180 protein-coding genes, 2 tRNA genes and 3 pseudogenes (1 of these 185 only partly in view) are annotated in these 230,686 nt (G+C 57.7%); 89 read left to right on the top strand and 96 right to left on the bottom strand.

The window, feature by feature from the left end; genetic code table 11:
• Positions 1–419: 419 nt before the first annotated feature.
• Positions 420–1,334 (top strand): uracil-DNA glycosylase, encoded by a 915-nt coding sequence (locus tag M9920_10990; GenBank protein MCO5052817.1) that lies wholly within the window; start codon positions 420–422, stop codon positions 1,332–1,334.
• A gap of 18 nt (positions 1,335–1,352) precedes the next feature.
• On the opposite strand, the gene M9920_10995 is transcribed toward M9920_10990, so the two are convergent.
• The 7 genes from M9920_10995 to pyrH all read right to left on the bottom strand — a co-directional run bounded on the left by M9920_10995 (position 1,353) and on the right by pyrH (position 6,282).
• Positions 1,353–1,910: a GNAT family N-acetyltransferase gene (locus tag M9920_10995; protein ID MCO5052818.1), complete on the bottom strand. Its 558-nt coding sequence runs from the start codon at positions 1,908–1,910 to the stop codon at positions 1,353–1,355.
• Between the two features lie 69 nt (positions 1,911–1,979).
• Positions 1,980–2,255: a hypothetical protein gene (locus M9920_11000; protein MCO5052819.1), complete on the bottom strand. Its 276-nt coding sequence runs from the start codon at positions 2,253–2,255 to the stop codon at positions 1,980–1,982.
• Positions 2,256–2,474: 219 nt separating this feature from the next.
• Positions 2,475–3,704 carry a M20/M25/M40 family metallo-hydrolase gene (locus tag M9920_11005; GenBank protein ID MCO5052820.1) on the bottom strand — a complete coding sequence of 410 codons (1,230 nt, stop codon included), beginning with the start codon at positions 3,702–3,704 and terminating at the stop codon, positions 2,475–2,477.
• Between the two features lie 172 nt (positions 3,705–3,876).
• Positions 3,877–4,221: an RNA-binding protein gene (locus tag M9920_11010; GenBank protein ID MCO5052821.1), complete on the bottom strand. Its 345-nt coding sequence runs from the start codon at positions 4,219–4,221 to the stop codon at positions 3,877–3,879.
• Between the two features lie 196 nt (positions 4,222–4,417).
• Positions 4,418–5,272, bottom strand: coding sequence for a bifunctional DNA-formamidopyrimidine glycosylase/DNA-(apurinic or apyrimidinic site) lyase (gene mutM, locus M9920_11015; GenBank protein MCO5052822.1), 855 nt, complete (start codon positions 5,270–5,272; stop codon positions 4,418–4,420).
• A gap of 21 nt (positions 5,273–5,293) precedes the next feature.
• Positions 5,294–5,536, bottom strand: coding sequence for a hypothetical protein (locus tag M9920_11020; protein MCO5052823.1), 243 nt, complete (start codon positions 5,534–5,536; stop codon positions 5,294–5,296).
• A 20-nt stretch (positions 5,537–5,556) separates the two neighbouring features.
• Positions 5,557–6,282, bottom strand: a complete 726-nt coding sequence (gene pyrH / locus M9920_11025; GenBank protein ID MCO5052824.1) for a UMP kinase — start codon at positions 6,280–6,282, stop codon at positions 5,557–5,559.
• A 188-nt stretch (positions 6,283–6,470) separates the two neighbouring features.
• Here pyrH and M9920_11030 point away from each other — a divergent pair, with 188 nt between their 5' ends.
• Together M9920_11030 and M9920_11035 are read left to right on the top strand one after the other, a co-directional pair.
• Positions 6,471–7,052, top strand: a complete 582-nt coding sequence (locus M9920_11030) for a hypothetical protein (protein MCO5052825.1) — start codon at positions 6,471–6,473, stop codon at positions 7,050–7,052.
• A 63-nt stretch (positions 7,053–7,115) separates the two neighbouring features.
• Positions 7,116–7,943, top strand: coding sequence for an SDR family oxidoreductase (locus M9920_11035; GenBank protein ID MCO5052826.1), 828 nt, complete (start codon positions 7,116–7,118; stop codon positions 7,941–7,943).
• Positions 7,944–8,123: 180 nt separating this feature from the next.
• Here M9920_11035 and rhaT read toward each other — a convergent pair whose 3' ends face one another.
• A complete protein-coding gene (rhaT, locus tag M9920_11040; protein ID MCO5052827.1) occupies positions 8,124–9,368 on the bottom strand; it encodes an L-rhamnose/proton symporter RhaT in 1,245 nt (414 codons plus the stop codon).
• A 197-nt stretch (positions 9,369–9,565) separates the two neighbouring features.
• Here rhaT and M9920_11045 point away from each other — a divergent pair, with 197 nt between their 5' ends.
• On the top strand, positions 9,566–12,427 hold the full coding sequence (locus tag M9920_11045; GenBank protein ID MCO5052828.1) for a family 10 glycosylhydrolase: 2,862 nt from the start codon (positions 9,566–9,568) through the stop codon (positions 12,425–12,427).
• Positions 12,428–12,503: 76 nt separating this feature from the next.
• Here M9920_11045 and M9920_11050 read toward each other — a convergent pair whose 3' ends face one another.
• A complete protein-coding gene (locus M9920_11050) occupies positions 12,504–13,856 on the bottom strand; it encodes a hypothetical protein (GenBank protein MCO5052829.1) in 1,353 nt (450 codons plus the stop codon).
• Between the two features lie 350 nt (positions 13,857–14,206).
• Between M9920_11050 and M9920_11055 the strand changes: the two genes are divergently transcribed.
• A complete protein-coding gene (locus M9920_11055; protein MCO5052830.1) occupies positions 14,207–16,183 on the top strand; it encodes a DUF4434 domain-containing protein in 1,977 nt (658 codons plus the stop codon).
• A 66-nt stretch (positions 16,184–16,249) separates the two neighbouring features.
• Here M9920_11055 and M9920_11060 read toward each other — a convergent pair whose 3' ends face one another.
• The 3 genes from M9920_11060 to M9920_11070 form a co-directional block, all read right to left on the bottom strand.
• Positions 16,250–18,454 (bottom strand): hypothetical protein, encoded by a 2,205-nt coding sequence (locus tag M9920_11060; protein ID MCO5052831.1) that lies wholly within the window; start codon positions 18,452–18,454, stop codon positions 16,250–16,252.
• A 110-nt stretch (positions 18,455–18,564) separates the two neighbouring features.
• A complete protein-coding gene (locus M9920_11065) occupies positions 18,565–19,317 on the bottom strand; it encodes a hypothetical protein (protein ID MCO5052832.1) in 753 nt (250 codons plus the stop codon).
• 24 nt (positions 19,318–19,341) lie between these two features.
• Positions 19,342–20,058 (bottom strand): type II secretion system GspH family protein, encoded by a 717-nt coding sequence (locus M9920_11070; GenBank protein ID MCO5052833.1) that lies wholly within the window; start codon positions 20,056–20,058, stop codon positions 19,342–19,344.
• A 248-nt stretch (positions 20,059–20,306) separates the two neighbouring features.
• Between M9920_11070 and M9920_11075 the strand changes: the two genes are divergently transcribed.
• The 10 genes from M9920_11075 (at position 20,307) to M9920_11120 (ending at position 38,715) form a co-directional block, all read left to right on the top strand.
• The gene (locus M9920_11075; GenBank protein MCO5052834.1) at positions 20,307–21,236 is read left to right on the top strand and encodes a hypothetical protein; all 930 of its coding nucleotides are present in this window, start codon (positions 20,307–20,309) and stop codon (positions 21,234–21,236) included.
• 418 nt (positions 21,237–21,654) lie between these two features.
• Entirely contained in the window at positions 21,655–24,408 is a 2,754-nt protein-coding gene (locus M9920_11080; GenBank protein MCO5052835.1) for a beta-N-acetylglucosaminidase domain-containing protein, read from the top strand.
• Between the two features lie 141 nt (positions 24,409–24,549).
• Entirely contained in the window at positions 24,550–25,254 is a 705-nt protein-coding gene (locus tag M9920_11085; GenBank protein ID MCO5052836.1) for a DUF1559 domain-containing protein, read from the top strand.
• Between the two features lie 110 nt (positions 25,255–25,364).
• Positions 25,365–28,622, top strand: a complete 3,258-nt coding sequence (locus M9920_11090; GenBank protein ID MCO5052837.1) for a hypothetical protein — start codon at positions 25,365–25,367, stop codon at positions 28,620–28,622.
• 185 nt (positions 28,623–28,807) lie between these two features.
• Entirely contained in the window at positions 28,808–30,961 is a 2,154-nt protein-coding gene (locus M9920_11095) for a beta-N-acetylglucosaminidase domain-containing protein (protein MCO5052838.1), read from the top strand.
• A 474-nt stretch (positions 30,962–31,435) separates the two neighbouring features.
• Positions 31,436–33,229, top strand: a complete 1,794-nt coding sequence (locus M9920_11100; protein ID MCO5052839.1) for a sodium:solute symporter — start codon at positions 31,436–31,438, stop codon at positions 33,227–33,229.
• Entirely contained in the window at positions 33,226–35,019 is a 1,794-nt protein-coding gene (locus M9920_11105) for a protein O-GlcNAcase (protein ID MCO5052840.1), read from the top strand. The genes M9920_11100 and M9920_11105 overlap by 4 nt, the downstream gene beginning before the upstream one ends.
• The gene (locus M9920_11110; protein ID MCO5052841.1) at positions 35,016–36,275 is read left to right on the top strand and encodes a DegT/DnrJ/EryC1/StrS family aminotransferase; all 1,260 of its coding nucleotides are present in this window, start codon (positions 35,016–35,018) and stop codon (positions 36,273–36,275) included. The genes M9920_11105 and M9920_11110 overlap by 4 nt, the downstream gene beginning before the upstream one ends.
• The gene (locus M9920_11115) at positions 36,272–37,567 is read left to right on the top strand and encodes a hypothetical protein (protein ID MCO5052842.1); all 1,296 of its coding nucleotides are present in this window, start codon (positions 36,272–36,274) and stop codon (positions 37,565–37,567) included. Before M9920_11110 ends, M9920_11115 begins: the two co-directional genes overlap by 4 nt.
• Positions 37,568–37,620: 53 nt before the next feature.
• Positions 37,621–38,715, top strand: coding sequence for an alpha/beta hydrolase (locus tag M9920_11120; GenBank protein MCO5052843.1), 1,095 nt, complete (start codon positions 37,621–37,623; stop codon positions 38,713–38,715).
• A 180-nt stretch (positions 38,716–38,895) separates the two neighbouring features.
• Here the strand turns inward: M9920_11120 and M9920_11125 are convergent, their stop codons facing one another.
• The 5 genes from M9920_11125 to M9920_11145 all read right to left on the bottom strand — a co-directional run bounded on the left by M9920_11125 (position 38,896) and on the right by M9920_11145 (position 45,118).
• The gene (locus M9920_11125) at positions 38,896–41,433 is read right to left on the bottom strand and encodes a DEAD/DEAH box helicase family protein (protein ID MCO5052844.1); all 2,538 of its coding nucleotides are present in this window, start codon (positions 41,431–41,433) and stop codon (positions 38,896–38,898) included.
• The gene (locus M9920_11130) at positions 41,426–41,947 is read right to left on the bottom strand and encodes a DUF559 domain-containing protein (protein ID MCO5052845.1); all 522 of its coding nucleotides are present in this window, start codon (positions 41,945–41,947) and stop codon (positions 41,426–41,428) included. The genes M9920_11125 and M9920_11130 overlap by 8 nt, the downstream gene beginning before the upstream one ends.
• A gap of 548 nt (positions 41,948–42,495) precedes the next feature.
• The gene (locus tag M9920_11135; GenBank protein ID MCO5052846.1) at positions 42,496–42,870 is read right to left on the bottom strand and encodes a hypothetical protein; all 375 of its coding nucleotides are present in this window, start codon (positions 42,868–42,870) and stop codon (positions 42,496–42,498) included.
• A 50-nt stretch (positions 42,871–42,920) separates the two neighbouring features.
• Positions 42,921–44,477, bottom strand: a complete 1,557-nt coding sequence (locus M9920_11140; GenBank protein MCO5052847.1) for an Eco57I restriction-modification methylase domain-containing protein — start codon at positions 44,475–44,477, stop codon at positions 42,921–42,923.
• Positions 44,474–45,118: an SAM-dependent methyltransferase gene (locus M9920_11145; protein MCO5052848.1), complete on the bottom strand. Its 645-nt coding sequence runs from the start codon at positions 45,116–45,118 to the stop codon at positions 44,474–44,476. Before M9920_11145 ends, M9920_11140 begins: the two co-directional genes overlap by 4 nt.
• A 283-nt stretch (positions 45,119–45,401) precedes the next feature.
• On the opposite strand from M9920_11145, the gene rpmH reads away from it, so the two are divergent.
• The 8 genes from rpmH to M9920_11185 all read left to right on the top strand — a co-directional run bounded on the left by rpmH (position 45,402) and on the right by M9920_11185 (position 50,748).
• A complete protein-coding gene (gene rpmH, locus M9920_11150; GenBank protein ID MCO5052849.1) occupies positions 45,402–45,539 on the top strand; it encodes a 50S ribosomal protein L34 in 138 nt (45 codons plus the stop codon).
• Positions 45,540–45,546: 7 nt separating this feature from the next.
• Positions 45,547–45,915 (top strand): ribonuclease P protein component, encoded by a 369-nt coding sequence (gene rnpA / locus M9920_11155; GenBank protein ID MCO5052850.1) that lies wholly within the window; start codon positions 45,547–45,549, stop codon positions 45,913–45,915.
• Positions 45,912–46,199, top strand: coding sequence for a membrane protein insertion efficiency factor YidD (gene yidD / locus M9920_11160; protein MCO5052851.1), 288 nt, complete (start codon positions 45,912–45,914; stop codon positions 46,197–46,199). Before rnpA ends, yidD begins: the two co-directional genes overlap by 4 nt.
• Before the next feature lie 9 nt (positions 46,200–46,208).
• The gene (gene yidC / locus M9920_11165) at positions 46,209–48,044 is read left to right on the top strand and encodes a membrane protein insertase YidC (GenBank protein MCO5052852.1); all 1,836 of its coding nucleotides are present in this window, start codon (positions 46,209–46,211) and stop codon (positions 48,042–48,044) included.
• A gap of 18 nt (positions 48,045–48,062) precedes the next feature.
• Positions 48,063–48,515, top strand: coding sequence for a KH domain-containing protein (locus M9920_11170; GenBank protein MCO5052853.1), 453 nt, complete (start codon positions 48,063–48,065; stop codon positions 48,513–48,515).
• A gap of 223 nt (positions 48,516–48,738) precedes the next feature.
• Positions 48,739–49,026 carry an RNA-binding protein gene (locus M9920_11175; protein ID MCO5052854.1) on the top strand — a complete coding sequence of 96 codons (288 nt, stop codon included), beginning with the start codon at positions 48,739–48,741 and terminating at the stop codon, positions 49,024–49,026.
• A gap of 104 nt (positions 49,027–49,130) precedes the next feature.
• The gene (gene infA / locus M9920_11180; GenBank protein MCO5052855.1) at positions 49,131–49,355 is read left to right on the top strand and encodes a translation initiation factor IF-1; all 225 of its coding nucleotides are present in this window, start codon (positions 49,131–49,133) and stop codon (positions 49,353–49,355) included.
• A 154-nt stretch (positions 49,356–49,509) separates the two neighbouring features.
• Positions 49,510–50,748, top strand: coding sequence for an NAD(P)/FAD-dependent oxidoreductase (locus tag M9920_11185; protein MCO5052856.1), 1,239 nt, complete (start codon positions 49,510–49,512; stop codon positions 50,746–50,748).
• An 11-nt stretch (positions 50,749–50,759) separates the two neighbouring features.
• On the opposite strand, the gene M9920_11190 is transcribed toward M9920_11185, so the two are convergent.
• Positions 50,760–51,800, bottom strand: coding sequence for an N-acetylmuramoyl-L-alanine amidase (locus tag M9920_11190; protein MCO5052857.1), 1,041 nt, complete (start codon positions 51,798–51,800; stop codon positions 50,760–50,762).
• A gap of 141 nt (positions 51,801–51,941) precedes the next feature.
• On the bottom strand, positions 51,942–52,724 hold the full coding sequence (locus M9920_11195) for a tRNA threonylcarbamoyladenosine dehydratase (protein MCO5052858.1): 783 nt from the start codon (positions 52,722–52,724) through the stop codon (positions 51,942–51,944).
• 167 nt (positions 52,725–52,891) lie between these two features.
• Here M9920_11195 and M9920_11200 point away from each other — a divergent pair, with 167 nt between their 5' ends.
• From M9920_11200 to M9920_11215, 4 genes are all read left to right on the top strand, one after another.
• Positions 52,892–55,216, top strand: a complete 2,325-nt coding sequence (locus M9920_11200; GenBank protein MCO5052859.1) for a formylglycine-generating enzyme family protein — start codon at positions 52,892–52,894, stop codon at positions 55,214–55,216.
• A gap of 54 nt (positions 55,217–55,270) precedes the next feature.
• Complete coding sequence (locus M9920_11205; protein MCO5052860.1) at positions 55,271–56,611, top strand: Gfo/Idh/MocA family oxidoreductase; 1,341 nt, start codon at positions 55,271–55,273, stop codon at positions 56,609–56,611.
• Positions 56,612–56,820: 209 nt separating this feature from the next.
• Complete coding sequence (locus M9920_11210; GenBank protein MCO5052861.1) at positions 56,821–57,603, top strand: DUF5684 domain-containing protein; 783 nt, start codon at positions 56,821–56,823, stop codon at positions 57,601–57,603.
• Between the two features lie 285 nt (positions 57,604–57,888).
• Complete coding sequence (locus M9920_11215; protein MCO5052862.1) at positions 57,889–58,761, top strand: hypothetical protein; 873 nt, start codon at positions 57,889–57,891, stop codon at positions 58,759–58,761.
• Between the two features lie 25 nt (positions 58,762–58,786).
• Here the strand turns inward: M9920_11215 and M9920_11220 are convergent, their stop codons facing one another.
• From M9920_11220 to M9920_11255, 8 genes are all read right to left on the bottom strand, one after another.
• Entirely contained in the window at positions 58,787–60,451 is a 1,665-nt protein-coding gene (locus M9920_11220; GenBank protein ID MCO5052863.1) for an FAD-dependent oxidoreductase, read from the bottom strand.
• Between the two features lie 527 nt (positions 60,452–60,978).
• On the bottom strand, positions 60,979–61,935 hold the full coding sequence (locus M9920_11225) for a sugar phosphate isomerase/epimerase (GenBank protein ID MCO5052864.1): 957 nt from the start codon (positions 61,933–61,935) through the stop codon (positions 60,979–60,981).
• A 708-nt stretch (positions 61,936–62,643) separates the two neighbouring features.
• Positions 62,644–63,768: an RHS repeat-associated core domain-containing protein gene (locus M9920_11230; protein ID MCO5052865.1), complete on the bottom strand. Its 1,125-nt coding sequence runs from the start codon at positions 63,766–63,768 to the stop codon at positions 62,644–62,646.
• 168 nt (positions 63,769–63,936) lie between these two features.
• The gene (locus tag M9920_11235) at positions 63,937–64,407 is read right to left on the bottom strand and encodes a hypothetical protein (GenBank protein MCO5052866.1); all 471 of its coding nucleotides are present in this window, start codon (positions 64,405–64,407) and stop codon (positions 63,937–63,939) included.
• Positions 64,404–65,150, bottom strand: a complete 747-nt coding sequence (locus M9920_11240) for an RHS repeat-associated core domain-containing protein (protein ID MCO5052867.1) — start codon at positions 65,148–65,150, stop codon at positions 64,404–64,406. Before M9920_11240 ends, M9920_11235 begins: the two co-directional genes overlap by 4 nt.
• An 861-nt stretch (positions 65,151–66,011) precedes the next feature.
• The gene (locus tag M9920_11245) at positions 66,012–66,350 is read right to left on the bottom strand and encodes a hypothetical protein (protein MCO5052868.1); all 339 of its coding nucleotides are present in this window, start codon (positions 66,348–66,350) and stop codon (positions 66,012–66,014) included.
• A 706-nt stretch (positions 66,351–67,056) separates the two neighbouring features.
• The gene (locus M9920_11250) at positions 67,057–70,269 is read right to left on the bottom strand and encodes a family 10 glycosylhydrolase (protein ID MCO5052869.1); all 3,213 of its coding nucleotides are present in this window, start codon (positions 70,267–70,269) and stop codon (positions 67,057–67,059) included.
• A 350-nt stretch (positions 70,270–70,619) separates the two neighbouring features.
• Positions 70,620–73,448 (bottom strand): glycoside hydrolase family 78 protein, encoded by a 2,829-nt coding sequence (locus tag M9920_11255; protein MCO5052870.1) that lies wholly within the window; start codon positions 73,446–73,448, stop codon positions 70,620–70,622.
• An 82-nt stretch (positions 73,449–73,530) separates the two neighbouring features.
• Here M9920_11255 and M9920_11260 point away from each other — a divergent pair, with 82 nt between their 5' ends.
• Positions 73,531–74,568, top strand: coding sequence for a TIM barrel protein (locus M9920_11260; protein ID MCO5052871.1), 1,038 nt, complete (start codon positions 73,531–73,533; stop codon positions 74,566–74,568).
• An 87-nt stretch (positions 74,569–74,655) separates the two neighbouring features.
• On the opposite strand, the gene M9920_11265 is transcribed toward M9920_11260, so the two are convergent.
• Both M9920_11265 and M9920_11270 read right to left on the bottom strand, forming a co-directional pair.
• Positions 74,656–76,116: a hypothetical protein gene (locus M9920_11265; protein ID MCO5052872.1), complete on the bottom strand. Its 1,461-nt coding sequence runs from the start codon at positions 76,114–76,116 to the stop codon at positions 74,656–74,658.
• 306 nt (positions 76,117–76,422) lie between these two features.
• Positions 76,423–76,980 (bottom strand): SHOCT domain-containing protein, encoded by a 558-nt coding sequence (locus M9920_11270; protein MCO5052873.1) that lies wholly within the window; start codon positions 76,978–76,980, stop codon positions 76,423–76,425.
• A gap of 286 nt (positions 76,981–77,266) precedes the next feature.
• Between M9920_11270 and M9920_11275 the strand changes: the two genes are divergently transcribed.
• The 3 genes from M9920_11275 to M9920_11285 all read left to right on the top strand — a co-directional run bounded on the left by M9920_11275 (position 77,267) and on the right by M9920_11285 (position 84,841).
• Positions 77,267–80,269 carry a hypothetical protein gene (locus tag M9920_11275; GenBank protein MCO5052874.1) on the top strand — a complete coding sequence of 1,001 codons (3,003 nt, stop codon included), beginning with the start codon at positions 77,267–77,269 and terminating at the stop codon, positions 80,267–80,269.
• A gap of 169 nt (positions 80,270–80,438) precedes the next feature.
• Positions 80,439–83,537, top strand: a complete 3,099-nt coding sequence (locus tag M9920_11280) for a c-type cytochrome (GenBank protein ID MCO5052875.1) — start codon at positions 80,439–80,441, stop codon at positions 83,535–83,537.
• A 38-nt stretch (positions 83,538–83,575) separates the two neighbouring features.
• A complete protein-coding gene (locus M9920_11285; protein ID MCO5052876.1) occupies positions 83,576–84,841 on the top strand; it encodes a hypothetical protein in 1,266 nt (421 codons plus the stop codon).
• A 194-nt stretch (positions 84,842–85,035) separates the two neighbouring features.
• On the opposite strand, the gene M9920_11290 is transcribed toward M9920_11285, so the two are convergent.
• Complete coding sequence (locus tag M9920_11290) at positions 85,036–87,678, bottom strand: hypothetical protein (GenBank protein ID MCO5052877.1); 2,643 nt, start codon at positions 87,676–87,678, stop codon at positions 85,036–85,038.
• A gap of 186 nt (positions 87,679–87,864) precedes the next feature.
• Here M9920_11290 and M9920_11295 point away from each other — a divergent pair, with 186 nt between their 5' ends.
• Both M9920_11295 and M9920_11300 read left to right on the top strand, forming a co-directional pair.
• On the top strand, positions 87,865–88,491 hold the full coding sequence (locus M9920_11295; GenBank protein MCO5052878.1) for a hypothetical protein: 627 nt from the start codon (positions 87,865–87,867) through the stop codon (positions 88,489–88,491).
• A 4-nt stretch (positions 88,492–88,495) separates the two neighbouring features.
• A complete protein-coding gene (locus M9920_11300) occupies positions 88,496–89,419 on the top strand; it encodes a HaeII family restriction endonuclease (protein MCO5052879.1) in 924 nt (307 codons plus the stop codon).
• A 6-nt stretch (positions 89,420–89,425) separates the two neighbouring features.
• Here the strand turns inward: M9920_11300 and M9920_11305 are convergent, their stop codons facing one another.
• The 5 genes from M9920_11305 to M9920_11325 form a co-directional block, all read right to left on the bottom strand.
• On the bottom strand, positions 89,426–89,746 hold the full coding sequence (locus M9920_11305; protein MCO5052880.1) for a hypothetical protein: 321 nt from the start codon (positions 89,744–89,746) through the stop codon (positions 89,426–89,428).
• A gap of 48 nt (positions 89,747–89,794) precedes the next feature.
• Positions 89,795–90,526, bottom strand: coding sequence for a DNA adenine methylase (locus M9920_11310; protein ID MCO5052881.1), 732 nt, complete (start codon positions 90,524–90,526; stop codon positions 89,795–89,797).
• A 469-nt stretch (positions 90,527–90,995) separates the two neighbouring features.
• The gene (locus tag M9920_11315; protein ID MCO5052882.1) at positions 90,996–93,344 is read right to left on the bottom strand and encodes a glycoside hydrolase family 99-like domain-containing protein; all 2,349 of its coding nucleotides are present in this window, start codon (positions 93,342–93,344) and stop codon (positions 90,996–90,998) included.
• A gap of 183 nt (positions 93,345–93,527) precedes the next feature.
• Positions 93,528–96,998, bottom strand: a complete 3,471-nt coding sequence (locus M9920_11320) for a hypothetical protein (GenBank protein ID MCO5052883.1) — start codon at positions 96,996–96,998, stop codon at positions 93,528–93,530.
• Between the two features lie 136 nt (positions 96,999–97,134).
• Positions 97,135–98,505, bottom strand: coding sequence for a hypothetical protein (locus M9920_11325; GenBank protein MCO5052884.1), 1,371 nt, complete (start codon positions 98,503–98,505; stop codon positions 97,135–97,137).
• 467 nt (positions 98,506–98,972) lie between these two features.
• Between M9920_11325 and M9920_11330 the strand changes: the two genes are divergently transcribed.
• The 5 genes and pseudogenes from M9920_11330 (at position 98,973) to M9920_11350 (ending at position 103,031) form a co-directional block, all read left to right on the top strand.
• Positions 98,973–99,815, top strand: coding sequence for a PEP-CTERM sorting domain-containing protein (locus M9920_11330; protein MCO5052885.1), 843 nt, complete (start codon positions 98,973–98,975; stop codon positions 99,813–99,815).
• Between the two features lie 142 nt (positions 99,816–99,957).
• Positions 99,958–100,725, top strand: coding sequence for a PEP-CTERM sorting domain-containing protein (locus M9920_11335; GenBank protein MCO5052886.1), 768 nt, complete (start codon positions 99,958–99,960; stop codon positions 100,723–100,725).
• A 341-nt stretch (positions 100,726–101,066) separates the two neighbouring features.
• Positions 101,067–101,132: pseudogene (locus tag M9920_11340) on the top strand (hypothetical protein).
• 423 nt (positions 101,133–101,555) lie between these two features.
• Positions 101,556–101,786: a hypothetical protein gene (locus M9920_11345; GenBank protein MCO5052887.1), complete on the top strand. Its 231-nt coding sequence runs from the start codon at positions 101,556–101,558 to the stop codon at positions 101,784–101,786.
• A gap of 228 nt (positions 101,787–102,014) precedes the next feature.
• Positions 102,015–103,031, top strand: coding sequence for an alkaline phosphatase (locus M9920_11350; protein MCO5052888.1), 1,017 nt, complete (start codon positions 102,015–102,017; stop codon positions 103,029–103,031).
• 124 nt (positions 103,032–103,155) lie between these two features.
• Here the strand turns inward: M9920_11350 and M9920_11355 are convergent, their stop codons facing one another.
• A complete protein-coding gene (locus tag M9920_11355; protein ID MCO5052889.1) occupies positions 103,156–103,422 on the bottom strand; it encodes a GH32 C-terminal domain-containing protein in 267 nt (88 codons plus the stop codon).
• 101 nt (positions 103,423–103,523) lie between these two features.
• Between M9920_11355 and M9920_11360 the strand changes: the two are divergent.
• Both M9920_11360 and glnE read left to right on the top strand, forming a co-directional pair.
• Positions 103,524–103,684 (top strand): annotated as a pseudogene (locus M9920_11360) (IS630 family transposase).
• Positions 103,685–103,989: 305 nt separating this feature from the next.
• The gene (gene glnE, locus M9920_11365) at positions 103,990–107,019 is read left to right on the top strand and encodes a bifunctional [glutamate--ammonia ligase]-adenylyl-L-tyrosine phosphorylase/[glutamate--ammonia-ligase] adenylyltransferase (GenBank protein ID MCO5052890.1); all 3,030 of its coding nucleotides are present in this window, start codon (positions 103,990–103,992) and stop codon (positions 107,017–107,019) included.
• Between the two features lie 1,276 nt (positions 107,020–108,295).
• On the opposite strand, the gene M9920_11370 is transcribed toward glnE, so the two are convergent.
• The 12 genes and pseudogenes from M9920_11370 to M9920_11425 all read right to left on the bottom strand — a co-directional run bounded on the left by M9920_11370 (position 108,296) and on the right by M9920_11425 (position 126,464).
• Positions 108,296–108,751, bottom strand: a complete 456-nt coding sequence (locus M9920_11370; protein MCO5052891.1) for a hypothetical protein — start codon at positions 108,749–108,751, stop codon at positions 108,296–108,298.
• 343 nt (positions 108,752–109,094) lie between these two features.
• A complete protein-coding gene (carB, locus tag M9920_11375) occupies positions 109,095–112,325 on the bottom strand; it encodes a carbamoyl-phosphate synthase large subunit (protein ID MCO5052892.1) in 3,231 nt (1,076 codons plus the stop codon).
• Between the two features lie 39 nt (positions 112,326–112,364).
• Positions 112,365–113,540 carry a glutamine-hydrolyzing carbamoyl-phosphate synthase small subunit gene (gene carA, locus M9920_11380; protein ID MCO5052893.1) on the bottom strand — a complete coding sequence of 392 codons (1,176 nt, stop codon included), beginning with the start codon at positions 113,538–113,540 and terminating at the stop codon, positions 112,365–112,367.
• Between the two features lie 21 nt (positions 113,541–113,561).
• The gene (gene glnA, locus M9920_11385) at positions 113,562–114,971 is read right to left on the bottom strand and encodes a type I glutamate--ammonia ligase (GenBank protein ID MCO5052894.1); all 1,410 of its coding nucleotides are present in this window, start codon (positions 114,969–114,971) and stop codon (positions 113,562–113,564) included.
• A 35-nt stretch (positions 114,972–115,006) separates the two neighbouring features.
• Complete coding sequence (locus M9920_11390) at positions 115,007–115,345, bottom strand: P-II family nitrogen regulator (protein MCO5052895.1); 339 nt, start codon at positions 115,343–115,345, stop codon at positions 115,007–115,009.
• 17 nt (positions 115,346–115,362) lie between these two features.
• Entirely contained in the window at positions 115,363–116,802 is a 1,440-nt protein-coding gene (locus M9920_11395; protein MCO5052896.1) for an ammonium transporter, read from the bottom strand.
• A 13-nt stretch (positions 116,803–116,815) separates the two neighbouring features.
• Complete coding sequence (locus M9920_11400) at positions 116,816–117,592, bottom strand: hypothetical protein (GenBank protein MCO5052897.1); 777 nt, start codon at positions 117,590–117,592, stop codon at positions 116,816–116,818.
• Positions 117,593–117,847: 255 nt separating this feature from the next.
• Positions 117,848–119,320: a sigma 54-interacting transcriptional regulator gene (locus M9920_11405; protein MCO5052898.1), complete on the bottom strand. Its 1,473-nt coding sequence runs from the start codon at positions 119,318–119,320 to the stop codon at positions 117,848–117,850.
• A gap of 169 nt (positions 119,321–119,489) precedes the next feature.
• On the bottom strand, positions 119,490–120,965 hold the full coding sequence (locus M9920_11410) for a glutamate synthase subunit beta (GenBank protein MCO5052899.1): 1,476 nt from the start codon (positions 120,963–120,965) through the stop codon (positions 119,490–119,492).
• Position 120,966: 1 nt separating this feature from the next.
• Positions 120,967–125,556: a glutamate synthase large subunit gene (gene gltB / locus M9920_11415; GenBank protein ID MCO5052900.1), complete on the bottom strand. Its 4,590-nt coding sequence runs from the start codon at positions 125,554–125,556 to the stop codon at positions 120,967–120,969.
• 5 nt (positions 125,557–125,561) lie between these two features.
• Positions 125,562–126,158 (bottom strand): Lrp/AsnC family transcriptional regulator, encoded by a 597-nt coding sequence (locus tag M9920_11420; GenBank protein MCO5052901.1) that lies wholly within the window; start codon positions 126,156–126,158, stop codon positions 125,562–125,564.
• Positions 126,159–126,276: 118 nt separating this feature from the next.
• Positions 126,277–126,464, bottom strand: a pseudogene (locus M9920_11425) (hypothetical protein).
• Positions 126,465–126,579: 115 nt separating this feature from the next.
• Between M9920_11425 and M9920_11430 the strand changes: the two are divergent.
• Positions 126,580–127,731, top strand: a complete 1,152-nt coding sequence (locus M9920_11430; protein MCO5052902.1) for a Fic family protein — start codon at positions 126,580–126,582, stop codon at positions 127,729–127,731.
• Between the two features lie 1,439 nt (positions 127,732–129,170).
• Here M9920_11430 and M9920_11435 read toward each other — a convergent pair.
• Positions 129,171–129,587 (bottom strand): hypothetical protein, encoded by a 417-nt coding sequence (locus M9920_11435; GenBank protein ID MCO5052903.1) that lies wholly within the window; start codon positions 129,585–129,587, stop codon positions 129,171–129,173.
• Between the two features lie 362 nt (positions 129,588–129,949).
• Here M9920_11435 and M9920_11440 point away from each other — a divergent pair, with 362 nt between their 5' ends.
• Positions 129,950–130,219: a relaxase domain-containing protein gene (locus M9920_11440; protein MCO5052904.1), complete on the top strand. Its 270-nt coding sequence runs from the start codon at positions 129,950–129,952 to the stop codon at positions 130,217–130,219.
• Between the two features lie 19 nt (positions 130,220–130,238).
• A complete protein-coding gene (locus M9920_11445; protein MCO5052905.1) occupies positions 130,239–130,547 on the top strand; it encodes a hypothetical protein in 309 nt (102 codons plus the stop codon).
• 147 nt (positions 130,548–130,694) lie between these two features.
• Here the strand turns inward: M9920_11445 and M9920_11450 are convergent.
• Positions 130,695–130,768 (bottom strand) — tRNA-Gly (locus M9920_11450).
• A 164-nt stretch (positions 130,769–130,932) separates the two neighbouring features.
• Between M9920_11450 and M9920_11455 the strand changes: the two genes are divergently transcribed.
• Positions 130,933–131,373, top strand: a complete 441-nt coding sequence (locus M9920_11455) for an acyl-CoA thioesterase (GenBank protein ID MCO5052906.1) — start codon at positions 130,933–130,935, stop codon at positions 131,371–131,373.
• A 10-nt stretch (positions 131,374–131,383) separates the two neighbouring features.
• On the opposite strand, the gene M9920_11460 is transcribed toward M9920_11455, so the two are convergent.
• Positions 131,384–131,785, bottom strand: coding sequence for a hypothetical protein (locus M9920_11460; protein MCO5052907.1), 402 nt, complete (start codon positions 131,783–131,785; stop codon positions 131,384–131,386).
• 151 nt (positions 131,786–131,936) lie between these two features.
• On the opposite strand from M9920_11460, the gene M9920_11465 reads away from it, so the two are divergent.
• From M9920_11465 to M9920_11490, 6 genes are all read left to right on the top strand, one after another.
• Entirely contained in the window at positions 131,937–133,328 is a 1,392-nt protein-coding gene (locus M9920_11465) for a sulfatase (protein MCO5052908.1), read from the top strand.
• Between the two features lie 119 nt (positions 133,329–133,447).
• Positions 133,448–134,497, top strand: coding sequence for a sugar phosphate isomerase/epimerase (locus M9920_11470; protein MCO5052909.1), 1,050 nt, complete (start codon positions 133,448–133,450; stop codon positions 134,495–134,497).
• Between the two features lie 31 nt (positions 134,498–134,528).
• Positions 134,529–135,671 (top strand): Gfo/Idh/MocA family oxidoreductase, encoded by a 1,143-nt coding sequence (locus M9920_11475; GenBank protein ID MCO5052910.1) that lies wholly within the window; start codon positions 134,529–134,531, stop codon positions 135,669–135,671.
• Entirely contained in the window at positions 135,668–136,534 is an 867-nt protein-coding gene (locus tag M9920_11480; protein ID MCO5052911.1) for a ThuA domain-containing protein, read from the top strand. The genes M9920_11475 and M9920_11480 overlap by 4 nt, the downstream gene beginning before the upstream one ends.
• Before the next feature lie 235 nt (positions 136,535–136,769).
• Positions 136,770–137,018 carry a DUF433 domain-containing protein gene (locus M9920_11485; GenBank protein ID MCO5052912.1) on the top strand — a complete coding sequence of 83 codons (249 nt, stop codon included), beginning with the start codon at positions 136,770–136,772 and terminating at the stop codon, positions 137,016–137,018.
• The gene (locus M9920_11490; GenBank protein MCO5052913.1) at positions 137,015–137,386 is read left to right on the top strand and encodes a DUF5615 family PIN-like protein; all 372 of its coding nucleotides are present in this window, start codon (positions 137,015–137,017) and stop codon (positions 137,384–137,386) included. Before M9920_11485 ends, M9920_11490 begins: the two co-directional genes overlap by 4 nt.
• A gap of 79 nt (positions 137,387–137,465) precedes the next feature.
• Here the strand turns inward: M9920_11490 and M9920_11495 are convergent, their stop codons facing one another.
• The 3 genes from M9920_11495 to M9920_11505 are packed head-to-tail and all read right to left on the bottom strand — an operon-like array spanning position 137,466 to position 143,085.
• Positions 137,466–138,467: a ThuA domain-containing protein gene (locus M9920_11495; GenBank protein ID MCO5052914.1), complete on the bottom strand. Its 1,002-nt coding sequence runs from the start codon at positions 138,465–138,467 to the stop codon at positions 137,466–137,468.
• Positions 138,468–138,518: 51 nt separating this feature from the next.
• Positions 138,519–140,399 (bottom strand): plastocyanin/azurin family copper-binding protein, encoded by a 1,881-nt coding sequence (locus M9920_11500; protein ID MCO5052915.1) that lies wholly within the window; start codon positions 140,397–140,399, stop codon positions 138,519–138,521.
• Between the two features lie 46 nt (positions 140,400–140,445).
• Positions 140,446–143,085 carry a GDSL-type esterase/lipase family protein gene (locus M9920_11505; GenBank protein MCO5052916.1) on the bottom strand — a complete coding sequence of 880 codons (2,640 nt, stop codon included), beginning with the start codon at positions 143,083–143,085 and terminating at the stop codon, positions 140,446–140,448.
• Between the two features lie 160 nt (positions 143,086–143,245).
• On the opposite strand from M9920_11505, the gene M9920_11510 reads away from it, so the two are divergent.
• The 6 genes from M9920_11510 (at position 143,246) to M9920_11535 (ending at position 151,253) form a co-directional block, all read left to right on the top strand.
• Complete coding sequence (locus M9920_11510) at positions 143,246–146,311, top strand: dehydrogenase (protein ID MCO5052917.1); 3,066 nt, start codon at positions 143,246–143,248, stop codon at positions 146,309–146,311.
• Between the two features lie 140 nt (positions 146,312–146,451).
• Positions 146,452–147,297 carry a sugar phosphate isomerase/epimerase gene (locus M9920_11515; protein MCO5052918.1) on the top strand — a complete coding sequence of 282 codons (846 nt, stop codon included), beginning with the start codon at positions 146,452–146,454 and terminating at the stop codon, positions 147,295–147,297.
• 18 nt (positions 147,298–147,315) lie between these two features.
• Entirely contained in the window at positions 147,316–148,395 is a 1,080-nt protein-coding gene (locus M9920_11520) for a DUF1080 domain-containing protein (protein ID MCO5052919.1), read from the top strand.
• 32 nt (positions 148,396–148,427) lie between these two features.
• Positions 148,428–149,360 (top strand): ThuA domain-containing protein, encoded by a 933-nt coding sequence (locus M9920_11525; GenBank protein ID MCO5052920.1) that lies wholly within the window; start codon positions 148,428–148,430, stop codon positions 149,358–149,360.
• A gap of 164 nt (positions 149,361–149,524) precedes the next feature.
• The gene (locus M9920_11530; protein MCO5052921.1) at positions 149,525–149,902 is read left to right on the top strand and encodes a hypothetical protein; all 378 of its coding nucleotides are present in this window, start codon (positions 149,525–149,527) and stop codon (positions 149,900–149,902) included.
• 235 nt (positions 149,903–150,137) lie between these two features.
• The gene (locus tag M9920_11535) at positions 150,138–151,253 is read left to right on the top strand and encodes an SGNH/GDSL hydrolase family protein (protein ID MCO5052922.1); all 1,116 of its coding nucleotides are present in this window, start codon (positions 150,138–150,140) and stop codon (positions 151,251–151,253) included.
• On the opposite strand, the gene M9920_11540 is transcribed toward M9920_11535, so the two are convergent.
• The 14 genes from M9920_11540 to M9920_11605 all read right to left on the bottom strand — a co-directional run bounded on the left by M9920_11540 (position 151,237) and on the right by M9920_11605 (position 167,939).
• Complete coding sequence (locus M9920_11540) at positions 151,237–151,845, bottom strand: DUF1349 domain-containing protein (GenBank protein ID MCO5052923.1); 609 nt, start codon at positions 151,843–151,845, stop codon at positions 151,237–151,239. The two genes, M9920_11535 and M9920_11540, sit on opposite strands and share 17 nt — an antisense overlap.
• A gap of 1,104 nt (positions 151,846–152,949) precedes the next feature.
• A complete protein-coding gene (locus M9920_11545; protein ID MCO5052924.1) occupies positions 152,950–154,038 on the bottom strand; it encodes a hypothetical protein in 1,089 nt (362 codons plus the stop codon).
• A gap of 157 nt (positions 154,039–154,195) precedes the next feature.
• Positions 154,196–155,725 carry a hypothetical protein gene (locus M9920_11550; protein MCO5052925.1) on the bottom strand — a complete coding sequence of 510 codons (1,530 nt, stop codon included), beginning with the start codon at positions 155,723–155,725 and terminating at the stop codon, positions 154,196–154,198.
• A gap of 10 nt (positions 155,726–155,735) precedes the next feature.
• Positions 155,736–157,124 carry an ABC transporter permease gene (locus tag M9920_11555; GenBank protein MCO5052926.1) on the bottom strand — a complete coding sequence of 463 codons (1,389 nt, stop codon included), beginning with the start codon at positions 157,122–157,124 and terminating at the stop codon, positions 155,736–155,738.
• Between the two features lie 9 nt (positions 157,125–157,133).
• A complete protein-coding gene (locus M9920_11560) occupies positions 157,134–158,327 on the bottom strand; it encodes an ABC transporter ATP-binding protein (protein MCO5052927.1) in 1,194 nt (397 codons plus the stop codon).
• Between the two features lie 11 nt (positions 158,328–158,338).
• Positions 158,339–158,722 carry a type II toxin-antitoxin system death-on-curing family toxin gene (locus tag M9920_11565; protein ID MCO5052928.1) on the bottom strand — a complete coding sequence of 128 codons (384 nt, stop codon included), beginning with the start codon at positions 158,720–158,722 and terminating at the stop codon, positions 158,339–158,341.
• Complete coding sequence (locus tag M9920_11570; GenBank protein MCO5052929.1) at positions 158,719–158,922, bottom strand: hypothetical protein; 204 nt, start codon at positions 158,920–158,922, stop codon at positions 158,719–158,721. The genes M9920_11565 and M9920_11570 overlap by 4 nt, the downstream gene beginning before the upstream one ends.
• A gap of 81 nt (positions 158,923–159,003) precedes the next feature.
• A complete protein-coding gene (locus M9920_11575; GenBank protein ID MCO5052930.1) occupies positions 159,004–159,372 on the bottom strand; it encodes a hypothetical protein in 369 nt (122 codons plus the stop codon).
• A gap of 18 nt (positions 159,373–159,390) precedes the next feature.
• On the bottom strand, positions 159,391–161,406 hold the full coding sequence (locus tag M9920_11580) for a cation-translocating P-type ATPase (GenBank protein MCO5052931.1): 2,016 nt from the start codon (positions 161,404–161,406) through the stop codon (positions 159,391–159,393).
• A 29-nt stretch (positions 161,407–161,435) separates the two neighbouring features.
• Complete coding sequence (locus tag M9920_11585) at positions 161,436–162,542, bottom strand: SPFH domain-containing protein (GenBank protein ID MCO5052932.1); 1,107 nt, start codon at positions 162,540–162,542, stop codon at positions 161,436–161,438.
• 2 nt (positions 162,543–162,544) lie between these two features.
• A complete protein-coding gene (locus M9920_11590) occupies positions 162,545–163,450 on the bottom strand; it encodes a protease modulator HflC (GenBank protein ID MCO5052933.1) in 906 nt (301 codons plus the stop codon).
• Between the two features lie 20 nt (positions 163,451–163,470).
• Complete coding sequence (locus M9920_11595) at positions 163,471–165,375, bottom strand: SPFH domain-containing protein (protein ID MCO5052934.1); 1,905 nt, start codon at positions 165,373–165,375, stop codon at positions 163,471–163,473.
• A 98-nt stretch (positions 165,376–165,473) separates the two neighbouring features.
• Complete coding sequence (locus tag M9920_11600) at positions 165,474–166,436, bottom strand: ABC transporter permease (GenBank protein MCO5052935.1); 963 nt, start codon at positions 166,434–166,436, stop codon at positions 165,474–165,476.
• A gap of 162 nt (positions 166,437–166,598) precedes the next feature.
• Positions 166,599–167,939 (bottom strand): universal stress protein, encoded by a 1,341-nt coding sequence (locus tag M9920_11605; protein ID MCO5052936.1) that lies wholly within the window; start codon positions 167,937–167,939, stop codon positions 166,599–166,601.
• Between the two features lie 17 nt (positions 167,940–167,956).
• Here M9920_11605 and M9920_11610 point away from each other — a divergent pair, with 17 nt between their 5' ends.
• Together M9920_11610 and M9920_11615 are read left to right on the top strand one after the other, a co-directional pair.
• The gene (locus M9920_11610; GenBank protein ID MCO5052937.1) at positions 167,957–168,241 is read left to right on the top strand and encodes a hypothetical protein; all 285 of its coding nucleotides are present in this window, start codon (positions 167,957–167,959) and stop codon (positions 168,239–168,241) included.
• Positions 168,242–168,478: 237 nt separating this feature from the next.
• Complete coding sequence (locus M9920_11615) at positions 168,479–169,159, top strand: hypothetical protein (GenBank protein MCO5052938.1); 681 nt, start codon at positions 168,479–168,481, stop codon at positions 169,157–169,159.
• 6 nt (positions 169,160–169,165) lie between these two features.
• Here M9920_11615 and M9920_11620 read toward each other — a convergent pair whose 3' ends face one another.
• Entirely contained in the window at positions 169,166–171,007 is a 1,842-nt protein-coding gene (locus M9920_11620) for an amidohydrolase family protein (GenBank protein ID MCO5052939.1), read from the bottom strand.
• 134 nt (positions 171,008–171,141) lie between these two features.
• On the opposite strand from M9920_11620, the gene M9920_11625 reads away from it, so the two are divergent.
• Positions 171,142–175,812 carry an autotransporter-associated beta strand repeat-containing protein gene (locus tag M9920_11625; GenBank protein MCO5052940.1) on the top strand — a complete coding sequence of 1,557 codons (4,671 nt, stop codon included), beginning with the start codon at positions 171,142–171,144 and terminating at the stop codon, positions 175,810–175,812.
• Positions 175,813–175,973: 161 nt separating this feature from the next.
• Complete coding sequence (locus M9920_11630) at positions 175,974–176,762, top strand: hypothetical protein (GenBank protein MCO5052941.1); 789 nt, start codon at positions 175,974–175,976, stop codon at positions 176,760–176,762.
• Between the two features lie 265 nt (positions 176,763–177,027).
• On the opposite strand, the gene M9920_11635 is transcribed toward M9920_11630, so the two are convergent.
• From M9920_11635 to M9920_11645, 3 genes are read right to left on the bottom strand one after another with little or no spacing between them, the layout of a single operon-like run.
• Entirely contained in the window at positions 177,028–177,891 is an 864-nt protein-coding gene (locus M9920_11635; GenBank protein ID MCO5052942.1) for a ParB N-terminal domain-containing protein, read from the bottom strand.
• Entirely contained in the window at positions 177,891–178,766 is an 876-nt protein-coding gene (locus M9920_11640; GenBank protein ID MCO5052943.1) for a ParB N-terminal domain-containing protein, read from the bottom strand. The genes M9920_11635 and M9920_11640 overlap by 1 nt, the downstream gene beginning before the upstream one ends.
• A 14-nt stretch (positions 178,767–178,780) precedes the next feature.
• Positions 178,781–180,271 carry a recombinase family protein gene (locus M9920_11645; GenBank protein ID MCO5052944.1) on the bottom strand — a complete coding sequence of 497 codons (1,491 nt, stop codon included), beginning with the start codon at positions 180,269–180,271 and terminating at the stop codon, positions 178,781–178,783.
• Positions 180,272–180,924: 653 nt separating this feature from the next.
• Between M9920_11645 and M9920_11650 the strand changes: the two genes are divergently transcribed.
• A complete protein-coding gene (locus M9920_11650; GenBank protein ID MCO5052945.1) occupies positions 180,925–181,197 on the top strand; it encodes a hypothetical protein in 273 nt (90 codons plus the stop codon).
• Positions 181,198–181,397: 200 nt separating this feature from the next.
• On the opposite strand, the gene M9920_11655 is transcribed toward M9920_11650, so the two are convergent.
• The 3 genes from M9920_11655 to M9920_11665 form a co-directional block, all read right to left on the bottom strand.
• Positions 181,398–181,475: transfer RNA gene (locus M9920_11655), tRNA-Pro, on the bottom strand.
• 227 nt (positions 181,476–181,702) lie between these two features.
• Entirely contained in the window at positions 181,703–182,716 is a 1,014-nt protein-coding gene (locus M9920_11660; GenBank protein ID MCO5052946.1) for an NAD(P)-dependent alcohol dehydrogenase, read from the bottom strand.
• Between the two features lie 84 nt (positions 182,717–182,800).
• Positions 182,801–183,697: a hypothetical protein gene (locus tag M9920_11665; GenBank protein MCO5052947.1), complete on the bottom strand. Its 897-nt coding sequence runs from the start codon at positions 183,695–183,697 to the stop codon at positions 182,801–182,803.
• A 319-nt stretch (positions 183,698–184,016) separates the two neighbouring features.
• On the opposite strand from M9920_11665, the gene hemG reads away from it, so the two are divergent.
• The 6 genes from hemG (at position 184,017) to M9920_11695 (ending at position 191,482) form a co-directional block, all read left to right on the top strand.
• Positions 184,017–185,435 (top strand): protoporphyrinogen oxidase, encoded by a 1,419-nt coding sequence (gene hemG, locus M9920_11670; GenBank protein ID MCO5052948.1) that lies wholly within the window; start codon positions 184,017–184,019, stop codon positions 185,433–185,435.
• Between the two features lie 115 nt (positions 185,436–185,550).
• Positions 185,551–186,567 (top strand): ferrochelatase, encoded by a 1,017-nt coding sequence (hemH, locus tag M9920_11675; GenBank protein ID MCO5052949.1) that lies wholly within the window; start codon positions 185,551–185,553, stop codon positions 186,565–186,567.
• On the top strand, positions 186,564–187,676 hold the full coding sequence (gene hemE / locus M9920_11680; protein MCO5052950.1) for a uroporphyrinogen decarboxylase: 1,113 nt from the start codon (positions 186,564–186,566) through the stop codon (positions 187,674–187,676). Before hemH ends, hemE begins: the two co-directional genes overlap by 4 nt.
• Before the next feature lie 71 nt (positions 187,677–187,747).
• Positions 187,748–189,124 (top strand): oxygen-independent coproporphyrinogen III oxidase, encoded by a 1,377-nt coding sequence (hemN, locus tag M9920_11685; protein ID MCO5052951.1) that lies wholly within the window; start codon positions 187,748–187,750, stop codon positions 189,122–189,124.
• A gap of 371 nt (positions 189,125–189,495) precedes the next feature.
• Complete coding sequence (locus M9920_11690; GenBank protein ID MCO5052952.1) at positions 189,496–190,326, top strand: prepilin-type N-terminal cleavage/methylation domain-containing protein; 831 nt, start codon at positions 189,496–189,498, stop codon at positions 190,324–190,326.
• A gap of 766 nt (positions 190,327–191,092) precedes the next feature.
• Complete coding sequence (locus tag M9920_11695; GenBank protein ID MCO5052953.1) at positions 191,093–191,482, top strand: hypothetical protein; 390 nt, start codon at positions 191,093–191,095, stop codon at positions 191,480–191,482.
• A gap of 295 nt (positions 191,483–191,777) precedes the next feature.
• Here M9920_11695 and M9920_11700 read toward each other — a convergent pair whose 3' ends face one another.
• From M9920_11700 to M9920_11720, 5 genes are all read right to left on the bottom strand, one after another.
• Entirely contained in the window at positions 191,778–192,389 is a 612-nt protein-coding gene (locus M9920_11700) for a hypothetical protein (GenBank protein MCO5052954.1), read from the bottom strand.
• Positions 192,337–194,046 (bottom strand): VWA domain-containing protein, encoded by a 1,710-nt coding sequence (locus tag M9920_11705; protein ID MCO5052955.1) that lies wholly within the window; start codon positions 194,044–194,046, stop codon positions 192,337–192,339. Before M9920_11705 ends, M9920_11700 begins: the two co-directional genes overlap by 53 nt.
• Before the next feature lie 103 nt (positions 194,047–194,149).
• The gene (locus M9920_11710; protein MCO5052956.1) at positions 194,150–195,151 is read right to left on the bottom strand and encodes a VWA domain-containing protein; all 1,002 of its coding nucleotides are present in this window, start codon (positions 195,149–195,151) and stop codon (positions 194,150–194,152) included.
• Entirely contained in the window at positions 195,148–195,690 is a 543-nt protein-coding gene (locus tag M9920_11715; protein ID MCO5052957.1) for a DUF4381 domain-containing protein, read from the bottom strand. Before M9920_11715 ends, M9920_11710 begins: the two co-directional genes overlap by 4 nt.
• On the bottom strand, positions 195,687–196,676 hold the full coding sequence (locus tag M9920_11720) for a DUF58 domain-containing protein (GenBank protein ID MCO5052958.1): 990 nt from the start codon (positions 196,674–196,676) through the stop codon (positions 195,687–195,689). Before M9920_11720 ends, M9920_11715 begins: the two co-directional genes overlap by 4 nt.
• Before the next feature lie 96 nt (positions 196,677–196,772).
• On the opposite strand from M9920_11720, the gene M9920_11725 reads away from it, so the two are divergent.
• A complete protein-coding gene (locus M9920_11725; GenBank protein ID MCO5052959.1) occupies positions 196,773–196,997 on the top strand; it encodes an addiction module protein in 225 nt (74 codons plus the stop codon).
• Entirely contained in the window at positions 196,994–197,296 is a 303-nt protein-coding gene (locus M9920_11730; protein ID MCO5052960.1) for a type II toxin-antitoxin system RelE/ParE family toxin, read from the top strand. The genes M9920_11725 and M9920_11730 overlap by 4 nt, the downstream gene beginning before the upstream one ends.
• Before the next feature lie 89 nt (positions 197,297–197,385).
• Here M9920_11730 and M9920_11735 read toward each other — a convergent pair whose 3' ends face one another.
• Positions 197,386–198,267 (bottom strand): hypothetical protein, encoded by an 882-nt coding sequence (locus M9920_11735; GenBank protein ID MCO5052961.1) that lies wholly within the window; start codon positions 198,265–198,267, stop codon positions 197,386–197,388.
• Positions 198,268–198,397: 130 nt separating this feature from the next.
• Here M9920_11735 and M9920_11740 point away from each other — a divergent pair, with 130 nt between their 5' ends.
• Both M9920_11740 and M9920_11745 read left to right on the top strand, forming a co-directional pair.
• Positions 198,398–198,637: a DUF433 domain-containing protein gene (locus tag M9920_11740; protein ID MCO5052962.1), complete on the top strand. Its 240-nt coding sequence runs from the start codon at positions 198,398–198,400 to the stop codon at positions 198,635–198,637.
• Positions 198,634–198,987: a DUF5615 family PIN-like protein gene (locus M9920_11745; protein MCO5052963.1), complete on the top strand. Its 354-nt coding sequence runs from the start codon at positions 198,634–198,636 to the stop codon at positions 198,985–198,987. Before M9920_11740 ends, M9920_11745 begins: the two co-directional genes overlap by 4 nt.
• Before the next feature lie 4 nt (positions 198,988–198,991).
• Here the strand turns inward: M9920_11745 and M9920_11750 are convergent, their stop codons facing one another.
• The 5 genes from M9920_11750 to M9920_11770 form a co-directional block, all read right to left on the bottom strand.
• Entirely contained in the window at positions 198,992–199,180 is a 189-nt protein-coding gene (locus M9920_11750; GenBank protein ID MCO5052964.1) for a hypothetical protein, read from the bottom strand.
• A gap of 90 nt (positions 199,181–199,270) precedes the next feature.
• Positions 199,271–199,738 (bottom strand): IS200/IS605 family transposase, encoded by a 468-nt coding sequence (tnpA, locus tag M9920_11755; protein MCO5052965.1) that lies wholly within the window; start codon positions 199,736–199,738, stop codon positions 199,271–199,273.
• Positions 199,739–199,913: 175 nt separating this feature from the next.
• Positions 199,914–200,300 (bottom strand): type II toxin-antitoxin system VapC family toxin, encoded by a 387-nt coding sequence (locus M9920_11760; GenBank protein ID MCO5052966.1) that lies wholly within the window; start codon positions 200,298–200,300, stop codon positions 199,914–199,916.
• On the bottom strand, positions 200,297–200,503 hold the full coding sequence (locus M9920_11765; GenBank protein MCO5052967.1) for an AbrB/MazE/SpoVT family DNA-binding domain-containing protein: 207 nt from the start codon (positions 200,501–200,503) through the stop codon (positions 200,297–200,299). Before M9920_11765 ends, M9920_11760 begins: the two co-directional genes overlap by 4 nt.
• A gap of 57 nt (positions 200,504–200,560) precedes the next feature.
• Positions 200,561–201,550: a MoxR family ATPase gene (locus M9920_11770; protein ID MCO5052968.1), complete on the bottom strand. Its 990-nt coding sequence runs from the start codon at positions 201,548–201,550 to the stop codon at positions 200,561–200,563.
• Positions 201,551–201,911: 361 nt separating this feature from the next.
• Between M9920_11770 and rpsJ the strand changes: the two genes are divergently transcribed.
• The 9 genes from rpsJ (at position 201,912) to hisJ (ending at position 209,522) form a co-directional block, all read left to right on the top strand.
• Positions 201,912–202,220 (top strand): 30S ribosomal protein S10, encoded by a 309-nt coding sequence (rpsJ, locus tag M9920_11775; protein MCO5052969.1) that lies wholly within the window; start codon positions 201,912–201,914, stop codon positions 202,218–202,220.
• Between the two features lie 18 nt (positions 202,221–202,238).
• Positions 202,239–202,934 carry a 50S ribosomal protein L3 gene (gene rplC / locus M9920_11780; GenBank protein MCO5052970.1) on the top strand — a complete coding sequence of 232 codons (696 nt, stop codon included), beginning with the start codon at positions 202,239–202,241 and terminating at the stop codon, positions 202,932–202,934.
• 9 nt (positions 202,935–202,943) lie between these two features.
• The gene (rplD, locus tag M9920_11785) at positions 202,944–203,570 is read left to right on the top strand and encodes a 50S ribosomal protein L4 (protein MCO5052971.1); all 627 of its coding nucleotides are present in this window, start codon (positions 202,944–202,946) and stop codon (positions 203,568–203,570) included.
• A 1-nt stretch (position 203,571) separates the two neighbouring features.
• Positions 203,572–203,853 carry a 50S ribosomal protein L23 gene (rplW, locus tag M9920_11790; GenBank protein ID MCO5052972.1) on the top strand — a complete coding sequence of 94 codons (282 nt, stop codon included), beginning with the start codon at positions 203,572–203,574 and terminating at the stop codon, positions 203,851–203,853.
• A 225-nt stretch (positions 203,854–204,078) separates the two neighbouring features.
• Positions 204,079–205,221 carry an efflux RND transporter periplasmic adaptor subunit gene (locus M9920_11795; protein ID MCO5052973.1) on the top strand — a complete coding sequence of 381 codons (1,143 nt, stop codon included), beginning with the start codon at positions 204,079–204,081 and terminating at the stop codon, positions 205,219–205,221.
• 16 nt (positions 205,222–205,237) lie between these two features.
• The gene (locus M9920_11800) at positions 205,238–205,960 is read left to right on the top strand and encodes an ABC transporter ATP-binding protein (GenBank protein ID MCO5052974.1); all 723 of its coding nucleotides are present in this window, start codon (positions 205,238–205,240) and stop codon (positions 205,958–205,960) included.
• The gene (locus tag M9920_11805) at positions 205,957–207,306 is read left to right on the top strand and encodes an ABC transporter permease (protein ID MCO5052975.1); all 1,350 of its coding nucleotides are present in this window, start codon (positions 205,957–205,959) and stop codon (positions 207,304–207,306) included. The genes M9920_11800 and M9920_11805 overlap by 4 nt, the downstream gene beginning before the upstream one ends.
• Before the next feature lie 2 nt (positions 207,307–207,308).
• Complete coding sequence (locus M9920_11810; GenBank protein MCO5052976.1) at positions 207,309–208,664, top strand: ABC transporter permease; 1,356 nt, start codon at positions 207,309–207,311, stop codon at positions 208,662–208,664.
• A 57-nt stretch (positions 208,665–208,721) separates the two neighbouring features.
• Positions 208,722–209,522 (top strand): histidinol-phosphatase HisJ, encoded by an 801-nt coding sequence (hisJ, locus tag M9920_11815; GenBank protein ID MCO5052977.1) that lies wholly within the window; start codon positions 208,722–208,724, stop codon positions 209,520–209,522.
• Positions 209,523–209,983: 461 nt separating this feature from the next.
• On the opposite strand, the gene M9920_11820 is transcribed toward hisJ, so the two are convergent.
• Complete coding sequence (locus M9920_11820; GenBank protein ID MCO5052978.1) at positions 209,984–211,168, bottom strand: hypothetical protein; 1,185 nt, start codon at positions 211,166–211,168, stop codon at positions 209,984–209,986.
• Positions 211,169–211,545: 377 nt separating this feature from the next.
• The gene (locus tag M9920_11825; protein ID MCO5052979.1) at positions 211,546–213,726 is read right to left on the bottom strand and encodes a thioredoxin family protein; all 2,181 of its coding nucleotides are present in this window, start codon (positions 213,724–213,726) and stop codon (positions 211,546–211,548) included.
• Positions 213,727–214,447: 721 nt separating this feature from the next.
• Here M9920_11825 and M9920_11830 point away from each other — a divergent pair.
• A complete protein-coding gene (locus M9920_11830; protein MCO5052980.1) occupies positions 214,448–215,584 on the top strand; it encodes a phosphatidylserine/phosphatidylglycerophosphate/cardiolipin synthase family protein in 1,137 nt (378 codons plus the stop codon).
• 9 nt (positions 215,585–215,593) lie between these two features.
• On the opposite strand, the gene M9920_11835 is transcribed toward M9920_11830, so the two are convergent.
• The 6 genes from M9920_11835 to cysK form a co-directional block, all read right to left on the bottom strand.
• A complete protein-coding gene (locus M9920_11835; GenBank protein ID MCO5052981.1) occupies positions 215,594–216,478 on the bottom strand; it encodes a transglutaminase-like domain-containing protein in 885 nt (294 codons plus the stop codon).
• 173 nt (positions 216,479–216,651) lie between these two features.
• Complete coding sequence (locus M9920_11840) at positions 216,652–216,939, bottom strand: hypothetical protein (protein MCO5052982.1); 288 nt, start codon at positions 216,937–216,939, stop codon at positions 216,652–216,654.
• Between the two features lie 10 nt (positions 216,940–216,949).
• Complete coding sequence (locus M9920_11845) at positions 216,950–218,320, bottom strand: dipeptidase (protein ID MCO5052983.1); 1,371 nt, start codon at positions 218,318–218,320, stop codon at positions 216,950–216,952.
• Positions 218,321–218,370: 50 nt separating this feature from the next.
• Positions 218,371–219,375: a WYL domain-containing protein gene (locus M9920_11850; protein ID MCO5052984.1), complete on the bottom strand. Its 1,005-nt coding sequence runs from the start codon at positions 219,373–219,375 to the stop codon at positions 218,371–218,373.
• A gap of 114 nt (positions 219,376–219,489) precedes the next feature.
• Entirely contained in the window at positions 219,490–220,668 is a 1,179-nt protein-coding gene (gene rho / locus M9920_11855; GenBank protein ID MCO5052985.1) for a transcription termination factor Rho, read from the bottom strand.
• 274 nt (positions 220,669–220,942) lie between these two features.
• Complete coding sequence (gene cysK / locus M9920_11860) at positions 220,943–221,926, bottom strand: cysteine synthase A (protein ID MCO5052986.1); 984 nt, start codon at positions 221,924–221,926, stop codon at positions 220,943–220,945.
• Positions 221,927–222,239: 313 nt separating this feature from the next.
• On the opposite strand from cysK, the gene M9920_11865 reads away from it, so the two are divergent.
• Positions 222,240–222,779: a cob(I)yrinic acid a,c-diamide adenosyltransferase gene (locus tag M9920_11865; protein MCO5052987.1), complete on the top strand. Its 540-nt coding sequence runs from the start codon at positions 222,240–222,242 to the stop codon at positions 222,777–222,779.
• On the opposite strand, the gene M9920_11870 is transcribed toward M9920_11865, so the two are convergent.
• Together M9920_11870 and queA are read right to left on the bottom strand one after the other, a co-directional pair.
• Positions 222,761–223,525 carry a dihydrofolate reductase family protein gene (locus M9920_11870; GenBank protein MCO5052988.1) on the bottom strand — a complete coding sequence of 255 codons (765 nt, stop codon included), beginning with the start codon at positions 223,523–223,525 and terminating at the stop codon, positions 222,761–222,763. The two genes, M9920_11865 and M9920_11870, sit on opposite strands and share 19 nt — an antisense overlap.
• Positions 223,526–223,595: 70 nt before the next feature.
• The gene (gene queA, locus M9920_11875) at positions 223,596–224,729 is read right to left on the bottom strand and encodes a tRNA preQ1(34) S-adenosylmethionine ribosyltransferase-isomerase QueA (protein ID MCO5052989.1); all 1,134 of its coding nucleotides are present in this window, start codon (positions 224,727–224,729) and stop codon (positions 223,596–223,598) included.
• Between the two features lie 368 nt (positions 224,730–225,097).
• Here queA and M9920_11880 point away from each other — a divergent pair, with 368 nt between their 5' ends.
• The 7 genes from M9920_11880 to M9920_11910 all read left to right on the top strand — a co-directional run.
• Positions 225,098–225,568, top strand: a complete 471-nt coding sequence (locus M9920_11880; protein ID MCO5052990.1) for a hypothetical protein — start codon at positions 225,098–225,100, stop codon at positions 225,566–225,568.
• 2 nt (positions 225,569–225,570) lie between these two features.
• Positions 225,571–226,074 carry a hypothetical protein gene (locus M9920_11885; protein MCO5052991.1) on the top strand — a complete coding sequence of 168 codons (504 nt, stop codon included), beginning with the start codon at positions 225,571–225,573 and terminating at the stop codon, positions 226,072–226,074.
• A gap of 17 nt (positions 226,075–226,091) precedes the next feature.
• The gene (gene rsmH, locus M9920_11890; GenBank protein ID MCO5052992.1) at positions 226,092–227,018 is read left to right on the top strand and encodes a 16S rRNA (cytosine(1402)-N(4))-methyltransferase RsmH; all 927 of its coding nucleotides are present in this window, start codon (positions 226,092–226,094) and stop codon (positions 227,016–227,018) included.
• Positions 227,019–227,387, top strand: coding sequence for a hypothetical protein (locus M9920_11895; GenBank protein MCO5052993.1), 369 nt, complete (start codon positions 227,019–227,021; stop codon positions 227,385–227,387). It begins immediately after the preceding gene.
• 159 nt (positions 227,388–227,546) lie between these two features.
• Positions 227,547–229,463: a penicillin-binding protein 2 gene (locus M9920_11900; GenBank protein ID MCO5052994.1), complete on the top strand. Its 1,917-nt coding sequence runs from the start codon at positions 227,547–227,549 to the stop codon at positions 229,461–229,463.
• Positions 229,464–229,477: 14 nt separating this feature from the next.
• Positions 229,478–229,678 carry a hypothetical protein gene (locus M9920_11905; protein ID MCO5052995.1) on the top strand — a complete coding sequence of 67 codons (201 nt, stop codon included), beginning with the start codon at positions 229,478–229,480 and terminating at the stop codon, positions 229,676–229,678.
• Positions 229,679–229,732: 54 nt separating this feature from the next.
• Positions 229,733–230,686: the 5' portion of a UDP-N-acetylmuramoyl-tripeptide--D-alanyl-D-alanine ligase gene (locus M9920_11910; protein ID MCO5052996.1), read on the top strand. The gene runs 444 nt beyond the window's last position; only the first 954 of its 1,398 coding nucleotides appear in the window; the start codon lies at positions 229,733–229,735; its stop codon lies off the right edge, out of view.

The following is a 230,686-nucleotide window of genomic DNA, read 5'->3' on the forward strand; positions in this document are numbered from 1 at the left end:
CTCGCGAATCGCGTTCTTCAGGTTGTCGCCCCTTCAGGGCTGGAACTATTTATGACGATGAACCCAGGGCGTGGCCCTGGGCTATCATCTGTCGGGCTTTCAGCCCTTCCGCCTGATCGGTGCGGTTCGCGGATTGTTCGGAAATTTACGCAGTCTTTTGACGGTTGACGCGGAATTTGTGCGAACGACTGCCGATGGTGACAAACCTCAGATCCGTGGCGCATTACCGCAGCAGGCTGGATCGCGAAACGTGTGGATCACACGAAATGAGAATGAGAATTGAAGCACCGTCGCGGCCGTAGGCGGTCGAGGCGAAGATAGACGGATTGGGGTCTTTTAATTTGAGTCAATTCGTCCGCGCGTGTTGACGGGGTGGAATTTTCACTCGCTCCAGGTGACCAGCCGGTTAGGATGTCAGGATGCAATCGGCTTACGTACAATTGCTGGACAGCACGATTCGCTACCTGGAACACCGGCGAAATCAAGGGCAGCGACAAATCACCGTGTCGGCGGAAACGGTGCGGGCGCTGTTCGCTCCAGTCCAAAAAATTTCGCCACCGCCGGCAGCGTCCTTTTCACGGGTCGCCCCGAAAATTCCACCGGCATTGCGTCGGGCGCCGCTGCCGCAGCCGCCGCTGCCCGCCGCCGCCGTGATTCCAACCGCACCGGCGTCTTCGCGAAGCCAATCGGTCCCGATTTCTTCCGTCAACCCGGACAAAGTTGCCGCTTACGCTGAATTGCAAAAGCGAGTGCTGGCCTGTGTGAAGTGTCCGCATTTGGTTGCCACCCGCAAATCAGTGGTCTTTGGAACGGGCAACATTGATGCGCAACTGATGTTTGTCGGCGAAGCGCCGGGCGCGGATGAAGATGCGCAGGGCGAACCGTTCGTCGGCAAGGCGGGGCAATTACTCACCAAGATCATTGAGACGATGGGCTTGAAACGCAGTGACGTGTACATCGCCAACGTGCTGAAATGCCGTCCCGACACGCCGCAGCAGAAAACCGGAAACCGTCAGCCTACCGACGAGGAAATGGCCACCTGCCTGCCGTATTTGCATGAGCAGATTGATCTCATCCAGCCCAAGGTGCTGGTGGCGTTGGGTGCGGTTGCCATCAAAGGTTTGCTGGGACGTCCGGTTTCCATCACCAAGTCGCGCGGTCATTGGATGGAATATCGCGGTCTTCCCCTCATGCCCACGTTTCATCCCGCATATTTGCTCCGCACCAACTCGATGCAGGACAAGCGCGCGGTCTGGGAGGACATGCTGCAAGTGATGGAGAAATTGAATCGCCCGATCAGCCCGCGGCAACGCGGTTACTTTTCGTTGAAATGACCCGCGCGATGGCGGGCGTCAGGGCAGCAATTGCGCGATGGGGATTTCGGCGTGATAAACTTCGCCGGACCACGCTCCCTGACCGCCGCCGGCCGAAATCTTGCGCAGTAACCGCAGCATCTTGTCATTGCTGCTCAACACTTCAGCGGTAAAAAACTTCACGTCATCCTGGGCGGCGAGCCGGGCCAGCAGACGCAGCATAAAAATGCCGAGGCCGGCCCGCTGAAAATCATCATGCACGGTAAGGGCAATTTCCGCCCGACCAGTCGCCGCCAATTTCACATACCGCGCGCCGCAGATCAGGCGCGGGGCCGTCGTTGTTTCCACCAAACCCACAATGCAGGTTTCGCGCTGCGGATCGAAGCTGAGCATGCGCCGCAGCATTTCCGGCGACACCTGACGGACCGGGCTGAAGAAGCGGTGTAGCAGGGTTTCCGGCGAGGCGGAATTGATGGCGGTGGTAATCAGTGCTTCATCGCTCGACTGGATGCGACGGAAACGCACCAGACGCTGATCCGGCAGGCGATGTGCGCCAAGCCATTCCTGCGTGGAGACGTTTCCGATCGTTTCAGACACGCCCACAGTATTTCCCGGGCCAGCGTCGTCGCCAATGGAAAACGGACGGGTCGCGGGAAAAGAGACGCATCAGACGCCCTCGAAAACGCGCACCAACCGATTGTCCACATACACGGTGTTGCGGGTGCCAAACAATTGCCGTCGCAATTTTTCGATGCGGATTTCGGAACGTTCCATCTGCCCCACGACGAATTGGAATACCTCGCGCTCGGGTTCGTTGAGCAGCCGGGCATTTTTAAGCACCGTTTTTTTGTTCACCTTGATGGATAACATTCCCATGAGCTGGTTGTGGTTGAATTCGATCTGATGTTTTTCGATTTCACCGACTTCGACTTTGAACTTCATATACGCCTCCGAATGTTCGTTGCGCCCTTCCTCTTGCAACGTCTGTGCCAGGCGGTTTTATGAGCCTAAGCGCGTGGAGTTGTCCCGGTTCTACCCAAGGTTGCCTTGCGCGGAGTCTCAAGGAAGTTCGCGAAGCGGAAGCGCCAAGGATTTTTCCGGGGATCTCCCGGAACGCAATCCGTTGACGCCCATGCAGGCGCGGTTGCGGATGAAGCGGAGTTACCCGTTGGTGATCAGCTTGGAAATGGCCGTCACATTCAGCAAAGCCTTCGGAACAATGCCACTCACTTCCACGAACTCGGGCAATTTCGAGCCGTCCGCGCTGCGTTCGGAACAGTGATCGCCGTCGCCCCAGGGGCCGAGTCCATCCAGCGTGGGGACGAGATCCCAAATTTGGTTGCCGTCACTTAATCCGCCACGTTGATGACCACTGACGGGAAGGTTTAACTCGCGTCCGGCTTGCATCCAAATCTCGCCTAACCGGTCCGTGTCAGCATTGCGCGGCCACGGACGCGCTTCGGTGAGGATTTCCACTTTGATCTGACTGCGGAAACCATCCGCGGGACTGGTGACTTCGCCCGGCCCGGCCAGCGCGAGCAGTTGGTTGATGCCGTGTTGATAGGTCGCCGCATCGAAGGCGCGCAATTCGCCCTCGACCACCGCTTCATGCGGCACGCGATTCAACACCGTGCCGCCGGTTACAGTGGCCACGTTGACGGTCAGTTCACGCGAATAATCCGTGATGGCGGCGAGGCGCGGCAGCAGTTGGCCGAGCTGCACAATGGCGTTGCAACCGTGCGGATGTTTGCCGCCGGCGTGCGCGCCGCGTCCGGTGATTGTTACCCGCCACGTCGCGCGACCTTTGCGTGCCAGCACCACCAACCGGTCCTGGCCCAATCGTCCCTCCGCCTCAAAAACCAATGCGGCCAGAGTATTTTTATCCAATCGCTCCCGGCACACCGTCCCAAAGTCCGGCGAGAACATTTCCTCGGCTGAATTGAGCAACAGTTTCCAGGTAACCCGCTCGAAAAGTTCCGGCGCCTGCGCCTGGAGCGCCTTCAACACCAGCCACATCATCATGGTGCCGCCCTTGATGTCGTTGGTGCCCGGACCAAAAATGCGGTCTCCTTCCACCGACCAATGAAAATTATTGCGCGTTTCTTCCTCCGGCGGAAACACCGTATCCAGATGCGACACCATCAGGATGCTTTGCTTTCCGTTGCCGGGACGCGCCAACACCAGATGTTGTCCATACTGCGGATTGGTGGGATTGACATATTCAGCCGTGAACCCCAAGGGGGCGAAACATTCCGCCGTGAACCGCGCCAAGCGATTTATGCCTTCACGATTCAGAGTGAAGCTGTTGATGGCCACCATTCGCCGCAGCAATTCAAGCGCGTCGGGCAGTTGGGTTTCCAAGTAGGTTTGAAGCGAAGTCGGATTCAACACGGGAAGAGAATCGGAAGATTTTCGATTGCGGTCAATCTCTGGAGGACGGCCGGTGGCTCATATCAGGAGGTTCAATGGCGCGTTGCGGTGGGGTGGAGGAGATGGTGGCGAACAGAAAAACGGGACCCAGCTTTCACTGGATCCCGTCTGAAAAATCCCAACGGCGTAATGATTAACGCCCGCCGCGATCACCACGATCACCGCGATCGCCCCGTCCGCCGAAGTCCCGGCGCGGTCCTCGTCCGCCGCCGCCGCCCGCCGGGCGTTCTTCGCGTGGACGCGCAATATTGACGGTCAATGCCCGACCATCAATTTCCTTTCCGTGCAATCCTTCGATTGCCTTTTCGGCTTCTTCCTGACTGGCCATCGTGACGAACGCGAACCCGCGAGGGCGACCCGTCATGCGGTCCATCATGATGTTGGCCTCCACGACGCTGCCGAAGGCGGCAAAGGCGTCTTGAAGGTCGTTTTCAGTGGTTTTGAAGGAAAGATTTCCTACAAACAACTTTGTGCTCATGTGATGTTTAACTGTCCGAGACCAACTCTGCTTACTCCACACTGTTCCCGACCGCCGGGTTTCAAATCATCACTGAACCAAGTTCACTTGAAGATTCACCATGTCGTGGCAGCGACAAGCTATCTATCAGACGGGCTGACTTTGGCAAAACAACGGCTAACTTCAAGCGCAAATTTACACGAAAAATCCAAGCCATTTACCGCTGGCATTGTGGACAATAAAAGGTGCTGCGCCCCGCCTGAACCAGACGTTTGATCGGAGTTTGGCAGCGGCCACAAGGTTGCCCCGCCCGATCATAAACCCGCAGCCGCTCGCTATAATAGGCGGGCGTTTCCGTCCGTAAACCGTAGTAAAACAAACGGTCGCCGCGCTGCGCGCCGACTCCGTAATGCAACGGCACCGTGCTGCCGAACCGAATGGCCTCATTCAATACGGCACGGATCGCGCGCCAGAGCGCCCGAATTTGCGGCGGTTTTAGTTGGCCGGCGGCGCGACGTGGATTGATGCGCGCCCGGTACAGCGCTTCGCTCGCGTAGATGTTGCCGATGCCGGCCACGAGGTCTTGATCCAGCAGTCGCACTTTGATGGCGCGCTTGCGCCCGGCCAAGGCGGCCGCGAAAATTGTTGGCGTAAAATTGCGGCTCAACGGTTCGGGGCCGAGTCGCGGAAGGATGTCCGAGTTCAAACTAAACCGACCGAAGTAGCGTGGGTCTTCATAGATGAAATGTTCGCGTCCCAGATCCAGCACGACGGCGGCGTGCTTCGGCAATGGTTCATTTTTCCGCGTGAGAAACATTCGTCCGGTCATCCCCAAGTGGCCGACCAGTTGGATGGGCGGTTTGCCGCGACCGTTCTGTAATTGGAACAACAGATATTTGCCGCGACGGCTCACGTCCCGAAAGGTTGCTCCGGTCAAAATGCGTCGCAAGCGGGCCGGGGTATCCGGACGAATGACTTTGGCTCGATGGACGTTTACCGCACGAATTTTTTTGTCACGCAACAGCGGGCGCAGATGGCGCACCAGCACTTCGACCTCGGGTAACTCAGGCATGACGATGAGGAAATCGAAACGTCATCGCAAACTGGCGAGCCGCTCCAAGCATGTCGCGGCATCTATTCCCTCGCAGATCGCGTCATCCATCGCATCCATAATGGCATCGTCCGAGGCCACAACGCGCTGATCTTTACGGACGGCAAAGACCAACGCCGGCTCCTCGCCAATACTGAAAGCGCCTTCGAGCCATGCTTCCATTGCGGCAAGCGCAGACAAGCCACGCAAGTATTCAAGCTGTGCTTTGTTTTGGGATTCAAACATAAGATTTGGAAAGAGGTCGCCTACCCTGTCACCACCGTGCCGACGGATTCGCCCAGCACGACGCGCCGGAGGTTGTGCGGTTTGAAGAAATCAAAGACGATGATCGGCATCTTGTTGTCCAGGCAAAGCGAGAAGGCCGTCGCGTCCATCACCTTGAGCTGCTTTTGCAAACATTCCAGGTAAGTGATTTGCGGGTAGCGCCTGGCATTTGGATTTTTCTTTGGATCGCTGTCGTAGATGCCGTCCACCTTGGTGGCTTTCAAAATCACCTCGGCGCCGATTTCCGTCGCGCGTAACGCGGCGGCGGTGTCGGTCGAGAAATAGGGATTGCCCGTGCCGCCGCCAAAAATAACCACCCGGCCTTTTTCCAAATGACGCACCGCGCGGCGGCGGATGAAGGTTTCCGCCACTTGCGGCATGGCGATGGCCGTTTGCACCCGCGTGGCCACCCCGATTTTTTCGAGCGCATCCTGCAAAGCGAGCGAGTTGATGATGGTGGCCAACATGCCCATGTAATCGCCGGTGGCGCGCTCGATGCCCTTTTCGCTCCCCGCCAAACCGCGGAAGATGTTCCCCCCGCCGAGCACCACAACGACTTCCACGCCCAGGTCGCGCACCTCGCGCACCTGTTCCGCCATGCTCTGAATTTCGCGCGCGTTGATGCCAAATCCCGCCTCGCCACCCAGCGCTTCACCGCTGAGTTTAAGGAGGATGCGACGATATCTGGGCTGGGCGCTGGTTTTCATAATGCGATGCGGCGGCGACGTTTTTGTCGCCCGGCGTTCTACCAGCCCGCGCGCTCAAGGTCAAACCAAAGGGCATTGCCGAAGTGGTCTCGCCGAGTCCTGCCCGTCCGTAAGTCCGCAATTGCCGCCGGGCGCATGAAGTTAATTTTGTGGGTTGGTTTTGTTTCGCCGTTTCATAAAATGGCGGCATGAGTTCAGTCGCTGCTGTACGACCCAAACTGACCGAAGCCTTGACCGCGTGGAAAAAATTGCTCGCGGAGCGCGGGTTTGCCACCGAGCTGCTTTGGATTTTTGAGGAAAACCTCTGCTTCGAACGCAAACCCGACGTGCCGGGTGGAATCCACATCGGCTTCCAAACCCGGTTCGCACCCGTGCCCGAGGAATCCCTGGAAATTGCCTACGAACATTTTTGCGAATCCGAGGCGCGGATTGTTTTCTATCGCCTCGGCGAAAATCAGGGGCGCTCCGTCTGCATTTTGCTGGGCGATCCGTGGTTCGGCGACAAGCAGGAGGCGGACGGTTACCCGCGGCGCGACGACTGGGGGATTTCATTTTTCCCCGGACAAAAAATCGAGATCGAGCAGGTCAACGACATGCGGCGCTGGATCCGGCGCTTGCGACGCGAACGGCCGTTGCACGACGTGGACTTTTGCATGACGCTGGCGGCGCTGGATGAAATCCAGGTGCATGGCCGAATTCTGACCGCTGGTGAACGCTATTCCGAAGAGATGTTGGGCAAGCTCCGGCGAATTTTTTCCTATTCGCATTAAGTCGTGCCGCCGCGGATCTGGCGGAAGCCGCGCCGCCGCGCCATTGGCTGACGCAACCCGACCATGGAGACGCAACTGCGAGACAAGGTGGTGCTCATTACCGGCGCTTCCGGTGGGATAGGGAGGGCGCTGGCGCGGGGCTTCGCGCGTGAAGGCGCCAAGCTGATTTTGCATTGCCACAAAAATCTGGCCGCCGCGCGCCGACTGCAAAAAGAATCAAGCTCAATTGAATCCTTGGTGGTCAGTGCGGATTTGACCAGGGAAGTGGCAGTCCGAAAACTTTTCACCGCCGCGCTGAAACGGTTTGGTCGGTTGGACACGCTCATTGCGAACGCCGGTCAATGGGAGCAGCGCGAGGTGCCTTTGTGCGAAATGTCGCTCGCGCAATGGCGTAAAACTCAAGACGGCGTGCTCACTGCGACGTTTCTTTGTGCGCGGGAATTTTTCCGCATCGTGGCCCGGCAAAAAACCGGCAACGCCGTGTTGATCGGTTCCACGGCGGCGGTTTTTGGCGAGGCGGGTCACGCGGATTACGCCGCCGCCAAAGCTGCGCTCACCTACGGTCTTACGCGCACGCTGAAGAACGAAATCGCCCGCCTGGCGCGGCCCACGAAACATTATTGTGGCGGCCGCATCAATTGCGTTTGTCCGGGCTGGACGGTGGTGTCGCGCAACGCCGCCAAACTGGGGGACGCTGCCGTCGTCCGCAAGGTTGCCGCCACCCTGGCGTTGCCTAAAATTGCGCGCCCCGAGGACATCGCCAACGCCGTGGTGTTTCTTTCCTCAGACCAACTTGCGGGTCACATCACTGGACAAACCCTCGTCATTGCAGGCGGCATGGAAGGGCGCACCCTTTGGTCGGCGAGCGAGATTGACCCAGCCCACGTCTGAGTCGCGGAGAGCTTCGGCCGCGGCATTGATTTTGATTTCATCTCCTCGTCCTTTTCGCCATCGCTTTGTTTTCCGCCAACGGCGAGCAATTGACGCGACGGTTGCAGGTGGAAATTGTCGCGGCGCAAATTGCGCGAGGCGTAGCCCGTCGGCCATCTCGTGCAAGGCCCGCTTATCGAACTACGCCCGCGGCTCCAATGCGACGGTCGGCCACTGGAAGCTGCGGTTGACTGGCGCGGCATCCGCCGCTTGAAGCGTTTCCGTCATACTGGCTTCCTTGGTTTCCTCGGTGGTTTTACCCTTCAAATACGTGCCGTAGCCGATGATGATGGTGGAAAGAATCAGCGTGGCGATGCCGGCGGCGATGAGCGCGTGCGCCTTGCTGCTGGCGCCGTTCCATTCGCGCAGAATCCAACCCCACATTGTGCTGAAAATGATGATGCTGGCCATGTGCAACGTCCACGAAGCGAATCCGTATTTGCCCATCTGCGTTTCGCCCATCGTGTAGAAAAAGAATTGAAAATACCACAGCGTGCCGGCCAACGCGGAAAAGAAGTAATTGTTCAACCGGGGAATTTTCGAACGGCTCGCGTCGTCGCCGCCATCCGTCACGCCGCTTAGATTGGCGTGCTCCTCCCGCAAGTGCGCCGCGAGGTATTGGTAGCCGGAACGATTTTTCAGATTCAAAAACGCGCACCAGACAAAGTTCGTGGTGAAGCCGCCCAGCAGCACGACCACCAGTTTGGGCAGGCCGCTCCAGATCACCGTGGTCCCGGCGGCGACGGAAGCTTCGCCGATCGGGGTGCCGGCGGTCAGCGCGAACGCAAAGCAGGCGCTCATGATGCCGGAGAAGGTGGCAACGAGAATTCCCTTGGTGAAATTGAACTCGGCGATGGTTTTTTTCTTCTCGGCTTCCGGCATCTCGCGTTCCTTCGTCAACCCGGCATACGCCGCCACGGCGATACCCACGAGACAGACGCCCACGCCGGCCAAAGTGATTTTACCGGGGGTTGTGGCCGCGATTTCAGTGATGGTTTCCGCCACCGGAATTGTAGGCGTGAACAGCTTGAAGATGGGCGGCAGCAACGTGCCGAACGCCGCCGTGTAGCCGAGCGCCACCCCCATGCCGAGTGACATGCCGAGGTAGCGCATCGTCAGCCCGAAGGTCAATCCGCCCAGACCCCACATGGCACCGAAGAAATACGTCCACCAAAGCGTGCTACCGGTCTGTTGTTGAAGCACGCCGAGCAGGTCGTTGGTCATCAACAGCGCCAGCAGCCACGGACAGATGATCCAGGAGAAAAATCCTCCCACCAGCCAGTAGGTTTCCCAAGACCATTTTCTTACCGCCTTGTAGGGAACGTAAAAACTCCCGGAGGCGAGACCACCGAGCCAGTGAAAAAAGACGCCGAGGAACGGATTCATGAATTAGTGCGTTGATTAATATCCGCAAAGATATGGGGCGAATTCTAGGACTCAGTGGCAGCGTGGCAAGTCTCGTTTGTTGAATCCCCGCCGATAGTTATCGAGGATCAAATCATTTCGCGCGCGGAATCGGAGACTTCACCCGGGGACATATTGTTTGTCTCGGTCAACCTCCAGTGCTTAACTACGCCTTGATAATGACCGTTTCCATCGCACCAAACTGGTTTGCTTGCGCCCGGCGGCAAACATTTCAACTGCTCCTGAGCTTCGTGGTTGCGACCGGGATGTGGCTCGTGCCGTCACGAAGTCAGGCCGCCACGCTGGTTCTCGATGGCTTTGACTATCCCACCACTCCGGCGGCGCAGGCGGCGTGGAGTGGCAGCAGCGGTCCAGCCGTGAACATGTTGGATCAGGGCGCATGGGGTGTGGAGCGGGTGATGGTGGCCAATTGTGATTTCGCCACGCGCGAAAGCCGCTGCTATTGGGACCGGAGCGTCGCGCTGAATCTTTCGACCTATGTGGCCTTTGAATTGGAGGTGTACGCGCCTGATCCCGGCGCCGTTTCCGCGTTCACGTTGTACTTTCGTTCAGGTGGCGGTTGGTATGGCGCTTCGGCGTCATTGACCAAAACCGGCTGGCAAACTTTGCGCTTTGGTCGCGACAATTTCATCGTGGAAGGCACGCCCGTCGGTTGGGAGCAGATTGATCAAATCCGGCTCTCTCCCTGGAAAGCCGGCGCTGAAAACACTTTCCTGGCGTTTCGCGAATTGCGCGCGGTGACCCCGGCGGTGTTGTTGGTGCGTGACCCGACCAGTTCCAATCCCGAGGTGGTGCAGCAAACCATTGACCGGCATCTGGCCTGGCTGGGCGAATACGACATTGATTGCGGCGTGATTACCCGGGCGGAGGTCGAGGCCGGATTGTTGCAGCAAAGCCAATTGGTCATCCTGCCTTACAACGAAACGGTTTCTGAGGCCGAGATGGTAAACTACGAAACATTCGCGGCGGCAGGCGGAAAGTTGATGGTGTATTACCTGTTACCCAGCCGGCTGGCGAGTTTGTTGCGCGTCAGTGTGACGGGGTGGACGCAAGGCGATTTTGCCACCTGGCATTTTGTTGATCCCAACATTCCGAATCTGCCTCCGCGCGTTCAGCAAGCGTCCTGGAACATCACCGGCGCCGCGCCCAACGGACCGCAGGCGCGGATTACTGCCATGTGGGAAAACAGTCAGGGGCAAAGCACCGGAAAGGCCGCGTGGTTGGCGAGCGACCGCGGCTTTTTCATGTCGCACATTTTGTTGGGCGATGATGCTGATGAAAAATCGTACGCGTTGTTGTGTCTGGTGGGATCGCTGTTGCCCGATGTCTGGTCCGCAGCGGCTGCCGGGGCGATTAATCAAATCGGCCAAATTGGACCGTACCAGAGCTATGACGAGGCTCTATCGGACCTTCACCACCAGGCCGCGCCCACGCTGCGCGCGCCGTTCGTGGAAGATGAACTGCAGGCGGCCACCACGAACCGCAGTCTGGCGCTCGCCGAGCAGGCGGTGGGGCATTATGCGCAGGCGATCGCGGCGGCTCACGCCGCACGGACGCATTTGCGGCGGGCGTATGTTTTGAGTCTGCGGCCCGCTTATCCCGAAGTCCGCGCGTTCTGGGAACATCACGCCACCGGCCCGTATCCGGGCAATTGGCCGGCGGCAATCGAGGCACTGGCGACCAACCAATTCAACGCCATCATTCCCAACATGCTTTGGGGCGGGCTGGCGCATTACGACAGCGCCTATCTGCCGCACTCGGCCGAGTTCGATCAATACGGTGATCAGATCACGGCGTGCGTCAACGCGGCGCACGCGCGCGGCTTGCAGGTGCATGTCTGGAAGGTTTGTTGGAATCTGCTGGGCGCGCCGACGGCGTTCATCAACTCGATGCGCGCGGCGCAACGCACCCAGGTATCCAGCTCCGGAGAGCCGTCGGATTGGCTCTGCCCCTCGCATCCCGACAACTTCGCGCTGGAAACCAATTCACTGCTCGAGGTGGTGCGCAATTATGACGTGGACGGCATTCACTTCGATTACATCCGGTATCCGGATGGAGACCATTGTTACTGCAACGGCTGCCGCACGCGTTTTCAGGCGCAAACCGGACTTACCGTCGCCAACTGGCCGACGGACGTGCTGACGTCCGGGACGTTGCGCACGGCTTTTCTCGATTGGCGTCGCGCGCAGATCACGCATCTGGTCGAAGTGGTTTATCAGCAGGTCAAAGCCTTGAAGCCGCAGGTGCAAGTTTCGGCGGCAGTTTGGCCCGATGCGCCCAGCGCTTACGACGGGGTGGGACAGGATTGGCGGCTCTGGGTCACGAACGGCATTTTGGATTTTGTTTGCCCCATGGATTATCTCACCACGGAAGCCGCGTTTGCGAATACGGTGTCGCGCCAGCTTGATTGGGTTGGCGGGCGAATGCCGGTCTATCCCGGCATTGGCGCGTGGCAGATTCCGTTGGACACCGCACTGGCGCAATTGCAAGCCACCCGCGCCGCGCATACGGACGGATTTGTCATCTTTGAACTGAGTCCGGAGAGCGCGGCGAATCTATTGCCGGCCCTGGGCGCCGGGGCCACCGCTCCCGACGAGCCGGATGAGGATCAGGATGAACTACCAGATAGTTGGGAGTTGAAATGGTTTGGTAATCGCACGACCGCGGGGCGGTTCACCGATTTCAATGGCGACGGCCGCAGTGATTATGCGGAATACGTGGCCGGCACCTCGCCCACGAACGCGCTCGATGTTTTGGAATTGAGCGGCGCTTGGGAAAATCAGCAGCTCACGCTTTCCTTCGTCTCCCGGGGCGTGGACGAGGTCGGCTATCAAAATGCCGCGCGTTACTACAGTTTGGAAACCACGCCGACGCTTCAGTTCGCAGCGGCTTGGACGCCGGTGACCGGGTTCGATGCGCTGCCGGCAGCTCCCGGCGTTCACATCGTGAACTATATCGTGCCAAATCAAGCGGCGGCGGCGTACTACCGGTTGCGCGTTTGGTTGCAGCAAAAACCATGAGGCGTTCACCTCGCGGCGAGCGCCTCAGAGCGTTGCGACCACGACGGTCGCTTCATTGAAGCCACGCGCCTTTTGTTCAGGGCGTATAGTAGAGCTGATAAAACGCCCGTTCGTCGGGTGGAATCGAATGGGTCTCAGTTTCCCCGGTGGCGGTGAAAGTTGAGGTCGTCCACATGCTGAAATCCGAGGTCTGCCGCAGCGTATAAGTCGTGCCCGGAAGCAAATTGCTCATTTCCAGACTCAGGTTTTCAGCAGTCGCGATGATTGCCAATTTGGGCGGGAGCGTGATGCGCAGGTCATCCACATAGAACGTGCCGGATCGTCCCGGACTTTCGTCCGTGCCATCCCAACCCTCCACCAAAATCCGCCAGCGCATCAAGTTGCCCTTGTCCACGGTGGATAGTTTCCAGAAGGCCGCTGCCGGGACTCGCACCAATTGCCAGTCGGGAGCGACGACCAGCGGGGTTGCCGTATAATGAATGGCGGCCCCCACGCTATCGTAGAACGAAATGTAAAACACCGTGCCGCCATCCAGCACGGGTTCCATGGTGGGATCCCCCTTCACCCAGAATTGCACGACCGCATTCTCGGGCAACGAAAACGGGGCGACTTCAGGCGACATTACGGCGCCCCACGGGTAACGACCCGACGCGAAGTCTATCGCCAGTTTGAGTGCCTGGTTGCCTTGCGGTGCGGGGCTGGCCAGGGAGGCGCTGGTCGCCGTCGCCACCGGACTGTTGACGATGGAATAGAATGCGTTCAAGTCGTCGTCATTTACATAACTTTCGAAATCATCAATCAACCCCCGCATGGGTGCGGGCGGCGGAAAATCAATCAACTCGTCATCCCGCACGGTGATGTCATCCACGCGAAGCGTTGCCTCGTAAGGCGCGCCGGCCGGAGAACCCTGGCCATAGATGAAAAGCCTGAATTTGACGATGTCATTCAGATCGGGCAGACCCGTGGAGTCCCAGGGCTTCTCAATGTTATTGGCGAGCTGATTAACCACCTGCCAATTGGTGCTGGTGGGAATGGGCATGCCCCAGCGACCGAAGTTGCCCTGCGAATCGTAGGCATACAGATAAAATTGCGTGAAGGTGCCGTTCGCAAATGCCGGGTCTCCGGCGATCCGGAGTGAAATGTATTGATTCGTATTAATCGCCAGCGGCGTTTCCAGCATCGGCCCATTAATAATCTGCGTGTCCCATTCGCTCTCACCGAAATAGCGATAAATCTCCAGGGACTTGGTACCCGTGGAACCTGTCGCCACATTATCCGAGAGCAGCACATAACCGCTCTCCGCGAACCAGTTCGCATACAAATCGTCATCGCTGGCGTATTCAAAATTCTCAATGACAGTCTGACCGCTGGCGGTCAAAACCAGCAGGGTGCTACTCAAAGCAAGCAGAGTCTTGGTATTTATTTTCATAAGTTGCCTTTCGTCGTTATCGGTTTACCGTCCGACTCTGGGCCGGTGACGATTGGAAGTCAAAATGTTTCTGCCCGCCGTTCACAATGCTTGCCTCAACCAACGGCCTCGCGGGTCGCCAAAGGCGACCAATTCCAGAGCCACATGAAATACTTACTGTTTGTGGAATTATTTTGACGCATCGAGATCGCGACCGGGTTAATCGGATCACTTATTAAGTCGCGTGATTCGAGGCCAATCCGGCGGGAAGCCTGCCCGAATCAATCTGCATTTTTGAGCCGCCACCTGCCGATTTGAATCGCTGGTAGCCTGGCGCGCGGATTTGTGTTATTTCATGGCTGAGAAAAATCATGCGCGGATTGCCCCGTTATCTGAAAACCGTCCTTTGGCTGGTCCTGGCTGTACTTCTCAACGGAGTGACATCCCGAAGCGCCTCTGCCGCGGCGATGGCCCGGTTGAACGGCAGCTTCATTCAGTATTGGAGCGTCATGCAATCGTGGCCCGACCAAAACTGGCAGACCATTTTGGGTCGCATGCAGGAACTGCAGATGGACACCGTGATCATTCAAGCATTGGCCAGCGAGAACAGCGATGGCTCGATCTACTCGTTCATCGGCGCTCCGGGAGAGCCTGATCCGACCGAAACGATTCTGCGCTATGCCGACACGAATAATTTCAAAGTCTTTCTCGGTCTTTACATGCTGAATTGGAATCACGACATGGTTGGCGCGGATTTTTTGGCGGAAACCCAATCGCGCATGGCGGCCGTGGTGCAACAGGCGTGGACGCGTTATCTGACCAATAACGCGCATCCGTCCTTTGCCGGTTGGTATATTCCGTACGAACCGTGGACGGCCGCCTATACGCCGGCGGAAATCACCCGCCTGCGCGCTTTCTTCCAGAACATCACGAGTGCGTGCGAACAAATCGCCGGAGACCGGCCGGTGGCGATCTCGCCGTTCATCAGCGGGTGGCGACCGAATCCGTGTCAGGTCGAAAGCCTCTACAGTGAATTGCTCAATGGATCCGGTCTCAGCATCGTGCTGTTGCAGGACAGTGTGGGTGCGCAACAATGGAATGACGACATTGTCCAACGCACCGCGCCCTATTTTCAAGCTTTCCAAAATGCCTGCGCCACGGCGGGGGTACAGTTCTGGGCCAACCTGGAATCGTTTCTGATCACCAACGATGTCTATACGGCCACCGATATCTCGCGGTTGCGCCGGCAATTCGATGCCGCGACGCCGTTCGTGGAGAAAATCGTCACGTTTGACTTTTTACATTACATGAACCCGGACATCTTTTTGAGCGGCTGGAACAATGCCCGGCGGACCCGGATGCAGCAGTTGTTCAACGATTACCGGACTCAATTCGTAGCCACCGAGTACGCGCCGGATTCGCCACCACGGCTGACCTTGCATGAGGTAGCGGCGGGATTGACCTTGAACTGGTCGGGCATGGTTGGCGATGCGTTTGAAGTGCAGGCCAAAGCCGCCTGGGACGACGATTGGCTGCCCGTGACAACCACCATCATCACCAACGGTTTCAACTATTCCTGCCAGGTGACCACCAGTGACGAGTGCCGTTTCTTTCGGGTGCGACGGATGTCGCGCTTGCAGGTGCCTGATTCGATGATTTGGATTCCGCCCGGTCAGTTTGTGATGGGCACCCCGGCGAGTGATCCGGACCGTACCGCTGATGAGTTGACCTCATTCAGCGCCGCGCTTACGCAGGGATTCTGGATCAGTCGCCATGAGGTAACTCAGTCCGAGTATCAAAACCTGCTCTGCACCAATCCGGCCGCCTTCGCTTCCGCGCTGGAAAATCCGGTGGAACAAGTGAGCTGGACTGAGGCCATGAACTATTGCCAGTCACTCACAGAACGCGAGCAGATGGCTGGCCGACTGCCGGCGGGTTATCTCTACCGTTTACCCACCGAGGCTGAGTGGGAATACGCCGCCCGCGCCGGTTCGACGGAACGCTTCTTTTTCGGTACCGATCCCAACGCGCTGGGGAATTACGCGTGGTATAATGTCAACAGCGGGAACGGACCCCATCCCGTCAGCACATTGTTGGTCAATGATTGGGGGCTGGCCGATGTCAGTGGTAACGTGATGGAATGGTGCTGGGATTGGATCGGTAATGCCCCGAGTGGACCGGTCACCAATTTTATCGGAAGCACGACCGGACCTTATCATGCCATCCGGGGCGGCGCATGGTCCTTTCCGTGGGTTAACTGCCGTAGCGGCTGGCGGGTGGGCTATGCCACCGCTTCGCGTCAGGCTTACGTGGGATTTCGTGTCGTACTTGCGCCGCCTGCGCCATGATCACTCCCGCAAACCGAAAAGAGCCGGACGATTGGTCGCCCGGCTCATGAATTTTCTCTCGGAATTTTACTGCACCTTCACTCGATAAAACCTGGCTGTCCCGCTCATGGGCGCGGTGTAAGGTGAAGTGGCCCCAGACAGGTCGGTGTATTCACCGTCCGCCCGATCGGCCTGCTGCAAGGTGCCGAAAGGCCACGACAGGATGAGCTCATTCCCCGAGCGGCTGACGCCCAATTTGATTGTGGCGTAATAATGGCCGGCAATCTGATCCGGCGTAAGGACGCGATTGTAGAAGGCGATGTCATCCAAGCTGCCGTCAAAGGGCTTGCCGGAATCGCTGAAGCGATGGCCAAAGCTGGCGTAACCGTCGCCGTTGGGAATGAAGGCACCATAGGTCGTTTCCGCCGCAAACTGGCCATTCAGGTAACTGCGGAACATGGTGCCATCGTAGGTCAGTGTGGCGTGATTCCAATTTCCCACCTGGATTGGCCCGCCGCCGGCCAACCACGCCGCGTTCCAGCCCTTGCTGAAGAGTACCCACGCCAGCGTATCGCCGGGTTGTTGGTAAAACAGCCAGCCGTTCGGGCCAGTACCGCCCACTCCCAGTCCCATGGACGTGATCACATTCCGATAATCAGCTTCGCTGGATGAGGCGGCATTAAACCAGACTTCCACGGAAAACGGGCCAGGCGGATTAAGTTCCAACGCCCACGGCACGCGCACTTCGGCCTTATCCGCAACCGAAATGGCCGGATCGCTTTCGCTGGGGATGCCGGGAGCGACACCGTAAGTGATCGGTCCGAGGTCCGCGTTGTATTCGCCGTCGAAACTGCCAGCGGAGTCCACGGCGGTAAAGCTGCCTTCGGTTTCGTTCAAACGCCAATAGGCCACCGGATCATCCTGCAGGACAATGCGCGCGTAACCCGTATTGGGTTGCGGAGTCATACGCGGCCAGACCGTGAGGTACGCGACATCTGAATCCAACGTACCCCAAGGATTGGTGAGTTTGACGTAAAAAGTCTTCTGATCATCTGCCAGTTGCAAATTATCCAACCAGAGCACGCGATTCGTTTCTCCCACCAAGGGATCGTTACCCTCATACCATTGGTAGGAAACGGGCAAGGCTCCACCGGCGGTGACGCCAAACGCCGCTTTGCTGCCCACGTTACGCACCACGGATTCCGGACTGGCATCCAAAACGAGATCCGTCAGGACCGTCAGAATACCTGATCCACTGGTCGCCGCGCCGTGCGGATTGGTCACCGTCACGGTGAATTCGGCCTGGTTATCCGCATCATAGGAGCAGGTGTAATTCAACACGTCGGCAGTCGCTCCGGCAATGGGTTCGGAATTTTTATACCATTGGTACGACAGCGGCAACGAGCCGTCGGCGGTCACCGAAAACGTGGCCACGCGACCGGAATATGTGGAGGTGGCTTTTGGATCCGCGCTTATGCTGGGCGCGACTTCTGAGGAGGTGATGTTGGTCCGACCCACTTCATAGTGTAATTGGATTTGTTCTGCGGACAGTGCCGTCGCATAGATGGCCAGTTCATCCACATTACCATCAAAGAAACCGTCGCCATTGGCGGTGTTGCCGCCAATACGCAACGGGCCACTGGTGTTCACCGATGGCGTCTTTCCGGTTTCAGTCCAGGTCTGGACGCCGTTCGCATAAAAACGCACAGTGGTGCCGTCATAAGTCACCACCAAATGAGTCCATTCCTTGCTGGCGATTGGACCGCCGGCCATGTAGATCCCGCCGCCATTTTGGACAAAGAGCCAGCGTGCCGATTCTCCGGCTTCCTGGCGGAGCCACCAGCCGGTGCTGAAGTCGGCCAGATTACCCACGACACAACGATTCACATTGCCCCAACTGGCTGAACGAGCCCAAAGCTCAATCGTGTAACTTCCGGAAGGATTCAACTCCTCCGCATACGGGACTTCAACGAAGGAGCGTTGTTCGAAGCCACCTTCCGGGGTGTAGGCGTGAAACTTGATGGAGTGGCTTTCGATCCCACCCTGCTGCAGTTGCGGGTACTCGTAGGCGTCATCAAACCAGATCTCACCGGCGTGCAAATCCGGGGCCACTGCGTTGGTGATGGAGGTGGCATCCGCCGCATCCTCAAAGCGATAATAAACTGCCGGGTTGTCCGCTAGCACCGTCTCGGGATAGGAGGCGGCTTCGGCTGCAGGCAACAGGCAGCACCCCGCAGCTGCGAATAAAATCCAACGCACACGCGTGGATGGAGCAAGGCTGAATTTTTTCATGGCTTCTTTCGAGTTCTGTTGATTTTTCCTGTGCCAATCCCAGCGACGTCGTGTGGCTTGGCATTGACTAATGGCGTTTATAGGTGAACCACCTGGGGAAACAAGCAAAATTACCGCGAGGTTGCCCTGCCCAATTGCGAAGCCAGGCGGTCTGCGTTTTCCGGCGTTACCAGCAGATAGAGCCGATCAAAAATTTCACCGGGCATGCCCGCGACACCGCTCGCTGCCTGTGGGGCCACATCCGGCCGCGGCACAATCACCGAGCGAACCTGTTTTTGTTTGAGCGCGGTCAGCCAGTTGGTGCTGCCCTGCGGATCGTAAAGAAACCACGGCGCGGACGTTTTTGTATCGGTGCGAAACAAGGTCTCCATCCCCTCGGGCACGGGGGCAAAGCCGACGAACGCGAGGGCGGTGGGATGTTGCCCGACGAGTTGTTGATACGCGGGCAGGGGAATCTTACCGGCGCGCGCCGCTTTGACTGGCGCATCCAGATTGGCAATTTGCAATTCCCACTCGGGATGGCCGCGAAGCAGCGGGGCACGCAGCGCGTTCGCGTAGGATTCAGCCGTTTCCGCATCCAACGCTCCGGCGGGCGGCAGAACCATGACGATCGTTCCCGATTGACCCGCAATGACGCCCTGCACCTGATTGGCCAGAGAAAAGCTGACCACAGCCAGTGCGCGATTGGGCGGTTTGGCGTCGTCGGAAAACATCGTGCTGCGCACCTGCCAGACCAGCACGCCAATCAGTCCGAGGCAGCTCAGGATAATCAATCCCTGTCCCAGACCAGCCGCGCGCCGGCGCACAAAGAAACCAATTCCACCCACCACCAAAGCCGCTGCCAGGAGAAGATAATAAGTCATGCGTTGCCTGTCGGGAACAGAGGTTCAGGGCACTTTGATCACGTCGAAAATGTTGGTGGGCGCGTTTTTCAACGACTCCACGTGACCGTCCGCAAAGACTCCATTGGCTCGTCCCATTTTGCGGTTGGTGGATTTGGTGCCGGTGTACATGTCGAACAGCGCGCTGCGATCGTTCCCGCCGCTGTGCCGATAGCACACGTTGGCAATGGTGCTGACGTCCGGATATAGCAGGGCGTCGTAACCTTGAGTTTCGCCATACATGATGGTGGCGGACGGTTGTTGAATTTTGTGCGACGCCATATCCAACCGGACGTTGTTGATTTGATAACTCTGCGCGTAACAAAGCCAGCCCCAATAACCACCGCTCAGACTGGATGGACAAAGGAAAATCCGGTTGGTCTGCGTCACCGACGTCGCCACTCTCCGGCCCAGATAAGCGGGCAGCACCCGATACCAGATCATCTCATAAGGGTACGTCGAATTCATCCCGGTATAACCGAGTGGCAGCACCTTGTAATCTTCCTCGTACATCAGCGCCGCCAGCATCATTTGCCGTTCGTTATTGGTGCAGAAGGTCGAGCGACCCTTGTCTTTGGCCTTGGCCAAGGTTGGCAACAACATACCGGCCAGAATGGCGATGATCGCAATCACCACCAGCAACTCGATCAAAGTAAAAGCACGTCGGGAAACTCGTGGTGGCGAAGTCGCGCCCAACTCAGAATGAATGTTACAATCTCGCATAAACCAATTTATTCTGCCTCCCTCCGTTTGGCATCCGGCAACCTTCAGATTTACGCTAGCCCACCCACATCGGTCCGACAACCGCAAAGACGTCTTGACTGTATCTCGTTGGCCGCGCCTGTGTCCCGCTGCTCGCCAAAGCATAAAAGGAAATTTCCCTCGTGCCGGTGCGGTTGGCGTGGGAGAAATGCGGGAGAATTCATGATTGCCCTGCCGCTGAAAGCACGAAACCATGCGCGGGTAATTGCATGATTCGATTCTTCCTCCAACGCGGCTTCACGGCGCTCCGATTGGCAATGCTGCTCCCGATTGTCGGCATTGCTGCGGAGTCATTCTCTGAAGTTAACCCCGAGACCAATGCCCATGCGCGTCGCGAGGCGGTGCGCAACACTTTCGGCACGTATGACGCCGAGCCGCGCCAGAGTGATGGGCGCGTGGATATTGAACGTTTGGTGCGCGAGTTGACTGAGATAAAAGCGCGTACTTACAACTTCCTCATCTGGCACGGCTCGAATGATTGGAGTGACCTGCAATTGTTTCTGCCCCGCGCCCGCGAACACGCCATTCAGGTGTGGGTGACGCTCGTACCGCCCAGCGAGTCGCCACCCCACGCCAAGACATTTTCCGAACCGTTCCGACTCGATTATGAACGTTGGGCCATCGAGATCGCGCAACTGAGCCGGCGTGAAACCAATCTGGTCGCCTGGAGCGTGGATGACTTTGCTTACAACGCCAAAACCTTCACCCCCGAATATCTGCAATCACTGCAAACCCAGGCGCACACCATCAACCCGCGGCTAGCGTTTGTGCCGTGTCTTTATTACCGCCAGCTCACGCCCGAGTTCGCCTCCAAATATCGCCCGCTTTTCGATGGTTTGCTTTTCCCTTATCGCCACGAATCCGCCGGGAGCAATCTGAGCGAGTGGGACACTTTGCCCGCCGAAGTCGCACGCATCCGGGAGCTGTTTGGTCCGACCCTTCCCATCTTGGTGGACGTGTATGCGACGCGCCACTCGCGCTTGGGTGATTCCACACCAGAGTATGTGAAGCGAGTCATGGAGTTGGGGCGCGAACACGCGGATGGCGTCCTGATCTACTGCCATCAATACGCCGACGAAAATCCGGCGAAACACGCCGTCATCAAGCAACTCTTCCAAACCTGGTCACGCAAGCCTTGATCCGAGTATGCCTATCGGCTTCACGATGCATTTCTCCGCGCGATTTGTTGGCGCGTTGATTTCGGTTACGCTTCCTTGTTGGCCATAAAATTCCGCCGCAAACGCCAAGACGGATTGCCTCCGCTTGTGCCATCTTTTTAGGAAGATGCCACTCGACTCTGTAGTCACCAATCGGCTAGTGAGTTCGGTGTAAGAGAGTCGAAGGTTATTTGATGGTTTTATGTTTTCGTGGTTCGCGAATAAGTCGTTGGTACCTTTGAACCGTTGTCTCCCGCCAAACTTGGCAACGGTAAAGGTGGACCTGTCGAGACTGGTGACTAAAAACCGACCCCAACCCCCAATCTTGATGTTCTGGCTCTCACAGTTCACAACCCGGTTTCTTGCAATTTCGCTTTTACTTGGTTGTTTTCAAATCAGGGTGACCGCGGCTGCAGTGCCGGTCATTTTTTCAGGGGCGGATTTTGTCGGCGGGGCGAAGGGACTCTACGGCACGGCGTTTTATGGTCGGCAGCCAGTCAATTACGTCTATGCCCAACCTTCCGGGCTGGCGGCCAGCATGACCGCCACCTTCGAACTCGCCGACGGCTTCGAAGAAAGTCAGTTCCTGACGCTTGATGCGATGGATGATGATGCCTCTTCGCAATGTCGGGTTCGGATTTCCGTTAACGGCCACACCCTCTTCGAAGGCCTGAGCGGTTTTCCGGATGCACAATGGTTTCGAGGGCAATATCGCATCCCCACCGGCATATTGCACACCGGTAGCAATCAAGTAAGCATCGCCAACATGGAGCCCGTTGGCAGTGCGGGTAATCCGCCCTGGTTTATGCTGTCGCGGGCGGCAATTGGGCCGGCCGGTTATCGGCTGCCGCCGTGGCCTGCTTCCGATCCGTTGCAGGTGACCATTCCTTCCGAGCAACGCCCGCTGCCCGAACCGTTGCCTGACGGACAACTGACGCCGGGGTTTGCGTTCCGCGGCATCAAGGGTTGGAATTGGGATCCGGCGCAATACCTCGCAGAGATTCCATTTCTTAAAAGCGTGAAGATGAATTTTCTGATGAATGGGTATTTATCGCTTTTTTCATCCCGCCCGCCAAACGGCTGGGCCAACAATTGGTGGGAGCCGTTGCCGCCGGCAGTGAAAGCCGGGTACGCCGGTGTGATTCAAAGCTGTCAATCCAACGACATCACGTTCTGCTTCGCGATGAATCCGCAGTTATTTTCCTCCCGACCACTAAATGAAACTCATGAGGACGATATTGACGCGCTCTACCAACATTACGCTTGGGCGCAGAGTCAGGGCGTGCGTTGGTTCGCGATTTGCCTGGATGACGTGGCCTGGGCCGGACGCGCGCCGGAGCACGCTTTCCTCGTCAATACGGTAATCTCTCGCCTGCGCCAGCAGGATGCTGAAGCGCAGATGATCTTTTGTCCGGGACCGTATTGGGGTAGCGGCAACGACCCCGCTGCGCACCAGTATTTACAGACCCTTGCTACAGAGTTGCACCCGGACGTTTATGTCTTTTGGACCGGCGATGGCGTGGTGGGGGCGAGCATCACGTTCGCCGCCGCTCAAAGTTATCGCAATCTGGTGCAACACCGTTTGTTTTTGTGGGACAACTATCCGGTCAATGATCTGAACCCCACCCTGCACCTTGGTCCGGTCAGTGGCCGCGCTACGAATCTGCATCAGGTTATTGACGGCTACATGGGTAATCCGATGAGTCCACAAAACGAAATTGACCGGCTGCCGCGCGCCACTTGTGCCGACTACGCATACAATCCGTGGGCGTATGATCCCGCGCGCTCCATGGGCCAAGCCATTCTGCTTTTGGCGCAAACCGGACCGCAGCGCGAGGTATTGAAAGAGCTGGTTGAGCTGTATCCGGGTTTCATCGTCACCGGTGGGGGCACGGGATTTAACCCTGTTCGCAATGCGCTTTCCAATGCGGACATGACGACACGACAGGCGTTAATCGAGCGGCTGAATGTGGTCATCAACGGCTTGGATGCCTCTTTCCCGGATAAATTTCGCGATGCGCGAACAACGGTGGCCAACGATCTCGCCTGGGCGGAAGCCGCAGGCGGACTACGGTTGGTAACTGCGGCCAGTGTGGACGGACAACAACTCACACTGGTGTTCACCAACGGTGTGGAACGCAACTCCGCCACGAATCCCGCCAACTATCGGCTCGTGGGCGGGGCGGTGTTGAGTGGGCAGGTGCTACCCGCACCCGACACCAATGTTTTAGTGCTGCGCACGACGGGTTTGGCGCGGCCTGATTTCTTTGCGCTGACCGCCACCGGCATCAAAGACGCGCAAGGCATCGCAAGAACGCTTTCCGCCTCCGGTCCGATTGCGCCGTTCGTTGCGGCCAACATCGGAATTACGAATGAATTCGGACAGGCGAACGCCATGTGGCCATCAGATCAATGGCTCACCTACTCGCGGGGCAGTGATATTTTTGGCACGAACGATTCGTTGAGCTTTGTCTATCAAGAAATCACCGGTGACTTTGATCTGGTCCTGCACATTCAGTACGTTGGTTTCAACAATGAATGGACGCGTGGTGGACTGATGGCCCGCGAGTCGCTCGCCCCTGGTGCGCGCAACATCATGGTGGGAACTTATCCCAACGGGACGCCCAACTGGATGACCAGTTGGCGACTGGAAACGGATGCACCCACGATGGCCATGCTCACGTCGCGAAGTTCCGTTTTTCCCACCAACGCCTGGGTGCGATTGAAGCGAAAAGGTTCAACCTTTCTCAGCTATTACAATCTGCTCGGCGGTAACCATCCCGATTGGAGTTTAATGGCATCGAACCATCTGGAATGGCCGGGACCATTACTTGTCGGCATGGCGGCCAGCGCCATCGAGGTCGCGGGTGGCGGCCCCGTACCGGCGCGGTTTCGGTTCAGTGATTTCGGCGCTTATCAACCGACGGGACCGCGGTTGTCCATTCAGACGGTTGACGCAGCCACCGTAGCGATTTCATGGCCGACCAATGCCGGTTTGGGCTTTGCGCTGTTTGAATCCACCGGGCTGGTCGCCAACCAGAACTGGCGGCTTTCGGACGCGGTTCCGCTTTTGTTCGGTGCCGATATGCGCGCGCTGTTGCCGACAACCTCGAATACACTCTTTTTTAAGCTCGTCCGTCCAGAAGCCGACTAACCGACGCGGATCATGAACACAACCTGCAAAATCTTCATTCCTTTGGCAAACCGTCGCGCTGATCGGAACGCCCTTCATTCAGTTCGAAGCGCGCGTTCTTTTGCCTTACCGGTTGGGAAGCGATCCGCCGGAGCCTTCACGTTGATCGAATTACTGGTGGTGATTGCGATCATTGCGATTTTGGCGGCCATGCTTCTGCCGGTTCTGGGCCGCGCCAAAGAAAAAGCCAAACGCGCGCAATGCACCAACAACCAACGCCAGATTGGTCTGGGCTGGATCATGTATGTGCAGGACAACAATGATAGTTATCCCCGGATCCGTGGTTGGGGCGGTGCGGGCGGTCAGCGTGGGACGCCCACCCCGACCACGAGCTGGCTCGTGCCGTATTTTGGTATAGATAACGACTACACCAACCGACCGTTGAACCACTACGTTTCCGCCCGTGAAACCTGGCGTTGCCCCTCGGATCGCGGTGACGCCAATTACGGCGCGAAGAATTGTTATATTGAATACGGCAACAGTTATGTGACCCAGCACAACGCGGATTCATGGCGTACCGCGCATGTCACCGCGGATACTCTGCCGAGTTGGGCAAACGGGGCCACTCCCATTCGGCAATCCACTGTGGCTCGCAGCCCGGTGAATAAGATCATTCAAGGCGATTGGGAATGGGAAAACAACGCTTACAATATGAATGATCCGAGCGCGTGGTGGCATAATTACAAAGGGCAACGACGACAGAACATGCTCTTTGCGGATGGTCACGTCGTCTTCTTCCAATTTCCCAATGCCATCGTGGGCTGGGTCAGCAGTCCGCCACCCGACCCAAGTTACCTCTGGTGGTAACGTCCGCCCAAGTGGACAAAACATTCCGCCCTAAACGCCAAGACGATGATTTCCGTTTTTGTCACGATGCTTCACGTTCAACCAAAAGACGGTTATGACCGAATTCGACTATGAAAAAAAGAACTGAGTTCCTCCGCCGCTTCCGCGCGTACCGCGAACGGCTCTCACAAACGCTGGCTGCGTTACTGTGCCTGGTTGCTTGGGGTGTTCAGGGGGCCAATCTGGCATATTGGCAATTTGAGTCTGGCGATCCGGGGGCCGACACTTCCGGCAACAATCACATCCTCAATCTCACTGGCGTTACCACCACCGCGGACGTGGCGGCCAATGCGCCGGGGGGCAGCTCGGCGGTGTTCAACGGGTCGGCTTTTGCGCAAACCGCCGCGACTTTGGATCTCTCCAGCGTGCGGACCCTGACCCTCGAGTTCTTCGCCAAAAGCACCCAGACAGATCTGGGTATGATTTGTGAACACGGGCCGGACATTCTTGGTGTTTCAGGTGCGTTTTATTGCGACTTCAACGAAGGCGGAGCCAATTTTCGTTTGACCCACTTTTCGACAGGATTCAACTACGCATCCGGGGCTGCACCGGTGAGAGACGGCAACTGGCATCACTACGCGGCCACAGTGGACAATCGTGGTGAAATGGTGGTGTTTAACCTGTACGTGGACGGCAATCATCTGGCGACCGTCACTCAAGCGCAGGGGGTTTCCGCCCCGGGTATCAACGACCTCTTCAACATCGGCGCCCGCAACGGCTCGCTTTTCTTTTACAGCGGTGGTTTGGATGAGATGCGTCTGTCGGATCGGATTCTCGACCCGGCGGCGTTCCTCCGAAATCATTATGCCAATGTGACCTTCGGCATCACGCAACAACCAACCAACACAACCGTCATGGAAGGCAGTCCCGCCACGTTCACCGTTGGCGTTGCAGTCACCAACGCTCCGGTCGGAGTGATCGAATACCAGTGGCTGAAAAACGGAGTTGAAATTCCCGGTGCGACGGATGCCAGCTACACCATTCCGCTAACCAGTTACAGTACCGACAATGCCGCTGAATTCAGTGTCCGCGTCACGGCGGCGGGTATTTTTGTGGCTACAATCGTAACGAGTGAGACGGCTCAGTTGACCGTCGTTAAAGACACCACTCCGCCAGTGTTGTTGGGGACGTTCGCGCCGGCAGCCAATTTCGTCACCTTGGTCTTCGATTCGGCACTTGACCCGGCCACGGCTGTCAATCCCGCTCTTTATAGTTTGGACGGCGGCGCCACGGTGGACAGTGCCAGCTTGATTCAAAACCATTTGATTGTTCTTGGTGTCAGCGGTTTGGCCGCCCCGGCGTACACGGTGAGTTTCAGTGAAGTCAGTGACCTTTTTGGTAATTTGGCGAGCGGCTCGCTTTCGGGCACGAATCAGACCGGCTTGGCGTACGCCGATATCGGAACTGTTTCCGTTCCAGGTTATGTTTACGCCACCAACACCACTCAAACTATCGTGGCCGCGACCGGGTCGGACGTCTGGGGCGGAGTGGACGGTCTGGGTTACCTTTATACCAACCTCACTGGCGACTTCGATTTGCGCGTGCGCGTGGAAAACATCGGTGGCGCGTTCAATCCCAATACCCGGGGCGGATTGATGATTCGCGAAGACACGTATTTTGGTAGTCGCAACATCGCCGCGCTGACCTACGTAAACGCTGATAATTGGGTGGTTACCGCCCGAACCGAAACCGACGGCGTCACGACCATCCCCGGATATCCGGGCGCCGGCTTGATTGCACGCACCTCCCCATATCCGAACGCCTGGCTACGGATGACGCGCGCGGATAACACCTTCCGAACATACTACAGCTCGAACAATCTGGACTGGGTCGCCTTGGACGGTGGCGGCATCACTCCGGCGACACCGTTTGCCGACACACTGTTGGTGGGGATGGCCTCCAGTCAGATCTCCGTTGCGGGGCCGATCAGTGGACCCCAAGCGACCTTCACCTATAGTGGCTTCTATAATTTTGTGGTGACCGAAGGCACCATCGTCATTACGACGCAACCCACTAATACTGTCGTGCTGGAAAATCGTCCGGTTTCATTTTATGTGGCCGCAACGCTTCAAGGCGGCGATTCCAGCGCACTTCGCTACCAATGGCTCACCAATGGCGTCAGCGTGGTGGGAGCTGCCGCGCCAACGCTAACCTTGGCAACCCCGCCGCGCTCGCTTTCGGGCGTGCAAGTGCGTTGCGTGGTTTCAGCGGGCCCGAATCTTGCCCCGTTGGCCAGCGACCCTGTGACTTTAACGGTTACTCCCGATACTGCGGGACCCATCGCCGTCACTGCGTCGGCTTCGGCCCTCGATCCTTATACCGCCTTTGTGGTGTTCGATGAATTGCTGGATGAATTCACCGCCACTGATCCTTCACGGTACACATTGGACGGCGATCATTATGTCTATGGCGCGGCCCTGCAAGCTGACCGGCGTACCGTGATCCTTTCCGTGGACGGGCTGGTTTCACCGCAATTCAATGTGACCTGTACCGGCATCACGGACCTGGCGGGCAACCCCACCACGCAAACGGTTACCGGGACGATTTACAATCTTGGCTGGACCATGACGGATATTCAGGGCGCTTTCCCCACGACCTCGAGCGTCATCGGCACTACGCCGGATGGCTTTACCCTGCAATCCCAGTTTGGCGACATCTGGGGCGCAGTGGACAGTTGTGTGTTTGTCTATCATCCGATGACCAACGACTTTGATATCGCCGGGCAGATTGTGAACATTAGCGGCGGTGCGACTTGGAGTCGCGGCGGGTTGATGGCCCGGGTCAGCACGGATGGAGACAGCCCGAATCTTATGGTGGGTTCTTACTCGCAGGCGCAGGGTTCGTACGTCTGGACGGGGCGTTCGACTCCGGGTGGGGCTACCGCGTACGGGCTGGCAGTTCAGAATCCGAGCTTCCCTGACGTTTGGGCCCGCATGCAGCGAGTGGGTAACACCTTCATCGCCTACCACAGTGCGGACGGTTATCACTGGACCCAGTTTGGTGAAATTACCGATATGCAAGCCGACAGTGTGATGTTGGTGGGCATCGGTTTCTCCACTTGTATGTTGACCGACCCCACGTTGGGTACTATTCAGTTTGAACATCTCGGGCCAACGGTATTGCTGCCACAATTGCTGATTACGCAGTCCGGCGCGAATGTCGTGCTGAGTTGGCCGACCAGCGCCGTCGGCTTCCAACTTCAGCAAACCAGTCAACTTGGCACGGAAGTCAATTGGAGCGTTGTAGCCAACCCGCCGACACAGGTGGCTGATACCTGGCAGGTCACCCTGCCTATCAGTGGAAATAGTTTCTACCGGTTGGTGCGGTAGTTTGTTGGTGGGGGATCAAGCCGTAGCGTAACTGCTGGGAGTTGCGTTACGGCTTTTGGTTCACCCGGCTCTGTGGAAAAATCTTTTTCGGCGAGTGAACCCGGCCGTTGCCGCCTCGGTTTTTTAACCGAATCGAGATACTTGAAGTTTGACTCTCTCTCATCCACCGGCAAATTCTAACCTTGATGCCTGCTCCATTCACTGATCCGACCGAACGCGCCAAGCGCGTGGCCTTGGCCTCCGATGCGGGCGTCGGACCAACCGCACCAGGCGAATCCAGCAGCAGTCCATTGCTGGTGAGCGAAAGCTGGTTTGCGCGAGGCACGGGGCAGCCATCGCACGATCCGTTGTCTCGTTTCATTCTGATCGTGTCGGGTAGCGCGCGTTGGGAATGTGCGCAACGCCGTTACGTTCTGGAACCCATCACCCTTTGTCACGTACCCGCCGGACTGACTCTGCAGCAGGAAGTCATGCCGGCGGAAGATTTGCTCGCTTTGATCGTCCGTTATCAACCACATCTGCTCGCGCGAGGTTTGAGTAATCAATTGACTGCGCTCGGACTTGCCCCGCTGGAACTCGGCCATGCCAAGGTCAATCAGGCACGCCTGATTCGCTCCATCTTTCAGGAAATGCTGTTGGAACAGGAGTCCCGACAGGAAGGTTGGGAGATGATGTTACATTCCCGGCTGCTGGATATCGCCGTGCGCACGCTGCGCCTTGCTCAACGCAAAGGGGGCGTGACCGTGCCGCAAATCGAGCCGGGCAGCGAAAGCACCGATCGAGTCGCCCGCTACGCCTTGCAACTTAAGACGCGGTTTTCCCGCCAGGAAACGATGACCCAAGCCGCGCGCTCGGTGGGCTTGAGCCGACGCCAGTTCACCGAACTCTTCCGGCGCGTTACGGGGCAGAGTTGGCGGCAATATCTTCTGGGGCTGCGGTTGAAGCACGCCGCCAGTCTGTTGACCGACACCGATCGCTCCGTGAGCGCGGTGGCATTTGAGTCGGGTTTTGAAGACCTTTCGCATTTTCATCACTTGTTCAAGCTGGAGTACCGTTGCTCGCCGTTGGCGTATCGCGAGCAACATCAGGTGCGTTTACCGGCCAAATTACGTTCACCGGGCAAAGCGGACGCCAACCGAAGCACGGCGTCCGGTTTTCGCTATCGCGGCATGAAGGGCTGGTCTTGGACGCCCGACCAATATCTGGAGGAAATCCCCATTTTGGCAGGATTGGGAATGAACTTTTTGATGAACTGTTATCGTTCGATGAACGTTTCGCATCCCGGCGAACCGTGGCGTAATGAATGGTGGCGGCCCATGTCGCGGGAACGACAGCAGGAGTTTCGGCGCATCATCCGGAGCTGCGCCGAGCATCACATCACCTTTTGCTTCGCGCTCCATCCGCAACTGGCTTCATCGCGACCGTTGACCTTGGGCAGCGCGAAGGATTTGGAGTTGTTTTTTCAGCACTACGCCTGGGCCCAGGAAAAAGGGGTGGAATGGTTTGCCGTGTGCCTTGATGACACCATCTGGGGTTCGGAAGGGCCGGCGGCGCTCGGCATGAGTCATTCGACTCTGGTGAATTCGATTTACCACGCTCTATTCGTCAAAAACGAACGTGTGCAACTCCTGTTTTGTCCGGCGTGCTATTGGGGCGATGGCAGCAATCCGGAACACGCCGCTTACCTCGCCGCGGTGGCCAAGGAGTTGCATCCGGAAATCTATGTGTTCTGGAACGGAGACGCGATTGTGACCCCACGCGTAACGCGACTGGCGGCGGAAAGCTTCAAACGAACCGTGCAACACCGATTGTTTCTCTGGGACAATTACCCAGTGAACGACGGCAACTCCACCATGCACCTGGGACCGCTCAGTGGCCGCGAACCGGAGCTATGTCAGGTCGTGGACGGATACTTGTGCAACTCGATGTGCAGCCAGAATCAAATCAATCGGTTGCCGTTGGCCACCGCTGCCGATTACACATCGAACCCGTGGACCTACAAGCCCGCCCGTTCCATCGGTCAGGCCATTTTACGCCTGGGTCGCAACGCCACCGAACAAACGGTGCTCAAGGAGCTGGTGGAAGCTTATCCAGGCTTCATTGTCGCCGGTGGCGGCACAGGGATGAATCCGGTGCGCGCCAAATTCGGTAACCTGCTGACGGGTGACGGAACGCGTGCGGCGGCGACTAAATTTGCCACGCAGATGGAACGCCTCACGGCGCGTCTCGGCAAGGCTTTCCCCCAACAGTACCTCGATGCGAAACACACCCTGCTGGCCGATGTTGCCTGGATGAAGGAACAACTGGCGCAAATCTCCACCATTCCCCGCGCTCATTGAGGGGCGTGCCCCAAGACCCACCCGGACAATGGTTTTTTGCCGGTATTCTGTGGTGGCAAAGCGAACTTCCTGAATGGCCAATCTTCGTCGCCCAATTCCACAAGACACCGGCGGTTGGCTCTGTCACTATCTTGCATCAAGAGTAGGTACGAGAATCATGCCGTCACTGACGCCGACTGTTGTGAACCGCAACAAATCAGTTTCATTTAAGGCGGGCGATCAAAATTGCCATCAAAACCATCGTGAAATACAAACTGACATTTGTCCGACCCCGTGTGCGGAAGAGCGGTAACCCTGGCCGTGCCTGGGCTGACGGGGAACGCTTATTCCATCAGAATTTGGGGTGGATATCGAACGTTTTGAAACCGGCTCCGGTTGGTGGCGGCGAAACCTTGCGCTGGCGAAAGATGGCCCGACCGATCATGCTGGATGTGATCATTTCGATGACTTTGCGCAACCAAAAAAAGCCAAGACATGAACTTGCTTGATTGGCTGGTGGTGGCGGCCTCGTGCGCTTTGGTCTTCGCGGTGGGGTTGCTCTTTGCGCGGCGCTCGTCACAGCGTGGTGCGACCGGCTACTTCGCCGGTGACCGCGAGGTGCCGTGGTGGGCCATTGCGCTTTCGAACACCGCCACCTACAGCTCGGGCACGGGCGCATTCGTGATGCTGGTGCTGGTGTTCGGGTTGGTGGGTAACTGGCTTTGGTGGGCGAGTTGGGTTGTCTGGATGCCGCTCGTCGCGGTGGTGTGGGCGCGGCTTTGGCGTCGCATGCAAATCGTCACCACCGCGGAGCTTATCTCGTTGCGTTACGGCGGGCGACCGGCCTTGGTGGCGCGGAAAATTTACGCCTTCGTGTGCTGCTTTGGTTTTGCGGTGCTCATCATCGCCTATATCACGGGATTCTTTGCCAAGACCATCGCGCCGCTCAGTCCGCTCACCACCGGTCAGATTCTCCTCATCTTCGGTGGTATTACCGTCATCTACACCATGTTCGGCGGTCTGCTTGGCGTGGTGTATTCCGATGTGGTGCAGTTCGCCATCATGATGGTCGGCAGCGTGGTGTTTCTCTGGCTCGCAGTGGCGCATCTTGGCGGTTGGGGGGAGATTCTCCAGCGCGTCAACGAGGTGCGGCCCGGCGGACTCAAGCAAACACCGCCCGCGCTCGGCGTGGAATGGCTGACGTTGCTCGTTCTATTTGTGCAAGGGTGGTTCTTCGCGGGTTCGCCCACGGCCGGCGAAGGCATGACCGCGCAACGCTTCATGGCCGCACGCGACGAGCGGCACGCGGTCGGCGGCCAGTTGTTCAACACGTTTCTCGCGCTATCATTTCGCACGCTGCCGTTGATCGGCCTGGGCCTCGTGGCGATGACGCTGTTCTGGACCAGCGATCTCGAAAAAAAACTGGGGGCCGCGCCAGCCGGTGTTGCCATGTTGAAAGATCCCGCGTTCGCTTGGGGCGAGTTGATCAAAAGCTCTCATTTGCCGCACGGTTTCATTGGTTTGCTGGTGGCGGCGGAACTGGCGGCGTTCATGAGCACGCTGAGTTCGCTCATCAACTGGGGCGGAAGTTTTGTCGTGAACGATCTGATGCCGAAACGCTTGGTGCGGGATGAAAAAAAGCAGGTGTGGATCAGTCGCCTCACTTCGCTTGCGTTGTTCATCTTTGCCGCCACGGTCACCAACCTCTTCGTGGATGACATGGTGAGCTGGTTTTTGTTCATCAACTCGGCCATGGTGATTTTTCTGCTGCCGCTGGCGTGGTTTCGCTTTTTCTGGTGGCGCTTCAACGTGTGGGGCGAGCTGGCCGCCGTGGTGCTCGGTTTGCCGATTTCGATTTTTGTTTGGTTCGGACTGGACTTTCAACACAAGGAACTGTGGCAGGGCTTGGGCTTGTTGTTTGGTTTAAGCCTGGTCCTGCTGTTGGTGGTCACGCTCCTGACGCCGCCGGAATCAAAGGAGACGCTTAAAACTTTCTACGCGCGCTGCCGTCCGCCCGGGTTTTGGAAGCCGATCCGCGCCGAAGTGGTTCTGCCCGTAAACGGCGAGCCGACCACCGGAGAAATGTTTGTGGACGCGCTGCTCGGCATCGGCTCTGCGCTGGGTTTGGTATTGGCCACCAATGCGTTGTTTGTCGGTGATTGGGGGCGATTTACCATCAGTATCATCAGCTGTGTAATGGCGGGGGGTTGGTTGCTGCGACGGGTGCTCCGTGCGCCTAAACCCATCGCCGCTGCCGCCATTTCAAAACCACCGATTACGACATCATGAAAAAAAGACTGACCCTTCCGATCTCCATCTGGCTGGCAAGCGGTGCCGTCTTGCTGGCGCCAATGACTTACGCCACCAACGTGCCCGGTCCCGCGGTGGTTTCGTTTGCCGGGCCGCAGTTTGAAGGCGGCGCCAAGGATTTGGTGGGGACTTCGTTTCATGGCGAAGAGGTAAACACCATTTATGCTCAATCCACCGGGCCGCGCTCACGGATGCAGATCAAGTTTAATCTCACCGCAATTCCTACCGCCCCGCTCTTCGTGCATTTGCGGGGACTGGATGACGACGCTCGGAGGGCTTCGGCGATTGCGGTGCGACTCAACAACACGGTTTTATTTGAAGGGCCGAACCCGTTTTCAGCCGCAAAATTCGAGATCCGTAAGTGGCCAATCCCCAACCACACGCTGGTGCTCGGTGAGAATTTGCTCGTGATTGCTTCGCTTGAAAAAGCCGGCTCCGCCGGTTCGCCGCCGTGGTTTCAAGTTGCGTTTGCGGCCATTGCTCCCGATCCCTACGTGATTCGAGAGGACTTGCATCAGCAGTTTGCCGTGACGCTGCCGGCGGAGTTGCGCCCATTTCCGGAACTGTTGCCTGCGGGGCAGTCGCCGGGTTTCAAATGGCGCGGTACAAAGGGCTGGGGTTGGTCTGCCGAACAGTATCTGGAAGAAATTCCATGGTTGGCGAAGTTCAAGATGAATTTCCTGATGAACTGCTACATCTCGATGTTCGACATTGAACACCACCCGAATTGGGCCGATGGCGAAGCGAACCGTTGGTGGGAGGAATTGCCGCCGACCAAGAAGGCGGCCTACGAAAAAGTCGTGCGCTCCTGTCAGGAACACCACCTCGAGTTTTGTTTTGCGATGAATCCGAACCTGACGAGTAAACGCTTTATCACGGCGGACTCCACCGCGGATTTGGACGCGCTCTATCAGCACTACGATTGGATGCAAAGCCTGGGCGTACGGTGGTTCAATATCTCACTTGATGACATCACGCAGGGAATTGACGCTGTCGGCCATGCCCGCGTGGTGAACACGATTTTCCGGCGGCTGCGCGCGAAGGATCCTCAGGCGCAGATGATTTTTTGTCCGACCTTCTATTGGGGTGATGGCACCGGCAAGGAACAGCAACCGTATCTCGAGATTCTGGCGCGCGAGCTGGATTCGGATGTGTATCTCTTCTGGACCGGCGATGCCGTCGTCGGTCCGGTTTCGCGTAAAGCCGCGGAAACCTTTCGCCGCATTGGCGGTCACCGCGTGTTTTTGTGGGACAATTACCCGGTCAACGACGACGCGCCCACGATGCACCTCGGGCCGGTGGTTGATCGCGATCCCGATCTTGGCGAGGTGATTGACGGCTACATGGGCAACCCGCTCCGTAAACAAAATCAAGGCAACCGCCTGCCGCTGGCCACATGCGCGGATTATGCTTACAACCCGAGGGCCTACGATCCGTCGCGCTCGATCGGTCAGGCCATTCTGCAGGTGGCGGAACAGCCGGAACAACGTGCCGTGTTGCGCGAATTGGTGGAAGCTTATGCGGGCATGTTGATCTGGTCGCCTCCGGCGCGCAGCACGAGTTTCAACACCGTGCGCCATCGTTTCGATGAAATTCTGGCGTTGCGAAATTCACGCCTGGCCGCGCGCGCCTATGTGGATTACTTGAGCCAGTTGGCGGCGCGGCTGCAAAAGGCGTTTCCCGACAGCTTTCTTGCCGAACGCGAAATTTTGCGGCAAGACTTGAAGGTGATTTCCGATAAACTGCGGCAACGATATCCTGAATCATGAAAACTGTACCGATGACGACCCCAGCCAAACTGGCCTGGTTCGGCGGGCCGAAGCTTCGCCAACGTCCGTTCCCCGCCTGGCCGGTGTTTGGCAAACCCGAAGAACAGCGACTTCTGCGTGCGTTGCGCAGCGGCAAATGGGGCAAACTGCAGGGTGACGAGGTGGCCGAGTTCGAGCGTCGCTTTGCCGCCATGCACGGCTGCCGCCACGCCATCGCGGTGGTCAACGGCACGGTGTCGTTGCGCATTGCTTTGATGGCCGCCGGTTTGAAAGCGGGCGATGAAGTCATTGTGCCGCCCTACACCTTTCTCGCCACGGCGACCGCCGTGGTGGAGGCAAACCTGATCCCCGTCTTCGCCGACATCGAACTGGAAACCTTCAATCTTGATCCGCGCGCCGTGGCGGCGGCGATCACCCGGCGCACCCGCGCCATCATACCGGTTCACTTCGCCGGGCAACCCGCGAACATGACCCGGATCATGGCGCTCGCGCGGAAACACAAGTTGATCGTGATTGAAGACGCCGCTCATGCCCACGGGGCGCGCTACCAAAAGCAGCCTGCCGGCAGCATTGGCCAGCTCGGCTCGTTCTCGTTCCAATCGTCCAAGAATCTCACGGCGGGCGAAGGCGGCATCATCACGACCAATGATGATCAACTTGCCGAGGCGTGTCGTTCGATCCACAACTGCGGTCGCCTGCCCGGGGGCGTCTGGTATGAGCATCACGTCATGTCGGCGAACTATCGCCTGGGCGAATTTCAAGGGGCGGTGCTGAATGCGCAATTGAGCCGTTTGGAAGCCCAAACGAACACGCGCGATCGCAACGGTCAATATCTCGCGGCGAAACTGCGGCAGATTCCAGGACTTTATCCGCAGCAACGCACCGCCGCCACCACGCGGCACAGCTATCATTTGTTTTTGCTCCGAATTGACGCGGCGGCGTTTGGCGCTCCTCGCGCGGCGATCCTCAAGGCGCTGGCGGCGGAGGGCATTCCGGTTTCCGGCGGTTATCCGTTGCCGCTATATCGGCAGCCGTTATTCTGCAACAAGGCGTTTGGCCCGTATCTGCCCGAAGCGCGTCAGCGCCTGAACTTCGGCAAGGTGCATTGTCCGAACTGCGAAACGATTTGCGGGGAACAAGGCGCGTGGCTCGAGCAAAATCTTTTCCTGGGCACTCGTGCGGATATGGACGACATCGCTCGCGCCTTTGCGAAAGTTTATGAGCACCGTCGGGAGCTGGCCAAGGTGCGATCATGAGACTTGGGGCGGCACAAATTGAAATTACCCCGCAACCGGGTGTAGAACTGTCCGGTTTCGCCGCGCGGATTCAGCCTTCCACCGGCGTTCTCGATCCGCTCTTCGCCAAAGCGCTCTACCTGGCCACTCCCACCTCGCGGCTGCTTTGGATTCATGGTGACCTGATCGGTTTTGATCGCGCCATCGTGCAGACGTTCCGTCGTTGGGCGAAGCAGGAACTCGGGCTTGCGGAAGTGCAAGTCATGCTTTCGGCGACCCACACGCACGCGGGGCCTTGCACCATTCATCTGCGCGAGGCGGGTGATTACGATCCGGCCTACGTGGAATTTTTGCTTCAACAGTTGCAACACGTTGCCCGCATGGCGCTCAAAAAAAGCAAGCCGTGTGAACTGGTGGCGGTGGAAGGCCAGCTCGAACTGGCGGTGGACCGGCGGCAACGCGCCTCGGCGCATACCGACTCACGCGTCGGGGCTTTGGGGTTCCGCCGGGCCGATGGCACGTTTGTCGCCGCGCTGTTGAATTATGCGATTCATCCAGTGGCGCTTGGGCCAACGAATCGCTTGATCAGCGCGGACCTTTCCGGCTCCGCCGCCAACCGTCTCGCTCAAACTCTGCCCGGCCAGCCAATCGTGCTGATGACCAACGGCGCTTGCGGCAATCTAAATCCGCCCGCGGAGAACGTGACCGCCGCACAAGTGCAGACCTGGGGCGCGCAAATTGCCGATGCCGTCAGCGGGCTGTTGTCACAAGCCGAGCCGTGTCCTGAACCCAGCCTGCGCATCGTGCGACGCACCGTGTCGCTGCCGCTCGAAGTGTTAGACGCGGTCGGAATCAATGGATTTGCCGATCGCGCCTTGCACGATGTCGGTCCGCTCGCGCAATGGGGCGACAAGTATCGGCGCGTGGTCGAGCATTGGCGGCAGACGCTGCTGCGGAATGGAACGAGCCGCACCGCTGATCATCACGAGGCCGAGTTGTTCGGAGTGAGTTTGAATGGAGTTATTCTGCTTGGCGCGAATGCCGAGGTCTTTTCCGAATTCACCGATCTGCTGCGCCGCAAGAGCGACCGGAAGATTTACGTCATTGGTTATGCAAACGGCGACGTCGGCTATCTGCCCACGCGCGCTGCGTATGCCGAAGGCGGATACGAAGTCGAAGTGGCGCATCTGTTTTATGGTGGCTTTCGACCCCAGACGGGCGCGCTCGAGTCCTTGCTGGAGGAGGCGTTCGCAGTTGTCCAATCGCTCACCGCGACGCCCGTCGTCCCGGCTCCGGTCGCGCAGGAAAGATAAATCAAACCGTTACGCTTGCGGTTACGCGCTGATTTGCCATTGTAAGCCGCGACATGAAATCGCGTCTCCTGGCCCGCCCACTCGCCATCCTGATAATTGTTTGCGGAATAAGTTTCACCGCGCCGGCCGAACGATTGCCGCGTACCAATCTTTTGGTTTACCACAACCAAAACGGTGTGGTGCGTCCGGTTGAATCGAAGCGTGACTGGGAGCAGCGTCGGGCGGAAATTTTACGCGGCTTCGCAAAGGTGGCGGGCGAATTGCCGGATCGCGAAGCCAAGTGGTGCGAACTCGAAGTGCAAATCACCGAGGTTGAAGACTGCGGCAGCTACGAACGCCAGTTGATCAGCTACCAATCCGAACCCGGTTCGCGAGTGCCGGCCTATTTGTGCCTGCCCAAGCGCGCCTTGACTGGCGGCAAAAATTTCCCGGCCGTTTTATGCCTGCATCCGACCGATATGAAATACGGACACCGTTCGGTGGTGGAAACGGTCCGCGACTATTACCGGGCCTACGCGCACGACCTGGCCACCCGCGGCTTTGTCACCATCGCCCCCGCGTATCCGCTGATGGCGAATTTTCAACCGGACCTGGAGCGGCTGGGGTGGAGCAGTGGCACGTTGAAAGCGGTCTGGGACAATCAACGCGCGCTGGACGTGCTCGACGCCCTGTCATTTGTGAACCATCGGGGTTACGGCGTGATTGGTCATTCGCTGGGCGGGCACAACGCCCTTTTCACCGCCGCGCAGGACTCGCGTCTCAAGGTGGTGATTTCCAGTTGCGGCTTTGATGCGTTTCCCGATTACTACGGCGGCGATCCGCAGCGCTGGGCGCCAGGGCAGGGCTGGGCGCAAACCCGTTATATGCCCGGACTATCCGACTACCGTCATGACTTGAGCGGAATTCCCTTCGACTTTCCCGAGCTGCTTGGGGTCCTCGCGCCGCGCATGGTTTTCATCAGCGCGCCGTTGGACGATTCCAATTTTCGCGCCAGCAGCGTGGATGACTGTATCCGCGCCGCCCGACCGATTTATCAACTGTACCGCGCCCCGGGCAATTTACGCGTCGTGCATCCGTCCGGGGGACATGATTTTCCTGCGCCAGTGCGGGAACAAGCCTATCGCCTGCTCGCCGAACAATTGCGCTGAGCCAATCTGCCGTCGCGCCCGCGTCGGTTGAAAAATATTGGTGGACGGCAGCTAAAAAGCCTCGCGAAACCACTGGAAGTCTTGTTGGGTCAGCGCGGCCTCTGAGCAGTATGCTGCCAAATGAAATCGCCTGGGCCTGTAAGTTTCCACAACCTCGGCGTTGTGGTTTCCGGGATCGGGTTACTCTTTGGCTACTACGGTGTCATAAAGCCCGTACTGGCGTAAGCCTTCATGACTTTCAATGCCCGTATAACGGAGGGAGGCATCCTCATAGCGTCGAAACGCAAATACCGCTTGGTTCATCTGCTCGGTATTAAAGACTCCGAGCCGAACCAGGAGGTGGAAATCTTCCACCGTCAGACCGGTCACGGTCTGAAATAATTCCGGCTCAATTTTGGTGATCACGTCTTGCAACGTGTTCTCGCGGAAATCGGTCAGATACATGAAGGCCGGAATCCGCGTGGCAAATTTGATCAGCTTCTCCTGCACCAGCTTGCGCTTCGATTTGAATTCCTTCTCCTCCTCCGTCAGTTCCCGCTTTTCTTTACCCGTCAGCCCCTCTTTTTTGGCTTTGGCTTTGAGCTCCTTCACCTTCTCACTTCGGTTGATGATGGTCTCCAGGACATTATCGCCTAATGCTCGCCACCCCTCGATCCGTTCCACCGCCGCCATCGCTTCGGGATTGTCCAGGATGCGCCGTAATGTATCGTTATCCACATTCACGAGTAAGGCACTCTCCCATTTCCGAGCCAGCAGCGTGGCCGACGTCCCCGCCATGGCGATATCCAGAATGCCGCCGGCGTCAACTTGCGTCATGTTCGCCCCGTCATAGGCCAGCACCGGGAGAAACGACACCAGGTCACGCACGGCATCCTCGGGATTCGCTTCGTTGGGTGACAAGCCCATGCCGTATTCGGATAACTGCCGCAGCGCTCGCGTGGGCGCGAAGTCGAACACAAAGCAGATCGGCTTCAAGATTTCCTCCTCGTTCGGGTTGTCCCCGTTCGGATTCTTGATCGACCACGGCGATTGCACCCGGAAGGCCGACTGAAAATAGGTCTCCGGCGATTTCAGGTTTCGCAGCATCAAAATGGAGGACCATTGCGGCACCGTCACGCCGGTCGTGAGCTTGCCGCAACTCAGCGTGATGGTCTTGGTGTCGAAGCCGCTGCCGATGGCCTTGCGCACGGGCGGTAGTGCGTCCAGCCCGATGCCGGCATCAGGCCCAGCGGCCACGAGCACCGTGTAATCACGCCAGAAAACATTCTGCCGCTCCGCCAGCAGGTTCGCCATCGCGTGACATGCCGCCACGTTCGGCAGGAACCAAAACGTGTGTTGGAGATAGGGCAACAGGCGCACATCCGAATACGGAAATGGCGGGCGTGTACCGGTCTTTAGATATTCAGCCGCTTGGGGTGCATAACTACCCCGGATAATGTCCAGCCACTTCTGTACGTCGCTCTTGTGCTTAAACTCCGCATCCGACCCGGTGTCCGAAGCCTCGAAAAAGGCATTTAGATCAAACTCGTTAAATTCACCCGCGCTGGCGATCGCCAGCAACTCATCCGGCATCTGATAGGTCAGTAGCCGCATTTGCGGCAATGCGCCGTACGGGTTCCACCCATCCGGATTCTGTCTCTCAAACTCCTCTTTGGCCCGCTGTTCATCCGTGTAGGTCCAGTTGAAAATTTGTTCCTCGATAAATTCCCCGGTGGCCAGCGCCCGAAAGGGAGTACCGGAGAGATACAGGTAGGCCTTCGTGGTGATGGGAAGAAATTCCTTCTCTGTCTCTAGTTTCTCCTGCTTATCCGCAATCTTTTCCCATGCTTTTTTCCCGCCCTCAATCAGTTCCTCTTTCCGCTCAACCGCTTCTTCTTCCCCCTCAAAGAGTTCCTTGGCCGTTTCCCGCCACGCGCCAAAGTGATATTCGTCAAAGATCACTAAATCCCAATTTAGGGTGTGCAGCCACTTGTTCTTTGCCTTGATGTTTCCCAAGGGATCACGCCCCAGCAGGTCTTGAAACGACCCGAAGTAAACCAACGGCCTTTTGGGGTTCGCCTGTGTCGGATCATCGTCACTTTGGCGCGACAGGTATTGCCAACCGTCAAAGTCCACATGCGATTCCAAGTCAGTCTGCCAGGCGTCCTCCACCGCTGGTTTGAACGTCACTACCAGGATGCGCTTCGCCTTCATTCTTTTGGCCAGTTGATAGGCGGTGAAAGTCTTCCCGAAGCGCATCTTGGCATTCCACAGGAAACGGGGAACGGCGTGCATGTCTTCCCTCCAGATGGAGTGGAAGTAATCATGCGTCTTTTCCACGGCGGCCCGCTGTTCAGCGCGCAGCGCAAAGGTTTCGTGGTGCGTTCCACTGAACCGTTCGCCGCGCCGCAACTCCGTGAGCACCGTTTTTACATCTGCCACCGTGCAGCGCACCCATTCCAACTCGGGATTCGCGCAACCTCTCCGGACAAGCGCGGCGCGGACCTCGTGATCGGTGAACGTCGTGCCGTCTTCACGCTCGGCGGCCTCATCCAGCTCGATTTTGTAATTCTTGATGTTGGCGGTCTTGAGCTGCTCGGCTACGCGCTGCTTCACCTCGCGCGTGGTCTGGCCCACCTTGAGCAGACCCGCGTGTGCTTTGTCCGCGATGGAATAGGCGTAGATGCGTGGACGCGCCTCTGGCTTGGGGGCGAGGATTTCTTCGATGGTCTTACTCATCGTCGTGCTCCTGCTGCGTGGCGGTTTTTGCTCCCTCTCCTCCATTCGATGGAGGAGAGGGATGGGGAGAGGAGGAGTGTCTTGGCAACGGTTTCGGCTCGCCGATCAACTGCTCCGGCTGCGGCGGCACGAACCGATGATTCTGTTCCTTTCGCATCACCTTCACGCAACCCGTCCGCCGGTGGAGTGCGTGCCAGATTTCCAGCAATACGCCCTCGCGATTTTTGTTCCACTGATGATTCCAAAATCGCAACACTTCAATGTCTTGCTCCGCAAGAAATGCTTCCCGCTCCGCATCGCGTTTGATTCCTTCCGGCAACCCGTGTTGAAAACCATCCAATTCCACCGCCAGCCGCGCCAACGGGCAATAGCAGTCGAGAAAGAATTTGCCCGTCGGATGCTGACGACGGAACTTGAAGCCCGCGAACCGTCCCGCCTTGACGGCTCGCCAAAGTTCCTTTTCCTCGTCCGTTTGATGGTGGCGAAGTTGCCGGGCGCGCGCGGTGGGATTCATGTAAAGGGCACCTCCTCTCCCCGGCCCTCTCCTCCATTCCGAATGGAGGAGAGGGAGTAAATGCACGAACTCGAACGACCATGCCTCTCCCAGCCTGCGGCCACCCTCTCCTCTCCTTCGGAAGGAGAGGAGAGGGAAGGGAGAGGAGTGGTCTGGCCCACTTTGAGCAGACCCGCGTGCGCCTGGTCGTCAATCGAGTAGGCGTAGAGGCGCGGACGCGCCTCCGGCTTTGGCGCAAGGATTTCTGCGAGGGGCTTGGTCATTGCAATGTCAGCCCCAACGGGGCGCACCATGTCAGCCCAGGGCAACGCCCTGGGGTTGGCGTGAAAAAACAAATCCAGCCCTGAAGGGGCGATCCAGGACGACGGATGCCAACACGTTCCCAATACACGCACGTTGGGCCGCCCTTTCAGGGCTGGGAATGAATGGGCGCGCGTTGTCCCAGGGCGTTGCCCTGGGCTGGTATGGTTCGCGCCTTTGGCGCTGACCGGAGGCGAAAGGATTTCTTCGATGGTTTTACTCATCGTTCGGAGATCTCAATAACAACTTTAAAGCGCGAGACCTCGGTCAAAATCATTTAGGTGCGCCGCTGGAATTGATGCCCTTATTCTTGGTTCATCCTGAGGACCATTAGAGACAAAATGATGATGCTGGGCGATATGCTCAATGAAATCGTTGCAATTGACCCGCGAAACGATACTCCCATTGCCGGCTGTGTGATTTAGCCTGGCACGTAGCGCTGCAGGCTGCGGCATATTGAAGTGGATTCGACCTTCCTGCGCCCACGCTCCTTGTTCATCATTATGTTCCCACACTAGCTGCGTCGTTCCGTCGTCCTTGGCGAGATAACCCAGAAATTCGTAGTAATCCGCCGCGGTGTCGAAACGAACCTGATCCTTTGTGCCAAATGTTCTTCGATACATATTTTCTCCTTTTGCGTTGATGTTTGTTTGTTGATGTTTGTTAAGAAGAGTTATTCCATTGCACGAATGGTGGACTCAATGAAGTCGATCTCTTCAGGTTTCAGCAGATACTTCTTGTAAAGCGTTTTATCAGTCCACGATTTTGTGAAGTCTTGGGCGGGGACAAAAACGAATGACCCGCGAGTGATGTTTTGGGTCAGCAGAATGGCAGAAACAAGGAATCGCGCGAATCGCGTGCGCAGATACTCTGCTGCATTCTCTGCCTCCTGTTTTGATTTGAATGGCCCTACAATTAAATATGATTCCGTAGCAACCGAATTTGGCGGCATTACCTCAATTCGAGACAGCACACGTTTCCGCCCTAACTTATCGGGTTGCCCTGCATGTTCGCTCGATGTTTTTGAGAGTAGGACTTTCCATTTACTGATGAGTTCTGTCCCTTTGATGACATCTTTCCGATCAATCCGGCAGTCGCCACTGCTCGTATACAAATAAAGCTCGCCGGTCTTGTTTCCCTCATCTGCCGCATCAATTCCGAACGGCCTTCTAGCAGAGACGAGGTTTGAGAAATCCTCATCACTCAGTGCTTTCACTTTCTTTACGATGCCGAGGACGCGATTATCGCGAACGAAAACCTCATGCTCATTCAAGGATCTCTCAGCTACCACGCTCTGACCATTGGCGCGAGTCTCCACCATGCAAGTGCCATGGTTGTCACGATCCCAAAGGAAATACATAACGCCGCCCGCAACATCTACTCCCTGGAAGGCTTCTCTTGAGTTCGGATAGTCAACTAAATACCTGATGCGCTTGTCGGAAAGCATTTTAGCGCGAAACTCGTCCAATCCTTTGCCTCCAGAAAACCACTTCGACGGCACAACCATCGACAAGAACCTTGGTTCGAGTTGCATTGCTTGCTCAATGAATTGGTGATAGAGCGGTGTGGCGCTTGAGCCGTCGCCACCGCCGTCATTTAATTGATACGGTGGATTTCCAATGATGACGTCGAATTGCATGTTGCCTCCAAAAATCCCGGCGAGCCGGGTCTTGATGTTGTCGGTGTGAATGAACGCGTAGGCGTGGGTTTCCAGTCCCGCCGCCCGGTCGAAAACGGATTTGCCAGCGCCGCAAAACTTGCACTTGTCGCCCGCCCAAGTGTGTTTGAGGCGCTTGAACCAGATGTTGCCATCACTAGAGGAGAATTTCGTAATGGAGTGCGGGCCATTGGCGTATTTTGAGCAATAGACGCTGCGCCGCGCCAGCAGGCCGGTGATTTCCGTGATGCCGAGGCCGAACACTTGTTTCGTCAGGATGTGGTTCACGCGCTTTTCCAGATTGGGAATCTCCCGCTCCAGCCCCGCAGTGAGGCGGCTGGTGATTTCGCGCAGGAACACGCCGGACTTGGTGCAGGGATCAAGGAACTTTACCGTCTTATCTGCCCAGATATTCGCGCCGCCGTTATTCGCGGCCCACGCTTCGGCCAGCGTGTCGAGCATCCGATTGGCGAACTCCGGTGGCGTAAAAACTTCGTCATTGGAGAGGTTGGCGATGCAGGTGAGCACGTCCGGGTTGCGCCCGCGCAGGGTGAAACTCGCCTGGAGCGTCATGGTTTCCCTCCCTGATCCATCGCCCCGATTTCATTCGCGGTCATGGGCGGGTAAGTCTTCGTTGGTTGAAAAATTTCATGCTTGCCCAATTGGGCAAACAGCGAGCCTTCCTCACTAAAAGCCGCCGATTGCGTCAGCGCGTCAAAACGGAAATCTCGCCGCTGAAACTTCCCTTTGCCGAGGTAGCCCCATTCCGGAAACACGATGGCGGTATCCTTAGCCGTGCGCATGGTCATGGCATTTCCATAAACTAAATTCTGCGAAAGCACATAGGACGCAGCACGATACAAGCCATCTCCCGCGCTGAGATTCAAATACTCAGCGAAAATCTCCAACAGGTTGGCGCGACAATCCGCAATGTTGTCCGGAAGCAGTTCAACGCCATAAACACACATCAGCGCCAGCAGCGCGTACTGTTGTCGTTCAAACTCCGATTTGCCATATTTCAATTCCACGGCGGCAAGTTTGCGCCGGAGGATTTCCACAAGAAAATTGCCGTCGCCGCACGCCGGCTCCAGAAACCGCGAGTCAATCCGCTCGGTCTCATCTTTCACCAGGTCGAGCATCGCCGCGACCAGCCACGGCGGGGTAAAGACTTCACCGTGATCGGCGACGCGTTGTCGGGACTTTACCAAGCTCATAACTGATGACGACCAAAGCCTACGCAGCGGTTTGCGGCGAGACGGGTGAAAAATAGTCACTTGCGGTTCACTTGAAAAGCCCGGGCTGAAGAAGCATCGCAACGCTTTGTGAAGGGAGCGGCTTTGAGGGGATCACTCCTTGGCCAGCGTTGAGCGAAATCCGCCATTGGGGCTGGCTTGACAGGGCGGGCTTGATTGTTACTCTGTCCCGCTCTTGGCCAGCCGGCAGAGCTGCGGATAGGATAGATTCGTGCGGCGGTGCGGAAGCCGGAGACTTGATTTTATGAAACGCCAGTATCAACCGTCCAAAATCCGCCGGAAACGGCAGCACGGTTTCTTGAACCGCAATTCATCCAAGAGTGGCAAGGCCACTTTGCGTAATCGCCGTCGCGTGGGCCGCAAGCGCTTGACGCCGGTTTGAGGTTTCGATGGCCGCCGCCCGCCCAATCCAGCGCGGTTTGGGGCGTCGCTTCCGCATCAAGTTGGGACGCGATTTCCTGCGGGCGCGCCGGGACGGGGAGCGCGCGGTGAAGGGGTGCTTGATCGCCAATTGGGTCAAACTGCCCGCTGACCAGCCCTCCCGCCTGGGCGTGGTGGTCAGCAAAAAGGTGGGTAACGCCGTGGCGCGTAATCGAGCCAAACGTCTGTTGCGTGAGTCTTATCGGCAACACCAAGATCAATTGAAGCCATCACTGGACCTGGTTTTGGTGGCGCGACCGTCCATCGCCAAAAAAGATTTCGACACCGTGGAACGCGATTTACTGACGACTCTGCAACAGGCAGGACTGCTGAAATGAACCTGGCTCAACACGCTTTGTTGCTTGGGGTGCGCGGGTATCGCGCCGTGATTTCGCCGTTGCTGGGCGCGTTCTTTGGTCCGCTCGGGGGCTGTCGTTACACGCCGACGTGCTCGGCGTATGCGCAGGAAGCGATTCGCGCGCATGGCGCGATCCGTGGCGGCGGGCTGGCGCTGCGGCGGTTGAGTCGTTGCCATCCGTGGGGTGGTTGTGGCGCGGATCCCGTGCCGGAAACGGCGGAACCTTCCACCCCGCCGCACCCACTGGCTTCCGTGCGGAGTTGAACTGTTTTCATGGATAAAAAGTCAATCGTCGTCATCGTCATCTGCATCGCCCTGATGTTTGTGTGGCAGGGGGTTCTCGTGCCCAAATACTTCAGCGAGGAACGGCCGATCCCGGTGGCGAACACCAATGCGGCCACGGCGGCCAGCGGAGACACGCAAACCGTAACGACCGCGACGGGGGACACGACGACGGTGGTCCCGGCCACGGCCGCGCGCTCGATTTTGAGCACGAACGCGGTCGAGGAATTGTTGGTAGTGACCAACGAGAACGCGCGGTACATTTTCACTTCACGCGGCGGGGGCATCAAAGAGATCGAGTTGGTCAAATTTCCCGAAACCATCGCGCGGCGGCGCAAGGAGCAGGCGAACATTCATCAGGTGGCGACGCTGAATGCGAACGCGGATTTGCCGGTGTTGACCATTCTGGGCGGAGCGGGTTTGATTGGCGACGGGGAGTTTCAACTGACGCAAACGGCGACGGGAGTGCGCGCGGAAAAGCAGTTGTCGGACGGTTTGCGGCTGGTAAAGGAGTTTGAACCCAGCACGAATTATCTGCTGCGCGCCACGGTGCGTTGGGAAAACACGGCGAGCAACAGCATCACTCTGCCGATGCAGGAGTGGGTGATCGGCACCGGCACGCCCATGGGCGATAACGACGATGGCAACAACGTGGGTTTGATCTGGTACGACGGACGCAAGTCCCACGAGACGTTGACGAGTTACTTTGACAACCGCACGCTGGGGTGTTTCCCCGGCACGCCCCGCTCGGAATTTCACGCGGGGAACAGCAATGTCGTTTGGGCCGTGGCGCACAATCAGTTTTTCGGCGCGCTGGCCATGCCGGAAACTCCGGCGCTCGCCATCAACGCTCGCGTCCTCACGATGCCGCGTCCGAAGGAGGGACGGTTCAGCGATCCGGACAAGCCGTTGCGCAAAGGGGTGGAAACCTCCCTGTCTTATCCGCCGCTGACCCTGACGGCCGGCGCGACGAATGAGCAGAGCGTGACCATGTTCATCGGGCCGAAGGAGTACCGCACGCTGGCGGCCATTGCGAATGAATATCACAACGACGCGGACAAAGTGATGGGCTTCGGCTTCTTCGGGTTTTTCTCGAAGGCGCTGTTGCTGATCATGAACTGGTTTCACCTGGCGCTCGGGATTCCTTACGGGTGGGCCATCATTGTGTTGACCCTTTCGCTCAAGGTGGTGTTCTGGCCGCTGACGGGCGCCAGCACGCGGTCGGCGCACAAGATGGCGTCCCACGCGCCGCAGTTGAAAGCGCTCAAGGAAAAATACAAGGACGATCCGGCCAAGTTTTCCCAGAAGCAGATGCAGTATTTCCGTGAGCACAAGATCAATCCGGTGGCGGGCTGTCTGCCGATGCTGGTGCAATTGCCGGTCTTTTTTGGTCTGTTCGTGATGCTGCGCACGGCCATTGAATTGCGCGGCGCGGCGTTCTTGTGGGTGGCGGACCTTTCACAGACGGACACGCTTTTTGTCATTCCCGGCATCACGTTTCTGCCCTTCATCAGCACGCACGAGGGTTTGCCGATCAATCCGTTGCCGTTGCTGTACATCGCCTCGGCAATCTGGCAGACGCATCTCACGCCCGTGTCACCCGGCATGGACCCGGCGCAGCAGAAAATGATGCGGTGGATGCCGTTGATGTTTTTGTTGTTCCTTTACAATTACTCCTCCGGTCTGGCGCTGTACATGACCGTCAACAACCTGTTGACCATCTTGCAAACGTGGTTGTTGCGGCGCCATTACCCGGTGGTCACCGCCGTGGCGGCCGCCCCGACCACCGCGTCGGTATTGACACCGGCCTCGAAAAAGAAGAAATAGATTTCCACATTCTGAATTATGAGCGCACAACCCAAAGCCACTTTGGAACAGGTCCTGGAATTGCTCGGCTTTCCGGCGACCGTGGAGGAAGCCCAATACGACAACGGACTGGTTCTCGATGTCAAATCCGAGGAAGCGGGACGATTGATTGGGCGGCAGGGCCAAACCCTGGCCGATTTGCAATACCTCGTGAACCGGCTGTTGTTTCAGCAGGATCAGAGCGCCCCCAAAGTCACCGTGGACGTGGGCGGATATCGCGCCCAGGCGCGCGAAGCCCTGGTCAAAAAAGCCCGCGATGCGGCGGAGAAGGTGCGGCGGTGGGGCGACATTGTGGAATTGGAGCCGATGAGCGCGTTTGACCGGCGGGTGGTGCATCAGACGTTGAAGGACGATCCGGATATTGAAACGCAAAGCGTGGAAGTGGAGGGCAGCGATAAGAAAGCCATGCTGCTCCGATTGAAGCGCTCGTAGCTTGCGGATTGAAGGGGGGCCGGTCCGGTTGCGCTCCGCCGCGGCGGTGATTAAATCTTGCTATTTTCGCTGAAATCGCAATGCTGGGCGCGTCTGTAGATGCTTTTAGCTTCCACGTCATGGTGAATCTTCAAGTGAACGTCGTTCAGTGATGATTTGAAACCCGGCAGTCGGGAACGGTCTTGGTAGAGCAGAGTTAGTCTTGGACGGTATCAACATCAATATGAACGCAAAACTGTTTGTTGGGAATCTTTCCTACAACACCACTGAAAACGCCTTGCACGACGCTTTCGCCGCCTTCGGCACCGTGGTTGAAGCCAACCTGATGGTGGATCGGATGACCGGTCGCCCCCGTGGATTTGGTTTTATCACCATGGGCAGCCCTGAAGAAGCGCAGAAAGCCGTTGAAGCCATGCACGGACAGCAACTGGATGGCCGCGCTTTGACGGTCAACATTGCTCGTCCACGTGAGGAACGCCCCGCCGGCGGCGGACGCGGGCCGCGCCGCTAATCCAGCGGTGCCGCCAGATTGGCGATTTAGCCTGATTACACGCGGAGTCCGACCTTGGGCTCCGCGCCTATTTTTCAACACGGACGGTATTCGGCGGATGATTTTTGATGAAAGAGCAACACATAGAAGTAGAAGGTAGTATTCACACGGTTTTGCCCGGCACCATGTTCCGGGTGGAATTGGACAACAAGCATCTCGTTCTGGCCACAATCTGCGGCAAGATGCGCAAACGCTTCGTCCGCCTGACGACCGGCGATCGCGTGAAAATGGAAATGTCTCCCTACGATTTGAACAAGGGGCGCATCACCTGGCGGTTGCGCACCTACTGACGCTGGCGGAATCCAGTGAATCAAACCCAGCCGGTTTTTCGCCTGGGTTCAAAGAAATCTGATTCACCTTGTTTCGCCTTGATCTCCAAAGCTCCAAGGCCCGGCATCGGGTGGCGGCGCTTTGATCCAACCCGCCTCCCGGCACTTTATCCACATGCCTCCCCGGCGCTTGGTCATAATTGGTGGCGGTGCCGCCGGTTACTTCGCGGCAATTACCGCGGCGGAAACTGATCCGACCGCGCGCGTCATTTTGCTGGAGCGCAGCGCGCAAGTGTTGGCCAAGGTCAGAATTTCCGGCGGCGGCCGCTGCAATGTCACTCACGCCTGCTTTGACCCGCGCGAATTCGTCGCGCGCTATCCTCGGGGCGGCGCGGAATTGATCGGACCATTTCATCGGTTTCAAGCCCGCGACACTGTGGCGTGGTTTGCGGCGCGCGGAGTGGAACTCAAAACGGAATCCGACGGGCGCATGTTTCCGGTCACGGATTCCTCCGCGACAATTGTGGACTGCCTGACCCGAGCGGCGCACCGTGCCGGCGTCCAGGTGCGAACACGGTGTGAAGTGCTGACCGCCCGCCGGGTCGGGACCGGCTTCGAGCTTGAGTTGGCGGATAACGAACGTCTGGCCGCAGATCGTTTGCTGCTGGCCACCGGCGGATGTCGGGTCGCCGCCGCCGCGCGATTGGCCACCGATTTTGGGCATACGCTGGTACCGCCGGTACCCTCCCTCTTTTCCTTTCATCTCGCGGCACCTTGGTTGACGGAACTGGCGGGCACGAGCGTCGCCACCGTGGAACTCAGCGTGGCTCCAACTGGTTTGCGTGAATGTGGACCGCTATTGATCACGCATGGGGGATTGAGCGGGCCGGCGGTGTTGCGGCTGTCCGCTTGGGGTGCGCGCCAATTGCAAGCGATGAATTATCAATTCCCGCTGGTGGTGAACTGGCTGCCGCAACTGGGCATCGAGGCGTTGGTGGCGGAAATTCAATCGCAACGCCAGACCCACGGCGCCAAGCTGGTGAAGAACCGTCCGTTGGGACATTTGCCCGCGCGATTGTGGGAGGCGCTGGCGGCGGCGGCGGGTATTGATTCGACCACGCGATGGTCGGCCCTGACCCGATCACAATTGCAGCAACTCAAAACACAACTCACGCGCACGGAATTGCCCGTCACAGGCCAGAGTTTGAACAAGGAGGAGTTTGTGACTTGTGGCGGGGTGAAATTAAGCGAAGTAAATTTCGCGACGATGGAAAGCCGGGTTTGTCCTCGACTCCATTTCGCGGGCGAATTGCTGGACATTGACGGGTTGACTGGTGGCTTCAACTTCCAAGCCGCCTGGACCACCGGCTGGCTGGCCGGCAAGGCCATGGTTGCCCCGGACCCGCGCCCGTAAATGTTGCGCCGTTATCGGCGCAACAGCGTGGCCTGCTTCGCCGCCGCGGGCGTCGCCATGAGTTGCCGGGCGGTGTTGATGACGTAATCCCAATCCATGGCCGGGCCGGGATCCGTTTTGTTGGTCTGGATGTGAAAATGCCCCAGCACGCCCTGGTATTGATTCAGTTGGTCGTCCGGTAACTTGTGCGTGATCAACTGGCCTTTATCATCACGCGGATAATCGCATTTGATCAAAGGCAGCACCGAGGTCAGGGCGGCGGTGAGATGAGCGAGCGCTTGATACTGTTCCGGCGTGAAATCGTATTGCACCAAAGTCCGCCCTTGCACCTCGCCGGTGATGGGTTCGTTGTGCGCCGGATGACCGACGAAATTTTTCGTCCACACCCCTCCGTCGCCAATGCGTTCCGGCAGCTTGATGTAGGTGTGGCCGTTGGCGTCCTTGGCGTACCATTTTTCCAGCGCCGTTCCCGCCACTTTGGAATAGGCGCCCATGTTGGCGATTTCAATTCCGACGGAACGCGTGTTGGAAGTGGTGGCGTGCCAGGCGCGCTCCTTGACGTCGAGCGTCTGATAGATGGTGCCGTCAATATCGAGCATGAAATGCACGCTCAAACCGCGATGATCGTGCAGCACGTTGAAGCACGTTCGGCTTACGCCGCAGACGTCGTAGTGCAGAACAAACTGGTCCACCACTTTCTGCAGCGTGGGCAAATCCCAGCCGCCGTTGCGGACGCGCTCGATTTCCTCGGGAGTCAGATTGGCGGTGCGCAAATTGTAACGGTTGGGCGAGGACGGTCCATTGGTAATGGCCGCGGTGGCTTCCCAACTGGCGTCTGCGAGCGGCACGAAATGGCGTTCGACGCGATACGCATCGTATCCGCCGGGATCGGTCCAGAGCACCACGCGCGTTCCGGTATGCACGTAATGACCGGCCACGACGATTTCATCGCCGGTGCGCGGCACAAAGGACCCCACGCGATGCGCGGGGGCGACGCAACCGGTCAACAGCAAAGCGGCGCCCAAAGGGAGACAGGCAAATTTCCAATTCATGAGCGCTTTGTATTAGTCTGGAACCAATTGAGGCGTCAAGCGAAAGGCGATGGCTATTTGACAATTGCCATCTGGGAGAGCAAGGCGGAGCAGTCGCTATTTCTCCCGACCGTTCTGTGTTCAAAAATCCAAGTGGAATGCTTATTCCGCCCGGGTCGCGACGATGCGTTTCACCGTCTGCGCCGCGGCCGCAAAACCAAAGGCGCCAGTGACAAAACACGCCGTGCCATAACCGCTGCGGCAGTCCAACCGCAACCGTTCGCCAGGTTCGGGGGTGTCGCATACGCCGCCGTCCTTGGTGGGGAATACCTGCGGTTCAGGCGAATACACGCAATCCACCCCAAACAGTTGCTTGGGATCGCGGGGGAAATCGTAATTCGCGCGGAGGATTTTACGGACGTTTTGCAGTAAACCGTCATGCGTGGTTTGCGCCAGATCCGCGATGCGGATGGCGGTGGGGTCGCGGCGTCCGCCGGCGCCGCCCGTGGTGACGACGGGCAGATTTTTCTGTCGGCACATGGCGATCAACAATGCTTTCATGTCGGTTTGATCAATGGCATCCAGCACCACGGAATACCCAGGCTCAAGCAAGCGGTCCGCGGTCCTGGCCGTGAATAGCGATTGTTCCGCCTGCACGATCAGGTCCGGGTTGATGAGGCGAACGCGCGCGGCCATGGCGGTCACTTTGGGTTGGCCCAAAGTGCCGGTGACCGCGTGGAGCTGACGGTTCACATTGCTGATGCAAACGTCGTCGAGGTCCACCAGGGTCAATTGACCAATGCCACTGCGCGCCAAGGCTTCCACCGCCCACGAGCCGACGCCGCCAATGCCAATGACGCAAACATGCGCCTGGCGCAGGCGCTCCTGGCCGACGTTTCCGTAGAGTCTGAGCATCCCGCCAAAGCGGGCTTCGTGTTGTGTCATGGTGTTTTTCCGGTCCATTAGCCCGGGTGGGTTGATAAGAAACGGCGGGTGATAGTTCAAGCGAATCCCCAATTTTGGTGATGCGGCGGCGGGCGCAATTCGGTACTATGGCCCTCCGTTATTAACAAATAGGATTGAACATCAGGCGAAGTTTCGCCGTCAGCAAAATGAATATGATTCGAATCGTGGGTCGGGCGCCAGCCGGTAAAGCTTCCAATCACAACAGAGATTTTGGGCGGACCGCCCGATTGTTATCGGGATTGATTCTGGCTTCCTTGTTACCTTTGGGTTGCGGTTCTCAATCGGAACCTGCCGCCGGCGCGCAACCCGCCGAAAGCGCCGCGGGACAAAATTCCCCCTCGGGAACGGCCGCGCCGGTGGCGGTTGCCAGCAACCCCGGTTTGCCGACGCAGGTGGTTGAAGGCGAAATGGAATTTTTGGTGAGTGGCGATTTCAACGGTGACGGTCTGTTGGATGTGGCCATCGTCTCGCGCACGTCGGGCCGGGTACGTTTTGGTTATCGCGTTTCGGCGGAGTTTTTCAATTGGGCTGACTGGCGGGCCAGCGGGGCGCCAGGCGTCGCCGGTGTGAGCGTGGGACGATTGGTGGATGCCCAGCATGATTCGCTGGCGCTGGTTTCTGCCGACGAAAACCAGATTACGGTTTTGGATGGCGCGGACCCCAACATTCCGACGGACCCAATGGTGATTCCCTGTGACGTGCAGGGGCCGAATACCGTGGTGGCGGTGGATGTCGGTGGTGCGGGCAACACCCCGTTGCTGGATTTGTACGTGGGCAGTATTTACAACACCGATCCGGACAACCGATTGACGCTGTATCGCAACAGCGACAAAAAGTTCACGCCAATTTACAATGAAGGCGCCAACGGTGCCGCTGCGCATGGCCGTCGGGTGACGTTGAAAGCCAACGGTCCGGAAGAAGTGGCGAGCTTGGTGACGACTGAAGACGGAACCATCTGGCGCGTGGAAAATCTGGCCAGCGGCAAACCAGAGGCGGTACTGACGGCAACGGGTGTTCCCGACGGTGGCAATTACTTTCTCGGCAACTTTCGCGATGCGGCTCTGAAGGATGTGGTGTTCCACGAGGCGGGTGAAGCCAGCTTCTCCGTGGGCGCGTTGTCGGAGGCGGGTGGCAAACCGCAGTTGGGCGATTTGAAATCGGTCGCATTACGCGCGGAAGCGCGGGCTTTAACCGGCGGCGAACTGGCGGGGCAGAGCCGGTTGCTTGCGATCTTTGGCGATCAGGAGCCGGCTGAGTTGATGCAGTTCGATGGCGTGAATGTGCCGACGACGCTGCAAAAATTAGATGGCGCGACGAACGAATTTTTATCCATCGGCATCGTGCTCCCGGATGCCGTGGTGTTGTTCTCCGTCACCACCAATGACCGCCCGCGCGATGTGGCGTATTACCAGGTGCATCTGATGAAGGAAGGCAAGTTGGCGACCGGAGCGTTTGGCGCGTTGCCGACTCTGGACGATCGCGACGACAACACGATTCCGGAAATCTACAAACGGATCGTGGCAACACAGACGGAGAAAAGTCAGGCGGACATGAAGGCTTACACCAACGTGATTCCCGGCACCCAGGTGACTTTCGCCATGACCCCCATTCCGGGCGGTGAATTTGTGATGGGCAGTCCGGATGGCGAGGAAGGCCGCAAACCGGACGAAAGTCCGCAGCACAAAGTCAAAATTGAGCCGTTCTGGATGGGTACCTACGAGGTGACTTGGGACGAGTATTTGTTGTTTGTTTATCCGGATGATGAGAAGAAATTGCGCGAAACGTATCCGACGGATCCGGAAATCAACGCGATTTCGGATGCGGTATCGCATCCCTCCAAACCTTACATGGACATGAGCTTCGGCATGGGCAAGAGCGGATTTCCCGCCATCGCCATGACGCAGCACGCCGCGAATAAATTCTGCCACTGGCTTTCCGCCAAGACCGGGCAGTTTTATCGTCTGCCCACGGAGGCGGAGTGGGAATACGCCTGCCGCGCCGGCACCACCACGGCCTATTCATTTGGCGATGACCCCGATGAGTTGCCGAAATACGCCTGGTTTTTTGATAACAGTAATTCCAAGTACCAACGTGTCGGGAAGAAGAAGCCCAACCCGTGGGGATTGTACGACATGCACGGCAACGTGGTGGAATGGGTGCTCGATCAATACGATCCGAATTATTACCAGACGCTCGGGAACGGCGCGACCACCGAACCTTGGAATCGGGCCACGCAGCCGTACCCGCACGCCGTGCGCGGTGGCTCCTGGGATGATGACGCTCCGGCGTTGCGCAGCGCCGCGCGTCGCGGTTCCGAACGCGCCTGGAAGATGACCGATCCGCAATTGCCCAAGGGCATGTGGTGGTTCACTGATGTTTCGTTCGTCGGCTTCCGTGTCGTGCGTCCGCTGGCGGTTCCGCCTCCCGAGCAAATGGCGAAATACTGGATCAGCGGAGTCGAAAAAGATTGAAACTTTGCCCAAGAAACTGTTGCCTAGTTCAAACCATAAAATTAAAGAATCCACATGAACACACAAGAAACCAACATCACGCCGGTCTCTCGTCGGCGCTTCCTGAAAAACTCCAGTCTGGCGACGGCCTCGGCCGTGGCCGCCATGAGTTTTCCCAACATTTTACACGCGCAAACCAAGCCGGAATTCAAGGCGGTCATTGTGGGCTTGGGCGGACGCGGAACCGGTGCGGGAGGTAATTTTTTGGAGGCGGCCAAGACCCTTGGAGTCAACGCCACCATCGTTGGCTTGGCTGATCTCTTTCCCGGTCAGATTGGCGCGTGCCGCCAAACCTTGAGCAAAGTGGGCGTCGAAGTGCCCACCGCCAATTGTTTCTCGGGATTCGACGCTTACTTGAAGGCGATCAATTTGCCGGGCGTCAACTACGTCATTCTGGCGACGCCGCCGGGATTCCGCCCCGCGCAGTTCACGGCCGCGATTGCCGCCGGCAAACATGTGTTCACTGAAAAGCCGGTGGCCGTGGATGGTCCTGGCGCGCGGATGATGTACGCGGCTGGAGAGGTGGCTAAAAAGAAGGGACTCAAAGTGGTGTCGGGAACGCAACGTCGCCATCACTACGCCTACCAGGAAACCATCAAGCGAATTCAGGACGGGGCAATTGGTGACGTGACCGCCTTGCGCGTTTACTGGGTCAATGGAAATCCGATCTGGCATCGCGGAGTGCAAGGCAACAGCGATTTGGAACGACAAATCCATAACTGGTATCACTACATCTGGTTGTGCGCGGATCACATCGTGGAGCAACACGTGCATAACATTGACGTGGGCAACTGGGTCATGGGTAATCAACATCCAATCCGGGCCTGGGGCATGGGCGCGCGGCAGCAACTTGGCGATAAGCCGGGTGAGATTTGGGACAACTTCGCGGTGGAATTCGAGTACGAAAACGGGGTGCGCATGCACAGTTACTGCGGCCAGATCAAACGCGAGTTCTCGGCCGTCCGTGAAGCGGTGGTGGGTTGCACTGGTTGGTCGGATCCGGCGGGCAGCATCCGGCCCAACGCCGGCAAAGCCTGGCGTTATGACGGCAAGCGCACCCCGGAATACATGCAGGAACATGCGGACTTGATCCAGGCGATCATTTCCGACACCGAGCTTAATGAAGTTGAACAGGTGACCAACAGCACGCTGACGGCGATCATGGGTCGCGAAGCGGCTTACAGTGGCGCGGTGGTGGAATGGGATGATATGAAGGCTTCCACTTTTGCCTACGGTCCGGAGCAGCTTTACAAGGACGCCAGCAAGATGGAGTTCGGTCCGTTCCGCACGCTCAAGCCGCCGATGCCCAGCGAGCACGATATTTTCAGCAATCCGCCCCAGGTGCCGGTGGTTTAACCGTTCCGCGGTTAAGCGTGCGGCGCGGTTGCCGGGCGGTCGGTTTCACGTGGCGCAATGACTTGGTTTCACGTCATTGCGCCACTTTGCTTTTCCTGGCTGGGCCGAGTTCGATGAATCTGTCCGTACGTGGCACATTTCGTGCATTTGACCGCCTGATTCGCAGTGCTGTTGTTCCGGGCCTGCAATCGTGGAACATGAAAAACGACATGACTGCCAATCGCCTTCTATTCTGGCTCGGGATGGGAATGCTGTGTTTTATCGGCTCGATTCCGGGTCGCGCTGCGGATCGGCAGCTTCCTTACCTTAAAAGTGAGACAACGACTTACAGCAATGTGACAGTTTACAGCCAGACCGAGCGCGACCTGTATATTCATCATGATGGCGGGTTGGAGAACATCCGCATCAGTGATCTGGACGAGGAGTCGTTGCGCGCGTTGGGGCTGAAGACCGAACCGAAAGAATCGCCCTCAGCCATTTTGCTCGTGAGAGCGAAGGATGTCTCGACCGCCGTGACGCACCTGACCGACTCCATCGGCAACGTCAATTCCACGAACTTCTCCGCCTGGTTGACGCAACTGCGCCAGGACCCGCAACAACTTGTTCCGGCGGGCTGGGGATGGAACATCTTGGCCGCCCTGGGTTTGATTTACTTGTTGGTTTGCCTGGGATTGCGGACCATCTGTCGCAACGCCGGCGCCCCGGCGGGCGCGTTGATTTTTGTGCCCTTGTTACAACTGTTGCCGTTGCTGCGGGCGGCGCGGATGCCGCTCTGGGGCTTCATCCTGTTTTTCATTCCGGTGGTAAACATCGGCATGCAAGTCTGGTGGTCCTTCGCCATCGTCAAAGCCTGCGGCAAAGGGGTGGGCACGGCCATCGCGCTCCTGCTGCCCGTGGTGAACTTGTTGGCCTTCATTTATCTGGCGGTTTCCAAAGGAACTGCTCCGACTGAAGCCGTGATCGCCGCGGACCCGATTCCCAATCAAGCCTAAGCCGGAACGATTCGATTGGAGTTTGGGTGGAACGGGACACTGGCCTGTTCGGTCGGGCTACCAGCCCGGCAGTCGAACGCCAAGAGTGTGAACCCGATGGTGTGCGATCTCTGTGCGCTCGACTGGGCGGCAGGTTGCCGCCCAGAACGGCCAAGTTGGCCGTTCCACCCGGACCAACTGCAAAGTTTCCCCTTCCGTCTGACGCAAAATCATCAACGCGCAAAAGCTCCGGATCGAGGCGGCATTTGAAGTGCTTTGGTAATGATGCGGATTAAACGCCCAGTTATGCGCTTTCAAATTCTGACTCTGGCCACAATCATCAGCATCGCCAGCGCCTGGTCCATCCGGGCCGACGTCACGGGGAATCCTTTGTTCGATGGCTGGACGACTTACGGAAATTCTCTGGCCAGTGGCACTTACGTGTTCGGCTCGGCCAACTACAGTTATCAAACTTTCGGCATGGGTTTGCTGGTGGAAGCCGGGTCCAATTTGGAAATCAGCGACGGGCTTTATTCCTGGGACGTGGGCGACCACATTCTCGCCGTCGGCGGCATTCTGCAAGCGCCCGGCGACCTGGGATGGGCCGTCACCGGCTTGTCCATCAACTCGCGTCTGGCCAGCGTTGGCGGTCCCAAGTTGCAGGTGAAATTTGGCACGAGTGCCGCCACCTGGTCGCCAAGCACCATCGCCCCGGGCAGTGGCAATGGCAGCAGCGGCTCTGGCGCGAGTGGCGGTCGAATTCAAATTTCGACCTCGGGGTATATGTCATTGACCAGTACTCCTTATGCTTGGGACCTGAACTCCGGCCAGCTCCTCGTGCCCACGGCCGATCACATTGTATGGTCGGGTGGCACCTTGGATGAGCGCGTGGCTCGAATGATTTGGAACTTCGATCACGACACTGGCGAGGTCGGCAGTTGGGAGTTGCTCTTGAATGTCTCGTTGGTCAACGAATTGAATCCTGATTACCAGGGGTTGCTGCCAGACTTTGGTGATTTCGCCATCATGACGGTGCAGGATGGGGATAACGCTTACACCGATGCGCTGGTCGCGATTATGACCATCCCCGAGCCAACCACCACGCAATTGTTCGTCCTGATGCTCGCGCCCTGGGTGCTGCGAAAACTTCGTGCGGCGCGGCCCGGTTCCGCCGCGTAAGGGCGCGGGGCCATTCCCCGTCTGATCAAGGTGTCGGCGGTTTGGTTGGCGTGTGCGGATCGTAATGGGCGCGAATCCCGCCGGTCAGACTCTGAACCTGAAATCCATTCTGCGCCAGAATGCGCGCCGCGAAGTAGGACGTTTTACCCAGCGCACAAACCGTCACCACGAGACGGTTGCGATCCAGTTCCTGGAGCCGTCCCCGCAGCGCTCCCAGCGGAATGTTGATGACTTCACGGTGCGGCACCGGATGGCTCTTGGCCAGCACCGGCGGGCGCACATCAAGAATCTGCGCGTTCGGATCATCAGGGAGTTCTTCCACCGGCGCTACGAGTCCATCGCGGGTGTTGCCCGCGGCGAAGCCCGCGAGGTTGATGATGTCTTTCGCCGCGCCGAACGGCGGCGCATAGGCCAGTTCCAACTGGGCCAGATCTTCAATCGTCAATTCGCCGGTGATGGCCGTGGCCAGCACGTCCAGGCGCTTGTCCACGCCCGCCGCGCCGCTGACTTGCGCGCCCAAAATGCGGCCCGTATCCGGCGCCCAAATGAGTTTGAGCAACAGTAATTTCGCGTCGGGATAATAATTCGCGTGGTGATGCGCGTTGACGAGCACCGAACGGTACGCGCGTCCGGCCGCTTGTAACCGCTTCTCGGACCAACCGGTGATTCCGGCCGCCACATCGAATGCGCGCACAATGGCTGTGCCCAACGCGCCGGGATAAGGTCGCGTCTGCGTGGGACAAAAAATATGATCCGCCGCAAGGCGGCCCTGGCGGTTGGCGGGGCCGCCGAGGGGCACGGCGGAGATTTCGCGAGTCACGAAATCCTCCACCGCCACCGCGTCACCAGCGGCATAAATATCCGGATTGCTGGTCTGCATGAAAGCGTTCACGCGGATGTGTCCGCTCTTGTGCAGCGCCAGATCGGCGTTCCGCGCCAATGCCGAGTCCGGACGGACGCCGATGCTGAGCACCACCAAATCCGCTTCCAGCGTGCGCCCCGACTTAAGGTGGCAAGTCAGCGCGTTACCACTGGTAAAATGGTCAATGCCATCGCCTAAAATCAGTTCCACCCCGTGCCGCCGCAGTTCGTCCTCCATCAATCCGATCATGATGGGGTCGAGTTGAGGGAGCACCTGTTGTTGCTGTTCGACCAGCGTAACCTGCTTGCCCAGACGCGCGAGTTGTTCGGTCATTTCCAGGCCGATGAAACCGGCGCCGATGACCGCCACGCGCTGCGCCGTCGTAGCGGCGGCTTTGATGCGATCCATGTCCGACAACGAGCGCAGCGTGAACACGCGCGGGTCATCCATTCCCGGCAGGTCGGGGCGTATCGGCACCGCGCCGGGCGCCAGCACCAGTTTGTCGTAGTCAATCCACTCGATGTGACCCGTTGCAAGATTGCTCAGTTGCACCCGCTTTCCGGACCGGTCAATGGCCACCGCTTCCGTGTTGGTGCGCACTTCAAGATTGAGCGTGGCTTTTAACAGGGCGGGCGTTTGCACCGCGAGCGCGTCGCGCTGCTTGATTTCGCCCCCGATGAAATACGGCAAACCACAGTTGGCGAAGGAAACGTCCGGACCGCGCTCGATCAGCGTGATGTGCGCCGACTCGCTCAGACGTCGGGCCCGCGCCGCACAAGAAGCTCCGGCGGCAACACCGCCGATGATGACCAGTTTGGTTGCATTCATGCCTCTATTTGTAGCGGGTTAAGTAGAAATCGCCAAGCGATTGTCCCGGCTGTGGCGGCTGGTCGGATGCTGCCATTGCGAGTCTGCGGATGATTGGCGATTGGAAGGCAACAATCCTTCCGACGCGCAACGGGTAAAATCAGGAATAGGGTTGCTTTATGAACCGAGGGCAGGGGAGCGACGCTAGAGCATTTTAAGTATTCCTATAACCGCCGGCATGACGCAACGGGCCTCGCAACTTCAAGCCAAGCGTTGGGGTCAAACTAACGACCGCCAATTGGTTCGGGACGAGCACCGGCGCGACCGCGCCTTGGACTGCGGCAGTCCTCTGCCGCTGTGGAATCATCGGCCCGCGACCGGAAAGCGGCAGAAGACTGCCGCAGTCCAAAACCTCGCGGGCAGAGGCGCCATTCCCCATTCGGGCTTCCACCTTCATTGGGTTACACTCGTTCGGTTCAACGGCTACAACTTTAATTAAACCGCTATATTCGCGAGCGTTGAGATTTTTATGATCGCGACAAATCTCGTCAGCTTAACCGACGCAGAAAGGCGATTTCTTTTCGCAGAATCTCAGCCGTCTCGTTTTTGGCAAATCGTCCGAGCGACTCATTCTCCACACAGAGATCCCCGGTGTAACCGGCCTGACGCAGGTCCGCCACAATGCGGTTGAAATCCAAATCGCCTTCATACAGCGGGCAACAATATTTGGCATACTCCCAGCCCATCTGGCGCTTCACGTTGCGTTGGTCGGCGGGGTAATTGATGTTCTTGCAATGCGTATGCACCGCGTGGGGCGCGAAACGCTGGTAGATTTGGTAAACTTCGTCCAACGGATGACCCCACCAATAAAGATTCGCGGTGTCCAGCGTGATGCCGAGCTGGCGCGAACCGACGCCGTCGAGAATCTGCTCCATGATGGCGGGATCGTTGGTGGCGCGTCCGTGGTTCTCGATGCCATAACGCACCTTGGCGCCCTTGGTCGCGTCGCAAAGCTGGCGACAAGCCTTGGTGGCGAAAGCTGGAAATTCCTCCAGTTTCAAGGCGCGCGGCACGACATCAATACGAATGGCCGGGACGCCCAGTTCATCGGCCGCCGCCGCCAGGCGCGTACAAAGTTCGATTTCCTTCTCGAGCCGTTGATCAAACTTGTTGTGCATGCAGAAGGCGCCAATGCGTCGTCCGTTCGCTTTAAGATCCGCCTTGAGCGCGGCAATTCCCGCTGCGTTGCCGACGGTGTATTTTTTGCCAGGCGCCGTGAAAGAGGAGAGCGCGAGGTCGTCGTCCACCTCGGCTTCAAAGCAATCGGCGTTCAGCAGTTTCAGCGCGTTCCAACCATCCGTCGGATCAGCGGATTTCAGGTGAACATCGCGCACACCAACGAGCCATTTCGTTGGCTCCGCGGCGCGGAGCTGGTGTGGGATATTGGTTGCGCTGGCGGCGAGAGCAGCCGTGACGGTGGTTTTGATAAAATGACGACGATTCATTGCGCTTGAAAGTTTACTGAAAAATTTTCGGCGGTGAAAGAGCTGTGTGGTAGGCGCGGGAAACCATCCGCATGGTAATAATTATGCGTACTCCAGTTGCCATTCTCGCCGTTGTAACCATCACGCCGCGACTGACAACCAACGGATGAACCGCGAACCACCCGAAATACGCGAAAGGGAATGGCAAGCGAGCAACCTGTCGTTCCCGTTCCAGTTTTCGCGTGGTTGGCGTATTTCGCGGTGATGATCATTGTTTGTTGTGCCCCGTTTTATGCCCGCTGGTGAATTGCGTCAAGTGTACTCCACAACGCAAATGCAGCGCACCAGAGCGGCGCGGCAGGCGCGGGTGGCCGACCTTCTATCGAGCCGGCCAGGCGAGCCAGATTCCTTCTCACCTCTTGTGCGGGACAGCCGGCTATTTGCGTTTTCTCGTGAACGCCCAGACAACAAGCAAATAGCCGACTGAAATTCCGCAAGCTCCAAGGAGAAGGAGATAACTCAGCGGTTTGTGCATCTCGGGATACCGCGTTGCAATCCAGAGACAGCACCCGGCGAAAAGGGCAAATGCAACTGCGGAGTGAATCATAACTCGCCTGGGGTTTGGTCTGCCAGACAAGCGGAATTCGCCCGGTTGACACTTCCGCCGCCCGGACAATCGAAGCTCATTCAGTTTGTGAAGCGCCGATCTAACTGTTCTGGTCAGATTACTCATTTGGTGAAGAGGTTCATGTAGCCGCCAACATCTTGGCCGACGACTTCGCTCGTGCCGTAAAAGGTATATTCGCCAATCTCTCCGAGGTCACCCGCAACTGCACCAAGCCCACCGAACCCGCCTCCCAGGAACGCACCAGCTCCAATCGCGTAGGGGTCGCCACCTGTGCTCAATCCAGCAGAAGTTCCGCCTGCAACTGCTCCGCCCGCGATACCCCAGCCAACTCCGCCGACCGCTCCCGCACCTCCTGTTAGCCCCGCCAATCCGCCATTGAGTGCGCCTGTTCCCGCAGCCTTGCCCGGTTTGAAGCATGGATCTGAGAGAACGCCTGCGACAAATCCTCCTATTGCTCCCGCAATCGCCCCCGCCCCCGCTCCAGCTACTGCTCCCGGGCCTGCACCTACTCCTGCCCCCAATGCGCCAATTCCTGCGCCGACACCCGCTCCAGTTAATGCACCAGTGCCTGCACCGGTCGCAGCGCCGGTTAATCCATTTCCAACGCGCCCCCAAAAACTCAGCCCATACGGATCAACGAGCAGTATCGGGTTGTTCGCAACGTAGGCATAAAGGTTTGGCCCTTCCATGATCTCGGCAGGAATTCGGATATACGGATGCGATCTGAATGGAGCGATACGTTGCACCAATTCAAAGCCAGGTTCTCCCAACGGGTCTCTGTTTAGCCACCGTTGCCAGTTGGGTGAATAGAAGCGGTAACCGTAGTAATACAGGCCGCTTCGTTCATGTTGTTCCTTGCTGCTGAACCGGTAGGTATTCGCACTCGCGTACGTCCCGCTGCTGCTCAGCGTGTTCCCATACGCGTCATACCGGTAACTCGCTCCCAACCCCTGCGCCGCAGTCATCAGGTAGGTGATGTTCCCATTCCCATCCGCATGGTAGTAGTTGTGCGTGCTCCAGTTGCCATTCCCGGCGTTGTAACCATGCCAACCAACGGATGAACCGCGAACCACCCGAAATACGCGAAACCATTCTCCCTCTCCGCCATCGCGATGGGGGAGAGGGTTGGGGTGAGGTGGAAACCGTCTCCGCTTGAGATTACCGCGCTCCCTCGGTCCCGCTTGGATGGCGTTCGCGTGATTGGCGTATTTCGCGGTGGAGATCATTGTTTGTTGTGCCTCGTTTTACGCCCGCTGGTGAATTGCGTCAAGTGTACTCCACAACGCAAATGCAGCGCACCAGAGCGGCGCGGCAGGCGCGGGTGGCCGACCTATTCCAGCGCGGCCTCAGTGCCGCTAGATTCTTTCACACCGTTTGGCGAAATAGCCGTAAAATTAACCCTCGCTTTTCCTCCACTTGCTAACGTATGGCTGTAAGGAAGTCCCCGTAAGATAATTCTCGATGTTGTCCAAGAGTGCCACGGCACGCGGTTGGGATTTTCGAGCGAGCGCATGAACGACACCCTGTAACAGGCGCATTCTCGGCCCAAACGCTCTCTTCGACTTTTGTGCTCGCTGTTGCTCTTCGTCAACCAACTCAGAAAGGGCTTGTGGCGTGAAAATTTTTTCGGCCGCTTGCACCAGCTCCTCATACCATTCTTGTTCCGAAGCCATTCCCGTAATACTCATCACCATAACGGCGCGTTCCGCACGCCGAACGTCAGCTTCGCAGACAATCTCAACGAGCCGCTTTGCCGTTTCGCGTCTGTCGGTTACTGAGTGGTGCAGCCTCTCGGCGAGCGCCGCAAATTTAGATGCGTCGTAAGCTTGGAATGCAGTCAACAAGCTCTCGGCAAGGTCACTCATATTCCGACAGGTGCACCGACTATGACCCCAATTACGCAACATTCCGGGCAGACAGTACATCCGATAGCGACACCAACGCCGATTACTACACCGCCGCATACCCAAGGATGGCGCTGGCAAAAACTTAGGGCTGGTTGCGACTCCTCCTTACGCGAACAACCAGGAACAGGAAGGGGATTGAGCTGGGGGTTGTCGCCGTCGTCGTCATCACCACAGTTTTCGTCATACTCATCTTGAAGTCTGTTTATCTCTTTTTGAAGTGTGTTGTCGTCTACGCCAGCTCGACCTCTGAGGGTAAACAGGAAATCCATTAAATTGAGCAAGTCGGCGCACTCTTCTTCGGAGTATTTCAGTCCGAAGCGGTCGAACCGATTCACAGACGAATTACCAACAAACGTGTAAAGATTCGGGCCTTGTGACAACTCGGCCATTTGGGGAGCAAGGTGCGCTTTCTTAAAGCCTTTGTGTTTGACGAGTGTTGTAAAGCCCCTCTCCCCCAGTGGATCCCGGTTTAGCCACCGTTGCCAGTTGGGTGAATAGAAGCGGTAGCCGTAGTAATACAGGCCGCTGTTCAGATGCCATTCCTTGCTGCTGAACCGGTACACGTTGGCCAGCGCCAAACTGCCGCTGGCACCAGCGAGATTCCCATACGCATCATACCGGTAACTGGCCGCCAAACCTTCCCCCGCAGTCATCAAGCCGGTGGTGCTGCTGAAATCGTCATCGTGCAAGCTGGTGTTCATGGCGAATACGGCGAGGAGAGCACGACTCGAAAATCAATGCAACCTTAAATCGCGGATCATTGTTCTATCGATTCGCCATTCGCTCGTAATCCGGCCTTGGACTACGAGCGAGAAGGGCAAAGTTTGTAGTCCCGCCTTCAGGCGGGGGCGAAGCACCAAGGAGCGCATTACCGAGTGACTGCGTTGCTACCGGCTGAAGCCGGAACTACGAGCGAGGAGGGCAAAGTTTGTAGTCCCGCCTTCAGGCGGGGGCGAAGCACAAGGAAGCGTATTACCGAGTGACTGCGTTGCTGCCGGCTGAAGCCGGAACTACGAGCGAGAAGGGTGGAGTTTGCAGTCTGCCTCCTCGTCGCATCGTACTCTTTGCGTTCGACTGTCGGGCTGGTAGCCCGACAGAACGGGCCAGTGGCCCGTTCCACCTAAACTCCAATCGAATCACACCGGCTTGGGTCAATCCAAATCATCCGATGTTCGACGCGGGGCGCGTCGAACGGCACCCGAGACGGGTGCGCTCCCCAACCCACGACCTCGTTTTCGTGAGGCTCGTAAAACTGGGCAGCATTTGGTCACCACAAGGGTTGAGCATGTGGTCAGAAGGTGTGAATCAATTGTCGGCGCCGTCATCCGAGCCACTACAACTCTGCGACGGCCAACCAACGGATGAACCGCGAACCACCCGAAACACGCAAAAGGAAATGGCAACCGAGTAACCTGTTGTTCCCGTCCCAGTTTTCGCGTGGTTGGCGTGTTTCGCGGTGATGCTCATTGATTGCTGTGCCTCGTTTTACGCCCGCTGGTGAATTGCGTCAAGTGTACTCCGCGACGCAAATGCAGCGCACCAGAGCGGTGCGACAGCCCGCCCTAATGGGTGGCCTCTTTACCTTTACGTTTGCGCCAAAGACGAGTCAAAAACGGCAGAACAACAAACCATTGCAAAAAGCCGCAAATCCAAAAAACAAACCAAACCATAAAAATCTGAACGCGCTCAGGTAAATTGGAGATGGCATCCGAAGCACCAAATCCGACAGCAGCATTGATGTACACCCCAATCAAGCTGGCTGGAAAGCTTAACACAAGCATCAGCCAAGTGAGCAAAACATCCAAATCGCGGTTTGGGTCAGCATCTATCTTGATACAAGTAAATACAAATGCTCCGACCGTGATAAGCAGCCACCCAATTTTCAAGCTTCGTTTTTTCACTAAATTTGTCCACTACTGTCCGGTTAAAGACCCTGGTAAATCGGGCTGATGGTTGAGGTCTGGCATAGTCGTTGGCGGTAGAGGTTGAGCCAGCGCCAAACTGCTGCTGACACCAGCGAGATTTCCCAAACGCATCGTACCGGTAACTGGCCGCCAAACCTTCCCCCGCAGTCACCAAGCAGGTGGTGCTGCTGAAATCGTCATCGTGCAAGCGGGTGTTCATGGCGAATACGGCGAGGAGAGCACGACCCGAAAATCAATGCAACCTTAAATCGCGGATTAAATCGCGGATCATTTTTCCTATCAATTCGCCATTCGCTCGTAATCCGGCCTTCGACTACGAGCGAGGAGGGCAAAGTTTGTAGTCCCGCCTTCAGGCGGGGGCGAAGCACAAGGAAGCGTATTACCGAGTGACTGCGTTGCTGCCGGCTGAAGCCGGAACTACGAGCGAGAAGGGTGGAGTTTGCAGTCTGCCTCCTCGTCGCATCGTACTCTTTGCGTTCGACTGCCGGGCTGGTAGCCCGACAGAACGGGCCAGTGGCCCGTTCCACCTAAACTCCAATCGAATCACACCGGCTTGGGTCAATCCGAATCATCTGGTGTTCGACGCGGGACGCGTCGAACGGCACCCGAGACGGGTGCGCTCCCCAATCCCGAAACCCAATCTTCATGTCGTAATGACCAAATCAATGTTCGTATGTGATGGTTACGGACCGGTATGTCGCACGCGGAAGAACTGCTGCGGCGCGTTCGTGGTGTAATCGAGCCAGAAGAAGGTGCCGTTGGTATTGGGTGCGACGGTCAGTTCCGTCCAATCGAACAAGTTGGTGGAAACTTCGATCGAGTAATGGCCCATGTCGCCGCTCGCGGAGAATTCCAAGCGGCCATCCGGCAATAAAACCACGGAATCAATATGCGCCGGATCCGGCGGCAGAATGGTCAGCAACGCCGGCGCACTGGTGACGCTGCCCGCGATGTTGGTGACCACCAAGGCGTATTGACCGCCGTTGGGCCAATCCACACCAGTGAGCGCGAGGACGTTGCTCGTCGCACCGGGAAGGTTCGTCGCATTGAATTGCCATTGATACGCGAGCGGAGCGGTACCGCCGGCACTGGCCGTGAAGGTGACATTCGTGCCCACCTTGACGGAACGATTGACCGGGTCGGCCACGATGGTGGGGGGAATTGCCGTCGGCAGCAGTTGCAACGCGATGATGCCGTTGTTGGCGCCCAGGGCGTAAACGCGATCGTAATCGAAAGCCACGCCGCCCGTGCCGGAGCCGGAGTTGCTGTTGTCCGAGGCAAAATTCGCGGTGGCAATTTGAGTCGGTGCTACTGACGCCAAGTCATACAGCCGAAACTGATTTTCCGTCGCCCCCACGTTGATGATGCCGAGCAGATTCAAGACGGTATGCACTCCGAGCGGCGCGAGCGTGTTGGGAAATTCCGGCGCGCCGTGGCTGCGGATCGTGATGCCGGTGTCCGCCGCAAGATTAAAGCTGACCTGGCGCAGATTTTGTGAAGTGGCCTTGCCCCAGAAGGTGTTTCCGGTGCCAAACGCGATGCCCAAACCAAACGGCCCGGCGGGGTCGGCATCCGCAACCGTAATTTTGCGCGCGGTGAAGTTCAGGCCGTCGGTCGTGGTGAGAATGGAAACGACATTTGCCGCCCGTGACCCCAGCAAAATTTGGGTGTTCGCCCCGGCACCACGCACAGCCAGAGTGTCGCCCCAGCGTTGATTATCGCCTGCGCCCGGATCTCCCGAGAAAGCGAGAGTTGGCAGCGTATTCGGTTCGTCATTGGCCCAGCGATACAGTTTGAAATCGGTGGTCGCACCCGCCACGGTGAGGTTGCCGGCATAGACAGCGCCGTCGTTCGCCACTCCGATCATCAACAGCGGATACGTGCCGCCGGATATTCCATCCGTACTCAACTGATGCAAGTCCGCGCCCGTGGTCGCATCCAGCACCGGTACTTGCAGCGGTTCGCGATTCACCAGCAGCAGATGTTGCGTCGCCGGATTGAGCGCCAGGCCGCGTTGCATCGGCAGCGAATTGGTTGTGAGATAAGGACGCGAATACGGCGCAAGCATCCAGTTGGTCTGCCAACCGCCCATTTGAACGGGCGCATGCACGCTCAGCGTGGCCACCGCGCTGGTGACCGCACCGTGGCTGTTGGTCAAGATCACCGAATAATCTCCGGCTTGATTGAAAGCCACCGTGCTGAAGGTAATTGCCGCCTGCGTGGCGCCGGGCAGGTTGGTGCCGTTGAACCGCCATTGATAGCCGGGCGCCGGGCTGCCATTGGCCACCACGGCGAAGTGCGCGCTTTCACCCGCAAAAATCGTGCGATGGCGCGGTTGCTTGACGATCGTGGGCGGTGCCGGTGTGGGCGCGTTCAACAAAAAGTCGTAACGCACCACGTCGCCCGCCAGGGCAATGGCATTGGTGGATTGCGAAGTCATTCCGCTTTTACCCGCGGTTGTAAGATGCGCAGTGCCGCTGGCGGTGGCCGATACCAGGGTGGCGACGTAATAGCCATTTCCATCCGTGCGCACAGTCGGTCCGCCCACCATCGTGACGATGGCGTCATCCACGTACTGATCGGTGAGGTAGTCTTTTACTCGCCCCCAAACAATTCCTTCGGTGGCGGTGGCCGGGTTACGCCACGGCATTGGCGGTGTGCCGACCACGTTGGTGTAAACATTCGCCGCGACGTAACTCCACCAACCGTTGCCGCTGCCATCGGCTGAAGTCGGCACGGCGTAGGAGTAAATTGAATTTCCCTTCAAACCTTTGCTGCGGGAATAGTTGATGGCGGCCGCAATGGTGGGATCGGTGTTCAGATACGCACCGATACCGGGATAGACGTGACGATTGTATTGCCAACAGGCGGCGATGCGATCGTTCCATGTGTAGTAAGTGCTGATCGCGTAAAGTTGCGGGATCACGGCATCCACCCAGCCGTTCTTGAGCATGTTCGCCCAATCGCAGTAATACAGATACGGCGTGGACGTGGTGAAATCGCAACTAGCCGGCACCGGACTGTACGCCAGCGCCGCCGAAGTGTGGCGTAATGGTTGGCGGGGATTGGATTTGATGGATTGAATCTCGGCCTGCATGCGCGCCATCAATTCATTTTTGAACCGACGGCGGTAATTGTTGTAACCAGCATCCGTAGCGCTCGGGGTGCCGACGTAACCGGTATTTCGACGATAACGCGCCAAACCGGAGTTGGGATAAACATCCGCGCTCACGGCCGGGAACGCGACGCCCGCCGTGTAAACCGGCCCGTCAATTTCATCGTCCCAATTGACCCCGTCAATCGGGTAGTTCGTCACCAGTTCGCGAATGATGCTCACAAGATATTCCTGCACATCGGGTGAACCCATGTCCAAGGTGTAGTAAGTGGTCGAGCCGACGAGATAGCCAACCACTGAACCGCCTTCACTGTTGTCGCGGGGAACTCCAAACCATTCCGGGTGCGCGGCCAACGTGGCGTTACCGGCGGGAGGCCAGACGTTGGAAACCCGATACATGCTGCCGCCGCTGCCGCCAAGCCAGGCATGGACTTCGATGCCCTTGGCGTGCGCTTGCTGACAAAGATAGGCCAGCGGATCAAAATTCGCTTTGACGCGCGAAGACCAGGGCAGAATGGCGGACTTCCAATGCGCTCCGTGCGAAGCAGGCGTGTTGTCCATGTAAGCCAGCACTTGCACGATTACCGCGTTGTAGTGACCGTTGGCCAGCGTATTGACCATGTTGTCCACTTCGGTCGTGCTGCCCATGCCGACGTGGAAGACATCCGCCCACGCGGCGCGAAATTCCGGAGTTTGCCCGTAAGACAGAAAGGGTGATAACGCGAGTGAAAGCGCCAATAAAACGAGAGGTCGTCGCCGGCCGCTTCTGAGTAAAATCATCCGGCTAAAATATGCGGACTCTGCATCGCGTCAATCTGCCAATTCATGTAGGGTGAATTCCGCTGCTGGGCCGACGCGAGCTTATCCGAGCCGGATGTCGTCCGCGAGACGCGAACGACTACCGCCGAGACGGCGGTGCTCCCCCATTCCCCATTCCTTTGCCAATCATTCCCTTGCCTTCCCGTTCGCGTATTTCGTGTCTTTCGCGGTTATATCTCCCTGATGAGTTGGGAACGACGTGGAAGTCGTCTCTCCCGCGGGCTGGTTGAAACCGCAAAGAACGCAAAGATCACCAAGCCGGAACGGGCCAGTGGCCCGTTCCACCCAAACTCCAATCGAATCGTTCCGGCTTAGCGATCCTGCGACACCCGGAATTCGTAGTTTCCCGAACCCACCTCAAACACGGCGGCTTGGGGTTCAGTCCGCGTTGGTTTCAATGGCGGAAGGCTTTGCACCGATTGGGAAATGGTCGTTGGCACATGAATTGTGGCCCGGCTGTTCACCGGGATGCTGACTTTAAGCTGGAGGGCGTCGCTTTGTTTTTCCCAAGCCACAGCTACGCGTCCGCGCACCGTCCGTGTGCTGGCGCGCACGAAGGACATGGTTTCCGGCAGGTAAGGTTTGACGATGATGTGCTCGAAACCGGGTTGCGCTTCATCCAGTTGAATTCCCGCCAGCACACGATAGAACCAGCCATCAATGCTGCCCAGCATGACGTGGTTGTGGGAGCCTTTGAGATTCCAGAACTCGGACAGCGTTGTGCGTCCGCCTTCCAGCAGTTGCGCCCAACTGGGAAAACCCGTTTGCGTAGCCAGTTGAAACGCGACGTCAGCGCGGTCGGATTCCGTCAGGGCATCAATCAGATACTTGGCGCCGAGCACGCCCACGTTGAAGTGGTCCTGATGTTTTTTCAGATCGGCGAGAATATGATTCAGCACGGCTTCCCGGTCGGTTGCATCCACCAAGCCGAGGAAGAGGGGAAAGGCGTTGCTGAATTGCGTGCCGTTTTCATACTGCCGTTTGGTGCGATCGAAATAGCGTTCATTGAACGCGTGGCGGATTGCTTGCGCGAGCGCGCGGTAGCGTTCGGCTTCTGCCTTTTTGCCTAACACCTCCGCGGCTTTGGCTACAATCAAAGTGTCGAGATAGTAAAAGCCCGTCACTGCGGAAACGGGTTCGCCTTCCTGCCAGCCTTCCACAATCGTGCCCCAATCCCCAATCCAGTATTGCGGCAGAATGTGATGGGTCGCCTGCGTGCCAAGGTAATCCACGTAGCGCCGCATGGAATCGAAATGCCGCGCCAGAAAAGCGGTGTCGCCGTAATGACCGTAATACTGCCACAACATCACGAGGTAGGCGCTGCTCCAGTTCGGATCGGGTTCGTCGGGAAGGTAGGGTCGCGGTGAAACGATGGAGATGTCGCCGTTCGTTGGGTTTTGATTCAACTGCACGCCGTTCAACCATTGCCGATAAACCAGCGGCAGGTCGAAGTTGAACATGGCTTCTTCCATCGAAACCATCGCGTCACCGAACCAGCCCAGGCGCTCGTCACGTTGCGGGCAATCCATCGGGTAACCCATGAGATTGCTGCGTTGCGACCAGCGGGTGGCGCGGTGAATGCGGTTGATCAGTTCGTTATCACATTCGAATTCACCCACGCTTTCGGCATCCGTATGCACCACGCAGCCCAGCAGATCTTCAAGTCGCGGCCCCCCGGGAAAACCGGTGACTTCCACGTAACGAAATCCGTGAAACGTAAAGCGCGGCTCGTAGGTTTCGCGTTCCTGTCCCTTCATCACGTAAACATCCGTGGCCAGCGCGCGTTCGTTGCTGGTTACGTCAATCATGCCGTCGGGTCGCAAATCTTCCGCGTAGCGCAAGGTGATTCGCGTGCCGCGCGGTCCGGTCGCCCTCAAGCGCGCCCAACCGGAAAAGTTTTGTCCCAGATCAAAAACAAACACGCCCGGCTTCGGCTGTTTCACGCTCACCGGTTTGAGCTGTTCCACCACGCGAATCGGCGGCATGAGCTGCGCCACCCACTGGCCTCCGGGCGGTTCGACAACGTGGGCGTTCACCCAGCCGGAATCGTTGAACGCTGGCTGATCCCAACCCGGTCGTTCCTGCGTCGCGTCATAAACTTCGCCGTCAAAGACGCAACTGGATTGGATCGGGCCGGGCGCGGTTTTCCAGGAGCTGTCCGTCACGATCAATTCGGACGTGCCGTCGGTGTGGTCCAGGTGCAGTTGCAACCAGGCGCGTTTCGCGCCGAACCACTGCATGCGATACGGCTCCCACCATTTCTTTTCCGGATTGAACCAGCCATTGCCAAGCTGGATGCCGAGCGCGTTCGTGCCGCTCCGCAATTGGGCCGTCACATCGTAGATGTCGTAATACACCCACTGCCGGTAATTACTCTTGGTTGGCGTCAATACCTGATCGCCGACGCGCTGGCCGTTGCAATGCAGTTCGTAGTAACCCAGCCCAGTTACATAAACTTCCGCGCGGCGAATCGGTTTCGCCGCAACAAACGATTTTCGCAACAACGTCGAGCGTCCGTCCACCTGCACTTGCCGGACCAGATTGGTGTGCGTTTTGACGCTCATGAAAAAGCCTTCCGGCGGACGCGGTTCCTTCACCGGACCGCTGCCGATCCATTGCGCCCGCCAATCCTCGGGTCGCAACAAAGCCATCTCCCAGCGGGCGGGCTGGCTCCAGTCCGATACGTGGTTCGCGCCGTCCCAAACCCGCACCTTCCACCAGCAGCGTTGTCGCGACTGCAACGGTTGACCGGCAAATTTGACGTGGACGGAGGCGGCGGAACTCACCCGACCAGAATCCCAAATCTCACCCGCATCGGCCTGCAGGCGTTCCAAACTGGACGCGACCAAAATCTGATAGGCCGACTGCCGTTGATCGGGTAATGCGGATTCCAATTCCCAAGCAAGTCGTGGTTGTGCCGCCTCCACGCCAACCGGATTCACGGCATATTCGCAGCGCAACTTGACTGGCTGAATCGCCGCTTTTCCCGATGGCGTGTGGGTGATCGAATCCGCCGCCGCGCCGTAGCCGCCCATTAAACCGGCGAGACCAACCACTCCAAGCATTTGACGGAGATGAAACCGCCAATGACATCCGTGCTGCATGGCGGCAGTGGTAGCGAGTTTGGCGTCCGGTGTCACGTCCGCAATGGTGGTTCAGTCAACGCCCGGCAATTTTTGACTTCCTTTCATTGCCGGGCTGGTTAATGTGCAGCGGTAATCTATGGCAAAGCACACTTACAAATTCTGTTTCGGACCGTGGAACATCAGCGAAGGTCAGGACCCTTACGGGCCGCCGGTCCGCACCCCGCAAACTTTTGATTGGAAACTCGCCGCGCTCAAGCGACTCGGATATGACGCGATGATGTTCCATGACGATGATGCCGTGCCGGAGGTCAGCAGCAAATCCGACGCGCAAGTGCGCAAGGAGACGCGGGAGCTGAAGAAGAAGTTGCACGACGCCGGCGTGGCGGCCGAATTGGTGGCCCCGCGGCTCTGGTTTGACCCCCGCACGATTGATGGCGCCTACACGAGCAACGATCCCAAGTGCCGAAAGTATGCCATCGAGCGTTCCCTGCGCACCATTGACATCGCGAATCAGCTCGGCACGAAATTGATTGTGCTGTGGCTGGCGCGCGAGGGCAGTTACATTCGCGAATCCAAAAACGCCCGCAAGTGCGTGGATTACCTGGTCGAGGCCGTCAACCGGATGCTGGCTTACGACAAAAAAATCCGCATCTCCATCGAACCCAAACCCAACGAGCCGATGGATCACGCCTACATTCCCACCATCGGGCACGCGCTGGCGCTGGCCCAGCTTACCGACGATCCGAAGCGCGTGGGATGTTTGATCGAAAGCGCGCACGCGATTCTGGCGGGATTGGATCCGGCGGATGAAATTGATTTCGCCATGGCGTTCGGCAAGCTCTGGTCCATTCACTTGAACGATCAAAACGGACTGAAGTTTGACCAGGACAAGCCTTTCGGCAGCGCCAACCTGCGCGTGGCCTTTAATCAAGTGCGCGCTCTGGAACGCAATGGTTACGGAACGCGCGGCGAGTACGTGGCGTTTGACGTGCATCCGTTCCGTCCCACCAAACCCGAGCACTGGCTTGCGCATCTGGAGAACAGCCGGCGCACCTTCCTGCGGTTGGTGCAAAAGGCGCGGACGTTCAACGAGCCGCAGGCCCAGGCGTTGATCAAGGATCGTAATTACGCCGACCTCGATCAAATGGTGATCGAACATCTGCTCGGCAAATAAATTCGCTTTCGCCAAGGCCACGAGCAGAACACGGTTCGTGGCCTTTGGGTTTGCCGCGTCCCGGCTTCGCCAGCGTGCCGGTGAATTTTAAGCAGGTACCGGTTTAGCTGAGGACCGCGCCCGACCAATCGTCAAGCCGGCAACCGTCAGCACCACGGCGCAGAGCGTGTAAACGATTGCGTTCGGCGTACGGGCCGTCCACTTCGCCCAAAACCACGGGTAATGGAAGAACGCGAAGTTCAATCCAAAGTACAGCCACGTATTTAACAGCAGGGCGTATCGCGCGAACTCCCGGCCCGACGTTGCGCCATTGGCCCGGCGCGCAAACCAAACCGCCGCCAGAGTGGTGGCGACCACCGGAAGCGCACCATACCATAACCAGCCGGCGAGTCCGCCCATCGCGTGTTCTTCGTAAACAAGTCGGAGAATGGTTTTGCCCGCAATCGGAATGACCGTGATGGGCAAAGCGATCAATAACGGCCACCAACGTCCGCCCGCCACAGCGACGAGTGGGATGAACGCAATGATCAAACCCGGATCGTAAAGTTCGTTGGCCCAGGCGATATCGGTAAACTCGCCGATGATCAACATCGTGACGTGCGCGAGAACCAGCAGCCATTCCACCGGCGGCTTGATCGTCACCAGCGGTTCGGTATCCATGCGGATTAACCGCCGGTTCAGCCACAGCCCCAATCCCAGACTCGCGCCGAGGACCAGACCGAAAGTGGTTTCCATCCAGTTCCACCAGTTCATCAGCGGATCAAGTTGCGCCCAAAAACCGGACTGGAACATTTCCCGATTCCATGCGTGAAAAGATTGAAGGCATTGCCCGAGTGGAAAGCCAATACCGCCCAACATTCCCCACAACGTCAGATTTCGCGCCAACCGGTCGCGTCGCACCCAACCGATCCAAAGCCACGCCGCCAGCAACGCGAATAATAATCCACCCCAGACTTCCGGACGCGGTTTGAGTTCCGGACCGGCGACGGGATGCCAGTGCCACGAACTGGAAAAATAAAGGCGCGGCAGAATTTTATTGGCGGGATCGTAAGGTTGATTCAACAGCCACCAGCCCAGGCCGTAGCTTGCGCCCAGCCCCAGCATCAATAACAGGATTTCGCGCCACGAATAACGGCGTCCGCCCAGTCCCATTCCGAGGAACAGTCCGGCAAAGCCGATCCAAATCGCGCCTTTGATGCCGACTCCGAGCATTCCCCAGCGCCACGCATCCCAATGGCCAACGAGCGCCGGGGCTTGGGTCAGACCGAGGGTTTGCCCGTAGGTCATTGAGCCTCCAATCCCGATGGCGATTGTGCCAAAGGCCACGGCCCGCGTGGCGGCCAGCAGCGAGGCGCGCGGGGTCATTAAAAATACCAACACCAAACTCACCAGCAGACCCGCGATCATCGCGCCGGTTTCGTGACCATACTGACCGCGAATGCCCCAACCCAGGCCGCCCGCCAACGCCGCGAGCAGCATGGGTTGCCAGAACGGCGGCGCGGAATCTTCAGTGATGGGGGACGAAGGAGGAAGGTTGGTGGCGGTCATGAAATGGACAATTCGTGTTGGCGCATCCGGTTTCGGGATAATGGTCGCTGCTTCTTGTAAGCCGAGATAGCCGTCCCGCTCAAGCGCGAAAAGAAATGTTACTGAAAAGAGGCGCTCTTTGAAACTGTCTCGTTTTCACGTAGCAACCTCAGAATGGATTGATGAGAAATAGGCTAAGGATGAGCGAAGGAATGACTCCTGGTGAAATTGAAATAGTCGAAGGTGTGGCGGATGCGTTGCGTTACAGGTGGCGATAGTGCGATGCAAAGTGGGGACGAAGCCATTACGTCGAGTTTGAATTTGCAGCTATTGGGTTCGTGCGTCGAGCAAGCGTTGCTTTTCGCGTTGAAACTCTTCGTCAGTGAGCAGCCCTTTTTCTTTCAGTTCTCCAAGTTTCTTAAGTTCGGTGTAAAAATCTTGATCTTTTGAAACGGTTAAGGCGGTTTCGATATCGGACGGCCTTCCCATAGCGTCATGGGCGGCTTGTGTGCTAACCGATACTGATAGGGCACTCTGGCCAGATTGTTTTGTGGCCGTGGTAGTGCTAACCAAACGGAACCGCAGATCCACTTGCGGCCACCTACCAAAAGCTTGCGGAGTTTCGTTCACGGAAACGACTTCAGCGACCATGCCCTTAGAAGCAGCAAATTTATTAGCAGCTTCATAAGCTTTCGATCGAAGCACTCCAACCGGTGTAAATCCTGTCGTGCCTGTCTTGGTTACTGTGTATGTTCCTCCACTTGAAGCCATAATCGAAGAACTGGTGGAGCATCCAATGAAAAGCGTGAGGCATGGGGCGGTAAAAAAGACGATCACCAAAGCCCTTACCCAAGCCACGTTTAGAAAACTAAATAATGTTTGCATGACAAATAGCGAGGTGAAGGAAAGCAGCAATCACACCATATTCACTTTGGGAAGCGCATGAATAGCAGAAATAATGTTGAAGTCACAGATGAGTGCGGCGACTCGAAGAATTGTTTGACACGGTCTGGTTAACGGAATGTGACCACCTCGGCCGCAATGGTTAGCGCTTCGCCAACTTGTTGAAGCACTTGCATATGCAAATGCCGGTCGAGTGAGACGGGAAACCGTGACGAGTGGATTCGGCGGTTGCGCTCGGATGGGCTTGTCCGCCAAGCTGAGGCAAATTATGAACGATTCCATCTGGCATGGGCCGGCGGGCCGATTTCGTCGCACGCGTCGCGAGTTTCTGCAACAGCTCGGCGGCTTGAGCCTCACCATTTCTGCCGCGCCGCTGCTGGTGGGTCGAGCCGGGGCGGACCCGCAACCGGGACTTCCCGATTCCGTCCTCACGTTTCCGGGGCCGTGGCAGTTTCAATTGCCTCGTCGCTCCATCATTCTGGTGAGTGATCAACAGCTTCGCGATTTACAGGATCCGGATCGAGCCGTGGATTTAAGCGTTAGCACGACGCCCAATATAAAATCGCTCCGTCAGGTTTGTGAACAGACCCAGGCGGCGGGCGGGCGCACGGTTATTTTGGCGTTTGACGAATTCTGGACCCAATATCGCGCCGGGCAGGGCGGCCAGCCGCGGATGCTGACGCCGGATACCGATGAATACATCCAATGCGTGGCGCGCTTGGGCGAAACACTAAAGCATCATGGGTTGGGATTTGAATTGAGTCTGCTCAGTCCGTTGGAAATTGGCCGAGATTACGAGCGACAAACCGGTGAATCGGGTTGTTGGGTGCAATATCGCGAGGGCTACCGGGATCCGGCCACCGGACAATACACGGTTTCGCTCTGGGAGCAGCGGCGTTGGACGAATAACAAAGGCGCTTTCGACATCAAGCGCACCGGGGTGCGCGTGTTTGCGTTTCGGGAACGGCGCGTGGGCGGAACGAATAGTTACGTGGTGAATCCCGACGACATTGTGGAACTGAAAGCCGCGCCGCAAATCGCGACGGACGCTTCATCCGTGGGCAGCACGCAGGCGCGACGTTTGACTGTGCAAGGCCGTGGTGATACGAACGTCGGCGCGTTGGATCGCGTGCTGGTTGTGGTGCGTTATGCGACGCCGGAGATGGATTACTTCAGTCCCCAGGCGCTGCCGTTTCTCAAGGCCCTGGTTGGTCGTTACCACGCGGCGGGCGTGCCGCTCAACGGCCTTTACGCTGACGAAATGCACATTCAACAGGACTGGGGCTATTTCAGTCACCACGACGCGGGACAATTCGCCTTCCGTTATCTCACGCCCAATCTGTCGCGGCGGTTCGCGGAACTTTACGGCGCCGAGTTTGCCGACCTGGAAAAATACCTCGTTTACTTCTGCTACGGTCAACACGGTTTCCGGCCGGACTTGGAAGCGCGATTTCCCGCGCAACACGTCCTGGGTGCGGGTGCTGATGAAATTCAAAAGACCTTTCTGCTGCGGCACCGTTACTTCGATCTGCTCCAGCAAAGCGTCGTGGATCTGTTCGTTCAGGCCAAGCGCTTCGCCGAGCAAGAGTACGGCCACGAGTTGGAGTCGCGCGCTCATGCCACCTGGGCGCAGAGTCCGACGATTGATTACTGGCACACCGGCGGTTTGCGCAAGCCGCCGCGTCAATACGAGTACACGCCTGATTTTTTGTGGTCGAACACCGTGCAGCAATCGGCGTCCGCGTGCAGCGATTACTTCGCGTGGAACGATTTTCTCACCGGGGGCGGCAACGACCACGCGGAGGGCGGCTGGTCGGATCGCAATTACTACGGCGTTGCGCTGGCGTGTTCGACCGGGATTTTGAATCAGGTCCCCTACGCTTACGCGGCGGCGTGGGGGATGCCGGGCGAAGTGTATCGTCGGCATCAAGCGGTCTGCGATGCTTTCGGAGCGTCGGCGAGTCCGTGGTTTCAGATGGTGCAGGACTCGGAACATCGCGACGTGGACGTGTTGATGCTTTATCCGCTTTCGCTGGTTGCCTGCGAAGAACGGTTCGGCTCATGGATGGTCCAGTACGGTTACGCAAATTACGTGACGCCGCGTAAATTGTTGGAGCGCGGCCGGGTGCTGGATGACGGGCGCATTGAGATGGCTGGACGCCGTTTCGGCACGCTGGTGGTTTTGTTTGAACCGTTGCCGCCCGCCGAGCTGCTGGCGTTCATGGAAGCGTTTGTCGCCCGTGGGGGCAAACTGGTTTGGTCCGGTCCGCCGCCGCGCCTCGACTTTGCCGGCCAGCCGGTTCTCGATCGCTGGCAAAAACTTTTCGGTGTGAAACGGACGACCTTTGGGCTCGAAGGACAAGCTGCACCGGGGCGGTTGATTCGTTTCGGCGGCGCGCTGCAGTCGGTGCCGTCACAAACCGTACTCACGGATTTCCTCGTGGATTTGACTTATCCGGTCGAAGCGGAGGCAGCGGCGGAGAGCGTGGCGCTGGTGAATCAACAGACGGTCGGGGTGCATCGCCGCGTCGGCAACAGCGGTTCGACGACGTTTCTCGGTTTTCGTCCGCGTGACGATCAGGCCGCGTCGCTGGGCGAGGAGGTGCGGACGTGGTTTGAAATTCTGCTTGCGCTGGGAGCGTATCCGAAATCGCGTCCGGAGCTGTCCCGAAATGACAATCCCAGCGTCGTCTCGCGCACCACGCCCTACGTGGCGTGCCAGTTCCCGAACCGCACAACGGCGGTTGCGGTACATTACCGTTCGCACGAAGAAAGCTGGTCGGGCGGATTTCACCGTGACGCGGAGAAAGACCAGGAAGCGCTCGCGCAGAATCCGTTGCCTTCCGACCGGCTCGAACTACGCGACCTGGCCGTGAGTGGACATCGGGTTGATTTTACTGGAACGCTGGCGTTCGCGTTCCGTTTGGATGCGCGGGAGAAGTTGATCGCCTTTGCTGGTTACGATTGTGCGCAGATTGCCATTGACGGTCGGACGCATACTTTTGCCGATCAACCCGTGGCCTTGGCGGCTTGGGCGCCGGTGCAACGCGAACGGCGGGTCCCCGGCGGCGCGGTTTTGGAACTGTGGGTGCAAGGCGCGGCTGAATTTCAAATCCCCCTTGCTGAGGGCGTCAATGCCGGGCGTTTGTTTAATGCTGGGGACCGGCCCGGCTCCGTCGGGGCGGCGGTTGCCGGCACCATTGCGGATGGCACGCTCCACTTCAAGTCGTCGTCCGGAGGTCGCCAGCACCTGTTTTTGGTGACGGCCTGAATCAGCCGGGTTGAGGTTGAATCCATTAAAAATGGGCGCGATTAAACCGGAAGCGGAAGTTCGGAATGTGTCGGTCTCCGACCGCCAATATCTTTTGTTCGCAACCTTGATTCGTTGCGCGACATCGTTACACTGCATCCCCAGTCCGAATATACGTCCATTAAATATCATGTGTTCAAAGATTCGCCGCTCGCTGGTCACCCTCGGGGTCGTGGTCGCTCTCACGCAAACCATTTCCGCCCAAACCGCAGAATGGATCTGGCATCCCAATCACGGCCAGGCCACCGCCGATCAGGAGCAGCGGATTTTCCGGAAAGCGTTCACGCTTGATGGCAAGGTGGAGCGCGCCGTCCTGAGCGTGGCCGCGGACAATCACGCCGACGTGACCGTCAATCAGTCGGGCGCCCGAACCGTCAACGGACATGAACGCGCCACGCAAATCAATGTCACTGCCGAGCTGCGCTCCGGCAAAAACGTGATCACCATCGTAGGACGTAACGACGAGGGAGTAGCCGGGCTATTGGTCAAACTGGATATTTCCCTGGCGAACGGAAAACGCCAAACCATCGTCAGCGACACCAGTTGGCAGGCGTTGTTGCCGCCAGCGGCGACTTGGGACGTGGCTCATCTTCCTGCCGATGGTTGGGTGGCGGCCCGCAGTTTGGGCGCGGTGGGGATAGCGCCGTGGGGCGATCCCTTCAAGTCGGCGCAAGCCACGCCTGCGGAAGATCTCGTGGTGCCGCCCGGCTTCAAAGTGGAATTGATTCACAATGCCGCCGCGGACGAGGGTTCATGGATTTCAATGGCGGTGGATCCGCAGGGGCGGCTGACGATTTCGCCGCAAAGCGACAGTCAACCGTTACTGCGCTTTACCTTGGATCGGAAGGGACAGGTGAAGAATATCGAACCGATTCCCGCACCGCTGCATCAGGCCATGGGCATGTGTTACGCCTTCGGCAGTCTGTACGTGAACGGTCACGGACCGGACGGCACCGGGTTGTATCGGGTCACCGATACCAATCACAATGACCGCTTCGATCCGGAGGAGGTCCAGTTTCTGAAGAAAATTCCCGGCGAGGGCGAACATGGCTATCACGCGGTGTTGCCCGGGCCGGACGGGATGCTCTACATGATGAACGGGAATCATACGAAGTTGCCTGACGGCATTGAACCCAATTCGCCGCACAAAAATTATCAGGAAGATTTTCTGCTGCCCCGACTTTGGGATGCGAATGGTCACGCGGTGGGAATCATGGCGCCGGGCGGTCAGTTGCTGCGCACGGATCCGGAAGGGAAGAAATGGGAATTATTGCTGGCGGGTTTTCGCAATTCCTATGACTTCGATTTCAGTCCGGAAGGGGAAGTTTTTACGTTCGATAGCGACATGGAATGGGATTGGGGGCTGCCGTGGTATCGGCCCACACGCATTCTGCACGCGGTGCGGGGCGGCGAATATGGCTGGCGCTCGGGTTCCAGCAAATGGCCCGAATACTATCCCGACAGTTTGCCGGCGGTGGTGGACATCGGCATCGGCTCGCCCACGGGCGTGAAGTTTGGCACGCACAGCAAGTTTCCGACGAAATATCAGCGCGCGTTCTATGCCGCCGATTGGTCTTACGGCCGCATCATCGCGGTGCATTTGCAACCGGACGGAGCGAGTTACACCGGCACCACGGAGGAATTTGTCAAAGGCAAACCACTGAACGTTTCGGACTTCGAGTTCGGCAAGGATGGCGCGATGTATTTCGTAACGGGCGGTCGCGGGACGCAGTCGGGCTTGTATCGTGTCAGTTACGAGGGCAAAAAGCCGGGCTTTTTCACCCGACTTTTCACCCGGGAAAAACCGCTGGTGCCGCGCGCGGAAGCCAAACAAGCGGCGCAGGCGCGCAAGCTCCGCCATCAACTCGAGGCGCTCCAAGGGCAGCGGGATCCGAAAACGGTGGACTTCGTCTGGCCGCACCTGGGCAGCAATGATCGGTTCATCCGTTATGCCGCGCGCATTGCGCTCGAATGGCAGGAGGTTCATCAATGGCAGGAACGCGCTCTGCGTGAGGCCGACGAACAAACCGCGTTGACCGCGTTACTGGCGCTGGCCCGGTGCGGCGGCCCCGAAACGCAGCCACGGCTGCTGGAGGCGCTCGCGCAATTTCCATCGGCAGCCTCAGAGGAGCGGACGTTGGAAAAGCTGCGGATTCTCGAACTGAGTTTCATCCGGCAGGGACGCCCCGATCCCGAACTGGCGGCGCGCGTGATCGAAGTGCTGAACGCGCATTATCCGGCCTCCAGTTTCCGGTTGAATCGTGAACTGTCCCAATTGTTGGTCTATCTGCAAGCGCCCGATGCGATTACCAAAACCCTCGCGTTGCTGGACCAGGCGGGCACGCAGGAGGAACAGGTTTATTACCTCTACACCCTGCGTCAGGTGAAATCGGGCTGGTCTCTCGCCCAACGGGAACAATACTTCGGCTGGTTCGGCGCGTTGCGTCAGGGGAGCAATCCCGAGATCACCTACCCGCGCGGCGGTGTTTACAACGTCTGGACCAACCAGGCCCACGCGCGTCAGGTGCATCCGCCCGAACTGATTCAATGGTTCAAAGACGTCGGCCGCGATTATGGCGACGGCGCCAGTTACAACAAATATCTGGTGCGAATTCGTAAGGACGCCATCGCCACGTTGACCAGTGCCGAGCGCCAGCAATTGCAATCGCTGTTGGAAATCAATCTGGACGGCCCCGTTTGGAAGCCGACCAAGGAGCGCCGCTTCGTCAAGGAATGGTCCATGCAAGATCTGCTGCCGGCTTTGTCCGAAGTGACGCACGGTCGCGATTTTGCGAATGGCAAAGCCGCTTTCAACGACGCGCAATGCGTCGCCTGCCATCGCTTCGCCAACGCCGGCGGGTCCGTGGGGCCGGAGTTGACCGGGGTCGGCAGCAAGTATTCGTTGGAGAGCATTCTTGAATCCATCATCGAACCGTCGAAGGTTGTGTCCGATCAATATCAGAATTCGAACATCTGGAAAAAGGATGGTGACGATGTTTCCGGCCGGATTATAGATGAGAACGCCGAGCGCATCATTGTGTTGCCGAACATGCTGACGCCGGAAGTCACCGTCGAAGTGCCCACCGCTGAAATTGCCCGCCGCGAGCCATCCAAAGTTTCAGCGATGCCGAGCGGTTTATTGGATAGTTTGAGCCGGGAAGACATTCTGGATTTGCTGGCTTACCTCCAGGCCATGGGGCAGGCCGGCGCGCCAAACTTTAAGCCGTGAGTTGTGCGCCCATAATCAATAACCTGCGGCTTTGATTTATGAATACCGTCAAACAACTGAAAACCATCACTCGTCACACTCAAGCCAAGGTCGCGGCGGAATTGTCGCGCACCGGCGGTTTGCTGCGCCTCGCGCCCAACTGGGTGCCGCGTTCCTTCCTCCAACCCGGTCTGCGCCTCAAATTGCATCCGGACGACACGTACGCCTATGGCGCGAATCGCGGCGGCATTGACGAGCGTTGGTTCGCCTCGACCACCGAGGCGGCGAACGAAGGTCGCGTGCCGGATGAAGGCTTGAGTTATTGCGTGGTTGGTCGGGAGCGGTTCACCTTGCGTCAGGCGGTGGAGGATTCCGGTGCCGCGCTGGTGGGCAAGGCCATTTGGGGCAAATACGGGCGTTGGCCGGTGTATTCCAAATTCTTCGACAACATGGGGCCGATCCCGCATCACATGCACCAGAACGCCGCGCAGGCGAAACTGGTTGGTCAGGAAGGCAAGCCGGAGAGCTATTACTTCCCGCCGCAACACAACAACGTGGGCAATAACTTTCCTTATACCTTCATGGGATTGGAGCCGGGCACAACCCGGGCGCAGGTGCGTCAGTGCCTCGCCAATTGGAATCGGGGCGACAATGGCATGCTCGATTTGTCCAAAGCCTATCGCCTCAAACCGGGCACGGGTTGGCTGATCGGTCCGTGTATTTTGCACGCGCCCGGCTCGCTCTGCACCTACGAGCCGCAATGGGGCAGCGATGTGTTCGGCATGTACCAAAGCCTGGTGGAAGGGCGTTACGTGCCGTGGAATTTGTTGGTCAAAGACATGCCCAAATCGAAGCATCGCGACCTGGACTTCATCGTGAACCAATTGGATTGGGAAGCGAACGTGGACCCGAACTTCAAGGACAACCATTACCTCGAACCCGTGCCCGTGGCCGATACGCGCCAGGAAGGTTTTGTGGATCGCTGGATTGTTTATGGCAAAGTGAAAGGCCGCCAATACTTCACCGCCAAGGAACTCACGGTGGACCCCGGCGCCAAATGCACCATCAAGGATCGCGGCGCCTACGGCCTGATCTGCGTGCAAGGCAAAGGCACGATCAACGGGCTGCCGCTCAATTCGCCCAAACTGATCCGCTTCCACGAATTGACCGAGGACGAATACTTCTGCTCGGCGGATGGCGCGCGAGCGGGGATCACCTTTGAAAACACCAGTGAAACCGAGCCGTTGGTCACCTTGCGCTATTTCGGGCCGGACGTGAATCCCGACGCGCCAGTCATGGGCGCGTATCGCAACAACAAATTCTGATTCAACGCATGGGCCGCGCGCGGCCGCGTTCACAATCGTAAAACACTCGGTGTTTGAGCGCTGCGTTTATGCGCCGGATCACACCGTAGCTGGCGTGGCGGTGAGGGGGATGTTCCGTTGTCTGCTGATGAGGCAGGGGAATGGCTTGGGTCGTCATTTACGATCGGTCGCCGCGAGCACCGCTTTCGTGCGGATCAATGCTGGAGTTCCAAAACAGCGACGGATTGTGGCGCGACTTCGATTTGCCAACGGTTGCCTTCGCGTTTAAGCGTTGCGTTGGTGAGCAATTCCTTGATCAAGCGGTCCGAAGTGCTTTTCCCGTCATCGCTCAACGTGATGAATCCAGCTTGTGCTTGGGCGGTGTTATTGAACACCGTCAGGTAACTGGGGTCCTGGCCGAAACTGCCGAAGCGTTCCAACCAGAGCTGTGGATTGTCGCCGGTGGCGGCGGTGATGGGTTGCCAGCCCGCCGCCGTGAGGCGCTGAAACATTGGAATGTATTTTTTAAATAACGCGCGGTCGCGATCATACCAGCGTTTGGTCGAGGCCCAGTAAGGATCTTTTGAAGCGGCGTCCTGATCAAAAAATCCCGGCCAGACGCCATAAAACAGGCAGCGTTGAAAGTAACGCTCAACCCGTTCCGACGTGAACTGCTCGTAATCCGTGTTCATCAGGAGGCAGTAGGGTTTCTGGTAACAAAGTGCGCGTCGGAAGTTCATCACGGCGTCGGAGTCGGGCAGGTATTCACCGCGCGGCAGCCAGTTGACCTCCGTGCCGAGCACATCCAGCCACGGCGCGGGGAAGGAGTAATTCCAAAGTACCGCGTTGGCGAACATGAGTTTGCCTTCGCGATGCATCTGCGCGGCGATGTCGCGCGCAAATTCCCAGGTGTTGAAAATCATCAACTGCGCCGGGCGTGCCTCGCGATCGAACCCGAGCGGTACCGTGGCCGTGCGAAAATGATCGCGACGATAATTCAACTGCGTGGCGGACATTTCCAGCGAATCCAGATACACGCCATCCAGTCCGGCGTTCGGCGCGTTGGTAGCGGCGGGCGCGTTCCGTTTGAAGGCGGCGGCAATATCCCGGCGCATGATCGAGGCTTTGGTGAATTTGAGTTCGTTCGACGGGGCCAAATCCGGGTCCGGACTGAGCGTGAATACGCCGCCGTCGCACCAGGGCGCTTTGACGAGGTAGAGCGAAAATTTTCCGTCCGCCGTGTGAATGCCGCTGGTCAACGTCGCCGCCGCCATGGCCTGTTGCTCCGCGCTGCGCGCGCCGGCGAGATCGTTGGTGAGTACCTGCATGGCGCTCTCGTAAGTGCGCGGTACTTCCGGCGGTAACGCGATCCAATAGCTCATCGGCTCGACATAGACGAAGCTGGCGATGTCGTGCTGATCGTCAAACGCCACGTTGGGTGCGCCTTCCTGAAACGCGAAGCCGAAGTCCGCAAAACCTGGCACTTTCGCGATGTCTGTGAAGGGCATCCAGAGGCCCTCGCGGCGTACGCGCTTGGTAAATTGTTTCGGGAAGATGTCGTAGTACTTCTGCAACGCGGCGCGGAAGCCCCATTGCGGATCGAACCGAAAACAGACCAGGCGAAAATCCGCGCGACTTGGAAAGTGGACCGTATCTTTCACCAGAGCAAAATCGTAGGCGATGAAGAACTGTCGCGTGCCGGCGTGATAGACGAGCCGATATTGGGCCGGTTGAGCCATGTCGAGCGCCAGCGCCAGACCGACGGATTTATTCCAGATCGCCGCCAATGGATACCGCGACATTTTGTTGTCCGCGCCACAACCGACATTCACCAGATTGGCAAACTCATAGTTGTCGCCAATCTGACGACTCGCGCGCATGTCGTCGCCCCACTGCCAGCCGGTTGCGTCCACCGGCAGCGCAAACAACAACGTGACGGCTCGATCTTCACCCGACAGATCGGTGAGGCGACCGGTGATGACGAGGTGGTCGGATTCGTTTTCAATTTTGGCGTTGAGCTTGAGTTTTAGCTCGGAGCAAAGGCCATTGGCGAAATCAAACAAGTCCGAGTTCGCGGCAAAGTCGCGAACCAGAAAACCGGACGGCGCCGTGGAGGCCAGCTCGGTGCCGCCAATTTGCAGCGACGTGATGGTGTTGTCGCGCGTGGTCAGTTTCAGGCCGTCTTCGGTTGTGTAAGTGCGCGGAGACGCCGTTGGTTGGCGCGGCCCACCCGCTGGAGGTTGAATCGGCGTCCCTTGAAACATGAACGCACCCGCCGGAGTTGAAACCTCTTCCAGCGAGACTTCATCAAACCACACTTTGCCGGTGTGTCCACGGAACAGGCAATGCAGCGTCAGCGACCGGATGGGTTTATCCGGCAGCAATACAAACTGCCGATGTTCCCAGTCGTGCGTGCCGCAATTGAAGCTGACCGTCTGTCCCCAAAGCGTCGTGCCGTCCGCGTAGATGAGGTCCACGTAGAGCGAGTAGCCGTTGTCCGGACTGCCGGTGACGTTTTCCGCCTTGCTCCAACCGCGAATGATCAACGGCGCCACGTGAGTGCGATTGAGCGTGAGGGTCTGGCTTGCGCCGAATTCGCCCTCGCCTTCGTGACGCTCGCATACGACGGCTTGGGAATGGTTGCGGCCTTCGCCGGGCGCAGCACGAAAACCTTGCTGCCAACCGTACCAGGACTCCAATTTTCCCGACGCCAGAGCTTCGAACCCGCCGTTCTGGAGCAATTGCGCCCCGCCGCCTTCGGCCGGCTTGACCACGTGCAGCACGGATTCAGCCTGTCCCGCCAATGCAGCCAACCCAAAAGCCAGAAGGTAGAACGATTTCATTGCAGTACTCGTCACAATTGTTTAGACGTTACACCGGATATTGTCGAGTGCGCCAGCCGCCTAACGAGCGAGAAGATGTATAACGCAGTATTAATTCCGCTTGAGATATTGGGGCGGCCACAAAGCGCGTTCACCTATTAAAGCCAACCGAACTAACTTTTCGCTTTTACTGACCTTTGACTCTTCTACACTTGGAAATTAATGACTCGCTACGGAACTGCCGAACTTTACGGATTTGACTTCGCGTCGTTATCTCCACAACGCGTGCGCGAGCTTTCGTCTGCTAATCATAAAAATACTCCATGTCCGTTCAAGATAAGAGAGGCTGGCAAACCCATGCCAACGTGCAGTAAAAAAGGTGGAGTCTGTTCGCTGCGACAATACACCCAGAACACCCACGGCCTTGTAGTGCCTTCCGGCATGCCAGTGACTACCTGTCCGTATCGTTTTCTTGAAAACAACGTCATTTTTGAATGGATTGGGAAGTCGTTACTGGGCACAAAAAATCCAATCGTTATTTCTGAAGTGCCGTTTTTAATGGAAGAGGAAACGATCCCCGGTGAAGGAGAGAATCCCGTTGGCAAGATTGATAACGTCCTGGTCAACTTTGCCGGTGGTGTATTGGAATGGTGCGCGTTGGAAATCCAGGCCGTGTACTTTTCTGGTAAGAGTATGGAGAACGATTTTGCGTTGATGCGCACTTGGACTGGCCCAGGCGTTCCGTTCCCACAGGCTCAACGGCGTCCTGATTTCCGCTCTTCCGGACCCAAACGACTCATGCCACAACTGCAAATCAAAGTGCCGCGCGGCGACCAGTGGAACAGCTGAGGACATGGGCAAAAGCCTAAAAACACCACCAGCGAACACCGAAGCATTCTGTCACAGTGAGGTTGACCGGATGCTGAAGTATTCACAAACGAAGGTCATCATGCCCGTTGTCACGCTGGGGCTGCTCACCGTTTTCAAGGAGACAGGCCAGAAAAAATTTTCGGATTCAGAAGTTAGGAAAGCATACGAATCGGCAGTCAAGGGAATGAAAGCATATTTGGGCCACGACGTGCATGTCGGAGCAAAGTATTACGACGCTTATGGCCTACGGATGTCCCGCTACAGCGTGCTCAAGTCAATTGGGCATTTGAGATACGAGTTACTGCCACCTTACGTTGACCACGCGGAAGCGCTCTGCAAATGGATTCCTTCACGGATTAAGCGCCACATTGAAGAACGGTTGGGTGTAGTGCCGATGCTGAACAGCCCCACAATCCGCATGGCTTACTCCGACGACCGACAACGGTTTGTAGAATTGCTCCGAGAACAAATCGACAAGATGCCAGCCAACTTCGAGATTTTTAGCTTTGCAGTGATCAAGATTCACTTGGAGAAATTTGCGTGCAAAATCTACCGAGACACACGAACTGCCGCGCATGACAAAGGCGTCGACCTCTCCACCAACTTCGGCGTCGTTTACCAGATCAAGAAGCTGCGGATTCAAACAGAGTCGGATGCCGACCGGCTTTACGCGGAACTCAAGCTAAACTTTGATCAAGAGCGACTTCAGGATGGCAATGTAATCCTTGTGATCGACGACATTTCAAAAGCCGTAAAGCAATATCTCATCGACATGAAAGTTCAGTCCATCAGCAAGGATGAGTTGCTGAAGCTTGCAGCCAACTTCGATGAACCAGAAGACCGCCAGAAAGTGCTTCGAATTGTTTACGAGGAGTTTCGTCGCGAGTATTCGAGCAGCATCAAGTAGGCGCTCCTAATCTCGGGGAGTCAGAACGTCCGCTGCGAGCGCCCGCCCCGTGACAATCTGTTCAGCAGCCGTGACCGCTTCGCTTTCAGATGCAAACGCTCTTTCCACTTTCGTGAAGTAGTCCAAGGGAAAGTTGCCTTCGACGACTGATGTCGTTGCGCCACCAAAACCATCTGCCTCCACCACGAGGAGTTCGTCCGCATTTGCTTTCGCTGTTGCCATGAAAACTACAGCGTTGGGCGGGCTGATTTCGAGTTCACGTCGGAGCGTGTCGGCCTCTTGCTGAATCCGCCGCAGCCTTTGAATTCGTTGATCGTCAACCGGCATTGGTGTCCTTTCTATTATGTTGAGACGATTTGTGCTTCTAAGCGTGAACTAATTGGCCAAATCCCTCCCGATGATGAGTTTGTCCATCCTGGCCTGTCCATCCTGCTTCATTGCGACGGCTTCCAGTTCAAAACCGAACTCGCGCACCAAAGACACAATCTCGCGGGTGTTATCGTAGGTAAGCAACACATCGCCTTTTACTTTCGACAGCAGTTCAAAAAGGGCGCGATGGTCCACCTGCCAGTGCTGATATAGGCGTCGAGCCGCAACGGTATAGGGCGGGTCCACAAAAAAGACGGCTTCTTCAACGTCAGCGTAACGCCGGATGATCTCCAACCCATCGCCCTCAATAAACAAAAACCGGCTCCGCATCTCAGCAATTTCGCGAATTCGCCGCGCCAGCGTTTTGGGGTACCAGCGCGAACTCAACCCCTTGCCATTTTCTCCATTCTTAACCAATCCGGCCCCAGACGCCATGATGCCGCCGCGCTGTACGCGATTGCGCAAGATTGTGGCAAAGGCGCGTTCGCGCAGGCTGTTTACTTTATTGCGCAAAACGCCCATGACATTTTGCTCGGTCAATTCGAAGCGCTCGATTGTGTCCGCCAACCAGCGGGCTTGACCTCCAAAAACAGCCTGCCAAACGGCGGCCACATTCGGATCGTTTTCGACAAGGACAACATGCTCTGCCAAGAATTCAAATCCAGCTGTTAGACCGACGATTGCTCCACCAGCAAAGGGCTCTATCAGTATCGCCGGACGTGGAGTTTTGCTTCGCAACCACGATCGGATGTAAGGTACCAACCAAGTCTTACCGCCAGGATACCGGAAAGGTGAACGCTGCGGGACTGAAGCAACATTAACCGGCTTGCGAGTATCCAGATCTTCTGCAGTCCGATAAGGGCGCCCGTACTCCTTTAATGCCGCAGTTCCAGTTTCCGAGTCGAGTTGGCGCGCAAACTCTAGAATCCTTGTCGCCAAAATTTCCGGAACTCGGATCACCGTAGTAGGACCGGCTGCCCATTTGGAGCGGTAAGTTGTGGGTGAACGCGCCATAACGCGACCACTTGTTACAAGGGCTCGATTTTTAGATCAAGCTATTTGTTACACGGGTTGCAATTCTTCCAGAGCAGTCCTGATTCGTTACTAATTAAGAAAGAACTTTTCGGCGGAATCGCAATTTTTTAGCCATGTGAACGTTCCCGTTTTGTAACCAGTTGGCTCCATCACCACTTCGGCAACTCAAATTTCATTCCCGCACGCCAAAAACCTCCCGCACGGCTTCAAGATATTTCATGCCGTGGACGGTGTCTGGTTCGAGGTAGCTGCCCTCGGTCCATTCGTTCCAGCAGTTGATGTTTATGATCCGCGGTCCGTCCGGACGGGCGAGCAACCGTTGTTTCGCCAACGCCAACGCGGCCCGAAATCGTTCCGGCGTATTGTCGCCGATGGTGTTGGTGAAGGGATAACCGAAATTGCCGAACGTGTCACTTTGCTCGCAGCGCGGGCTGGAATCCCAACCCATCGTCACGTTCGGATAATACGGCACGCTGAACATCTTTTCCGCCTGATCCCAGTAACCAAAATACTGATCGCGCACCCAATTGTAATCGGTTTGCTGTTCCGGCAACGCCACGTGATGCACCCAGACGTAGGAAGTGACCGAATCGAAACCCAGATCGCGCACGAGTTGCGCCGGATCGGTGGGAGTGCCTTCGCCGGGCAGAATAGGTTGTCCCCAAACGACCGCGTTCAGGTGCAATCCCGGTAGGCCCGTCGCAATGGTTTTGGCGCGAAATTGATCCAGGGCCGCACGCGTGGCGGGCACGGAACCAAAACTCTCCAGTAACTTGGTGAGTTCGTAGAACGAAAAGTACGGTTTGCCGGCGATGCGCCAGTAGGAGGGATGTTGGAAGTAATCCTTGATGAGGTGATCGCAAATCTTTTCGAACGTGGCCGGGGTCACTTTGCCGGGAAAGAGTAATTGCTGCGGAGTGCCGCGTTGGTAAGGGTGGATTTCCAACCAGTCGTGGTTCGCCCACATCAAACCGAATTTGAGGCGGTGGTTGTTGGTGGCGTTGAGAAAACCCCGATCAATCGTGCGCTCCAGAAACGGGCCGTCATTGTAGTAATACCAATCAAAGATGAACGCATCCACCCCGTGATCGGCGGCAGCCGCGATTTTTTGCGCCATGACGTTCGGATCGGATTCATCGGTATAACCCCAGAGCGGTACCTTCGGCTGATCATGACCGGGGAAACGCGGTCGCGCGGCTTTCACCAGTTCCCATTCGCTCCAGTTTTTACCCTTGCCTGGCAGCTTCGAGTTGCGCGCGTCGCCGGGATGATAATTGCCGAAATAATAACTCGCGACGGTGATGGGATGCGGGTCGGTCGCATCCGGGTGTGCGGCGGTTGATGCCGCGACGCCCGCCGCGCCGAGGCCGTAGATGTGAAATTCGTGGCCGGTGCTGCCTTCATTTTTATCGGCCAACAATTCGAAGCGCACGCGATGTTGGCCCGGCGTCAGGTCTCGCGCCACCTCCTGCGTTTTACGGTAGCCGCCCCACGTTTGATCAAACCAGCCTTCCAGTTGCGTGGCGTTGCTGCCATCCACCGTCACGCGTGCCCGTCCCATCGGACCGCGAATGACGTGGTGCATGGTCAGCACCGTCGTGCCGGCGATTTCGAATTCAATCACGCTGCCGGGCTGATCACTTTTCCAGCATTGCCGGTCCGCATCCAACACCCAGCCGTGATTTTCCACCGGCTCACTGACGTTGGCTTCACGGAGTGTGACGTGTTCGTACGCGTCTGACACCAACGGCGGTGGGAGTGGCTTAACCACGGGTGCCGCGGCCTGGTTCGGCATCGTTTTCAACGTGTCCGCCAGAAAGCGCGTGATGAACTGCGCGGCGTAACCGTGCCCGCGATCGTTGGGATGCACCGTGTCCGCCTCCACGTCGCTCCACTGGAGGCGCTTTGCTTGCATCTCCGGCCAGAGCGCGTCGCGAAAACTGATCATGGGCAGCGCGTAATGGCGTCCGATTTGCGCGTGCCATTCCTGGGCGTTGCTGCCGTTGTGGTGCATGGTGAACAGCAATAGCACGGCGGGTTGACTCGGTGCTTGCAGAATCTGACGCACCAACCCTTCCAACGTTTCGGCGCAACGCGCCTGCTGGGGATCGTTCACCGCAAACTCGACCACCACGAAATCCGGATGACTGGAAAGCAGATCGCGCGATACCCGCAATGCGCCATAATCCGAACCCGTCGCGCCGATGCCCGCATTGACGAAGTTGATTGTGGCCTGCGGAAATTGCCGGCGCCACCATTCCGCGATGTGATTGCCGTAGCGGAACTCCGGCTGACTCGCCAATGCCCCCTGAGTGATCGAGCCACCAATGACCCCCACGGTTACGACGTCGCCGCGCTGCGCCTTGGCAAGCGCCCGTTGAACTCTCGCCGTATCACCTTGACTCACCAGGGCGCGGGAATAGATCGAGTCATCCATGGCGGGTTCGGTTTGCGCCGTTGCGGCGACTAACACCAACTGTGCGAGAAGTAATCCCCAAGCGATGTGATGGCCAATTTTCATTTCAATTTTGAATGGTTCGGTCTGGTTCGTTCGTGTCAACGGGAGAAGCATATTGCCAAACTTGGACTCCTGTAAACCGTTTGACGGACGGTTTCATCATCGGCGCGTTCCAAGGCAACCCGGTTTTCCCTACAGGACCCGGTTGTGTCTGATTCGAAAACTCGCCGTGAACAATGAGGCGGCTCATTGTGCCGCGTCGGACGCGATGAGCAGGCGCACGGGACCGAGCAAACCGGATTCCAGCAAGGGCGTGTCCGGAGTGAACGGATTCCACGTCGTCCAGGCCACGCGCTTTTCCTGCGGCAAGGCGGCGTCACCGATCAGTCGGTTCGGCCACAAGTTCGCCACTTCGATTTCGAGCTGATTGTCGCCGGCTTGCAACGCATCCGTGATTTTTACGCGGAAGGGAGCTTTCCAAACCGTGCCCACGTCGTGACCATTTAGTTTAACTCGCGCCATGACTTCCACCCGCCCGAGATCGAGATGCCATTGTTGCCCGGACGCGCCCGCTTCCCGGTCGGCTTTGAAAGTCGTTCGATAAGTGGCCACACCGCTGAAATGGCGCACGCCCGCATCCGTGTGTTTTGACCAATCCGTGAGTGCCTCGAAGGTCGCTTGCGCGGGGGCGCCGCGGTGGGCTTGGAATTGCACGCTCCACGGACGCGTCAATTCCAGCACGGAGTTGAACTCATCCCAATTGCGTCGCTCGTGACTGCCGCCGGGGGGTTGGCCCGATTTGCGAAACACCACGAACCACGAATCGTGCGGACCGAACTGCAGCGGCACGAAGGTTCGTCTCTCGCGTTGTTCCCAATATCGCGCCGGACGAATTTCTCCGGTCAGCGGATTCCATAGTTCGGGAACTTTGTCTTGAGCGCGAAACGCCGCCGTGGCGATGCAGGTTTCAGCATTGCGATTCGCGACGAAATAGAACTCCGCCGCTCCGTCGCGGCGATGGGTGTAGCGCAGCGGTCCGTCCGACTCGAAATCCGGCGGCACGCCGTCAGCACGCAGTAACGCCGCGAGTTCGGCGTAGTCAGGATAAACCTCGGGAAATTCTTCCACGGCCGCCGGGCGACCCCAAGGCGACATACCCAACGCGCCCAGTTCTATCGCCGCACTCCAGTCGCCATCACTTGCGGGAGCGGTTTGCCAATCGGCGCTGACGCGCGTTGTCGCCTGCCAGGTGGCTGCCGACGGCACTTCCAGTTTTGTGCCGTCCGCAAATTGCACGCGCAGGGACGCGATCAAGCCCGCCGGGTTTGGCGCATTACCGCTGTTCGCCACCAGAACCGCGATCACATTCGCTCCTGGTTTGAGCCGCGCAGCGACGTCGTATTTCTGCACTTGATGGAAATTATCAGCCGCCCCCAGCTCATGTCCGTTGAGCCAAAGCGTGAACGAATTGTCAGCGGTGAGCGCAATTTGTGCGGCGGCAATTTTGATATCAGGCAAGTTCACCGTCCGGCGAAAATAGCGTTTGCCAACCGGCGCAGCCACAGTCGGGTCGCCTTCCTTGAACCAAATCCATTTTGCGTCCGCCAACGGATCCCCGGCAAATGCGTTGACTGGTTTGCGCTGGGTGGACCCGCTGCCGCGCACGACGCGGCCTTGACCCAAACGCCGCTCGCGTTCTCCCGTCGTGCCCCAAATCTCCGCCGCCAATTTCTGTACCTCCGCGTCGCAATGCGGATAGTCCGTCAAGCTTGGCGATTGCCGCGGCGGCACGCCATAGACCGTTGCTCCGGCTTCGATGAGCGCTTTCACTTTGGCGAGTAACGACGGCGTCATCAGGTCCACCCGTGGCAGGGCCAACACGCGATAGCTTGTGCCGTTGGCGAAAGTAATCCGTCCGTCTTTTACGGTGGCGCGCGATCTCAACGTCTCCGGGGAACACGCATCAAAGTTGTATTCGCGGCGATCCGGCGGATCGCCCACCACGGCGGATGGAGGCGGACGAAAAACCTGCGGCGCGCCTTCCGGAGTGAGATACAAAATGTCCGCCACCGCTTCGCCCTGGCGCAGCAGCACCTGGCAGCGAGCCAGGTAGCGATGATAATCGCCGCTCAGGTCCCACCAGGTTTGGGTGCGTTCCCAATGCACACCATACGGCCCCATCGTCATGCCGGGCCAGCGATTCAGCCACGGTTGATGCGCGTAACGATGAAACGCGATGCGGTTCACCCCGGCGCCAAAGGCCCAATCGCCCAGCCCTTTCAAATTGCCCGGATGCAAACGCCAGCGTTCCCTGTCGTCCGAAGTGAAGGATTCTGCCGCGACAATGGTTTTACCGCCGGTGTGCGCGAGGGATGCCGCTTCAAAGCAACTGAACCAGGTGGCGAAGCCGCTTGCCCAAAACTCGCCCATCGGCACATCCGCCACCGCACCGAGATTCAAATCGGCGGTTGGGTTCATGTCGTAAGGTTCAATGGAAAGGCCGAAGCCGTGCTGGTGAGCCAATGCCTTGAGGTGCTCGGCGTGGTTTTCAATCACCAACTCCTGCGCGGTCTGGCGCACATCCCAGAGAAAGCGTTCCGTGATTTCCCGGCTGGTCACGATGCGCCCCGTGTATGCCGGCAGAAACCGCAGCGGATCGTAACCGCGCCGCTTTTCAAACTCCTGCCGAAATGCCGCGCTCCAGTTCTGTGCGCCCATTTCCCAACTGTCAATGTGCAGCGAAGTCCAACCGACGTCGCGGCGCTGGTCCGGACCAAGCTCGCGCCGCAACGCGCCGACGAAATGCTCGAAGTGCGCGTCCAACGCGGCGGCATCGAATTTATCGGATTCCAGCCCCAGACCCGGTGCCGGTGCCGGTCGCGTGTTGGCTCCGGTGCTCGTGCGTCCGAAGCGCATGACGGTCCAACGGCCCGGTGGCGCGTTCCACGTCAATCGCCCTTGCGCATCCAGATGGCTCGTGAGGTCCAGCATGGTGTTCGGCGCAATGGCCGCCGGGTCCGACTCCGTTGCGTCCTCCACATTCATCGGAATGAACGGTTTGACGCCGGGCCTCGAAGAAAATGGATCGCGCACGTAGAGCGCCTTCTGTTCTGAATCCGAAATGCGCGCGTTACCTTCCGGTGTGGGAAAGGCGAGTACGGCGACATCGCGATAAAATTCGTTTTGCGCTTTGATTAGCTCTGCGGGCAATCCGCCCGTGCCGAAGTACGGTTTACGCGGCGGGGGCTGCGGCAGTACCGCGTTGAAATGGGTTGGCCCAAGCACTTCGGTTTCGCTGGCCACCAGGAACTGCATGGATTGTTCGGGCTTTACCCACGGCCCGCCGCTGCCGGTCCAGCCGGGGCCGGCGTTCAGGGTAATTTGCAGACCTAATCGCTCCGCTTCCTGCACGGCATGTTTGAAATTTTGTCGCCACTCGGCGCTCATGAATTTGACCGGTCCTTTCGGAACGCCCACGTCCACCTCCATCATGATCACGCCGCCCAGTCCCGCGCGTTGCATGGCTTCCAGATCGGCGGTGATGCCTTCCCGACTCGAATTGCCATCCATCCACATCCAATACGTCCAGGGCCGCGCCGCCGGGGGCGGGTTATGAAAATCCTGCTCCAGTGCGTCCGTCGCGTGGACCAAGCTGGCAGTCACAACGGCGAGCGCCAAAATGGGAAGCAGCGCGGTGAGAGAAGGTCTGGATTTCATAAATAAATTCTCCGGCGATTTTGTTCGATCACATTTTGTGGTGCGCCGTGAAAGAATCGCAAACGCTTTTTCCAGGAGCGGGCCATAATCGGTGGAAGACGATGCCGGATGATTGAGCGGCTGCGCTCCATTCGCCTCATGGCTCCAGCTTGCGGAGATGCAACACCGCGTCACGTAACTCCGGTGATTGAAAAGCGCGGATCGTGCCTCCTTCGATTTCCGCTGCATCAATCAGAAATTCGCCGGTTGCTGGATTCATCCATTGCACCTTGAACTTATGGCCCGCCGCCGATGACAAATCCACGGTAAACGGCGCGTTGGTTGGCGTATAGACCACATATTCCTCGCCCGGCGCCGTGAGGCAGATGCCGGTACTCGCCACGTTCTCGTCCGGGTGCATCCGCCAGAAACGCACACCGAAGTCGTGGAAAAACCGGGCGCAATGACCGGCCAGGTCGTAGGCGTGATCGCGCGCCAACGCCTGCTTCGCGATGGCCGCACGCACATCCCAACCAAAGCTGGGATCGTTCTGATTCACCCAGCCGGCCCCCGCTAAAACTGTTTCCCAGACGCTGCGACGAACCTCCGCCAGCGACGGTTTCACGCCATCGAACTCGGGCACCGGTTCACTGTAAAGATACGGTTTGGGCGGTGCCGTATGGAAACCTTTGGCGAACACCGGGAACTTCCCAATCCAACCTTGCGGATGCAGCGTGATGACGTCCACCCGGGCATCCTGATGCGGAGCATCACCATGGATGCCGTCCGTGTTCGAGAGCAGCAGGTTGTCGCAACGCGTGCGGAAAAACTCGAGGAAGTGCTGCTCGTGGTGGCGGCGCGCGACGGCAGCATACCATTCCCCCTCGTTGAACAGCTCAAAAATGACGTTGGAAAACGGCGCGAGTTCGCTGATGAGTTTGGCGCAGAACCGTTCCTGGAAATACTGGTTGCGCTGCCGCCAATTCCACGCTGCGTCAAAATCCGACGGCATCTCCCGCTCATAATCTGCCAACTGAACGTATTGTCGTTTATCGGACAACGGCCCGTTGCCCAACGCCCCATTGAACGGATGCCCGGCAAAGGCCTCCTTCGTCCAGCCATCGTGCACCGTGATCAACACCACAATACCGCGACTCTCCGCGAGTGCTACCAGCGCTTTGAGCCGTTCAAAATAAAGTGGGTTGAATTGCAACAGGTCGAAATCACCGGCATCGGGCGAACCGCGCCACGGCCACAACTCCGGGGCGTCGTAGCCGATGCGCCGATCGTGCTGTTGCATTTTTGCGTTCGTGCCCTTATACGCCCAGAGCATGAGCAGATTGATGCGGCGCTCGGCCAGGGACTTCACATAAGCGGCTTGATCGAAGTTTGTGCCGCACTCCATCCAACCCTGCGTCACCGAATCGCCCACCAACAACAACGGCTGACCGCGCCAGCTCAGATAATGCCCCGCCTGCGGCCCCGAAGTAAGCACGCCGACTTTCTCTCCGCCCAGTGCCAGCGACACGGCGAGCAACCAACAACCAAGAATCCCGTTTCTCCAAACGAATGAAAAGGAGCTGACTGTAAACCGATGCTGAGCGCGTTTGCAGCACCATCCTACCAGCTTGGATGGATTTGTCACCGCGGTGGACTCACGCGAACCGGCAGGCTTTTTGGGGACTGCGATGCTTTTCATGGCTGTCGGATATTGAGAGAGAGCATGATCTTGCCCGCAAAAATGGCAGAAATCCGTAGATTACACCACCGTCAATCTTGATGGATTTAAGCTCGTTAGTTTCCTAAAAAAAGGTGCTTACGCTTATTTGTCAAAAAAGAAGGCGCCAGTGTAAAAAATCTTGACTTACATTGATTATCTGGTTAAATGCAGCCGTTACCTGCAATTAGCGTTGTAGGTAACATGTAACACACCTGACGCCTTGGTGGTGGTGGGTGAAGTTCGAATTCAGAAGAACATAAAAGTAGCCTAAGTCTATGCGCTGGAACCATTTCGCCGCTGGCATTCTGTTGTTAGTTTTAGTGGCATTCACATCGCCATGCTCGGGTGGGGGCGAGATTACATTGGTTAATCGGAATTCGTCACTGGACATCAATGTTACAAGTGCCGATACCGGATTGGTGAATTGGACCGTTGATGGCGTCAATTCATTGAATTTCCAAGGCTTGTTCTATCGGGTTGGCTCCGGTGCTGAATCTTCTCTGTTAGGCATTTCCAGTAATCCCACGGTTTCGGTCACCCAGATTCCGAATGCCTTGAGCTTCTTGGATGTCACCTATGCGAATTCATTGTTCAGCGTGCGTACGGTCTATCAACTCATTGGGAGTACGGCGGGTTCGGGAAAGTCAGGTCTAAGCCAGAGCGTAACGGTGAAGAATCTCTCCGCCTCGCCATTGGATTTTCATCTTTTTCAATATTCTGACTTCGATCTCATGGGAGTTACAGGTGGGCAGACGGCCCAGTTCAGTTTTGATGGCGCAAATCAATCATATCAAGTCACCCAAACTGACGGCATGCGAACCCTGACCGCAACGGTTAATGCCAGCACGGCTCCGGTTGGTCATTTCGATGCAGCGCCATTTAATACCACATTGAGCAGTTTGCTGGATGCGAGCGCCACGACTCTCGGTGACGCTGCCAGCGCCTCGGGGAATGTCACCTTTAGCTTTCAATGGGATGCCATCTTGGCGGCGCATGGAGAAGCGGGCGATAGCCTGGTCATCAGTCAGTTGATCAGTTTGGTGCCCGAACCAACTTCAGGATCATTGCTGTTGGTTGGTGTAATGGCACTGCTCACACGCCGTCGAAAAACGATTTGAATTAGAAACTAAAACCGGACTCAGACTTGGAAAACAACAGAAGCGAAAACCCGTCAATTCAGTTCAATGAAGTCATATGCAACTTAAATTTGTCACTTTCCTAACCGGCGCACGATCCGTTTTGGCGGTTGGTGCGCTCTCAATGGCCTTTGCCACCGCGGTGAATGCCGCGGAGTACACCCTGAATGACGGATACTCTACGGCCAAAATTGATGCCGATGGCGGCGCGGGAATGTATTCCTGGATCGTTGGAAATCAGGAACAACTTAACCAACAGTGGTTTTATTACCGGATTGGCAACTCCGGTTATGCGGCGCCCATTAATTCGATTAGCACCGCCTCTTTGCTTGGTGGCTCCGCCAATTCATTGGCTCTCAACTACGCAAACTCAGAGGTGTCGCTCACGATCACCTATGTCCTTACCGGACTCGGGGTGAGTAGCGCGGACATCCAGGAAAGTATTTCAATTGAAAACCTCAGCGGCTGTGACCTTGACCTTCATTTTTTCCAATACTCGGATTTTAACTTATTGGGCACCGCGCAGAACGATACGGTTGAGTTTCTGGGGCGGGATAGCGTGAGGCAAACGGAATTATCGTTCGGGATCCAGGAAGCGATTATTTCGCCTTCCTCTTCCCGGTTCGAGACGCGTCTCGCTGGTGCGGGGGGCACCTTGGATAAGCTTTTGCACAAAAAAGGCTATAATTTGAATGACAAGGGCGGACCACTAACGGGCGATGTAACCTGGGCCTTCCAATGGGACTTCGTAATTGAAGCGGGACAGAGCGTGGAGATTTTGAAAGACAAGACTTTGGTGACTCCGGTAGTGCCTGAGCCTACCACGACCGCGCTTACATTGTTGGGCCTGGCGGCCATCGTCGCTTCGTGGCGACGGAAATCCGGCAATTAACCATTCTTCAAATATCGAGCAAAGCCGATCCACACAGGGTCGTCTTTGTAGTTTTTCCGCAAACCATTTTGTGTCCTGGAGAGACCCCTGGTAGGCGACTTTATTCCGGACGCGTCATGAAGTGCCGCGGAGTTTTCTCGGCAACGCGAGGTTGCTCGCTGGCCGATGTCTGCGACCTGGTGACCCAATCAATCAACGCACGCGGGTGAATCTGCCTCGTTTACTTTTGCCAACGCCAGTAACGCGTGCTATCTGAGGGCGGGATGGAGTTTGATTTTACCAGTGCGGCTCGACATTCCCAGTGGCGTAAACCGTTCCGCAGGCCAGGCGGATTTACGCTCATTGAGTTGTTGGTGGTGATTGCAATCATTGCGATTCTGGCGGCGCTGCTTCTGCCGGCTTTGCAGCGAGCCAAAGTCGCGAGTAAGAATACCGTTTGCAAAAATAATCTGCGGCAGTTGGGATTCGCGCTGCAAATGTATCTCGCGGATGGGGCGCTCTACCCTTACACCGTGGATGCGAATGTTTCCAAGACGTGGTTTCACTTCCTCGCGCCTTATTACGGCAACAACTTCAACGTGATGAATTGTCCGACTTTCAAGGGGGAGTGGCCGATCGAGCAATCGCTCGTGTGGATCTCCGGTAACGCCTACCATCGTGATCCGGCCACGCCCGGACGCGTGGCTGGCGTGAGTTATGGTTACAACGGCTTCGGGATCGGTTCCGCCGACGCGGTCAGTTGGACTGTCTATCTGGGGTTGGGAGTGCAGGTTAATCCTGGGCAGACCAAACCCGCCGTGCGGGTGACCGACGTGGTGGCGCCCGCCGCCATGATCGCCATTACCGATTCATTCCCGCAGCCCGGCTTTACCAATATTTTCGCATTTTTATTGTCCATCAGCAGCACGCCCTCGTCGGAGCGACACAATGGCGGCTCGAATGTTTCCTTTGCTGATGGGCATGTGGTAACGATGAAAAATTCCGATTTGGTGAGCAACGGTGAAGCAAATCGGCGGCGTTGGAATTTCGATCACCAACCACATTGGGAAGTGTCTTTTTGAGACACAGTCATTCGGTAGTAGGATGCCTGTGAAATGCTCTGAGCGGTGGTGGTGGATATTTAAGTCTTCTGCGTTTATTTTCGATCCACGCGAAGGTCACCGCGGCGGATAATCTTCAAGATCAAATTCGTCCCGGGTTAGGTCATTTTTACGCTCCGCACGAGCGTCGGGAAGCCGTCGGAAAGCAAGCGTTGACAGGTTGCGTTACTCGTTGGCAGCATTGCTTCCATGCGATACGAACTCAATTCTCGATCTCGCCGTACCGTCGCGCCGGGCATCCGGTCTGACGGCCAACCTCAATCGCGTTTTAATTTGTGGCGAAAAGCGCTCGTTAGCCTGGGCGCTTTGCTGGTCGTTGGTTCATTGAGTGCGTGTCGGACGGCGCATCATTACCACCACGGCGACGCGAGCGGTCAACTGTTGCCAGGGGTCAAGCACGTGCTCCTGATTGGGTTTGATGGATTTGGCGCTTATGCCTGGGAGCAGGCCGAAATCCCGAACCTGAAAGCGCTGGCGGCGCGCGGAGCCATTTCTTTGGAGACCCGGACGGTGCTTCCCTCGTCGAGTGCGGCCAATTGGGCAACGCACCTCATGGGCGCGGGAACAGAGTTGCATGGCTATACCGAGTGGAATTCCAAAACCTCGATGCCGCCCGCTCGCGTCGTGAGCAAGTACGGGATTTTTCCAGGAATTTTCGGTCTGGTACGCGAGGCGTATCCAACGGCGGAAATGGGTGTCCTCTATCAATGGGATGGCATTCATTACGTCTTTGAAAACGGCGCGGTGAATTTTGAGAAACAGGAGCAGACTCCGGAATCACTGACCACAGCCACCGTGCGCTATCTCACCGAGAAGAAACCGCTGTTCACTTTTGTCTGCTACGATCAACCCGATGGCGTCGGACACGGCGAAGGTCACGATACGCCGCAGTATTATGACATGCTGAAACAGTGCGACGCGGAATTCGGCAAATTGATGGCCGCGTTGCAGGCGGCCGACATGGATCGGGATACGCTCATAATCATCATTTCGGATCATGGTGGCATCAATAAAGGGCACGGTGGTAAAACGCTGCGCGAAATGCAGACGCCTTGGGTGATCGCCGGACCAGGCATCAAGCCCGGACACAAAATCAATTCGAGCGTGGTGCATTATGACACCGCCGCGACGTTGGCGCGAATTTTTGGCGTGCAACCGCCGCAGGTGTGGACCGGTCGTTCCGTGCGCGAGGTGTTTGAGCATTAAGCGTTCGCGCGGCAACGCGGTTGAAGCTGGAGCGGCGAGGGGAATCAGACTCCCACCGGTAATTTTTCGATCACCTTAAGCAGGGGCGATGCCCGTGCTGTCACGTTCACCAGGAAACGCGTCGCTACCAAGCGGACTTCAACTCGTGAATCTGCAAGGATTCAACCGCAGTCGCTCCATTTTTACACGAAAGTTTTAGCGTTTGGTTTTCCGGCGACATCTTCGCGGCCATGGGCATGTAGAGCCGACCCGCCGCGCCAAAAATATCCACCGCACCGCGATCCACAAAAATGCGCAGCGCAATCTTTCCATTCTGTGGTTTCAATGTTGCCTGACGTCCCAGGCACGAAAGTTTCTGACTGCCGACGTTGTAACCATCACCATTAGACACCACCAACGCGGCACACCTGATCCTCGCGCAATCTGCTCTAGGTCATCACGCAGCGCGAGCGAAGTTGGCCGAAGGCGTCCGTGCTGGCGCAGGCGAGGGCCACCACCTTGTTTGCCGCACTGCATGTCGTCGAGGGGCGGGTCATTGGCCCGTGTTTCCGCGACACCGCCACCAGGAGTTTTTGAAATTCCTGCGGCGCTTAGATACCGAATTTTCAGGAGCAGTAACGCTGCACCTGATCCTGGACAACTACGGCACCCATGCGTAATTTACGTGCCATGATACTAGCCGGGGCGGTTCTGAACTGGCAACCCCTCAATCTGGCCAAACGCCACCACTTCTACTTGCCCAACCCCCTCCACTGGGGTCATCATGTCACCAGTTTTCCGTTTGTGTGAATATCGTTTTGACTTCGGAGAAATGCGCTTGCCGCCGCATCTTCTGGTCGTTCCAAGGCCGGCAGACCGTGCCGATGTCCCTGACCCCAGAGCGCCAGGAAGCTCGGTCAGAGGCAAAGTTTTGCTGGTGTCCGCGGATCAGAGCGCTAAGCGGCGAAACTCCAAGGTCGTGTCCGGCTTCCTCGGTTCAACCTGGACGGAGGAGCGCATGAAGAATCCGGTGTGGTCCGAAATCATCAATGCCTGTCCCGATCCGCCACGCGCGCGGCACGTTTGGGAGTCGCTGGCGGCGACCGACGCCGCGCCGAGGTTGAGCGACGCCACAGAGGAACAGGCGCGAGTCCTCGCCATGCTGTTCAGCGGGTCGCAGGCGCTCGGTGCGTTGCTGATCGCCAATCCGCAATGGCTGGCATTGCTGGAGCTGGAGAACCTTCGCCACCCGCGACGGATTCAAGGGCTGCGCCAGGAAATTGCGGCGAGCTTGGAGTCGTTGCTGGCGGCGCGGAATTACGACGCGGGGTTCAGCGGGTTGCGCCGTTTCAAACAGACGCAAATGCTCCGGATTGCCGCCCGTGATCTGGCGCGGCTCGGAAGTACGACCGAGACGCTTCAGGAAATTTCTGATGTGGCGGACGTCTGTCTCGAATTCGTGTGGCGCTCGTGTTGGCAACAGTTCAACGAGCGTTTGGGTCAGCCCCATCACCAGGACCCGGCGGGGCGCTGGCAGCCGACGGCGGGTTGCGTTCTCGGCCTGGGCAAATTGGGCGGGCAGGAATTGAATTACAATTCGGATGTGGACCTGCTCTTCGTTTATAGCGAGGAAGGACAGGTGTTCAAGGAACGGCCCACGAAGACCAATGCCCCCGCGTCCGCGTTGTCCAATCACCAATTCTTCAACCGGCTGGCCGAGGCGTTCATCGCGGAAGTGTTGCGGCTGACGGAGGACGGCGCATTGTTCCGAATAGACGTGCGTTTGCGCCCGGAAGGCGCCACAGGACCCCTGTGCCGCTCCCTGGCCAGCTACGAAAATTATTACAGTCAGTGGGGGCAAACCTGGGAGCGGATGATGCTGATCAAAGCGCGCGGCGTCGCGGGCGACAACCGCCTCGCCGCCGAGTTCCTGGAGATGATTCAGCCGTTTCGCTTTCCCCGATCGGTGAATCCGAACGTCTTGCGTGAGATCGCGGCGATGAAAACGCGCATCGAACGCGAACTGTTGGACGCGGAGGCGTTGGAACGCAACGTGAAACTCGGGCGCGGCGGCATTCGGGAAATTGAATTCATCGCCCAAGCGCGGCAGCTGATTTATGCGGGCCAAATCCCGTTTCTGCAATCCGCGCAAACGCTCCCGTGCCTCGCCAAGCTGGCGCAATATCATCTGCTGGAAGAGCGGGATGCGCGCGAGTTGCCGTCCGCCTACCTCTTTTTGCGGGACGTAGAGCACCGCCTCCAAATGGACGAGCACCGTCAGACGCACACGATTCCCAAGGATCGCCGCGCGCAGGAGCGGCTGGCCCGGCTGATGGGTTTTGCCACCTGGGAAACTTTTGAACCGACCCGCCAAGCCCACTGCCAAAACGTCCGCCGCGTGTTCGACGAAATGTTCCGAGGTGAAGATGCTCCATCGGACTCACCGTTTCCGCAAACCTTTGACGGCACGGCAGCCGAGTGGAAAGCCGTCCTGACGCGACATTGGTTTCAGGATGTGGACAACTCATTTCGCGCGCTCAAGGAATTCATGGAAGGCCCGGGGTTCGGGCATGTTTCCACGCGCACGCTCGAACTGGCCCGCAACCTTCTGCCCCAATTCCTGGGCTTGTGCCGCACCGATGATGGCCAATCCGAAGCGCTGATGCTGCCGCCCAAAACTCTTTCCGATCCGGATCGGGTGCTCACGCGCCTGAACCGTTTCATCGCGGTCTATGGCGCGCGCGCCGCGCTGTTCGAGCTGTGGCACAACCATCCCAATTTTTTCGAACTGCTGCTGTTGTTGTTCGACCGTTCGGAATTCCTGGCTGAAGCGTTGATCCGGTCGCCTGAATTGCTGGACGATCTCGTTTACGGCGGACGTCTGACGCTGCGCAAACCGGCGGCGAAAATCCTGGATGACCTCCGCCACGGCCTGCGGGATGCCGACCAACACGTCTGGCTGCGCCGTTATCACGAATCCGAACTGACGCGGCTGGGCTTGCGCGACATTCTCGGTCTGGCGGACTTCGAGCAGAACCTGGAAGAACTGTCGGCGCTGGCCGATGCCTGCCTCCAATACGCTTTGGAGGTCGTCATGCACCGATACCAACTCAAGACTCCGCCGTTCGTGATCATTGGCCTCGGGAAACTGGGCGGGAACGAAATCAATTACGGCTCGGACCTCGATCTCGTATTTGTCGCGGATGTTCCACCGTCAAAACTCCCGCCCCTGCAACGCCTGGCCGCCGAGATCATGGACTTGCTTTCCCGCCGGACGGATCAGGGTATCACGTTTCAAACCGACGCGCGGTTGCGACCGGATGGAGACAACGGGCCGTTGGTAAACTCGTTGAACGCCTCAGCCGAATACTATTTGAAACGAGCACAGTTGTGGGAGCTTCAATCGCTCACCCGAACGCGACCGGTGGCCGGCGACCTTAAACTCGGTGCGCGCTTCCAGCAACTGGCCGCGCAAATGACGGATTTTTCCCACGCCGGAGCAGAGTCACCAGAACGCACCAACCACACCAGGCGCGAGGCCGCTTCGATATTGCCGGTGAGCGCCACGCAGGATTGGAAGCGTCGGATTCATGAGATGCGCCGGCGCATCGAGAACGAGCGTACGCCCGCCGGTCAGGATGAACTGGCCATCAAGACCGGCAAGGGTGGATTGATGGATGCCGAGTTCATCGCCCAGGCTCTGTGCCTCGAACACGGCTGGCAGGAAGCGCACACCTTACGAGCACTCGAACGGGCCGCCGTCGCCGGACTATTGCCCGACGCGGAAAAGTTGCTGGAGAATTACCGGCAACTTCGCCGCGTGGAAAGCATCCTGCGCCGCTGGAGCTACGTCGGAGAAACCGTCCTGCCGCATGATCCGGCGCCGTATTATCGCGTGGCCGTGCGGTGCGGCTTTGCTGCGCCCGCGACGTTTCGCGCGGCCCTGGCGCAATGGCGCTCCGCCGTGCGCGAGGTTTATGAAGCTTTTTTCCAGTCTGACGATTCTTGAAACGCAACGCCCAAATGGATGAGCGAGGCCGGGAGAGGGGAAAGCGTTTAATTCCAAAGTGGCTACAACCGCGAAATACACGAAATACACGAACGGGAAGACAGGGGAATGACTGGCAGAGGAATGGGGAGTGAGGGAGCACCGCCGTCTCGGCGGTCGTCGTTCGCGTCTCGCGGACGACATTCAGGCTCCAAAGTAAAAGGCCACCGAGGCGCCGAGGCCCCGAGAGATAGGCGAATTACAAGGGATGATTGTTGCTGAATCTTGGCGCGAAGCAGTTGGAGTTCAAACGCGGAACGCAATCCAGCCACCAATCAAAAATTTGATCCGGTAAATCTTATTCATCCTGTCAAAAATCATGCCCGCCCTACCCATACGCTCGCATCGCCGTCGTTGTGTCGGGAGGGACGACTTCCACGTCGTCCCCAACTCATCAGGGACGCGGTGGAACGCGTCCCTCCCAAGGAAAATACAACCGCGAAATACACGAAATACACGAACGGGAATTATCGCAATGCCAATCCACTTCCCCAGAAAGGCAAGGGAATGATTGGCAGAGGATGGGAATTGGGGGAGCACCGCCGTCTCGGCGGTCGTCGTTCGCGTCTCGCGGACGACAAAGGGTTCTAAAGTTAAGGGCCACCGAAGCGTCTCGACTTGGTTCGATCGGAACTGCGGCGGGACGCCGCAGCCACATTATTGACCGGGCACGCGCTCAAGGCGACGGCGACGTTATATCGGGAGGGACATTCGCGGGTCCGTCCAGAACCGATACCCGCTGAAATTTTGCGCGCCCTTTCTGTCGCCCCGCTGGGGCTTGGGGTGGTGCAACATTCAACCCACGGCTCTCGCCGTGGGCTACCTTCGGACGCGCTCCGCGCTAACCCGGAAGGATGCAGTTGCTCCAGGTGGAACGGCCAACTTGGCCGTTCTGGGCGGCAACCTGCCGCCCAGCCGAGCGCACGGAGATCGCACACTATGGGGTTCGCACGCTTGGCGTTCGGCAATCGGGCTGGTAGCCCGACCGAACGGGCCAGTGGCCCGTTCCACCCAAACTCCAATCGCATTGTTCGGGCTAAGTTTTGCCAGCCCCCCCCCCAAAAAAAAACTGTGAGCAACCTCTCGATGATTAACAGTTCTTCCAGATACCGCAACCGCGCGCGCCACCGCTTCACTCCGTTACGCTCCGCGCGTCCAAAACCTCATGGAAAGAAAACCGGCGGAAACTCAGCGACCCGCTTGAAGACCCTCATAGACACTGCAGCACCCGATTATCTCACTTCTTCTGGGTAACCAATCGCAACTCAGTCAGAACGCCCTGACCGGCCGCCCACATCGCTGAATACTGACCGCCACGCTTCTCTGCTGCAGAAATCTCCGAATCGATAACGCGCACGCCATCGAAGCCAAGCAGATAGAACCGAACGTGGTCGGGCACTGGATATGGATAATCGGTAGTCGGTGTCGCCGCATCGTAATGCGCCTGCGCCGCAGTGACAAAATTGGTGGATGCAATGCGAACCGACTCGTGCCCGATGCCGCCGAGAACGCCGAATGTGGAAGTGGTATAAAGGCTCGCATGTCCGTCGCACATCGAAACGACCGTAGCCGTGTGCCCGCCTGAGACTGGCAAATCCATCACGATGCCGAAAACCTTCGGGAATCTCTCGCTGGGCTCAATGCCCGCTTTGGATGCTGGCGTGGTCAGCATCATGGTGCGCAACCCCTTCATGGCGTCTGCCTCCGGTGGTGGTGGCGCCGGAGGGGTCGCTGCTGGCTTGCAGCCAGCGCCGAATAGCGAAGCGAGAAATCCGAGGAGTGCCACAAATCTCATGCGTGTGCGAAGTGGCCTAAAATCTAAGTCTGCGATGGTTGCCACGGGTTGGTTGTTGGTAGATCATTGTGTCGGGACAATGAGGTTTTCTGAACTGCCTGTCAATCTATGAACTCCACAAGTTCCGCCCGGAATACGTCCCATCGCACGACCGTTCCAAGGGTGCGCCCAGTGGGGCGCTTTCAGCCCAATCCCAAGGCGCCGCTGCGGACGGGCGGCGGATGGCGCGGCTATGGGGCGGCTATGGGACGGATAATTCCCGGTGCAAATCCTGCAAGCGGTTGACCTGGATTGCGGTTGCCACCCGGTGCGCCGCGCTGGCGGCGCGCGCCGCCGCCAAGGTGGTGTAGAAAGTGACCTTGTGTTGCAGGGCCTGTCGTCGGATGGCGTAGGAATCAGCAAGGCTCTGCGGGTCTGAAACCGTGTTGACGATGATGTCCACCTCGCCGTTCATGATCATGTCAATGATGTGCGGACGCCCTTCGGACAGTTTGTTGACCGCCCGCGCCGCGACGCCTCCACCGGCCAGCACCGCCGCCGTGCCGCGCGTGGCGAGAATTTCAAATCCCTGCTGACTGAAACTGCGCGCAACCTCGATCACGCCGTTCCGGTCGGCGTTGCGAACGGTGATAAAAATGCGTCCGCCCTTGGGAATCGGGCTGCCGGCGGCGAGTTGCGACTTGGCAAAGGCCTCGCCAAAACTGCGCCCCACGCCCATGACTTCGCCCGTGGATTTCATCTCGGGACCGAGCACCGTATCCACTCCGGGAAACTTGATGAAGGGAAACACCGCTTCCTTCACCGAGTAATAGGGCGGCACGATCTCTCCGACGACGCCCTGGCTCTGCAGCGATTGCCCCGCCATGCAGCGCGCCGCGATTTTGGCCAGAGGCCGGCCGGTGGCCTTCGACACGTACGGCACGGTGCGCGAGGCGCGCGGGTTCACTTCCAACACGTAGATTTTGCCGTTCTGAATCGCGTATTGAACATTCATCAGTCCCACGACCTGGAGCGCCAGGGCCATCTTCGCGGTCTGCTCGCGCAATTCATCCTGGATTTTTCGGGATAATGAAAACGGCGGCAACGAACAGGCGGAATCGCCGGAATGTACGCCCGCCTCCTCGATGTGTTCCATAATGCCGCCAATAAGCACCTGCCGGCCATCGCTCACGGCGTCCACATCAACCTCCGTGGCGTCGTTGAGGAAGTGATCGAGCAACACCGGCGAATCTTCGGACACGCGCACCGCGACGCGCATGTAGGTTTCCAGTTCCTCACGCGCCGGCACGATTTCCATGGCGCGCCCGCCGAGCACGTAGGACGGTCGCACCACCAGCGGGTAGCCGATCCGTTCGGCCAGCTTGACCGCCTCCTCGGGAGTGCGCGCGGTGGCGTTCGGCGGTTGCGTCAGTTGGAGCTGTTGGATCAATTTCTGAAACCGCTCCCGGTCCTCGGCCACGTCAATGGAATCCGGGCTGGTGCCGATGATCGGCGCGCCGGCGGCGGCAAGTCCACGGGCCAGTTTGAGCGGGGTCTGGCCGCCATACTGCACAATCACGCCGACGGGTTGTTCCAGGTGAATGATCTCGATCACGTCCTCGAGCGTGAGCGGCTCGAAGTACAACCGGTCGGAGGTGTCGTAATCCGTCGAGACCGTCTCCGGGTTGCAGTTGATCATGATGGTCTGGTAACCGTCCTCGCGCAGGGCGAACGAGGCATGCACGCAACAATAATCGAATTCGATGCCTTGGCCGATGCGGTTCGGGCCACCGCCCAGCACGATGATCTTTTTCTTCGGCTCCGGGGCCGCTTCACATTCCTCCTCGTAAGTCGAGTACAGGTAGGCGGTGGATGAAGCAAATTCGGCGGCGCAGGAATCCACGCGCTTGTACACCGGTCGCACCCTCGCGGCGTGGCGCCACTGGCGCACTTGTAATTCACTTTGGCCGAGGAGAGCTGCCAGCCGGCGGTCGGAGAAACCTTTGCGCTTCCACGCGCGCAGCGAATCGGCTGACGGCTCGGTTTTGCCGTGTCGCGCAATGGTCTGCTCGGTCGCGACCAGGTCGGCGATCTGCGCAAGAAACCACGGATCAATGTGGCAGAGCGTGTGAATTTCCGCGGCGCTCAGGCCCAGGCGGAACGCGTCGGCCAGGTACCAGATTCGCTCGGCGCCCGGCACTCGCAGCGCCCGGGTCACGCGGCGACGCGCTTCGTCCTGGTCCAGCGCCGGATCGAGCTTCGATTCAAAACCGTAGCTGCCGATTTCGAGCGAGCGCAACGCCTTCTGCAACGATTCCTGGAAGGTTCGGCCGATGGCCATGGCTTCGCCCACGGATTTCATCTGGGTCGTGAGCGTGGCATCGGCCTGGGGAAATTTCTCGAAAGTGAAACGCGGAATCTTGGTCACCACGTAGTCCAGAGTCGGTTCGAACGAGGCGGGCGTGACGCCGCCGGTGATGTCGTTCTTCAACTCGTCCAGGGTGTAACCAATGGCCAGCTTGGCCGCGATTTTGGCGATCGGGAAACCGGTGGCCTTGGAGGCGAGGGCGGACGAACGCGACACGCGCGGGTTCATTTCGATGATGATCGAACGTCCGTCTCGCGGGTTGATCGCGAACTGCACATTCGAGCCGCCGGTATCAACGCCGATCTCGCGCAGACACGCGATGGAGGCGTTCCGCATGAGTTGATATTCCTTGTCCGTGAGCGTTTGCGCCGGAGCCACCGTGATGGAATCGCCGGTATGCACGCCCATGGGATCGAAGTTCTCGATGGAGCAAACGATGATGCAGTTGTCCTGGCGGTCGCGCACCACTTCCATCTCGAACTCCTTCCAACCGATGATGGATTCCTCGATCAGCAACTCGTGCGTGGGCGAGGCCTCGAGGCCGCGCTCGCAAAGCGCGATGAATTCGTCCGGGTTGTAGGCGATGCCGCCGCCGGTGCCTCCGAGCGTGAACGAGGGCCGAATGATCACCGGGAATCCAATGGCCGCCTGCACCTGCCGCGCTTCTTCCAGGCTGTGGGCGATGGCCCCTCGAGCGCATTCGAGTCCGATCGCTTCCATCGCCCGCTTGAACCGCTCGCGGTCTTCCGCCTTCTCGATGGCTTCCCGTTTGGCGCCGATCATCTCGACGTTGAATTTCGCCAGCACGCCTTCGCGATCAAGGTCGAGCGCGCAATTAAGCGCGGTCTGCCCGCCCATGGTGGGCAGCAGTGCGTCGGGGCGTTCCCGTTGAATGATCTGGGCGATGGTGGGCCAGGTAATCGGCTCGATGTAAGTGGCGTCGGCCATCTCCGGATCGGTCATGATGGTGGCCGGGTTGGAGTTCACCAGGATGACCCGGTAACCTTCCTCCCTGAGCGCCTTGCAGGCCTGCGCTCCGGAATAGTCGAACTCACACCCCTGACCAATGATGATCGGACCCGCCCCGATGATCAGGACGCTTTTGATGTCGGTGCGTTTGGGCATAACGTCAGTGGCCGGTGGACAAGCTTGGGCCGCAAGTCATCACGCTGGGGGGATTCTCCTTTCAGACGGTGCGGTGCCGGCGCGCGGCCGTTGTTCCATGCTGGCAATGAACTTGTCGAATAGCGAGGCGACGTCATGCGGCCCGGGGCTTGCCTCCGGATGCCCTTGAAAACAGAACACCGGTTGGTTGGTAAATTCCAGCCCCTGCACCGAGCCATCGAACAGCGAGCGATGCGTCACGCGCAGGTTCGGAGGCAGACTCGCTTCGTCCACGGCAAAGCCGTGGTTCTGACTACTGATCAGCACGCGGCCACTGCTGATTTCCAGCACCGGATGGTTGGCGCCGTGATGACCGAATTTCATTTTGATGGTGCGCGCCCCGGCGGCGAGACCCAATAATTGGTGTCCGAGGCAGATGCCAAATACCGGCAGGCCGGTGGCGAGGATGCGGCGGATTGCCGTGATCGCGTAATCGCAAACCGCCGGGTCTCCCGGACCGTTGGACAGAAACACGCCGTCCGGTTGCAACTGAAGCACGGCCTCGGCCGGAGTCTGCGCCGGCACCACCGTGAGCCGACAACCTCGCGACGCCAACATCCGCAGGAGGTTGCGCTTGATGCCGTAATCGTACGCCACGACATGAAACCGAGGCGGCGGCGTCTTGACCTGGTTACCGCCCAGACGCCATAACCCTTCATCCCAATGATAGGGTTGCTTGACGCTTACCACTTTCGCGAGGTCCATGCCTTTCAAACCCGGAAACGCGCGCGCGGCGTCCACGGCGGTCTTGGCCTCGAGCTTGGCGCCTTGCTCCACCGCGAGGAGGCAGCCGTTCAGCGCGCCTTGCTCGCGCAACCGGCGCGTCAGGCGGCGGGTATCGAGACCGGCGATGCCGACGAGTTGGTGACGGCGCATGAAATCCGGCAACGATTCGGTGGCGCGGAAACTACTGTGAACGGCCGGCAGATCACGAATGACGAGGCCGGTGGCGTACACGCGATCAGACTCCAGATCCTCGGCATTGGCGCCGGTATTGCCGACGTGGGGATAAGTGAGGGTGACGATCTGCCGGGCGTAGGAAGGGTCGGTGAGGATTTCCTGGTAACCGGTCATGGCGGTGTTGAACACCACCTCGCCCACGGTCTGCCCGGGAACGCCGATGGACTCTCCGTAAAACAGAGAGCCATCTTCCAGCGCAAGCAAGGCGAGCGACATCAACTAGAATCTCCAAACGCGTTAAGCGTCGTAATACATACTGAACTCCCAGGGATGCGGGCGCAATCGGATTTGGTCCTGCTCTTTGCGTTTCATCCCAATCCAGGTTTCAATGACGTCCTGGGTGAAGACGTCGCCTTTGAGGAGAAAGCCGTGATCCTGTTCGAGGGCGTCGCACGCCTCGGTCAAACTGCCGGGCATTGAGGGAACTTGCTTCAGTTCTTCCGGGGGCAGCTCATAAATATTTTTATCGAGCGGCTCGCCGGGATCAATCCGGTTTTGAATGCCATCCAGGCCGGCCATCAACATGGCGGCCATGGCGAGGTACGGATTCGCCGTGGGATCGGGCGGGCGATATTCGACGCGCTTGGCTTTCGGACTTGGGGAATACGTCGGAATGCGAATGGCCGCCGACCGGTTGCGCGAACTGTAGGCCAGGTTGACCGGCGCTTCGAAGCCGGGCGTCAGACGCTTGTAACTGTTCACGGTGGGGTTGGTGAACGCCGCCATCGCCCGGGCGTGTTTCAAGATTCCGCCAATGTAGTACAAGGCCATTTCGCTCAGGCCGGCGTATTGGCTGCCGGCAAACAAGGGTTTCCCTTTCTTCCAAAGCGATTGGTGCGTATGCATGCCGGAACCGTTGTCGCCAAACAACGGCTTGGGCATGAAGGTGACGGTCTTGTTGTGGCGACGGGCGACGTTTTTGACGATGTATTTGTACAACATCATGTCGTCGGCCATTTTCACCAACGAGTTGAATCGCAGGTCAATTTCCGCCTGGCCGGCGGTCGCCACTTCATGGTGCTCCCGCTCGACGCGCAGCCCGCAATCACGCATCACATTGATCATGTCGTTGCGGATTTCAACCTGCGTGTCCGCCGGCGCCACCGGGAAGTAACCTTCCTTGAAGCGGATTTTGTTGCCGAGGTTTGGTCCTTCCTCCCGGCCGCTGTTCCAGATGCCCTCGATGCTATCCAGGAAATAGAAACCGCTGTTCGCCGTCTGGCCGTAGCGGACCTCGTCGAAGATGAAGAACTCCGCTTCTGGTCCCATGTATGCGGTGTCGGCGATGCCGGTGCTTTTCAAATAAGCCTCCGCTTTGCGCGCGACGTTGCGCGGGTCGCGGCTGTAGGGTTCGCGCGTCATCGGGTCCACCCCATCCGCCACGAGACTCAGCGTCGGTGTTTTGGGGAAGGGATCAACGATGGCGGTGGCGGGATCCAGAATGAGCAGCATGTCGCTGGCCTCGATGGATTTCCAACCGCGAATGGAGGAGCCATCAAAGCCCAATCCATCCGCGAACACCGCTTCGTCCAGTTCGGCAATCGGGATGCAGAAGTGTTGCCAGGTGCCGAGGAAGTCGCAGAATTTTACGTCCACGAGTTGAAGGTTTTTACTTTTACACAGCGCCAGTATTTCTTGAGAGGTCACGTCGTTCCTTTATGGTTAATTTGATTGAGGTTGCGTTAGACAGCTTGATCGTCGCGTTCCGCGGTCCGAATCCGCACCGCCTGCTCGACCGGGAGGACGAAGAGTTTGCCGTCGCCGATCTTGCCGGTGTGCGCGGCGGCGGTGACGGCTTTGAGCGCCGCCTCCACCTGCGCGTCCGTGACCACGATTTCGAGTTTGATCTTCGGCAGAAAATCCACGGTGTACTCGCTGCCGCGATAAATTTCAGTATGCCCCTTCTGTCGCCCAAACCCTTTGACTTCCGATACCGTCATGCCTTCCACGCCGATGGCGGCCAGGGCTTCCTTTACGTCTTCGAGTTTGAAGGGTTTGATAATGGCTTCGATCATTTTCATACGGATGGTTCCTTTCTTTAGTCGAGGAGATAACCGGCTTCACCGTGGTCCACCAGGTCCAGCCCTTGCATTTCCTCTTCGGCGCTGGGACGCAACCCGACGGTGAACTTCACGAGGTAGGCGATCGCCACGGTGCCGATCAAGGCCAGGGCCAGCGTAATCCCCATCGCGGCGAGTTGGTGCAACCACAGCGTGCGACCGACAATTTCCTTGAGATTGATCGCCAGATTCGCGTTGGCTTCAGTCGTCGCCAGCAGTCCGGTCAACAACGCGCCGAGCGTGCCCCCGACGGCGTGAACCCCAAAAGTATCGAGGGCGTCATCATAACCGAGCGCGGCTTTCAGTTTCCAACACGCGCAGAAGGAGACAAAGCCGGCCAGCAAGCCGATGATGATGGCGCCATTCGCGGTGATGAAACCGCACGCCGGCGTGACCACGACCAGCCCCGCCACGACTCCCGAACAGAAGCCGAGGACACTGGGTTTGCCGCGCAAAATCCATTCCGCGCCCGCCCACGCCACGCTGGCCACCGCCGCCGCGAGCGTAGTGGTCATGAACGCGTTGGCGGCAACCCCATCGGCCGCCAGCGCGCTGCCGGCGTTAAACCCGTACCAGCCCACCCACAACATGCCGGTGCCGATCATGCACAAGACCATGGAGTGCGGGGCCATGATGACTTTGCCGAAACCGAGGCGTTTACCGACGATCAAACAGAGCAGCAGCGCCGACCAACCGCTGGACATGTGAACCACCGTGCCACCGGCGAAATCAATCGCCTTGATCCGGGCGGCGGAATTCCAGACGCCATTCATCAACCCGTCCGCGCCCCAGACCATGTGGGCCAGCGGGAAATACACCACCAACATCCAGAGCGCCACGAACAGCAGCACAGCGGCGTATTTCATGCGCTCGGCGACGGCCCCGATGATCAAGGCAGGCGTAATGATGGCAAACATCATTTGAAACATCGCGAACACGTTCTGCGAAACCCAGCCCGCGTAATCCGGGTTTGGCAGGCTGCCCACCCCTTGCAGAAAGGCAAATTTGAAGCCGCCGAGGATGGCATTCCCCGGTGCGAACACAAAACTGTACCCCACCGCCCACCAGAGAATCGTCACCAGCCCCGTAATCCCGAGGCATTGAGCAAGGACGGACAGAACATTCCGCTTGCGAACCAATCCGCCGTAAAACAACGCCAACCCCGGCAACGTCATGAACAGCACCAACGCCGCCGCCGTCATCATCCAGGCGTTGTGACCCGGCCCCGCGCCATTGATCTTGCTGGCGACATCCGCAGTGCGCGCCTCATTGTTGACGCAAGCTTCCAAATCGGCGAGCCGCTGTTCGATGGTCGGCTCCTGGAGCGCGTCCGCCCCGGCGACAGCGGTCACGCTCAGCGCCAACACCGCCACGAACAGGCCGGTGATCAAACGGGGAAAAAAGCCAAAGGTTATCATATTGTTTTTCCTTTCAGAACGTAATGGTGACGCCGAGGTTGCCGATGAGTTCGTTGCCTTGATTGATTTCGTGAAGTGAATCGAGGGCGAAAGACGCCAGCAAACCAGTATGGAGGGAGACGTTCCTCGTGATGGCGAGATTGGCGGTCAGGCCGAGCAGGATGTCGTTCCAATTGACGTTGGCCCGCGTTTTTCTGGAATTGTAACCGAAGTCAATTCCCAGCGCGGCGGACGGAGTGAGAGTAATGGCCGTGGGATCTTTTAGGCCCACCACCTTGGTGAGATCAAACTCATGGCTGACCCCGAGGGTGCCGTAGCCGGTATGGAATTCATCCACGTCCCAGTTCAATGTGGCTTTGGGGTTCAGGAGCGGAAAATCGTAAGCGAGGACGCCATAGAGGTCCCAGGTATCCACTCCGGAACGACCGTTGGGATACTGATAATAAAGCGCTCCAGCGGTAAGGGAGAGTTTCTCCCGAGTCGCCGTGTAATCGAGCGTGTAATTGTGTTCCGTGTACCACTTCAAACCGGGTTGATCCACCGGGCTGTAATAACCGGTGTAGGCGGCGGTGAAATTTTTGTATTCAAGCAGGAGACGCGCTTGAGCCAGCGGATCGTGACCGGAAACATTTACTCCGCGAAAGACGTATTTACTGTAGTAATCCGCGCCGGCTTCCACCTTCCAGTCGCTCGCTGCTGTCGCTTCGGACGAGGGAGACTCCGCAGACCAGGCGGGAGCAGCCAAGAGCGCCAGAGTTGCCGGCCACCTAAAAATAGAAATGCGCTTCATGGATTTCACTGCGTGTTATTCCGTTGCACGGGTTGAGCGGGGTTCATCGCCAATCCGTCTCCGCTCTTTGCAGGGCCTGTGCCACGCGCTGAAGTAAAATGCGTCAGGGTCGAAAACACGCGGAAACCCCCGTAAAAACTCAAAAAGAAAAAGTCGCGGTCGTCATGGCGAGAGCAGCTGATCCACGGAACAAAGCTACCTTCAGGTAGGAGTGCGCGAAAAAAGCTACCCGAATGTAGCTTGGGCGCGATGAGACTAATCGCCCGGTCGGAACCGTTTGAAATCTATGCCGAGGCGTTTCACGCGCAGCCCGATTTGACGTTCAGTCAGACCCAGATTCCGCGCGGCGGCGGCCATGTTGCCGTCGTTGGTTTTCAGCTCGGCCACAATCATTTCATATTCGAGCGCCGCCACCGCGGTTTGCAATGTTCCCCCGGCGCTCTTCTCAGTCGCATCGCGTTTCTGCAACGTGGGCGGCAGATGATGCGCCTCGATGGCGGTGCCCGGGCAAAGCAGCACCGCGCGCTCGATGCAGTTTTCCAGTTCGCGAACATTGCCGGGCCAGTGATAACTGATCAGTAGATCAATGGCCGCCGTGGAAATGCGCCGCACCTTCGCGCGATTGTTCCGGCTGAACTTTTCGACAAAATGATCCGCGAGCAGGAGCACGTCTGATTTGCGTTCCCGCAACGGCGGCACGTAAATCGGAAATACATTGAGCCGATAGTAAAGGTCCGCGCGGAACTTCCCCTCCTCAATCATCGCTTCGAGATTCCGACTGGTCGCGGCAATGATCCGCACGTCGGTGCGGATCGGCGTGTGGCTGCCGACGCGCTCGAACTCTTTTTCCTGCAACACGCGCAACAGCTTGACCTGCGTAACGGGCGACACGTCGCCGATTTCATCCAGGAACAACGTGCCGCCGTCGGCGATTTCAAACCGGCCTCGACGCATGGAGATCGCCCCGGTGAACGCGCCCCGTTCGTGGCCGAACAGTTCGCTCTCGATAATGGATTCGGGCAAAGCTGCGCAGTTGAACTTGACGAAGGCCCGGTTTTTGCGCGGGCTTTGCTCGTGTAGCGCGTGAGCCACCAGTTCCTTGCCCACGCCGGATTCGCCGCGGATCAACACGGTGGTGCCGCTGCCCGCCACCTGTTCAATGTGCAGATACACCGACCGCATCCCGGTGGAGTTGCCGATCAGGTTCGGCGGCCGAAGACTCGACGCCAACTGCTCCTGCAGTCGTTCATTCTCCAGGCGCAACGTCTGCAAATGCGCGGCGGTCTGACGGTGAGAATGTACGCTTTGAGCGATGACATCAGCCACCAGCGATAACAGCCGCCGATCCGCCGCCAGGCTTACTTCTGTGTCGCTCCGCCGTTCGACGATCAAACAACCCGCCACTTCTTCGCCGCATTTCAGCGGGACGCAAAGCAACGCCATTTTTTCGGAAACAACTTCAGCGACTGGTGATTGGAGATCCGCCGCAAGATCTGGCAGCACTACTGGCGCGCCGGAACGGATCACCTGGTCCGTCACGGGACGGCACCACTTCAGATAGTCCGTCTGGGTCAGTTGAGGAGACAGCCCGACCGTTTCCGCGATGGAAATGGCGTTTCGGTTCGGGTCGAGAATGATGATGCCGCCGCGTTGAAAAGCTATCGCCTGTTCCATCTGCCGCAAAACGGGGGCGAGGACCTCGCGCAGATTGGGGCGGCTTTCCAGCATGTAAGCAATGTGCAGCAACAGACTCAATCCGTCCGTCACCCGACAGCCCTTCTCCGCCGCCCAAGTGCAGACCTCCTCCGCGAAGCCAACCCACTCCGGTTTACTTTCGCTCGCGAATGATTTCACGCGTTGTCTCCATACGGTCTATCAGCGTCCGGGACCCAGCCACTCAGCGCAAGGCTTCCGACACCTCGCCCATCAAATACCGGTCACATTCGCGCGCCGCACCCCGACCTTCGTTGATCGCCCAAACAACCAGACTCTGTCCCCGCCGCATGTCTCCGGCGGCAAACACTCCGGGGAGGTTGGTGGTGAACTTGCCGGCTTCCGCCTTGACGTTGCTGCGCGCGTCTTGCTCGACTTTCAGCGCCTTTAACACCACATCTTCCGGCCCCAAAAACCCCATCGCCAACAAGACCAATTGCGCGGACAACTGTTTCTCACTGCCCGCCACCACCGCCGGGGTCAACCGCCCCTGACCATCCCGCTTCCATTCGACGCGCACGATTTCGATGCCTTGCACTTCGGTTTCACCCAGACACCGCTTTACCGTCACCAAATACTGTCGCGGATCCGCGCCAAACAACGCCGCCGCTTCCGCCTGCCCGTAATCCAGCTTGTGGACCTTCGGCCACTGCGGCCACGGATTGTCCGCCGCGCGTTGGGCCGGCGCTTGCGGCATGATTTCAAGTTGAATCAAACTCCGGCAACCCTGTCGGAGCGCGGTGCCACAACAATCCGTCCCGGTGTCCCCGCCGCCAATCACGATCACGTCCTTGCCCGCAGCGTCAATGTACGGCACGCGCGCATCCAACAAATGCCGGGTATTGGCGGTGAGAAAATCCATTGCGAAGTGAACCCCCGCGAGTTCGCGTCCCGGCACCGATAAATCACGGGGTCGGGTCGCGCCGCCACACAAAACGACCGCGTCAAAGTCCTGCAACAGTTTTTCGGCCGGCAAATCTTTACCGACTTCACAGCGCGTAACGAACTGGATTCCCTCCTGCGCCAGCAAATCCACCCGCCGTTGCACCACGGTTTTATCGAGTTTCATGTTCGGAATGCCGTACATCAACAAACCGCCAATCCGATCCGCCCGCTCGTACACCGTGACCCGATGGCCCGCCCGGTTTAACTGTGCCGCGCACGAGAGTCCCGCCGGACCGCTGCCCACAATCGCCACCGTCTTGCCGGTGCGCTGCGTTGGGGGTTCGGCGGTGACCCAGCCTTCCGCAAAACCCCGCTCGATGATGGAATACTCGATGTTTTTGATCGTGACCGGCGGTTGGTTCATGCCCAACACGCACGAACCCTCGCATGGCGCCGGACAGACGCGGCCGGTGAAATCGGGAAAATTGTTCGTCTTATGCAGCCGTTCAAGCGCTTCGCGCCACAGCCCCCGATACACCAGATCGTTCCATTCCGGAATCAGGTTGTGAATCGGACAGCCACTGGCCATGCCCGCCAGCAGGTTGCCGGTGTGACAAAACGGAATGCCGCAATCCATGCAACGCGCGCCCTGATGCCGAAGTTTATCCTCCGCCATCGGCTGGTGAAATTCCCGCCAGTCCTTGAGCCGTTCCAGCGGCGCGCGGTCCTCCGGCAACTCTCGTGAAAACTCCAAAAATCCGGTTGGCTTGCCCATATCAATGTCCTCCTGCGAGCGCGAGTTCACGCGCATTATCCTCGAAAGCCGCCAGCACTGCGGCTTCGCCGTCCAGCCCATTGGCCTCGGCGCGTTGCAGCGCCGCCAACGCGCGGCGGTAATCCTTCGGCATCACTTTTACAAACTGCGCCGGGTCCCATTGCGCGAGGATTTCCGCGGCGCGCACACTGCCGGTCGCCTCGTGATGTCGGACAATCATCTGTCGCACCAGGTCCGTCTCCGCCGGATCGGTCAGGCTTTCCAATTCCACCATGGCCCGATTGCACTGGCGCGCAAACGCGTTGGCCTCGCCGAATACATACGCCACACCGCCCGACATGCCCGCGCCAAAGTTGCGACCGGTGACGCCCAACACCACCACCCGCCCGCCCGTCATGTACTCACAACCATGATCGCCCACGCCTTCCACCACCGCCTGGGCGCCGGAGTTCCGCACGGCAAACCGTTCCCCGGCCACCCCGCGGATGTACGCCTCGCCGCCCGTGGCGCCATACAGCGCGACGTTGCCGATGATGACGTTTTCCTCCGCCGCAAACGGAGCCTCGTCCGGCGGGCGGACGATGATCTTGCCGCCGCTCAATCCCTTGCCGAGATAATCATTGGCGTCGCCCACCAGCGTGAGCGTCAGCCCGCGCGGCACGAACGCGCCGAAGCTTTGACCGGCGCTGCCGTGAAAATTCAACCGCACCGTATCCGCCGGCAGCCCCGCCGCGCCGTGCCGTCGGGTGATCTCGCTGCCCACCAGCGTGCCGACCACGCGATGGATATTGCGCACCGGTAAAGTCGCTTGAACTGCCTGGCCATGCTCCCAGGCCGGGCGACACAGCTCCCACAACTCGCGCCGGTCAAAGGTCGCCTCAATTCCATGGTCTTGCGCCATCTGACAATGGCGGCCGACCTCGGGCGGCACCTCTGGTTGGTGAAAAATCCTTTCGTAGTCCAGCCCCTGCGCTTTCCAATGCTCCACGGCGGAGCGCATTTCCAGTTTGTCCACCCGCCCCACCATTTCGATGAGGGTGCGAAAGCCGAGTTGCGCCATCAGTTCCCGAACTTCCTGGGCGATGAAGCGCATGAAGTTGACCACATGCTCCGGGGCGCCGGCAAACCTGGCTCGCAAGCGCGGGTCCTGAGTGGCAATCCCCACCGGGCAGGTGTTCAAGTGGCAGACCCGCATCAAAATACAACCCAGCGCCGCCAACGGCGCCGTCGCAAAACCAAATTCTTCCGCGCCCAACAACGCGGCGATCACCACGTCCCGACCGGTTTTCAACTGGCCGTCGGCCTCGACCACGATGCGGCTGCGAAGGTTATTGAGCAGCAGGGTTTGTTGCGTTTCGGCCAGCCCCAATTCCCACGGGGCGCCCGCGTGTTTGATGGATGAAAGCGGCGACGCGCCAGTCCCGCCATCGTGACCGGAAATCAACACGACATCCGCGTGTGCCTTCGCCACTCCGGCGGCGATGGTGCCGACGCCGATTTCGGCCACGAGCTTGACGCTGATCCGCGCTTCCGAGTTCGCACACTTCAGATCGTGGATGAGTTCGGCCAGGTCTTCGATGGAGTAAATGTCGTGATGCGGCGGCGGCGAAATCAGCCCCACCCCGGCGGTGGTGCCGCGCGTCTTCGCAATCCACGGATAGACCTTCGTGCCCGGCAACTCGCCGCCCTCGCCCGGTTTTGCGCCCTGCGCCATCTTGATTTGAAGTTCTTTGGCCTGCGTCAGGTACAAGCTCGTCACGCCAAATCGCCCGCTCGCGACCTGTTTGATGGCGGAGTTCTTTGAATCCCCGTTGGGTTCGCGGACGTAGCGGGCCGGGTCCTCGCCGCCTTCGCCGGTATTGCTCTTGCCACCGAGCCGGTTCATGGCAATCGCCAGGGCTTCATGGGCTTCCTGGCTGATCGAACCGTAACTCATCGCGCCAGTCTTAAACCGTCGCACGAGGCTCTCGACCGATTCGACCTCCTCCAACGGAATGGGTGTCGGCGCATACTTGAATTGAAACAACCCGCGTAGTGTGCAAAGTCGGCGCGCTTGATTGTTGACCGCCTCGGAATACTCCTGAAAGACCCGATAGTTGTCGGTGCGCACGGCGAGTTGCAGTTTTTGGACGGTCTCGGGATTGAATAGATGCCGTTCGCCACCCTGCCGCCATTGATATTGGCCGCCGGTATCCAGCGTGGAGTCCTGCCCGGGGCGTTCCGGGAACGCGCACCGGTGCCGCCGCAGCGCTTCCTCGGCCAGCTCTTCAATGCCGATGCCTTCGATACGCGAAGCGGTCCAGGTGAAATACTTGTCAATCACCCACGAGTTCAATCCAATCGCCTCAAAAATCTGCGCGCCCCGGTACGATTGAATCGTGGAAATGCCCATCTTGGCCATCGTTTTGACGACGCCTTTCGTGGCCGCTTGGAGAAAGTTTTGAACCGCTTGTGGGTACTCGATACCGATCAACATTTCTTGTCGAATCAGATCTTCGATTGATTCAAACGCCAGGTAGGGATTGATGGCGCTGACGCCGTAGCCGAGCAACAACGCAAAATGATGCACCTCGCGCGGTTCGGCAGACTCCAAAATCAGGCTGGCGCGAGTGCGCGTGCCCTGTCGGATCAGGTGATGGTTGACCGCCGACACCGCCAGCAACGCCGGGATCGCCGCTTGATCCGGGCTGATGCCGCGATCGGATAAAATGATCAGCGTGTGTCCGTCCCGAATCGCCTGCGTGACCTGCTGGCAGAGCTGATCCACGGCGCGCTCCAAACCCCGGGCGCCGCCGGCGGCCGGAAACAAGAGCGGCAACGTGACCGGCTTGAATTTTGGCAACTGACAGTGCTGGAGCTTCGCCAATTCCTCATTCGACAGGAGGGGAGTGCGAAGCTTGATATTGGCGCAATTCTCGGGCGCGGACTGGAGCAGGTTGCCTCCAGGGCCAAGCGCGGTTTCAGTGCTGGTGACAATCTCCTCCCGGATGGCGTCAATCGGCGGATTGGTCACTTGAGCGAACAGTTGCTTGAAATAGTTGTAGAGCAACTGCGGCTGATCGGAGAGCACCGCCAGCGGCGTGTCGGTGCCCATGGAGCCGATGGGTTGCACGCCGTCTCGCGCCATCGGCACCAGAATCAGGCGCAAATCCTCGAACGTGTAGCCAAACGCCCGTTGCCGCGGCAGCAGTGTGGCGGGGTCAGACGGCGGGGTTTCCCGCTCCGGCAAATCTTCAAGCGTGGTCTGCTGCGCGTTCAACCACAGCCGGTAAGGTTTTTCCGCCGCCACGGTGGCTTTAATTTCCTCGTCGGAAATAATCCGTCCCTGAGCGGTGTCGAGCAGGAACATGTGCCCCGGTTGCAAGCGCCCTTTGCGCACCACCTCCGATGCCGGAATGTCAAGCACCCCCACTTCGCTGGCCAGCACCACCCGATCATCTTTCGTAACGTAATACCGGGCGGGACGCAGGCCGTTGCGGTCGAGCGTCGCGCCGATCTGGACTCCGTCGGTGAACACCACGCTGGCCGGTCCGTCCCACGGCTCCATCAAGCAGGAGTGATAAGCGTAAAACGCCTTCTTCGCGTCGCTCATGCTTTCGTGACCGGCCCACGGCTCCGGAATCATCATCATCATCGCGTGCGGTAATGACCGTCCGGCCAACACCAGAAACTCCAGTACGTTGTCGAACATTGCCGAGTCGGAGCCATCCTCATTGATGATGGGAAACAGTTTTTTGAGGTCCGCGCCAAACACCTCGGAAACCAGCGTCGCCTGCCGTGCCAGCATCCAGTTGACGTTGCCGCGCAAAGTGTTGATTTCGCCATTGTGCGCGACGTAGCGGTAGGGATGCGCGCGCTCCCAGCTCGGAAAGGTATTGGTCGAAAATCGGGAATGTACCAACGCCAGCGCGGAGGCCAGCGCCGGATCGCTGAGATCGGGAAAATAGGCGTCCAACTGATCAGGCAACAGCATGCCTTTGTAGATGATGGTTTTGTGCGACAGGCTGGGAATGTAAAATTGCCCGCCGCCTTTGATGCCGGAATAGCGGATGCCTTTTTCCGCGAGCTTGCGGATCAGATACAACTTGCGCTCGAACGCCAGATCGTCGGTCAGGCTCGCGTCACGGCCAATGAAAACCTGCCGGATGATTGGCTCGTTTTGTCGCGCCCAACCGCCCAACGCCGCATTACAGGTTGGCACCGGTCGCCACCCGAGCAAGGTCTGTCCTTCCGCGTCCACGATCTCTTCAAATAACTTCTCGCACTTGTAACGGTCCGTCCGGTTCTGCGGCAAAAAGACCATGCCCACGCCGTATTCCCGCGGACCGGGCAGAACGATTTGTTCTCGCCGACACGCAGCCGCCAAAAACTCATGCGGCACTTGCAGCAGAATCCCAGCGCCATCGCCGGTATTGGCTTCGCTGCCGCTGGCGCCGCGGTGCTGCAAATTATTCAAAACTTGCAGCGCTTGACGAACGATCGCGTGAGATTGACGGCCCCGAATGTCCGCCACAAAGCCCACGCCGCAGGCATCATGTTCCAGTGCGGGATCGTACAATCCTTGCCGAGAGGGAAAACCAGGAGGAGTCATAACGTTTAGCCAACAAAAATTGCGTCCTTGGGCCAGTCTTCCCGAAGCACGCCGCCCCGCATATTCACCAGCGGGACATAGTTGTGGAGGATGCGGATGGGCGCGAGAAGCCGAATCGAGGAAACTTCTTCGATGGAATCCGGCCCATGATTCTTACGCAATGAGGGAATGATGGTCGCGTGCATGTTCTCCACAATGTCCGTCGCGTGTTTACCCTCGACGATCATGATCAAGGCGACGCGACCTTCGGTCTCCGCGATGTGTGATTCGTAGATCAAATCCGTAAAAATCGTGCGGATGTTTGGCTCGTGTTTGATCTCCTCCACGATTTGCGTGACCGTGATGCCAATCCGGAACTTGATCACATACAGATGCCGCGCGCTAAAACGGGCGGTGCCGCGTTCCTGCATATCCAACGCGCAGTAGTAACTCAGCAACCCTTCCTCCTCGAGCTTCTTGCGCTTGCGCCGCACGGTCGGAGTTGGCACCGACGTCAACTTGCCGATTTGATTGTCGCTGAGCCGCGGATCGCGAATCAGGGCGCGAACAATCAACCGTTCCTGATCGTCAAGCGAGCGCTTTTCGTGTTCTTCAATACTCATATTATTCAAGAAAGTTCATATAATGAACTATTTTTAACGAACATATAATAATTGTGAACAACATGCAACACAAAATTCCACTAAAAAACAATTTCACATTCAAGCGGTGAAGTTTGCGTCAAGGTGAGAAAAATGTTCTGATTAGAGTTTGTGATGCACTTTTGACGAGGAAGGATTTGAGTATGAGCATCGCCACAGCGAGCCAATGATACTCCGCCAATGTGGACGCCAGTCGCTCATAAGCGCGGGCGAGTCTGCGAAAGCGAAAAATGTGCGCTCCACCATCCAGCGACGCGGTAACAGCAGTTCAATTTGCAGCTTAACGCGGTTTCAACCGCGAAAATAGAAAAGCGTGCTATTATCGTTTTTAAGCTTTTATGAAAATAGCGATATGTGGTATTTTCATCAGCGAAAGTGACCGATGCCAAGAAAATCAAACATTCCGGGCAAGAAAGTGTCGCAAGGCGGCTATGCCGCCTTTGTGCCTGCGCCGCTGCCGCCGAAGCTCGATTGGACGCCCCGGCTGATCCGCGTGCTGTCCGACGCCGACCGCCTAATCGGCAAATTGGCCGGCGAAGGCGGGCGCCTGCCCAATCCGCATATTTTGATGCGTCCGTTTCTGCAACGCGAAGCCGTGCTGTCCAGCAAGATTGAGGGCACGCAAGCGACGCTGGGCGAATTGCTGGCAGCAGAAGCCGGTGTAGCCGTGGATCGTAGTCCCGACGATTTGCGGGAGGTTGGCAATTATGTCGTGGCACTCGAACACGGCATTGCCCACCTCAAGGAACTTCCACTGTGTGTCCGCATCATCCGCGAATTGCACGAGAAACTCATGACCGGCGTGCGCGGGCAACAAGCCACACCGGGGCGATTTCGTGAAATTCAGAACTGGATTGGCAAACCGGGCAGCACGCTGGCAACGGCTTCCTTCGTTCCGCCACCGCCGGAAGAGGTGGAAACCTGTTTGGCCGCATGGGAAAAATTTCTGCACGAATCAGAGCTGCCACCCTTGGTCACGATTGCGCTGGCGCATTACCAGTTTGAGGCCATCCATCCGTTTTTGGACGGCAATGGGCGCGTTGGTCGTTTGCTGATTACCTTGTTCTTGATTGAACGGCAGATTTTACCGACACCACTGCTGTATCTGTCGGCATTTTTTGAAGCCGCGCGACGTGATTATTACGACGGACTGCGCGGCGTCAGCGAAAATGGCGAGTGGAATGAATGGCTGGAATACTTTTTGCAAGGCGTGGCCCGGATGTCAGAAGATGCGTTGAGCCGGGCGGCGCGCATCAACAGCAAGCTGATCGAATGGCAAAAAAAGGTCGCCGGGGATTCGACAAATGCACCGCTGCGTGTGGTCGAACTCTTGATGGCGAATCCGTTCATCACCGCCAAAGGCGCGGCTGAAAAACTAGGCGTGGCTTTCACCACGGCGCAACGAGCCATTGAGCGATTGGAGCGGCTTGGAATTGTGAAGCAATCAGGAGATGCGAAACGCGATCGGGTTTATTGCGCCAAGGCATTGCTCGATATTTTGGAAGAGCCGGCACGGTTGACTTCGCATGAATAATTTCAACTGGCACTCAATCGGCCAGTTGCCTGCGGTATTGCGCCATCCATTTCGCAAAACCAGAGATGCAGACTCCGAGCGTGATTCCTAAGCGCAAACTCTTGGCGCAGCGAGCGCGGTCAGGGAGGAACGAAAAACGGCGAGCCATTTTTGTTTGAGTCGTTTTTTTTGTAGCGTCCTTGACGGCGTGAGCGAGCCATATGATTCCAGCGCGAGGCACGCTCGGTCGGTGACTTTTTCCGCCTCAGTGAATCTGACGCCAATTTTATTTGCACCTGAATAGCTGTGGTCGGTGGTGTTTGTTATGCAATACGAACACCGTCAGCGGGAATGTATCAATTGCAAGCGAGCCTTTGTTCCCGATCCCCGCAGCCACCATCGCCAAATGTTCCGCTCAAATCCCGCCTGCAAAAAAGCCAGCAAGGCGTTGAGTCAAAAATTCTGGCCCGCCAAGCCGGAAAACCAAAATTACTGGCACGGGCCGGATCAACTTGAGCGTGTGCGTGCCTAGCGTCGGGTATATCGTCTTTCAACTGGACGCCAACTTGGACGCTGCGCGTCTGCCAAGCGAACTGCTGCGCGGATTCCAGCGGGAATTGCCGGGACGCCCTCCGGCTGTTGCGTTAACCTCCGTGCGGATACTTGCAGTGTAATGCGAGGTGTTTCCCGGCAACAACTCAGACACGGCTCGGGATGCGGTGCGAGCACGGACTGACTACGGCTACAGACGCGGCGGCGGTCATGGACGGAACGTGGACATGGACAAATCCCGGATGTAGTCGTGGACTGGATGTGGGCGTGGACAGACTGCGGACACGGATATTGTGTGAACGTTATGCGAGTGAACCGCAACTATTGCAAAGACCTTTTCAGGCCATGCGCGGATGCCGCCCGCATGTCGCCCAGCTACGGCGCGGCTACTGTGCGGAAATCGCCTGGGACCTTCCGCCCGACGCTGCGGGGCCGGGGCGCGGACACGGCGCGACCATTGCGCGGCTGGTGGCCTATATTGATGTAAGGGGATGGTGTCTAACCAAAATACCGGCTTTCCCATTCCCGAAAGCCGCCACCGATCTCGTTCGGTTGAACGTGTCAAAATTCGCGCACTGATGTGCTGATGACCACGCACTGAACGAGCGTTCTGAAACCGCCAGCGAAACGGAGCGGGTCGGGAGTGAGGTGAACGGACGACGGCGACGTGGCGCGCGGTTTCAGGAACGTCCGTTGAGTGCGACGCTAGGTTTCTATTGGAGGCGATTGGTCTGGTCGGTTGCTGAATACCTGGAAGCAAGCCGTCCAGTCCAGGCGCCGACCATTCATCAAATCAGCGAGACAGCACATGCCAAGCTATCCTCCTTTGGTGGCTTGTGGGTTCGGTCACGTTGCTTCCGAGCCACAGCGGATGCACCCGGATGAACTCGTCTTCTCCGGCGATCCCCTTAGCGGCTCGCAAGACATGCTCGATCTCGGAGCGCTGCATACTTTCTGAAAATGGCCTGTCGTTCGTCCGGCGTAAGGAGGCCACAGAACGGACTCGATTGGCGCAGTCGTTGCGCTTCTTCGGAGTTGCTTGCCAACAAGGTCACCAGTGCCCCGACCGAGAAGTTCTCAATGATCCGCTTCCATTCCAGGGCGGCTTGCCGGCCGCTCTCGGAGTAATCGGGGTTGGCCAGCCAACGGTGGATGTTGGTCAGGGCGATTTGGACCAGCTTCGGGTTGACACGAATTTTGTCCGCAATGACGCGATCCATTTCGAGGCTGCGGTCATCCATAATTTCATGCCAGGTCCTGTTGCTGTGTCCGGGAATCATTGCGGCGTGAATATAGCCAAGGGTGGCGCGGCGGGCAATCGGCATTCGTTCGGTATGCCGTGGCGAATTACGCCCATTTGGACATGGCCCGCGCAACTTGCTTGAAATTGGTGATGCGCCATTTCGCACCAGCGCCGATCAATGATGCCCGCCGTTGCTGTGCCGCTGCGGCAGTCGGACTGCGCCGAGCCCGGCGCATTGCGGCCATCCGGCTTTGCGCTTCCTGTCTCTTCACTTCATTGAAAGACACCGTTTGCACTGACGAAATAGATACAGCAAATTGGAACTGGAAGCAAACTGGCGGCCGTACTGTGAGCGGGGTAAGACGTGTGCTTCATACACCCCGGCAACTTTGACTTCGGCCATTCTGGCCGGCATGACGGTCATTAGCTGATCTGCCGTGTCGTATGTTTACTGCCGTGGCCCAGAAAAATCTGGCCGATGCCGAGAAGTATTTCGACGAGTGTCTGGAGCAGAATGATCACTACTCGGCGGGCGAAATCCGTCCCCGCCAATGGATCGGTGTGGGGGCGGACAGGCTGGGATTAAAGCAGAACGTCTCCCGTGATCAGTTCCATGCGCTTTGCGAGAATCAAAATCCGCAGAGCTACGAACGGCTGACGCGGCGACAGAAAAAGAAGGACATCGAAGTCAATTTCAATAAGCCAAAGGTATGAACACGGGGCGGAGGTAAATATGCCGCAGGATAAACAGCTTCGTAGTATCAAGTTAGAGAATGTTTTGGAGAAGCGCCGGTTGGATCAAGCACTGAATGCAAAGGAATTTTTCGTTGCCGTCGGCATCTCATATTCGACGGCACGGGAGTGGTTTCGACTTCCTGGTTTTCCTGTATTTCGTGGCGTAATTTTCTGGCAAGATTTTGTCCAGTGGCGCAACAGTCAAAATGGATTTCATTCCGAAAAGTTCCCGCTTCGCAACGGCGATACTGCCGATGCCCCATCAAGCCCGTCTCCGCGCGCCGCGCAAATTCTCCAACAAGCCTGAATCATTCGGGTTTAACGAATCGGTTCACCACACCGCCTCAATAACGCACCTCGTTTTACAGGGGAATTGCATGAGAAAAAACTTTGATTTGGGAGGGTTAATTTACTGCACTTTTACTGCACTCACTCGTAAGTCGTTGATTATGAATGGAGCGGGTGAAGGGAATCGAACCCTCGTATCAAGCTTGGGAAGCTCGTGTTCTACCATTGAACTACACCCGCGCCCGAACTTCTTCTAACAGAGCCAGCTTAAAGTCGCAACTGTTTGCTGCTACGATTTTTCATCTCGGCGTTCGCGAACGCGCTTCAAGCGGGGCGCGCGACGACTTCGCAGTTCACAGAATTTTAGCATCGTCAATTGGTCCGGCGGAAGTCAGGATTCCGCCATGGCTTATCAATTCAAGATTCGGCGCTTCGTGGAATTCGGGGATACGGATATGGCGGGCATTGTGTACTACGCCATGTATTACCGTTACATGGATGCCGCCGAGCATGCTTTCTTCCGGTCGCTGGGATTATCCTTCGCGCCCGGCAAACATGCCAGTTCGGTCGGCTGGCCGCGCGTTCATACCGAAGCCGATTACCTGGCGCCGCTCCGCTTTGGGGATGAAGTGGAGGTGCAACTTCTGGTGATGGAAAAAAAGTCCAAGGCGCTGACTTATGCGTTCCGCTTGCGGAAGCTGAACGCGCAACCACCTTACGAAGTTGCTCGAGGCAAGGTCACCGCTGTGTGCGTGAAAATGGTCGGGGGCAAAATGAAGGCGACAAACATTCCCGCCGCCATTAATGCCAAAATCAGCGTGGCTCCGGCGCGGCTGCTGAAGTGAGGGCGACGGGTTACTCGACTGGCTTCGGCAGCGTCCGCCAGGCCGTAACCACGCCGTTGGCAAAAGTGATTTCCGCGCTGACGTAGGTGCGCGATTGAAAGTCGGAAACCGGTTGTCGCGCCGAACGCGGCCAATAACGAGTTTCCTCCAACCAACCGCCGTAATACAACCAGATCGTAACCGCGCCACGCTCGTCTTCCTGTTGCAACACTTGCGACGGCTTTCCCCAGGCGATGTACACCGCATCCGGCGTCATTCCGCGCCGAATCTGGCCTTGGTCCACCAAGGTCTTGAACTCCGGACTCAACGCTTCGTAACTCGAGACCCGTTCGCGGCGGCGCGATTCAATCGAACTGGTCGCGCAACCGGCCAGGATGGCGGCTAAGGAGAGGATTAATATCCCGTTTTTCACGGCGCGAACCTTACTCCATCGGCCCAGCCAAGTCCTGCAAAAATCGGTGATGATTTTTAAGGTGCGCCCTCTGCGTTCAGTGCCGTATTCTTTCGACGTGAAAAGTCCGTTGCTCCGGCTGGCCCTGCTGCTCGGCGGCGTTCTATTCGGAATGGCGCCCGTTCTGGCCGCGCGATTGCCCAACGTCATCGTCATTTTCACCGATGATCAGGGCTATGCAGATGTCGGGGTGTTCGGCGCGCAAGGATTTGAGACGCCCAATTTGGATCGGCTGGCCCGCCAAGGCGTCAAGTTCACCAATTTCCACGCGGCGCAGCCGGTTTGTTCCGCCTCACGCGCTTCGTTGTTGACCGGATGTTATCCGAGTCGCATTGGGATTCATGGGGCATTGGGGCCGGCAGCCAAACACGGACTCAGCTCCAACGAAATGACGCTCGCTGAGTTACTCAAGCAAAAGGGCTACGTCACGGGTATGGCGGGCAAATGGCATCTGGGGCGACCTCGGCCATTCCTCCCCGTGCATCACGGGTTCGATGAATACTTTGGTCTGCCTTACTCCAACGACATGTGGCCGCACCATCCGGAAGCCCGGAAGGGTACGTATCCGCCGTTGCCGCTTATCGAGGGCGATCAGGTCATTCGCGACGAAGTCACGGCGGAAGATCAATCGCAGCTCACCACTTGGTACACTGAACGCGCGGTGAGGTTCATCGAGCGAAACCAAGCGCGACCGTTTTTCTTTTACCTCGCGCATTCCATGCCGCACGTCCCGTTGTTTGTGAGCGACAAATTCAAGGGCAAATCGAAGCAAGGACTTTACGGCGATGTGATCATGGAAATTGACTGGAGCGTGGGCGAGGTGATGCGGGCGTTGAAGCGCTGCGGCATCGAGAAGGACACGCTCGTCATCTTCGCCAGCGACAACGGTCCCTGGCTCAGTTACGGCAATCACGCCGGTTCAACAGGACCGCTGCGCGAAGGCAAGGGGACCAACTGGGAGGGCGGCACGCGCGTGCCTTGCATCATGCGCTGGCCGGGGAAGCTGCCTCGCGGCAAAAGCAGTGACGCCATGTTCATGACCATTGATCTGTTTCCTACCATTGCCAATCTGGTGGGAGCGCAACTCCCGGCGCACAAGATTGATGGTCTGGACGTCTGGCCGTTGCTCGCGGGCAAGAAAGGCGCCGTCAATCCGCACGAGGCGTATTTTTACTACTATTTCCAAGGCGACTTGCAGGCCGTGGCCAGCGGCGACGGCCACTGGAAACTATATCTACCGCACTCATATCGAACGCTTGCGGGCCATCCCGGTGGCACAAACGGAATCCCGGTAAAATATCAACCGGCGAAGATCAGCGTGCCGGAACTGTATGACTTGCAAAATGACCTTGGCGAAACCACCGACGTTGCCGCGCAACATCCGGAAATCGTTCAACGTTTGCTCGCGCTGGCGGAGCAGGCGCGCGACGATCTGGGCGACACGTTCACCCAACGTGTCGGCCACGGACTACGCGAGCCGGGGCGTGTTCCAACGGACCAGTGATGGCTGGAGGAATGGATTCATGCTTTTAGCCATTTCGCGAATCCCGGTCGGTGGCACTTTCGCGTTGCTTGCGGAAATGTTCTTTGCTTAGGTTAGCGGGTAGATACAAATCCGAATTTATGAGCAAAACTCCGTTGACCAACAATTTTCCCAAATTGCACAACGCCATGTGGCCCGGCCTGGTCGGCAAGGGCAGCCCCGGCGCCGAGCCGTGCATTGACCTGGACACCATGCTGGACCTCACGGCCAAAGCCCGAGTGGATGGCGTCAAGTTCGATGGCGTGGACCTGTTTCTCTACGATCCGCACGTCAGCATTGACCTCACCGATGGCGGCATCAAAAAGCTGGCGGCCAAAATTCGGAAGAAGGGGTTGGTGGTCGGTTCGGTGGTGGCCCCGGTCTGGTTTGGCGGTTCCGCCATGGGCGACGAAACCCAGCGCGCCAACTGGATCACCGCCGTGCGGAAGGCGTGTCGCATCGCCCAGCGGCTGCGCGAACTGGGAGTTCGACCGTATGGTGTGGTACGCATTGATTCTGCGGCAAGTGTGACGGATTGGGACAAAGATCCGAAAGGTAACACGAAGTTGATTGCCAAAACTTTTCGGGAAGCGGCAAAGGTGGCCAAGGATCACGGCGAACGCCTGGCGGCGGAAGGTGAAATTTGCTGGGGCGGCATGCACTCGTGGAAATACATGGTGCAATTGCTCGAAGCAGTGGGTTTGCCGAAGCTGGTGGGCTTTCAGGCGGACATGTCGCACACCCATCTGTACACGCTGGGTTACAACGCCGAGGCGCACCGGCTCGTGCCGAAAAATTATCATTACGAACCGGCGGCGTTTCACGACGCAATGACCAAACTCACGAATGCGTTGCGACCGTGGACCATTGATTTTCATGTGGCGCAGAATGACGGCAGCGTGTTTGGCTCAGGCTCGCACGAGAAAACCGGGCGGCATTGTCTGGCGACCGATCCGCGCGGGAAGCTCAATATCGTTCGCGATTCCGGCTATTGGTTGCGGGATGAGAAAGGCCGCGTGACGAAGCGGACGAAACACATTTGTTGGGACGGTTGCATGTTCCCCAATCAGGTCATGGCGCAACAGCAAACGTGGAATGACATCCTCGCGGCGATGATTCAAGTCCGCGAAAACCACGGCTGGCGCGCCTGAAGCGCCGTAATTGCCGAACCAGAAAAACTTTATGAAAGAACTACGCATTGGACTGATCGGCTGCGGCTTCATGGGCCGCGCTCACTCGAACGCTTATCGCAAGGTCAATAATTTCTTTGACCTGAAATACCGACCGGTGCTCGCCGCCGTGTGCGCGCGCAACCGGGCCAGCGCCAGCGCGTTCGCCGCGAAGTGGGGCTACGAATCGGTGGAGACGGATTGGAAACAACTGCTCAAGCGCAAGGATATTGATGCGGTGGATATCTGCACGCCGAACCAAACGCACGCGCCCATCGCCATCGCCGCCGCCAAGGCGGGAAAAATGGTTTTGTGTGAAAAACCGCTCTCGATGAACGGACCGGAAGGCGTCAAAATGGTCAAGGCGGTGGAACAGGCCAAAGTGCCCAACCTGGTTTGGTATAATTACCGGCGCGTACCGGCGGTGACGCTGGCCAAGCGCTTGATCGAAGAAGGTCGCCTCGGAAAAATTTTTCATTACCGGGCCAAATTTTTGCAGGATTGGACGATCAGTCCGGACCTGCCCCAAGGCGGCGCGGGGTTATGGCGCTTGGATGTGAAAGCCGCCGGCAGCGGCGTGACCGGTGATTTGCTCGCGCACTGCATTGACACGGCGCTGTGGCTGAACGGCGCGATGGATTCCGTCACCGCCATGACGGAGACGTTCATCAAAAAGCGGAAACACACGCTGTCCGGCAAAGTGGAGAAAGTGGGCATTGACGACGCTTGCGCGTTTCTGGCGCGTTTCAAGAATGGGTCGCTGGCGACGTTTGAATCCACTCGCTACGCGCGCGGGCATAAGGCGCTGTACACGTTTGAAATCAATGGCGAGAAAGCGTCCATCGCGTGGGATTTGCACGACCTGCATCGGCTCCAATACTTTGATCATCAAGATGAAGGAAAGTTGCGCGGCTGGCGTTCCATTCATGTGACTGATCACGGCGGCGAGCACCCGTACATGGACAAGTGGTGGGTGCCCGGTTTGCAGATTGGTTACGAGCACAGCTTCGTGCATCAGGTGGCGGATTTTCTCGAAGGTCTGGCCAGTAGAAAATCGGTCAGCCCCACGTTCCGCGATGCCTTGGAAACGCAAAACGTCTGCGATGCGGTGCTGAAGTCGGCCCGGACGCATCGTTGGGAAAAGGTCGCCAAATGAAAAACGCGCGTCGCGGGTTGCCCCGGTTGATCCTCGTCGGCACGCTGTGGTTCTGGGGTGGCGCGTTATCCGGCCGCGCCGCCGAACTCCCGAAGCCGTTGCGGGTGTTGTTGATCACGGGCGGCTGTTGCCATGATTACGAACATCAGAAAAACGTGCTCAAACAAGGCATCGAAGCGCGCGCCAACGCGGTGGTGGATCAGGTTCACACCAGTGACGGCAGCACCAAGCCGCCGTTGCCCATTCTCGGCAATCCAAATTACGCGCACGGTTACGATGTGGTCATTCACGATGAATGTGGCGCGGACCTTTCCGATCCGAAATTGGTTGAGGCCGTGCTGCAGCCGCATCGCGACGGTGTGCCTGGAGTCAATCTGCACTGCGCCATGCACTCGTATCGCATCGGCAATCCCAATGATCCGGTCACCTTGGGCACGCCGCATGGGTTGTGGTTTGAATACCTCGGTCTGCAATCCAGCGGGCATAGTCCGCAACTTCCCATCACCATCAACTACGTGGATGCCAAACATCCGACGACCATCGGGCTGAGTGGCTGGACCACGATTGGCGAGGAGCTATACAACAACATTCACATCTTCGCCGCCACGCAGGCGCTCGCGCGTGGCCGGCAGATTACCCAGCAGAAGGACGGGAGCCTGAAAACCAATGACACCGTCGTGGTGTGGACCAATGAATACGGTCCAAAGCGGGCGCGCGTGTTTAGCACCACCATTGGCCACAACACGGAAACGGTGGCCGATGCGCGTTATCTGGATTTGGTGACGCGCGGGGTGCTTTGGGCCACCGACCATTTGCAATCGGATGGCACACCCGCTGCCGGATACGGTCCGAAAGGGAAGTAGGTCGCGCTACTTTTTTCACTCCAAATCGGGCGGGGTGGGACGATATTTGCCGGCGTAATTTACGTAATCACTTGCCGGGATTTTGATTTCGACACCAGTGATCTGATCGGCTGAGGTCAAGGCGTTGATGGATCAGGAATCAGGCTGATTTGAATTATTCGTCGCCACCGTAACGACGCGCGGGAGGAGTGGCCAAGTAGAAGCGCCTCTGGTAGATTAAACCCGTATGAAAAACCTGCCGCGAGAGGAATTACTCAAGCGCATCTGGATTGATCCGCAACGATGCGGCGGCAGACCGTGCATTCGTGGACATCGTATCTGGGTCTCGCTGATCCTTGATTTGCTGGCTTCCGGCAGTACCGTCGCGGAAGTCTTGGCGGATTATCCAGGGCTGGTGGAAGCGGATGTTCTCGCCTGCATCGCGTACGGTTCGGAAATGGCGCGGGAACGCTACGTGGACATTCCGTTGGAAACGCGCGCGTGAAACTCAAGCTGGATGAGAATCTCAATCAGCGGGGCCTCGCGTTGCTGGTTGCTGCTGGTCACGATGTTTCCACAGTTGCGCGGCAACAAATGCAGGCCGCATTGGACGCTGAGATAATTGAAGCGTGCCGTCTGGAAAGCCGGGCGTTGGTCACATTGGATTTGGATTTCGCGAACCCGCTTCGATTTCGCCCCAGCTTGTATCCCGGCATCGTGGTGCTGCGTCTGCCGAAGAAAGCCGCTGCCGATGATTTGCTTTCCGCCCTCCGCACTTTGGCTGAGGGATTGAAGGGGGCTCCGTTGACCGGAAAGTTGTGGATCGTCGAAATCGGTCGGATTCGAGAGTTCGACGAGGAGACTTTGCCCTGAGCTCGACGTCGGCGTCGAGTCTTCCGGATGCTCTTTCACGGATGCTTGGAACGTATCCGGGCGGCAGCAGTTGCTTGGGTCACTCCAAATCCGCCGGCTTCACGCCGCGCTTGAATTTGCCAAAACCGAACGGTGTGGGTTGAAATTCACCCACGTAATCCACGACCGTTGCCGCCGGAATGGCATCGCCCAAACCCACCGCCCAATAGCAGGCGTTCACCAGCAGACGCCGCAGACCCGCACTCTGCAAATCGGTGGCAGCTCCCATCGTGGTGGTGACTACTTTCGATGTCTGGCCGTTATCCCAAGAGTAATTCCGCACCCAAACGAGTGGCATCATGGGATCGTTCTTGGCGCCTGCCAATGGCGGGTCCGTGGGGCGCATGCCTTGAAGCACTTGTCCCCAGACCAGCACCGAGGCGTCCCGGGGTAGATGCGCAATTTCATAAACATCGGTCGGCCCCCAAATGTCCGTCACCCCGCGTAAAATCGGATGCGTCCGGAATGCCGGGTTGATGACTCCGCGCGTGCTTTGCTTGCCGTGTTCGCCGTGGTGGTTCACCCAGGTGTCGCCCAGCACTTGCCGACCAAACCCACCCGGCCAGTCTTGGTTTTGCCAGTCGTATTTTGCGTAAGGGCTGCTGGGGTTGCGCGAGTAGGCAAACGAATGGGTGGCCGTGCGCAGTCCAATAATGGGTTTGCCGCGCTGCAAGTAATCCACGAAATGCTTCATATCCGCGTCGGGCAATTCGCGAAAGCGCCATTGCAGCACGCATAGGTCCGCGTTATCAAGCGTCGCCATGCCGGGGATGTTGGTTTGGTTGTTCGGATCAATCGTGCCATCGGCGGGGTTGATGGCGAACAACACGGTGCAAGTGAAGCCATGACGCGTGGCCAGAATCTTGGCCAGCATTGGCAATCCTTCCTCCGAACGGTACTCCTCGTCGCCACTCAAAAACACGATGCGTTTGCCCAGCCCCGGTCCCTCGGTGCCCGAGTAAGTCACTCCCGGCTGCGCCCTGGCGACGTTGCCAATCAGTCCCAAGCTTAGTGTAACGGCCAATCGTGTTGTGAAATTCATGCGCGATTCAAAGTGTTGGATGTGATGGCGCATCAGGCAAGCGCAAAGGCGTCAAGGCTGATGTGAATGTTCGGCGGACGCGCCCCCCGCCTTGATGAAGGCCAGCAGGTCCAGAATGTCTTCGGCGGAACTTTGGTTGAGCAGGCCAACGGGCATCAGTGAGGAGCGCTGCGGTTGCTGCGTTTTGATTTGGGCTTTGGCAAAGGTATGAGTCAGCGCGGCGGATGCGCCCGCTTGCACGGTCAGCGATTGGCCATCGTCCTTGACGATCAAACCCGAAATCTCCTCGCCATCCGCGAGTTCAAAATCAAACGCGCGATACGCGTTGCTGATGACCAGCGAGGGTTCGAGGATTTGCTGCAACACCGCCCGGGGATCATTTTGGAACTGCGCAAAAACCGAAGTTAAGTCCGGGCCGAACGTCGCGCCTTCGTTGCCAATCCGATGACAGGAAGCGCACGAGAGTTGCGTGAATAATTCCTGGCCGCGCCGCCAATCGCGTCCCGAGTTCAGTTTTGTCAGTGCGGGCGTCAGTTCCTCGATTTTCCATTCGGTCATCTGGGGCGTCTTTTGGGCCGCGTGACTGGCCAGATAAGCTTCCACATCCTGAACCACCGCCAGCGTGCCGTTCATGCGTCGCCAATGTCCGGGGAACGTGCAAACAAAATGGTAGTCGCCCGGGGCGTCCGGAGCGGTGAAACTCAATCGCGCCTGCTGACCGAATTCAACCAGCTTGGTGGCGTGCAGCACCTGGGGCGAATTGGGCACGTAAAGCCGTCCCTGCGCGTCAGGCGTCGGCGGCAGACGTTCCGCCGCGCTCCCGATCGCTTCCAACGCCTCCGGCTGCGTGATGACGAGGTTGTGCGGCATCGCGTCGTCATTGATCAACACCAACTCGACTGGTTTGCCCACCGCCACGACGATGAGCGATTGATCGTAGAGCATCTGTTCCGGAATCGTGCGAATGACGAAAACACTCACGCCCAGCGAGCGCAGCGTCCTGCCAAAAGTCGCCGCCGTTTCGGTCGGCAGTAACGCCGTCAGGTCGGTGGCGAATTGAAAGGCGCTCAACGCTTCCGGCCCGGTGCGTTGTTCGACGGGCACGGTTTGGAGATACGCCACGAGACTGGTCACCAGCGGCTCCAGTTGGTCGCGCGACCAGAAGGAGCGCGGAATTTTTTGCAACGCAGCAATGGCTGTGGCGCGCTCGGTGCCCGCACGAACCAAGTCCGCCAGCGTGTTGAAAACTTCGGCTTCCGAGCCGGGCAGGGTGACGCTGCTGCTGATGGCGGCGCGCCGGACTTCGTCGGATGTCGCCGCCTGCAAGAGCGCGGCCAATTGCGGGTGGAACGCCGCGCGTTGATTGGGATCACGCAGCAATGCGATGCCCGACACCAGGTCGGCGAATTGCCCCGGGTGAGCAGACGTCTGTTGCCAGGTGGGGCCGCCAGCGCCTTCGATGGTGAGCAGAGCGGCGTAGGCCAGTTGCCGGGTGAAAGGCAGCTTTGCGGACTGGGCCAACTGAGCCAGAGTTGCGGATTTGGCTTTAAGCGCATCGGCATCCGATTGCAGCAACAAGGGCGCGAGATCGTGCAACACCGGTTCGGCGGTCGCGCCTTTGGTATCCAACTCGGTCAGACCGGCGAGCAGCTCGGTGAGCGCATCCGTTTGACGCAGCTTTGCCAGGCCGTTGAGTGCTTCCACGCGGTATTTCCGGGCCAGGCCAGCACGTTGCAACAAGGCTACGTAAACGAATTCGCTACGTGGGGCGGCGGTCAGTTCCTGGTTGGAAAGGCGTCCCAAGACATAAGCGGCGGCCACCGGACTTTTCGGCAGGAAGAAGGGTTTGGCGGGGGAAGGCTCGTCCGCTTGAGCGAGCCAAAGACCGCCGCCCAATACCCCGCAGATAATCCAAAGCCGCGCGTAACTCATCCTCTGCAATTGGTTTTCCGATCCGCTTTTTGCCGCGCGTTCAACATTATTTCAAATACGGATCGAGCGCCTTCATGGTTTCATCGAGGCAATACTTGATGTAGTAATCCGGTTGGCTGGGGTCCGCTTCCTTATCCAAAGCGAGCAACGCCACTTCCGCCGCGTGGGCGGTTGGAAAGAAACTGCACGCGCGCACCGCTTCCAGACGCACTCGCGGGTTTTCGTCCTGCGCTTGAGCCGCGAGCAAATCGAGCGGATTTTCGACGCGATCCCGCCAGTAGCAAAGCACCCGCGTGGCGGCGGCGCGCGCATGATAATCCGGCGAACGCAACAGTTGGCGGAGCAAATCCTGGTTCACGACATTATGCCACTGATGCACCCAGAGCGCTTCGGTCAGGTGGTGTTGATAATCCTGGTCTTGCGGGTCCAATCCAGCGATCCAGGGCGGCAGCGCGGCCATCACTTGGGCGCGGTTGTGTTTGCCCAGTTCGATCTTGGCGCGCAGACGCAACCCATCCTCCGGTGACTTCAGCAGATCCAGAAGTTTGGCGATGGGCTGGCCATCCACGGGGGGCGGTTGCAACAACGGGCGACCTTCATAAGTGATGCGGTAAATGCGACCGTGTGTTTTATCGCGATGCGGGTCGCGGATGTGATGTTGCATGTGGCCGATCAAAGGTTTGGCCCAATCGAGGAAATAAATTGATCCGTCCGGCGCCACGCCGACCCCCGAGGGGCGGAAATTTGGATCGTCGGATTTGACCAGGTCTTCGATGGTCTCGCCCTTCAAGCCGGCGCCGGCTTCAGTGACTTTGACGCGGAAGATGCCCTGGAAACCAATCACGTTGCAGTTGAGAAAATTCCCCTGGAATTCAGCAGGAAAATGTCGGCTCGAAAGCAGTCCGGTGCCGGCGCAAGGTCGCGAGGGGCGCTGCCAGAATTCTTTGATTTCGCGGTGCTTGGCCGGGTAATCGAGATGCCCGCTGATGGCCGGTCCAAAATAACTGTTGTTTCCGGTGGCGTCGGTGATGATGTCGTTGCCCCAATAATCAAACACGCGACCGTGCGGGTTGAGAAAGGCGTAGGGCGCGTAACGCTCAAACTTGCCGGGGCGCGGCTCGAACCGATAGACGCAACCATCGTTGTTGCGCACCGGGCCGGTTGCGGTTTCCACTTGCGTGCGATGGAACACGCCGTCGCTGAGATAAGTGGCGCCGCCCGGATCCAGCACCATGGAATTGGCGGTATGATGCGAGTCCGCCGAATCCATGCCCATCAACACCCGCTCCTTCCAATCCGCACGATCGTCGCCGTCGGTGTCGCGCACAAACCACAGATCCGGCGCCTGCATGACCAGCACGCCGTCGCGATAAAATTGAAAACCGGTCGGGCAATTCAATCCGTCCAGAAAGACTTTCACGCGGTCCGCTTTGCCGTCGCCATCGGTATCCTCAAAAATGAGCAGTTTATCGGCAACGGTATCCGTGGGCCGCCGCTCCGGATAACTGGGCCAGGCCGCCACCCAAAGCCGTCCCTTGGTGTCGAACGCCATCTGCACCGGACTCGCCAATTCGGGAAACATCTCCTCACTGGCAAAGAGATTGACGCGGCAGCCTTTCGCCACCGTCATGTGTTTGATGGCCGCTTCGCCACTCACAAACGGAGCGATATCGGGTTTGTTGGATTGAAAAGTGGCAACGGGCGGCAGGTTGGAATCGTCCACAGTCAGGTCTCCGCCGCGCGCCACCGCCCAGATGCGGCGGTCGCGATTGGCCGTTTTCACGTCGCGCTGGGTCATCTCTTCCTGCATGACTTCGTAATTGGTGATTTTGTCCGAATCCTTGCCGGCGCGGGGAAAACTCAGTTGTGAACGACCGCCGTAAACATTGTAACCATCCACCGTGCGATAGCGCGCGTGCCATTCCGCGTTTTTATCGAGCACGGCGCCGCGAAGTTTTTCAAGTGATTGCGTGGACGGTTTTTCGCCAAACACCGTCTGAAAAATCGCCGTTGCCAGTTGCTGGTTTCCCGCTTCGGTCAGCATGAACGTGTTAAAGGTCAGTGATTGTCCGCGTTCGGCGGCTTCCGCATAGAGTCGCTGTGATATTTCAAAGAGGTTTATGAAGCGCACTTGATGCGCCTGGGCCACCTCGGCCATCGCGGCGGTGTAAGCGCGCAGGCGTTCGTTGTTCGCCGTGGGGTCCGGCTGGTCGGGGTCCGCCAGCTTTTCGCAGGCGATGGGGGAAAAGAGGACGAGTTGCGGCGCGCCTTTGCCGCTGTAATCGGTGGCGCGAGTGTGTTTGATGAACTGGGTCAGGTCGTCGCGAAATTTGGCCAATCCCGCGTCGCCCTTGAAGGATTCATTAAAGCCGTAGAAAGCCAGCACCACGTCCGCCTGAACGCGCCGCAACCATTCATCGCGCGAGCCAAAATTTTCCGAGCGATGCCAGGTGGCGACCTCATCGCCCGCGGCGGCGAGGTTGCGGCAAACGAAATCGTGCTGTGGATATTTCGCGTAAAGCAGCGTCTCCAACCAACCATCGAACTGCATTCGATCCGCCAGCGCATTGCCGACCACCGCCAGATGAGCGCCCGGCGGCAAATCCGACGGTGCGGCTTGAACCGACGCCGTGAGCGCGGCCAAGCAGGCCAGCCCGCCGCCAGCCAACGATAAAAGCTTCTTCATAACGGCAGGGTTCAGGAACTATCCGGTCAGCGCAAGTCGGAAGAATTCAGTCCGCCGCAAAATCGAAGCGCACCCGGCGGTGGGCCGGCGTTGCGCTTGCCCGGATCGTCCGGCACGCAGGGATTTTGACTTTCTCCGCCAAATTCGTTAATTCCCCACCATGCGAATTGTTTCCCGAAACCAGGCGTTCAAGTTGATGCTCTGTTGGGCGCTGATGATTTTGCCAGGCTGGTTCTGGCCGGTGCGCGCGGAAGAGCCGTTGCCGCAAGTGGAACGATTGCGAACCAGTCCGGTCCTGCGGCAGCTCCAGCCCAACCCCACGGATCGGCCGCCCGTTACCGGACCGGAACAAACCGTCGCGCAAATGTACGTGCCCGAGGGATTCAAGGTGGAACTGGTGGCCGCCGAGCCGGATCTGCATCAACCGGTCGCTTTCACCTGGGACGAGCGCGGGCGCATTTGGGTGATTGAAGCGTATAGTTATCCCACCAAACGCCCGGCGGGGCAGGGACTGGATAAAGTGGTCATTTTTTCGGATGCGGATGGCGATGGGAAATTTGAAACCCGTCAGGTCTTTGCCGAGGGGTTGAATCTCGCGAGCGCACTTGCGGTGGGTTACGGCGGCGTCTGGATTGGCGCGGCGCCCGAGCTGTTGTTTATTCCCGACCGAAATCATGATGATCAACCCGATGGTCCGCCGGAGGTGTTACTGGATGGCTTCGGTTTCCAAGACACGCACGAGACGATGAATAGTTTTCTGTGGGGGCCGGACGGCTGGCTTTACGGCAATCAAGGGGTGTTCAACACCGCGCGTATCGGCAAACCCGGAGTGCCGCAGGAGCAACGACCGGAACTCCGCGCCGGCGTGTGGCGCTATCACCCCGTGCGACACACATTCGAAATTTTCGCGTCTGGTGGCAGCAACCCGTGGGGCTTGGATTACGACGAGCACGGTCAACTTTTCATGACGCACTGCCGCAGTTATTGGGGGCGCGGACCGACGACGCACGTCATGCAAGGCGGGCAGTTTTGGAATCAGGTCAATGGCAATTACGCGCCGTTCATTGTGGCCAATCCTCCAGAGGGCTTTCCTCAATTTCGCAATTACCTGCTGGCTTCGGCGCGTTACGGCCACGGCGCGGGCGGCGCGGGCAAACCGGGTAGCGACGCGATTTACGGTGGTCACGCGCACGTTGGGACATTGATTTACCAGGGCGACAACTGGCCGGATGAATATCGCGGCCACCTGTTCACGCACAACCTCGGCGGTCACCAAATCAACCAGCAGATCAATCAACCACTCGGCTCGGGCTTCGACACCGTGCATGCCGGTCAGGATATTTTCTTCTGCACCGATCCGAAGTATGTGGCGGTGGATTTGCAAACCGGCCCCGATGGCGCGGTGTATTCCATTGATTGGTATGATCAGCAGCATTGTCACAATCCCAACACGGAGCAATGGGATCGCAGCAATGGCCGACTCTACCGCCTGCAATGGCAGCCAACCTATCGCCCGGTGAAAGTAAATCTGGCCGTCAAATCGGATGCGGAATTGATCGCTTTGTTGAAACACAAAAATCAGTGGTACGGTCGCATGGCGCGGCGCTTGTTACACGAGCGCGCCGGCAACGGCACGTTGGCGAGCGACACGGGGGAAGCCTTGCGCGCCGCGGTTGCGAACGGAACGACGACGGGAGCGCGGTTGAGCGCGCTTTGGGCGCTGCATCTCACCGGCGGATTGACGGAGGCCGATCAACAGCGGGGGTTGCACGATGCCGATCCCTACTTGCGCAGTTGGACGATTCAACTCGCTGCTGAAGGTCGGAATCCAGACGCGTCGTTCCAGACGACGTGCGTGCAACTGGCCCGGCAGGACCCTTCGCCCATCGTGCGCCGCCATCTGGCTTCAGCCATCGCGCGGATGCCGGACGCCACCGCCTGGCGTCTGGCGGAAGCGCTCGCCCAACACGACGAAGACCAGAAGGATCGCAACCTGCCGTTTCTGCTCTGGCATAATCTCGCGCCGCTTTGCGCGGCGGATTTTGCATCCGGACTCGAGCTGGCCCGCCACAGCGCTCTCCCGCAACTGGCCGACTGGATTTATTGGTACACGGCCACGCTGGAAGGTGACGCGCTCAATCGCGTGGTGGCCGAATTGGCCGATTTGCAGGGCGACGCCTTGCGCCGTCGTCTGGCGGGACTGTGGCTGGCGCTTGAACCTCGCGCGAATGTGCCCATGCCGGCGGCGTGGCCGGCGATTGCGCCCAAACTTTACGCGAGTTCCGAGGCGCGGGTCCGGCGCGAAGCCGAGCGCTTGGCCGCCGCGTTTGGCGATCGCACGGTTTTTCCGGAGCTGCGCAAAACGCTGGCGGATTCCAAAGCCAACCAAGTCGCGCGGCAACATGCTTTCGCTTTGTTGAGTCGCGCCGCCGATCGGGAAACGCTCCCGGTTTTGCTCCGATTGTTGGACGATGATGGCTTTCGGACGCAGACGATCCACTTGCTGGCGCGGTTCGATGCGCCGGAAATTCCCACGGAATTGATCGCCCGGTTCGACGCTTTCAAACCGGCGGATCAGGTCGCGGCGCTAAGTGCTTTAACGGGTCGCGCGAGGTTTGCGGTGTCGCTGCTGGACGCGGTGGCGGCGAGGAAAATCGCGCGCGACCGGTTGGGCGCGTTTCAAATCCGCCAGTTGACTGATCTGCATGACGCGGAGGTGGATCGTCGCGTCGCCGCCACCTGGGGGCGAATTCAACAATCTCCGGCGGAGCAGCAGGCGAAAATTGCGCAATTGGAGAAGACCTTTAATGAAGCGCCGTTGTGGGCGTACGATGGCAACGCTGGGCGCAAACATTTCCAGGCCCTTTGCGCGAGCTGTCATCAGCTCGGTAAAGACGGCACGCAGCTCGGACCGGAATTAACCGGCGCGGGCAAGCTCGGAGTGCGTTATTACCTCGAGAACATCATTGATCCGGATGCGGTGATCGGGACGGATTTTCAGGCGACATTGATTGAGACGAAAAGCAACGATCTCATTACTGGGCTGATTCGCGCCGAAACTTCCAGCGCCGTCACTTTGCGAACGATCACGGGGGAGACGGTGCTCCCGAAAATGGACATCGCGAAACGCACGTTGAGCCAAAAATCGCTGATGCCCGAGGGCCTGCTTGACAGCTTGAGCGATCGGGAACAGATCGAGTTGCTGAAATATCTGGTTTCCCACTGACGCGGCAATCCCTCCCGCCGCCCGCGGCGCGGCAACTTTGAAGCGCAGGGCCACCAGCCGGAAGCTGACGAGGGGTTGCGCGCGCGAAAAATTGCTTTTGTCGGTCCGGCCACTTGGTTAGTGTGTCACAAAAATTCGTCATGAAGTTCGGCATCAACACCTTCCTGTTCACGTCACCGTTCACCACCGCCAGCACCCGCTGGTTCAAATCGTTCAAGCGATGGGGGTTTGATTCGGTGGAAATTCCGATTGAAGACCCGGTGCATATTGATCCGGTGCGCGTGAAGCGCGAGCTGGATCGGCACGGGCTGATCTGCGGCTCGGTGTGTGTGGCCATGAGTCCGGATCGGGATTTGCGCGGCAACGCCAAACAGCAAAAGACCGGCATGACCTACATGAAGCGGTTGCTGGATCAGATGGTGGTGCTGGATTGTCCTTCGCTCATCGGTCCGGTTTATTCCGCCGTGGGCCGCGCCGACGCGGTGCCTCCGGTGGAATACCGCCGGCAGTGGGCCACCGTGGTGAGGAACTTGAAGGAGCTGTGTGCTTACGCGGAAAAACGCGGCCGCCAAATTTGCTTTGAGCCGTTGAACCGCTTTGAAACCGACTTCATCAACACCTGCGATCAAGGCTTGAAACTGATTCAAGCGGTGGGCAGTCCGGTGCTGAAGCTGCATCTCGACACGTTCCACATGAACGTCGAGGAGAAATTTCAGGCTCGAGCCATTCGCCGGGCGGGCAAACACCTGGGGCATTTCCACGCCTGCGGCAGTGATCGCGGCACTCCGGGCAACGACCATCTGGACTGGCCCTCCATCGCCAAAGCGCTCAAGGACATTCGCTATCAAGGCAACGTCACCATCGAATCCTTCACCACCGAGGTAAAGGTGATTGCGCGGGCGGCGGCCATCTGGCGGCAAATTGAGCCGACCCGGGATGAAATTGCCGTCAAAGGACTGGCCTTTTTGAAGCGAACTCTCAAATAAATCGTCGGTTAAACACTTATGAAAATATCCTGGTTTTATTCACTGGCACTGGGCGCGCTCTTAACCGTGCCGGTCCTGGCGGCGGATGGGTTCACGCCCATCTTTAACGGCAACAATCTGGACGGCTGGGAGGGCGATCCGAAACTGTGGTCGGCGCGCGATGGCGTCATCGTGGGCCGAACGACGGCGGAAAATCCACTCAAGGCGAACACCTTCCTGATCTGGACCAATGGCGAAGTCGCGGATTTTGAGCTGCGTTGTTCATTCCGGATTACCCCGAACAATAACGAAGGTTTCGCCAATTCGGGCATCCAGTACCGAAGCAAAATTTTGAATCGCACCGGCTGGGTCGTGGGCGGCTACCAGGCGGACATGGAAGCGGGGCCGAATTACACCGGCATTCTTTACGACGAACAAGGCGGCGCGGGAAATCGTGGCATCATGGCGTTGCGCGGAGAAAAGGTGGTTTGGGACGCTGACGGTAAAAAACAAGTCACCGGCTCGCTCGGTGACTCGGCGGAAATTCAAGCCGCCATCAAACCCGGCGCCTGGAATGACTACACGATCATTGCCCGAGGCAATCACCTGCAACATTTCGTCAATGGCCGCCTGACAGTGGATGTAACCGATAATTGCGCCGATAAAGCGCTACATTCCGGCGTGGTGGCGTTGCAATTGCACGCGGGCAGCCCCATGACGGTCGAGTTCAAGGACCTGCGGATCAAATCGCTGACGGATGATTTGGCGACCTTGAGCGGCACCTGGATTGTGACCGACGTGAAGGCGGACGACGTGGGGACGCTTAAGGACGATTTTGAAAAACTCACCATCACCATCAAGGGCAAGCAATATACGACTGAAAAATACGGCCAGGGCGATGTCGGCACGATTGCCTTGGACGCCAGTCAGACGCCGAAGCGGTTGGATATTTACCCCGACACCGGCCCGGGCGCTGGACGGTTGATCCCGGCGATTTATGAGTTGAGCGGTGAGAATCTGCGCATCCGTTTCTCGACGCAGGATGGCGCGGGTCGGCCCGCCAATTTCAGCGGAAGCCCGGATTTTGGTGAAGCGATCATTACGTGCCGACGGAAATAGATCAGGCAGCCTCCACGCGAAAAGAAAAGCGCATGAAAAAAATCATTGTGGGGTTGGCGATGCTGGGTTTGCTGGCGGGAGTCGGTTCGCAGGCCGCGGAGAAAAAAATCGTGTTCATTGCCGGCACGCCCAGCCACGGCCCGGGCGAGCACGAGCATCGGGCGGGTTGCCTGTTGTTTCAAACGTGCTTGCAAAACACTCCCGGCATTACTTCCGTGGTGTATTCCAACGGTTGGCCCGCCGATCCGAAAGCGTTTGAAAACGCGGCCACGATTGTGGTGTATGCGGATGGCGGCGGCGGCCACCCGCTGCTCCAGGGAGACCACCTGAAAATCATTGGGGCTTTGATGGATCAGGGCGTCGGGCTGGTTTGTCTGCACTATGCGACCGAACCCACCCTCGAGAAAGGCGAGCGGGAATTTCTCGAATGGATCGGTGGTGCGTTCGAGATCAATTGGTCGGTGAATCCGCACTGGGACGCGCATTTCAAATCGCTGCCGGAGCATCCGGTGGCTCGAGGGGTAAAGCCCTTTCACATTGTGGACGAGTGGTATTTTAACCTGCGTTTTCGTGATCAGATGCAAGGCGTCACCCCGCTGTTGAGCGCGGTGCCCGATGGCAGCACGACCAATCGCAACGACGGCCCGCACGAGGGTAATCCCGCCATGCGCGCCAAGGTGGCGCGGGGCGAGATTCAACACGTCGCCTGGGCGGCGGAACGACCTGGCGGCGGCCGCGGCTTTGGTTTGACCGGTGGACATTTCCACAAGAACTGGGGTAACGACGACATGCGCAAATTGGTTTTGAACGCCATCCTCTGGACGGCGCACGTGGATGTTCCGGCGGATGGATTCCAAAGTCGGGTTACGCCCGACCAATTGGCCGCCAATCTGGATTACAAAGGGCCGCGCCGACCTCCGGCACAACCCCGCGCCCCGGGCGCGCCCGCTCCGGCCCGACGGTAGCCCGGCAACCGAAACGGCCGAAGTTTCCCGTAGCCAGTGCGCCCGGGATAAATTGCCGCTGGCGTTGCGGGGACGCGGCTCCAGCAAGGGCGCTGGGGCGCGAGTTTTCCAGGTCGAAATCCACCTTTACAAAGGCGCGGGCGTCATGTCAGGCTAACACCGTTATGTGGAAGAAAACATTGCTCCTGCTACCCGCGCTGATTTTAGTGGCGGGCTGCGCTGCGGTCAGCACCAACATTTCGGCGCAACGGCAACCGCGCAATCCCACTGATCTCTATCCGGTGGAGGTGAAATTTACTTCGGAACAACAATCCCTGCGCTGGGACAGCATTCAAGCGACAGCCATTGTGGGCAAGGAAACCTTTCCCATGCGCCGGACGCATCTGATGAGTGATCGCTGGGAAGTGCTGATTCCCGTGCCGGCGGGGGTGAGTTCGGTTCGTTACCACTACAAGTTCGATTACTTGTATAATGGTTTTGGCGGGCCGCGAAAAGGCAGCGCCTCTTCCAAGACCTACACGTTGCAGATCGTGGATCAATAATTGAGGTCGAGTTGGTTTTCACCCGGGCGTCCTTTGCTGGACGCCCGTTTTGTTTTTCATGCGCGAGGGTCAGGTGGCGATAAGGTTTTTCTGCCGATCAACACGGATTCAAGGTTGCCGCCGCTCAACAAGTGCCTTTGAATAGTGCGCGATGACTCGAAACACTTCTCACCTAAACCAACCAAATCTCTCCACTTGGAGGTTGGGATTGTTTGGCTTCCTTATGGCGGGCTGGATGGTTGTTGCTTTTCCGGCGACCGCTCAAACGACTGAAACGCAATCCGGCCCGGTGTGGTTTGACGCTCGCGAGCTGACCGTTGAAGGCAAAGGCTGGACTGAGACCAAGGATTTTTATGATCGGCTGCCCGCTAAAGCCGGGAAGTTGGTGCGCGCTCCAGTATGGAGTTTGAGCCACGATTCCGCCGGATTGCGAGTCCGCTTTGTCACGGACGCCACAACGGTGTCCGCCCGTTGGACGTTGCGGAAGGAATCACTGGCGATGTCGCACATGGCGGCCACCGGAGTCAGCGGTTTGGATTTGTATCTCAAGGCCGACGGCCAATGGCATTGGATCGGGACCGGTCGCCCCGATCAGTCGCCAACGAATGAAAAGCCGCTCGTCAGCGGACTGACCGCCGAGCTGCGGGAGTTTGCGCTCTATTTGCCGCTCTACAACGGCGTCAAGGAAGTGCGGATCGGCGTCAATCCCGGAGCGCAATTGCGCGCCGCCGCTCCCGCCACGGCCAAGCCGATTGTCTTTTACGGCACTTCCATCACCCAGGGCGGTTGCGCGTCGCGCTCCGGCATGGCGTATCCGGCGATTCTGGGTCGGCAACTGGATTGGCCCACGATCAATCTGGGTTTCTCCGGCAACGGACGCAGCGAACCGGAATTGGCCACTTTGCTGGCGGAACTGGAGCCGGCGGTTTACGTGCTCGACGCCTTGCCCAACATGAGCCCGGAAATGGTGGCGACGCGGTTGGAGACGTTTGTCCAAACGCTGCGTCAGGCCCATCCCCGCACGCCCATCTTGCTCCTGGAAAGCATTGATTATCCGGCGGGAAAATTTGTGGCGGCAACGCGCGATCTGATCGCCGCCAAGAACGCCGAGTTGAAACGGGTTTATCAACGCTTGAAAAAAGCCGGGGTCAAGCAGTTGACTTATGTTTCCGCCGCCCGGTTGATCGGCACGGACGGATTGGGCACGGTGGATGGAGTGCATCCCACGGACCTGGGCTTTCTGCGCATGGCCGAGGGATTACAACCGGACCTGCGGCGCGCCCTTAAATTAACGCGTTGGAACGCGTCGAAGCCATCAGCGGCGTTGCTCGGGGTCAGTCGCGGCGAATGATGAAATCGCGGAAGCGCGCCCAATGCGCGGTGGTTTCCGTGCCTTGATAAACTTGCAGGCTGATCTGGGGTGCGCCGTGGCGGGGCAGGGTGCATTGACCCGCCTTGCGCCAATGCGTTTCATCCCCGAGCCGATAGTCGCCGCGAATGGAATTATCCCTGACCGTCAGACGTAATTGCACGCGATTGGCGGAGCTGGGCAGCAGCGCCACGGTTTGCGCGCGGTCCCGCTCCTCGCGCCCCATCACGATGCACAATTTTTCGTCCACCAATTCGAGTCCCAATTTGACCATGTGGCTGTCGTCATAATACCAGGCGAGGTTGGCCTGTTCGTATTGGTTGGTCGGATGATTCTCCACGACCACGGAGATTTCCAGGGCGGCGTTCGTCGGCAGCGTGATCGGGCGCACGAGCACGTTGTGCGCATCATTGGGCGGCCCCCAAAGATTGCCGGGGCGTGGACGAATTTCCAATCCATTGGTGCTGACGCGCCAATTCGCCGCGTCTTCCCGCACCCAGGACCAGCCTTGTCCTAACTGGTTTTTGAACTCATCGCGGAACAGCTCCTCCGCACCAGTGGTTATCTGGGGCACAAAAAGCGAAAGTACAATCACACAAAGGCTCACCACGGTTTTCATCACCGAACGATTCAATCCACAATCGCCAACTTGGCAAGCGCAAAGCGACCGGGATTCTTAAGCGTCCAGCGAATATCGCTATCCCTGCTTTCAGCCGCGCAAATAGCAAAAGGCGTTATTATCGTCTTTTAGGGCATTTTAAGTATTTCTGTAGCCGCCGACCTGACGCAGCGGCCTGCCAACCTCAAGCCAAGCGTTGGGGTCAAACGGGCGACCGCCCTTGGTTCGGAACGAGTACCGGCGCGACCGCGTCTTGGACTGCGGCAGTCTTCTGCCGCTTTCCGGTTGCGTACTGATGATTCCACAGCGGCAGCGGACTGCCGCAGTCCAAAACCTCGCGGACAGCGACACAACTCTCCATCTGGACCCCACCTTCATTGGGTTGCACTCGTTCGGTTCCATGGCTACAACTTTAATTAAACCGCTATAGGTTTTCTGAAAATAGCCGTGTGCGGTATTTTCACCGCCGAAAATTACCGATGCCCAGCCCATCAAACATCCCAGGCAAGAAAGTGTCGCAAGGCGGCTAGCTGCCATGCACATTCGTCACGCTCGTGCGTTGGCTGGCGGAATTATACGCATACGCGTAGGAGCTAGAAGTTGGGAGCTGGAAGATGAAATGTTCGTAAGTCGGTTCACAAAATCGTAGCCTTTGGTCGTGGTCATCACGGTGGTGCCGTTCGTGGCGAAAACAATCTGTTCCACCAGCAAACAACTGCAAAACTCAATTCTTTCAGTAGCCAATATCAAGAACCCCTTTCTATTTTTTTCTTGGCATCACTCATGCCTTGGTTGGCGCGCGAGTTCATTTTTAAGCTACGTTGTCGTAATCGCCCTCACAATTCTGAGGCTTATTCCACACACTAGAGCGATAGCCCATATCGCACTAATCACCACTCCACCCCAAAACCATCGAGGCTCTGTGGCTCGGTCAAACCGAGCAAAACCGACATAGACCCTTCCTCTCCGTTTCGCCAAAAATAGATTCCAAATGACAAAACCCAATGCTCCGAGCAAAACCAAGTTGATAACGTGCGGATTTGTGATTGGCTTCATGCGCTACTCATTGCAGGTTTCCAAACACTTTTTGCAGTGTTTTTCGTAACAGTCCCAAAAGCCCAGAGATGCTTCAACCACTTGAAACACCCCCAAGAGCCACAGCGCGCCCGTGTTGTTATTGAACAACATTTCTCCGCGGAAATAATCCCCCTGGCGCGTCGTCGGCGTGTAGAGCGCAAGATTGTCCTGGCTCCACAAGCTCACCGTGGCCGTGTTGGTCGCCGTACCCAGCACGTTCACAAAGCCCGGCACGGTGCGGCTGGTGTATTGGTTCAAGATGTTGGGTGAATACGTGGCTTGGCGCCCATCCCGCGTGGTGGTCTGCCGGTTGCCAATGTCGTCAAACGCATAATCAAACTGCTGCCCGGCGACGGGTGTGCCATCGCTCCAATACTTCCTCCCGCTCGTCACCTGCCCCATGCTGTCATAGCCATACACCCAATAGCTGCCGTCCAGGTTCGTCACGCTCGTGCGCTGGCTGGCGGTGTTGTATCGGTAATCAAATTGGGACAGGGTGGCACCTGTCCCTCCCAACGACACGGTGTTCGTGAGGCGGTTCACAAAATCATAGCCTTTGGTCGTGGTCATCACGGTGGTGCCGTTCCTGGCGAAAACAATCTGTTCCACCAACGAAGAATTATCAAGGTAATCATACGTGGCGCTATGCGTGCCGTCACCCACCGTCAGCAGGCGGGAAGCATCGCCATAACTGTAACCGTGGTTGAACCGCAGAGCCGCCGAGACGCGGAGACCGGAACTGTCGCGCCGAAGCAACGCATCGTAATGATTCGTCACGATCACGCCATTGAGCGGGCCGCCGGCGTAGGCTTCCTGTAAGAGATTGCCCGCATTATCCAGCCGCTTGGTCAGACTGGTCGCGCCGGAGAGGATGTTGGTCAACCGCCCGCGCCGGTCGTAGCTATTGGTCACGTCGGGGGTGCTGTCGGAATAGTTCACCACCCACAATTCCCCGGCATTGTTATTCGTGTAGTAAGTCGTGATGCCCCGCGCCCAAGCGCGGGATTTCAAGCGGCCTTTGTGTCTGCGCCCCTGCCGCGTGAGCACCCGCTCCGAACCAATGACGATCATCAGTTTGATGCCGGTGCTTGATTTGAAGTTGGGAGGTCCGCCGTCTCACGGCTGCGACTGCGGGAATACTTAAACCGCTTTAGCTGGTGACAGGAATCGGCGCCAATGGTTCTTCGTTGGCAGGCTTTCAATGCGGCGCGGATGCCGTCGCAACGGGCTACCGCGAGGTGGCCGTTGGCGCGTTGGTTGTGGTTGTGGAGGAGGCTTCCGGCTTTTCAGTGGGCGGCGGTTCGGGGGGCAGATTCAACGCGGCGCGAAGCGCGGCGCGCATCTCGTAGGGCCAGATTTCATTTTTGGGGTCCAAGACGGCCTGCAACGCTTCTTTTTCCATCTCTTCATCCGAAGGCAAACCAATGGCGTCAATGCGGCCCTGACCGCCACCAATTTTCTTCATGTAGGTGGCGCGGAGAATTCGCGCCAGATGCCGCAGCCCTTCGTAGCGTTGTTGGTTGCCCAGGATCAACTCCCGATAGCTCATGATGGTCTGACCAAGAATGGCGGCGCGGACGCGGTCGCGGGAAGTCTCGCTGACGTCCTCCGCGATACGATCCAGCGCGAACTCTTCCAGGGTGATTTTACCGGGCAGGGAATCAGGGCGATCCGCGATGAGCGGTTTATCCGGATATTTTTGGCCGAGGTAGCGGTACCATTTCAAGGCCTCCGGAATGCGATCGTTCTCGTAAAGGAAATAGGCGGCGTTGATGAGCAGATTGCGATGCGCGCTCTCGATGTTGTTGCGCATGTTGGGTTCATCCGCCATCGCCTGTTCATAGGCATCACTGACTTTTTGCACAATGTCGAGGTTGGGCAGCGTGTCAAACGTCTTGGTGAACGGGTCCGCGAGCAACCGGCCGCGTTGGAAGCTCAACTGCATGGATTGGTAGATGACGCGCCGCAACTGGATCAAGTCCTCCGGTTTCACTTTGGTGGGATGTTCCCGAGCTTTCTCGAGTCCGAGCGCGGCCCAATAAATCGCGTGTGTTTCCGGCAACCGCCATTCCAACGGCCCGTATTTTTCGTTCACCTGTTCCATGAACTCCGGGTCCATCTTGAACCGGTTGGTCAGGATTCCCAGCCGTTGAAATTCCTCGGGCGTTTGCGGATGGAGCAGTTCGTTCAGATTCGGTTCGCCCTTGCCGAAGACTTCGGACATTTCCTTGAGCCACTCGTTTTTGTAATAGACGTTCGCGTCATCGAGGTTCGCGCCCATCTTGTGCTGGAAGTGCCAGGCCAGTTCGCGATACAGCAGGACGTCGTTGGGATTATACTTCAACCCTTCGTCGCGCAGCAGTTCAATGCCGCGTTCCACCCAGCGCCAGCGGTCGGGGTAATCCTTGAACTTCACCGAGATGTTGTAGGACATGTTCCAGGCCTGGAACACCCAGACCGCGCTGAAGTGCGGTTCGAGCTTGGTGATCCAATCCGACAGTTGCGCCATCTCGAAAAACTTGTCGTCCTCCTGCAATTCTGAGGCGCGAATCCAGAGGAAGTTGGCGATCAAACCGCGGAAACCTCCCAGGGCCACCGTGGTGAAGGCGAGCAACGGCGGCGCGTTCTCCAACGGCGTGACGCGCGTCAGCCCCAGACTTTCCCGGTCGCGATTCAACTGCCGCTGCGTAAAGGTCGCGCCGAGCAACATGACGGCGGCCAGCAGCAGGAGCAGGATTTTTTTCGCGCGGGAATTCATGGGAATGACGTCACGATTGCGGTTGCGCCGTGGCCAGTTCGCGTCGCGTAAAGGCCCAGATGCCCAGCGCCGCCAGGATTCCGCCCAGGACGAGAATGATCTGCACCACCGCGCGGAATAGTTCCAGCCAGGTGATGCTCCGACCCGCGCTCAATTGGTCAATGGGCGAAAAGCCCTTGGCGAGGTTGATGATGGTTAAAACGCCTTTGAAGACCGGGATGACGACGGGATCCAGCGGCGAGCCGCGTTCACCCGTTTCCTGGTTGTAGGTCATAAACGTGCCTTCCGTGACCGCGTTCTTCAATGTGCTCGAGGAAAAAACCACCACCAAGGCGGCACAGGATGCGAAGGCGGCCACCGGGAAGGAGAGGAAGCTCGCCATCGCCAGTCCCAGCGCCGCGAGCAATGCCATCCAGCAAAAGATGATGCCCAAACCGCGCGCAAAGTTCAGGGCAAAACTGCCATCCCGATATAAAACCTCAATTCCATCCGTGGTGGTGAACAACAGCGCCAGGTCGTTGGGGTTGACAACGGTCACGGTCAGGATGCCGTCTTGATCATATAAATCCGGTGGAATCTCAAACTCGTGGAAGGTGTCCGGCGCGAGGCTCATGGCTGCCTCGGTTTGCCAGAGGTGCGTTTCCTGCGGCACGCCCACCTGCCAGAGCACCGGAAAGGTTTGCGATGTATTTTGATCGGACGTGTTGAATTTGATCCGCAAATACAGCGGTTGGCCGTGCAGAAAGTTTTTGGCGTAACCGAGATCAATTTTCCAGCTCTGCTGATAACCCGGCGGAACGTTTTGTATGAAGCTCAACAAGTTTTGTCGGATTTGCTCGCGTAATTGCGCCACTTCCGCCGTGGTCAGGTGCGGATTCTTTTCGCGCGCGGCGTGGAGTTGCCGGTCGGTTTCCTGCGCGATTTCAGATGCCAACGAAGGCGGTCGTGCCGAAGCGCGGGCCACCAACACCTCGTTGCGCAGTTTTTGTTGTTCCGCCGCCGGCAGGTGCGCGGCCCGCCATTGCAGAATTACAAAGACGCTCAATCCGGAGATGAGCAACAAGGCGGCGTTCAAGGACATCAGCCCGATCCATTTGCCGAGCCAGATTTGCCAGCGCCCGATGGGTTTCACCACCACCATTTGCATCTGACATTCCTCGATGTCCCGCGCCAGCGTGCCGCACGCCAGCCAGAGCGTCGAAAGCCCGAGCAGCCCGGTGATGCTGCTCAGCGTGTAGGTGAGTAAAATCTGCGTGAACCCGCGCGCCGTGCCGTCGTCCTTGATCAACAGCGGCAAGCCCACCACCGCCGCGAGCAGCAGCAGGGCCAGCACCAAAAACAGTCGGAAGCGGAAGGCGGCCTTCCACGTCAACACCGCGATGGTCCAAATCTGTTTCACGCTGCTCAATCAGGGTTGCCTGCCATCCTTCTTTCCCAGCAACGAGGAAAGCTTCGCATCGGCTTGCGACAGGTCAGCCGGGTTTTCCTCCGCAATTTTCGGGGCGGGTGAGGAGCGGGTGGATTCGGTCCTGGTCAGCGATTCCAGTTTCTTTTCGTCCACGGTCGGTTGGGCCGGTGACGATAATTCCGGCGCGGCAACGGGCGGCGTCGGCAGCGTCAATTTCTCCAGCAACTTGTCGGAGGTCGGTGCGGTCTCGGCGCCGGCCCGCAGGTATTCCGCCACGCGCGCGCCGGATTGCGCGCCGCTGGTCTGTTGGTCCGCCTGCTTCGCCTGTTCCACCACTTCGAGAAAGTAACTCTCCAAATTTTGCGTCGGATTATCCACCCGCACTTCGCCCGAGCCGATGTCTTTGCGGATGATTTCCAGCACGCGCTCCATCGTCGGTCGCGGCAGCACGGGCGTGGTGATGCGCAACGTGTCCGGCTTGGCGAGTAATTCCTGCAACGTGCCGAGCGCCTGAATCTTGCCCCCGTAATAAATGACCACGCGATCGCAGACATCTTCCACGTCCGAGAGCAGGTGACTGCTGAGAATGACCGTCTTGCCGCGCTTGGCGAGGGCGATGATCAAATCCTTGATCTCGCGACAGCCGATGGGATCGAGGCCCGCCGTGGGTTCATCGAGAATGACCAGGTCAGGATCATTGATGAGCGCCTGTGCCAGACCGATGCGCCGTTGCATGCCCTTGGAAAATTCGCCCACCGCCCGGGTGCGGGTCTGGTTCAAGCCGACCATTTCCAGCAATTGCTCGGCGCGTTTATCGCGGTCGCCCTTATCGAGGTGGAACAGGTTGCCGAAGAAATCCAGCGTCTCGCGCGAATCCAGATAGCGATAGAGATAGGATTCCTCGGGCAGATAACCAATGCGCGCCTTGGTTTGCACGTGCCGCGGAGATTCGCCGAAAACGGCGATGTGTCCCTTGGTCGGATAAAGCAAACCGAGCAGCATTTTGACAGTGGTGGATTTCCCCGAGCCGTTCGGTCCGAGCAACCCAAACACCTCGCCGCGTTTCACGTCGAAATCCACGTTATCCACCGCGCGCGCCTTGGGTCGTCCCCAAAAGTCCTTGAAAACCTTGGTCAGACCGCGCACCGAGACGACCACGTCGGCGGATTGGGGATTGGGTTCAATGGCAGTCATGCAAATTTATTTTATTCGTTAGCGTATTTGCGGAAAATTTCCGCCAAGTCCGCTTTTGTCTTTTTCTTTTCCGCAATGTCAATCATTGCGGAATACAGTTCCCATGGCGACGGTTTGGCATAAATACCGTTCATCGCTAGAAAAACCAATGCCGACGTGACGGCAGTGCGTTTATTTCCGTCAATAAACGCCTGTGATTCCGCCAGATGAAAAGCGTAACCCGCAGCCACGTCAAATAAATCACCATTGGCGTAATAAAAAGTGTTTCGCGCCGAAGCCAGCGCGGATTCAATCAATCCGGCATCGCGCACGCCTTCGCCGCCACCGTGTTCAGCCAGACTTCGGGTATGAATGTGATGAACTTCATCAAGCGTTAAAAAATTCGGTTCGTTCACTTGGCCAGCGCGCTTAAAAGTTGCCGGTTTTCCCGGAAGACGACATCGCACGCTTCGTCAAACGAAAGTTTTTTTCCAAGCCACGGTTTTGAATTTGTGCTCATGCCGCCGACCACTTTTTTGGTGAACAGAACAAAAAGTTCCCGTTGCTCCTCGTCGGACAATTCTTCAATTTGCCGCATGATTTCTGTGGCACTCATACTTTGAATTTAACTAATTTTGCCGCCTCATCAAGCCCGCGCACCGAGACGACCACGCCAGCGGATTTGTTTCAGTCGCGGTCATTTTTTATTAGCTTTCAGCTTCTGCCATTTTACGACGTAATGCTCATCAGTGAGCTTGTGGTCGTTATACTTTTGCAGCGTGTAAAAAACGCCGTGGTGCAAAGAAAGGCTGCATTGCGGGCAAACTCGCAGCGCTGGCTTTCTTATCAAAAATTCGCTTCCACACCGAACACAATAGCCTGCCATTCCCAATTCCAAGCCATCACAATCTTCCAGTTGCTTAACCTCACTCTTGTCCAGCGCCGCGCTTATTTCATCCACTGCATACTTTGGTAGAGTCAAATCACCAGCAACACAATGCCATGAATCACTTTTCCGCTGCATCACCAACCCGCACAACGGACAAAATAGCGTGCTTGGAGTCATACAACATCAGTCCGATCCTCACGCCGCCTTGGGCGTCAGTTGTCCTGCTGGCGCGGCGGACGAACCGCCAGTGCTGCCGGGGTTCACTGTTTCAGGTTGATAATGTTCCAGTTCCTCGCCCTTGCGGACCAGTCGCGCGCTGTTAAAAATCACAATCAACGAACCGACGTTGTGCAGAATGGCGGCAACGATCGGCGTCAACCAACCAAAGGCGGCCGCGCTCAGGCCGCTGACGATGAACAGCACGCCAAAGAGGAAATTCTGGTTGATGACGCCGCGCGTGCTCTGAGACAACTTGACCAGGAACGGTAGGCGGCGCAGGTCGTTGTTCATCAGCGCGATTGTGGCGCTGTGGATGGCCACTTCGCTGCCGGCGGCGCCCATCGCGATGCCAATATCGCCGGCGGCCAAAGCCGGGGCGTCATTCACGCCATCGCCCACCACGGCCACTTTGTAGCCTTTCGATTTTACGTGATGGACAAAATCCACCTTGTTCTGCGGCAGACAATCACCCTGCGCCTCTTCGCAACCGATCTCAGCCGCCACGCGCGCGGCCACCGGCTGGCGGTCGCCGGAAACCATCGCGATGCGGCGTACGCCAAATTCGCGCAGGTCCGTCAGCACTTCGCGGGCTTCGGCGCGCGTTTGATCCTGCAAGCCAATCCAGCCGATGCACTTTCCATCGCGCGCCACAAAGATCAGACTCCAGCCTTCGGTGATGTTCAAGTCCACGGACTTTTCGAACTCGCTGCTGATGCCGTTGTCCTTGAGCCATTGGGCGCGGCCAACCAGCACTTTGGCGTTGCCGATGTCGGCCTTGACGCCGCGCCCGGCGGTTTCCACGAAGTTTTGCGGTTCAACCAGCGGCACGCCGGCTTCGGCGGCGATTTTGGTCAGCGCCTTGGCGGTCGGATGGTTGCTGTATTTTTCCGCGCTGGTCGCGATTCGCAGCAACTCCGCCGGTTTCACCTCGCCCAGCGGATTGAGCCGGCTGACGGCCAGCTCGCCCGTCGTGAGCGTGCCGGTTTTGTCGAAAACGAAAGCGTTGATCTTTGCCGCGGCTTCAATGTCCGCCACGTTCTTGATCAGAATGCCCAACCGCGCGGCGGCCGAAAGTGCGGCGACCATGGCGGTGGGGGTGGCGAGGATGAACGCGCACGGACAGGAAACCACCAGCACGGCAATGACGCGGTCGAGGTCGCGCGTAAAGGCCCAAACCAACGCGCCAATCACCAGCACCAGCGGCGTGTAGAACGCCATGTACTGATCCACAATCTTCATGATCGGCAGTTTGGTTTTTTCCGCCGCCAGAATCAGTTCGCGCACCCGACCCAGCGTCGTGTCCTGACCGGCGCGGCTGACTTTGATTTCGAGCACGCCCGTCAGATTCATGGTGCCGGCAAAAACTTCGTCCCCGGTTTTCTTATCCACCGGCAGGGATTCGCCGGTGATGGTGGCCTGATTGAATGAGCCTTGGCCGTTCAAAATCACTCCATCCGCCGCGACGTTGTCTCCCGGACGAACCCGAATCACGTCGCCAATGGCGAGTTCGCTTGCGGGCACTTCCTCCTCGGATTTATCAGCCTTGATGCGCCGCGCCTTGGTGGGCGTGAGTTTGATGAGAGATTCGATGGAAGCCCGCGCGCCTTCGGCCGTATGGGTTTCAATGACCTCTCCCAACAGCATGAAGAAGGCGACGACGCCCGCGGTTTTGTAATCGCCGGAGGCAAACGCCGCCAACACCGCGATGGCGACCAGTTCATTGATGCTCAACCGGCCTTTGCGCAAATCTTGAATGGCCGTGACCATGATGGGGTAGCCGAGAATGATGGCGCCGATCATCGCGCTGGCGCCCGCAACGACGTGAGCGCCGGTGAACACCCAGTCCACAATGAAAGCGTTCACGACGAAGACCAGCCCGAGCAGCATCCAGGTCAACCCGACGTTGCTGTGCTCGTGATCATGGCCGCAACCGCAACCGTCGCCGTGATGCGAATCGGAGGCTTCGCGAGTAAGAAGGGAAGTGACTTGCATACGCCAAAAGAGTTACAGGAGTTTCCAGTTCAAGGGTGGGGCGTTTCGGTTTTGGATTTGACCGGCCCGCGGTTCAGGAGCAAGCGCAGTTCCAGCGGTTTGCCATCCGGACTGGTGGGCAAGTACATTTTGTAATCCACCCCGGCGATGGCGCGGCCCAGGGTTTCGGTCAGGCGTTGCTGGCGGAACAGTTCCGGATTGGCCCGATAGCGCGGCAACACTTCCTGAAAGGTTTTGGCGTCGCCTTCGATCTTGGCGATCATATCGTTGCGCTCGGCTTGCGCCGCATTGCGCCGCGCGGCGGCTTCGCCAATCGCTTCGTTGATTTTTTTGTCCCGATACGTGAGCGCTTCGGTGAGGGCCTGTCGGGATTGTTGTCCGGCGGTGGTGACGTTGGCAAACGCGGTGTCCAACTGGCGCGGCTGCCGGGTTTCCACCACGCATTGCTCGACCGCGATCCCCAGTTTCTCCGTCAGCACCAACTGGTTGACCCGGCGCTGGACCGCATCTTGAAAGGCGGTGCGCTCAAACAGCGCCTGATCCACGCTGCGGTGCGCGGCGGCATAAACCAGGGCGTTATCCAGGACGTTCAACACGGCATTCGACAATCCGGTTAAACCATAGGCCTGATCCGCGCCGGAGGAAAAATTAAATACGCACCGCACCGGGTCCTCGATGCGATAACGCAAGATCGCCTTGGTGTGCAGAATGTTGCCATCCCCGGTCAGCGCGTAACCGTCCTGTTCCGGGTTCAACGTCGGACCGGCAAAGGGAATTTCCCCCTGCGCTTCCTGAACCGGGGTTTGGAAAAACCAGTGCGTCCGGGAACGGACTTCCTGCACCTCGGTGATCGGAATTTTCACCACTTCGTCAATCGGATAGGGCAAACCGAAATGAATGCCCGGTCCCAGCAACACCTTGTCGCCTTCGCCTTGCGGTTTGCCGAAGCGGAGCAGGATGGCCTGCTCGCGCGGACCGACCGTGAAGAAACCCGAGAAGAGGAACGCAAGGAACAGCAGCAGCATCACGAACTTGACGATGCCGAAACTGCTGTGCAACGCATCCGCCAACGCCTGTGATCCGGCGTCAATCGGTTGCGCGGGCGGCGGCGGGGGGGCTGGCGATTCGGTGGCCATGGTCAGCGAGAAACTTGATTGGTGAGACTTTCGGTCAGCAGGTTAAAAGGCGCCGTGCGCGAGTCAAAGATCAGCGTGGACCGTTCTTTCAACGAGGCTTCAAGCGCCTCGAGGTCGCCGAGAAATTTGGCCAGGTCTGGCGCCTGTTCGAAAACGGGATAAACCTTGGCGGCGGCGGCGTCTCCTTCGCCCCGGATGCGCCGCGCTTCGCCTTCGGCGGTGGAAATCAGTTGCGCCGCCTCGCGATCCGCTGCCGAGCGAATCTTGCGCGCTTCCGCCGCGCCTTCCTCGTTGTATTTATCGGCGAGCTTCTTGCGATCCGCTGTCATCAACGCGAAAACAGACTCTGTCACGCTTTCCGGCAGACCCAGCCGTTTGATGCCGAGGTATTCGATCTGAATACCGGAATTGTTGGCGGCGGCCTTTTCCTGAACGATGGTTTTGATCTCCTGTTCGACGGCGTCAAATTTCAAATCCTGGTCGTTGGCATTGACGAAGTCGCTGAGCGGGTGCTTGCCCACGACCGCCGCCTTGGCGGAGATCACGATGTCGCGCAGATTGCGCTCCGCCTCCTTCACCGAGCCGTTTTTGAACTTCGGAAAGAACGCCTGCGCATCCGCAATTCGCCAGCCGACGTAAACACTGCTCAACAAGTTATTGCCGTCAGCGGTGTAACCTTCGCTGAAGGTGTCCTCGAAGTTTTGGATGCGTTGATCGAGCTTGTAAACGCTTTCAATACCGGGCGGCAGTTTGAAGCGGAATCCTGGCTCCGTGTAGGTCTTGACCGGTTTGCCGAAACGCGTGACGACGGCGACTTCGGATTGCCGCACCTGGAACACGAACAAGACCATCACAAAGATCAGGGCCAGCACCAGGCTGACGATGATGGTAAGGGGGTTGTTTTTCATGGCGTGATTAAATGAACGGGTTACTTGGAATTCAAAATGGCTTCGGCCTGTTGCTGGATCATGTTGTCCATGGCGCTGTGTTGCAGATCAAAGGTGATGACGTTGTCGGTGTTGGTCGTCACGAGAATGTATTTGCGCGCCTCCTTCGTGGCCCGGGGAAAAGCCTGGGTGTAGAGCCGGCGTTTATAGACCGAGGGCGCGGCGCGGAACGCGGGGATTTGATTGGTGAAAGCGGCGGCGCGCGCAACCGTCACCAGTTCCTGATTCAACCGCGCGGCTTCGGCACTGTTGGTGATGACGGTGGCCTCAGCGCTGGCCAGGGCGTTGGTGACAATGGCCTCGCCTTCCGCCGCGACGATTTTCGCCTTTTTCTGCTGAATGGCGGCAACAACCTTTTGGTATTCAGGCGCGACTTTCACCGGCGGATGCACGTCTTGCAGACCGAGGTGCAGAATTTTGACGCCGAGCGCGCGTGCGTTGGCGGCGGCTTGAATGCGCGTCGCCAAAGCCCGCGCGGAATCCTCGCGCTTGGTGGACATCAGTTCCTTGGTGTCCACGCTGACGAGGAAGCGCACCACTTCGCGCGTCGCCACGTTGAGCAACGCGTTTGAACTGCTTTCATGGCCGTAAATCCATTCGGTGATGTTGGTGATCTGGTACTGGATGGGAATGCTGGTCGTCAACAAACTGACGGGCGGAACTTTTTTGTGATCCGGCGCGTTGGCCTCCGGCGCCGGAATCAGGTCCTCGTGCTCGTTACGGTTGGCCACGAGGTAGTTCACCTCTTCCTTGACGTGCGAAACGTTCCACAGCACGACTCTGTGGTCGTCCGTATCATCCTTGGGCGCCGAGCCGATCCGCAGGATCTGGATTTTCTCGGTGTCATAGCGGTAAACCACATCTATCGGCCACGGCAATTTCAAATGCGCGCCCGGCCCCAAGGCGCGTCCGTTTGCGATGGGCTTGCCGAAACGTTCCACAATGGCCTGTTCGCCTGCCTCGATAAAAATGAAGCAGGACGAGAGCAACAGCGCGCCCAACTGAATCAGTAGGATGGTCGGCAGCTTTTCTTTGAGAACCCGAAAGAACCAGGTGTCCGAAACCTTGAAACCAAACTGGTAATCGAGCGTCTGCGCGGCGGTGGCCACCAGGCCCTCCGGTTGCGCCAGCAGACCGATCAGCCGGGAATCGTAAAGCGGCCGGGCCACCTTGTTTTTCAGTCGGGGCCGATAGATTTCCAAGATCAGCGTGATCAAGGTTTCCAGCGTCAACAAGCCGAGCAGAATGGTGAACAGTTTGGCTCCAATCAGGTCCGCGCGGGGAAAGTCAACTTTATCGCCCAGCAACACCAGTCCCGTGACGACGCCGAGATACGAACCCAACAAAACGAAGTTTGAAGCGGGACGGAGGAGGCGATTGCTTTCCAGACGCGCCAAGGTCACCGCGAACCGCCCGCGCATGAACAAAATCAGAGCGAGTCCACCGAGCAGTCCCAATGACACCAACACCCGCTCGGCAGTAATGCCGGTGTAATCCACCCGATCCAACCCGCGCCACAGCAGGATCGTTCCGGTCAATTCCACCAGCAGCAAAACCACCATGAAGCTGGGGACAAAGTATTTCTCGAAACTGTGCCGCGCCCGCTGCGCGGGCAGGAACGCGGCCTCTTTGTTTTCAAACAGCGCGGAGCTGCTCTTGGTTCGCGCCAGCTCGTCCAACTCCAGTTTTTCCGTGGCTTCGCGCTCTTCGAGCCGCATTTGGAACCAGCTTACGAAGGCGATCAAAGCGCCAATCCCGAAGAAAATAGCCGCGACCTGTCCGGTCAGGGCGTTGGCGTATCGTCCTGCCGCCAGGATCGCGCCGCCCAACAACAACAAGGTCAGGAAGTTGACCAATCCGTTCCGTTTTATCGTATGCCGGTCCACAAAAAATTCGTTAACGGTTAATATCTCTACGTCGCTTTATTTGGTTTTGACAACTCGGAGGTTTTGCCTTTGGCCATCAACCCACGAACCATCCCCACTCAACTCAACTCCCGATCCTCAAACAGGGCCACGGCGATGGCGAGCGTTGCGCCAATGTAACTGGCGGCATAAACGAACGCCTTGCTCACGTAACCCCAGTGAAAGGTGCTCCGACCCGCGTCCAACGCGTCGGCCAGCCAAAAATTCTGCCAGTTCGGTATGATGGTGTAAAGAATCCTTGCCCACCATTCGCCCCGTTCGGCAGGCAATCCGAACAGGTAATCCGACATCAAACCAATGAGGAAAACCGCCGTGCAAATGGCCAGTGAAGCCATGGTGTCCAGTCGCGTCGAGCACGCCAGGGCCACGGCGGCAATGATCCAGAGCGCAAACAGGATCAATACTCCCGCCGGTACCATGCGCCAGTCCACGTGCGCCATCTCGCCGAGCGATTGGGTTTGTTGGGTGAAAAGGAAGATAATGGCCGCGCCGGCGGTCACCGTCACCACCAACGCCAGCACGGCGTCGCTGACAAAGGGGCGATTCAGGAAAAAATTGCTAAAGCCTCCCAACGCAAACGCGACCAGAATGGCCGCACCGAAAATCAACACCGCGTGGATGTCCGTGCCGCCGTAAGCGTCGAAGGTCATTCGCCCCGCCACCAGGGCCGCCACCAGATTTACATAGGTTACGACGCTCAATGCCGCGATCAAACCGAGATACTTGGCGAGGATGAATTGGGTGCGGCTGATGGGTTTGGCCAGCACCGCCAGCGCCGTTCCAGTGCGAATTTCCCGCGCCACCGAAGCCGAAGCGCTCAAAACGGCGCTGAGCAACCCGGAAAGCAACATCACGGCGAGCACCGAATTTTTGACCAGCTTGGGTTCATCCCCGAAGGCGAAGTAGTAGGGCGTGGCGAGAAAAATCTCGAAAGCCGCCGTCGCCGTAGTCAGCAGCAGGAAGACCGGCTGCCGAATCAGCTCCATGAACGCATTTGAGGCAATCGTCGCAAATTGTCGCATCAGTAACCTTCGAGACAATAATCAGTGACAGATTAGGGAGTTGCCGGTTGCCTTGTAAATCCCATTCCCGCTCAACGCAAAATCCTCGCGACATTCCGGCGGCGCGCAAAATTTTGAGGCGAGGCAACAAAGCCACATGCCCAAGTGCTTGGTCAGCCCGGATTATTTCGGGACGACGAGTACCGGGTGGGGGCTGCGCCGCATCACGCCTTCGGTGGTCGAGCCAAGCAGTTTCTTTTTCAATCCTGACCGGCCGCGCGAGCCGAGGCAGATCAAACTGGCGCTGAAACGTTCGGCGGCCTGACAAATGGCCAGGTCCGGATGTTGGTGTTCAGCCACTTCGATGCGCGTTTTGATGCCGCGTTTTTCCGCTTCCTTGGGGATCAACGCCTGCAATTGGGTTTTCAGCTTTTGTTTGCGTTTGTCCTGCGGGCCGCCGTTGGCCGGAGTTGACGCTTGAAACACGTTGGCGGGCGGAATGATGTGGACCAGGCAAACTTCGCCGCCGCGCGGCACGACGCCATAGGCGTAGGCAATGGCGCGATTGGCCGGTTTGGAAAAATCCGTTGGCACCAGCACGCGGCGGTAGCTGGGAAGCTGGCCGCGATTCAAATCCACTTCCTCCGGCGCGGGCACACACACGAGGTTTGTGACGGTGCGATGCAGCACGTTGCGCGAGACGGATCCGAGCCAGAAGCGACTTAGTCCCTGACGTTGATTCGTGCCCAGAACAATCAGGTCGGCGGATTCCGCGTTGGCCAGTTCAATGAGCTTCTCCTCGACCGGCCCCCAACTCGAGACGATGCGCAATTCCGGCAGACCCAGGCCGAACACTTCGGTGCAGCGTTCTTTAAGATCGCGTTCCAACATGGCGCGCACTTCGGGTTCGTTTTCCGTCAGTCCGCTGTGGCCGCCGATGCCGAAGCGCCAGGTTTCTTTGGGAGGCCAGGAGATGTAAGCAATCACGGTGCGGCAGACGCCGATTTCCTTCAAGGCCGCCACCCATTCCAGCGCGGCATCCGAGCTGGGCGAAAAATCGTAACCGACAAACACGTTGAGTTTGCGTTTGCCCTTGGCCCAGGCAATCAACCGGTCGTGATCGCGTACGACGAGCGTGGGGACCTTTGAAAGTTGGGCGGCTTTCTCCGCGACGCTGCCAACCAGCCAGCGACTTGGCGCAATCCGTCCGATGCTGGAGACCACAATCAAATCCGCATGGTTGGTCGAGGCTTCGTTGACCAATACTTCCTGCGGACGGCCAAGGATCATTTTCTCCGTCACTTCCGCGCCGGCCGCGCGGAGCCGGGTCGCTTCCTTGCCCAGCTTGCGTCGAAGCCGGGCGTACACTTCATCCACGCCTTCTTTGGAGAGAAATTCCAGGCTGGCCGGTTCGAGTCCATGCACCAGCTCAAGCGGAGTTTTGGCGCGCGCGGCCATGGCGGCGGCGACATCCGCGGCGGTGGCGGCGTGTATCGAGAAATCAGTTCCACATACAATTTTCATATTGGCCTCCAGTCTTGATGGCCGCCCGCTGGGCTGCCGGTTCGATTTGGTTTTATTTGGTCGTCAGAGGAAGGTGCCGGGCGTGGCGTTTCAATGAAAGCGGAAAAAATTGGCTGCCAGCGCCGTCCGCTCCTCACTGCGGTTCGGCGACTGAAGCGGTTATTTTCACCGGCGATGTTCATCTTGATTTTTCCGGTAATGGTTTTGATCCACTCCGCTCGCGCCACTCCAACTTCCAACCTCGCGATGCGCGTTCATTGTGTGCTCAAGGCGATTCGCAATTCAATCTCTTTTTAGCGTAAGTGATGCCATAATGTGAAAGTGAATGATTCGCCTAATGTCGCGAGCGTTTGATGTCGTTATGCAGCCGCGCGTGGAGGAACAGAACCTTTTGTTTCGACAGCGGATTGATTTGTGCCGCTGCGGAGTGTTTCAGTGCTGGCTTGAAGTTGAGTGCGCATGTAGTTGCTTGTGGCGTGGTTGATTTCTGGAGGGGACGCAATATTGCACCGGTGCGCGCCGTGGCTTAGTTTCGCCGGATGTTGACTCTTTCTGTGAAGGCTCGCGCGGTCGGATCGCGACTGGCTTGGTTGGGACTTTACGCGGTGGCGATGGGATTGCTCGAAGCCATCTGCGTGATTTATCTGCGCCGGTTGCTTCCAATTGAAACGGGTGCGGAAGCCTCGCCATTGGAGCGGTTGCGGATTGAACTCATCCGGGAAGCCGCCACCCTGGTGATGCTCGGCGCAGTGGCGTGGTTGGCGGCGGACAACTTTCGTTTGCGGGTGGGTTGCTTTTTCTACGCGTTTGGCTTCTGGGACATTTTTTATTATGCGGGGCTTTGGTGGCTGGCGGGTTGGCCGGAATCATTGCTCACCTGGGATTGTTTGTTTCTGATTCCCGTGCCGTGGTACGGTCCGGTTTTAGCGCCGGTGCTGATCAGCGTTTACTTCATCGTTGGATGCGGCTGGCTTCATGCGCGGGAAGTTCAGGGGGTGCCGCTTCGATCGTCCCTCCGCTTGGTCAGCACCCAACTCCTCGCGTTCGTAATTTGGTATGGCTCGTTCGTCAAGGATTCAAGCCATATCCGTACGCACGGTTATGATGGAGTCAACTACTCCTGGCTGCTGTTGGGATTGGGCGCGTTGGTGGGGCTGACCGGATTCTTTATGGCTTCACGGCCAGCTCCCGTTGGCGGCGCGGAATGTGCCCGTGTCTAAACCCGCCTACTCGACAAATTCCAGCACGCCGAATTTTTCCGGTTTGTGAAAGGTGCTGCTCAGCGTCGGACTGAACGCCAGGCCCGCGCGGTTGGCGATATCGCCCCGATACAGTCCGATGCGCCATTGGGTGCCGGCCTTGGGTTGGGTCGGGGCGAGAGAGCTGAGCGGGATGCGCATTTTGCAGGTCCAAACCTTGGCTTTGCGATCCACTCGCACCGCCGTCTGAAAACCACTGCTCCAGGCAAAGTCGCGTTGGCCGTGGTTCAGCGTCAAATCGAGTTTCTCGTTGGTCGGTGCCACCTGAAGTTCCACATAGCGGTGCAGGTCGTTCGGATCTCCGGCAATAAACGCCTCCACTACATCGCGATCCCAGAGGCTCACGCCCGGCTCGTTCATATTGTGGCGTTCGCGGTCAAATTGGACCGGTTCAAATTGTGTGAGCTTCGTGTACGGACATTCATAGCGCAAATAAAGCGCCTTGGCTGACCACAACGCGCGAACGGTTGTGGCGAGTTCCGGTCGCGCCGCATAATCCTTGGCCTGATATTCCAGCGTCACGGGTGAGGTGGTTTGCCAGAGCGTTTCGTCGGTTTGTTGCGCGGGATCAAAATCCTGACTGATGCGGCGCGCTTGAAGGTGCGGCAACGGCATCGAGCGACCGAGTAACTGGCGCGCGTTATCAAAATAGATTTTACGCAGAACGCTCGCTGGCAGTCCGATGGAGCTGATGGTCCAATCGCCCTGGATGGGCGTCATGTGCGGCCAATTTTTATCGCGCGTTTCCAACCAACGCCATTCCTTGAGGAAGAACGTTTCGGCGTCCGCCTCGGAGGGGGGCGGTTCGGAGCCGCTCGAACCCAGAATCATGCGGCTGGACAACGATTGAAAATCCGTGCCGAACAGAATGCGATCCTGATACTTCACGAACAGGCGACGGACTCGGTCGGGGTCGTGCCGGCCGATCTCCGGAATCCGCGCTGCCAGGTCCGCGTAAAGGTTTGGATGGCGGGCGAGGGCAGCGTCCACCCAATCCAGTTCTTCCGCGTTATTGGCGAAATGCACGCAAACGAACTTGGTGTGCGGATGTTTGGCGACGACATTCAGCATCGCCTCCAGAATTTCGTGAAAGGTGGGAAACTTGTTCGTGTCGCCAAACCACCAGCTCGGATGATCTTTTAATTCCGCCCAGCGTTCGTTCTGTTCGTTGTAAGGTTCAAAGAACGCCTTGGGATCGCCGACGTGCAAACTGACCGGCAGGTTCAATTCGCCCAGGCGTTCCCACATCGGGTCCAGTTTGGGGTCATCAATCTTGATGAGCTTTCCCGCGCCATCGCGCAAAAACAGCCCCAGACGTTTCCATTCCTTCAAGCCAGCGGCGCCGAGTTCGTAACCGCGCTCGACCTGTCGCACGGCTTGTTCGGCGAAGTCAGGTTGATCCCAATTTTTGTAATCCAGATTCATGTATTGAATCCATCGTCCGGGATGCCGCTCCTCCTGTAATTGCCGGTTGCGCTCGAAGCTGCTCGGGGCGCCGTTCGGACCGGGGGTGACCGTGCCCGGCGTCAAATCCACGCCGATGCCGATACCGGACCAATCCATCACCCGGATGGCTTGATCCAGCAGCGCGGGCGTGTATTGCAGATGCTGGTGCATATCAATAATTCGCCGCTCGATCCGCCATTGATCGGCCTGCCGCTGCGCCTCCGTGTCATCGGATTTAGCCAGACCGCTCGAAGCGCCGAGGAAACTGATCCACAGCGCGCAAAGCGCGTTGACCCAGCGATGCATGGGTTGGAATTGATGTCGTTTGGTTCGCATGATCCAGTTCGGAAGCGGGAGCGTCATGCGCGGGAGTTTAAGGATTGGAATCGTTGCGTCCAGATTGGAAATTTGGTTGCCATGTCAAACCAAAGCATCCAATCATCAACTCGGGACCAACGAGTGGAATATCGCGTTAACATCGGCAGACAGTGAGAATCATGAACACCATTAAGAAAATGACGACATCAAGTTTTGGACAGGTTACGAGTTGGGCGGTGGCTTTGAGTCTCCTCAGCAGCGCGGCTCAGGCTGATCCCATTAACAAGGCGGATACGGGTACTGATTTAACCGACGGCGCGAGCTGGGTGGATGGCAGTGCCCCCGGCGGCGCGGACGTCGCCACTTGGGTTACCGATTCTTTGGGCGGTGCGTTCATCATTGATAGCCCAATAGTCTGGCTGGGATTGGACGTACAGGCCGCCACGGCCCCGATCAGTTTTAGCGGCGAGGGATTGCTGACGTTGGGTGGATTAGGATTGAACCTCGCGGAAACCGGGGTGGGTATGACCGCGGATATGGCCTGGGAACTTAGCGAGGCTCAGACGTGGAGCGTCGGGCCGGAACGAAGTCTGATACTGAACGGAACGAACGCGCTGAATTTGGGTGACCACACGCTGACTCTGGCGAGCGAGGGGTTGATCGGATTGGGCAGCCCGATCATCGGGACGGGCGGTTTGGTGTTGAGCGGGACCAATGTGGTCGTACTCGCGGGGGCAACCACTAATTTTGCGGCGGGCGACGTGGTGGTGAACGACGGGTGGTTCGTGGTGGGCGATGAGATCGTGTCGCGCACCATTTTCGATCAAACGCAGCCGCGCACGATCACGGTGAACCCCAACGCGGTCTTGTTGTTCAATTATCGCAATGCGCTGGGGGCGGTGGCTGCTGCTCCCTGGCCGACGACTCAATTGATCGTGGACGGCGGTAAAGTTCAGAGCACCACGGACAACGTTGGGTCCGTGAATGTTTTGGTGAATCCCATTTTACGGAATGGCGCGGTGCTGGAAGCGACGCGCGACTTGGGGGCCAACTACACCACGTTTGAGTTGCGCGATACGATCCGGGTCGAAGGCACAATCCCTTCCACCATCGTCTCCGCAGGCGGGCGCATTGCGATTGGTGACCCGGCGTACTATGGTTCTGCCACCGCTATTTTTGATGTGGCCGATGCGAGTGGCGACGCCGCGCCGGACCTGACGATCAGCGCCGTTATTGCTGACGCGGGCAGCAAAGGCGTGGCGCCGGGATCGCTCACTAAAATCGGCGCCGGCACCCTGCGGTTGACGGCGGCCAACACCTATTCCGGTCCAACGGCGATTGACGGAGGCACCTTGATCGTGGACGGCAAATTATCCGGGGTCAACGACGTGTATGTCAATTGGAGTGGAACGCTGGGAGGCACGGGCGTTATCGGAGCTTCAGTCTATCTGAATGACGGTGGCACCATCGCGCTCGGTCCCGAACTGGGCACGCTGACCGTCAGCAACTACCTGCAAATTTTGAATGGCGCAACCTATGTGGCCAAGGTGAACGCCGACACTCAAGAATCGGATTTGGTGACCGGATTTTACTCCGGCGCCTATTACGGTCGTCTCGTGATCAGCAATATCTCGGGCGCTTTCGCCAGCGGCCAGTCCTTTCAGATTCTGGGACCCAATGGTTATGGCGATTGGGAAAGCATCACCCCCGCGCCTGGGGACGGAATGGCCTGGTCGTTTGACGCCGCGAGCGGAGTGCTTTCCATCGTGACCGAGGGTTCCGTGGTTAAAGCGAACGACGGTACCGAATTGGCCGACGCCTACAGTTGGATCGGTTGGGTTTTGCCCGGCAGTGATGACATTGCGAACTGGCTGTCCACCTCGTTGGGAGGTGAATTGACGCTTAATTATGGAGACACCAGTTGGCGCGGACTGCATATCCAGGGCGCCACCGAACCGATCAATTTGACGGGTGGGTCCAAACTAAGCCTGGGAGCGGGCGGGTTAACAATTGATTCCGCGGGCGTAAATCTGACCAGTTCCATTCCTTTGGAAGTCACGGCCAATCAGACGTGGACGATTGAAGCGGAGCGCGCGTTACAACTGACGGACCAAGGCTCGTTGGAAATTCCGGATGCCACGGTATTGACCGTGGCCGGCGACGGTACGGTCGAGGTGGACGGTTTGTTGAATGGCGCGGGTGCTTTGCACAAGACCGGCGCCGGGCTCCTCAGTCTCAAAAATTATGGCAACAACTTCAGCGGCAACACCGTGATCACGGGAGGCCGATTGCAACAAGACGGTCAGTTGGGTGGCGACGTGACGATGGGCTCCCAAACGACGCTGGGCGGCAGTGGCGTCAGTGCGGGCAGCCTGACCACTTCGAATCAAGCCACGTTGAATCTGGTCGGGGGGTTTGACACGACCGGCAGCACCTTTAATGGCGTGGATTTTTACGGGCCAACGTATCTGGACTTCGAGACCATGCCGATGGCGAACACCACTTACGATGTGATTACCTACGGCGCGGGCGGCTTGGCAAATTTCGAGAACCTCATTCCGCTGGCGCGAGGTGAGCTTGCCGACGACAGCTTGAACACCAAAGTCACCTTTACCGCTGCGGCCGGACGGGCGCGGACTTGGAACGTCACCGATGGCGTATGGAACCGGTTTGCGGCTCTGACCAATTGGGTCGAGGAAGACCAGCTTTACTATCAAGGTGACCTCGTGAGCTTTGGCGATCTGGGCGTGGATGCGGAAGTCACTCTGGAGGGGATGTTATTTCCCGGCGGCTCTGAAGTTAGCGTGGATCCGGGTGAACATACCTACACCTTCACCGGCACCGGCTCGATTGCGGGCGACGTGGGCTTGACCAAATCGGGCGCCGGCACCCTGATTCTGGTGAACCAGAATGATTACACGGGCGCCACCACCATTTCGGCTGGAACGCTGCAAGCGGGCAACGGCGGCACCACTGGAATGTGGGGCAGTGGCGCGCTGGTCAACGATGGCTTTTTAGTGCTGGATCGAAGTGACGACCTGCTGTTCCCCAACACGATCACTGGGACGGGCACTTTGGTGAAGAATGGAGACAACACCCTGACGCTGTCCGGTGCGGCCAATGCTTTTGCCGCGGGCGATCTGGTGATCAATGGCGGTCTCACGCGGGTTGGCGCGGCGGAGAATAATGTCAACCCCTATTTCAGCGCCGACCAGACGCGGACGCTGGTTGTGAATACGAACGCCACCTTGCAGTTTGTTTATCGAAACGCTTTTGGCGGAGCGAACGCTCCAATCTCCAGTCGTGTGGTGATTGACGGAGGGCGGGTGGAAGGGACCAACGGGACTTCGGGAGCGTTGAACCGCTTGGTGGATCCGACCTTGCGCAACGGCGCAGTGCTGGAAGCGACCAAGGACCTCTCGACTTATGTGACGTACGAACTGATCGGGACCGTCTCGGTCGAAGGCACGCTGCCTTCGACAATAACGTCAGGCACGGGACGAGTGGGGATTGGCAATGCCTCGATGAGCTATCCGGATCAGGACTGGACGACCTTTGCGGTGGACGACGTGTCTGGAGATGAGGCCGAGGATCTGACCATCAGTGCGGTGATTGCTGACAGTGGTAAAAATGGGATCAACCGGGGAAAACTCGTCAAGACCGGTCCGGGTACGTTGCGCCTGACTGCCTTGCCCACCTATTCAGGCGGGACGGAGGTGTTGGCGGGGACGTTGCAAGTTAATGTTGCCACGGGACCTAATGACGGTGCGATTCGCGGCGCGCTGTTTGTTGATGCCGCCGGGGTTTTTGAATACGAGCAGGGGAATGCCGCCAATGCTTTTGCCGGCAACATTTCGGGTTCTGGCATCATCCGCAAACGGGGCGGCAACTTCGGACTTACCGGCACGAATACTTTCTCGGGCACCTATTACGTGGAAGCGGGCACCCTCGGGCTTTCCGGTGCCAACGCCGTGCTGGGCCAGCCCAATGTGGTGCTGAACGGTTCGCTCGCGATCGGAGCCGGATTTGTGGGCGGTGCGGCAAAGATTGGTAATCTCAGCGGCACGGGTAATATCAGCGGTACGTTCAATCCCGACTCGGGCTTGCGCTCGCTCGAGGTCAATCAGACGGAGACGGGCGTTTTCTCCGGTAACCTGCGGGACGGCACGAGCGGACGCACCATCGGATTTATCAAAGCTGGCCCGGCGCAATTAACTCTCGATCTCGACGGCAAGGATTGGACTTATTCCGGTCCGACGACGGTGCAAGCCGGGACGCTTTACGTGGCCAGTGGCACCAACGTCAACAGTGTCGTGACCGTGGAGAGCGGCGCGGTCTTTGGCGGAGCCGGCGCGATCGAACAGACGTTGAACCTGGAGGCGGGAGCAACTTTCACCAACCACATCGGGACGCCATTCAACGTCGGCACTCTGAATGTAAATGGCGACGTCAATCTGGCCGTCACCACCGACGTCCCGCTTGGTCCGGGGCAATATCCCGTGATCCACTTCACCAACCTCGGCGGCGCGGGAGCACTGAGCCATTTGAGCATTGGCGGAGCCGGCCTGATCGCCGATGCGTCAGCAAGCGTTGTGGTGACGGAGGATACCGTGGTGCTTGAGGTTCTCCTTCCGGATACTCCGGAGCCGATTGATCTGACCTGGACGATCACCGACGATCAGATGGTGCTGGACTGGCCGGCGGAGCAGGGCTGGTTGTTGGAAGCGCAGACCAATCACCTGGACATCGGCTTGACGGGTGAATGGCAGGTGGTGAGCAATGCCGTGCCGCCTTTTAGCGTTGCCATTGATCCGACCAATCCGGCAGTATTTTTCCGGTTGAGGTACTAGTTGGTTGGTGTGGAGTTCGGCGGATGGTAGGGATGCCATCCGCCATTTTTCTTTTACCAACCCAGCCGGTAATTTCATCACGCCAGCGTCATCGGGCCGCAAACTCGACAGTTGGCGCGTGCGTCGTTATCTTGCCCGCAGTTGCCAATGGCGTATCGCCCATGAGAGTACCACTTCAATTCAGGTTGCTTGGCCGCCTCGCGCTGATGCTCACCTGCGTTGGCGTGGACTTCAGTTGGGCGGCGGATTCAAGCGACGCGACGCTCGCGATCACCACCAATCAATCTCTCCTGCCAGCGGCGGTGGATTTGCGTCCCAAGTTTGAAGCCTGGCAATTGTCGCCACGTCGTCAGGGCGCGCGCCCGACCTGTTCGGTTTTCACCTATATCGGCGCGCTGGAATTTGCCGCCGCCAGCCAAACGCACCATGGGGAATTGTTCAGTGTGGATTTTCTAAATTGGGCGGCGAATCAGACGCGTCAGAATCGGCGCGATGGCGGTTTCTTTTCCGATTTCGAACGAGGCTTCGCGCGGTTTGGTGTGTGCCGCGAGGACCTCATGCCTTACACCCCGAAATTCGAGCCGGCGCGCAAACCGGAAGCTGTCGCGCAAATGGATGCGCAACAGAAACTGGACCTGGGATTGCGCGTACACTGGATCAAACGCTGGAATCCCACCACCGGATTGACCGATGCGGAGTTGGTTCGACTTAAAAAACCTTGGCTGCCGGTTGGCCGGTGTGCGGTGGATTCCGCTGGCCGCAACGGGAACGCTGGCAGGCGGGGGTGTTGCAGATGTGTCCACCCGATCAAGTCTTTGACGGGCACAGCCTCTTACTCGTGGGCTACCGCGATGGCGCCAAGCCGGATGAAGGCGTATTATTGTTCCGCAACTCGGATGGTCCTTCCCGAGATGGCCAGATGCCTTACGAATACGCCCGCGCTTACATGAATGACGCCTTATGGATTCAGCCGGGGCCAGCGTCGAGCAGAGCCGATGCGAAATAGAACATCTCTTTCGCGATTCAATCAAAGCTGTCGTCCAAGCAGAACGGAATCAGATAACGCGTCACCCAATGCAGGCTGAACCCGAATGGATGAATGGAATCTATGTCCGCGAGGTCTCCCGCCTCTGCCTCGATGGAGATTTTTTACTCTGGCAAATCGTTGATCCCCCGACCGAGGGCTGGGAACATTTGGATGAAATGGTTTTGGGGTCAGACTGAAGCGGCAGCAATTATTTCAAATTCGGCATGGATCTCCGCGTGGTTGCCGGTCAGATACCGGACAACCTTGGAATTTTTCAGCAGCGTTTTGATGTAAGTTTGCGCGATTTGCAGGGTGAACATATTTTCCGTGTAATTGTCCGTGATGGATTTCAGGTCTCGCTCCAATGTCTCCATCTCGTTCTCTAACCGCGCGATTCCCTCTGGCGTCATGCCTTTCTTTTTCTTCGCATCGTGGGGATTGACCAGTTGGTTTTGGGGCGTTCCCAATACCAATGCCTCGGCGTAGCCGGTTAAAAAATTATTGGCCGCCACCATCATTTCCGCGATTTCAATCTGCCGCATCCCGTTGGTTCGCTTCAATAGGCGGATGGCCTGGGGAGCAATATTTTTATCCTTCAACAGTTCCGCCGCCTGTTTATGGATGCCTTTGAGCAGATTCATGGACGCCAGCACAACATGGATGGGCAGGTTCAGTGCTGCCGCGATCCGCTCTACGCTCACACCTTCTTGCACCGCTTTGACGATCATTTGGTGTTCCTGAATCGGCGGCAACCGGCTGACCCGCGCGTTGTAGGTGTAACATTCATCGTCGGTCGCGATGATACAGTCGGCGGCCGTTTCGCCCAATTCCCTAAGCGCCACATATCGCAGATGCCCGTTTTGCAGCAAATACTTTCCCGGGGCGTCTTTTTGAGGATAAACCACGAGCGGTTCAACCAACCCCACCGTCTTGATGGAGGACAAAATCTTTTGGTAGCGCAGGATACCCTTATGCACATCTTTGATTTGTCGCATCGGTGAAATGGCATCCAGCGTCAGCCGAACTTTCCGTAACTCAAATCCGATTTTCATTATTTTCCTGTTGCCTCCTGATTTCCGAGTGTGAGTTTTGCCGATAAATATTTTGGCACCGTGGCCAGCGACTCCGCCCGCAACAGGTTAAAAAAATTTTCGTCGGCCAGCAGTTTGTTGAACGCCGTCACGATGAAGGATAATCGGGCTTCGCACACTCGTGCCTTTTTGATCATCAATTTCTGACGTTGGCTCTCTCTCCGGTACGCGCTCACCATGGTCTCGACGCTGGTTTTAGGTTTTGCCGGTTGGACTTTGCCAGCGCGTTGCTTGCCGATCAGCCGCCGCTGCACAATTAGTCCCTTGACGTATTTCAGTGACAAATAATCCAGTTGCTTGTTTTCGTATGCCTTGAGCAGTTCACGTTGCGTTTCGAGCGTATCGGTCCTGGCAATATCCACTGCGACCCAGATCGGGATTTTGCCCGTGATGGCCGCTTCAAGCAGCCGCCCTTCACCCGCCTTTTTGAGACTCATCAGTCCGCGCACCAGATGGTCGCTGACATCCAATTTCTTGCTGATTTCTCCAAGGTTGTAACCGAGCGCCTTCAGCCGTTCGATTTCATTGATCAAATCCATGGGCTGCGGATAACGCCGGGCGATGTTTTCAACCAGACCGCGAATCAGCCGCTCTTCCTTGGGGATGTCTGCTACGATGGCTGGGATTTCCTTGTGACCGAGCGCCTTGAACGCTTCGAGGCGACCCTGGCCGCAAATCAAATCATATTCCGGACCAGCCGCCTCGCGCTCGGATCGGATGCTGACTTGAATCGGCATTTTCAGCCCAACGTTCTTAATGCTTTGGACTATCTGTGCGAATTTCTTCTGGTCGCGGTGGCGTGGATTCAAAATGTGGATCCGCTCGATGGGTATCATCTTGATTTCATCATTCATATAATCTCCTCCAGTTTCACTCGTTCTGTGATGGCGAAAAAATTGTCCAGCGTGTCAAATCGATAGGTGTCCAGATAAACGCCGTTGCATTCAGCAATACGCAAGTTTTCCCACGTCAGATCGATGCCCGGCAGGATGTAGTAATCTCGGATCCCCTCGTTGATCGCGTCCATGCGGACGGCGATGGTGAGGTCCGGTTTCAAACCGGCATCCAGCCGGATCAGCCAACGCGACGAACCCGCCAGCGTCGTGGTGTGTCGGCACAGGACGATGGAAACCCGGAGCTCGCCATTCACCAGCACCAAATCCGTTTCGTCGTCAACGATCGCTGTCCCACCCAGTGCGATGATTTTTTGTATCACGGACGCCACCAGATCCGGTCGCTGTTTGCGCAAGCGGCGGTTCTCTTCGATGAAAGCGAAATCAATTCCGGGATCGTAACCGATGAGTTTGTAGGCCGAAACCAGGCTGCCGAAGCGATGCCGATAGGCTGCGCTCGATGGAAAACCTTCGGCCTCGTCAATCAGGATGCCGTTGATATGGCCGTGCTGGCTCAACAGGCCGCGCAATTTTTCCAACATCTCCTCATCGGTGAACTTCCGACTGCGCGCCAGAATGATTTCGCGCACCTTGAAAAACTGCTCCGGCGCGATGATGCCCTCGAAAACGCCATCGGCGCGCACCCATCGTTCCGGCGGATTCTCTACATGCTTGCGTTTCAGTTTGAAAGACGTGCGGTGATAGACATTGTTGCCGATGTATTTTTCATTGGTGAGAATCTGATGAACGGTGCTGCGCGTCCATGCCCGGCCAAAATCAGTGCGAATTCCCTTTGCGTTCAACGCTTGAGCAATTTCGGACTCGTTGTTGCCGTCCAGGAATGTGCGATAGATCCAGTACACAACCTTGACCTCTTCGTCCGGTCCACGCACCAAAATTACGCGGTCAGTTTGGATGCTTTTGTGTTCGCCCATTTTCAGCATCGCTTTGCGCTGGCCGCTCTGGTCAATGAGCATCCGGCGCAGACCAAATCCAGCTGGGCCACCCTGTTTGAACCCCTCCTTGATCAACCGGCACGCGCCTTGGAACACTTTTGATGACAACTCACGGCTGTATTCGCCAGCCATCGCGCGTTTGACACCTTTGACAATGGTGGACACGGGACTGCCGTCATTTTCAAATTGCTCAGCGCAATAATGCACCGCGACGCCCGCATTGCGGCAGGTGTATTCATAATGAGCGCTTTCATCGGGATCTTGAAACCTTCCCCACCGGCTTACGTCATAGACGAGGATATTGGCAAAATTGATCTGCCCGCCGCGGACATCATTCAACATTTGCGACAGCGCTTCCCGGCCTTCAATGTTTAGCCCGCTTTTGCCTTCGTCCGAATAGATTTTGACGATTTCCAGCCCTCGATGTTTGGCATATTCGAGGATCACATCCATCTGGTTGCTGGTGGAGTATTGCTGATGCTCAGTGGACATGCGCACGTAGGCTGCGGCGCAATTCAGTACTGCATTTTTATCTTCTCTGGCCACGTTTTCAAAAGTGTTTGATTTTTCATTCATCATTGCGAAACAACGGCTCAATCCGGCTCGCCGCCATCCGGGTGCGTCCTCGGGATTTTCCACCTCTGGCGTTGGGCCTCTTTCCGGATGGCCGCCCTCTGGTCGGCAATGGCGCCCCTGGGTTGACCGACGGCATTTCTGACATACGCGGCGTCCCGATTTTGCGAATTTTGATCATCGTCATTTTTCATACGGATATTTTTTATGGTCCATTTTATGAATTGGCAGCGAAGTGACTATGTCATCTTGTAACGCAACGTCAGGACTTTGATTTTTTGGTCCTTTTCCAATAGAAGGGGTTGCGCTTGCGCCAGGCACGCACACGCTCAAGTTGATCCAGCCCGCGCCAGTAATTTTGGTTTTCCGGCTTGGCGTGCCAGAATTTTTGACTCAACGCCTTGCTGGCTTTTTTGCAGACGGGATTTGAGCAGAACATTTGGCGATGGCGGCTGCGGGGATCAGGAACAAAGGCTCGTTTGCAATTGATACATTCCCGCTGACGGTGTTTGTGTTGCATAACAAACACCACCGACCCGGACTATTTCAGATGCAAATAAAATCGGAGTCAGGTGGACCCATTCACTGCCGATTGTTTTAATGGAAAGGCGAATCCACCTCCCACCTTCCATGATGTCGTGAAAGTTTGGGACAGCCTTGAGGAGACCGGTAAGGTATGTCTCCTCATCCCTGACGACGAGGGAGTGTTCTTCGAAACGCAGACCATCAAAGACCCGCCGCTCGCCAGCGATGCGCAAATTTATCTCGACCTGCAGAACACCGGTCTGCGCGGGCCGGAGCAAGCCAACGCCTTGCGTCACTGGGAAGGATTCTGCCGGCCATGAAATACGAGACCGTCGGCATGGTAGGAGAGGGTGAAACTTTCCCGGCCTTTGTTTTCAACCCGGTAGATTTTAACGATGACCGATCCGTTGCGGATGGTTTTAGGCCACGCTGGAGCTTTTGCCGGGGCTTTTTTCATGCCTCGATTGTGTTAGGATTTTGTTAGGATCTCAAGTAAATCTTCAAAAACCCTTGGAAAGAATGGTCGGGGCGGTGAGATTTGAACTCACGACCTCTTGTACCCGAAACAAGCGCGCTAGCCAGGCTACGCTACGCCCCGACGTGGGGCGATACTCTATGCAATCCCGGCGCCGAATAGCAATGTTGATTTTGTCGCTCCTGATTTTTCATTCGCCCGCTGCCGCCGCTGGCGCAGAGTCGTCACCCATTCGGGTCACTCGGATTTCCAAATCGCCCATCGGGTGATGGTCAAGCAGTTGCCGGCGTTAAACGCTATTGGCAGATGCCCAGCGTGAAATTGGCCGGAAAATTGAAATCCATCTCCAATCACCATTCGATGCAAATTTTGCCGAAGTGGCGGGCGCTTTGCAGGTGCTTGAATCCCGCCACCAATTCTGTGGCCGGATAGACTTGATCCACAATCGGCATGGCGGAAATGACTTCCAGCGCTCGCACAAAGTTTTGTTGGTCCTGGCGGCTGCCGACAATGAGCGCCCCAATGCGTGCTTGTTTGAGCAAGGCCAGGATGACGGGCAGTTCGCCGCTCATCCCGGTCAATACGCCAATCAGCGCGATGTGTCCGCCGACCTTGACCGCCTGGAGCGATTGCGCCAACGTGGCCGGACCGCCGACTTCAATGACGTGATCCACACCCCGGTCGCCAGCCCAGGCAAAGGCTTTTTTGCCCCATTCCGGTTCCTGACGATAATTGATGGTAAAATCCGCACCCAGTTTTTTGGCGCGTTCAAGTTTTTGGTCGGAAGATGAGGTAACGATCACTCGTGCGCCCATGCCTTTGGCGATTTGTAGCGCCGCAATGGAAACGCCGCCCGTGCCTTGAGTGAGGACGGTTTCTCCCGCCCGTAATTTTCCGTCCACCACCAACGCGCGCCAGGCCGTGAGAGCGGAAGTGGTAATGGTGGCGGCTTGCAGATGGGACCAACCGCGCGGGGTATGAGTGAAGGCTGCGGTTGGACGCACGACGAATTCGGTGGCCATTCCATCCACGCCATCGCCCGGATTGTATTTGAAGCCGCCCACTTGCGGAGTTGGCGCGCCTGCCGGCCAAACCGGAAAAAACGTGGAGACGACGGAATCGCCCACTTGGAATTCGTTCACGTCCGAGCCAACCGCTTCCACCACACCCGCCCCATCGGAAAGCGGTATGCGTCCGGGTTCGGTGGGAATGCCGCCGTTGGCGACAAGCAGATCGTGGTAATTCAGCGAATTGGCTTTGATGGCCACACGGATTTCGCCCGGCCCCGGCGCACCCGGGTCAGCGGTTTCGTTGAGCGCCAGACGGTCGAGACCGCCGGGGGATAGAACTTGCCAGGTTTTCATAAGTTGTTGCGAATTTGTGATTTTGGCTTCGGTGACCCCAGGCGGGCAACAGTCCGGGTCCGGCCTGGCGCTGAGAGTTACGATTTATTCCGCGCCCGCCGGACCGATATATTCCCGGGCGATCACGAGATTGTCGAAGCAGACTACATTGGTCACGTTTTTTGTCCACATATCGGTGATGTAGGTTTCGAGCGTCAGCGCGTTGGCGTGCAGATCAGCCGCCTTGCGCCAATTGATTCCGCGCCAGTGGCCGACCAGTTGGCCTTCAATCCAGAACGCCTGTTCGCCGTCGGGTTGATCGGGCGTGTTTTCCTGAAGCATGAACTCGGCGCAAATCCAACGCGCTTTGGGAATGACCGGTTGGGATTCGACGGCAAACGAATTGCCCCAATACTTGCCGTCCCCGGAAATTTCCATCTCGTGCCAATAACTATAAAAATTCCATTTGCCGGGTGCCGGCCAGCGAGCCCAATTGCCCCACGGTTCGAGCGCGGTGGAGAAGCGGTCGTCGCCCTTCGGTTTCACGCCCGCGCCGCCGAAACCGCTCCAGCGCGCGCCGCCGTGCAAACCTTGATTGGCGCGCAACGTTACGAAGTGATGCACGTAATCGCAGTTCGGATCGAAGCGCGTATAAAATCGCACGAACACCCGAGGTGTAGGTTCGAACCATTGGGTTAACCCGTCACCGGTATTTTGGCCCAGGATGGCTTCGACACGCAGGCAACGCTGCCCCCCGAGTCGGTCGTCGCTCGGGACCAAGCTCAGCGCTTTTCCTTCCGTGCGTCCTTTCTCGTCCCAACGCGCGCCCAGTTCACCCTGCTCGAAATCGTCGGCAAAGATGACGGCGGGATGATTGGTGATTCCCGCGTCGGCCTTGAATTGAGCGGCAAAGCCGGAGCCTTGCGGCAACGCGCTTTGAGTCGCGAGATTGGGAAACCGTGGTTCGGCGGCGGTGATGGTTGCAAGAATCCCCAGCACCATTCCGAGGCCGAGTGACGCGGAGTTTGAGCGAGGTTTCGCCAAACGCTTGAACCGAACGCTAGGACTTAGCCGGACGGGGCAGTGACCGGTTGTCTGAGCGGTAAAATAGCTGGGAGAGTATTTCATGATGGCCGAGTAAATTGGTTCGCCTCGCGCACTCAATCTGCGTCCGACCGGGGTGCGCGGTTGCAAAGCGAGGGGATTCAAGCCGCGATAAAATGGAGGCGCAACAACAAAGTGGAGTGAAAGCGAAGTTAAATTATCGAGTCGTCAGACTCTGCGCTTGCCCCGGAGGAGAGGCTCTACCAGTTTGATGGTGATGAAGGCGGTGGCAATCATTGGCGGTGGAATCACAGGACTGACCGCCGCGTTTTATCTTCAGCGGCGCGGTTTTGACGTCACCGTTTATGAGGCTGGTGATCGCGTGGGCGGGGTCATTCGTTCGTTGCGCGCGGATGGATTTTTGGCGGAGTTTGGCCCGAATACCCTGCTGGAAACGACGCGGCAAATTTCCCAACTCATCCGGGATGCGGGGCTGCAAGCGCGACGACTGGATACCGATCCCAAGGCCCGGGCGCGTTACGTGGTTCGTAATGGCCGCCCGGTGCCGATGCCCCATTCGCCGCCCGGTTTTCTCACCACGAAATTATTCACCTGGAAAGCCAAGCTGGCGGCATTGCGTGAGCCGTTCGTGCCGCCCCGTCGCGATGGTGTGGAGGAAAGCATCGCGCAATTTGTGACGCGCCGCTTCAACCAGGAATTTCTTGATCACGCCGTGGATGCGCTGGTGGCCGGGGTGTATGCCGGTGATCCGTATCAACTCTCGGTTGCGCACGCTTTCCCCAAGCTCAAAGCACTGGAAGACAATTACGGTTCGATGATCAAGGGGCAGATTTTTGGCGCGCGCGAACGGAAACGTCGCGGCGAGGTGGCCAAGGATCGCGCCCCGAAATTTTCGTTTGATGAAGGGTTGCAGGTTTTACCGGATACCTTGGCCGAACATCTGGGCCGCGCGGTGCGGTTGAAAACCGCCGTGACCAAACTGGTCCGAACGGCGCAAGGCTGGACGGTTCATTTCCACACGACTCAAGGCGCGGTTACGGCCAACCACGACGCGGTGATATTTTGTGGAACGGCGACCAAACTGGCGGAGTTGCAATTGGAAGGCGAATCGAACCCGCCGACCGACGGCGCCAAACTCCCACCCGATTTGACGGCCTTCGCGGAAATTCATTATCCACCGGTGAGCAGCGTGGTCCTGGGTTTTCGGCGCGCGGACGTGGCGCATGATTGTTCCGGGTTCGGGATGTTGATTCCGAAGATTGAGGGCTTCAAAAGTCTGGGCACGATTTTTTCCTCATCGCTATTTCCCAATCGCGCTCCGAGCGGGCATCTGACGTTGACGACTTATGTGGGGGGCGCGCGGCACCCCGAGTCGGCCCAGTTTGCCGACGATGAGTTGGTGCAGTTGGTTTGCGATGATTTGCGGACGCTGCTGGGAGTGCGGGGCGAGCCGGTGTTCCGTCATGTGGCGCGGTATCCGCGAGCCATTCCGCAATACAACGTGGGGTACGGTCGGTTCAAGGAGCGGATGCAACAACTCGAACAACACTGGCCGGGATTCTTCCTCGCGGGCCACTATCGTGACGGCGTGTCTTTGAGCGACTCGATGCTCTCGGGAATTAGAATTTCCGAGCGGGTGGCAACCTGCGCTGCGTCGTTGTCTGGACTGATTTAACGCTGTCGCCCGCTGCTGATCTTCGTATCAGTTGTCATTCTCCCCGGCATAAACGCGACGGGCAGGTGTTTTCTAAGATGGCCACCGGGTTGGGTTCGGCTTACTCTTTCCGCGCATGAGCAAAGCCATTTTGCTGGCCAATCTCGGTTCGCCTGATTCTCCGTCCGTTCCGGACGTGCGCCGCTATTTGAATCAATTCCTGATGGATAAGCGGGTGATTGATGTTTCGTGGCCGCTGCGCCGCTGGATCGTAGGCATGATTTTAATCAAGCGTCCGGCGGAATCGGGGCACGCCTATCGGCAGATTTGGACCAAGGAAGGCTCGCCGCTCATCGTCATCAGTCAGCGGGTGCAGGCGGAATTACAAAAGCGTTTGCCGGTGCCGGTTGAATTGGCCATGCGCTACCAGAATCCTTCGATTGAATCCGCTGTGAAAAAACTGGTGGCGCGGGGAATTCAGGAAGCGCTGCTGATCCCGCTCTTTCCACACTATGCGATGTCGAGTTACGAAACCGCCGTGGTGCGGGCGCGCCAGGTGGCGGCGAAGCTCGCGCCGAATTTGAAGCTCGCCGTGCAACCGCCGTATTATGACGCGCCGGATTACATCAGCGCCTTGGTGGCCAGCGCGCGGGAATTTCTGCAAACGAACTACGACCATCTCTTGTTCAGTTTTCATGGCATTCCCGAACGGCACGTGCATAAAGCCGATCCGACCGGCTGCCATTGTTTGCGAGTCGAGAATTGCTGCGAGGTTGCCAGTCCGGCGCACGCGACGTGCTATCGGGCGCAATGTTTGGCGACGACACGCGCCTTTGTGCAACAGGCCGGTGTGCCGGCGGGAAAGTATTCGGTAGCGTTTCAGTCCCGACTTGGCAAAGCCCCCTGGCTGCAACCATACACGGATCGGGAACTCGTCCGTCTCGCCCGGGAAGGTCGCAAGCGTCTGTTGGTGATTTGTCCGGCGTTCGCAGCGGATTGTTTGGAGACGCTCGAGGAAATCGGTTTGCGCGGGCAGGCGGATTTCAAGGCGGCGGGCGGGCAGGAATTTACGCGCATTCCCTGTCTCAACGAGCATCCGCAGTGGATCATTGCGCTTGAACACATGGCCAACGCTTTTCTGCAAAAATCGTGAACGCGCCGCTGACGGCGCGGCAGCGCTTCATCAATGCCTGTCGGTGTCGGCCGAACGACCGGCCACCGGTCTGGTTGATGCGCCAAGCTGGCCGTGTGTTGCCGGAATACCGCGCTTTGAAGCAGACCTACACGTTTGTCGAGCTGGTGCAAAATCCCGAGTTGGCGGTGGAAGTCACGCTGCAACCGGTGCGGCGTTTTGGGTTCGATGCGGCCATTTTGTTCAGTGACATCCTCGTGATTCCGGAAGCGCTGGGGCAGCGGTATTACTTCAAGGAAACCGGCGGCGTGCAGATGGATTTTGCGGTCACGAGTCGTGCCGATATTGAAAAACTTTCCGTCGCCGCCGTGGGCGAACGCTTGAGCTACGTGGAGCGGGCGTTGCGAGCGTTGCGGCAGGAACTGGGCGATCAAACCGCGTTGATCGGTTTCAGCGGTTCGCCGTGGACGCTGGCCACCTTCATGATGGAAGGCGCGAGCGTGCCGAAATACAGTCGCGCCCTGGCGCTATTTCGTGAAGACCCGAAAACTTATTTTTTACTGGCGGAAAAATTGACGGAGGCCATCAGCGCGTATTTGAAAATGCAAGCGGCGACGGGAGTGGACGCGTTGCAGATTTTTGACAGCCACGGCGGCCATCTGGCGGCGTCCGAATTTTCAGAAGCCAGCGGACGTTGGATCAGTGAAATCATCGCCCGACTGGGCGAAACCTCCACGCCAAAAGTCGGGGCAGGGGAGAGATCCGCCGCGACAGCGGAAAATCACGTTGCCCCGGCGGTGATTGTGTTTTCGCTCGGCGCGCACGGGAACTGGCCGGAGTTGACGGCGAGTGGGGCGAATGTGATTGGCGTGGACTGGCAAACTGAGTTGGCGGTTGCGCGTCAAACCATTCCCGCTCACATTGGCATTCAGGGAAATTTGCGACCGCAGTTGTTGGTGGAGGCCGATCCCGAAGCGGTGCGCCACGAGACGTTGCGGATTTTGGAAACCATGCATGGGCGGCCCGGGCACATTTTCAATCTGGGTCATGGTTTGACGCCCGGCGCCCGGCTGGAGAACATTCAAGCGCTGGTGGACACCGTAAAGCAATTTCGCGCCGACGCACCTTGACCTCGTCGTCGTGATTCGCGCGGATTGGATTTCGCTGGTGCGGCCGGGTCGGACGGATTGAGAACTGATTGATGAACATACTAAACGTAGATTTGGATTTGGTGCGGAAGTATAACGTGGCGGGGCCGCGTTATACGAGCTATCCGCCCGCCACCAAGTTCGTGGACACCATTTCGTGGGAGCAACTGGCGGAAAAAATTGCGGTGAACAACCAGACGCCGCGGGACCTGTCCATCTATTTTCATATTCCGTTTTGCGAGACGCGCTGCTGGTTTTGCGCCTGCACCAAAGTCATCACGCTGAACCACGGTCAGGGGACCGATTATCTGGATTATCTCGAACGCGAGGTGGCCCGGATGAAAACGCTGTTGCATCCGCAACGGCGGGTGGCGCAGTTGCACTTTGGCGGCGGCACGCCCACGTTCCTGCGCCCGGATGAATTACGCCGCCTCGGCGACATCATCCACAAACATTTCACCTTCGCGGCGGATATCGAAGCGAGCGTGGAAATTGATCCGCGCCGGCTGACGCGGGATCATCTGGTGGCGTTGCGGGAGGTTGGTTTCAACCGCGCCTCGATGGGCGTGCAGGATTTTAATCCCGAGGTGCAGCAGGCCGTGCATCGCATTCAACCGCGCGAGATGACGCAGCAGGCTTTGGATTGGTTGCGCGAACTCGGTTATACTTCGATCAATCTCGATTTGATCTACGGATTGCCATTCCAGACGCGGGAATCGTTCAACGAAACGCTGGACATTGTGCTCGGCATGAAACCGGACCGGCTCGCGGTGTTCAGCTACGCGCACGTGCCGTGGATCAAGCCCGCGCAGAAAATTCTGGAGGATAAAATCCTGCCGTCGCCCGAAACCAAGCTGGCCATCCTCAAGCTCGTGATCGAACGGCTGACGGCGGATAATCAATACGTCTATATCGGCATGGATCATTTTGCCCGGCCCACGGATGAACTGACCATTGCGCAACGTCGGAAACAATTGCAGCGCAACTTCCAGGGCTACAGCACGCGGGCCGGAGCGGATATTTACGCGTTCGGCATGTCGGGCGTGTCGCAAACGCCCGAGGCCTATTGGCAGAATGAAAAGGAGCTGCCGCAATATCAGCAAGTGGTGGCGGCGGGACGCGTGCCGTTGCACAAGGCTTACTTTGTCACTGAAGAGGATAAAATCCGCCGCGAAACCATCATGCGCGTGATGTGCGATTTGTCGCTTGATTTCGCGAATATGTCGCGGCAGTTGAACCTCAACTTCGAGCAACACTTCGCCAACGAACTGGCCGCGCTGGCGCCTTACGAAGCGGATGGTTTGGTGCGCCGGACGCCGACTGGCGTGGAAGTGACGGATGCCGGACGACTCTTCATTCGCAACATCGCGATGTGTTTTGACAACACCCTTGCGCCTGTCGCCGAGCGCCGTCACTCGAAAACAGTTTAGAAGATTTGCGGCATTGCGGTGGGTTGTCAGAGCGTTGCGTAACGTCCGATCGGACCAATTCAACCGGCTCACGGCTTTCTCGACCGATGCCCGCGCCCTCTTTTGCGAGCAGAGCATCGCAAGCGGAGAATTGAGATAATTTGCTTCCACGGGATCATTCATTTTGTCTGCGTGCAACTCACGCAAAGTGCGCGAAGTTCCCGCGTGAATTTGATCGTGCCGCCGCGATTCACTCGGTTTTCATCGAGAAATTGAGTTGGTATTGACCGTGCTAAATAAAAATCGAAAACGGGTTTGACTGGTGGTGCAAGTTTTATAGAGTGCATCCACTGTTTGACCAAAAAACAAAAAAACCAAACGAACAAACAACAATGAAACAACTACGTAAACAATCCCGAGCGTTCACGCTCATCGAGTTGCTCGTCGTGATTGCGATTATCGCGATCCTGGCGGCCATGCTCTTGCCGGCACTCGCCAAGGCCAAAGCCAAGGCGCAACGTATCTCCTGCACCAACAATCTGAAACAGGTCGGTCTGGCCTTCCGGATTTGGGCGGGTGACAACAACGATCAAAACCCCATGAGCGTCCCGCGGGCCAGCGGTGGTGCTGCCGAAGCGGTCGGAACCGTGGCGGCGTTACCTTGGAAGACTGCCACCGTGCCCAATCAAGGTGGCGTCTGGCAGATGTTCCTGGTCATGTCCAACGAGTTGAATACTCCCAAGATTCTGAACTGCCCGTCGGACAATGCGCCGTCACATAACGCCACGTTGGCGGGGCAGGGGAACCACATGCAGGCCACGGTTTTTGGTCCGACGTTGACTGGAACGGGTGCGGCTCAAGGCTTCGAGAACGATCAATATGCCAGCTACTTTGTGGGCGTGGATGCGATTGATACCGCTCCCGGCATGTTTCTGACCGGTGATCACAACCTGGGAACTGGTGCTAATCAGATTACAAAGACGCCTCAGTTCGTCAGCGCTGGTACCAATAACAATTGGGCGGCAACCACGATCGGCTATCAGGACAACGTACACTCGAAGGCGGGCAACGTTGGTCTGGCTGACGGCAGTGTGCAAGGCTTCAGCACCACGGCATTCCGCCAAGGACTGAACAACACCAGCGATAGCGGTCGTACTCCAGGAGTGTTCGCGTTGGCCGCAGGCTCTCAAGGGCCGGGCGTGAATCGCTTGCAGTTCCCGTAAATCGAAATCGGACATTTTTCAGCCACGGCATTCGCAAGAATGCCGTGGTTTTTTTATGATCAACCTTCGACGTTGGGATGGATTTTCAACTGGTCGAATTCATCCAGAGCGTTTCAAATATGGTTGCGGTCCCCGTGAGGCGGCGGACTAAACTTTTAGCCACGAGGCGGCATCCAACTGCCGTTCGTCATTGATTGGAGGCGAGCCTCCGTGCGGCAGCGTCTTGGACTGGCAGTCGTCTTCTACCGCTTATAGCGGTTTGATTAAAGTTGTAGCCGTGGCGCCGAACGAGTGTAACCCCATGAAGGTGGGGTCCGGATGGGGAATGGCGCCTCTGTCCGCGAGGTTTTGGACTGCGGCAGGCTTCTGCCGCTCCTACGGAGCTTGTGATTTGTTGCGGGTGAGTTTCCACACAGATGCCGCGCCGCTGGCGCTGGGAACGGAGCGCGGGCGGTCCCGCGCCCGCAGCGCTGCGCCAGACCAAAAGGCGTTGATTGATCCGCAAAGCCGAGCTTCCGGTTCACGCGCTGCGGACGGAGACCGTCCGCGCTCCGGGAACACCTCGGTCTTTATTCCGCTGCCAATGGTTCCCCGGAGCGAGCTGGCGGTTGACCACATCACCGGTCGCGCCGGTGCTTGTCCCGAACCCAGGGCGGTTGTCCGTTTGACCCCAACGCTTGGCTTGAGGTTGGGAGGCCCGCTGCTATAAACGAAAAAATCAAGCGGCCACGGCTTTATTTAATCCGCTCTAATTAAAGTTGTAGCCGTGGCACCGAACGAGTGTAACCCCATGAAGGTGGGGTCCGGATGGGGAATGGCGATTCTGTCCGCGAGGTTTTGGACTGCGGCAGGCTTCTGCCGCTCCTACGGAGCTTGTGATTTGTTGCGGGTGAGTTTCCACACGTATGCCGCGCCGCTGGCGCTGGGAGCGGAGTGCGGGCGGTCCCGCGCCCGCAGCGCGGCGCCAGACCAGAAGGCGTTGATTGAACCGCAAGCCGAGCTTCCGGTTCACGCGCTGCGGACGGAGACCGTCCGCGCTCCGGGAACGCCTCGGACTTTATTCCGCTGCCAATGGTTCCCCGGAGCGAGCTGGCGGTTGACCACATTACCGGTCGCGCCGGTGCTCGTCTCGAACCAAGGGCGGTCGTCCGTTTGACCCCAACGCATGGCTTGAGGTTGGAAGGCCCGCTGCGTCATGTCGGCGGCTATAGGAATACTTAAAGTGCCCTAGCTGGAACGATTCGGTTGGAGTTTGGGTGGAACGGGCCACTGGCCCGTTCTGTCGGGCTACCAGCCCGATGGCTGAACGCAAAGCGTGCGAGCCCAATGGGGTGCGATCTCCGTGCGCTCGGCTGGGCGGCAGGTTGCCGCTCAGAACGGCCAAGTTGGCGGTTCCACCCGGATCAACTGCATCCTTCCGGCTTCGGACGGCTCCGAAATCGCCCGTCGGTTCACCAATCTTTCAGCGGTTTATTGCGATTCTTGGGTTCGCCTTGCGGTTGGAAGAGGAGCAGTTGTTCGTCACCCTTTTGCGCGTTGAGTAATTGCTTCGCCTCTTCCGGCGTCATCTTGTGCGCTTCCATGGGGTTGGCTTCCTGATCCTGGTTGCCGTCTTGAGGCTGCTTTTCAGATTTGTTTTGTCGCTGATCTTGCGGAGTCGGATTTTGGTCTTTTGACGGGTCCGGCTTTTTCTCGTCCGGCGACTGCGATGAATCGTTCTTCTCGTCCTGGTTTTTCTGGTCCTTGGATGGATTCGGCTTTTGATTCTGTTGCTGCTGCTCCTGCTGTTGCTGGTCCTGGTTGGATTGGTCTTGCTGATTCTGCTGATTTTGTTGTTGGAGCAGTTCGTAGAGCTTCTGCAACTTCGCGTCATCGGGAAACTGTTGCAGGCCGTTGGTGACCACTTCGAGCGCCGCGGGGACGTTGTTCGATAAATACCATTGCGCGCCGCCGTGGAAAAAATTATCGGCGTTCTTTGCGGGAACATTCGTTCCGGACCAGACCCCGAGGCTAAATCCGAGGAGCAGGCGGAACGGTTTCGGGATGCGGATGGGCGATTTCATTGATTTGCTTCAACTTTTCGGTAAAGGCTTCAAACGGCTGGGCGACGATCGGCGCCTGCTGTTTCAGTTGCTCCATGATTTGCAGCGCTTGGGCGTAGTTCCGCTGGCGTGTGGCGGCGTCGGCAGCAGCCTTGGCCTGTTGCGCCAGTTCGCGCAGGGCGGCAATTTGTTTCAAACGATCTTCCACCAAGGCCAGATTGAAAGCCGCGTCCGCATCCGTTTTTTCCAAGGCGAGCGCATGTTGATACTGTTGGGCCGCATCCTTCCAGGCGGTCTCCAATTTATCCAGGTCCTGCGCCTGTTGACCAAGGCGGTAATGCACGTTGCCCAAATTGTAGTAGGCTTTGGCCTGCAATTTCACGTCGCGCGCCGTCAGCACCGCGTTGAAATGTTGCAAGGCGGCGGGGTAATTCGTGGCTTGATAGGCGGCGGCGCCGGCGTTGAAATCCAGGCGCGGGTCCGCTGGTTTTTGCTCTTTGGCGGCAATGCTGATCAATCGCTCGTACTCGGTCAGCGCGTTGGTGAAATTGCCGTTCCGATAATCCTTGAAAGCGGTTGCGGGCGTGGCCCGGACGGAAGCGGTCGCAAAAGCCATCGCGAGCATTGCGGTCAATAAAACGATGGTTGCGGCTCGCGCAGTGAACGCACTGGAAGTTTTGGTGCGGCGGTAATCGGGCAGCAGCACTTCGAGGAGCAGCAGCAGGACGGCGGCGGCGAGCGGCCAGTAATAACGATCGCGCATTTCTTTCACCAGTTTTTCCTGTCCCTCCGATTTAGGCAGCGGTGCCAGGCCTTTTTCATAAAGGGTGTCAATCGTCTTTGCGCCGCGCAACGGCAGATAGAAGCCGCCCGAAGTGGCGCCGGCGATTTGTTGCAGCAGGGTTTCATTCAACCGGGATTTGACCACATTGCCTTGATCGTCGCGGATATAGTCGGTGTTGCCTTTGGCGTCCTTGAAGCGCAGCAATTCGCCCTCGGCGGTGCCGATGCCGATTGTGAAAATTTTCATTCCGGCTTTGGCCGCCGCGCGCGCCGCTTCGAGCGCATTTTCGTCGTTGTCCTCGCCGTCGGTGAACAGGACCAGGACTTTGAAATTGTCGCCTTCCTTGAAGGCGGTGAGCGCGATGTTGATGGCTTCGGCCAGGGCGGTGCCGCCTTGCGGAATAATGTTCACGTCCAGCGCTTCCACACTTTGACGAAACGCATTATCGTCAATGGTCAGCGGGCATTGCAGAAAGGCGCCGCCGGCAAACGCCACCAGTCCCAGCCGATCCGCCCGGGCTTGTTGCATCAGGTCCAGCGCGGCCAGCTTGGCGCGTTGCAATCGGTTGGGCGCAATGTCCTCGGCCAGCATGGATTTGGAGGTGTCAATGGCCACGACGATATCGAGTCCCTTCTGCTTCGATTCTTCCCAGGTGAAACCCCATTGCGGGCGGGCCAGGGCGACGATCAGCAGAATGATGGCGCTGATGATCAGAGCGAAGCGCAGTTTTTGGCGTTCGGGCGAAACTCCGGAAGTCAGTCCGGAAAGCAGTCGTGCCTGGATGAATTGGGTCATTAACCGCCGCCGTTCGCGCAGCGCCCACCAGAAAAACGCCACCAAAGCTGGCAAGATTATCATCAGCACCCACAACACTTGTTTATTGGCGAAAGTCATATTGGGTCGTTACAACGTTGAAATGTTACAGTGTTACAACGGATGAGATCGTCACCGCTCGCGGTGTGTTGTAACGATTTAACGCGGTAACCTTGTAACGTTTTCATGGCAGCCTCCTCAACACGGTTTGTCCCATCGCCAATTCCGCTGTCAGCAGCACGATGCCCGCGGCGATGAGCCAGGGGAACAGTTCCGTGTGTCGCGCAAATTTTTTCACGTCGGCCTCGGTCTTTTCCAGTTTATCAATTTCCGAATAAATGGCGGCGAATTTTTCCGCGTTGTCGGCGCGATAGTATTTGCCGCCGGTCAGGTCGGAAATTTTTTGCAAGGTTTCTTCGTCAATATCCACTGGCACCATCTGGTAAACGCGCCGGCCAAAAAAATCCGTGGTCGGCATGGGCGCCTGGCCTTCGGTGCCAACGCCGATGGTGTACACTTTCACGCCGAGCGCCTGTGCCGCTTCCGCCGCCGTGAGCGGGGGAATTTTGCCGGCGTTGTTTTGGCCGTCGGTCATCAGGATGACGATTTTGCTCTTGGATTTAAGCTCGCGCAGTTGGTTGACGGAGGCGCTTAGCGCCGAGCCAATGGCGGTTTGGTTTCCGTTGATCGTATTGAGGTCCAGCCGATCCAGGTTTTTGAGCAGGAAGTCGTGATCCAGGGTGATGGGCGCGGCGATGTAAGCCTGGGTGGCAAACGCAACCAACCCGATGCGGTCATTGGGGCGTTTGGCGATGAACTTTTCCAAAACGGCGCGCGCCATCGCCACGCGGTTCAAGCGCTGGCCGCGGATTTCAAAATCTTCCGCCGCCATGCTGCCGGAGAGATCAAAGGCCACCACGATGTCCACGCCGCTGGCGGTTACTTTTGTGGTGTCAAACTTGGTCAGCCGGGGTTGCGCCAGCGCAACGATGAACAGAGCCAGCGTCAGCCAGCGCAGCGTGAGCAGCAGGTTGCCCGCGCTCGATTTCGTAATGCTTTGCATGCCGCGCAGCAGTTGCACGGAAGAATAAATGAAAGCGGCCGGTCGGCCTCGCCGTCCTTTCAGCCAGGCGGCCAAAGGCAGCAGCAACAGCAGGAGCAGAAGGTATGGGTGTCCAAAGGTCATGGAGTGGAATTGTCTGCCGTGGTCGCGGGTTCGGTTTCCGCCACGAGTTGCACGGCCGACGTGTGCAGACCGCGCAACTCCGGTTCGCCCGGCTCGTATTTGGCGAACTTGACGAGATCACAATTCGTCAGGAAATGCCCCAGACCGTCCTTTTGCGTTTCCGTCAAGCGATCGGTCCGTTGCAGGTCGTTCAGAAATTCTTCCGTCGTGCGTTCGGGAGCGTGAAAATCGAAGCGTTCCTCGAGGTACAATCGCAGCGTATCCGAAACCGCCGTGACGAAGGGTTTAGGTTGTCCGATCAGCGCCAACGCGTCCTGCAGCTTTTGCCGGGCGCGCAGGTGCGCGGGAATGACGGGGATGACAATTGGCGCTTGGGCACGTTTGCGCCACCAGGACCAGCAAAACGCGAGTAGCGCCACAATTACCAAGGCGGCCAGCGCCCACCAAAGCCATTCCCAACCGCTTGGAATTTCCACGGGCGGCACCAGGTCCCGAATGTCCGTAACGTTGGTGATGGTGGCAGTCGAGTTGGTCATCATCCGCGTGACCTCCGTTTTTCGCGGGTTTCAAAAAACTTCGCCAACGCGGCGCCGTAGGGCTGATCGGTATGCAGATGAATGGAATCAATTCCCGCGGACCGAAACAGGCGTTCGGTTTCCGCCTGCGCCTTGGCCTGGCACAGAGCGAATGCATCGCGGCGCCGCGCGTCGCCCGTGTTGATTTCCACAATTTCGCCGGTTTCCGCGTCGCGCAAAACCAATCGCCCCAGCGCGGGCAGTTCCAGTTCAAAGCGATCCGTAATCTGCACGGCCACGACGTCGTGCCGTCGGTTCACCTGGCGCAACTTCGTGAACGAGGCTTGCGCGAGCGATTCGAGCAGCATCATCTGCGGACGCAGTCGCGTGGAAGCGCCGCGTCTGGCCAAAGGATTGTTCCGCGATGAGGGCGTCGTCACTACCGCCGGCGACCCGATAAAATCCGAGACGATCACCGTGACCGCTTTGCGCGATTGAATTCGCAGCAAAAATTCCAGCGCACGATTCAAATCCGTGCCGGACCGTTTCGGCGTGAAAAATAGAACTTCGCGAATGACCCGCAGAACGTGACTGCGACCCTTGCGCGGCGGAATGAACTTTTCCACTTCGTCACTGAAGAGGATCAGCCCCACCTTGTCGTTGTTGCGGATGGCGGAGAAGGCGAGCACCGAGGCGATTTCCGCCGCCAGCTCGCGCTTGGATTGATTTCGGGAGCCAAAGCGACCGGAGCCGCTCACGTCCACGACGAGCATGAGCGTGAGTTCGCGTTCCTCGACGAATTTTTTGATGAACGGATGATTCATGCGCGCGGTGACGTTCCAGTCAATGGCGCGCACGTCGTCGCCGGGCTGGTATTCGCGGACCTCGTCGAAGTTCATGCCCTGACCCTTGAAGACGCTCTGGTACTGGCCCGCCAAAGTTTCGGTGATGATCCGGTTGGTGCGAATCTCGATCTGCCGGATTTTTTTGAGCATCTCGCGGGGGATCATGCGGCGGAAAACGATGAATGATGAAGGGTGAATGACGAATCCGCGCGGCGGAATAAGTCGGCTTGCGCCGAAAAATCGAAGGTGTAGATTGCCGCCATGAGCGCAATCGAAGTCGTTGAACAATTCCGCAAGCTTCCCGCTGCGGAGCAACACAAGGCTTTTGCGGAAATCCGCGAAGCGATTGAAGTTGCCGACGCCCTCACCCCGGAACAGGTCGCCGAACTGGATCGTCGCCTTGCTGAATTTGAAAAAAATCCCCGCGAAGGAATCCCGTGGGAACAGGTCGAAGCCGATCTCAACAAACGCTTCGGCTGGCGATGAGCCTGCCGGTCATCTTCAAAGCGGCGGCGCGCTTGGAATTTGAAGAAGCGGTTGCGTGGTATGAAAAGGAGCGCCCCGGTCTCGGGCGCGAATTCAAGTTGGAAGTAAAACTGGCCCTCAAGCGGGCATTGGCCCAGCCGGGACATTTTCAAAGAGTTCGCGGTCGGGCGCAAAAAATCCGGCTGCGCCGATTCAAGCAATACGCCATCTACTTCGCGATCAAGGACGATGTGTTTGCCGTGCTTTCGGTTTTCCACGCTTCGCGAAACCCGCAGATTCTGGAACAACGGTTGCAATGACGCGCCCGCGAGCGATTCGGTCGCGATGCGGTTCGTGCGCAGCTCGATCGGTCGGATCTTTTTGAGTATTTCGCGGAGGATCATACGAATCAATTCTCTTTAATGCCAGATTCGTTTACCATCGAATCGTTAATCGCTAGAGCAAACCAACTCTCTTCAGGGTTCGCTTCGTTTCCAACCAAAAGAGTTGGCAGGCCGTTTTCAAATTGAGCTGTTGCACGATGTAACATTGTTTGTCTAATCGCACCCATTTCGTTCATTTTCGATAAAGTGCTCGCGAGTCGCAATCCGCATCTAGTCACATCAACTCGATCTATTAAATCAGCCTGAAGCTTCTGCCACCATTCGTAGTTAGGGGTAAGCTTTCTTCGGATTTTCGCATTCGCAAATTTGAGGCCGATCCCGATCTTATAAAACTCATCTTTGCCAAATCGGTTTTGGGTAGCGAAGAATTCAGCACGTCCAGTAAACTCGCAAGCATGAAGCGACTTCAAAACGCAATCTGCCACCACCGCTCCGTAGTCTGATGCTTCTGGTGTGAGCTCGAACGTGAACGTGTAGCCGAAATGTTCGTCTAGCAGCGGCACAAGCAAATTCAGCCAGTCTCTTAATAGGCGGCGCAGATGGCGCAAATCTTTGTAGCAGTGATGGCGAAAATGTCGGTAATTGAAAGGAATTTCGTGTCCATGACGAAGCAAGATAGTTTTTTCTGGCGCTCTTCTTATCCCGTGGCAATAGCCGATCTCGTAGGCAACGCTCAGAGAATCACCTGTATCGTCAATAACTACCAACGGAGATTTTTCCAAGTAGTTGCATACTTCATCAACTACTGGGCCAGACGATCTAATCTGATCGGCTCTGATCGGGGAAAATCCGGCTTCCTTCAGTATTTCACTAATCGCCAAATACCGTTTATCCTTCCAATGATCGCCATCAAATTTCATTGCGACGAAGGCGGTGTTCTTTTTCATGCCAGAAATTCAATAACGCATCTTTTTATAACTCAGGCAGTTCATCAAAAATTTTCTGGATGACGGTTTCGCGGGTCTTTTCCTCGGCTTCGCGCTTGCGGCGGGAAACGGTCGGTGTAACCTTCGGGGCATGTCGAGCGAACCATTGCTCTCGCGCATTACGGTGGATCCAAACATCTGCCACGGGAAGCCCTGTATTCGCGGGTTGCGTTATCCGGTGGAATTTCTGCTGGAATTGTTGAGCGGCGACATGACCGAGCCGCAGATTCTGGCGGATTATCCCGACCTTGAAGCGGCTGATTTGCGCGCCGCCATCGCTTACGCCGCGCGCTTGAGCCGCATTAAAAGCGTCGAATCCATGACGGCATGAAATTCGTCGTGGACGCGCAACTGCCGCGCCGGCTTGCGCGCGAGTTGACCGTCTCCGGCCATGACGCCATTCACACCTTGGAGTTGCCCGCTGCAAACCGGACGCAGGATAACGACATTGTTGCGCTGGCGATGCGAGAAAGTCGCATCGTCGTGACGAAGGACAATGATTTTGTGATTTCATTTCTCCTGCGCGGGTTGCCGCCGAAATTGCTTTTGATTTCGACCGGCAACATTTCAAACCATGATTTGTCCAGATTGCTTGCATCTAATTTAACGGCTTTGGAAAATGCTTTCAGCAAAAGCGATTTCGTTGAATTGGGTGTTTCGACAATGACCGTTCACGCGTAATTTTTCACGGCGCAGGCAGTTCATCATAATTTTTCTGGATGACGGTTTCGCCGCTCACCTGTGCGCGGCCAATCCCAAGCGCCGTAGGCGCGACATCTTTGTAGAAACCAGCCCCAAGCAAATTCAAGCCCCGTAGGGGCGGCATATTCTGGCTGTTAATTTTCATTTGTTTTGAAAAATTGGTTTTGCTCATCGTCCGCGTTAAAATCTGTTTTATTTCAATATGTCACTCCTGCGGAGCTTAAAATCTTTCTCGCTTCATTGTTCTACAAATATTTCGCACCTACGGTGCTCGGTTAGTTTTGAAAATGTATTTCTGGTCGTATTCCACGCCGAACCTTTCCAACAACTCCACGTATTCATCCCGGAACGATTGCTTGGCGTGGTGCTTTTGCTGGTCCTGAATATAATGAATCACCATGTCAAGTTGCGAGCGGGCATGTGAGAACGCGCCAAAACCTTCCTGCCATGAAAACCGGCCCATTACCCAATGCTTCTCATTGATGAATTTGGACGCGCCGGCCTTCACATCGCGCACCAAATCAGACAACGCCGCGTCGGGGCGCAAACCGATGAGCATGTGCAGGTGGTCAGGCATGTTGTTTATCGCAATCAATTTGTGTTTCTGCGCGGTAACGATGCCAGTGATGTATTTTTGTAATTCGCCGTTGTGTTCGGGAGCGATCAGGTTTTGACGGCCTTCGACGGCAAACACGATGTGGATGTAAATTTGCGTGTAGGTGTTTGCCATTTGGGTTTCGCGATATGCCGCTCCTACGGAGCTCGATATATTTGTTTATCGGTTTCTACAAAAATGTCGCGCCTACGGCGCTTGTTCTCACGGCACGGGCCGTTCATCAAAATTTTTCTGGATGACGGTTTCGCAGGTCGCCTTTGCGGGGCCTTGGCTTCGTGGGGCGTCCTTTTCACTTTCCACCTTTCTTTTTAGCCACGTATCTCACGCCGTCCAGGTCTTCAAAGTCGTCGTCCTGAGTCCAGAGAACGGCGTCATGGGCGCGGGCTGTCGCCAGAATAATGGAATCCGCCATCGGCAGTTTCAGTTCGAGACTCAAGCGCGCGGCACTCATGGCCAAGGCGGTGTCCAGTTCGATGATGTTGCCCTGCTGCATTAACGCCATGACTTCCAGCGCCTGGCGCGCACCTAATTCGCGCCGTGTCCAGCGGCAGACTTCAAACACCGAAATGGTGGGGACGACCAGCCGGGATGCGTCGGAAATGGCTGCGGCAAAGAAATCCGCGTTTGAGCCGCCGCCAAGAAACTCAATCCAGCCGGAGGAATCCACGACGTTCATAGACGGTCTGATTCGCGCTCAAAGTTGGTGTTCATCCCCTTAAACGCGCCGCGCATCTCTTTGATGGGGCGCAAAGGGACGACGACAATCTGGCCGTCAAAATTGATTATCTGCAGTTTCTGTCCCGCCTTTAGCCGCAGAGACTCACGGATTGCCCGTGGGATGACGATTTGAAATTTTGGAGATAGGGTTACGGTATCCATATCGTTGTTTAGTTGGTAAAACGATATTGCGTTCGATTGCATCGGTCAACCATCAGGTCACGGCACCGGCAGTTCATCAAAGATTTTCTGGATGACGGTTTCGCTGGTCTTTTCCTCCGCCTCGGCTTCGTAGGTGACGGCCACGCGGTGGCGTAACACGTCCATGCCGATGCTCTTCACGTCCTGCGGCGTCACGTAGCCGCGACCCTTGAGGAACGCATACGCCTTGGCCGCCAGCGTCAGCGCAATGGTCGCGCGCGGTGACGCGCCGAGTTGGATGAAATCCTTCACCGCAATCTTGTAATGGTCGGGATCGCGCGTGGCGCAGACCAAATCCACGATGTAATCCTTCACTTTGTCGTCCACGTAAATGTCGTTGATGACTTCGCGCGCTTTGAGAATGTCCTTCGGGTCCACCACCGCCGCCGCGCTGGGTGTGCCGGAAGTTTTCGCCATCACTTCAAGAATCTGCCGTTCCTCCGCGCGCGTCGGATAACCGATCTTCAATTTCAACATGAAGCGATCCACCTGCGCCTCGGGCAACGGATACGTGCCTTCCTGTTCGATGGGATTCTGCGTGGCGAGCACGAGAAACGGTTCTTCGAGCTTGAACGATTGATCGCCGATGGTGACTTGCCGCTCGGCCATTGCTTCGAGGAGCGCGGATTGAACCTTCGCCGGGGCGCGGTTGATTTCATCCGCCAAAACCAAATTGGCGAACACCGGGCCTTTGCGCGTGGTGAAGCCGCCGGATTGCGGATTGTAAATCTGCGTGCCGACGACATCGGCGGGCAGCATGTCGGGCGTGAATTGCAAACGCGAGAATTTCACGTGCATGGTGTTGGCGAGCGATTTCACGGCCAGTGTTTTGGCCAGACCGGGCACGCCTTCGAGCAGGACGTGACCGTTGGCGAGCAGGCCAATGACCAGCCGTTCGGTCAGATAGTTTTGCCCAATGATGACTTTGCCCAGCTCGTTAAACAGCGGATGGGTGAACGCGCTGGCTTCCTTGACGGCTTCGTTGATGGCGTTGATTCCAGTATTCATGAAAGACTTCGATACTACGAACGGATGGACAGCGAATCCAGCCCGAGTGTTCAAAGGAGAGGGGGGGGGTAACCACGGATGGACACTGATGAACACGGATGGGGAAGGGGAGTGACGCGAATTTCACGGATGATCGCTAATTCCAAAACTTCGTCTGCCATCCGTGAGAATTCGCGTAAAGTCTTTTGTTTTATCCGTGTTCATCAGTGTCCATCCGTGGTTAATTCTCAGGAATTGGCATCTGTCCCAAAATTCTTGCAAAAACATATTGCGGTCGCGCGGCGGTCTGATACTCTTTGCGCCCCGTTTCCCTTTGGGCGGCGGTTAACCGGAAAGAAGATTATAGACAATTGCTCTTTGTATGGCAGGACAACGCATCCGTATTCGGCTCAAGGCTTTCGACTATCGCGTCATTGACCAATCAGCGCGCGAAATTGCTGATACGGTAAAACGAACCGGAGCGCGAGTCGCCGGTCCGATTCCTCTTCCCACTCGCGTGGAACGCTACACCGTAAATCGTTCACCGCACGCGGATAAAAAATCCCAGGAAACATTTGAACAACGCACCCACAAACGGCTGATTGACATTCTCGAGCCAACCGCCAAAACCGTGGACGAGTTGAAAAAACTCAATCTCCCCGCGGGCGTGGACATCACCATCAAGATTTAACCGCAACGACTTTATCTCATGCCACTCGGACTTATAGGAAAAAAACTCGGACACACGCGGGTGTATGACGCCCACGGCGTGATGACGCCGGTGACGGTGGTGCTCGTCGGCCCGAATCGCGTGTTGCAGGTAAAAACGCAGGCAGGCAAGGACGGATACAACGCCGTGCAATTGGGCTTCGATGACCAGAAGGAACAGCGCGTGACCAAGCCTTTGCTGGGACACGTCAAGAAACACAATGGCGTGGCGGTCAAGCGCATCCGGGAGTTTCGCAATTTCTCCAAGGAAGTAAAACCGGGGGAAGTGGTGGGCGCGGACTTGTTCGCCGTGGGCGATTATGTGGATGCCATTGGCGTGACGAAAGGTCGCGGCTACGAAGGGGTGGTTGCGCGTCACGGATTTGCCGGTGGCGATTCAACGCACGGAGCTAAAGGTTGGCATCGCCGCTCTGGCGCCATTGGTCAGCGGTTGTTTCCCGGCACGGTCATGCGCGGTATGCGGATGCCTGGCCACATGGGACAGGTGCGGCGCACCGCGCAAAACTTGCAAGTCATTCAAGTGCGCGCAGCGGACCATCTGCTGTTGATCAAGGGGTCGTTCCCGGGATCGGAGGGCGATTACGTCATTATTCGTGAATCAAAGAAACGTCCGAAGGGATGGAAGCCCGCCGTGGTTGCAGTTCCTGCGAAGAAGAAAGCGGCCGCGAAGAAATAAGGAGTAGCAATGAAAATTTCCGTTAAAAGCATTCAAGGTCAGGCTGCGGGTGAACACGAAGTAAAATTCACCTTGGTGGAAGGCGGCCGCGGCACGCAGGCCGTCCACGATACCGTCACCGCTTATCGCGCCGCGCAACGCAGTGGCACGGCCAGCACCAAGACCGCGGGCGAAGTCGCCGGCACGAACAAGAAACCGTGGCGGCAGAAAGGCACGGGCCGCGCTCGCGCCGGCTCTTTCCAATCACCCATCTGGGTGGGCGGCGGCGTCGTGTTTGGTCCGAAGCCGCGCAGTTACGCCAAGAAGGTGAACGCGCAAACCAAGCAACTCGCTTTGCGCAAAGCGTTGACCGAACGGCTCAAGGCGGGCGATGTCATCCTCGTGGATGATCTGAAGCTGGCCTCGGCCAAGACGAAGGAATTTGTGGGCGTGATCAAGGCGCTCGGTGTGGAAGGAACGGCCCTCGTCATTTCCACTGGCGCGAACCAGAACCTCACATTGGCGGCGCGCAATTTGGCGAAAGTCGCGTTGGCCACCAGCGAAACGCTCAACACCTACGACGTGCTCCGTCCGAGCAAATTGATTTTCACGCGTGGCGCCTTTGAAAAGGTCGAAGCCCGCTTGAACAAGGAATAACATGAACGCTTTCGACATCGTCAAAACCGTCCGGCTGACTGAAAAAGGCACGCGCCAGGGCGAGAAATACAACCAGTACACCATCAAGGCGGATCGGCTGGCGAGCAAGCCGCAGATCAAACGCGCCGTGGAAGAGTTGTTCAAAGTCAAGGTGCTGCGCGTCAACACGCTTCAGGTGCGCGGCAAGTATCGTCGCCAACGCACCGCTCAGGCGGGCCAGGCACCAGATTGGAAAAAAGCCATCGTGACGCTCAAAAAAGGCGATAAAATTTCGCTGACCTAAAAACGGCACGGTAAATTTCATCAGGCGCGGAGTGGGTTCACTTCGCGCCTTTTTCATTACCGGGCGCTGATCAAACGGTTGACGTGGTGGTATTGAGTCGCGTGCGGGCCGAAGCGCGGACGTGTTTATTGGCCGAAAGGGAGGGTGCTTTTAGCGGCTTGGAGAACAAATGGTTTGCGGTCGCTTCGATACCCGTTAGGCTTAACGTGAAGAAAGACTAGTGACATGAAGCATTGGTGGTGGGTCCTCATATTGATTGCCTTGTTGGGAGGAGGCTTTGTTTATTTCAAAGATCGGCCGTTGCTGACGTCAAACGGCTCGAAGGCTTCCCGCGTCAACACGGCAAAGGTGGAATCGCGAAACATCCAGTTCATCATTAACGCCGCGGGAGAGATTGGTCCCGCCGATCAGGTTTCGGTGCGACCGGAAATCAACGGGCGCATCGCCGTGCTGCCGGTGGATTTGGGAGATTCGGTCAAGCAGGGCAGCTTGTTGTTTCAATTGGATGACCAGGACCTCCAGATCGAGATCGAGTCGCGCCAAACGGACATTGCGCGCGCCAGTTTGCAACTGGAACAAGCCGAGCGAAACTTCACGCGCAGCCGGGAACTGTATGATGCGAAACTAATTTCCAAGGAGCTGTACGAAGAAACCAAGACCCAGTATGACCTGGCCAAAAACACCCTGTTGCAGGGAGAAAAAGCCCTGGATTTGGTCAAAGATCGGATTCGCAAAACCCGGATTGATGCGCCATTTGATTGCACGGTGTTGACGCGACCAGTCTCCGTTGGCCAGGCGGTTTCCGGTTCGGGCGGAGTCGGCGGTGGAACGGAAGTGCTGACCATTGCGAATTTGAATGACATGATCATTAACGCGCACATCAATCAGGCCGACGTCGCTTATTTGAAATTGAACGAGATGGTTCAAATCTCGGTGGAAGCGGTGCCGGGTCTGGAAGTGCAGGGGAAGATCGAGCGGATTGCTCCACAAGCGACCATCAAAAACAACATCAAGGGATTCGCAACGCGCATTCTACTCGCCAACGTGGACAAGCGGGTGCGTCCCGGCATGACGGCCAATATCCGGATTCCCGTTGCTTCCGCCGACAACGTTTTGGCCGTGCCGCTCGCGGCGGTGTTTTCGGAGTTGGACCCCAAAACACAGCAGTACGAGCGGTTTGTTTACGTGCAGCAAGGCAGCGGTTTTGAGCGCCGCACCATCCAGGTCGGTGTATCGGACTATTTTTACGCGGAAGTAAAGAGCGGTTTGCAGAGCGGCGAAACGGTGGCGCTGGAACAACCGGCGGATGAATCCACCAAGACGCCGGGCATGGCTTCGGTGGGAAGTGGAGCGGGTCGGCCGCGATGAGGTGAGCGTCATGTCCTTGCTTGAACTGCGCAACGTCTCGAAGCTGTACCTGTTGGGCGGCGAGGAAATCCGGGCGCTGGATGATGTTTCCCTGGATATCGAAAGCGGCGAGTTCATTTCCGTCATCGGACCTTCAGGCAGCGGCAAATCCACACTGATGCACATTCTCGGCTGTCTGGATTCTCCGACGAGTGGCACCATTCAGTTGGACGGCACGATGATTCATGACGCGACGGCGCGACAATTGGCCGCCATTCGCAATCGGAAAATCGGCTTCGTATTCCAATTCTTCAATCTGCTTCCCAAATTGAACGTCCTGCAGAACGTCGAACTTCCCATGCTTTACAGCGGGGTGGGCGGACGCGAACGTCGCGAACGCGCCTTGGCGGCGTTGCGGGCGGTAAGCCTGGACAACCGGGCGCACCACCGTCCCTCGCAACTTTCCGGCGGGCAACAGCAACGCGCGGCCATCGCGCGCGCGCTGGTCAACAATCCGAAGATTATTTTTGCCGACGAACCAACGGGGAACCTGGATTCGCACACCGGTACCATGATCCTGAGTTTGTTTCACCAGTTAAGCGCCGAGGGTCGCACCATCATCCTGGTGACGCATGATCCCGAAATCGCCGCCGTCACTCCGCGCCGCATTGAAATCCGCGATGGCAAAATCGCGACGAAGCTGGACGCGAAACTGGCGGGGCTGGATCGGGTGGCGACCGCGCAAGCCCAGTCCCCATGAATATCTTCAACACCATTTTGACCGGGTTCAAAGAAATCTGGGCCTACAAGTTCCGCTCCCTGCTGACCATGCTGGGAATTATTCTGGGCGTCGCGAGTCTGGTCGCCATGTCCGCCTTGGTGAAGGGGATGGAAGTCGGGGCGACCGAAGCGTTGGTGGCGATTGGTGGATTGCAGAAATTTCGCATCGAGACGCAGCCCGTGCCGGTGGAACAGCGGCACCTTCAGGATCAGGCCGTCGGATTGAACCTGCAGGATGTGGAAGCTCTGGCGGCGAACGCCACGCTCTACACGAATATCTCCCCCGAGATTTCCATTAGCCGCGTGACCTTGTCGGCCAAAGGCAAAAACAGCCGGCCGTGGAATTGCTCCGGAGCGTGGCCCGTAATTTTGGAAATTTACGAGCACGAGATTGCCAAGGGACGAATGTTTAACGCGTTGGATGATGAGATGGCGCGCAGCGTGTGTGTCATCGGTACGGAAGTGAGGGATAACTTGTTTGGCTCGCCCGAGGAGATGGGGCGGGAGATCAATCCCGTGGGCGAGACGATCCACATCAACGGTCAGGCGTTCACGGTGATTGGTTTGTTCAAGCACTATGAAAGTGAGCAGGAGCGGCGCGAACGTGAAGCCGCCGCCGCGCAGCCCAAGGGCCAGCAAACCGGTCCGACGCGCAGTCGCGGTTGGGGTGGACGTCAGGGGAGCTTTGTTTATCGCTTCAAAAACAACAGCGTTTATCTTCCGTTGAATACGGCGCGCATCAAGCTGGCGGCCGATCCTGCGGGCGGCGCTCCCAACTTGACCAGCATCGAAGTGCAGTTGGTTGATTTGGGCCGGATGAACGAGGCGATTCAGCAGGTGCAGAACGTCATGATGAACACGCACAAGGGAATTCGGGATTTTCAATTTCGCACGCAGGAGGAGTGGGCGGAGAAGATCGAGGAATTCATCCGCAACGCCCGGATGAGCGGCGGAACGATTGCGGGAATCAGCTTGTTGGTGGGTGGCATCGGCATCATGAACATCATGCTCGCTAGCATCTCGGGGCGCATCCGGGAGATCGGCATTCGCAAAGCCGTGGGTGCGACCACCTTTGATGTGTTCCTGCAAATTTTGATCGAAAGCGTGGTGGTGGCCGTCTTGGGAGGATTGGCCGGGCTGCTCTGCGCCTGGGGGCTGGTCAAGATCATCGGTGAAATTTCTCCCACCGAAAATGAACCAATCATCACCTCGATGGCGTTGGTGGTGGCGTTTGCTTTCAGCGTGGCCGTGGGCGTCCTGGCGGGACTGGTGCCGGCCTTCAAAGCGGCGCGGCTCCACCCGATCGGTGCGTTGCGATACGACTGACCATGAAATTTTTCAACGCTCTCCTTTCGGGACTGAAAGATGTCTGGGCGCACAAGCTGCGTTCCATCCTGACGATGCTGGGCATCATTCTGGGCGTGGCGAGTTTGGTGGGCATGGCGGCGATTGTGAAGGGAATGGAAAACGGGATGAAGGAAACCATGGTCACCATGGGCGGAGCGGACAAGGTGCTGATTCTCGATTCCCAGGTGCCGCCCGAACAGGAACATTTGGCCGATCAGGCCCCGGGCCGCACCATGCAGGACGTGTACGCCCTGCGGGATAGCGCGCCGTTGATTCGCCTGGTGTCTCCGGAAATGTCCCTCAATAACACCATCATTACGCGCGGCCAAAAACAGGTCAGCCCCTCCGAGTGCGTCGGGGTCTGGCCCGCGGTTCTGGAAATGAACCTGCATACCGTTGCGCACGGGCGGTTCTTCAATTCGTTGGATGAAGAATCCGCCGCCAGCGTTTGCGTCATTGGCACCGGGATTCGTGACGAGTTGTTTGGCGATCCGGATAAAACCGGTCACGAAGTTGTTCCGCTCGGAGAGGTGATTTTCATTAATGAGCAACCGTTCACCGTGGTGGGCATGTTCGAGCGGTACGAAAGCGAACAGGATAAACGCGAACGCGAATTGGCGCGGAAACAACCAGTCGCCGCAGCAAGCGGCCCCGCCCGCTCGCGCGGTTGGGGTCGCGGCAATTGGGCGTTTCATCGCAAGAACCTCACGGTCTATATTCCGCTGAACACCATGTGGCTTAAATTTCGCGCGGGAGGCACCTCCGCTAACAGCTTGCCGGATCCCCGGCTCGACGACATTGACATCAAGGTGGCGGATTTCGGGCAGTTGGAAGCGGCTTTGCAACAGGCCCGAAATGTGTTGATGTTCACGCACAAGGGGATTGAGGATTTCAGCTTCCGCACTCAGGAAAACCGCGTGGAAACCATCAATCAACAAATCCGGAACGCGCGGCTTAGCGGCGGAATCATTGCCGGGATCAGCTTGCTCGTGGGAGGGATTGGCATCATGAACATTATGCTGGCCAGCATCAACGAGCGGATTCGTGAGATCGGCATCTGCAAGGCCATCGGCGCCTCCCCGGAAACCGTCTTCCTGCAAATCATCGTGGAAGCCGCGGTCATCGCATTGCTGGGCGCGGCCATCGGTGTGGGGGCCTCCTTCGCGCTGGTGGATTTTCTCAGTCAAATCTCGCCGACGCTGAATTTGCCGGTCATCACGGCTCAACCGATTTTAGTCGCCGTACTGTGCAGCATTGCCGTTGGCCTTATTGCGGGCGCCTTTCCGGCTTTCAAAGCGGCGCGACTTAATCCCATCGAAGCCTTGCGCTATGAATAAGGAGTTTGGCCGGATTTCAAGCGGGCTGAGGAGCGATGATTTTCAGAGAGTAAACCGATGAAACTACCGCCGGATTATCACATGCACACACCGTTGTGCCGCCACGCTGAAGGCGAACCGGTGGAATATGCGCGTCGAGCGGTCGAGTTGGGATTAAGCGAAATTGGATTTTCCGATCACGCGCCCCTGGCCCGCGATGATTTTGACGACTGGCGCATGTCGAGTTCGCAGTTGCGGGAGTATGTGGAAAAAGTTCAACGCGCGCGACGCGAGTTTCCGCAGTTGACCATCCGGCTCGCCTTGGAAGTGGATTATCTGCCGGGGCAGGAGGAATGGATTCAAACGCTGGCCGCGCAACAACCGTGGGATTATCTGATTGGCTCGGTGCATTACGTCACGGACGATTGGGCGATCGACAACCCGCATCAGATTTCCAAATGGCAGGACCAGGAAGTTTTTCAAGTGTGGTCCGCGTATTTTGACCGGCTGACCCAGGCCGCCGCGACCGGCCTTTTCAACATTATCGGTCACGCGGATCTACCCAAGAAATTTGGTCACCGACCGGAGCAGGATTGCGCTCCGCTTTACCGCCAACTGTTATCGGCGGCCAAACAACAGGGCTGCGCAATTGAGCTTAACACGGCTGGGCTGAGGAAAGATTGTCGTGAGATTTATCCAGCGCGCGAATTGTTGGCCGCGGCCTTTACCGCTGGTGTACCGATTACTTTTGGTTCGGACGCGCATCGGCCCGAAGAAGTGGGAATGGACTTTGCGGCGGCGGTGCAACTGGCCCGTTCGGTTGGCTATCGGGAGACGTTGCAATTTGCCGGTCGCAAAGCTGAACCCATTCCGCTGTGACGGGGTCATTCGCGCCTTCGCGAACGACATCCGGTGCTGAAGTTAAGCGCCACCGAGGCGCAGAGGGGAGGCGAATTACGAGGGATGATTAACGAAGGACGGAGGCGGCGAGAGGGTGGGCGCGTTATCATGCTGGGAGGGACACGTTCCACCGTGTCCCTGACTGAATCACGGCCGCAACCTGGAGTGGGTTTTCAAACCAAGCCGGAACTCGGAAACTCACAAAGCATTTCATTTTACCCCTGTGGTTTCGCGTGGTCCGCGTATTTCGCGGTTCATCCAATCCTGCCATCCTGTTATCCTGTCAGTTGCTTCCGTTGCGGTTCAGGGACGCGGAGGAACGCGTCTCTCCCAGGGAAATACCTTAAAGTTCTGGTGGTGTGCTTGATTCGGAACTTGTTCATCCGGCGGCGGTGATGCAAGGCCGAGGGGGGCGTCCAATAATCTCGGCGGCGCGGGATTTATTGCGAGATGAGCCGGTACAGCGTGGGGGCGGCGGGTTGCGGCAAAATCAATTCGTCGAACGCGCCCGCGCTCACCGGCACATCGGGGAGTGTGGCCCATTCGCCGCCGCTGACCGGCTTTGCCTGCAACCGGAAGTCCGCCGTCGCGGGCCAGGAGAAGTGGAGCGTGTTTGCAGCCGCCGTTTGGATGGCGAGTTTTGGCAGGATTGCGTAACTGCGCAGTCCGTCGGTGCTATTTGCCAGATAAAGATAACTTCCCGACACGGCAATACGCCGCGCAAATCCATTTCCAATTCTGGGAGTGTAACCGACGTTCAACGGTTGCGCGGGGTTCGAAATATCATAGACGCGCACGCCGTCCCCCCAATTGGCCACATAAGCATAGTGCCGTGAAATCGCGATCCCTACCGCTCCGCTGCCGGTGTTGATCGTGGCGACGATCACCGGGCTGGCCGCGTTGGTGATATTGTAGATTCGCAAACCAGCCGAGCCGATGGCCACAAACGCGTAATCTCCGGAAACGGTTATATCGTTGACCGCGACGCTGTCAAAGGCCTGCTGGACGGGAATGGCCGGTGGGAGAATTTCATAGATGCGCAGCACCGCCCCGTTGCCCAGATACGCCCGTCCCTCCGTGGCGGCCACGGACGATGCATAGCCATTGTTCGTGTGACTGATGTTCTGCGGGAACGCGGGATTCGAGATGTCGTAAATGCGCAAGCCGTCCGTCCCGTTCGCAAGAAAAGCAAGTCCGTTCACCACCGCCACATCTTCAGCATACGCCCGGGTTGCCGTGCTGTTGTTAGTGTGACCGATATTCTTCGGCTGCGCGGGAATCGAGACATCGTAGATGCGCAAGCCATCATTGGCGTTCGCCAAAAAAACATGGTTTCCAGCGACCGCAATCCCTTGAGAACTGGCGACATTCTCCGCGCTGTTGTTCGTATGGCCGACATTCACCAGGTTGAATGGATCTGAAATGTCGTAAACTCGCAGGCCGTCCATGTAATTGGCGACGTAGGCGAAGTTACCCGATACTGCCACATCAAATGCCCTGCCGTTGTTATTGGTGTTATTGATGTGGCCGACGTTGATCAAGCTCACCTGCGCCCGCGCACCGGCAACGGCGCATCCCAACACAATGGCCACCACAGGGGCGACCCAGGCGCGGAGATTTAGCATGATCGAACCTTAAAATGCCGTCATAAGAACGTCAACTGTGCATTGGGACGCTCCAGAACTCTGTAGAAATGCTCGTTGCGGTTCAAGGACGCGCAGGAACGCGTCCCTCCCAGGGAAATGGCGTCCGTAGAACGCGTTGGATTTTGTCCGCAATAATTACGAAGCCGCACACCTCCGTCCCGGGATAGCCTCTGGATTACGTTCAGGTCTTCGGCGGAATTGAGCGGAACTCGGAATGGGTTAGCCTTCTCTCGCGGTTGGTTGTTTGGTTTTTCTGTTCTTAGCGGAATCAGATGGGCAGTGCGGGGAGGGACGATATGCGAGTCATCGTCCCTCCCGTTCTGTTTTTGGCTGGGACGCAATGACTCGGGCCGCGCTCACGGTTCCGCCTGATCCAACGCCCGCAAAATTACCGGACCATACGGCGCAAACGGCAACGGTTCGGGCAGCACAATGGCCGGTTTGCCGGCATCCCGTGGATACACCAAAACCATCGGCACGGCTGAGCGACCGTGTTTTTCCAATTCCTCCGTGATGGCAGGAGCGAATGAGGTGTAGTCGGCCACGAGCGCCACGGCGTTAATTTCCTTGAGCCGGTTCACGACCGCTGCCGCTTCAAACCCCGGCTTCACGTTGATTTTACACGTTTGACACCAGGCGGCGGTGAAATCCACCACGACGATCTGGCCTTGGGCGCGCGCTTGATTGACGGTCTCCAAACTCCAGCGCTGCCAGGTATAGCCTTTGGGCGCATTGAGGATTTTGTCGCCCGCGACAAGTTGATGTTGTTCTTGTGGATTTCGCCAATTCAAACCCGATTCCAGCGCCCAGAAATAGCCGGTGGCCAGCAGCGCCAAGGTGAATAGTAATCCGACGCTGCGGGCGCGTTGGGCGCGCTGGTAGAAGTCGCCAAAGGTCCAGGCCGCCGCGCCGAGCAAGGCCAGGAAGACGCCGAGCCACCAGGATTGTTCGCCGTAAAATGGAGTCACGAGGCTGGCCAGCCAGATGGCCGTGATCAGCATCGGAAAACCCATGGCGATTTTGAATTTTTCCATCCAGGCGCCGGGCTTGGGCAGAAACCGCAGCCACGCGGGATGCCAGGACAGCACCACGTACGGGGTGGCCAGTCCGAGTCCGACTGTAAGCAGTATCAGCAGAATAATCGGAGCGGGTTGCACGAAGGCAAAACCCAGGGCGGCGCCGAGAAATGGCGCGGAGCAGGGGGTGGAAAGAATGGTTGCCAGCACGCCGTTGAAGAACGCGCCCGTGGCGCCATGTTGCGAAGCCAGTTGCCCCGCCGCACCCAGCGTGCGACTGCCGAGGGAAACCTCGAAGACCCCAAAGAGATTGAGCGCCACCAGCGTGATTAAAGCCGCCGTGCCGACGATGAACAATGGATTGCTGAATTGCATGCCCCAACCGGCCTTGTGACCGGCGGCTTTGATGGCAATGACGGCAATCGCCAGCACCAGGAACGATACCAGCACCCCGGCGCCGAAAACCAATCCCAGCCAGCGCACTCGCGCCGGAGTTTCCTTGGCTTGATTGACGAACCCCAGAATTTTCAGCGCAATGACCGGCAGCACGCAGGGCATGATGTTGAGAATCAATCCGCCGCAAAAAGCGTAGAGCAACCAGAGCAATAATGGTTTGCTCTCGGGCTGGATGGGGACCTCGGATGCGGAAACGATTACCGGGGTGTTACCGCCAATGGATAATTCCGCCGCGTAGCCTTCCTGGTGGCCATTGCGTTTCTGAACCAAGACTCCGGAAAGACGGGCGGGCCAGGTTTCGTGGGAACTGGTGATCTGCTTTCGGATGGTTACGCGGCCACCGTTGGTGGATACCAATCCGGTCTCCGGCAGAACTTCGAAGTCGTCGCTGGCTTGGGGAAAGAAATCCCAATCACTTGTAACGGGATCAAGTTTCCACGAAATCAATACCGAGCGAACCTCCGGTTTGCGATTGCCGGGTTCCCACTCTGCGCTTGGTTGCAGAGGCGCAGCGGATTGAGGCAGTTGCTTGTGCCAGGTTGTGAAGTCGGACTCGTGCTGAGGCGTTTCCGTCGGGCCAATTTCCAGTGTTGCCGTGACGATTTGTTTGCCTGGAACACAACTGATCTTGCACTCCAGCCAGTTCACGACCGCCTTGATTTCGACGGTTCCGTTCGCGATCTGCGGATCAATCGTCAGCGGTACCAACAACACCGCTTCGTTGTGAAATACGTAGGTGGTTTCAGCATAATCCAGCGTGCCGGGGATGATTTCGCCGTCGTCGTTGATTTTCTCGGGAATGTATTTTTCGGGCACGGGCCAATTGATATGCCCGGCGGTGATGCCATCTGGTAATTCCCACTTGAGGTCGGTCGCGATGCCTGAAGCGCCCGCATTTTCCCAATAGGTGTGCCAATCGGGGGACATTTCCAACCGCACGGCGGCGGTAATCGTCGTACCCGGTTTGGCGGCGCGCGCCGAGAGTTGCAAGGACGCTTGCGTCGCGATAGCCAGCGCATTGGCTGGAAGAGCCAATGTCAGCAAAATCATTAACCAAGCGAACATGCGGTTCACATGGATATAGATGCCAAAAACAGCAGCTTGTTTGAACTTATATTTTTACGTGGAAACCAGTTTGGAAATTTTTGCGCGCAGTGGGTGGGGAAATGTGATTGCGCCTGCCTGATTAGAGCGGATTAAATAAAGCCGTGGCCGCTTGATTTTTTCGTTTATAGCAGCGGGCCTCCCAACCTCAAGCCAAGCGTTGGGGTCAAACGGACAACCGCCCTGGGTTCGGGACAAGCACCGGCGCGACCGGTGATGTGGTCAACCTCCAGCTCGGTCCGAGGAACCATTGGCAGCGGAATAAAGTCCGAGGCGTTCCCGGAGCGCGGACGGTCTCCGTCCGCAGCGCGTGAACGGGAAGCTCGGCTTGCGGATCAATCAACGCCTTTTAGTCTGGCGCCGCGCTGCGGGCGCGGGACCGCCCGCGCTCCGTTCCCAGCGCCAGCGCCGCGGCATACGTGTGGAAACTCACCCGCAACAAATCACAAGCTCCATAGGAGCGGCAGGGGACTGCCGCAGTCCAAAACCTCGCGGACAGAATCGCCATTCCCCATCCGTCCCCCACCTTCATGGGGTTACACTCGTTCGGGGCCACGGCTACAACTCTAATTAAACTGCTGTAGCGGGCCGCAGTCGGCCGCCGCAATGGCCGGTTTTGCAATTTTTGATTCTTTCAGTTCGTCGGTTTGCCAACGCCCGGTCGAATCAATAGGCTCGGAGCGTGACGTCGCCTCGAATCACGCGCTGGCAATGGTTGCCGAATGGCAATGCGACTTTTCGCACCGTGCTGGCGATGATCAATGCGGCGCGAGCATCCGTCCGGCTCGAGTTTTACAAATTTGCCGACGATAAGGCGGGGCGAAAGATCCGGGAAGCGTTGCTGCAAGCCCGTTATCGCGGGGTCAAGGTCACCATTCTGGTTGATGGCATCGGCTCGTATAGTTTGCCGCGACATTTCTTTGCGAAACTGACCGGCGCGAACAGTGAGTTCCGCGTGTTCAATCCCATTACCTGGCGGCGCTTCGGCATTCGCAACCATCGCAAGTTGCTGGTGTGCGATGATCAGGTGGCCTGCATCGGCGGATTCAATATCGCTCGCGAGTATGGCGGTGACGGCGTGGCGTCCGGCTGGCGCGATCTTGGGTTCCGCTTCGAGGGCGAGCTGGTCAAGGAACTGGGGAGTTCGTTTGATGAAATGTTCGCGTTGGCGGATTTCCGGCGCAAGCGGTTAATGCGTCTGTGGCAGGCGAAGCGGAAGCGCCCGGTTGGGAGCAGCGGTGCGCAACTGCTGCTCGGGGGGCCGGGATGGGGAACGAACCCGATTCGCCGCTCGCTTTATCGCGATTTGCGGCGGGCGCGTCGGGTGCAAATTGTGGCGGCGTATTTTCTGCCCACCTGGCGGATTCGCCGGGCGCTGATGCGCATTGCGCGCGACGGTGGCGAAGTGCAGTTGATCCTGGCCGGCAAATCAGACGTACGTTTGTCGCAGTTGGCTGGCCGCAGTTTGTACCGCCGATTGTTGAAATCGGAAGTGCGGATCAGCGAATATCAGCCCCAAGTTTTGCACGCGAAATTGATCATTCTCGATGACGCGGTTTATGTGGGGTCAGCCAACCTGGATCCGCGCAGCTTGAGCATCAATTACGAACTGATGCTGCGCCTGGAAAGTCCGGAGGTGGCCGCGGCGGCGCGGGAGATTTTTGCGCAAATCCAGAAGCACTCGCGGGCGATCAGCCTGGAGCAGTGGAGCGCATCGCGAGGTATGTGGACGCGCTTGAAAGAGCGGCTGGCGTATTTTTTCCTCGTGCAGATTGACCCTCAAATTGCCGGGCGCCAGTTCAAGGCGTTGCCGGATTGAAATGATCGGTCAACGGGTCAACGCGAAAAGGTAGCGCTGATAGCGGCCGGAATCCGCCGTGCGCCGCAGTTCCATGTAGATTTGCTCCAGGTTGCCGCACATGCGGGCCAGGGCGCGGCGCGCGGTCATCGGCTCGAGGTATTCGTCGCGAACCTCATGTTTGCAACGCTTGAGATGTTCGATGCAGTCGTGCCGCGTAAGCAGTTTACCCAGGTTGAACGCGTCAATGTAAACCTCATCGTTGGCGTCCTTGAATTGGCACACGGAGTGGCCGGGTAATCCGATGGGGTGTACCGGATAATCCAAGCGACGCATCAACAGCGTGTAAAGCAGACACAGACTCACCGGATTGCCGGTGCGCCGGTCCAGGACCCGATTGATGAAGGTGTTTTCCGGATCGTAATAATTTTCCATGTTGCCGGTGAACCCCTTTTCGTCGAACAGAAATTGATTTACGCGGGGGAGCAGGCGTTGCTGCGGATCGGTGGTCGCCAGCCATTCGCGCAACTCTTGCGCGAGCGTGTCGAGCGCGGCGCTATAGGCGACGGCGTCGAGGTCGGGATACTCGGTTTGCGCCAACAGCAGCGCGCCCTGTTCCAGGTCAATGGATTTCGGCTCCTGCAGGCAATAGGACATGAAGCGGGTATCGGCGCCGCTTTGATCGAAGTGGCGCACGATTTCCTTGGCGTGCCGCCGGACCGTGGCGTCGTTGCTGGTTTGGCAAGGTTTAAGCCAAATTTGCGTGTCGGTGCCCATGGAAATGATTTTTTCGCGTACCGCGTGGTAAACGAAGGGGTCCTCATCACCAAGTAGTTTGATCAACGCCAGGTGTTCCGCATCCACCACCGGTGGCGTCGGTTCGGCAACAGCTTTTCTGAGTGTCGTAGTGAGCATGAAATTCTCCGCTCCTACTAAACCGCAAATTGTGTTGCGCAACAATCCAGTCGAGTTCGGATAATCGCCCCGGAATTTTCCGGGTAGCCGCTACGCCGGGAGGATGCGAATGGCCCGGGTTGCGGGAAGTTGAGAAGGTTGAAAAGCAGGCGGGCCGCTTGCCACCACGCCGATCAACGGGGCTTGCGAGGTTTGGATTTTTCGCGCTCCACCGCCCGCAGTGTCGTTTCCAAAAGCGCGCGTTGTTCCTCCCGGGCTTTCACCCCGATGAGTAAAACTTCGAGCAGCGCGGTGACGGCCGCCAGAATGGTAAGCAACAGGCAACCCAACCAGTAGAGCAGCAGCCCCAGTCCGCGCAAGTGAGGGGCGAGGACGGTTTCTCCGGCGATCAGCATGAGCAGCGCGAGGCCGAGGCAGACCAGGCCGAAGCGGCGGCGCAACTTGGAGGCGGGCGCGCTCACAATCGTGAAGTCATTTGACCAACTCGCGCCAGAGTAATGCGCCCAGCCGTTGCCCTTTGGCAAAAACGTCCAGGTCGAATTTTTCATTGGGCGAATGGGCGTTGTCATCCGGCAGTGCCAAACCGAGCAACAACGTATCCGCGCCCAAAATCTTTTTGAATTGATTGACGATGGGGATCGAGCCGCCTTCGCGCAGCAAGACGGGTTCATGACCGAAAGCCTGTCGCAAGGCGCGCAAGGCGGCTTGCGCGTCCGCGCTGGTGGGCGCAACGGCATACGCTTCCGCGCCGTGCCCGGCCTTGATTTCCAGCCGCACCGTGTTGGGGCAATGCTGTTTAAGAAACGCTTTGACCGCCCGGACTACTTTTTGCGGCTGCTGACCGGGCACCAAGCGCGTGGTGATTTTGGCGCGCGCCCAGGCGGGGACGATGGTTTTGCTGCCTTCGCCTTGATAACCGCTGGTGAGACCATTGATTTCAAACGTCGGTCGCGCGGAGCGTTGTTCCTCGGGCGTAAATCCGGATTCCCCGTGTAATTCCGGCACGCCAAGAAATTTTCGGTAAGCGTTGCGGTTGAACGGCACGCGCGCAATCTGGCGGCGCTCATACTTGGTCAAAACCGGAATTCCATCATAGAAATGCGGGATGGTGATGCGGCCCTTGGCGTCATGGATTTTGCTGAGCAAACGGCAAAGCGCCATGGCTGGATTTTCCACGGAACCGCCAAACATGCCGGAGTGCAGATCGCGGGAAGGGCCGTGTAGAGTAATCTGAAACGCCGCGATGCCGCGCAAGCCGTAGGTTAGCGCGGGATACTTGGGACTGGGAATTCCGGTGTCCGAAACGACCACGGCATCACATTTCAGTTCGGCTCGATTTTTCTGCAGGAATCCGGCGAGGCTTTTACTGCCCACCTCTTCCTCGCCTTCGAGAACGAACGTGAGGTCGCAGGGCAATTCGGTTTGCGTCTGAAGGTAAGCCTCGACGGCCTTCAAATGCGCCAGGTTCTGTCCTTTGTTGTCGCTCGCGCCGCGGCCAAAAAGTGAGCGACCGCGAATGGTGGGTTGAAAGGGCGGCGTCTTCCACAACTCGAAGGGTTCGGGCGGTTGCACGTCGTAGTGTCCGTAGATTAGAAAATGACGGCGCTTTGGCGTTGTTTGCTTGCGCGGCGTTTTGGCGATGACGATGGGGTTGCCGGGCGTTTTGCGCGCCTCCGCTTCGAGGCCGATGGCGCGGCAATGTTTCACCAGCCAGTTGGCGCAGGCGCTCAGGTCGGGCGCGTGTTGTGGTTGTGCGGAGACACTGCGAAAGCGGACGTAATCACAAAGTTCCTCCACGAAGCGGGATTGATGCCGAGCCAGATAATTCAAAACCGAATCCATACCAGCAGTATTGTAGAAGTCACACGAAAGCCAAGCGTTTCCGCGCCGGTTCAGCGTGATGGACTTTGGTTTAAGATAGCTTGGGCGGCGCGCTGGACGGATTCCCGCAATTCCCGCGGCTTGATCACTTGCGCGTCGCCGCCCCAGCTCAAGACCCAGCGCTGAATTTCAATCAAGCTGGAGAGCGTCAGGCGGAGTTCGATGTGCCCTTGCTTTAATTCCCGCAGTTGTTGTGACGGATGCCATTTCTTTTCCCGGATGTAATCGGCCACGCGGGCATTAAAGCGCAACACGATCTCCTGCGCTTCGGCACCCGAATGAACGCCGAAGCTGTCGCGCAATCGCTTTTCCAGCGAGAATTGTTGCGGGCGCGCAAACTGGCGACCGGTGAGCTTGACGGATTGCACGCGCGCGGGGACGAAAGTGCGGAGGTCCTTGCGCGCATGGTCGTAGGCGAACAAGTACCATTCGCCGTTGATGTTGGCGAGGTGGTACGGGTCAATCAACCGCGTCTCCTCGGTGGCGCTGCCGGCTTTCCGATAGGTCAGATTCAACTGCTGACGCTGCGCCGTGGCTTTGGCCAGCGTATCGAAAATTTCCAGATTCAGAATCGGCTCCGCGCGGGTGCGAAATGAAATCGTCTGTTCGATATCCGCGAGATTCAGCGAGATGGTGTCCGGCAGGGATTGCTCAATTTTCCGAATGGCGCTGAGCAGGGGTTTTTCAAATTGGGTGCCGCGGTATTGTTGCAACGCCTTTTCCGCAATGACCAGCGCCACCAGTTCGCCTTCCGTGATGTGCATCGTGGGAAACGAGGTGACGGCGGCAGTGTAATGATAGCCGCCGCGCTGGGGTTGGTATTCGATGGGCAGCAACAGGCGGTCGCGCATGAAATCCAGATCGCGCTGAATGGATTTGGTGCTGACCTCGAGTTCGGCGGCGAGCTGGGTGGCATTGGGAAAGCGTTCGGATTGGATGGCTTGATGAATGCGCAACATCCGTTCAAGCGGCGGTCGGTGTCGCGGGAGGGCGGGGACAGCAGGTTGTGATGCCATGACCAGATGAAATAGCGCAGTTGCGCGGCAGCGGCAACCTGAGACTTGCGCGGCGGGTGATAAAAGAAAACCCCGACTGAACCAGGTCAGCCGGGGTTGAGAGACAGGTCGCCGTCAGACGAGCTTGGCGAGCAATTCGTCGTTGGTCTTGTGCTTCTTTAACGCGGCGACAAGCGTTTCCATCGCCTCGATGGGATTCAAGTCCACCATCATGCGTCGGAGCTTGCGCAGCGAATCAATATTTTTTGCCGCGAACAATTTTTCCTCTTTTCGGGTACCGCTCTTGGGAATGTCTATCGCGGGGAACAGCCGACGATCCGACAGCTTGCGGTCGAGCACGAGTTCCATGTTGCCGGTGCCTTTGAATTCCTGGAAGATCAGTTCATCCATCCGAGAACCCGTGTCAATCAACGCGGTCGCGAGAATCGTGAGCGAACCGCCATGTTCAATCTTGCGCGCGGAAGCGAACATCTTGCGCGGGATTTCCAACGCGCGCGCATCCACACCGCCGGTCATGGTTCGACCACTGCCGCCGTGGACGCTGTTGTAGGCGCGAGCCACCCGGGTGAGTGAATCCAGCAGCACGAAGACGTCCTTGCCGGCTTCCACCATGCGGCGGCAGCGCTCGATCATGAAGCGAGAGAGCCGGACGTGCGTTTCCAAATCCTGGTCGTTCGAGGACGCCACCACTTCCGCTTTCACCGAGCGCTGAAAATCGGTGACTTCTTCCGGGCGTTCGTCAATCAGCAGGACCAGCACATGCACGTCCGGGTGATTGGCGGTGACGGCGTTGGCAATCTGCTTGAGCACGGTTGTTTTACCGGTGCGGGGCGGCGCGACGATCAATCCGCGCGTGCCTTTGCCGATTGGCGTGACGAGGTCAATGACGCGGGTCTCGATCAGGTCAGGTGATGTTTCCAAATTGTATTTTTCAATCGGATCAATGCTCGTCAGGTTTTCAAACCGAACGGCCTTGGTGTAATCCTCGAAGCTCAGCCCGTTCACTTTTTCCACCGCGCGCAACTGCGGACTGGTGCCGCGATGCGGAGGTTGCGTCGGTCCTTCCACCAGACTGCCTTCCCGCAGAAAATTGCGCTTGATGGTGTCTGGCGTGACGAAAATGTCCGTGGGTTTGGGGTGGAAATGCGCGGCGGCGGTTCGGAGGAAGCCGAATCCTTTTTCGGCGATTTCCAGATAGCCGGCGCCGTGGTCACCCGTTGGGGCATTATTCCCGGGATTCTGACCCGCTGGCCGTCCCGAATTTTGATTGTCGTTTTTATTTTGTTTACTCATACCGTCGTTGTTTTATCGAAGGCTGGGAAATGCCCCTGTTGACCTATTGTGAACTTTGAATGGTTGGAAGTTGCCAAGCGAGTGCCATCCACAAACTAAGGGGAAAACCTTCCTCGCACAGCGTCAAACCTTCGATTCGCTGCTTAAATTGGCGGAATCACGGGTTAATGCAACTATTTTTTCGGATTTATTTCGCGCGCTGCCCCAAAAACGAAAAATCCGCAAATAATCGGCGTGAGGCCCAATTATTTGCGGATGTAGGATTTAAGACGGCTCAACCGCCCACGGCGGCGCGCGCTTCCGCAGCCAAAACCGTGCTTAGATAACGCTCGCCAGTGGAGGGGGCAACCGTAACGATGAGTTTGCCTTTGTTCTCAGGACGTTTGGCCACCGCAATGGCGGCGACGACGTTGGCTCCCGAGGAAATCCCGCACAGAATACCTTCTTCTTTGGCCAGTCGGCGCGACATGGTGAGAGCTTCTTCGTCGGAGACGATGACGCAATCGGAAATCAACGGGTTTCCTTGTGCATCTTTCAAATGCAGATTTTTGGGAATGAAGCCCGCGCCCAGACCTTGAATTTTATGCGGCCCGGGTTTGAGCGGCTGACCGGCCAGAGTTTGCGCAATTACCGGTGAACCCTGCGGATCTACCGCAATGGCTGTAAAGCTTGGCTTGCGCGGTTTGATGACTTCGGCGCAGCCCGTCAAGGTTCCTCCAGTGCCGACTCCCGCGACCACGATATCCACTTTGCCATCCGTGTCGGCCCAGATTTCTTCGGCAGTGGTGGTCTTGTGAATTTCGACATTGGCCGGATTATTAAATTGCTGCGGCACCCAGGAGTTTGGTGTTTCCTGGGCCAATTGGTTGGCTTTGGCGATCGCGCCCTTCATTCCTTCCGCTCCGGGCGTGAGTACCAATTTTGCTCCGAGCATCGCCAGCAAGGTGCGCCGCTCTTGCGACATGGTTTCGGGCATCGTGAGGATCAATTTGTAACCTTTGGCCGCCGAGACGAAAGCCAACGCGATCCCGGTATTGCCACTGGTCGGCTCGATGATGGTCGTATCTTTATTGATCAAACCGCGTTTTTCCGCATCTACGATCATGGCCAGGCCGATACGGTCTTTGACACTGCTTAACGGATTGAAGAATTCGCACTTGAGCAGAACCGTCGCTTCCAGACCGGCGGTGACCTTGTTGAGTTTAACCAAAGGCGTACGCCCGACGGTTTCGAGGATGTTGTTGTAGAAATGACTCATAGTTATTATACGATTGTATTTATCTAGGAGAACAGTCTGGATTAAAAGCGCAAACATTTGCAAGGATTATTTGGCTTAAACTCAAATCGGCATTTGAAACTCCAGCGATAAACTAGATATTCACTTTCGCGACCAGCGAGACTTCAGCTTTATGGATTTGGCTTGTGTGATGTGGCGGCAACGGCTTTTCCTGTTCGCAAGCAACGCCGGTGGATGTCTCACCGACAGGCAACGCAGGATGCCGTCCACGCGGAAAAATTCAGTTGGCTTTCGCGCGGGATTTTTTGCGCGTCAGCGGGAATGACGATTGACCATGAGCATTGTAACTCGAACCGGAGACAAGGGAACGACCGCACTGATGTATGGGCGACGGGTTGGCAAAAGTCATCCGCAGGTCGAAGCCTATGGCTGCGTGGATGAGCTTACCGCCGCGCTGGGGCTTGCCCGGGCTCAAACCGCGAATCACCAGATTCGGGAACATTTACTTGCGATTCAAAAAGATTTGATCGTGCTGATGGGCGAGTTGGCGACTGCACCCGAAGACTTACCGCGCTACGTGAAGGACGGTTATTCCCTGACCACTCCGGAACTCACGCACAAATTGGACGAGTGGACGGAACAATTCGAAGCGCAGACCGTTTACCCCAAAGAGTGGGCGATACCGGGGTCGTGCGTAAGTTCGGCGGCGTTGGATCTGGCGCGCACGGTTTGCCGTCGCGCGGAGCGACGCGTCTGCGCGCTGCCGGAGGCCGGGCGATTGTCCAATCCGGAAATCATTATTTATCTGAACCGACTGGCGGATTTGCTTTGGTTGCTGGCGCGTTGGGTGGAAAATCAGTCGCGTTCCAAGTGAGACGGAGTTGAACCATTCTGACGGGTGGTGGCCCGTCGGCTGAAGATGAGGAACAGTTCGTCTCCGCGCCGGCGCCGCGATTGCAACTGAAATCCGGCCGCTGCCGCCAAACTGGGAAACCCAATCCCCTCAGCTATGGTCGGCGCGGTGCGCCCGCCGAAAATTTTCGGACAAATAGTGAGATGCAGTTCGTCCACAAATCCCGCGCGGAACATGGCATCGTTCAGATTGCCGCCCCCTTCGCAAAGCAGTCGTCGCACTCCCCATTTGCAGTTCAACCAGCGCAGGGTCGCGCCCCAATGGATCTCCCGATCGCCACAAATTTTCACCGCGTCCGCCCGCGTTCGCAGTTGCCGTAATTGGTCCGGATCCGCTCGTTTTGTGGTGAGGACGATGATGGGAGAAAACCTGTGCTTAAACACTTCGGCGTTCGGATCCACCGAGCCGCTGCCACTGACCACGATGCGCAAGTTGAATTCGGCGAGACCTTGCTTCAGACGCCGGCGGCGATACCGAATCCCACCCGGACCCAGAGTAATTTTCCCCGAATTGATGGTTCGCGCGCCGCTCATGACGGCGTCCACCGTGGTGCGCAGCTCCATTAAATTATCGTGATCGTGACGGCTGCCAAAGGTGGAGATGGCGCGATTGGCCGTGGCGATTTTTCCGTCGGCGGTCATCGCCATATTGATCAAAATGAAAGGTCGAGTCGGTTGCGCTCTGAGAGTGGAGGGCTTGGATTTCATGTCGCTCAATTTTATCTGCGGAGTAATCGTGCGTCCGACCACTTGGATTTTGCAGCGGCCCAGTTGGTTTTCATAGCAACAGCATGGCGTCGCCGTAACTGAAGAAGCCATAGCGCTGGCGAATGGCTTCGTCATAGGCCGCCAGAATTTTTTCGCGTCCCTCCATTTTTCCCGGTGTGGCGAACGCGCTTACCAGCATCAGCAGGGTCGCACCGGGCAGGTGAAAATTGGTGATCAGCGCGTCCACCACTTGGAAGTCATGAGGCGGATAGATGAAAATTTTCGTGCGACGCAGACCCGGTTGAATTTCGATCTGATCCGGCTTACGCGCTGTGCCGTCCGCGTTCACAACACTGCTTTCCAGAGCGCGAACACTGGTGGTACCAACGGCGACGATCCGTCTGCGCTCGCGTTTGGCGCGATTGATCGCACTCGCGACGGCTGCGGAAATTTCGTAACGTTCCTCGTGCATGGTGTGCGCTTCGAGCGTGTCCGCTTTCACCGGGGCGAAAGTGCCAAGACCAACGTGCAAGGTAATGAAATGAATTTCCACCCCGCGAGCGCGCAGCGCCGCCAGCAACTCCTCGGTGAAATGCAATCCCGCCGTGGGCGCCGCTACGGAGCCGGGTGGCGTCGCGAACACTGTTTGATACCGCACATCATCCAGCGCGGCTGCAGCGGCGAATGGATCCGGCGGCGCCGGGTTTGCGGCGGATGAAATTTTGGCGTCGCGAGCCGGGCGGCGGATGTAAGGCGGCAATGGAATCTCGCCGAGTTCCGCCAGCTCGTTCAAGATGTTGGGCGAGCCAAAAAATTGAAGGCGACGATGTCCCTCCGAATTAGTGTCGGTAACCGTGGCGCGGATTTTTTCGGTGAGTTGGATTTCGGTCCCCACCCGCGCGCGCTTGCCGGGCTTCAGCATGGCCCACCAATCGTTCAAGGAATTTTCCTCCAGCAATAAAATTTCAAACGCGCCGCCAGTCCGTGCATTGACGCCGTGCAAGCGCGCTTTGATGACGCGCGAGTTGTTTAACACCAACACGTCTCCGGGATGCAGGTAGTCCAGCAAGTCGTGAAACGTGCGGTGCTCCAGGCGTTCGGTGTCGCGATGCAGAACCATCAGTCGGGAAGTGTCGCGTTGGGGCGCGGGGAATTGTGCGATCAATTCTGGTGGTAAATTGAAATAAAAATCAGCCGTTCGCACGGTGGGAGAGTAATGGTGACGCGCGGAATGCCAACCGTGAATTGAGAATTGCCTCGAGAACGTACGGAAATCTGCCACCGCACTTTGAGCGAATCGAAATTGGCTCGTTGCGAGAACCAAAGATAGGAAGTTTCAACGTATTGTGGCAGCGCGAACTGCCCCACTACTGGTGGTAGTTAAAAACACGATTTTTGGTAATTCGCAGTTCTTCAAATGCCACCCAATTTTACGACAGAAATTGGCTGTGAATAACTTTCCAAAAAATATTCGCGTTAGGTATTGACTAAAAGTGTGACTCAGTGTTTAACAGTGGCATGAAGTGTAGCAATGTGTGGCAAAGTGTTGGCTATTTCCTTTGGCTCTGAGTAATGTCTGAGATCGCCGCCATGACTGGAGTGATTTTCAACTCCGAGTTTCGTCACGGATGTGATGAGAAGCGGCGTATTCAAATCCCGTCCGCGTGGCGCACGGAAGAAGCGAACGCGCAGTTCACACTGATTGTGTGGCCGCAACGGAAAGAGGGCACATGCTTGCGCGGGTTGCCGCCGCAGAAAATGCGGGAGCTGATGGTGGAGTTGGATGCCATACCGAACAGCAATCCCAACAAACCGATTTTGAAACGGTTGATTGGCTCGAAGTCGGTGCAGGTGGACCTGGACAAAGCGGGAAGGATTTGCGTGCCGGAAACGCTCGCGGCGGCGGCGGGACTCAAGGCGGGGGAAGAAGTGGTGTTGGTTGGTTTGCTGGATCGTTTCGAGATTTGGGCGGCAGACCGCTACGCACTGATCAGTGCGGCGGACCACGTCCTGGCGGAAGACGCGCTTAAGTTAATGGGTTAAACATGAAGTTTGGAAAATTATTGGCGGTCGGCAGGAGTTGGGTGGGCGAACCGGGTAGCGGACGCTATCAGATGCGGAAGGGATTTGATCTGCCCAAGTTCATTTCGCCGAAGAATCCGTTCAAGCTGGAAAAGCCGGCTGAAGTTGTGGTCGCGCGTCCGGCGGTTACCGTCACGGCGACCCGCACGACAATTGAGCCGACTCCGTTGGTGGAGTCGGGGCAGCCCGAGCCGGTTCGACTTTCCGGGAGGGAAAAGTTGCGGTCAGCCGGACTGGTGTTGTTGGGAGGGGTCAAGAAAACCGGGGCGACGCTGGTGCGAATGATTTTGTTTTGCGTGGATCACAACCCGTTTTCATCCATCGGAAAATCCAAGCTCGCGGGCGTTCCCCGGCTGGGCCATCCGAAGGTGCAAGGCGAGTTGTCACTGGATCGGGTGAAGATGGCGCGGAACGACCTGACGCATGCGGATTTGGAAGTGGTGTCGCTGGGTGGCGGACACAAGTGAATTAACCCGGATGAACCGTGACCGAATTCAGCCACCAGCCGGTGATGTTAGCCGAGGTGTTGCAGGCTTTGCGTCCGCAGCCAGGTCAGGATTTTGCGGATGGAACGCTGGGCGCGGGGGGACATGCGGCGGCGGTATTGGCGGCGACGGCGCCCAACGGACGGTTATGGGCTTGCGATCATGATGCGGCGGCGTTGGCAGCGGCGGCAGAACGATTGGCTGAATTTGCGGGACGGTTTGAGTTGCGGCGCGGGAATTTTGCGGAATTGAACGCCTGGGTGCCGGCGGAAAGTTGCGCCGGAGTTTTGTTGGATTTGGGAGTGAGTAGCCCGCAACTGGACACGGCGGATCGAGGGTTCAGTTTTCAGAAAGACGGTCCGCTCGATATGCGGATGGATCAGCGGCAGGCCGAGACGGCCGCCATGTGGGTGAATACGCGATCCGCCGAAGAGTTGGCGAGGATTTTCTGGGAATACGGCGATGAGAGCCGATCGCGGGCGTTGGCGCGGGCCGTGGTGCGGCAGCGGGAAACGGGGCCGTTCACGACGACGCGGCAACTGGCGGAGCTGATCGAGCGATTGGCGCCGCGCGGCGGGCGGAAGGCGCATCCGGCCACGCGAGTGTTTCAGGCGTTGCGCATTGCGGTGAATGACGAAATTGGGTCGTTGGAGCGGGGATTGGATGGCGCGTTAAAAATCCTAAAACCCGGAGGGCGGTTGGCCGTGATTACCTTTCACAGCCTGGAGGATCGGGTTGTAAAGCAGTGGGCGCGCCGACAGGCGCGCGATTACACGTTCGAGACGGTTGATGTGCCCGCGTTGCGCCGGCCCCGGGTGCCGGTGGTGAAATTGATTACGCGCAAGGCCGTTCAGCCGGGCGCGGTGGAACAGCGCGAGAATCCGCGCAGTCGGAGCGCGCAGTTGCGGGTGGTGGAGAAAATTTAAATGGCCAGAAATCGGAAAAATCAAACGGTGGCGTTGCGGTTCGGGACCGCGCTGAAGGTGGCGGCCTTTTGCGCCTTCGCGGGCGCGGCGGCGGTGGGGTACGTCTGGCAGAAGAACCAGATTGATGTGCTGGGGCGGCAGATCAAGCAGCGCGAAATTCGCCTGGTCGAGCTGCGGGATCAAAACAAGAAACTGCGGGATCAACTGGCCATGCTGCAATCGCCCGGACAATTGGGGTTGAAATTGCAGCAACTGAATTTGGGTTTGGTACAGCCACACCCCGGTGACGTGTGGAAAGTAGCCGAACCTGTGGAGATTGCTGCCGGAGATTATTCGGCGGCGACGGCGCCCCAAGTGGCGAAACATTGATTTTTTGCCGCCGCCCGGGCTGCGGTCGTGAGGAACCGACTGCCCCGGGTGGCGCGCAAAATAAGACGGGTCGGGGCACGGAGTGAAGGGGCGACTGAACGGGAGCGGAGAACAATCCGTTGGCTGCGCAGCGGCGCCAACGAACAGTAGAGATTTTCGATGGAAAAGAAACTGCAACACTATCGGTTCGTGTTGATGGGCGCATTGCTTGTCGGCGCGTTCGCCTTGTTGGCGATTCGATTGGTGGATCTGCAAGTGTGGCGGCACGATGAGTTGTCCAAACTGGCGCAACAAAACACCGTTCGCCGGGTGCGGATTCCCGCGCGGCGCGGCGACATCTTGGACGTCAACGGCACGCTTTTGGCCTCGAGCCTCAAGGTAAAGAACATCTGCGCCAATCCGTCGTTGATCGGGAACTTACAGGCGGAGGTGGCGCGCGCCATTGCCCCGGTGCTCGGGGTGGACGAAGCCCAGCTTTACCAAAAACTGCTCGCCACCAACCGGATCAACCAGGCGGGTAAAGTAGTACCGCGCCTTTACGTGCCGGTGGCGCAACGGGTGCCCGTCGAGAAGTGGGAGCAAGTCAAGAAAATCATGGCGGCGTTTCCCGTGCCGGAGCTGGATCAAAAGCGGCATCGCACCCGTTCGGAAAAATTGTTTCTGCAAGGATTGCGCCAGCGCGCGATCGCGGTTGACGGCCCGGACGATCAGATACGCCAGTATCCGCAAGGCAGCCTGGCGTCTCATGTGCTTGGATTTGTCGGTCGCAATGGCGACACCAATTCCATTGATTTCGGGCAATTGCTGGGCGTGGAAGGTATCGAACGAACCTTTAACAAAAAACTGGCGGGGGCCTCAGGTTGGCGGATGATTGAACGCGATCGGCGCGGCGATGAAATGGTGGCCTGGCGCGATCAAGACGTGCCGGCGCGAGATGGTTTCAACGTCGTGCTGACCATTGACGCCGTGGTGCAGAACATTTTGGAGGGAGCGCTGCGGGAGGGATTGGCCAACACGGAGGCGGTGAACATTACCGGTATTGTGATGCGGCCGCGCACGGGTGAAATTTTGGGCCTGGCCAGTTTGCCAGACTTCAATCCCAACCAGGTGCCGCGCGATCCCGAGTTGCGCCGTAATCGGGTGATCAGCGACGTGTACGAGCCGGGTTCAACCTTCAAAGTCGTGCCGGTGTCCGGAGCGTTGCAAGACGCCCTGATCACGTTGGACACCCCGATTGATTGCGAGAAAGGCGCGTTCAGGTATGCCGGGAAAACGCTGCATGATGCGCACGGAGGGTACGGATTACTGGCCGCCCGGAATGTAATCACCAAATCGTCAAACATCGGCGCCGCCAAGATCGGCCTGATCCTTGGCGAACAACGGCTCTTCAGTTACGTGACCGATTTTGGATTTGGCTGGCCGTCCGGCATTGCGCTGCCCGCCGAGGCGCGCGGTATTGTTCGTCCGACGCAGGATTGGAGCAAAGTTTCCATCGTTCAATTGCCGATGGGGCACGGTGTGGCGGTGACACGCTTGCAAATGACGATGGCCATGGCGGCCCTGGCCAACGACGGTTGGTTGATGCACCCCATGATCGTGAACCGGTTACAGGACAATACCGGCAAGTTGATCACCCAATTTGAGCCGCAACGCGTTCGTCAAGTGGTTGGCGAAACCGCCGCCCGACAAATGGTGGAAGCCTTGAAGACGGTGGTGCAACCGGGCGGGACCGCGGTGCGCGCGGCGCTGACCAATTACACTGTCGCCGGCAAAACCGGCACCGCGCAAAAACCGGGGCGGGGCGGTTACCTGGCCGGTAAATACATTGCCTCCTTCATTGGCTTTTTCCCGGCGGACCATCCAGAGGTTTGCATTTCCATTGTCCTGGACGAACCGAAGAACGGTTACTACGGCGGAGTCGTCGCGGCGCCGGTTTTCAAACAAGTCGCCAGTGCGGTGGCCGGGTATTTACACGTGCAACCGGACATCGAATCGGTCTCAACCAATTCCACGATTTCGCATTTGAATCCTGAACCGGCCCGGGCCTCGGGTCGGCTGACGTTAAATGGAAACTAAAACCACATGAGAATATGAATCCAAACAGTATCTCCCATCGGTTGTTTGCCGCGGCGTTAAGTCAGGTGCCCGCCGGGGTCGCGAAAGGGGCGGAGCGGAGCCCGGATGCCGCGCGGCGGAAGGAAGTGGTCCGTCGCGAATTGCCGGCTCCCGAGGTGGCGGCGGCAAAATCCGCGGACTGGTCCTGGAGCGGTTGGCAGCATCCGATGCTGTGACGTCGGGTGGCTCGCCGCAGCGGACCGGCGCAGCGGATGAATTCGGGGTGAAGAATGGAAATGGAAACGGTGGGATTTGTGATGGCAGCGTGTGCGGGCGAATTGATTCGAGGTTCGCCGGCGGCGACGTTTTCGCGGATCAACACGGACTCCCGGAGCGCGCAGGCCGGGGACCTGTTCATTGCGCTGAAAGGGGAACATTTTGACGGACATAATTACCTTAACGAAGTGGTGCAAAAAGGCGCGGCGGCGGTCCTCGTCGAAAGCGGGCAAGGGACGCCGACGCTGCCGGATTGTGTGGTGATTCAAGTCGCGAATACGCGACAAGCTTATGGACAAATCGGTATGGCATATCGGAAAAAATTTTCGCTCCCGGTGATTGCGGTGGGCGGTTCAAACGGCAAAACGACGACCAAGGAATTGATCGCCGCGGTGTTGCGGCAGCGACTCCACACGCTGTGGAGCGAGGCGAGTTTTAACAATGACATTGGGGTGCCGGCCACTTTGTTGCGACTGGATCGGGCGCATCAAGTGGCGATTTTGGAAGTCGGCACCAACCATCCGGGCGAGTTGGCCGGCCTGGTGGAATTGGTGAAACCGCGCTATGGCGTCATCACCAACATTGGTCGCGAACACCTGGAATTTTTCGGAAACCTCGCGGGAGTGGCGGAGGAGGAAGGCGCTCTGGCCGAAGCGCTGCCTGCCGATGGCCGATTGTTTTTGAATGGCGATGATGAATGGAGCGCCGCACTGATCCGCCGCACGAGAGCGGCGATCACGCGGGTGGGGGCCGGGCCGGATTGTGATTGGCGCGTCAGCGCGGTGAAATTCGAATCCGACGGAACCAGTTTTACGGTGACGGCGCCCGAACCGCAGTTCAGCGGCTCGTATCGCATTGGTCTGTTGGGCCGCCACCAGGTGAGTAACGCGCTGTTCGCCATCGCGCTCGGCGCCGAGTTTGGTTTGAGCTGCGCCGAAATCGCGCGCGGACTGGCCGATTGTGTTCCC

Source organism: Verrucomicrobiia bacterium (assembly GCA_023953615.1).
Classification (GTDB): domain Bacteria; phylum Verrucomicrobiota; class Verrucomicrobiia; order Limisphaerales; family JADLHS01; genus JADLHS01.

Coding starts and splice junctions, on each gene's coding strand:
- M9920_10990 (MCO5052817.1), top strand. CDS start 420: ATGCAATCGGCTTACGTACAATTGCTGGACAGCACGATTCGCTACCTG.
- M9920_11000 (MCO5052819.1), bottom strand. CDS start 2,255: ATGAAGTTCAAAGTCGAAGTCGGTGAAATCGAAAAACATCAGATCGAA.
- M9920_11010 (MCO5052821.1), bottom strand. CDS start 4,221: ATGAGCACAAAGTTGTTTGTAGGAAATCTTTCCTTCAAAACCACTGAA.
- mutM (MCO5052822.1), bottom strand. CDS start 5,272: ATGCCTGAGTTACCCGAGGTCGAAGTGCTGGTGCGCCATCTGCGCCCG.
- M9920_11020 (MCO5052823.1), bottom strand. CDS start 5,536: ATGTTTGAATCCCAAAACAAAGCACAGCTTGAATACTTGCGTGGCTTG.
- pyrH (MCO5052824.1), bottom strand. CDS start 6,282: ATGAAAACCAGCGCCCAGCCCAGATATCGTCGCATCCTCCTTAAACTC.
- M9920_11030 (MCO5052825.1), top strand. CDS start 6,471: ATGAGTTCAGTCGCTGCTGTACGACCCAAACTGACCGAAGCCTTGACC.
- M9920_11035 (MCO5052826.1), top strand. CDS start 7,116: ATGGAGACGCAACTGCGAGACAAGGTGGTGCTCATTACCGGCGCTTCC.
- rhaT (MCO5052827.1), bottom strand. CDS start 9,368: ATGAATCCGTTCCTCGGCGTCTTTTTTCACTGGCTCGGTGGTCTCGCC.
- M9920_11045 (MCO5052828.1), top strand. CDS start 9,566: ATGACCGTTTCCATCGCACCAAACTGGTTTGCTTGCGCCCGGCGGCAA.
- M9920_11050 (MCO5052829.1), bottom strand. CDS start 13,856: ATGAAAATAAATACCAAGACTCTGCTTGCTTTGAGTAGCACCCTGCTG.
- M9920_11055 (MCO5052830.1), top strand. CDS start 14,207: ATGCGCGGATTGCCCCGTTATCTGAAAACCGTCCTTTGGCTGGTCCTG.
- M9920_11060 (MCO5052831.1), bottom strand. CDS start 18,454: ATGAAAAAATTCAGCCTTGCTCCATCCACGCGTGTGCGTTGGATTTTA.
- M9920_11065 (MCO5052832.1), bottom strand. CDS start 19,317: ATGACTTATTATCTTCTCCTGGCAGCGGCTTTGGTGGTGGGTGGAATT.
- M9920_11070 (MCO5052833.1), bottom strand. CDS start 20,058: ATGCGAGATTGTAACATTCATTCTGAGTTGGGCGCGACTTCGCCACCA.
- M9920_11075 (MCO5052834.1), top strand. CDS start 20,307: ATGATTCGATTCTTCCTCCAACGCGGCTTCACGGCGCTCCGATTGGCA.
- M9920_11090 (MCO5052837.1), top strand. CDS start 25,365: ATGAAAAAAAGAACTGAGTTCCTCCGCCGCTTCCGCGCGTACCGCGAA.
- M9920_11095 (MCO5052838.1), top strand. CDS start 28,808: ATGCCTGCTCCATTCACTGATCCGACCGAACGCGCCAAGCGCGTGGCC.
- M9920_11100 (MCO5052839.1), top strand. CDS start 31,436: ATGAACTTGCTTGATTGGCTGGTGGTGGCGGCCTCGTGCGCTTTGGTC.
- M9920_11105 (MCO5052840.1), top strand. CDS start 33,226: ATGAAAAAAAGACTGACCCTTCCGATCTCCATCTGGCTGGCAAGCGGT.
- M9920_11110 (MCO5052841.1), top strand. CDS start 35,016: ATGAAAACTGTACCGATGACGACCCCAGCCAAACTGGCCTGGTTCGGC.
- M9920_11115 (MCO5052842.1), top strand. CDS start 36,272: ATGAGACTTGGGGCGGCACAAATTGAAATTACCCCGCAACCGGGTGTA.
- M9920_11120 (MCO5052843.1), top strand. CDS start 37,621: ATGAAATCGCGTCTCCTGGCCCGCCCACTCGCCATCCTGATAATTGTT.
- M9920_11125 (MCO5052844.1), bottom strand. CDS start 41,433: ATGAGTAAGACCATCGAAGAAATCCTCGCCCCCAAGCCAGAGGCGCGT.
- M9920_11130 (MCO5052845.1), bottom strand. CDS start 41,947: ATGAATCCCACCGCGCGCGCCCGGCAACTTCGCCACCATCAAACGGAC.
- M9920_11135 (MCO5052846.1), bottom strand. CDS start 42,870: ATGTATCGAAGAACATTTGGCACAAAGGATCAGGTTCGTTTCGACACC.
- M9920_11140 (MCO5052847.1), bottom strand. CDS start 44,477: ATGACGCTCCAGGCGAGTTTCACCCTGCGCGGGCGCAACCCGGACGTG.
- M9920_11145 (MCO5052848.1), bottom strand. CDS start 45,118: ATGAGCTTGGTAAAGTCCCGACAACGCGTCGCCGATCACGGTGAAGTC.
- rpmH (MCO5052849.1), top strand. CDS start 45,402: ATGAAACGCCAGTATCAACCGTCCAAAATCCGCCGGAAACGGCAGCAC.
- rnpA (MCO5052850.1), top strand. CDS start 45,547: ATGGCCGCCGCCCGCCCAATCCAGCGCGGTTTGGGGCGTCGCTTCCGC.
- yidD (MCO5052851.1), top strand. CDS start 45,912: ATGAACCTGGCTCAACACGCTTTGTTGCTTGGGGTGCGCGGGTATCGC.
- yidC (MCO5052852.1), top strand. CDS start 46,209: ATGGATAAAAAGTCAATCGTCGTCATCGTCATCTGCATCGCCCTGATG.
- M9920_11170 (MCO5052853.1), top strand. CDS start 48,063: ATGAGCGCACAACCCAAAGCCACTTTGGAACAGGTCCTGGAATTGCTC.
- M9920_11175 (MCO5052854.1), top strand. CDS start 48,739: ATGAACGCAAAACTGTTTGTTGGGAATCTTTCCTACAACACCACTGAA.
- M9920_11185 (MCO5052856.1), top strand. CDS start 49,510: ATGCCTCCCCGGCGCTTGGTCATAATTGGTGGCGGTGCCGCCGGTTAC.
- M9920_11190 (MCO5052857.1), bottom strand. CDS start 51,800: ATGAATTGGAAATTTGCCTGTCTCCCTTTGGGCGCCGCTTTGCTGTTG.
- M9920_11195 (MCO5052858.1), bottom strand. CDS start 52,724: ATGACACAACACGAAGCCCGCTTTGGCGGGATGCTCAGACTCTACGGA.
- M9920_11200 (MCO5052859.1), top strand. CDS start 52,892: ATGAATATGATTCGAATCGTGGGTCGGGCGCCAGCCGGTAAAGCTTCC.
- M9920_11205 (MCO5052860.1), top strand. CDS start 55,271: ATGAACACACAAGAAACCAACATCACGCCGGTCTCTCGTCGGCGCTTC.
- M9920_11210 (MCO5052861.1), top strand. CDS start 56,821: ATGACTGCCAATCGCCTTCTATTCTGGCTCGGGATGGGAATGCTGTGT.
- M9920_11215 (MCO5052862.1), top strand. CDS start 57,889: ATGCGCTTTCAAATTCTGACTCTGGCCACAATCATCAGCATCGCCAGC.
- M9920_11220 (MCO5052863.1), bottom strand. CDS start 60,451: ATGAATGCAACCAAACTGGTCATCATCGGCGGTGTTGCCGCCGGAGCT.
- M9920_11225 (MCO5052864.1), bottom strand. CDS start 61,935: ATGAATCGTCGTCATTTTATCAAAACCACCGTCACGGCTGCTCTCGCC.
- M9920_11230 (MCO5052865.1), bottom strand. CDS start 63,768: ATGATCTCCACCGCGAAATACGCCAATCACGCGAACGCCATCCAAGCG.
- M9920_11235 (MCO5052866.1), bottom strand. CDS start 64,407: ATGAGTGACCTTGCCGAGAGCTTGTTGACTGCATTCCAAGCTTACGAC.
- M9920_11240 (MCO5052867.1), bottom strand. CDS start 65,150: ATGAACACCAGCTTGCACGATGACGATTTCAGCAGCACCACCGGCTTG.
- M9920_11250 (MCO5052869.1), bottom strand. CDS start 70,269: ATGATTTTACTCAGAAGCGGCCGGCGACGACCTCTCGTTTTATTGGCG.
- M9920_11260 (MCO5052871.1), top strand. CDS start 73,531: ATGGCAAAGCACACTTACAAATTCTGTTTCGGACCGTGGAACATCAGC.
- M9920_11265 (MCO5052872.1), bottom strand. CDS start 76,116: ATGACCGCCACCAACCTTCCTCCTTCGTCCCCCATCACTGAAGATTCC.
- M9920_11270 (MCO5052873.1), bottom strand. CDS start 76,980: ATGCAAACATTATTTAGTTTTCTAAACGTGGCTTGGGTAAGGGCTTTG.
- M9920_11275 (MCO5052874.1), top strand. CDS start 77,267: ATGAACGATTCCATCTGGCATGGGCCGGCGGGCCGATTTCGTCGCACG.
- M9920_11280 (MCO5052875.1), top strand. CDS start 80,439: ATGTGTTCAAAGATTCGCCGCTCGCTGGTCACCCTCGGGGTCGTGGTC.
- M9920_11285 (MCO5052876.1), top strand. CDS start 83,576: ATGAATACCGTCAAACAACTGAAAACCATCACTCGTCACACTCAAGCC.
- M9920_11295 (MCO5052878.1), top strand. CDS start 87,865: ATGACTCGCTACGGAACTGCCGAACTTTACGGATTTGACTTCGCGTCG.
- M9920_11300 (MCO5052879.1), top strand. CDS start 88,496: ATGGGCAAAAGCCTAAAAACACCACCAGCGAACACCGAAGCATTCTGT.
- M9920_11305 (MCO5052880.1), bottom strand. CDS start 89,746: ATGCCGGTTGACGATCAACGAATTCAAAGGCTGCGGCGGATTCAGCAA.
- M9920_11315 (MCO5052882.1), bottom strand. CDS start 93,344: ATGAAAATTGGCCATCACATCGCTTGGGGATTACTTCTCGCACAGTTG.
- M9920_11320 (MCO5052883.1), bottom strand. CDS start 96,998: ATGAAATCCAGACCTTCTCTCACCGCGCTGCTTCCCATTTTGGCGCTC.
- M9920_11330 (MCO5052885.1), top strand. CDS start 98,973: ATGCGCTGGAACCATTTCGCCGCTGGCATTCTGTTGTTAGTTTTAGTG.
- M9920_11335 (MCO5052886.1), top strand. CDS start 99,958: ATGGCCTTTGCCACCGCGGTGAATGCCGCGGAGTACACCCTGAATGAC.
- M9920_11345 (MCO5052887.1), top strand. CDS start 101,556: ATGATCGCCATTACCGATTCATTCCCGCAGCCCGGCTTTACCAATATT.
- M9920_11350 (MCO5052888.1), top strand. CDS start 102,015: ATGCGATACGAACTCAATTCTCGATCTCGCCGTACCGTCGCGCCGGGC.
- M9920_11370 (MCO5052891.1), bottom strand. CDS start 108,751: ATGAAGGGGTTGCGCACCATGATGCTGACCACGCCAGCATCCAAAGCG.
- carB (MCO5052892.1), bottom strand. CDS start 112,325: ATGCCCAAACGCACCGACATCAAAAGCGTCCTGATCATCGGGGCGGGT.
- carA (MCO5052893.1), bottom strand. CDS start 113,540: ATGTCGCTCGCCTTGCTTGCGCTGGAAGATGGCTCTCTGTTTTACGGA.
- M9920_11390 (MCO5052895.1), bottom strand. CDS start 115,345: ATGAAAATGATCGAAGCCATTATCAAACCCTTCAAACTCGAAGACGTA.
- M9920_11395 (MCO5052896.1), bottom strand. CDS start 116,802: ATGATAACCTTTGGCTTTTTTCCCCGTTTGATCACCGGCCTGTTCGTG.
- M9920_11400 (MCO5052897.1), bottom strand. CDS start 117,592: ATGAAGCGCATTTCTATTTTTAGGTGGCCGGCAACTCTGGCGCTCTTG.
- M9920_11405 (MCO5052898.1), bottom strand. CDS start 119,320: ATGCTGGAAAGCCGCCCCAATCTGCGCGAGGTCCTCGCCCCCGTTTTG.
- M9920_11410 (MCO5052899.1), bottom strand. CDS start 120,965: ATGGGCAAGCCAACCGGATTTTTGGAGTTTTCACGAGAGTTGCCGGAG.
- gltB (MCO5052900.1), bottom strand. CDS start 125,556: ATGACTCCTCCTGGTTTTCCCTCTCGGCAAGGATTGTACGATCCCGCA.
- M9920_11420 (MCO5052901.1), bottom strand. CDS start 126,158: ATGAGTATTGAAGAACACGAAAAGCGCTCGCTTGACGATCAGGAACGG.
- M9920_11430 (MCO5052902.1), top strand. CDS start 126,580: ATGCCAAGAAAATCAAACATTCCGGGCAAGAAAGTGTCGCAAGGCGGC.
- M9920_11435 (MCO5052903.1), bottom strand. CDS start 129,587: ATGCCGATTGCCCGCCGCGCCACCCTTGGCTATATTCACGCCGCAATG.
- M9920_11440 (MCO5052904.1), top strand. CDS start 129,950: ATGTTTACTGCCGTGGCCCAGAAAAATCTGGCCGATGCCGAGAAGTAT.
- M9920_11445 (MCO5052905.1), top strand. CDS start 130,239: ATGCCGCAGGATAAACAGCTTCGTAGTATCAAGTTAGAGAATGTTTTG.
- M9920_11455 (MCO5052906.1), top strand. CDS start 130,933: ATGGCTTATCAATTCAAGATTCGGCGCTTCGTGGAATTCGGGGATACG.
- M9920_11465 (MCO5052908.1), top strand. CDS start 131,937: ATGGCGCCCGTTCTGGCCGCGCGATTGCCCAACGTCATCGTCATTTTC.
- M9920_11470 (MCO5052909.1), top strand. CDS start 133,448: ATGAGCAAAACTCCGTTGACCAACAATTTTCCCAAATTGCACAACGCC.
- M9920_11475 (MCO5052910.1), top strand. CDS start 134,529: ATGAAAGAACTACGCATTGGACTGATCGGCTGCGGCTTCATGGGCCGC.
- M9920_11480 (MCO5052911.1), top strand. CDS start 135,668: ATGAAAAACGCGCGTCGCGGGTTGCCCCGGTTGATCCTCGTCGGCACG.
- M9920_11495 (MCO5052914.1), bottom strand. CDS start 138,467: ATGAATTTCACAACACGATTGGCCGTTACACTAAGCTTGGGACTGATT.
- M9920_11500 (MCO5052915.1), bottom strand. CDS start 140,399: ATGAGTTACGCGCGGCTTTGGATTATCTGCGGGGTATTGGGCGGCGGT.
- M9920_11505 (MCO5052916.1), bottom strand. CDS start 143,085: ATGAAGAAGCTTTTATCGTTGGCTGGCGGCGGGCTGGCCTGCTTGGCC.
- M9920_11510 (MCO5052917.1), top strand. CDS start 143,246: ATGCGAATTGTTTCCCGAAACCAGGCGTTCAAGTTGATGCTCTGTTGG.
- M9920_11515 (MCO5052918.1), top strand. CDS start 146,452: ATGAAGTTCGGCATCAACACCTTCCTGTTCACGTCACCGTTCACCACC.
- M9920_11520 (MCO5052919.1), top strand. CDS start 147,316: ATGAAAATATCCTGGTTTTATTCACTGGCACTGGGCGCGCTCTTAACC.
- M9920_11525 (MCO5052920.1), top strand. CDS start 148,428: ATGAAAAAAATCATTGTGGGGTTGGCGATGCTGGGTTTGCTGGCGGGA.
- M9920_11530 (MCO5052921.1), top strand. CDS start 149,525: ATGTGGAAGAAAACATTGCTCCTGCTACCCGCGCTGATTTTAGTGGCG.
- M9920_11535 (MCO5052922.1), top strand. CDS start 150,138: ATGGTTGTTGCTTTTCCGGCGACCGCTCAAACGACTGAAACGCAATCC.
- M9920_11545 (MCO5052924.1), bottom strand. CDS start 154,038: ATGATCGTCATTGGTTCGGAGCGGGTGCTCACGCGGCAGGGGCGCAGA.
- M9920_11550 (MCO5052925.1), bottom strand. CDS start 155,725: ATGAATTCCCGCGCGAAAAAAATCCTGCTCCTGCTGCTGGCCGCCGTC.
- M9920_11560 (MCO5052927.1), bottom strand. CDS start 158,327: ATGACTGCCATTGAACCCAATCCCCAATCCGCCGACGTGGTCGTCTCG.
- M9920_11570 (MCO5052929.1), bottom strand. CDS start 158,922: ATGAGTGCCACAGAAATCATGCGGCAAATTGAAGAATTGTCCGACGAG.
- M9920_11575 (MCO5052930.1), bottom strand. CDS start 159,372: ATGACTCCAAGCACGCTATTTTGTCCGTTGTGCGGGTTGGTGATGCAG.
- M9920_11580 (MCO5052931.1), bottom strand. CDS start 161,406: ATGCAAGTCACTTCCCTTCTTACTCGCGAAGCCTCCGATTCGCATCAC.
- M9920_11585 (MCO5052932.1), bottom strand. CDS start 162,542: ATGGCCACCGAATCGCCAGCCCCCCCGCCGCCGCCCGCGCAACCGATT.
- M9920_11590 (MCO5052933.1), bottom strand. CDS start 163,450: ATGAAAAACAACCCCCTTACCATCATCGTCAGCCTGGTGCTGGCCCTG.
- M9920_11600 (MCO5052935.1), bottom strand. CDS start 166,436: ATGCGACAATTTGCGACGATTGCCTCAAATGCGTTCATGGAGCTGATT.
- M9920_11605 (MCO5052936.1), bottom strand. CDS start 167,939: ATGAAAATTGTATGTGGAACTGATTTCTCGATACACGCCGCCACCGCC.
- M9920_11610 (MCO5052937.1), top strand. CDS start 167,957: ATGGCCGCCCGCTGGGCTGCCGGTTCGATTTGGTTTTATTTGGTCGTC.
- M9920_11615 (MCO5052938.1), top strand. CDS start 168,479: ATGTTGACTCTTTCTGTGAAGGCTCGCGCGGTCGGATCGCGACTGGCT.
- M9920_11620 (MCO5052939.1), bottom strand. CDS start 171,007: ATGACGCTCCCGCTTCCGAACTGGATCATGCGAACCAAACGACATCAA.
- M9920_11625 (MCO5052940.1), top strand. CDS start 171,142: ATGAACACCATTAAGAAAATGACGACATCAAGTTTTGGACAGGTTACG.
- M9920_11630 (MCO5052941.1), top strand. CDS start 175,974: ATGAGAGTACCACTTCAATTCAGGTTGCTTGGCCGCCTCGCGCTGATG.
- M9920_11635 (MCO5052942.1), bottom strand. CDS start 177,891: ATGAAAATCGGATTTGAGTTACGGAAAGTTCGGCTGACGCTGGATGCC.
- M9920_11640 (MCO5052943.1), bottom strand. CDS start 178,766: ATGATACCCATCGAGCGGATCCACATTTTGAATCCACGCCACCGCGAC.
- M9920_11645 (MCO5052944.1), bottom strand. CDS start 180,271: ATGTCCACTGAGCATCAGCAATACTCCACCAGCAACCAGATGGATGTG.
- M9920_11660 (MCO5052946.1), bottom strand. CDS start 182,716: ATGAAAACCTGGCAAGTTCTATCCCCCGGCGGTCTCGACCGTCTGGCG.
- M9920_11665 (MCO5052947.1), bottom strand. CDS start 183,697: ATGGTGCTGGGGATTCTTGCAACCATCACCGCCGCCGAACCACGGTTT.
- hemG (MCO5052948.1), top strand. CDS start 184,017: ATGAAGGCGGTGGCAATCATTGGCGGTGGAATCACAGGACTGACCGCC.
- hemH (MCO5052949.1), top strand. CDS start 185,551: ATGAGCAAAGCCATTTTGCTGGCCAATCTCGGTTCGCCTGATTCTCCG.
- hemN (MCO5052951.1), top strand. CDS start 187,748: ATGAACATACTAAACGTAGATTTGGATTTGGTGCGGAAGTATAACGTG.
- M9920_11690 (MCO5052952.1), top strand. CDS start 189,496: ATGAAACAACTACGTAAACAATCCCGAGCGTTCACGCTCATCGAGTTG.
- M9920_11700 (MCO5052954.1), bottom strand. CDS start 192,389: ATGAAATCGCCCATCCGCATCCCGAAACCGTTCCGCCTGCTCCTCGGA.
- M9920_11705 (MCO5052955.1), bottom strand. CDS start 194,046: ATGACTTTCGCCAATAAACAAGTGTTGTGGGTGCTGATGATAATCTTG.
- M9920_11710 (MCO5052956.1), bottom strand. CDS start 195,151: ATGACCTTTGGACACCCATACCTTCTGCTCCTGCTGTTGCTGCTGCCT.
- M9920_11715 (MCO5052957.1), bottom strand. CDS start 195,690: ATGATGACCAACTCGACTGCCACCATCACCAACGTTACGGACATTCGG.
- M9920_11720 (MCO5052958.1), bottom strand. CDS start 196,676: ATGATCCCCCGCGAGATGCTCAAAAAAATCCGGCAGATCGAGATTCGC.
- M9920_11725 (MCO5052959.1), top strand. CDS start 196,773: ATGAGCGCAATCGAAGTCGTTGAACAATTCCGCAAGCTTCCCGCTGCG.
- M9920_11730 (MCO5052960.1), top strand. CDS start 196,994: ATGAGCCTGCCGGTCATCTTCAAAGCGGCGGCGCGCTTGGAATTTGAA.
- M9920_11735 (MCO5052961.1), bottom strand. CDS start 198,267: ATGAAAAAGAACACCGCCTTCGTCGCAATGAAATTTGATGGCGATCAT.
- M9920_11740 (MCO5052962.1), top strand. CDS start 198,398: ATGTCGAGCGAACCATTGCTCTCGCGCATTACGGTGGATCCAAACATC.
- M9920_11745 (MCO5052963.1), top strand. CDS start 198,634: ATGAAATTCGTCGTGGACGCGCAACTGCCGCGCCGGCTTGCGCGCGAG.
- M9920_11750 (MCO5052964.1), bottom strand. CDS start 199,180: ATGAGCAAAACCAATTTTTCAAAACAAATGAAAATTAACAGCCAGAAT.
- tnpA (MCO5052965.1), bottom strand. CDS start 199,738: ATGGCAAACACCTACACGCAAATTTACATCCACATCGTGTTTGCCGTC.
- M9920_11760 (MCO5052966.1), bottom strand. CDS start 200,300: ATGAACGTCGTGGATTCCTCCGGCTGGATTGAGTTTCTTGGCGGCGGC.
- M9920_11765 (MCO5052967.1), bottom strand. CDS start 200,503: ATGGATACCGTAACCCTATCTCCAAAATTTCAAATCGTCATCCCACGG.
- M9920_11770 (MCO5052968.1), bottom strand. CDS start 201,550: ATGAATACTGGAATCAACGCCATCAACGAAGCCGTCAAGGAAGCCAGC.
- rpsJ (MCO5052969.1), top strand. CDS start 201,912: ATGGCAGGACAACGCATCCGTATTCGGCTCAAGGCTTTCGACTATCGC.
- rplC (MCO5052970.1), top strand. CDS start 202,239: ATGCCACTCGGACTTATAGGAAAAAAACTCGGACACACGCGGGTGTAT.
- rplD (MCO5052971.1), top strand. CDS start 202,944: ATGAAAATTTCCGTTAAAAGCATTCAAGGTCAGGCTGCGGGTGAACAC.
- rplW (MCO5052972.1), top strand. CDS start 203,572: ATGAACGCTTTCGACATCGTCAAAACCGTCCGGCTGACTGAAAAAGGC.
- M9920_11795 (MCO5052973.1), top strand. CDS start 204,079: ATGAAGCATTGGTGGTGGGTCCTCATATTGATTGCCTTGTTGGGAGGA.
- M9920_11805 (MCO5052975.1), top strand. CDS start 205,957: ATGAATATCTTCAACACCATTTTGACCGGGTTCAAAGAAATCTGGGCC.
- M9920_11810 (MCO5052976.1), top strand. CDS start 207,309: ATGAAATTTTTCAACGCTCTCCTTTCGGGACTGAAAGATGTCTGGGCG.
- hisJ (MCO5052977.1), top strand. CDS start 208,722: ATGAAACTACCGCCGGATTATCACATGCACACACCGTTGTGCCGCCAC.
- M9920_11820 (MCO5052978.1), bottom strand. CDS start 211,168: ATGCTAAATCTCCGCGCCTGGGTCGCCCCTGTGGTGGCCATTGTGTTG.
- M9920_11825 (MCO5052979.1), bottom strand. CDS start 213,726: ATGTTCGCTTGGTTAATGATTTTGCTGACATTGGCTCTTCCAGCCAAT.
- M9920_11835 (MCO5052981.1), bottom strand. CDS start 216,478: ATGCTCACTACGACACTCAGAAAAGCTGTTGCCGAACCGACGCCACCG.
- M9920_11845 (MCO5052983.1), bottom strand. CDS start 218,320: ATGGATTCGGTTTTGAATTATCTGGCTCGGCATCAATCCCGCTTCGTG.
- M9920_11850 (MCO5052984.1), bottom strand. CDS start 219,375: ATGGCATCACAACCTGCTGTCCCCGCCCTCCCGCGACACCGACCGCCG.
- rho (MCO5052985.1), bottom strand. CDS start 220,668: ATGAGTAAACAAAATAAAAACGACAATCAAAATTCGGGACGGCCAGCG.
- cysK (MCO5052986.1), bottom strand. CDS start 221,926: ATGAGTCATTTCTACAACAACATCCTCGAAACCGTCGGGCGTACGCCT.
- M9920_11865 (MCO5052987.1), top strand. CDS start 222,240: ATGAGCATTGTAACTCGAACCGGAGACAAGGGAACGACCGCACTGATG.
- M9920_11870 (MCO5052988.1), bottom strand. CDS start 223,525: ATGAAATCCAAGCCCTCCACTCTCAGAGCGCAACCGACTCGACCTTTC.
- M9920_11880 (MCO5052990.1), top strand. CDS start 225,098: ATGTCTGAGATCGCCGCCATGACTGGAGTGATTTTCAACTCCGAGTTT.
- M9920_11885 (MCO5052991.1), top strand. CDS start 225,571: ATGAAGTTTGGAAAATTATTGGCGGTCGGCAGGAGTTGGGTGGGCGAA.
- M9920_11895 (MCO5052993.1), top strand. CDS start 227,019: ATGGCCAGAAATCGGAAAAATCAAACGGTGGCGTTGCGGTTCGGGACC.
- M9920_11900 (MCO5052994.1), top strand. CDS start 227,547: ATGGAAAAGAAACTGCAACACTATCGGTTCGTGTTGATGGGCGCATTG.
- M9920_11905 (MCO5052995.1), top strand. CDS start 229,478: ATGAATCCAAACAGTATCTCCCATCGGTTGTTTGCCGCGGCGTTAAGT.